Origin of the sequence: Leptolyngbya sp. UWPOB_LEPTO1 (genome assembly GCF_017302695.1) — a bacterium.
GTDB classification, from domain to species: domain Bacteria; phylum Cyanobacteriota; class Cyanobacteriia; order Leptolyngbyales; family Leptolyngbyaceae; genus Leptolyngbya; species Leptolyngbya boryana.
Genome location: NZ_JAFLCJ010000002.1, coordinates 343,676 through 523,900 on the forward strand (window position 1 = coordinate 343,676; position 180,225 = coordinate 523,900).

General features: G+C 47.2%; 164 protein-coding genes, 3 tRNA genes and 1 pseudogene (1 of these 168 running past the window's edge). 97 read left to right on the top strand and 71 right to left on the bottom strand.

Annotation, left to right across the window (positions count from 1 at the left end; translation table 11 throughout):
- The 3 genes from J0L70_RS04505 to J0L70_RS04515 form a co-directional block, all read right to left on the bottom strand.
- Window positions 1–106: the beginning of a hypothetical protein gene (locus J0L70_RS04505; RefSeq protein WP_017287683.1), read on the bottom strand. Its footprint begins 215 nt before the window's first position; only the first 106 of its 321 coding nucleotides appear in the window; its start codon is at window positions 104–106; its stop codon lies off the left edge, out of view.
- Between the two features lie 139 nt (window positions 107–245).
- Window positions 246–1,016: an imidazole glycerol phosphate synthase subunit HisF gene (hisF, locus tag J0L70_RS04510; RefSeq protein ID WP_017287682.1), complete on the bottom strand. Its 771-nt coding sequence runs from the start codon at window positions 1,014–1,016 to the stop codon at window positions 246–248.
- A gap of 108 nt (window positions 1,017–1,124) precedes the next feature.
- Window positions 1,125–1,610 carry a hypothetical protein gene (locus J0L70_RS04515; protein ID WP_287453270.1) on the bottom strand — a complete coding sequence of 162 codons (486 nt, stop codon included), beginning with the start codon at window positions 1,608–1,610 and terminating at the stop codon, window positions 1,125–1,127.
- 109 nt (window positions 1,611–1,719) lie between these two features.
- On the opposite strand from J0L70_RS04515, the gene J0L70_RS04520 reads away from it, so the two are divergent.
- The 3 genes from J0L70_RS04520 (at window position 1,720) to J0L70_RS04530 (ending at window position 4,147) form a co-directional block, all read left to right on the top strand.
- Complete coding sequence (locus J0L70_RS04520; protein WP_017287680.1) at window positions 1,720–2,049, top strand: slr0373 family blue light stress response protein; 330 nt, start codon at window positions 1,720–1,722, stop codon at window positions 2,047–2,049.
- A 65-nt stretch (window positions 2,050–2,114) separates the two neighbouring features.
- Window positions 2,115–3,623 (top strand): stress-responsive protein Ycf46, encoded by a 1,509-nt coding sequence (gene ycf46, locus J0L70_RS04525; protein WP_017287679.1) that lies wholly within the window; start codon window positions 2,115–2,117, stop codon window positions 3,621–3,623.
- Window positions 3,624–3,793: 170 nt separating this feature from the next.
- Window positions 3,794–4,147, top strand: a complete 354-nt coding sequence (locus J0L70_RS04530) for a DUF1257 domain-containing protein (protein WP_017287678.1) — start codon at window positions 3,794–3,796, stop codon at window positions 4,145–4,147.
- A 146-nt stretch (window positions 4,148–4,293) separates the two neighbouring features.
- On the opposite strand, the gene J0L70_RS04535 is transcribed toward J0L70_RS04530, so the two are convergent.
- Window positions 4,294–4,581: a YkvA family protein gene (locus J0L70_RS04535; RefSeq protein ID WP_287453273.1), complete on the bottom strand. Its 288-nt coding sequence runs from the start codon at window positions 4,579–4,581 to the stop codon at window positions 4,294–4,296.
- 101 nt (window positions 4,582–4,682) lie between these two features.
- On the opposite strand from J0L70_RS04535, the gene J0L70_RS04540 reads away from it, so the two are divergent.
- The 9 genes from J0L70_RS04540 to J0L70_RS04580 all read left to right on the top strand — a co-directional run bounded on the left by J0L70_RS04540 (window position 4,683) and on the right by J0L70_RS04580 (window position 10,915).
- Window positions 4,683–5,858: an anion transporter gene (locus J0L70_RS04540; protein WP_287453429.1), complete on the top strand. Its 1,176-nt coding sequence runs from the start codon at window positions 4,683–4,685 to the stop codon at window positions 5,856–5,858.
- Between the two features lie 34 nt (window positions 5,859–5,892).
- Window positions 5,893–6,456: a hypothetical protein gene (locus tag J0L70_RS04545; protein WP_287453274.1), complete on the top strand. Its 564-nt coding sequence runs from the start codon at window positions 5,893–5,895 to the stop codon at window positions 6,454–6,456.
- Entirely contained in the window at window positions 6,456–6,839 is a 384-nt protein-coding gene (locus J0L70_RS04550; protein WP_287453276.1) for a hypothetical protein, read from the top strand. The genes J0L70_RS04545 and J0L70_RS04550 overlap by 1 nt, the downstream gene beginning before the upstream one ends.
- On the top strand, window positions 6,836–7,288 hold the full coding sequence (locus J0L70_RS04555; RefSeq protein ID WP_287453278.1) for an HNH endonuclease: 453 nt from the start codon (window positions 6,836–6,838) through the stop codon (window positions 7,286–7,288). Before J0L70_RS04550 ends, J0L70_RS04555 begins: the two co-directional genes overlap by 4 nt.
- A gap of 337 nt (window positions 7,289–7,625) precedes the next feature.
- Complete coding sequence (locus tag J0L70_RS04560; protein WP_017287672.1) at window positions 7,626–8,267, top strand: CHRD domain-containing protein; 642 nt, start codon at window positions 7,626–7,628, stop codon at window positions 8,265–8,267.
- Between the two features lie 254 nt (window positions 8,268–8,521).
- The gene (locus J0L70_RS04565) at window positions 8,522–9,109 is read left to right on the top strand and encodes a sigma-70 family RNA polymerase sigma factor (RefSeq protein ID WP_287453279.1); all 588 of its coding nucleotides are present in this window, start codon (window positions 8,522–8,524) and stop codon (window positions 9,107–9,109) included.
- A gap of 19 nt (window positions 9,110–9,128) precedes the next feature.
- Window positions 9,129–9,875: an anti-sigma factor gene (locus J0L70_RS04570; protein ID WP_197693273.1), complete on the top strand. Its 747-nt coding sequence runs from the start codon at window positions 9,129–9,131 to the stop codon at window positions 9,873–9,875.
- A gap of 137 nt (window positions 9,876–10,012) precedes the next feature.
- The gene (locus J0L70_RS04575; RefSeq protein ID WP_287453280.1) at window positions 10,013–10,168 is read left to right on the top strand and encodes a hypothetical protein; all 156 of its coding nucleotides are present in this window, start codon (window positions 10,013–10,015) and stop codon (window positions 10,166–10,168) included.
- Window positions 10,169–10,426: 258 nt separating this feature from the next.
- Window positions 10,427–10,915 carry an AAC(3)-I family aminoglycoside N-acetyltransferase gene (locus J0L70_RS04580; protein WP_287453282.1) on the top strand — a complete coding sequence of 163 codons (489 nt, stop codon included), beginning with the start codon at window positions 10,427–10,429 and terminating at the stop codon, window positions 10,913–10,915.
- 143 nt (window positions 10,916–11,058) lie between these two features.
- Here the strand turns inward: J0L70_RS04580 and J0L70_RS04585 are convergent, their stop codons facing one another.
- Window positions 11,059–12,210 (bottom strand): acyl-CoA dehydrogenase family protein, encoded by a 1,152-nt coding sequence (locus J0L70_RS04585; protein ID WP_287453283.1) that lies wholly within the window; start codon window positions 12,208–12,210, stop codon window positions 11,059–11,061.
- An 81-nt stretch (window positions 12,211–12,291) separates the two neighbouring features.
- On the opposite strand from J0L70_RS04585, the gene J0L70_RS04590 reads away from it, so the two are divergent.
- The 3 genes from J0L70_RS04590 (at window position 12,292) to J0L70_RS04600 (ending at window position 13,851) form a co-directional block, all read left to right on the top strand.
- Entirely contained in the window at window positions 12,292–13,086 is a 795-nt protein-coding gene (locus J0L70_RS04590) for a winged helix-turn-helix transcriptional regulator (RefSeq protein ID WP_287453284.1), read from the top strand.
- A gap of 205 nt (window positions 13,087–13,291) precedes the next feature.
- Window positions 13,292–13,513, top strand: coding sequence for a DUF433 domain-containing protein (locus J0L70_RS04595; RefSeq protein WP_026148565.1), 222 nt, complete (start codon window positions 13,292–13,294; stop codon window positions 13,511–13,513).
- Window positions 13,514–13,518: 5 nt separating this feature from the next.
- Window positions 13,519–13,851 carry a DUF5615 family PIN-like protein gene (locus tag J0L70_RS04600; RefSeq protein WP_017287665.1) on the top strand — a complete coding sequence of 111 codons (333 nt, stop codon included), beginning with the start codon at window positions 13,519–13,521 and terminating at the stop codon, window positions 13,849–13,851.
- Between the two features lie 23 nt (window positions 13,852–13,874).
- On the opposite strand, the gene J0L70_RS04605 is transcribed toward J0L70_RS04600, so the two are convergent.
- Entirely contained in the window at window positions 13,875–15,074 is a 1,200-nt protein-coding gene (locus J0L70_RS04605) for a glutathione S-transferase family protein (RefSeq protein ID WP_353736609.1), read from the bottom strand.
- Window positions 15,075–15,076: 2 nt separating this feature from the next.
- Window positions 15,077–16,114 (bottom strand): anthranilate phosphoribosyltransferase, encoded by a 1,038-nt coding sequence (trpD, locus tag J0L70_RS04610; protein WP_017287663.1) that lies wholly within the window; start codon window positions 16,112–16,114, stop codon window positions 15,077–15,079.
- A 259-nt stretch (window positions 16,115–16,373) separates the two neighbouring features.
- Here trpD and J0L70_RS04615 point away from each other — a divergent pair, with 259 nt between their 5' ends.
- Window positions 16,374–17,429, top strand: coding sequence for an EAL domain-containing protein (locus tag J0L70_RS04615; protein WP_017287662.1), 1,056 nt, complete (start codon window positions 16,374–16,376; stop codon window positions 17,427–17,429).
- A 94-nt stretch (window positions 17,430–17,523) separates the two neighbouring features.
- Here J0L70_RS04615 and J0L70_RS04620 read toward each other — a convergent pair whose 3' ends face one another.
- From J0L70_RS04620 to J0L70_RS04630, 3 genes are all read right to left on the bottom strand, one after another.
- The gene (locus J0L70_RS04620; protein WP_287453286.1) at window positions 17,524–18,171 is read right to left on the bottom strand and encodes a Uma2 family endonuclease; all 648 of its coding nucleotides are present in this window, start codon (window positions 18,169–18,171) and stop codon (window positions 17,524–17,526) included.
- A 383-nt stretch (window positions 18,172–18,554) separates the two neighbouring features.
- Window positions 18,555–19,430, bottom strand: a complete 876-nt coding sequence (locus J0L70_RS04625) for an ABC transporter permease (protein WP_190652206.1) — start codon at window positions 19,428–19,430, stop codon at window positions 18,555–18,557.
- Between the two features lie 6 nt (window positions 19,431–19,436).
- Entirely contained in the window at window positions 19,437–20,456 is a 1,020-nt protein-coding gene (locus J0L70_RS04630; protein ID WP_287453288.1) for an ABC transporter ATP-binding protein, read from the bottom strand.
- Window positions 20,457–20,712: 256 nt separating this feature from the next.
- Here J0L70_RS04630 and J0L70_RS04635 point away from each other — a divergent pair, with 256 nt between their 5' ends.
- The 7 genes from J0L70_RS04635 (at window position 20,713) to J0L70_RS04665 (ending at window position 27,743) form a co-directional block, all read left to right on the top strand.
- On the top strand, window positions 20,713–21,672 hold the full coding sequence (locus J0L70_RS04635; protein WP_017287658.1) for an orange carotenoid-binding protein: 960 nt from the start codon (window positions 20,713–20,715) through the stop codon (window positions 21,670–21,672).
- A 104-nt stretch (window positions 21,673–21,776) separates the two neighbouring features.
- On the top strand, window positions 21,777–22,100 hold the full coding sequence (gene frp, locus J0L70_RS04640) for a fluorescence recovery protein (RefSeq protein WP_017287657.1): 324 nt from the start codon (window positions 21,777–21,779) through the stop codon (window positions 22,098–22,100).
- Between the two features lie 107 nt (window positions 22,101–22,207).
- Window positions 22,208–23,053, top strand: a complete 846-nt coding sequence (locus J0L70_RS04645) for an Npun_R2479 family HD domain-containing metalloprotein (RefSeq protein WP_017287656.1) — start codon at window positions 22,208–22,210, stop codon at window positions 23,051–23,053.
- A gap of 95 nt (window positions 23,054–23,148) precedes the next feature.
- Window positions 23,149–24,294, top strand: a complete 1,146-nt coding sequence (locus J0L70_RS04650) for an AI-2E family transporter (protein WP_287453289.1) — start codon at window positions 23,149–23,151, stop codon at window positions 24,292–24,294.
- A gap of 20 nt (window positions 24,295–24,314) precedes the next feature.
- Window positions 24,315–25,481: an ABC transporter permease gene (locus tag J0L70_RS04655; protein ID WP_017287654.1), complete on the top strand. Its 1,167-nt coding sequence runs from the start codon at window positions 24,315–24,317 to the stop codon at window positions 25,479–25,481.
- A gap of 63 nt (window positions 25,482–25,544) precedes the next feature.
- Entirely contained in the window at window positions 25,545–25,973 is a 429-nt protein-coding gene (locus J0L70_RS04660) for an FKBP-type peptidyl-prolyl cis-trans isomerase (protein WP_017287653.1), read from the top strand.
- 378 nt (window positions 25,974–26,351) lie between these two features.
- Window positions 26,352–27,743, top strand: a complete 1,392-nt coding sequence (locus tag J0L70_RS04665) for a glycosyltransferase family 2 protein (protein WP_287453290.1) — start codon at window positions 26,352–26,354, stop codon at window positions 27,741–27,743.
- A gap of 108 nt (window positions 27,744–27,851) precedes the next feature.
- Here J0L70_RS04665 and J0L70_RS04670 read toward each other — a convergent pair whose 3' ends face one another.
- On the bottom strand, window positions 27,852–29,504 hold the full coding sequence (locus J0L70_RS04670; protein ID WP_287453291.1) for an ABC transporter permease: 1,653 nt from the start codon (window positions 29,502–29,504) through the stop codon (window positions 27,852–27,854).
- Window positions 29,505–29,595: 91 nt separating this feature from the next.
- On the opposite strand from J0L70_RS04670, the gene J0L70_RS04675 reads away from it, so the two are divergent.
- The gene (locus J0L70_RS04675) at window positions 29,596–30,690 is read left to right on the top strand and encodes an ABC transporter ATP-binding protein (RefSeq protein WP_017287649.1); all 1,095 of its coding nucleotides are present in this window, start codon (window positions 29,596–29,598) and stop codon (window positions 30,688–30,690) included.
- Here the strand turns inward: J0L70_RS04675 and J0L70_RS04680 are convergent.
- The 3 genes from J0L70_RS04680 to J0L70_RS04690 form a co-directional block, all read right to left on the bottom strand.
- Window positions 30,656–31,333 (bottom strand): hypothetical protein, encoded by a 678-nt coding sequence (locus J0L70_RS04680; RefSeq protein ID WP_026148563.1) that lies wholly within the window; start codon window positions 31,331–31,333, stop codon window positions 30,656–30,658. The two genes, J0L70_RS04675 and J0L70_RS04680, sit on opposite strands and share 35 nt — an antisense overlap.
- Window positions 31,334–31,421: 88 nt before the next feature.
- Window positions 31,422–32,153, bottom strand: coding sequence for an SDR family NAD(P)-dependent oxidoreductase (locus tag J0L70_RS04685; RefSeq protein WP_287453292.1), 732 nt, complete (start codon window positions 32,151–32,153; stop codon window positions 31,422–31,424).
- 42 nt (window positions 32,154–32,195) lie between these two features.
- Window positions 32,196–32,471 (bottom strand): NIL domain-containing protein, encoded by a 276-nt coding sequence (locus J0L70_RS04690; RefSeq protein WP_017287646.1) that lies wholly within the window; start codon window positions 32,469–32,471, stop codon window positions 32,196–32,198.
- A 376-nt stretch (window positions 32,472–32,847) separates the two neighbouring features.
- On the opposite strand from J0L70_RS04690, the gene gltB reads away from it, so the two are divergent.
- Together gltB and gltD are read left to right on the top strand one after the other, a co-directional pair.
- Window positions 32,848–37,434 carry a glutamate synthase large subunit gene (gltB, locus tag J0L70_RS04695; protein WP_287453293.1) on the top strand — a complete coding sequence of 1,529 codons (4,587 nt, stop codon included), beginning with the start codon at window positions 32,848–32,850 and terminating at the stop codon, window positions 37,432–37,434.
- 106 nt (window positions 37,435–37,540) lie between these two features.
- The gene (gene gltD, locus J0L70_RS04700; protein WP_268184140.1) at window positions 37,541–39,019 is read left to right on the top strand and encodes a glutamate synthase small subunit; all 1,479 of its coding nucleotides are present in this window, start codon (window positions 37,541–37,543) and stop codon (window positions 39,017–39,019) included.
- A 55-nt stretch (window positions 39,020–39,074) separates the two neighbouring features.
- Here the strand turns inward: gltD and J0L70_RS04705 are convergent, their stop codons facing one another.
- The 3 genes from J0L70_RS04705 to J0L70_RS04715 form a co-directional block, all read right to left on the bottom strand.
- Entirely contained in the window at window positions 39,075–41,207 is a 2,133-nt protein-coding gene (locus J0L70_RS04705; protein ID WP_287453294.1) for a TonB-dependent receptor plug domain-containing protein, read from the bottom strand.
- A gap of 300 nt (window positions 41,208–41,507) precedes the next feature.
- Window positions 41,508–42,848: a TldD/PmbA family protein gene (locus tag J0L70_RS04710; RefSeq protein WP_017287641.1), complete on the bottom strand. Its 1,341-nt coding sequence runs from the start codon at window positions 42,846–42,848 to the stop codon at window positions 41,508–41,510.
- A 162-nt stretch (window positions 42,849–43,010) separates the two neighbouring features.
- Window positions 43,011–44,483: a TldD/PmbA family protein gene (locus tag J0L70_RS04715; RefSeq protein ID WP_017287640.1), complete on the bottom strand. Its 1,473-nt coding sequence runs from the start codon at window positions 44,481–44,483 to the stop codon at window positions 43,011–43,013.
- Between the two features lie 286 nt (window positions 44,484–44,769).
- Here J0L70_RS04715 and J0L70_RS04720 point away from each other — a divergent pair, with 286 nt between their 5' ends.
- The 5 genes from J0L70_RS04720 (at window position 44,770) to J0L70_RS04740 (ending at window position 48,216) form a co-directional block, all read left to right on the top strand.
- Complete coding sequence (locus tag J0L70_RS04720) at window positions 44,770–44,922, top strand: hypothetical protein (RefSeq protein ID WP_017287639.1); 153 nt, start codon at window positions 44,770–44,772, stop codon at window positions 44,920–44,922.
- Window positions 44,923–44,955: 33 nt separating this feature from the next.
- Complete coding sequence (locus J0L70_RS04725) at window positions 44,956–46,482, top strand: NAD(P)H-hydrate dehydratase (RefSeq protein WP_287453296.1); 1,527 nt, start codon at window positions 44,956–44,958, stop codon at window positions 46,480–46,482.
- Window positions 46,483–46,539: 57 nt separating this feature from the next.
- A tRNA-Tyr gene (locus J0L70_RS04730) sits at window positions 46,540–46,621 on the top strand.
- 10 nt (window positions 46,622–46,631) lie between these two features.
- Window positions 46,632–46,703, top strand: a tRNA-Thr gene (locus tag J0L70_RS04735).
- A gap of 13 nt (window positions 46,704–46,716) precedes the next feature.
- Window positions 46,717–48,216: a gluconokinase gene (locus tag J0L70_RS04740; protein ID WP_287453297.1), complete on the top strand. Its 1,500-nt coding sequence runs from the start codon at window positions 46,717–46,719 to the stop codon at window positions 48,214–48,216.
- Here J0L70_RS04740 and J0L70_RS04745 read toward each other — a convergent pair.
- The 4 genes and pseudogenes from J0L70_RS04745 to J0L70_RS04760 form a co-directional block, all read right to left on the bottom strand.
- Window positions 48,208–49,230: a metallophosphoesterase family protein gene (locus J0L70_RS04745; protein ID WP_268184132.1), complete on the bottom strand. Its 1,023-nt coding sequence runs from the start codon at window positions 49,228–49,230 to the stop codon at window positions 48,208–48,210. The two genes, J0L70_RS04740 and J0L70_RS04745, sit on opposite strands and share 9 nt — an antisense overlap.
- Before the next feature lie 95 nt (window positions 49,231–49,325).
- Complete coding sequence (locus tag J0L70_RS04750) at window positions 49,326–49,856, bottom strand: DUF3124 domain-containing protein (RefSeq protein WP_017287627.1); 531 nt, start codon at window positions 49,854–49,856, stop codon at window positions 49,326–49,328.
- 115 nt (window positions 49,857–49,971) lie between these two features.
- A complete protein-coding gene (locus J0L70_RS04755) occupies window positions 49,972–50,946 on the bottom strand; it encodes an S-layer homology domain-containing protein (protein WP_287453299.1) in 975 nt (324 codons plus the stop codon).
- A gap of 194 nt (window positions 50,947–51,140) precedes the next feature.
- Window positions 51,141–51,464 (bottom strand): annotated as a pseudogene (locus J0L70_RS04760) (YnfA family protein).
- 606 nt (window positions 51,465–52,070) lie between these two features.
- Here J0L70_RS04760 and ppk2 point away from each other — a divergent pair.
- Both ppk2 and J0L70_RS04770 read left to right on the top strand, forming a co-directional pair.
- Window positions 52,071–53,012, top strand: coding sequence for a polyphosphate kinase 2 (gene ppk2, locus J0L70_RS04765; RefSeq protein WP_017287623.1), 942 nt, complete (start codon window positions 52,071–52,073; stop codon window positions 53,010–53,012).
- Between the two features lie 27 nt (window positions 53,013–53,039).
- Window positions 53,040–55,211 carry a glutamine synthetase III family protein gene (locus J0L70_RS04770; RefSeq protein ID WP_190652193.1) on the top strand — a complete coding sequence of 724 codons (2,172 nt, stop codon included), beginning with the start codon at window positions 53,040–53,042 and terminating at the stop codon, window positions 55,209–55,211.
- A 91-nt stretch (window positions 55,212–55,302) separates the two neighbouring features.
- Here the strand turns inward: J0L70_RS04770 and J0L70_RS04775 are convergent, their stop codons facing one another.
- The 3 genes from J0L70_RS04775 to ilvA form a co-directional block, all read right to left on the bottom strand.
- Window positions 55,303–56,148 (bottom strand): MBL fold metallo-hydrolase, encoded by an 846-nt coding sequence (locus J0L70_RS04775; protein WP_017287621.1) that lies wholly within the window; start codon window positions 56,146–56,148, stop codon window positions 55,303–55,305.
- A 248-nt stretch (window positions 56,149–56,396) separates the two neighbouring features.
- A complete protein-coding gene (locus J0L70_RS04780) occupies window positions 56,397–56,906 on the bottom strand; it encodes an inorganic diphosphatase (RefSeq protein WP_017287620.1) in 510 nt (169 codons plus the stop codon).
- Window positions 56,907–56,960: 54 nt separating this feature from the next.
- Complete coding sequence (gene ilvA, locus J0L70_RS04785) at window positions 56,961–58,472, bottom strand: threonine ammonia-lyase, biosynthetic (protein WP_017287619.1); 1,512 nt, start codon at window positions 58,470–58,472, stop codon at window positions 56,961–56,963.
- 4 nt (window positions 58,473–58,476) lie between these two features.
- Here ilvA and J0L70_RS04790 point away from each other — a divergent pair, with 4 nt between their 5' ends.
- Window positions 58,477–59,361 carry a heme-dependent oxidative N-demethylase family protein gene (locus tag J0L70_RS04790; protein WP_287453301.1) on the top strand — a complete coding sequence of 295 codons (885 nt, stop codon included), beginning with the start codon at window positions 58,477–58,479 and terminating at the stop codon, window positions 59,359–59,361.
- Here J0L70_RS04790 and fumC read toward each other — a convergent pair.
- Entirely contained in the window at window positions 59,348–60,778 is a 1,431-nt protein-coding gene (fumC, locus tag J0L70_RS04795; RefSeq protein WP_287453302.1) for a class II fumarate hydratase, read from the bottom strand. The genes J0L70_RS04790 and fumC overlap by 14 nt on opposite strands.
- A gap of 74 nt (window positions 60,779–60,852) precedes the next feature.
- Here fumC and J0L70_RS04800 point away from each other — a divergent pair, with 74 nt between their 5' ends.
- A complete protein-coding gene (locus J0L70_RS04800; RefSeq protein ID WP_190652189.1) occupies window positions 60,853–61,470 on the top strand; it encodes an esterase/lipase family protein in 618 nt (205 codons plus the stop codon).
- On the opposite strand, the gene J0L70_RS04805 is transcribed toward J0L70_RS04800, so the two are convergent.
- Window positions 61,464–62,219, bottom strand: a complete 756-nt coding sequence (locus J0L70_RS04805) for a peptidylprolyl isomerase (RefSeq protein WP_287453303.1) — start codon at window positions 62,217–62,219, stop codon at window positions 61,464–61,466. The two genes, J0L70_RS04800 and J0L70_RS04805, sit on opposite strands and share 7 nt — an antisense overlap.
- A 391-nt stretch (window positions 62,220–62,610) precedes the next feature.
- On the opposite strand from J0L70_RS04805, the gene J0L70_RS04810 reads away from it, so the two are divergent.
- Window positions 62,611–62,943: a hypothetical protein gene (locus J0L70_RS04810; RefSeq protein WP_287453304.1), complete on the top strand. Its 333-nt coding sequence runs from the start codon at window positions 62,611–62,613 to the stop codon at window positions 62,941–62,943.
- 317 nt (window positions 62,944–63,260) lie between these two features.
- On the opposite strand, the gene J0L70_RS04815 is transcribed toward J0L70_RS04810, so the two are convergent.
- Window positions 63,261–65,600 carry a GNAT family N-acetyltransferase gene (locus J0L70_RS04815; protein ID WP_287453305.1) on the bottom strand — a complete coding sequence of 780 codons (2,340 nt, stop codon included), beginning with the start codon at window positions 65,598–65,600 and terminating at the stop codon, window positions 63,261–63,263.
- Window positions 65,601–65,857: 257 nt separating this feature from the next.
- Here J0L70_RS04815 and J0L70_RS04820 point away from each other — a divergent pair, with 257 nt between their 5' ends.
- The 3 genes from J0L70_RS04820 to J0L70_RS04830 all read left to right on the top strand — a co-directional run bounded on the left by J0L70_RS04820 (window position 65,858) and on the right by J0L70_RS04830 (window position 66,865).
- The gene (locus J0L70_RS04820) at window positions 65,858–66,121 is read left to right on the top strand and encodes a hypothetical protein (RefSeq protein WP_287453306.1); all 264 of its coding nucleotides are present in this window, start codon (window positions 65,858–65,860) and stop codon (window positions 66,119–66,121) included.
- A gap of 188 nt (window positions 66,122–66,309) precedes the next feature.
- Complete coding sequence (locus J0L70_RS04825; protein WP_017287611.1) at window positions 66,310–66,627, top strand: hypothetical protein; 318 nt, start codon at window positions 66,310–66,312, stop codon at window positions 66,625–66,627.
- A 34-nt stretch (window positions 66,628–66,661) separates the two neighbouring features.
- On the top strand, window positions 66,662–66,865 hold the full coding sequence (locus tag J0L70_RS04830) for a hypothetical protein (protein ID WP_287453307.1): 204 nt from the start codon (window positions 66,662–66,664) through the stop codon (window positions 66,863–66,865).
- Between the two features lie 72 nt (window positions 66,866–66,937).
- Here J0L70_RS04830 and J0L70_RS04835 read toward each other — a convergent pair whose 3' ends face one another.
- From J0L70_RS04835 to J0L70_RS04850, 4 genes are all read right to left on the bottom strand, one after another.
- Complete coding sequence (locus J0L70_RS04835; RefSeq protein ID WP_017287610.1) at window positions 66,938–67,276, bottom strand: hypothetical protein; 339 nt, start codon at window positions 67,274–67,276, stop codon at window positions 66,938–66,940.
- 26 nt (window positions 67,277–67,302) lie between these two features.
- Window positions 67,303–67,713, bottom strand: a complete 411-nt coding sequence (locus J0L70_RS04840) for a HetP family heterocyst commitment protein (protein WP_287453308.1) — start codon at window positions 67,711–67,713, stop codon at window positions 67,303–67,305.
- Between the two features lie 38 nt (window positions 67,714–67,751).
- Window positions 67,752–69,125, bottom strand: a complete 1,374-nt coding sequence (locus tag J0L70_RS04845; RefSeq protein ID WP_287453309.1) for an HlyD family type I secretion periplasmic adaptor subunit — start codon at window positions 69,123–69,125, stop codon at window positions 67,752–67,754.
- 173 nt (window positions 69,126–69,298) lie between these two features.
- Window positions 69,299–72,466, bottom strand: a complete 3,168-nt coding sequence (locus J0L70_RS04850) for an ABC transporter transmembrane domain-containing protein (RefSeq protein WP_287453310.1) — start codon at window positions 72,464–72,466, stop codon at window positions 69,299–69,301.
- A 1,096-nt stretch (window positions 72,467–73,562) separates the two neighbouring features.
- Here J0L70_RS04850 and dusB point away from each other — a divergent pair.
- From dusB to J0L70_RS04880, 6 genes are all read left to right on the top strand, one after another.
- Window positions 73,563–74,699 (top strand): tRNA dihydrouridine synthase DusB, encoded by a 1,137-nt coding sequence (gene dusB / locus J0L70_RS04855; RefSeq protein WP_316426824.1) that lies wholly within the window; start codon window positions 73,563–73,565, stop codon window positions 74,697–74,699.
- Between the two features lie 151 nt (window positions 74,700–74,850).
- On the top strand, window positions 74,851–76,392 hold the full coding sequence (locus J0L70_RS04860; RefSeq protein ID WP_017287605.1) for a TAXI family TRAP transporter solute-binding subunit: 1,542 nt from the start codon (window positions 74,851–74,853) through the stop codon (window positions 76,390–76,392).
- Window positions 76,393–76,689: 297 nt separating this feature from the next.
- Window positions 76,690–76,845: a hypothetical protein gene (locus J0L70_RS04865; protein WP_287453311.1), complete on the top strand. Its 156-nt coding sequence runs from the start codon at window positions 76,690–76,692 to the stop codon at window positions 76,843–76,845.
- Window positions 76,838–77,797, top strand: a complete 960-nt coding sequence (locus J0L70_RS04870) for an ABC transporter ATP-binding protein (RefSeq protein WP_287453312.1) — start codon at window positions 76,838–76,840, stop codon at window positions 77,795–77,797. Before J0L70_RS04865 ends, J0L70_RS04870 begins: the two co-directional genes overlap by 8 nt.
- Window positions 77,794–78,594, top strand: a complete 801-nt coding sequence (locus tag J0L70_RS04875) for an ABC transporter permease (RefSeq protein WP_287453313.1) — start codon at window positions 77,794–77,796, stop codon at window positions 78,592–78,594. Before J0L70_RS04870 ends, J0L70_RS04875 begins: the two co-directional genes overlap by 4 nt.
- Entirely contained in the window at window positions 78,591–80,234 is a 1,644-nt protein-coding gene (locus J0L70_RS04880) for a GldG family protein (protein WP_287453315.1), read from the top strand. The genes J0L70_RS04875 and J0L70_RS04880 overlap by 4 nt, the downstream gene beginning before the upstream one ends.
- A gap of 58 nt (window positions 80,235–80,292) precedes the next feature.
- Here J0L70_RS04880 and J0L70_RS04885 read toward each other — a convergent pair whose 3' ends face one another.
- Complete coding sequence (locus J0L70_RS04885) at window positions 80,293–80,433, bottom strand: CAB/ELIP/HLIP family chlorophyll-binding protein (protein WP_017287601.1); 141 nt, start codon at window positions 80,431–80,433, stop codon at window positions 80,293–80,295.
- Between the two features lie 188 nt (window positions 80,434–80,621).
- Between J0L70_RS04885 and J0L70_RS04890 the strand changes: the two genes are divergently transcribed.
- Complete coding sequence (locus J0L70_RS04890) at window positions 80,622–81,578, top strand: asparaginase (protein WP_017287600.1); 957 nt, start codon at window positions 80,622–80,624, stop codon at window positions 81,576–81,578.
- Window positions 81,579–81,656: 78 nt separating this feature from the next.
- Entirely contained in the window at window positions 81,657–83,540 is a 1,884-nt protein-coding gene (locus tag J0L70_RS04895) for an ABC transporter ATP-binding protein (RefSeq protein ID WP_287453316.1), read from the top strand.
- 60 nt (window positions 83,541–83,600) lie between these two features.
- On the opposite strand, the gene tatC is transcribed toward J0L70_RS04895, so the two are convergent.
- Complete coding sequence (gene tatC / locus J0L70_RS04900) at window positions 83,601–84,413, bottom strand: twin-arginine translocase subunit TatC (RefSeq protein ID WP_268184114.1); 813 nt, start codon at window positions 84,411–84,413, stop codon at window positions 83,601–83,603.
- A gap of 139 nt (window positions 84,414–84,552) precedes the next feature.
- Between tatC and J0L70_RS04905 the strand changes: the two genes are divergently transcribed.
- From J0L70_RS04905 to J0L70_RS04915, 3 genes are all read left to right on the top strand, one after another.
- Window positions 84,553–86,223: a protein kinase domain-containing protein gene (locus J0L70_RS04905; protein WP_287453317.1), complete on the top strand. Its 1,671-nt coding sequence runs from the start codon at window positions 84,553–84,555 to the stop codon at window positions 86,221–86,223.
- A 29-nt stretch (window positions 86,224–86,252) separates the two neighbouring features.
- Window positions 86,253–87,197, top strand: a complete 945-nt coding sequence (locus J0L70_RS04910) for a zinc-binding dehydrogenase (protein WP_287453318.1) — start codon at window positions 86,253–86,255, stop codon at window positions 87,195–87,197.
- Window positions 87,198–87,387: 190 nt separating this feature from the next.
- Window positions 87,388–88,143 (top strand): ZIP family metal transporter, encoded by a 756-nt coding sequence (locus J0L70_RS04915; RefSeq protein WP_287453319.1) that lies wholly within the window; start codon window positions 87,388–87,390, stop codon window positions 88,141–88,143.
- 47 nt (window positions 88,144–88,190) lie between these two features.
- On the opposite strand, the gene J0L70_RS04920 is transcribed toward J0L70_RS04915, so the two are convergent.
- Window positions 88,191–88,697, bottom strand: coding sequence for a DUF2059 domain-containing protein (locus tag J0L70_RS04920; RefSeq protein ID WP_017287594.1), 507 nt, complete (start codon window positions 88,695–88,697; stop codon window positions 88,191–88,193).
- A 185-nt stretch (window positions 88,698–88,882) separates the two neighbouring features.
- On the opposite strand from J0L70_RS04920, the gene J0L70_RS04925 reads away from it, so the two are divergent.
- Genes J0L70_RS04925 through cysW form a run of 3 tightly spaced genes read left to right on the top strand, consistent with a single transcriptional unit; the run spans window position 88,883 to window position 91,655 of the window.
- The gene (locus J0L70_RS04925) at window positions 88,883–89,905 is read left to right on the top strand and encodes a sulfate ABC transporter substrate-binding protein (RefSeq protein ID WP_287453320.1); all 1,023 of its coding nucleotides are present in this window, start codon (window positions 88,883–88,885) and stop codon (window positions 89,903–89,905) included.
- A gap of 10 nt (window positions 89,906–89,915) precedes the next feature.
- On the top strand, window positions 89,916–90,797 hold the full coding sequence (gene cysT / locus J0L70_RS04930) for a sulfate ABC transporter permease subunit CysT (protein WP_017287592.1): 882 nt from the start codon (window positions 89,916–89,918) through the stop codon (window positions 90,795–90,797).
- A 12-nt stretch (window positions 90,798–90,809) separates the two neighbouring features.
- Window positions 90,810–91,655, top strand: coding sequence for a sulfate ABC transporter permease subunit CysW (gene cysW, locus J0L70_RS04935; protein WP_287453321.1), 846 nt, complete (start codon window positions 90,810–90,812; stop codon window positions 91,653–91,655).
- Window positions 91,656–91,767: 112 nt separating this feature from the next.
- Here the strand turns inward: cysW and J0L70_RS04940 are convergent, their stop codons facing one another.
- Window positions 91,768–93,000: an FGGY-family carbohydrate kinase gene (locus tag J0L70_RS04940; RefSeq protein WP_287453322.1), complete on the bottom strand. Its 1,233-nt coding sequence runs from the start codon at window positions 92,998–93,000 to the stop codon at window positions 91,768–91,770.
- A 112-nt stretch (window positions 93,001–93,112) separates the two neighbouring features.
- Between J0L70_RS04940 and J0L70_RS04945 the strand changes: the two genes are divergently transcribed.
- A complete protein-coding gene (locus tag J0L70_RS04945; protein ID WP_017287589.1) occupies window positions 93,113–93,454 on the top strand; it encodes a hypothetical protein in 342 nt (113 codons plus the stop codon).
- 184 nt (window positions 93,455–93,638) lie between these two features.
- On the opposite strand, the gene J0L70_RS04950 is transcribed toward J0L70_RS04945, so the two are convergent.
- Window positions 93,639–96,800, bottom strand: a complete 3,162-nt coding sequence (locus J0L70_RS04950) for an efflux RND transporter permease subunit (RefSeq protein WP_287453323.1) — start codon at window positions 96,798–96,800, stop codon at window positions 93,639–93,641.
- 3 nt (window positions 96,801–96,803) lie between these two features.
- Window positions 96,804–97,424, bottom strand: coding sequence for a permuted SH3 domain-containing protein (locus tag J0L70_RS04955; RefSeq protein ID WP_287453324.1), 621 nt, complete (start codon window positions 97,422–97,424; stop codon window positions 96,804–96,806).
- Between the two features lie 123 nt (window positions 97,425–97,547).
- On the opposite strand from J0L70_RS04955, the gene rppA reads away from it, so the two are divergent.
- The 5 genes from rppA (at window position 97,548) to pcrA (ending at window position 103,932) form a co-directional block, all read left to right on the top strand.
- Window positions 97,548–98,237: a two-component system response regulator RppA gene (gene rppA / locus J0L70_RS04960; RefSeq protein WP_287453325.1), complete on the top strand. Its 690-nt coding sequence runs from the start codon at window positions 97,548–97,550 to the stop codon at window positions 98,235–98,237.
- Window positions 98,230–99,582, top strand: coding sequence for a two-component system sensor histidine kinase RppB (rppB, locus tag J0L70_RS04965; RefSeq protein ID WP_287453326.1), 1,353 nt, complete (start codon window positions 98,230–98,232; stop codon window positions 99,580–99,582). Before rppA ends, rppB begins: the two co-directional genes overlap by 8 nt.
- Before the next feature lie 150 nt (window positions 99,583–99,732).
- Window positions 99,733–100,638 (top strand): aldo/keto reductase, encoded by a 906-nt coding sequence (locus J0L70_RS04970; protein WP_017287586.1) that lies wholly within the window; start codon window positions 99,733–99,735, stop codon window positions 100,636–100,638.
- A gap of 471 nt (window positions 100,639–101,109) precedes the next feature.
- Window positions 101,110–101,319 carry a CAB/ELIP/HLIP family chlorophyll-binding protein gene (locus J0L70_RS04975; protein ID WP_017287585.1) on the top strand — a complete coding sequence of 70 codons (210 nt, stop codon included), beginning with the start codon at window positions 101,110–101,112 and terminating at the stop codon, window positions 101,317–101,319.
- 270 nt (window positions 101,320–101,589) lie between these two features.
- Window positions 101,590–103,932, top strand: coding sequence for a DNA helicase PcrA (pcrA, locus tag J0L70_RS04980; protein ID WP_287453327.1), 2,343 nt, complete (start codon window positions 101,590–101,592; stop codon window positions 103,930–103,932).
- 107 nt (window positions 103,933–104,039) lie between these two features.
- Here pcrA and J0L70_RS04985 read toward each other — a convergent pair whose 3' ends face one another.
- Both J0L70_RS04985 and pyrE read right to left on the bottom strand, forming a co-directional pair.
- A complete protein-coding gene (locus J0L70_RS04985; protein ID WP_017287583.1) occupies window positions 104,040–104,762 on the bottom strand; it encodes a response regulator in 723 nt (240 codons plus the stop codon).
- A 506-nt stretch (window positions 104,763–105,268) separates the two neighbouring features.
- Window positions 105,269–105,877, bottom strand: coding sequence for an orotate phosphoribosyltransferase (gene pyrE, locus J0L70_RS04990; protein ID WP_287453329.1), 609 nt, complete (start codon window positions 105,875–105,877; stop codon window positions 105,269–105,271).
- A 152-nt stretch (window positions 105,878–106,029) separates the two neighbouring features.
- Here pyrE and J0L70_RS04995 point away from each other — a divergent pair, with 152 nt between their 5' ends.
- Complete coding sequence (locus tag J0L70_RS04995) at window positions 106,030–106,503, top strand: hypothetical protein (protein WP_287453331.1); 474 nt, start codon at window positions 106,030–106,032, stop codon at window positions 106,501–106,503.
- 54 nt (window positions 106,504–106,557) lie between these two features.
- Here the strand turns inward: J0L70_RS04995 and J0L70_RS05000 are convergent.
- A tRNA-Ile gene (locus tag J0L70_RS05000) sits at window positions 106,558–106,630 on the bottom strand.
- 204 nt (window positions 106,631–106,834) lie between these two features.
- Between J0L70_RS05000 and J0L70_RS05005 the strand changes: the two genes are divergently transcribed.
- On the top strand, window positions 106,835–107,506 hold the full coding sequence (locus J0L70_RS05005; RefSeq protein WP_287453333.1) for a hypothetical protein: 672 nt from the start codon (window positions 106,835–106,837) through the stop codon (window positions 107,504–107,506).
- A 47-nt stretch (window positions 107,507–107,553) separates the two neighbouring features.
- The gene (locus J0L70_RS05010; RefSeq protein ID WP_017287579.1) at window positions 107,554–108,951 is read left to right on the top strand and encodes a hemolysin family protein; all 1,398 of its coding nucleotides are present in this window, start codon (window positions 107,554–107,556) and stop codon (window positions 108,949–108,951) included.
- On the opposite strand, the gene accB is transcribed toward J0L70_RS05010, so the two are convergent.
- Window positions 108,938–109,405: an acetyl-CoA carboxylase biotin carboxyl carrier protein gene (gene accB, locus J0L70_RS05015; RefSeq protein ID WP_268184098.1), complete on the bottom strand. Its 468-nt coding sequence runs from the start codon at window positions 109,403–109,405 to the stop codon at window positions 108,938–108,940. The genes J0L70_RS05010 and accB overlap by 14 nt on opposite strands.
- 80 nt (window positions 109,406–109,485) lie before the next feature.
- Window positions 109,486–110,049, bottom strand: a complete 564-nt coding sequence (gene efp / locus J0L70_RS05020) for an elongation factor P (protein ID WP_086371030.1) — start codon at window positions 110,047–110,049, stop codon at window positions 109,486–109,488.
- Between the two features lie 124 nt (window positions 110,050–110,173).
- Here efp and J0L70_RS05025 point away from each other — a divergent pair, with 124 nt between their 5' ends.
- The gene (locus J0L70_RS05025) at window positions 110,174–111,286 is read left to right on the top strand and encodes a peptidylprolyl isomerase (RefSeq protein WP_287453337.1); all 1,113 of its coding nucleotides are present in this window, start codon (window positions 110,174–110,176) and stop codon (window positions 111,284–111,286) included.
- A 303-nt stretch (window positions 111,287–111,589) separates the two neighbouring features.
- Here the strand turns inward: J0L70_RS05025 and J0L70_RS05030 are convergent, their stop codons facing one another.
- Window positions 111,590–112,075: a hypothetical protein gene (locus J0L70_RS05030; protein WP_287453339.1), complete on the bottom strand. Its 486-nt coding sequence runs from the start codon at window positions 112,073–112,075 to the stop codon at window positions 111,590–111,592.
- Between the two features lie 497 nt (window positions 112,076–112,572).
- Between J0L70_RS05030 and J0L70_RS05035 the strand changes: the two genes are divergently transcribed.
- From J0L70_RS05035 to J0L70_RS05045, 3 genes are all read left to right on the top strand, one after another.
- Window positions 112,573–112,695, top strand: a complete 123-nt coding sequence (locus J0L70_RS05035; protein WP_287453341.1) for a hypothetical protein — start codon at window positions 112,573–112,575, stop codon at window positions 112,693–112,695.
- 111 nt (window positions 112,696–112,806) lie between these two features.
- Window positions 112,807–114,822, top strand: a complete 2,016-nt coding sequence (locus J0L70_RS05040; RefSeq protein ID WP_287453342.1) for a toll/interleukin-1 receptor domain-containing protein — start codon at window positions 112,807–112,809, stop codon at window positions 114,820–114,822.
- Between the two features lie 93 nt (window positions 114,823–114,915).
- Window positions 114,916–116,076, top strand: a complete 1,161-nt coding sequence (locus tag J0L70_RS05045) for an NAD(P)/FAD-dependent oxidoreductase (protein WP_287453344.1) — start codon at window positions 114,916–114,918, stop codon at window positions 116,074–116,076.
- A gap of 240 nt (window positions 116,077–116,316) precedes the next feature.
- Here the strand turns inward: J0L70_RS05045 and J0L70_RS05050 are convergent, their stop codons facing one another.
- Window positions 116,317–116,958 (bottom strand): alpha/beta hydrolase, encoded by a 642-nt coding sequence (locus tag J0L70_RS05050; protein ID WP_287453345.1) that lies wholly within the window; start codon window positions 116,956–116,958, stop codon window positions 116,317–116,319.
- 65 nt (window positions 116,959–117,023) lie between these two features.
- On the opposite strand from J0L70_RS05050, the gene purH reads away from it, so the two are divergent.
- From purH to J0L70_RS05095, 9 genes are all read left to right on the top strand, one after another.
- On the top strand, window positions 117,024–118,559 hold the full coding sequence (gene purH, locus J0L70_RS05055) for a bifunctional phosphoribosylaminoimidazolecarboxamide formyltransferase/IMP cyclohydrolase (protein WP_287453347.1): 1,536 nt from the start codon (window positions 117,024–117,026) through the stop codon (window positions 118,557–118,559).
- Window positions 118,560–118,601: 42 nt separating this feature from the next.
- Complete coding sequence (locus J0L70_RS05060; protein ID WP_017287568.1) at window positions 118,602–119,072, top strand: DUF4079 domain-containing protein; 471 nt, start codon at window positions 118,602–118,604, stop codon at window positions 119,070–119,072.
- A 262-nt stretch (window positions 119,073–119,334) separates the two neighbouring features.
- Window positions 119,335–120,924 carry a glycoside hydrolase family 57 protein gene (locus tag J0L70_RS05065; protein WP_017287567.1) on the top strand — a complete coding sequence of 530 codons (1,590 nt, stop codon included), beginning with the start codon at window positions 119,335–119,337 and terminating at the stop codon, window positions 120,922–120,924.
- Window positions 120,925–120,927: 3 nt separating this feature from the next.
- Window positions 120,928–121,266, top strand: a complete 339-nt coding sequence (locus J0L70_RS05070) for a type II toxin-antitoxin system RelE/ParE family toxin (RefSeq protein ID WP_287453350.1) — start codon at window positions 120,928–120,930, stop codon at window positions 121,264–121,266.
- Window positions 121,253–121,540, top strand: coding sequence for a helix-turn-helix domain-containing transcriptional regulator (locus tag J0L70_RS05075; RefSeq protein WP_287453352.1), 288 nt, complete (start codon window positions 121,253–121,255; stop codon window positions 121,538–121,540). Before J0L70_RS05070 ends, J0L70_RS05075 begins: the two co-directional genes overlap by 14 nt.
- Window positions 121,541–121,631: 91 nt before the next feature.
- On the top strand, window positions 121,632–125,732 hold the full coding sequence (locus J0L70_RS05080) for a hypothetical protein (protein WP_287453353.1): 4,101 nt from the start codon (window positions 121,632–121,634) through the stop codon (window positions 125,730–125,732).
- Between the two features lie 10 nt (window positions 125,733–125,742).
- Window positions 125,743–125,973 (top strand): hypothetical protein, encoded by a 231-nt coding sequence (locus tag J0L70_RS05085; RefSeq protein ID WP_287453355.1) that lies wholly within the window; start codon window positions 125,743–125,745, stop codon window positions 125,971–125,973.
- A gap of 37 nt (window positions 125,974–126,010) precedes the next feature.
- Window positions 126,011–127,234, top strand: a complete 1,224-nt coding sequence (locus tag J0L70_RS05090) for a glycosyltransferase family 4 protein (protein WP_287453357.1) — start codon at window positions 126,011–126,013, stop codon at window positions 127,232–127,234.
- A 58-nt stretch (window positions 127,235–127,292) separates the two neighbouring features.
- Complete coding sequence (locus tag J0L70_RS05095; RefSeq protein ID WP_287453359.1) at window positions 127,293–130,439, top strand: hybrid sensor histidine kinase/response regulator; 3,147 nt, start codon at window positions 127,293–127,295, stop codon at window positions 130,437–130,439.
- 61 nt (window positions 130,440–130,500) lie between these two features.
- Here the strand turns inward: J0L70_RS05095 and J0L70_RS05100 are convergent, their stop codons facing one another.
- Complete coding sequence (locus J0L70_RS05100) at window positions 130,501–130,755, bottom strand: hypothetical protein (RefSeq protein ID WP_017287563.1); 255 nt, start codon at window positions 130,753–130,755, stop codon at window positions 130,501–130,503.
- Between the two features lie 131 nt (window positions 130,756–130,886).
- Between J0L70_RS05100 and folP the strand changes: the two genes are divergently transcribed.
- Complete coding sequence (gene folP, locus J0L70_RS05105) at window positions 130,887–131,717, top strand: dihydropteroate synthase (RefSeq protein ID WP_017287562.1); 831 nt, start codon at window positions 130,887–130,889, stop codon at window positions 131,715–131,717.
- 62 nt (window positions 131,718–131,779) lie between these two features.
- Here folP and J0L70_RS05110 read toward each other — a convergent pair whose 3' ends face one another.
- The 4 genes from J0L70_RS05110 to J0L70_RS05125 form a co-directional block, all read right to left on the bottom strand.
- Window positions 131,780–132,589, bottom strand: coding sequence for an SPFH domain-containing protein (locus J0L70_RS05110; protein ID WP_287453361.1), 810 nt, complete (start codon window positions 132,587–132,589; stop codon window positions 131,780–131,782).
- 163 nt (window positions 132,590–132,752) lie between these two features.
- Window positions 132,753–134,381 (bottom strand): DUF3685 domain-containing protein, encoded by a 1,629-nt coding sequence (locus J0L70_RS05115; protein ID WP_287453362.1) that lies wholly within the window; start codon window positions 134,379–134,381, stop codon window positions 132,753–132,755.
- 279 nt (window positions 134,382–134,660) lie between these two features.
- Window positions 134,661–136,718: a hypothetical protein gene (locus J0L70_RS05120; RefSeq protein ID WP_287453363.1), complete on the bottom strand. Its 2,058-nt coding sequence runs from the start codon at window positions 136,716–136,718 to the stop codon at window positions 134,661–134,663.
- A 291-nt stretch (window positions 136,719–137,009) separates the two neighbouring features.
- A complete protein-coding gene (locus tag J0L70_RS05125) occupies window positions 137,010–137,450 on the bottom strand; it encodes a Fur family transcriptional regulator (protein ID WP_017287558.1) in 441 nt (146 codons plus the stop codon).
- A gap of 238 nt (window positions 137,451–137,688) precedes the next feature.
- On the opposite strand from J0L70_RS05125, the gene J0L70_RS05130 reads away from it, so the two are divergent.
- Window positions 137,689–138,144 (top strand): DUF4332 domain-containing protein, encoded by a 456-nt coding sequence (locus J0L70_RS05130; RefSeq protein WP_017287557.1) that lies wholly within the window; start codon window positions 137,689–137,691, stop codon window positions 138,142–138,144.
- Window positions 138,145–138,188: 44 nt separating this feature from the next.
- Here the strand turns inward: J0L70_RS05130 and J0L70_RS05135 are convergent, their stop codons facing one another.
- A complete protein-coding gene (locus J0L70_RS05135) occupies window positions 138,189–138,719 on the bottom strand; it encodes a GNAT family N-acetyltransferase (RefSeq protein WP_017287556.1) in 531 nt (176 codons plus the stop codon).
- A 186-nt stretch (window positions 138,720–138,905) separates the two neighbouring features.
- Here J0L70_RS05135 and J0L70_RS05140 point away from each other — a divergent pair, with 186 nt between their 5' ends.
- A complete protein-coding gene (locus tag J0L70_RS05140) occupies window positions 138,906–139,631 on the top strand; it encodes a hypothetical protein (protein WP_017287555.1) in 726 nt (241 codons plus the stop codon).
- A 54-nt stretch (window positions 139,632–139,685) separates the two neighbouring features.
- The gene (locus J0L70_RS05145) at window positions 139,686–140,336 is read left to right on the top strand and encodes a response regulator (protein ID WP_287453364.1); all 651 of its coding nucleotides are present in this window, start codon (window positions 139,686–139,688) and stop codon (window positions 140,334–140,336) included.
- A gap of 88 nt (window positions 140,337–140,424) precedes the next feature.
- Here J0L70_RS05145 and J0L70_RS05150 read toward each other — a convergent pair whose 3' ends face one another.
- Complete coding sequence (locus J0L70_RS05150) at window positions 140,425–140,574, bottom strand: hypothetical protein (RefSeq protein ID WP_287453365.1); 150 nt, start codon at window positions 140,572–140,574, stop codon at window positions 140,425–140,427.
- A 598-nt stretch (window positions 140,575–141,172) separates the two neighbouring features.
- Here J0L70_RS05150 and J0L70_RS05155 point away from each other — a divergent pair.
- Together J0L70_RS05155 and J0L70_RS05160 are read left to right on the top strand one after the other, a co-directional pair.
- Window positions 141,173–141,565, top strand: a complete 393-nt coding sequence (locus tag J0L70_RS05155; protein WP_036045667.1) for a PadR family transcriptional regulator — start codon at window positions 141,173–141,175, stop codon at window positions 141,563–141,565.
- 73 nt (window positions 141,566–141,638) lie between these two features.
- On the top strand, window positions 141,639–142,157 hold the full coding sequence (locus J0L70_RS05160; protein ID WP_190648264.1) for a cofactor assembly of complex C subunit B: 519 nt from the start codon (window positions 141,639–141,641) through the stop codon (window positions 142,155–142,157).
- Window positions 142,158–142,352: 195 nt separating this feature from the next.
- Here the strand turns inward: J0L70_RS05160 and J0L70_RS05165 are convergent, their stop codons facing one another.
- Window positions 142,353–142,670 carry a DUF3155 domain-containing protein gene (locus J0L70_RS05165; RefSeq protein ID WP_036044536.1) on the bottom strand — a complete coding sequence of 106 codons (318 nt, stop codon included), beginning with the start codon at window positions 142,668–142,670 and terminating at the stop codon, window positions 142,353–142,355.
- 323 nt (window positions 142,671–142,993) lie between these two features.
- On the opposite strand from J0L70_RS05165, the gene J0L70_RS05170 reads away from it, so the two are divergent.
- The gene (locus tag J0L70_RS05170; protein ID WP_287453367.1) at window positions 142,994–144,223 is read left to right on the top strand and encodes a GAF domain-containing sensor histidine kinase; all 1,230 of its coding nucleotides are present in this window, start codon (window positions 142,994–142,996) and stop codon (window positions 144,221–144,223) included.
- Between the two features lie 168 nt (window positions 144,224–144,391).
- On the opposite strand, the gene J0L70_RS05175 is transcribed toward J0L70_RS05170, so the two are convergent.
- The gene (locus tag J0L70_RS05175) at window positions 144,392–145,633 is read right to left on the bottom strand and encodes an S-layer homology domain-containing protein (RefSeq protein ID WP_017287548.1); all 1,242 of its coding nucleotides are present in this window, start codon (window positions 145,631–145,633) and stop codon (window positions 144,392–144,394) included.
- Between the two features lie 300 nt (window positions 145,634–145,933).
- Here J0L70_RS05175 and J0L70_RS05180 point away from each other — a divergent pair, with 300 nt between their 5' ends.
- Both J0L70_RS05180 and J0L70_RS05185 read left to right on the top strand, forming a co-directional pair.
- On the top strand, window positions 145,934–146,614 hold the full coding sequence (locus tag J0L70_RS05180; RefSeq protein WP_287453368.1) for a PD-(D/E)XK nuclease family protein: 681 nt from the start codon (window positions 145,934–145,936) through the stop codon (window positions 146,612–146,614).
- Window positions 146,615–146,743: 129 nt separating this feature from the next.
- Entirely contained in the window at window positions 146,744–147,610 is an 867-nt protein-coding gene (locus J0L70_RS05185; protein WP_287453369.1) for a hypothetical protein, read from the top strand.
- Here the strand turns inward: J0L70_RS05185 and mtnA are convergent.
- Complete coding sequence (mtnA, locus tag J0L70_RS05190) at window positions 147,593–148,639, bottom strand: S-methyl-5-thioribose-1-phosphate isomerase (protein WP_017287545.1); 1,047 nt, start codon at window positions 148,637–148,639, stop codon at window positions 147,593–147,595. The two genes, J0L70_RS05185 and mtnA, sit on opposite strands and share 18 nt — an antisense overlap.
- Window positions 148,640–148,695: 56 nt before the next feature.
- On the opposite strand from mtnA, the gene J0L70_RS05195 reads away from it, so the two are divergent.
- Window positions 148,696–149,925 (top strand): molybdopterin molybdotransferase MoeA, encoded by a 1,230-nt coding sequence (locus J0L70_RS05195; RefSeq protein WP_353736610.1) that lies wholly within the window; start codon window positions 148,696–148,698, stop codon window positions 149,923–149,925.
- Between the two features lie 79 nt (window positions 149,926–150,004).
- On the opposite strand, the gene ftsZ is transcribed toward J0L70_RS05195, so the two are convergent.
- From ftsZ to J0L70_RS05210, 3 genes are all read right to left on the bottom strand, one after another.
- Window positions 150,005–151,318: a cell division protein FtsZ gene (gene ftsZ / locus J0L70_RS05200; protein ID WP_239741313.1), complete on the bottom strand. Its 1,314-nt coding sequence runs from the start codon at window positions 151,316–151,318 to the stop codon at window positions 150,005–150,007.
- Window positions 151,319–151,438: 120 nt separating this feature from the next.
- Window positions 151,439–152,251, bottom strand: coding sequence for a cell division protein FtsQ/DivIB (locus tag J0L70_RS05205; RefSeq protein ID WP_190648272.1), 813 nt, complete (start codon window positions 152,249–152,251; stop codon window positions 151,439–151,441).
- A gap of 204 nt (window positions 152,252–152,455) precedes the next feature.
- The gene (locus J0L70_RS05210; protein WP_242044256.1) at window positions 152,456–152,869 is read right to left on the bottom strand and encodes a DUF4168 domain-containing protein; all 414 of its coding nucleotides are present in this window, start codon (window positions 152,867–152,869) and stop codon (window positions 152,456–152,458) included.
- A 7-nt stretch (window positions 152,870–152,876) separates the two neighbouring features.
- Here J0L70_RS05210 and J0L70_RS05215 point away from each other — a divergent pair, with 7 nt between their 5' ends.
- Window positions 152,877–153,170, top strand: a complete 294-nt coding sequence (locus tag J0L70_RS05215) for a DUF2288 domain-containing protein (protein WP_017287540.1) — start codon at window positions 152,877–152,879, stop codon at window positions 153,168–153,170.
- Here the strand turns inward: J0L70_RS05215 and J0L70_RS05220 are convergent.
- Together J0L70_RS05220 and J0L70_RS05225 are read right to left on the bottom strand one after the other, a co-directional pair.
- A complete protein-coding gene (locus J0L70_RS05220; protein ID WP_239741311.1) occupies window positions 153,127–153,708 on the bottom strand; it encodes a YdcF family protein in 582 nt (193 codons plus the stop codon). The two genes, J0L70_RS05215 and J0L70_RS05220, sit on opposite strands and share 44 nt — an antisense overlap.
- A gap of 137 nt (window positions 153,709–153,845) precedes the next feature.
- Window positions 153,846–154,733, bottom strand: coding sequence for a tetratricopeptide repeat protein (locus J0L70_RS05225; RefSeq protein WP_017287538.1), 888 nt, complete (start codon window positions 154,731–154,733; stop codon window positions 153,846–153,848).
- A 234-nt stretch (window positions 154,734–154,967) separates the two neighbouring features.
- Between J0L70_RS05225 and thyX the strand changes: the two genes are divergently transcribed.
- The 5 genes from thyX (at window position 154,968) to J0L70_RS05250 (ending at window position 160,933) form a co-directional block, all read left to right on the top strand.
- Complete coding sequence (gene thyX, locus J0L70_RS05230) at window positions 154,968–155,723, top strand: FAD-dependent thymidylate synthase (protein WP_287453373.1); 756 nt, start codon at window positions 154,968–154,970, stop codon at window positions 155,721–155,723.
- Between the two features lie 162 nt (window positions 155,724–155,885).
- A complete protein-coding gene (locus J0L70_RS05235; protein WP_017287536.1) occupies window positions 155,886–156,542 on the top strand; it encodes a MotA/TolQ/ExbB proton channel family protein in 657 nt (218 codons plus the stop codon).
- An 18-nt stretch (window positions 156,543–156,560) separates the two neighbouring features.
- The gene (locus J0L70_RS05240; RefSeq protein WP_268184039.1) at window positions 156,561–157,241 is read left to right on the top strand and encodes an ExbD/TolR family protein; all 681 of its coding nucleotides are present in this window, start codon (window positions 156,561–156,563) and stop codon (window positions 157,239–157,241) included.
- 75 nt (window positions 157,242–157,316) lie between these two features.
- Window positions 157,317–157,928 carry a cob(I)yrinic acid a,c-diamide adenosyltransferase gene (cobO, locus tag J0L70_RS05245; protein WP_287453375.1) on the top strand — a complete coding sequence of 204 codons (612 nt, stop codon included), beginning with the start codon at window positions 157,317–157,319 and terminating at the stop codon, window positions 157,926–157,928.
- A gap of 251 nt (window positions 157,929–158,179) precedes the next feature.
- On the top strand, window positions 158,180–160,933 hold the full coding sequence (locus J0L70_RS05250) for a CARDB domain-containing protein (RefSeq protein WP_287453376.1): 2,754 nt from the start codon (window positions 158,180–158,182) through the stop codon (window positions 160,931–160,933).
- Window positions 160,934–160,986: 53 nt separating this feature from the next.
- Here J0L70_RS05250 and J0L70_RS05255 read toward each other — a convergent pair whose 3' ends face one another.
- The 3 genes from J0L70_RS05255 to J0L70_RS05265 form a co-directional block, all read right to left on the bottom strand.
- Complete coding sequence (locus J0L70_RS05255) at window positions 160,987–161,895, bottom strand: peptidoglycan recognition protein family protein (protein WP_190648284.1); 909 nt, start codon at window positions 161,893–161,895, stop codon at window positions 160,987–160,989.
- A gap of 139 nt (window positions 161,896–162,034) precedes the next feature.
- A complete protein-coding gene (locus J0L70_RS05260; RefSeq protein WP_268184033.1) occupies window positions 162,035–162,328 on the bottom strand; it encodes a hypothetical protein in 294 nt (97 codons plus the stop codon).
- Between the two features lie 79 nt (window positions 162,329–162,407).
- A complete protein-coding gene (locus J0L70_RS05265) occupies window positions 162,408–163,769 on the bottom strand; it encodes a tetratricopeptide repeat protein (RefSeq protein ID WP_017287530.1) in 1,362 nt (453 codons plus the stop codon).
- A 380-nt stretch (window positions 163,770–164,149) separates the two neighbouring features.
- Here J0L70_RS05265 and J0L70_RS05270 point away from each other — a divergent pair, with 380 nt between their 5' ends.
- Entirely contained in the window at window positions 164,150–164,944 is a 795-nt protein-coding gene (locus J0L70_RS05270; protein WP_017287529.1) for an LmeA family phospholipid-binding protein, read from the top strand.
- Between the two features lie 127 nt (window positions 164,945–165,071).
- Here the strand turns inward: J0L70_RS05270 and ftsH are convergent, their stop codons facing one another.
- The 5 genes from ftsH to J0L70_RS05295 all read right to left on the bottom strand — a co-directional run bounded on the left by ftsH (window position 165,072) and on the right by J0L70_RS05295 (window position 172,669).
- Complete coding sequence (ftsH, locus tag J0L70_RS05275) at window positions 165,072–166,976, bottom strand: ATP-dependent zinc metalloprotease FtsH (RefSeq protein WP_190648288.1); 1,905 nt, start codon at window positions 166,974–166,976, stop codon at window positions 165,072–165,074.
- An 88-nt stretch (window positions 166,977–167,064) separates the two neighbouring features.
- A complete protein-coding gene (locus tag J0L70_RS05280; protein WP_017287527.1) occupies window positions 167,065–167,532 on the bottom strand; it encodes an ATP-binding protein in 468 nt (155 codons plus the stop codon).
- Window positions 167,533–167,699: 167 nt separating this feature from the next.
- Window positions 167,700–168,431 (bottom strand): ribonuclease PH, encoded by a 732-nt coding sequence (rph, locus tag J0L70_RS05285; protein WP_287453420.1) that lies wholly within the window; start codon window positions 168,429–168,431, stop codon window positions 167,700–167,702.
- A 125-nt stretch (window positions 168,432–168,556) separates the two neighbouring features.
- A complete protein-coding gene (locus J0L70_RS05290; protein ID WP_287453421.1) occupies window positions 168,557–169,123 on the bottom strand; it encodes a Uma2 family endonuclease in 567 nt (188 codons plus the stop codon).
- Between the two features lie 30 nt (window positions 169,124–169,153).
- Window positions 169,154–172,669 carry a DNA polymerase III subunit alpha gene (locus J0L70_RS05295; RefSeq protein ID WP_287453422.1) on the bottom strand — a complete coding sequence of 1,172 codons (3,516 nt, stop codon included), beginning with the start codon at window positions 172,667–172,669 and terminating at the stop codon, window positions 169,154–169,156.
- A 225-nt stretch (window positions 172,670–172,894) separates the two neighbouring features.
- On the opposite strand from J0L70_RS05295, the gene J0L70_RS05300 reads away from it, so the two are divergent.
- The gene (locus J0L70_RS05300; RefSeq protein WP_190648295.1) at window positions 172,895–173,170 is read left to right on the top strand and encodes a hypothetical protein; all 276 of its coding nucleotides are present in this window, start codon (window positions 172,895–172,897) and stop codon (window positions 173,168–173,170) included.
- A 9-nt stretch (window positions 173,171–173,179) separates the two neighbouring features.
- Here J0L70_RS05300 and J0L70_RS05305 read toward each other — a convergent pair whose 3' ends face one another.
- The 3 genes from J0L70_RS05305 to J0L70_RS05315 all read right to left on the bottom strand — a co-directional run bounded on the left by J0L70_RS05305 (window position 173,180) and on the right by J0L70_RS05315 (window position 174,344).
- Window positions 173,180–173,710: a DUF2721 domain-containing protein gene (locus J0L70_RS05305; protein WP_017287522.1), complete on the bottom strand. Its 531-nt coding sequence runs from the start codon at window positions 173,708–173,710 to the stop codon at window positions 173,180–173,182.
- Between the two features lie 116 nt (window positions 173,711–173,826).
- The gene (locus J0L70_RS05310; RefSeq protein WP_017287521.1) at window positions 173,827–174,129 is read right to left on the bottom strand and encodes a hypothetical protein; all 303 of its coding nucleotides are present in this window, start codon (window positions 174,127–174,129) and stop codon (window positions 173,827–173,829) included.
- On the bottom strand, window positions 174,126–174,344 hold the full coding sequence (locus tag J0L70_RS05315) for a hypothetical protein (protein WP_017287520.1): 219 nt from the start codon (window positions 174,342–174,344) through the stop codon (window positions 174,126–174,128). The genes J0L70_RS05310 and J0L70_RS05315 overlap by 4 nt, the downstream gene beginning before the upstream one ends.
- 134 nt (window positions 174,345–174,478) lie before the next feature.
- Here J0L70_RS05315 and J0L70_RS05320 point away from each other — a divergent pair, with 134 nt between their 5' ends.
- Both J0L70_RS05320 and J0L70_RS05325 read left to right on the top strand, forming a co-directional pair.
- The gene (locus J0L70_RS05320; RefSeq protein ID WP_353736611.1) at window positions 174,479–175,591 is read left to right on the top strand and encodes a branched-chain amino acid ABC transporter permease; all 1,113 of its coding nucleotides are present in this window, start codon (window positions 174,479–174,481) and stop codon (window positions 175,589–175,591) included.
- A 2-nt stretch (window positions 175,592–175,593) separates the two neighbouring features.
- The gene (locus J0L70_RS05325; protein ID WP_190648302.1) at window positions 175,594–176,364 is read left to right on the top strand and encodes an ABC transporter ATP-binding protein; all 771 of its coding nucleotides are present in this window, start codon (window positions 175,594–175,596) and stop codon (window positions 176,362–176,364) included.
- A 148-nt stretch (window positions 176,365–176,512) separates the two neighbouring features.
- Here J0L70_RS05325 and J0L70_RS05330 read toward each other — a convergent pair whose 3' ends face one another.
- Entirely contained in the window at window positions 176,513–177,004 is a 492-nt protein-coding gene (locus J0L70_RS05330; protein ID WP_017287517.1) for a DUF4168 domain-containing protein, read from the bottom strand.
- 208 nt (window positions 177,005–177,212) lie between these two features.
- Between J0L70_RS05330 and J0L70_RS05335 the strand changes: the two genes are divergently transcribed.
- The gene (locus J0L70_RS05335) at window positions 177,213–177,569 is read left to right on the top strand and encodes a hypothetical protein (RefSeq protein ID WP_017287516.1); all 357 of its coding nucleotides are present in this window, start codon (window positions 177,213–177,215) and stop codon (window positions 177,567–177,569) included.
- A 147-nt stretch (window positions 177,570–177,716) separates the two neighbouring features.
- The gene (locus J0L70_RS05340; protein WP_287453424.1) at window positions 177,717–180,101 is read left to right on the top strand and encodes a GAF domain-containing protein; all 2,385 of its coding nucleotides are present in this window, start codon (window positions 177,717–177,719) and stop codon (window positions 180,099–180,101) included.
- Window positions 180,102–180,225 lie beyond the last annotated feature (124 nt).

The window sequence follows — 180,225 nt, forward strand, 5'->3', positions numbered from 1 at the left end:
TGCCAGCCAGCATCAGGGAAAACTCTTTTTGCTCGATCGCTTCTTGCATTAGGTGCAATGCCCAAGCTACAAGAGCAATGACAATAAATAAGATTGTTATCACCATAGTTTACACATTGTAACAGATGCTCAGAAAAGAGCATCCCTGTAGAAACACGATTTGAATCGCATTTTTCTAATCTTGGTGGTAGCAGATTCTTATCAGTCGATTTTGAAAATGCTCGTCCGCTCTGAGTCTCGTCATTCTATGTCGCTCGAACGGTGATTGCACGATCGCTTAAGTATGTCTTTATTTGTTGAACGCTTAACTGACCGTAATGTAACAAAGACGCTAATAAAGCCGCCTCAGCTTTACCTTCTGTTACAGCTTGATAAATATGTTCACAATTTCCTGCACCTCCTGAGGCAATCACAGGAATTTCAACTTGAGACGCGATCGTTGAAGTCAAATCCAAATCGTATCCGGCTTGCGTTCCATCCGCATCCATGCTGGTGATCAGCAATTCTCCTGCACCTCGCTGCGCCATTTCCTTTGCCCAAGAAACCGCATCAATTCCGGTATTTTCCCGTCCACCTCGAACGTAAACATCCCAACCTGGATTTTCAGGATCTTGGCGACGACGCGCATCAATGGCAACGACAATGCATTGGACTCCAAAGCGATCGCTGGCTCGATTAATCAAATCCGGATCTCGAACGGCTGCCGAATTAATACTGACTTTATCGGCTCCGGCTCTCAATAATTTCTTAATCGTGTCGAGATTCTGAATTCCACCGCCAACCGTCAGTGGAATAAAAACTTGTTCTGCTGTGCGATACACCACATCATAAATAATGTCGCGATCTTCATGAGTCGCGGTGATATCAAGAAACACCAATTCATCCGCACCCGCTTCGTTATAAGCCTGTGCAAGTTCCACCGGATCGCCTGCATCTCTCAGATCAACAAAATTGACTCCTTTGACTACACGCCCTGCTTTCACGTCCAAGCAAGGCAAAATTCGCTTCGCCAGCATTCCCGATTTCCTCTTGAATTGATTCTGTACAAAAGTGTCGATCTTCGTTTCTCTACATCTCAGTGGAGATCCATCTACCTGCACAGAAATTTGTAAAACAGAATCCTATCACTGTGAGACGCGATATCGCTTGGCAATAAAGTCAAAGAATCGATAGTAATTGCCAAACTGCACAGTCGGAGCCGTCGCCCGCCAGTGATATTCCACATCCTTCTGATGAATCGTCAACGTCATCACACTCGACTGATTCTCAACCGCGATATCTAAACGCGCAGGAACCCCCTGATCAGTCGTAAAGTTCGACTTCGGATTCTGAGATTTTTTATCGGTCGATCGCTTTAACTCCGCCCAACCCCGAATCTCTACACCGGGATTTCTCGGATCACTAAAGGCAATACCATCTTGAGCCTCTGGCGGTATCGAATCAATCCATCCCTCTGGATGCAAAAACTCAAAGCCAAACCGCTCATTTCGGTAAGTCTGCCAGCGATCGGGAAGCCGCTCCTGCTGAGAGTGCGAACCGCTCCACGGCAAGTCATTGCACCCTGTCAAACCTATCAAACTTATCAAAATCCAACTCAAACCTTGCTTCATAATGTAAACGATTGTAACAATAATGCTGTCATGCGGGCATACTGTCTTGACAGCCTGAGATTAGGCAGATATCGTAATCACATACCCGGGTAAAACGACTGAAAGTTCTATGCAAGACAAGCAGAAAGTTACGTTGTATCTTCCGCCCGAACTTCACCGCAAGCTAAAAATCCAAGCTGCAATGAGTTCAGAGGCAATGTCCGTCCTCGCAGAGAGGGCACTCAGCTTTTACCTCACATACCCGGAGGTAGTTGAGCAAGAGGAAGCTCATGGACAAACTCACCGGATTTATGACTGTCCCAGTTGTACCACTCCGGTTGTTTTAAAGAATGGTGAACTGACCGCTTTAGGGCAAAACTCAGACATCATTCTCGAAGATGAGCTATCGACCGTTTCGATCGGATCTTCCAGTGAGGAAAAGGTGGTCGTTCCCTGCTAAGGATTTATCCTCAGTAGCGTTCGCAGCCTGAACAGGTTCGCTTTACACTCTAGTGGGTCGCGGTTATGCAAGAAGAGTTAAACATCCTATTACAGGCTCAATATCCTCTAATTTATCTTGTAACCTCAGAAGAGGAACGGGCAGAGCAAGCACTTGCCCTGCTTGCCCAAACCAAGCCCCCCAAGCGATTGTATTTGTGGACGGTGACTCACGGGATTGTCGAGTATGGTCAGCCCCGCAGTGTGACCCAGCACAATACGGTTTCTCCCGAAGCCGCGATCGAGTGGGTGATGCGCCAGCGAGAGCCTGGACTCTTTGTTTTCAAAGACTTGCATCCGTTTATTGATTCGCCCGCTGTGAATCGATGGCTGCGCGATGCGATCGCATCTTTCAAAGGCACGCAAAAAGCGATCGTCTTAATGTCTCCGGTTCAAACGGTTCCGATTGAGCTAGAGAAAGAGGTTATCGTTCTGGACTTCCCACTTCCAACGATGACTGAGTTGAATCAGGTTCTCACTACTCAATTAGACCAGATCCGAAATCGCCGCATTACGACTGAAACCCGCGAGAAGTTGTTAAAAGCAGCATTAGGGTTGACGCGAGATGAGGCAGAAAAAGTTTACCGTAAGGCTCAGGTTACGAACGGGCGTTTGACCGAAGAAGAAGTTGATATTGTTCTTTCTGAGAAGAAGCAGCTGATTCGTCGGAACGGCATCCTAGAATTCATGGAAGAAGATGAGACGCTTGAGGCAGTTGGTGGCTTAGACGAATTGAAGCACTGGCTAAAACAGCGATCGAACGCCTTCACTGAGCGAGCGAGAGAGTATGGATTACCCCAGCCGAAAGGAATGTTGATTCTCGGCGTTCCGGGGTGTGGAAAATCTCTCATTGCCAAGACAACTTCCCGACTGTGGGGATTGCCTTTGCTGAGATTAGATATGGGTCGTGTCTATGATGGCTCGATGGTAGGTCGATCAGAAGCGAACCTGCGAAATGCTTTGAAGACTGCTGAATCGATTTCTCCGGCAATCTTGTTTATTGATGAAATGGACAAAGCGTTTGCTGGAACATCCGGATCAGCCGATTCAGACGGTGGAACTTCAAGCCGGATCTTCGGGTCATTCCTGACCTGGATGCAAGAGAAGACTTCTCCAGTGTTTGTGATGGCAACTGCGAACCGAGTTGAACGTTTACCTGGCGAGTTTTTAAGGAAAGGACGATTCGACGAGATCTTCTTTGTTGATCTCCCGAATGCAGAAGAGCGGAAAGAAATTTTCAGAATCCACCTTGCAAAACGCCGACGAGAAATTGAACGCTTCGATCTCGACCAGTTAGCAAGCGTCTGTGATGGATTTTCTGGAGCTGAAATTGAGCAAGCATTAGTTGCAGCGATGTATGAAGCTTTTGCTCAAGATCGAGAGTTTACTCAATTGGACATCATTGCGGCATCAAGAGCCACAATGCCGTTGTCCAAGACTATGACTGAGCAGGTAACAGCCCTTCGGGATTGGGCTAGGCAGCGCGCGCGACCTGCGGCAGCATCAGTTGCTGAATATCAGCGACTGGAGTTCTAAAAGGCTTTCTCCTGTCTTCCCAACAGGATGAAGGGCTGGGCTAGTACCAGCAGTTTGAACACCGTTTTGAAAGCTTGAATGCACAAACCATTTTTTGAGCATGTAAGCCTCAAAACATCTAAACCTAAACGTTGTCGTTGTTTTCAACTTTCCACGGAGGAAACCCTAAAATGTCTCACTTTAGCACTCTTCGCACCAAGATCACCGACGCAGAAATCCTCAAGTCTTCTCTGCGCGATTTGGGCATCTCGGTTAAGACCGAAGCTGATGTTCGCGGCTACAACGGTCAGCGGGTTCGTTCTGACATCGTTGCAGTTCTTGATGGCGAGTATGATTTGGGCTGGTCGCGGAACGCTGATGGTTCCTTCGATTTGATCGCTGACCTTTGGGGTGTGGCGAAGAAGCACAATCAAACCGAATTGATCAATTCGATCAACCAGAAGTATGCGGTTAACAAGACCTTGGCTGAAGTCAAGCGCCCTGGCTTGAACAACGCTAACGTGAAGTTGGTCGTTCAAAATTAGTTTCTCTGCGCGTTCCCAAGCTGGCGGGTTAGCTTTTGTAGTTAGCCCGTTTTTTTGTGCTTGAGTTTGTGCTTAGGGGAGCGGGGAATTAGGGGAATGGGGGATAAGAAATCACTTCTCCCAACTCCCCCATTCTCCCAATTTTTTTAGCTGATCGTTTTTGCGTCAACATCGACTGCTTCAGCAGGTGTGCCATCAACCGTTGCGGTCGTTGTACCCTTCTGGGCTTTGAGGCGATCCATTAGCATTGAAGAGACTTCAGCAACCAGTAAGCCAAGAACGACGGTATCGTCAATCTGACCGATCAGAGGAATCATGTCAGGGAGTAAGTCGATCGGGCTAAACAAGTAAACCAGAGTTCCTGCAACAATCAACCAACGGTATTTCGAGTTGCGAACGAGATTGCGATACCAATCGTAAAATGGAAGCTTCATAATTTGGTGTGCTCTCACTTGATGCTTTCTATCATGTCAAATCCTAGAGAAGCTGTCTTGGGGGGAAAACTGTCTAAAGAAGGGGGAGAAACCGTCTATTGGTGAAGTATTTCGTGATTGCGATCGCATATCTCGGCTTAGCGATTGGTTCTTTCCCTGGACTGCGCATGAATCGCGCCACAATTGCACTTGCAAGTTCAGGATTTCTCATTGCTTTAGGCGTATTGAATCTGCAAGACGCTTGGCGCGCAATCGATGTAACCACGATTGTATTCTTGCTCAGCACGATGATTGTGAATGCAGGCTTGTCACAAGCTGGATTTTTTCAACTGGCGATCGCTCATCTTCTCAACATTACCCATAGTCCATTCGGGTTACTCACCGTTCTTACTTTTGGAGTCGCTGCATTATCGGCTTTCTTTCTGAATGATGCAATGGCACTGATTTTCACGCCGCTGATTTTGGATTTGGCGCGAACTTTGCGAATCAATCCGATTCCTTATTTACTAGCAATGGCAGGGGCAACGAATCTTGGCTCTGTTGCCACAATTAGCGGGAATCCACAGAATATTTTGATTGGATCATTTTCCAAAATCGGCTATTTGGACTTTGCTAAGGCACTCACGCCGATCGCGATTTTTGGCTTATGCGTTCAACTTGCATTGCTGTATTGGATGTATCCCGAAGTTAGATCGACGACTCCACAAGAATTTTCGCTGCCTCAACCTCGCGTCTATCGACCTTTGTTGTTCAAAACTGTGAGCGTGACGGCAGCAATGTTGATTGCATTTGTTGTGGGATTGCCTTTAGCGGAATGTGCTTTGGTCGCTGCTAGTATTTTGTTGATTACTCGGAGGTTAAAGCCTGATCGCTTACTGCAACCTGTCGATTGGAATTTGCTCGTTCTATTTTCGGGATTGTTTATTCTCACCAAAGCGACCCAAGATTTGAATGTATTTGCACCACTGACTCAAGCGATTGATCATCCAGCTAAATTTCTCAGCGTGACTGCAATTTTGTCGAATCTCGTTTCTAATGTTCCAGCCGTTTTGTTATTGCACCCTTTGATTGCACAGAACGATTCTCAATCTTGGTTACGGCTTGCAGCAGGTTCAACATTAGCAGGCAATTTGACGATTTTTGGCTCGGTTGCGAATTTGATCATGATTGAAGCAGCAGGGAGATTAGGATATCGATTATCGTTTTTGGAGCATGTGAAATTTGGGTTGCCATTGACACTGATAACTTTATGTATGACTTATTTCTGGATTCGTTGAATTCGTATAATAAGTGAAGCTTACGAGGTCGAGTATGGCATCAAAGGATCAGCTTCAAAGTGTTTTGAAAGCAAAATACGGAATCAATAAAAATATTAGTCAAGCGTTGAGCAAAGAGGAGTGTGAACGCTTGTTAGATGTGTTAAGTCTTGAGCCGAGCGCTGCAAAATTAGTCGAGTCCTTTGCAGTCAAGAATTCTAGCTTAGGAAGCAATAATGCTTACTATGGCAGACTCAAAAGCAAGGCAGAGACTGAACTCAAATCATTGCAGGCTGAGTATCAAGAATTAGAGGCATCCATCTCTTTAATCGAAGCTGATAAATTGAAATTACTCGATCGTAAACAACAATTAGAACAAGAGTACGCAAAGCTCTCTACTGAAGTTCAACAACTTTCGACAAAGGTTGAGACGCTCTCTTCGGAGAATCTTGAACTAGTTGGAGCAAATGAGCAGCTGAAAAAAGATAACAAAGCGTTGAAAACGTTTGTCGATGCGATCAAGCTGCGATTAGCAAGAGATACCAAAGAACTGTTGCAGTACGAAGATAGTCAGCTTCGGAAAGCGATTATTCGGTTGTTTCGTTGGACGCTCGGATAATGGCGAAACGAACTTTTCAAGGCATGAACTATCGTGAGCTGCAGAAAGCAAACTCACAGACTCGATCGCAGCTTAGTAAAGAAAGCCAAACGCTGTTAAAAGCAAGCGGACTCAAGAATACTGGATGGGACAATGTGATTGCGTTGTATCAGCGCATCCAGGAATTACTCGACAGCGATCGCGTATCTGAAGATCTCTCACTCGAAGAACTCTTTCTCGAAGTGGATCGAATTGGCAAAAAATATCAAACCCAAGAAGAGATTGAAGAATTTAATCAAAAGCTCGCCAAAGAAGTTGCCGAAATCGGAGAATTAGTCGATCGACAATTTCCTGATACGGAACCTGAAATCATTGACTTCTCTAAACCCAAGCCCAGACGATGAATCTTGACGATAAAAGCTTAGAAGAACTCTTCAAACTTGCCGCTGTAGTTGGAAACAAACGATATCACAAGCTGACGGCTCAGGATTTTGAGGACTATCGAAAATATGACGATTGGCGATATGTCAATGGGGATAGTGAATGTGGAACGACGTTAGAGAGCCAAACCTGGGTCAAAGAACATTCCGATCGAGACTGTCCGATTTGTGATCAGAAATATTCGTTCAAAAGTGGCAGAACGATCGATCACAAATTGCCCCGCGCACAATATCCTTGGCTCTCAATGGATTTCCGAAACTTCTGGGTGATTTGCCAGCAGTGTAATCGCGAAAAAGCTGAAATGAATTGGTATGAGTACGAGCATTATATTTATGTGAATTATCTCGATCGATATCCTGTGATTCGAGATGCAAGACCAAGGGAATTACTACGATCTCTAAAACAGAGCTAACGGAAGATCACACAATTCAGTATCTTTCAGTCCAAATAATCGTCATGCCGCATATGCCAACTCCGCACAACTCAAACGAGGGCGACATTTTATCAGACCTGTTGATACACTCAACTGCGCAATAGGCAATTCGTAATGCCAGAAATCTTAGTCGAACTGTTTTAAAGAGAGCACAGAATCACCATCGAACGCTTAGCCACGCTGTTTTCCCAACCGATTCTGTTTGCAAGCCGACGAATGCTCTTCTCTAAAAACTAAAAAATTAGAATCCCCATACATCCAAATCATCGCCTGCTTCGTACTATTGCCAGAAATCTACTAACTAAGGCTAGTCCTGATGAATAAGACAAAGCGAGTACTCTCCAATTTTCTGCTTGGCACGATCGCCTGTGTATTGATAATCGGTCTCTCAACAGCAGCTTCTTTGAGTAAAATTGCACCATCCTTCAACACATTCCAATCGGCTCAACCAACCCAGATTCAGAATCCAATCAATCAGCATTTGATGGCAGATTTACAAGAAGCTGAGTCCGTTCTTATGGCTCAAGGAATGTCTAGCAGTTCTTTGCAACGCTATGCAGCCATCTTGACGAACAATAATGTAGTACCGAACGCACCCTCAACTTCTGCAACGGGTGTAGCTGGCGCAGCATTGGCAGGAGATCGTCTCATTGTTCGGGGAGACTTTGGGGGGCTATCTAGTGGTTTACGTGACTATGCAGCAGACCCCGTTAATCCTCCGAATCCTAACATCACCTCTGCGGTTCACATCCATCGGGGCGAACCTAACCAGAACGGACCCTTCCAATATGCGCTAACTGTAACATTGAACGATACTGCAATGGGCGGTAGATTTGCCGGAGAGTATACTCTGACGGCTGAACAGCTTCAGGCACTCTCTGAAGGCAACCTCTATGTCGATATTCACACCAAGCAGAATCGGGCTGGAGAATTGCGCGGCATTTTTCGAGCACTCTAATCCAGATGCCTTGATTGGGAACCATGCAAAATGAGGGCGAAAGTAGCAATGACGATATCTAGCAAGCGTAGCCTTCTGCGAACAGCGTAGTATACTTGCAAGAATAATTTAACCAACTCACGGGCAAACTCTTGGACGGATTCGGTAGCTTCTGCCGCGCCAGAGCTTGAGATTGCCTGTGTTTTTCATCTTTATTCGTTTTCTGCAAACTTCCGACTCTATGCCCTCGTCCCCAAAAACAAATTGTTTTGTGTATGCCGTCTGAGCCGTCTGCTAACCAAGCCTCCCCCGAGTCGAACCAGACAGATGCAGAATTAATTCTGGCATTGAGCAATGGTCAGACTGTTGCGCTCGGTGTGATCTATGATCGCCACGCCGGGTTAGTCTACGGAATCGCACTCAGTACCCTTAGCAATGCTCAAGAGGCTGAAGACTTAACCCAAGATATCTTTCTGACACTGGCAAAAGGGACAACCTACGACCCAAAGCGCGGATCTCTCCGTACTTTTCTGGCAATTTTGACGCGATCGCGGGCACGGGATCGATTGAGATCGCGCAACAGTGCGCGTCAAACGCTCGATCGTTGGAAACTGGGTGGACAGGCTGAGAGCGCCCCGAATGTTCCGCTTGAGCGTGCCTTTCAACACGAGCAATCCCAGGAAGTCCGTAACGCCTTAGCTCAGTTGTCAGACGATCAACAGCAAATTTTGAAAATGGCTTACTATGATGGGCTTAGCCAATCAGAAATTGCTAAACAACTGGAGATTCCACTGGGTACGGTAAAAGGGAGAGCGAGAACAGGACTGCTCAAATTACGCAAAGCGCTGACAAGTTTAAACTAAAGAGTTGATGGGGATGGCGATGTCGATGCCTTCAGAAGAGTTACAGCTACTCATTGCAGGTTATGTCCTAGGTGACCTCAGCCCAGAGGAGGCAGCAGAATTTGAGCGTTTATTGGAGCGAGAGCCAGCGATCGCAGAAGAAATTACCCAAATGCAAAAAGCTCTAGAAGTGTCTCACGTTTCACCCGAGTTGGCACCTCCAATTTCTCTACGTTCCATGATTTTAGAGAATGCCCAGATAGCTAATTCTAAAACCAGCATACGGACTGTCTCCAGACCGGGTCGATCTCTTTCTTGGCGAAGTGGAATGGAGGTTGCGGCAGCAGTCCTGATTGTTGCGTTAGGAATTAACAATTACGGGTTGCGGCAAGCTCTACAAACTAGCCAAACTGAAACACAGCGCTATGCGGCACTGACTTATATTCTAGATGCAACGAGTGGTAACCAGGGTTCTGCAACAATGGTGGTCAATCCAAACACACTAGAAGCAACGCTTGTCGTCAAGAACTTACCGCCTCTACCCCCGGGCAAAGTTTATGCGTTATGGACTGTTTTGAAACCAGATGCTCCCTTCACTACAGACCAGAAACAGGCAATCTTGACAGAAGCTTTCCAGGTCAATGATCGCAGCGAATTTTCCCAAACGCTCTCAGTTCCCAAAGCCTACCGTTCTAAAAAACTGGTGACGAAAGTTGCAGTCACAATTGAAGATAGCGATGCTCCTCAAAAACATACGGGTGCGCCCATTCTGATCGCAAATCTGTGAGGAGGCTAATTTCACAATGTAGCGTTTCTGCCAACGCATCGTTTTGCTCCCCTCATCGTGTGATTTATGGCACTGTTTTGAGGGCGATCGCGTGCGTCAGGTGCCAACTTGGTTATATCTCAAGGGTGAATAGCGATATGGTGTGGGAATTGATCATTCCGGTACTGCTCTTGTCTACCCATAGCTCCCTCTGCACACCGACCGTACAAAAACTGCTGCATCTAGTTGCTGGCGTGAATACGAGTCATGAGACAGCCTATACCAAGATGCTTGCTCAACGTTTTCTACACTGAACCTGTAGATGTCGTTATGCAGAGACCAAACGAGCCTGGTTACAATCGAGTAGACGTTTTTGTATTAGACAATTGGCGCTAATAAGATAGGTTTAAGAAAGATAAAGGTTTGAGAAGGATATAGTAGCTATGTCCAACAACCCACACCCGGCCGTTTAGAACCGAGATTATTGAAGTCCGAAAGCTCCTTGCAGCAAGTAAAGCGAGACATTATACATTTTCACCGATCATTTTTCTGCGTTGCCCCAATCAATAGATATGAAAACGCCATCTTCTGAGCCAATTAGCATTCGTCAGCTTACCTCCAACGACTTGACACTGATGGAAGACTTATTAGCTACCTTCGGTGAGGCTTTCGACGAAGTTGATACCTATAACTCATTTCGCCCAAGTCATACCTATCTCAAGCGGTTGCTCAGCAGCGATTATTTCATCGCGCTTGCAGCGTTAAAGAATGGTTCAGTCGTTGGAGGTCTTGCTGCTTATGAACTTCAGAAGTTTGAGCAGGAGCGTAGTGAAATTTATATTTACGATCTCGCTGTTGCAGCAGCGCATCGACGCGAAGGCATTGCCACCGCGCTAATTCAGGAACTGAAGAAGATTGCTGTCGCGCGATCGGCTTATGTTATTTTCGTACAAGCAGATCTCGGAGATGATCCTGCGATCGCACTTTATACCAAGCTTGGAACACGCGAAGATGTATTTCATTTCGATATTGCTGTTGTGAATAGCGATGACGACGCATAACATCGATCCAAATGCAGGGAGCAGTTGAAAGATATTGAATTGCCAAAGTTACTCGCCGCCGCTCACTTAGAAAGTTGGCAGGGAAAGAGCGATCGCTTTTTTACTCTCTAAAAAAGCGATCGCTCTACACAAAAGACACTGCTCTACAAAGAAGACGTATCCCACCCGAGTGCCAGTTGTCCCGACAGCTTGCGCTGAGCCTCTTCCCGCAAAGGATGATAGCGCGCTCCCTGCACATCACGGAACAATTTTTCTAGCCCCAGTTTGCGATAGAACGCACTTCCCCCCGCAGCTTCCATTGCTAGATCAGCGACATTGAGAACGGCTTTCGCAACCAGTGTCCGTCCCGTCATGATCTGATTTGTAGTTTCAAAGCTAGGTTGACTGACGACAGCAGTAGAAATCATATGCTGAAGCGCTAGCTTTGCCGCCATCAATTCATTGTCTAAACCTCCCACCATATAGCAGCAATGTTCATCGGTATGACGTTTCATTGCGAGTTGAACTGCGCGATCGCGTGCCGCTTCTGCAACCCCAACATAAACGGAATAGATTAATGGAATCGCGATCATCGAGATCAGATGAAAAATAAAATGCCACTTTCCTTGTTCCCGCCGTAGAGCAACTGCCGCATCCGGGACAAACACATCAGACAACACAACATCATGGGAACCCGTTCCCCGCATTCCCATCGCTTGCCAAGTCGGTTCAATCGAAACACCTTGAGCAGTCATCGGCACACCAAAATGTAGGACTGTAGAACCTTGTTCTGGGTCTTGATAAACAGCACTCGTCATTAATAAATTCGCCACAGGCGCACCACTCGCAAATACTTTACGAGCGGTAACGAGAAATCCACCCTCTACTTTGACAGCCGTACCAGCACTCTGTAACCAATCTGAACCACCACTACTCAGCAGCACAAGTTGCTCAGCCGCGACTCGTTTGAGCAATCCATCCACTGGAGCATTTTGATGCTGCCATCGCCAAGTCGGTATCATCACCTGATGGGTATGCATTGAAAAGGCAAGCGCAGTTGAACTGCAATAGCGTCCTAAGATACGCAGTACAGTACAGAGATCAGCATAACTAGCACCCCCTCCACCCAGTTCACTTGGAACACCCGCAGCAGTCAGGCCAACTGATTTTAATCTGGCAATATTATCAGCAACAAATAAGTCTGATTCATCTGCTTCAGTTTCTCGTGCTGCAAACTGTTTACCTAAAGATTCTGCTAGGGATGCCCAATCCACAACTTGCTGCTGCACCATCGATATAGTTTGTAGTTCCGGCATAAATCATGGCTCCTTTAAGTCTTGTGATGCTCCCATTCTGATTGAGCGAATAAAGTGCTACAAGTTCAATATCTGAACCTGATGGCAATTCTCTCCCAAAGCATTATGAGAAAGGGGTATGGGCAATTCTGTCCGGTAGCAAAGGCAGCGGAAGTCGTTGGCGATCGCTGGGCGCTCCTTGTGCTGCGAGAAATGCTGTATGGCAATCGCTACTTTAATGACATCAGTCGAGGCGTGCCCTTAATGTCTCGTGCCCTCTTATCTCAACGACTCAAAGAACTTGAGAAGATGGGTGTTGTCATTAGCCATGAAAAAGAAACAGGGCAAGGGTATGAGTATCTGCTAACGCCAGCCGGAGAAGCGCTACGCCCGATTGTTGAAGCAATGGGTGTTTGGGCACAACAATGGGGGAGTGAACAAATTGCCCCAGAAGATTTGGATGATGCCTTATTAATGTGGGGAATGAGACGGCGAGTGAACCTTGAGGCTGTACCCTCGCAAAAGCTAGTCCTACAGTTTGACTTTCAAGGATTAACCAAAACGCGCAAAACTCAGCGCAGTTGGTGGCTGGTGATCGAAGGTGGAGAAGTCGATGTATGTCAAAAAAATCCAGGCTTTGAAGTCGATGTCTTAATATCGGCTGATTTGAGTGCGTTTACCCATGTCTGGATGGGATATACGCCTCTGAAACTTGCCCTTCAGCAAGAGACAATCTGTTTGGAGGGCGATCGCAATCTCGTGCGTCAGGTACCAGCTTGGTTATATCTCAACGGTGAATGGCGTTATGGTATGGGAATTGATCACTCTGCAATGCAGCTCATGCAGGCTAATCACAAGCATATTGCTGCAGAATGCAATGAAATTTCTGGCTCTTAACGAAATTAGGATTATTTTCTAGCTCGACTAAATCAGCGATCGCTTTATAATAATTTTGCTGTCACAAAACGATGCTGAGTGATCGGTGAAAGACAAAGGTTATCTGGGGCAAGAGATTAAAGCTATTACACGCAAGACATTCAATGGTTTTTAAGCTTGCTACAAAATTATTCCAAAATGCCAATAATGATGAATGACTAAAACTATGAATTACCGAGACTTCATCACAATTGAACCCAATAAACGTGGTGGAAAGCCCTGCGTACGTGGCTTAAGAATTACAGTTTATGAAGTACTTGAGTATCTAGCCTCCGAGATGACCGAAGCAGAAATTCTCGAGGATTTTCCAGATTTGACGCGAGAAGACTTAAAAGCTTGCATTGCTTATGCCGCCGATCGTGAGCGTCGAGTTATGATCGCTCCCTGATCCGCATGAAGTTACTTTTTGATGAAAACTTGTCCCCCAAGTTGCCGAATCGTTTGATTGATCTTTTTCCAAACTCGCTTCATGTTCGAGATGTGGGCATGAAAGCAACAATCGATCCGATTGTTTGGGATTATGCAAAAGACAATGATTTGATGATTGTCTCAAAAGATGCAGACATGCATGACCTGAGCTTATTATTTGGGAATCCCCCAAAAGTGATTTGGCTTCGTCTAGGCAACTGTTCAACTTGCGATGTTGAACAGTTGCCTAGACGAGACTTTAACGCAATCAAATCATTCTATGAAGATCAGAACTTATCGCTGCTCGCTCTATCGTAATGCTTCATTGAGAAAGCAGCACGTTACAAGCTGACGAAATTCGCTGGATCTTGATCGCGTCGATGTCTACTAGGAATGGGCGTACCCTGTTGATTGCCGACTAATGCCGCCGTTTTTTCTAATGCAGTTCTCAATCGTTTTGCAGCATAAATCGACATATCGCGCGGAACACTAATGCGATCGCGCAAATATCTCAAAGCCACATCTGACCCAGCAGGCGGCGTACAAATTTCACCCGTCATCATGAAGGTCAACGCACAACGCAGCGCTTCATCCATTAAGCGATCGTCTGCCGGATTGACGCGAATAATGTTCTGATGATGCTTCACCACCCGATGTAATGCCTCCGCACGAGACGTTTCAGGCTCTGGGTAAGTCACATCCGGTAAACCGTCCCATGCTCCGCGATCGACGCGGGACTGATTGATCTGAGTCTGAGGATCTTGATTCTCATGGCACCCACCCATTTGCGGCGGTAGATCATGCGCATGCGTATGGAAATCGCTTTGAGTCCCGCGATAGGTCGATCGAGTTTCCATCGCATCAAACCAAGCCGACATGCGCGGATTCTCTTCTCGCATCGAATAGCCTTTGTAGTAATAAAGACTGGCATTCATCCGTTCTACATAAGGTGTGAAGACCACATCGACAATGCCGAAGTCTTCTAAGAAATACGGCCCAGGCATTTGACTCAATGCTGCTTCAACCTGAGCCATAATCCGCACAAACTGCTCCCGATTGCGCTGGTCTTCCCGGGCTGAATTCGCCGGATAACAGAGCCACGCACACCAGGCGCGAAACAACAACCGCTCCAAACGCCGCAGAGGAACAACCTTAGGATCATTCATACTCCAACCCAAGGCACCGAATTCTCGCTCTAGCGCCATGAGAATATCATCGCTTTCAGTAATGATCCGCCCGTCTAGCTCGATCGCAGGTAGCATACCCGAAGGCACTTTCCGCTTATACCAACTCTCCTTTTCCCCATAGCAAAACATCGTCACTTTCTCGATTCGATAGGGGATTTGCTTCTCTTCGAGCCAGAGCCAGACTTTCTGACAATAGGGACACCACGCATGATGATCGCGATATAGCGTCACTCTGACATCTGATTCGGACTTGCCAAACAGACGCAATCGAGACTGAGCATTGGTATTGCCATTGACTCGATCGATCTGAAAATCTGTCAGAGCTTCCAGTTCTTCCCAACTAAGAGCAGCCATAGTTATTTTAGAAATTCCACCAGTTGATTCAGTTTGTCCCAAGCCGCACCAGAAGCAATGACCTCTTTTGCGCGATCGACGCCTTGCTGATAGGAATCCACGGCTTGCCCGACGCGGAGCGCTAATGCAGCATTTAACGCCACAGCTTCTTGTTGGGCTTGCGTCCCTTTTCCTTGTAGCACTGATTTGAGAATTTCGGAGTTCTCATCCACATCTCCACCGCGCAATGACTCAATCGCAGCTTTCTGTAAACCAAATTCCTGCGGGTCAATGCTCGTCAGTTCAACCTGTCCCTGATTGAGAACTGCCATATCGGTTAAGTCTCCGAGTCCTGCTTCGTCGAGTTTTTCTCGACCGTGAAGCACGATCGCAGATTCTTTCCCTAACATTTTCAAAGCTTCCGCGATCGGTTCGAGTAACGTCGCATTAAACACACCAATGACCTGTCCTGTCGGCTGCATCGGATTAACTAGAGGTCCTAGCAGGTTGAACACCGTTCGGACTTTCAGCATTCGTCGCATCGGAGCGACCACTTTCAGCGCAGGATGCCAACCGGGAGCAAAAAGAAACGTAATACCGACTTCAGAAATTGCTGCTTGAATCTGATCCGGCGATGCTGCCAAATTGACACCTAACGCTTCTAGAACATCTGCCGAGCCGACTCGACTTGATGCCGATCGATTGCCATGTTTTGCCACACGCAGCCCTGCTGCCGCCGCCACAAACGCAACTGCCGTCGAAATATTAAACGTTGAAGCCCCATCTCCCCCCGTTCCGCAAGTATCAATCACAGGGAAAGCCAGGCGATCGCTCACGTGTGCCTGAGACTGCAAAACCGTTGCCATCCCCGCCAATTCTGCGGCTGAGACCCCCTTCGACTGTAATGCAGCTAAAATCGCACCCGATAGAACGGGCGGAATCTGATCATTGAGCCAGCCCTGCATGAGGGTTGAAGCTTGTTCGATCGATAAAGAATCTCGATCGAGAATTTGCTGAAGCAGTTCTGACCATTGATTAGTCTCTATTGTCGGGGAAATCATAGAAAATATAGGGCGAAATAGCGCTTTAAAATAATCTCATGCATCGGATTTCTTGCGGATTTTTCACCCAAATTGTGGAAATTACATGAAGTAATGGGCAAATGGAGCAAGATTCGATCAATCCTTGATACGGTGGAGATGCGGATTATTTATCCGCCAAATCAAGTAGCAATTTTTTCGCGACTTGTGCTGAGAAGGGTATCAGGTCATCTCCATTGCATTATTAGCATTCAGCTTGCAAAGGAAAGGGTGTTTGTTTGTGCAGATTCAGAATCAATTCAATCCCTCGCTGAATTTAGTCGTCCAGCCGGGAGATCGAGAAACGCATTTAGCATTGTATCAATTGGGGTTTCAGAAAGTTGCAGCTTTGCCGCAACTGCTCTATCGTGCAGTCAGCGAATTTGAACTCTCTGCGCTCTTTGTTGGGCTTTGCCAGCGAGTTTCTGAGATTGGTCAAGCGATGTCACGCTATGTTCTGACGCGATCGCCGTTAGATGCTCAACATTTGCTACATGAATTTCTGAAAGCCCAGCCGCTGCACCAAATGACAAAGCTGGTCAAACACGCCTGGTTTTTCCAAGTTCTGGCAAAGCAACAATTATTTTTTAATTACCAGCCGATTTTTGATCTCGATTCGCGTCGGGTGGTCGCACATGAATGTTTAGCCAGAGCGCGCAATGCTCAAGGGCAACAGTTCAATGGACAGCAATTGATCGATGCAGCGCTGTCGATGAACTTGACGCGCGAATTTGATAATTTGGCACGATCGATTTGCTTAACAGCCCTAGCGGAATGGAATCAGTCTGATCGTCCCATCTTTTTTATTAACGTCTTACCGAATGCGATCGCACATAATCCCGAATCGTTAGAACAGAATTTTCAGCAGATTCTCGATTTAGGGCTGCATCCAGGGCAAATCGTATTTGAACTGACAGAAGTTGAAGCGTTGACCCATCATCCCAATCTGCATAAAGTCATTCACCAAATTCGGGCGAATGGGTTCGGATTAGCACTCGATGATTTGGGAAGTAATGTTGCGCTCGATCATTACTGTACCGAGTTGCGACCAGATGTGATTAAGCTCGATCGTCGAATTGTCCACGGCTGTAGCCGATACGAAATGAAGCAAGTCATGGTCAAGAGCTTTGTTCAAGCTGCCCAAGAGCTTGAAATTACGGTCTTGGCGGAAGGGTTAGAAACCCTAGAAGACATCGAATTTTGTCGATCGATTGGAGTCAACCTCGGTCAAGGCTTCGGCTTGGGTATGCCCGGTCAAACTCCGATCGGCGCAACGCCTGAAAAAGTTGTCTGCTAAAACTTGCTTTCCTGAGATGAGACTTTTCTCTAAGTTTGATTTCTCATCGAGTTAGAGAAGTAAGGTGCAGAGCCATCTTGAACGTGGAAGTTACTCATGGTTCATTAGATTGACAGAATTGAGTTCTAAGGTTCCGTAGCATTTGGCTCGTCCCTTGATCGATCGCACTTTGTACCAGTTGAGGAATCAAGGTTGTGATAGGCAAATCGGGGAAGGTTGGACTGCTTGAAGCGTCAACATAGCGATCTCCATCAAGAACACTAATTTTTAGAGTCTGTTTACGGTAGACCCAGATTTCAGGAACTTTCATGGCTTGGTAGGCGCTGACTGTTGTTAGCGAGGTGACATCAGACTCGATGGCAAGGTCGGGCGGGGGATAGATGTCTAGATCGAGGTCAGTACAGCCTTGGACTCGGTGAGCATTTTGAATGTAGAAACAAGTATCAGGCTCAATGCCAGCGACTTCAGGACGTTTAAGGGTTGTGGAACCAAAATCTTCCCAGTCACGCCCCTGTAATTCGAGAATGACGGTCAGAATATGCGCAATAATTCGGTGAGGACGTTCGTGGCGGGCCAGTGGAGACATGATTTCTAGTGTGCCTTGATAGTATGCAATGCGCGTGTTTCGCTTTTCACCTAAGTCAGCGAGAAGCGTTTCAAAGTCTTGCCATGAAACGTTATGAATGCTGACGGTGCTGCCAGGAGCAAGTTGAATCGCCTTGATTGGAATAGTAAGCGTCATGATGTCAACCTATTTTCTAGAGTGAGAAATGCTATTTGTAAGGAGCAGTTAACAGAGTGGCTTGGTTGAGTCAGCGAGAAAAGAAGCGATTACCGGAATTAAGCCGAATGCCGAAGTTTTGGTACAGATTGATGAGTGTCAGAGTACAGGCGCTCGTAGGCATAATTTTTGCACAGTTAAAGAGGGATGATCGTGATCATCTAGAAGCACTATTTTCTGGATATCTATGAAAGGAACGAAAATCCCCGCGCATTTTAGACAAAGCGAAATACGCGGGGATTTTCTCTAATTTTCTAACCTGGTGTGAGATGGGGTGTAATATCCAGAGCTGAGCGAAGTCGAATCCTAAATCTAACGAAGAATCTGTTTTGAGAAATACCCACTTAAGCTAAGCGGCGTTTCATCAATGGCTGAACACTGATCAGCGCGATCGCGCAAAGTCCAACCAAAATCAGCAAGGCTCCACCCAAAGTCACATTGCCAAACGGAGCGTGCATGATCACACTGCCGAGATTCCAGTCTGGATGCAAATAGAGATAGCGAATCGGCTCGATCGCATAACTCAATGGATTCAAAGTTGCGACAACTTGCAACCAAGTCGGCATAAACGACAACGGAACTAACGCAGTACTTGCAAACAGTAACGGTAAATTCGTGACAAAAATCACCGCAAGTAATTCAATATGTCCCGGCAACGCAAACGCCAATCCTAAACTCAATGCTGTGACTGCAACAACTAACAGCAACACGATCAAAGCGACTAACGCAAGCCCGAGCGCACTCGGCAATCCTGAGCCTAAAAATGCGCTCATCGCAATAATCGCCGCAGTCTGAATCAAACTCAAAGTCGTGATGAAAATTGCAGAAGCCATCACAATCGAGAACCGAGAAGCCAATGGTGCGACGAGTAACCGATTGAGAAATCCAAATTCTCGATCGAACATCACTGGAAGTCCGGCATTCAGCGCTCCTCCAAATGCTGTAAATACAATCACGCCCGCGCCGAGGAACTGTCCATAATTCACCTGATTGCCAAACAATCCTTGCGGCGCATTCTGAAACAGTGCTCCAAATAAAATCAACCACATCAACGGTTGAACAATACCCGCAACCAAAGTAGAAGGGCGGCGTTGCAGTTGAATAAACAAGCGGCGCGTCATCGCCAATGTTTCTTGGAGAAACTCTCCCAACAAATTCGGTTGAGTGATCGCGATTTGCTGCTCTGACGCAGGTTTTGAAGGAGTAATCGTTGTGCTCATAATTGACTACCTCATGCTTTGTTTACGTTCTGCTTTTGGATCTCGGCTTGCGGCTGCCGCAAGTTCCGCATCCATTAAAGTTCGACCCGTTGCTGCAAGATAGACATCATCCAAACTCGGACGAGCCTGAGCAATGCCAAAGGTCGGTAACCCCGCTTGCTGAAGCGCTTGCTGCACCGTCATCAGTGCATCACTATTGGGCGCAACAACGAGATTTAACGAATTCCCCTGTGCCTCATTAATAATCACTTCTTGAACGACCGGAATTGATTCTAATAAAGACTTTGCCTTTTCTGCTTCATCAAGCGGAGAGAACTCTCGAATTCGTAGCGTAATGCGATCGCCTCCCACTTGATCTTTCAACTCCGAAGGCGTTCCCGATGCAATCACCACTCCGCGATCGATAATCGCTACGCGATCGGCAAGTGCATCAATCTCTTCTAAATAATGGCTCGTAATTAAAACGGTCGTGCCTTGCTCGCGTAACTGGCGCAGGAAATTCCAAACGACCACTCGGCTTTCAATATCTAATCCAACCGTGGGTTCATCCAGAACCAGTACGTCTGGTTGATGAAGCAATCCCGCCGCTAGATCGAGCCGTTTTTTCAAGCCTCCAGAATAAGTACCGCTCTTTTTATCCGCCCATTCGTTGAGTCCTAATAAATTGAGAACCTCGGCAATTCGTTCCTGAATCGATTGCTTTGGCAAATGGTAAAGGGCGGCTTGCAGTTCGAGCAGTTCGCGACCCGTGAGAACTTTATCGATCGCGACTTCTTGCGCCACGTAGCCCAGTTTTTGACGCGCAGCCCGGGGATTGTCGATCGCGCTAATTCCCGACACTTCGATTTTTCCCGCATCCGGTTCCGTCAACGTACACAAACACCGCAACGTCGTTGTTTTCCCGGCTCCATTTGGCCCTAAAAGACCAAAAATCTCACCAGATTGAATCTCTAGCGAAACCTCTTTCACGGCTTCAACTGAGCCGTAGCGCTTCTGTAATTTCTCAATTCGTACCGCAGAAGTCATACCACCGCTCCTAGATTTGTATCAAAACATGAAGACTTCTCCTCCCTATTCTAAGAACTGTATGCCTTGATTTCTGATGAATTGGCGATATTTATGAAAAATGCAGCATTGATTTCGCCAGATTAGAAAAATGTAAATAAATATAAAGAGAATTGTTAACTTTGATGTAGACTAATGGTTAGTGAGGAAACAGAGCGACCCAAGTGTTCTGAGTGACACTTCCCACTGAATTCACTCCAATATTGCAGGTATTCTTATGGCGATTACGATTGACTCAGCGCGTAGTATTTTCCCCAACACTCTCGCAGCCGATGCTGTACCTGCCCTCACTGCTCGATTCAATCAATTGAGTGCAGAAGACCAGCTCGCCTGGACATGGTTTGCCTTCCTCGAAATGGGCAAGACGATCACGATCGCGGCTCCCGGCGCTGCAAGCATGCAATTTGCAGAATCGACCCTAGCGCAAATCAAGAGAATGCCGTTTTCTGAGCAAACTCAGGTCATGTGTGACTTAGCAAACAATGCCGACACGCCGATTTGCCGTACCTACTCCACCTGGTCGGCAAACATCAAACTTGGTTTCTGGTATCAGCTTGGACAATGGATGGAGCAAGGCATCGTCGCCCCCATTCCAACCGGATACACCTTATCTGCCAACGCTTCTGCGGTGCTGCAATCCTTGAGAGGTCTAGATCAAGGTCAGCAAATTACTGTGTTGCGTAATTCAGTCGTCAACATGGGCTACGACGTCAATAAACTGGGCAGCTACAACCGAGTTTCTGAACCCGTCGTCGCTCCAAAAGCAGAAGCTCAGCGTACTCAAGTCAAGATTGAAGGTATCGACAATCAGACCGTGACGCAGTACATGAACAACATGAACGCCAACGATTTCGATGCGCTGATCCAACTCTTTAGTGAAGATGGCGCACTGCAAGCTCCTTTCCAAAAACCGATCGTTGGAAAAGAAGGAGTGATGCGCTTCTTTCGTGAAGAATGCCAGAACCTCAACTTGATGCCCGAACGCGGCGTTTCTGAACCCGCAGAAGATGGCTATACCCAAATCAAAGTCACTGGAAAAGTTCAAACACCTTGGTTTGGTGCAGCAGTTGGGATGAATATGGCGTGGAGATTCCTGCTCAATCCTGAAGGTAAAATTTTCTTTGTTGCGATCGACCTGCTCGCTTCGCCGAAAGAACTTTTAAATCTAATGCGATAAGCATAAATTTGCGATCGTAAATTCTCAAAGAATGGATGTTCTGAATCTTAGGAGCGTCCATTCATTTATATATTGGCAGACTGTGATGTGAGTAAACGAAGCAAGTGAGCGAAATTCATTGGACTCAGACCGAACAAGAGATTTCTCGATCTGCATTCGATCGAGCGTATCAACGAGAGATTCAGGCGCTCATGCAAGACGTTGCTGAACGAGCCAATCAGGTCTCAGAAGTCAGCGATCTGTGGCAATTCCACGATTTTTTGAGCGCCAGACGGCACGAAATCGACGGGAAATATGACTATCGTGACTCGGTTTTGATTTTTGTGTTTGCCCAACTCGTCCGCGAAAAGTGGTTGGATCTCAATGAACTCAAAGGATTGGCAGCCGATAAACTTGCCAAAATTTCAGCCTTGGTCAGAATGGGCTGATTTTTTAGGGCTTATCTTGAATTGAAAGATTAGATTAAGCCCTATCTTTACTTTATAAAGTTGGGCGGGAAACCTAAGAGTGTTCCTCTATCTAAATTCGCCCCAACATGTTTAACGCCACAGAACTTCTCATTGATGACTTTGTTCGCCAACTGAAAGAAGGCTATCACCGAACCTATGGCGGCTGGAAATCAGATTACGAAGACATTATTGGTTGGGTTGGGTCGATGGCGATGGAAAATATTGCCAACAGTGACGCGCTCTATCACAACGTTGAACATTCGATTTTAGTCACCCTGGTGGGTCAAGAGATCTTACGAGGACGGCATATTCGAGATGGCGGGGTGTCGTGTGAGGACTGGCTGCACTTTATTGTTTCGCTCGTTTGCCACGATATCGGGTATGTCCGAGGCGTTTGCCGCCAAGATAAGACCGGGCTATATGCCACAGGTCGTGATGGCGCGATGGTTTCAGTACCGCCTGGCTCATCTGATGCCGCCATGACTCCGTATCATGTCGATCGCGCTAAACTCTTCATTGACGAACGATTTGGTGGTCATAAACTCATCGATGTCGAAGTGGTCAAACGTAATATTGAACTGACCCGCTTCCCCGTTCCTGCGGCTGAAGACCATCAAGACACGAGTAATTATCCAGGACTGGTGCGCGCTTCTGATCTGATTGGACAACTCAGCGATCCGCGTTATCTGAAGAAAATCAGCGCACTCTATTACGAATTCGAGGAAACTGGGGTGAACAAAGCTTTAGGCTATCGCCATCCAGGAGATCTGCGAAAAAATTATCCAAAATTCTATTGGCAGGGTGTTTATCCCTATGTCAAACAGGCGCTCTACTATCTTTCCTTAACTCAACAAGGCAAGCAAATCGTTGCCAATCTCTACTCAAACGTGTTTGTCGTCGAGCATGAACCGTCCGACGAATATTGCACATAAAATCGTTGAGGAAAAAGGCTGTCTCGTTGAATTGAACAGCGGAATGACTCGATTAACGGCAAAATTGAGGAGTACTCGATCGCGCTGTTTGCCGTATGGATCGTTTTTTCTCTCCGATTCAACAATTTCTCATCACCTGGCTGTTAATTCTCGTCTCGGGGTGGCTGACGCTCAATGCACTCACTTACTTTGGAGAGTTAATTAGTGTACTCGTCACAGCAGGATTAATCGCCTTCTTGCTCAATTATCCGGTGGCAAGATTGAGAAAATTCATGCCCAAGGCGTTAGCAGCTGGAGTGGTTTATCTATTTGCAGGGTTGATTTTAACGGTAGTTGCTGTAACGATCGCGCCGCCTATTATTCAACAGACTCAACAACTGACGGCAAATTTACCGAATCTGATTGCATCGGGACAGCAACAACTCCAAGACTTTCAAACGTGGGGAGAATCTCGGCATTTAGGCTTTGATCTCTCGTTTTTAGAACAACAACTCTCGGTTCAATTACAAGGGCAGGCAAAAACGATCGCATCGACCGGAATCGGATTGGTTCTGAACACCTTTAATTGGGTCTTGGATCTGATCCTGATTCTGGTGATTTCGTTCTATTTAGTCCTAGACGGAGCAAAGATTTGGGGCGGGATCACAGGCATCTTTTCTCAGCCGATTCAGGAGAGTTTAACGAATTCGATGCGGGATAGTTTGCAGCGATTTGCCTCAGGACAATTGCTGTTAGGGCTGTTTATGGCGATCGCGCTTTCATTGGCGTTCTGGTGGTTAAAAGTTCCATTCTTTCTCGTGTTTGCGGTGTTTATTGGGGTGATGGAAGTGATCCCATTTATTGGGGCATCGCTAGGAATTGCCACGGTTGGGATTTTAGTGGCATTTATTGATTGGTGGATGGCGATCGAAGTATTAGGAACCGCGATCGCGATTCAGCAAGTCAAAGATAATGCGATCGCGCCTCGGATTTTGGGCGGGCTGACAGGATTGAGTCCCGTGATTATTCTCACGTCTTTGCTAGTGGGTGCTAGAGTAGCAGGACTATTAGGCGTGATTCTGGCAATTCCCTTGACCAGTGTCGTGAAAACGATCGTCGAAATCCTGATGAATCCTGACCTCCCGCCGCAAGCTGGATCAATTTTCTCGGAAGCTGTGGAAAATAGTATTCTGGAACCCATGCTTTCGGTTGATCCCGATATCGAACCGAATGTTACTGTGATCGTCAAAGATTCGCATTAATCCTTTATTTCTTCTGACCTATGGACTGGTGGCAAAAGCTCAAACGCAATCCGTTAGCTAAGTTTGGAGCAATCTTACTAGCGTTATTCTATGTTGCCGTGATTGCGGCAGAATTCGTTGCTCCTTATAGCCCCTGTGATACGGCTTCCATTACCAGTGGAGCCTGTAAACCACAAACGGATGGCGCATTGTTACCGCCCACTCAGATTTATTGGACGGATCAAAATAATCAATTCATTGGACCTCATGTTTACCCAACCACTCAAGGTCCCATTGATGTGAATACGGGCGATCGCGAATTGCAAGTTGATCGATCGAAACCTTCGCCGCTCAGACTCTTCGTACAAGGCGAACCGTATCGATTGTTCCAAATTCGCTTACCGTTACCAACGAACTTCTCACTCAGCGATCCCAAGTTTGAAGAAATCGAACTTTTTTCTGGAATTCCAGGCAATCTGCATCTGTTTGGCACGGCAGGGGAGGGCAAATTTAATCTTCTGGGAACTGATGAGCAAGCGCGCGACCTGTTTAGTCGGCTCCTTTACGGTGGTCGGATTAGTCTCAGTATTGGACTCGTCGGGATCGCGTTGTCTTTCCCGATCGGGATGCTCGTTGGTGGCATTTCAGGCTATGTCGGAGGTTGGGTCGATGCGGTGCTGATGCGGATTGTAGAAGTGTTGATGACGATCCCAAGCATCTACTTACTTGTTGCATTAGCCGCAGTCCTTCCACCGGGCTTAAGTAGCGCACAACGATTTCTACTGATCGTCTTTATTACCTCGTTTATCAGTTGGGCAGGATTAGCACGGGTGATTCGGGGGCAAGTGTTATCGATCAAAGAACGAGAATTTGTTCAAGCCTCACGCGCCATGGGTGGAAAGTCACTCTACATCATCACTCGACACGTTTTACCTCAGACCGCAACCTATGTGATTATTTCAGCGACGTTGCAAGTCCCCAGTTTTATCATTGCAGAATCGGTTCTGAGCTTGATTGGGCTTGGCATTCAGCAGCCCGATCCCTCTTGGGGAAATATGTTGTCGCTCGCCACGAATGCCTCGATTCTGGTCCTGCAACCCTGGTTAGTGTGGCCGCCCGCTATTTTGATCGTGTTGACGGTTTTGGCGTTTAACCTACTCGGCGATGGCTTGCGGGATGCGCTCGATCCGCGCAGTTTGCAGCGGTAGAAAAAGGGGTGATCAAAATTGGAAAACCCTTTAGACTGAGGAAACGCTAATAGAAACTTTCAAATGGCACAAGCAAAATTAGGCGATACAGTTCGAGTTCACTACACGGGAAAACTCGACGATGGGACAGTGTTTGACTCTTCTGTCAACGCTGATCCGCTAGAATTCACATTGGGCGCAGGGAATGTTATTCCTGGATTTGAGAATGCAGTGATGGGGATGAGTCCAGGCGATTCCAAAACGGAAATCATTCCGGCAGATCAAGCGTACGGCGCTTATCAAGAAGCCATGGTTTTAGTCGTTGAGCGTGCTCAAATGCCGCCAGACCTACAGCCGGAGGTCGGACAACAGTTGGAAATTCGACAGCCAACTGGACAATCGATTCCAGTCGTAATTACGGACGTATCTGATGCTGATGTCACCCTGGATGCAAATCATCCGCTCGCTGGAGAAGATTTAACATTTGATATACAACTAGTCGAAATTGGTTAATAAAACTAATCAGTTGTCGAAAAAAGGTCTTGTGGGCAAAAGTTTATGTTCACAAGACCTTTTTATTTGTCAAAATTCCGTAATCCAAGCGAAAACATGTGAAGTTTTCTTGTGATCCGGATTAGTCCGTGTCTGAGAGAAATCTAAACCAGGATCGTTTGAATCCTGAGCCATATTACCTAATTTGCCGAAGGGTGCAAGCAGTAAGGCTTTCCGCGACTTCTTCTCAGAATTGGCGGTTTCAGGATTTGACAACTTCTTGTAACACATGGTTTCTATCTATGAAGAACCCTTTTAGGTTGTTAAAAAACTGTTATGCGTAAGGGACTGCTGCACAAACCGGTTAACCTCTTCGGTCCGATTCTGGACAAAATTCTTTTGACCCATTTTGTGGTAATTGGGCTACCAACGGTGCTCTACTACTACATTCTGGAGAATGGTTGGAATTTGTCGTTTCTCCATGTTTTGATTCCGATTTTGTATTTTGTTACGTCGATCGTTGTGATCGGTGAGGCAGTTTCGACGGCAATTACATATCGTCGCGGTCGCCCCGCCAAGATGCCGAAGTTCGGGATGGTGCAGCGCTTTATGCGATCGCCGAGAACTCAACCGCTTTATCCGCTGTTGAGATCGCCGGGCGCGGTTCCCAAGTGTTCGCTGATTGTTGCAGCCTATTTGCCCAATGAGCAGCATATTATTACCAATACGCTAGATCACATTCTCAGCACGATGGAACGCCCGGAAGGGGGATTAGAAGTGATTCTGGCGTACAACCGCCCAGAACGCTTACCTGTCGAAGATCGATTAGAACGGATGGCAGAAGAACATCCGGAGTTGAAATTGCTCTGTGTTGAAGGCAGTCGATCGAAAGCGCAAAACATTAATGCAGCCTTAGAAATCGTCACGGGCGAAGTGACTGGAATCTTGGACGCAGACCATCACCCGAATCCAGACAGCTTTACTCGCGCTTGGCGTTGGTTATCGAATTATCGCTACAGCGCGGTACAAGGACGAAATGTGATTCGCAACCAAGATGTGAACTTCATGACGCGCATGATTGCGGTGGAGTTTGAGTGTATTTATGGGGTGAGTCATCCGGCGAAGTCACTTTTAGTCGATACAGGCGTGTTCTGTGGGGCAAACGGATATTGGCGGACTGAGGTACTAAAGAAGATTGGCTTCTCGTCGAAGATGTTGACTGAAGACATCGATGCGAGTTTTAGAACCCTGTTGAGCGGACATAATATCGTCCATGATCCGACGATCGTGGTGACCGAACTTGCGCCTGTGGATGTGCGATCGTTCTGGTTCCAGCGCAAGCGGTGGGCACAAGGTTGGCTAGAAGTAACGTTGAAATATCAAGGCACGATTGCGCGATCGCTAAGACTCGATAACTGGCAAAAGTTTTATTGGACGTTGCTTTTGGTCTACAGTGCGGGATTCCATTTTGTCGCCCTGCAAGCGTTTCCAATTACATTGAGTCTGACCTTAGCGGGAGAGAATGCACCGGATATTGCACCGGAATATATCTGGACAATGACAGCATTGACTTTGGCAAGTGGTCCGTTACAAGCTTTGGCAGCTTGGCTTGTACGAACTGATGCAGTCAAGCAGTCTGGACGAGATTTCTTGGTCTATTGCTTTTTTATTCCGTTCTACTGTGTGTTTAAGAGTGTGATTGCGATTACGGCAATTTATGACCACATTGTTGGCAATACCGAATGGATTGTGACTCGTCGATCGACGGATGCTTTGCCGGAAGCGAAGTAGCAAGATTTCGACTTAGAAAAGCTCCAAGTCTTTAGAAAGCTTGGAGCTTTTTTAGTTTGAAAGTCATAGTGGGAGAGATGAGGAACAATACGGCTCTCACTCATCTTCTTAGCGCTTCTGCTCCATTTGCCAACTGAGAAGAATGACGGGAATTAAGCCAACCAGTACGATCGCTAAAGCTGATCCAGAGGCTTCCGTGAGTCGCTCATCAGACGCAAGGTTAAATACATGCACTGCTAACGTGTCAAAGTTAAACGGACGAATGATCAGCGTTGCAGACAATTCTTTCATTACATCGACAAAAACGAGAATTGCTGCTGCCAAAACTCCCTTCCATAACAGCGGCACATGGACTCGGAATAAAGTATTCGTCGCGCCAAATCCGAGACTACGAGACGCATCATCCAAACTCGGTTTAATGTTTGCCAAACTCGCATCGATACTGTTAAACGACAAGGCAAGAAATCGAACTAAATAAGCAAACACCAGCGCAAACATCGTTCCACTCAGCAATAAGCCCGTTGAATAATTGAACGTCGATCGCATCCAGCCATCGATCGCATTATCAAACAATCCCAACGGAACTAAAATCCCAACAGCAATCACAGAACCGGGGATAGCGTAACCCATTGAAGCAATGTAAGTCGCCCCTCGCATCATCAGGGAGCGATCTAAACGCAACCCATACGCCAAGATAATTCCCACTACGATCGCAACCAAGGCTGCAATCCCGGACACAGTTAAACTATTCGTTGCAAAGCCCCAAAATCTCTGATCAAAAGCATCTTCCCAATTTTCTAACGTCATATTGAGCAGCACACCTGCCGGAATCAAAAAGCCGAGGAATAGAGGAATGATACAAAATACAATCGCGACGATCGCACGTATACCCCGAAGCTGATATTTTTGAACAGGCGATGAATTGGAAGATTGATAGTACTGGACTCGTCCTCTTGAAAGTTGTTCTAACCAGATCAAGACAAAAATAAATATCAATAAAAATGCAGCTAATTGAGTTGCTGCAAGCCGTTCGCCCATACCAAACCAAGTGCGATAGATTCCAGTCGTGAACGTGCTGACCTCAAAAAACTGAACGGTTGCATAGTCATTTAAAGTTTCCATCAGAGCTAAAGATAACCCTGCTACGATCGCGGGACGTGCCAAAGGGAAAGCCACTTTTCTAAAACTCTGCCACGGGCTACAGCCTAAGCTACGACTGGCTTCTAAAGTACAGACAGACTGAGATAAAAACGCCGATCGCGCTAACAAATAGACATAGGGATACAGCACCAAAATCAGCATCACTGCTGCACCCCAAAGCGATCGCACATTCGGAAACCAATACTCTTGTGCCGTTTTCCAGCCAAACCACGATCGCAACGTCGTTTGCACAATCCCGAAGTATTCGAGCAAATCCGTATAGGTATACGCCAAAATATAAGCTGGAGCAGCCAGCGGCAACAGTAATGCCCAAGTTAAAATTCTACTTCCTGGAAATCGGCACATTGTCACCAGCCAAGCTGTGCCCGTTCCAATGATCGTGACACCTAGCGCCACCGCAAGCATTAAATAGAGCGAATTCGTGATGTAAGTGGTCAGAACTGTGCTTGCAAGATGTTGCCAAACTGATCTGGCATCTGCAAATAATCCGCTCAATACAGCAAAGATTGGGAATGCAATTAAAACTGCGATCGCAATTACAACGATCGTCCATGCACTCAATCTAGAACGTCGAGTCTCTCTCGCCCGCGAAATTTGCATATGCTCTCAAGAAATCTTGTAAAACTACTTTACTAGGGCTTCAAAATTGTTGATGATTAGTCTCAATAAGTTTGCCGCTATAAGAACTCTAATGCTTGACTCGATCATTTTGCAATTAGACCAGGTTTCAAAGCGATTTTCCGCTACGCCTGTTGTAGATGCCGTTTCGCTAAAGCTGCGAAGAGGTGAGTTATTAAGCCTACTGGGGGCATCGGGCTGTGGAAAGACTACATTATTGAGACTGATTGCAGGATTTGAGCGACCTGAATCTGGAACCATCGAATTGTCAGGTCAGCAAGTTGCAGGTGGGAAATACTGGCAAGCTCCTGAACAGCGAGATATTGGCATGGTCTTTCAGGACTATGCGCTGTTTCCGCATTTGAATGTGGCAGAAAATGTGGGATTTGGCTTAAAAAAATCTCGACGCAAGCGATCGGGTTATCCCGCTCAGCAAGCAAAAGAAATGGTCTCGGCTGCGATCGCGCAAGTCGGCTTATCGGGGTTAGAAAAACGCTATCCGCACGAACTCTCCGGTGGACAACAGCAAAGAGTTGCATTAGCGCGAGCATTAGCGCCTCAGCCTGCTTTGATTCTGCTCGATGAGCCGTTGAGTAACTTGGATGTGCAAGTGCGATCGCATCTCCGACAAGAAATTCGCACCATTCTCAAAACCACTGGAACAACTGCAATTTTTGTCACGCACGATCAAGAAGAAGCGTTGTCCATTTCGGATCGAGTTGCCGTGATGAATCAAGGCAAATTAGAACAGTTAGCAACTCCTGAGACGCTTTACGACGAGCCTGCAACCCGGTTCGTTGCAGAATTTGTGACTCAAGGAAATTTCTTACCTGCGACTTATAGTGGTACAGGTTGGAAAACTGCGATCGGAACATTAATGGTGGAAGATTCTGGAGAATTTGCCCATCAAGCTGATGTGATGATTCGACAGCAAGACATTAAGTTAGAACCTGCTCCAGCGGGATCGATTGTGATTGTCGATCGTCAATTTTTAGGGCGTGAGCATCGATACTGTATTCAAACTAGCTCAGGGACTCGCCTGAAAGTCCTGAGCGCTGTGAAGCCTGCGTTAGACATTGGCACACGAGTGCGCGTCAAAGTGAATTTATCTGGGGTGCGATTGTTTGAACCGACTAGGGATTCACAGCTTGAGAGTGCAGCGCATTGAAATTCTTGCGCCATTGTGCTCGCTGTTGCGGAGTTAAAACAGTGGTCACAACCTGGCTATAGTCTTTCAACGGCTGCGATAAAGTTTGATCGACTTTGCCCGTTTGGATCTGTTTCAGCAATTCTGGATTGGCTTGCAGTTCTTTGACGATTTCAGCTTGCATTTCACGTCGAGCTTGCTGGATTTGAGCCGACTGATCTGGGGTGAGTTGAACGCCTTTGAATTCAGCTTTGAGCGATTCAGTCTGTTTTTTGACTTCACCTGAAACCGTTTCTTCTAAAGCATCGATCACGATTTGCTTCACGTACTGCCGCTGCTCGTCAGTTTTCTGCTTGATAAAATTCCCGATCGCGCTTTTGGATGCTTCTACTTTCGCATCCGCTTGACCCGACAGTTGCTTCAAAAATTGTCCGGCCATCGATTGATCAAGCTGAGTGGCAATTTCTTGCGATCGACTTTGCTGCGGAGCTTGCTGAATCGGTTTTTGAGCAACTTTTTGCACAACCACGGGTTCAGGTTGTGCAGGCGGAGTCTGAAAAGATGATATGTCAGACGGCGATTGATTCAGTGCGACTAAAGCGCCCACACCTCCTGCGACCATCAATGCCAACGAGATTAACACCCTAGCTTTATTCGGATTCATTGCTTTTCCTCAACCTCTTAATAGACAAGTAGGTCTAATTTAGGATTCACCTAAATCACACCACTCTCCAGGTTGAGGCTGAAAAACTTTACCAAGGGATCTGTGTCCCATCCCAGGAGAAAAACTCGCCACTCTGATGATTCTCCAGTTGATCAATCACGTCGAGCAGTTGCCGAACGGTACGATCGACCGAAAATAATTTCTCTGGCGGCACAGACTTCTGAAACGGCTTAGATAGTCTTGTATCCGTTGTCCCTGGATGCAGGTTCACCACAATTGCATTCGGACAAGTCCGCTTATATTCGATCGCAGTTGTTCGCATGAACATATTCAACGCTGCTTTAGAAGCCCGGTAACCATACCAGCCCCCAAGCTGATTGTCTCCAATGCTGCCAACTTTTGCCGAAATCGTCGCTAAAACAGAGCGATCACGATGCTTTAACAACGGCTGCACATGCTTGGCTAACAAGACCGCGCCAATACTATTAATTTGAAAATACTTGAGAAGCTGATCCCCATTGAGATGTCGCAGACTTTTCTCTGGTTGCATCGCTCCGTCGTGTAAGACACCCACACAGTTGATGATGTAGTGCAATTCAGACGTTGCCGACTTAATTTTGGCGATCGTACGTTCGATTTGAGCCTCATCAGTGAGATCAAGTTGCAGCCGCTCTAGAGAAGGCGAATCAAGCTGAAAAAGATCGCAATCAGGACTGCGATAAGTCGCATAAACCCGATCCACTCGATCGAGCAATTGTCGGGCAAATTCCAGCCCAATTCCTTGACTCGCCCCTACAACTAGCGCTGCCTTACTCATCATCAGTTGTTTTTACAAAACTTTACATTGAGTATAACGCGGCGCTTACCACCCGTCTGACTCCTCGCCCTGCCAAACCTCCAAATCCAACTCATCCAAGTAACTCAAAGCCGCTTGAATATTGGTGTGATGTCCCTTTAGAACGAGATCAAACCAGCCGTCTCCACTCGCATTCGCGCCCAAAATCGCCGCAGCAATATTGATTGTTAACTGATACTGCGAGACGAGTTGCGAAATCACAGGCTCTTGATGGTAGTGCCGGGGAATGCGGATGCGAATACGCTGCTCAGTCGTCCGGTCAATGTTCGTACTCGTAGACATCATTTTTCTCCTAAATTGTTAAAGTACGGTAAGCCTATCGATTTATTGTACATTATTCCCATATGGAAGCGAAAGAGTTTGATGGCAGCGAATTAGCACTTTCTCGACAGAAAATTCGCTGCAAGATGTTGAATCATGTTACAAAGCCGCAAGATTTGCCGGAAAATTGTTGATTTTTATCAACTTTAAACCCTAGAAATTCAACCTGCCGCAAGATAGAAGATCCTGAATTGAAAGCTCTGGAGATACAGATCTGAGATCTTTATTAAGACCTGAAGGGGATCTCGGAAGTGTATTAGAGAATTTCAAAAGTACTAGAGATATCTTCATTGAAGCTCTAGTGAACACTCTCTCTGCCACTGTTAGGGTAATGATAATGACTAGATACGGACTGCCCGCGAAGCAAGGTTTGTATGATCCGCAGTTCGAGCATGATGCCTGTGGAGTTGGGTTCATTGTGCAGATGAAAGGACAACCATCTCACTCGATCGTGCAGCAAGCCTTAACGATTTTGGCGAATTTGGAACATCGGGGAGCATGTGGAGCTGAGACGAACACAGGAGACGGAGCAGGCATTCTAATGCAGGTTCCGCATGGCTTTTTTCAGAAAGTGACTGCGACATTGAACATTACTTTGCCCGATGCTGGACAGTACGGGGTCGGGATGGTTTATTCATCTCCCGATCGTGCTCAGCGCGAAGCAGGGCGGCGGATATTTGAGCAAGTCGTGGCAGAGGAAGGACAAAAAGTTCTCGGCTGGCGAGACGTTCCAACTGACAATTCGACCTTAGGGGAAACGGCAAAAGCCAGTGAACCCTTTATGCAGCAAGTCTTTATTCAACGCTCGGCGGATTTAGCAGATGATTTAGCATTTGAGCGGAAGCTGTATGTGATTCGGAAGCGATCGCATAGTGCCATTCGCCAAACTGGGATTGATCCGTTCTGGTATCCGGCTAGTCTTTCTTGCCGCACCTTGGTTTATAAAGGCATGTTGATGCCTTTGCAGGTGAAAGAGTACTATCCTGACTTGAGCGATCCCGATTTGCAAAGTGCTTTGGGATTAGTGCATTCTCGCTTTAGTACCAATACCTTCCCGAGTTGGGAGCGATCGCATCCTTACCGCTATATCGCTCACAATGGCGAAATTAATACCCTGCGCGGCAACATCAACTGGATGCACGCTCGGCAATCTTTGTTTGAATCTGATTTATTTGGCGACGATTTAAGAAAAGCACAGCCTGTTATTAACATTGACGGAAGTGATTCCACGATTTTTGATAATGCTTTGGAATTGCTGACACTATCCGGTCGATCGCTGCCTCATGCTGTGATGATGATGATCCCGGAACCTTGGACAGCCCATGAGTCGATGAGTCCTGAGCGCAAGGCGTTTTATAAGTATCATTCTTGCTTGATGGAACCTTGGGATGGGCCAGCTTCGATCGCATTTACGGACGGTCGAATGATGGGAGCTGTTCTCGATCGCAATGGCTTGCGTCCGTCTCGGTACTATGTCACCAAAGATGATTTGGTGATCATGGCATCTGAAGCCGGAGTTTTACCGATCGAGCCTGAGCGGATTGCTCAAAAAGGTCGGTTGCAGCCCGGAAGAATGTTCCTCGTTGATATGGAACAAGGTCGGATTGTAGCGGATGAAGAAATCAAGCACCAAATTGCCAGTGCTGAGCCATATCAAGACTGGATTGATCAACATATGGTCAGCCTTGCTGATCTCAAAGATGCACCTCCGTCTTCGTCTGATCTCAATACTGTGCTTCAGCGTCAATTAGCATTTGGCTATACGTTTGAAGAGTTGCGCTTGTTGATCACTCCGATGGCGCGAGATGGCGTTGAAGCTGTGGGAGCAATGGGTGCAGATACGCCTTTAGCTGTTCTCTCTGATCGACCCAAGCTACTCTATGACTACTTCAAACAGCTATTTGCTCAGGTGACCAATCCGCCGATCGATTCCATTCGAGAAGAGATTATCACCTCAGCCGAAACCACTATTGGTGCTGAGAAAAACCTGCTCAAACCTGTGCCAGAAAGCTGTCATTTGATTGAGCTGAAAAGCCCCATTCTCAGCAATGAGGACTTGGCAAAACTCAAACAGGTCGATGAGCAAGGTTTCAAATCGACGACGATTGCGATCGTATTTGATCCCAAATCCGGTGTAAAAGGCTTAGAAAGCGCGATCGACAATCTCTGTACTCAAGCCGACCAAGCAATTGAAGCTGGAATCAATCTCATCATTCTGAGCGATCGCAGTGTAGATGCCGAAAATGCTCCCATTCCTGCCTTACTTGCTGTCGCTGGCGTGCATCATCATTTGATCCGCACGGGTGCGAGAACCAGAGTTGGCTTAGTACTCGAATCGGGCGAACCGCGTGAAGTACATCACTTTGCCATGCTGATTGGATATGGTTGCGGCGCAATCAATCCTTACTTAGCGTTTGAGACAATCGAATCGATGATTGCTCAAGGCTTACTCCCGAATCTAGAGTATGCAACAGCTTGCAAGAACTACATCAAATCAGCAACCAAAGGCGTGATCAAAGTTGCGTCGAAGATTGGTATTTCAACCATTCAGAGCTATCGCGGCGCACAGATCTTTGAAGCAGTTGGCTTAAACCGTTCGGTCGTCGATCGTTACTTTACCTGGACTGCTTCTCGGATCGAAGGTGTGGATCTCGAAGTCATTACCCAAGAGGCACTGCTTCGTCACCATCAAGCTTTCTCGGAGCGTCAAGCCAGTGGACAAACTTTGGGAGTCGGTGGCGAATATCAATGGCGTAAAGAAGGGGAAGCTCACCTTTTCAGCCCGCAAACGATTCACACGCTGCAAAGAGCAGTTCGAGAAGGAAATTACGAGCTATTCAAGCAATATGCTGCGTTAGTCAACGAGCAAAATCAGCAGCATTTTACACTGCGCGGCATGTTGCAATTTAAGCCTCGTCAACCCATCCCGCTCGAAGAAGTTGAACCGATTGAAGCCATTATGAAACGCTTCAAAACTGGGGCAATGAGCTATGGATCGATCTCGAAAGAAGCTCATGAGGCGTTAGCGATCGCCATGAACCGCATCGGCGGTAAATCCAATACGGGTGAGGGCGGCGAAGATCCAGATCGTTACACTTGGAGCAATGAACAAGGCGATTCTAAGAATAGCGCCATCAAGCAAGTTGCTTCCGGTCGGTTTGGAGTAACCAGTCTCTACCTGTCTCAGGCGAGAGAAATTCAAATCAAAATGGCTCAAGGTGCAAAGCCTGGAGAAGGCGGACAACTTCCAGGACGCAAAGTCTATCCTTGGATTGCGAAAGTTCGACATTCGACTCCGGGGGTCGGCTTGATTTCGCCACCACCACACCATGACATTTACTCGATCGAGGATTTAGCTGAACTAATCCACGACTTGAAAAACGCCAACCGAGACGCACGCATCAGTGTCAAACTCGTTTCGGAAGTGGGAGTCGGAACCATTGCAGCAGGCGTTTCCAAAGCTCATGCTGATGTCGTTTTGATCTCTGGTTACGATGGCGGAACAGGCGCATCTCCCCAAACTTCGATCAAACATGCAGGTTTACCTTGGGAGTTAGGACTCGCTGAGACTCATCAAACGTTAGTGTTGAACAATTTGCGATCGCGCATTGTTGTCGAAGCTGACGGACAAATGAAAACTGGACGTGATGTGGTGATGGCAGCGTTGCTGGGTGCTGAAGAATTCGGCTTTGCAACTGCTCCGCTCGTCACCTTAGGCTGCATTATGATGCGCGTTTGCCACCTCAACACTTGTCCAGTTGGGATTGCAACTCAAGATCCTCAATTGCGCGCGAGCTTTATCGGCGATCCGGATAACACAGTGAACTTTATGAAGTTCATTGCTCAAGAAGTCCGTGAAATCATGGCACAGCTTGGTTTCCGTACTTTGAATGAGATGGTCGGTCGGACAGATATCTTAGAAGCAAAACAAGCAGTCGAACATTGGAAAGCAAAAGGTCTAGATTTCTCGAAAATCTTGTATCAGCCCGATGTTGATCCGTCTGTTGGCTTGTATTGTCAGATTCCACAAGATCACGGTTTAGACAAGTCGCTGGATTTAACTGTGCTAGTCGATCTGTGTAAAGATGCGATCGAAGAAGGAAAACCCGTTAAAGCAACGCTGCCGATTCGGAATGTCAATCGCGTGGTCGGAACAATTCTTGGCAATGAGATTACAAAACGACACTGGAATGGCTTGCCGGAAGATACGGTACATCTTCATTTCCAAGGCAGTGCGGGACAGAGTTTTGGAGCATTTGTGCCGAAAGGAGTAACGCTCGAACTAGAAGGCGATGCCAATGACTATCTCGGAAAGGGTTTAAGTGGCGGTAAGCTGATTGTTTATCCTCCGGCGGTTTCTTCGTTTGATCCGTCTGAAAACATCATCATCGGCAACGTTGCAATGTATGGCGCAACCAAAGGCGAAGTCTATATCAATGGCATTGCCGGAGAACGATTCTGTGTTCGCAACTCTGGAGTGAATACCGTTGTTGAAGGGGTTGGCGATCATGGTTGTGAGTATATGACGGGTGGCACAGTTGTTGTCCTTGGAGCAACTGGACGGAACTTTGCCGCCGGGATGAGTGGCGGAGCCGCCTATATCTATGACGAAGCAGGCGATTTTGCGACCCGTTGCAATATGCAGATGGTGGCGATCGAGCCGTTTGAAGACCCCGAAGACATCGCGATCGTGCGTCAGATGATCCAGAATCACGCCAATTACACGCATAGTCACAAGGCAAAAGACATCCTGGAAAACTGGGAGCAAGCGCGATCGCGGTTTGTGAAGGTCATGCCAAAAGATTACAAGCGAGTACTCCAAGCACTAAGACGAGCTGAAGAGTCAGGCCTGAGTGGTGATGATGCTTTAACAGCAGCGTTTGAGGAAAATGCCCGCGACGTTGCCCGTGTAGGAGGAAGTTAGAGATAGAGGAATAGGGAGCTAGGCAGCAGTAAAGAAGTTTCTGCTTCTCCCCATTCCCCCACTCCCCACCTTCTCAAACCCTTTACCTAAAAAACATTCTTAACCTATGGGAAAACCAACTGGATTCATCGAATATCTGCGCGAACTTCCTTCCGAACTCGCACCACTCGATCGCATTCGCAATTGGGACGAATTCCACCTCTCCATGCCTGAGGAAAATCTTCGCACTCAAGGCGCGCGCTGTATGGATTGTGGCATTCCGTTTTGCCATACTGGCACCTTAATCAGCGGCATGGCAAGTGGCTGCCCGATCAACAATCTCATTCCTGAATGGAATGATTTGATCTATCGCGGACTCTGGAAAGAAGCACTCGATCGCTTACATAAAACCAACAATTTCCCCGAATTCACTGGGCGAGTCTGTCCTGCTCCTTGTGAAGGATCGTGTGTGCTTGGCATTCACAATCCACCCGTCACGATCAAGAACATTGAATACTCGATCGCTGAAAAAGGCTGGAACGAAGGTTGGATCAAACCCGAACCCCCTGCCAAAAGAACGGGTAAGAAAATTGCGATCGTAGGATCTGGACCTGCTGGACTTTCTGCTGCGGCTCAGCTTAATAAAGTCGGACACTGGGTAACTGTGTTTGAACGGGCTGATCGTCCCGGTGGCTTGCTCATGTATGGCATTCCCAACATGAAGCTCGACAAACAAGAAGTCGTGATGCGGCGATTAAACATCCTCGAAGCCGAAGGTGTGAAATTCGTTTGCAATACTGAAATCGGAAAAGATCTGCCTGCTGAAGACTTGCTGAGAGATTTTGATGCAGTTGTACTCTGCACAGGTGCGACGAAACCGCGTGATTTACCGATCGAAGGTCGCCAACTTAAAGGCATTCACTTCGCAATGGACTTTCTCACCGCGAACACTCAAGCTGTACTAGACCAAACCGAGCCAGCGATTACCGCTCAAGGCAAAGATGTTGTGATCATTGGTGGAGGAGACACCGGAACGGACTGTGTTGGGACTTCGATTCGACACGGCTGTAACGGTCTTGTCCAACTCGAAATCTTACCTCAACCACCCGAAGAACGCGCTCCCAACAATCCTTGGCCTGAATATCCAAAAGTCTACAAAATGGACTATGGACAAGAAGAAGCTGCCGCAAAATTCGGAGGTGATCCTCGGGCTTATCTGAGAACGGCAACGCACTTTGAAGGCGATGAGCAGGGCAATGTCAAAGCAGTTCACACGGTCGAGGTGCAATGGGAACGCAATGAACAAGGACAGTTCATTCCTAAGCAAATTCCGGGAACTGAGAAAATCATTCCGGCTCAGTTAGTACTACTCGCAATGGGATTTTTAGGACCTGAGCAACCTTTACTCGATGCAATGGGACTCGATCGCGATGCCCGTAGTAACATCAAATCCGAATACGGTAGATACACGACCAGTATTCCCAAGGTGTTTGCAGCCGGAGATTGCCGTCGAGGACAAAGTTTAGTTGTCTGGGCATTCAATGAAGGTCGTGGCGCGGCGAGAGAATGCGATCGCTATCTGATGGGCGAAACCAATCTACCCTAATTGTTTGATCATCTTGCCCGTGGTTTCTAATCACGGGCAGTACGGTGAATCAGCACTAGAAATCTGAAACCAAGCCCACTCGATAAGTCAACCCAGGTTGGTAAATGCGATTGGCTTTTTCGTAGCTGCGATCGGCAAGATTTTCAAGAAATACAGTCAGTCCAAGCCCACGAGTAACCGGAATTCGCAAACCTAGATCAAAGCTGAACCAGGAGGGTGAAAAGTCGCGGGGACTATCACTTGCTAGCGTAAATAAAGCACGACGTGCACCGCTGAAATAGTTTGCATATAGATTCACCTCCCATCCGTTTGAGGCATAACCAATGCCAAATCGCGCCACTGAGAAGGGAACTGTACTCAATTGCAATCCTCGTTCTACACCGCTACCAATCTTTGCATCGGTGTAGGTATAGTTCGCAAAGGTAGACCACTGCGAAGAAACCTGCCAGCGCAAAGCTGCCTCAATACCATTCGTGTTGACTACCCCAATATTCGCCCATCGCCCGGACTGAACTGAGATACGATCGTTTAACCGACTCCCAAAATAAGTAACCTGTGCTGTAAAACTTTTAGCCAGTTGTACATCAAAACCAGTCGTCCAAGATGATCCGGTTTCAGGCTTGAGATCTGGATTGGGCAACCAATTATGCACCGTATCAAACGCATAAAGTTGATCCAGACCTGGATTGCGATGTACAGAGACCCAACTTCCCCGCAGGGCAAGATTGGGCGATAGTGCCCAACGCGCTCCAACACTCGGATTCAGATAACTCCCAAATTCACTCGTAAAGTTTTGGCGCAGCCCCAATTCTGCTTGGAAATTATTGGTAATCTGCCAAGTATTCAAGGCAAACAAAGCAGCTTGAAAGCGATCGCGATCGAACTCGCCATTTAATTGAGCTAGTCGCGGCAGTGTACTAAAAGCTTCTCCATTAAGTTGTGAATTTTGTAGATCAAAGCCCCAACGTAGATTGTTCGTCTTGCTCGTTTGCCAATCGTGTTCAACTCTGGCATTGAAACTGCGAGAGTTCAAAATGCCGCGTCGAAAGAAAACCGCTTGTGTCGGTCCGTAAGTACTAAAGTAATCTTGATTAAACGATAAGGTTGTGTTGAGCGTGGAGTCTTCTCCATTCCCTACAAGCGCTTTCCAGGTCAACCCGAGATTTACAGTATCGTGGTCTAAGCGATCGCGCTGCAATGGGAATCCAAAGTACAATAGACCGCGCCGACTCGTAACAGTTGAAACATCTAAACTGAGCGAATTACGATCATTGAGATCTAAACTCAAATTGCCATAGTAATTATCTTGAGTCGAATCCCCATTGAACAATCGCCCATCTGCCCCACGATTTGCGGCTCCAACCGGGACACGATAATCATTCTCTGCTTTGAAACGCTGATAGCTGAATAGATAGTCAACGGCTCCAAGTGAACCAGAATAGCTACCTCGGTAGTTGGAGGAACTAAATGATCCCAACTGAGCAAAGCCATTGAATTGCCGAATGCCAGTTCCTTTCTTGGTAACAACATTCACAACACCCCCTACTGATTCAGAACCGTAAAGGGTTGCAGCCGTTCCACTCGATAGCTCAACTCGCTCGATCGCACCTGTGGGAATTGAGTTTAAATCGGTGCCACCATGATAGGTATTGACGTTTGTGCCGATCGGTCTACCATTGAGCAAGAAGACAGATTGATTGATCGAAGCTCCACGATAAAAGGTTCCAGTGTGAATATCTGCACCAAAGCCGACATCATTGACCGCGAATCCAGGCAATCCGCGTAAAATCTCAGCTAAACTATCTGCACTCTCACGGCGAATTTCATCCGCTTCGATTGTGTAAACCGGAGTTGAAGTTGGCTTTTGTAGCTTTTCAACCCCAACAATTTCTTCTTCTGGTGATGAGTCTAGAGGTTCTTCTTGTTGTGCAATGTCTGTTGCCTTGCGCTCTAAGCTCACCGTTGCAGAGTTTGATTGAAGTAAACGAGCCTCTGTAAGCGGCTTTTGGAAGTCTTGAAGATGAGCAGGGGTTAAACTTGCTGTATCAGGTAAAGACTGATCAGGAAGTATAGCAGACGGAATCAGATTCGGTTTAGCTGATGCTTCTGCACCATAGCTTGATTGCGTAAACACACAAATCCATGCCGCGCTAGAGAGAAACGCGATGCCAAATAAAGAGAGTTTCATTAGAATTATGAGACTAAGCCATAGTTAAGCAGCCTTTCAGGCTTTGAACTTAAGCGGCACTGACAATCATCTGTATAGAGGTTTTTCCAGTCTGCTGTCAAAAGACAGAGCGTCTTAGTCTTAAAAATTGATCACAACAATTGCTTGCTGATTAGCTTGGACTGATTGGCTTAGACTACAAACGGAACGAGCCAGTCATTGCTGGCTCGTTCCGTTTGTATAGCTATTCCTGCACGACGACGCGCTTTGTCCTATTGCTGCGAAATCTATTCGCCAAGGCTCCGTTCGCGAGACTTCACTTTACTCTCCTGTAATCGAGAGTTCGTCTACCCAAACTCTAGGCGCAACCCCTGAGCCAGTGAATTCCGTTTCTTTCTCCACATAGATAATCGACTTCAACACTTCTCGAATGTCACCTGCAACGGTTGCCGATTCAATACTTGTGCGCTTGCCATTCTCAATCAACCACCCATCAAAAGGCAGCGAGAATGAGCCTTGCAGCGCCTGCACACCTGCATGAAGCGCGCTCAAATCATCGATCAAAATAACGTTGTCTGCATCGTCCAAACTGTATTCCTGTGCCGCAGGTTCTCCTGCATACACATGGAAAAAGTGAGGACTCACCGTGACCTTCGCACCCATGTTGGCATGTCCAGTCGGTTGTACATTCATGCGTTTCGCCGTTCCAGCACTATGCAAGAAGCTAGAAAGCACACCATTTTTGATCAAAGAAACTGGACGAGTGGGAGTCCCTTCTCCATCAAATGCTTCCGCACCAATGTTGTCTGGATGCAGCACGTTGTCATCTAAACACAACAGAGGAGATGCGATCGTGCTTCCCAAAGATTCCTCAGTCGAAAGGCTCTGCTTATCCAAAATGCTTTGAGCATTGAACATATTAGAAAACGCACCAATCAGACCTAGAAACGCTTCCGGCGAAAAGACAACCCGGTATTTTCCCGTCTTGACTTTGTCGTAGTTCAGATGACTGATGGTTTTCTCGGCTGCTTCCTTCAAACAGCCTTCAATGTCGAGCTTTTCAACACCAGGACTGACCCGAAATGCGCCTGCACTGCGAGGCTTTCTTCCTTCTTCTTCCGTCTTGGTGTACAAGTAAACTGACGCATAAGAATGTGCCTCATGCCGTAAAGCACCCTGACTGTTGAGATAAAAACGATCGATATCTCGCTGAGCTAATCCGTTGTAAGGAACACCAACAATCGCAGGATGTGCTGCTAAGAGTTGTTTTTCTGCCTGAATCAGAGTCTCTAGTAACTGTGAAACCGCAGCTTGCGGAAGATGTTCTTGCTTGACTTCAGCGATCGCTGAAGTTGCTTCTGGGCTAAAATCTGGCGCATTCTCTTTCACGCCAAAGTAACTCGCTTCTTTCGCCGTTTTGAGTGCGAGTTCTAATCCGATCGGATCAACATCGGTCGTGGAAGTTACGCCAACGCTATTGTCTTCATTCCAAACTCGTACCGTTACACCTGAGCGCTGAGACGCCTTCATTTGTTGGGGTTCACCCTGATCGACTTGCACACTCGTTTCGTCGATCGCAGATCCAAAAATATCAAACTTCTCAATCCCAAGTTTCTGAGCAGCATTCTGTGCTGCTGCCGCAATTTCCTGAACTTTCGCCATATTCTCTTTGCTCCAAGATGTCTCACTTTACGAGAATTCGATGGTTTTCGCTTCGTTGTCAGCAGTTCCACCCCTGAACATCCCTGAAGGTCTTCAACGTCCCCAAACCTAAAGGATTGAACAAACAGCGATCCTACTGCAACGAAACCAACAAACCTCGAACTATCGTCCGCCAACCGTAATCGAATCCACCTTCAAATGCGGCTGTCCAACCGTGACATAAACGCTGCCACTGACCGATCCACAGAATCCTGCTGCCAGCCCCAAATCCTTGGAACACATCGAGATCTTATCCATAATCTCAGTTGCTTCCCCGATTAAGGTCGCGCCCTTCAATGGCTTCGTCACTTTCCCGTTTTCAATCAGATAAGCTTCATCTACGGCAAAGTTAAATTGTCCGGTCGCACCGACACTGCCGCCGCCCATTTTTTTGCAATAGATTCCTTTCTCGATCGACGCGAACAAGTCATCGATCTCATACTCACCGGGAGCAATATACGTATTCCGCATCCGGCTTGCTGCTGCAAAGGTATACCCTTGACGACGACCACTTCCCGTTCTCGGATGTCCGGTTCTCATAAAGCCCGCGCGATCAGAGATGAAATTCTTCAAAATGCCATTTTCAATCAGCAAAGTGCGTTGAGCAGGCATTCCCTCGTCATCCATATCGATCGTGCCAAAAGCATCCGAGGTAATCCCTTCATCCCATGCCGTGAGATTTTCGTGCGCGATTTTCTCGCCTTTCTTCTCGGCAAACGGAGTCGTCTTACGCTCAATCTGCGTTGTTTCGAGCAAGTGACCACAAGCTTCGTGGAAAATTACCCCACCAAACTCGTTTGCCATGACGATCGGGTAAGTTCCCGATTCGACATAATCGGCGTACAGCATTTTCGCCGCCGATTCTGCCACTTCTTCTGCGTCATGCGCGTAATTCCACGTTCTGAGAAAATCCGGTGCGCTCGTCCCGCCAACCCGCTTACTGATCGACGATCGATTCGTACCGTCTGCACAGAGCAAGCTATATCCGACAGATTGCGTCAAGCGAATATCGCGCGCAAAGGTTCCATCACTTGCTGCGACTAACACTTCTTGCCAGTCGCGGAAATACACGGCGCGGCGCGACTGAATGTGACTCGCCTTCTGAGAAAGCGCTCCATTCGCTGCCAATAAGACATCGCCCATTTCCCGCATCGAACTAGACTGCCCGAGCCAAGCTTCTTTGCCTTTCTTGGTGGCGTAATCGCGCAGAATTTCTAAGTGAATTTCAGGCACAAACGAATTGGGTGCGGGCAAGTGTAAGCCCATAATCGATAAGCCTTTTTCCAAGGCAGCCTTCAGCCCGTTAAACGACAAATCATTCGTCGAAACGTAACAGTCTGCCTTGCCTCGAAACACCCGCACGCCTGCCCCTGTTGCCAATCGAGGCGCAATGCTCGTAATCGCATCATCTTCTGCCATGCAGCTAATGTAGTTGACGCGCTCTAAGAAAAATTCAATAAAATCTGCCCCCGCTGCCCGTCCGAGTCCAAGCAGAATCGACAACGGAGCTTCCCATGATTCATCAAATCGATCAGGAGCATAAGTATAAGTCAAGCTAGGTAGCTCTTTAGAAATTAAAAGAGTCGGTGATTGCATCAAGCAAGCCTCGCGCAGGGTTCGTTTTCGTTTATTGTAGCGAAGCGATTCTGCTTTAGAGACATGTGTGATTTGGGGGAGTCCGTACCTATAAGATCTTTCTTCTGTTAGATGTGCGTTTCTACGGAGTTCAGTAGTCTCGACTCAAAGCCGTAGAGGGCAATGAATGCGAGATTTTGCCCATCTTCACGGAATCTTAATCAACTTCTTCTGCTGATCTGCCTGAAGTTTCGGTGAGACTGCTGAAATATGTAAAACAATCCCCTGGAAATCACCGAGGTATTCTATGCGTGAGCTTCTCGCCATTACGAGCTTGATTTGCTGGCTTATCCTGATGATTTGGGTGTACCGCAATTCTCCAGAATGGTTTTTTGTGCCGTTCTTCTTTTTTGCAACATTTCTGTATCTGCGGCTGATGGAACCCGGGAAGAGTTCTTGATAGGCTGTAGGTGCGGTTATTGGCAGGGCGATCGTGAATTCCAGATTAGAACACCTTTCCCGGATTCTAGTAACGGCTTACCAGATGCGAGAGATCGAGCATCGCATTTTTGCGGCTGGAATGCCCATTGCGGCACTGATGGAAAAGGTCGCAGGAAAGTTGAGCGATCGTATTGCTCAACTGTATCCAGCATGTAAAGTCGGTATTCTCGTCGGCTCCGGTCATAATGGCGGAGATGCTCTCGTGGTGGCGCGAGAACTGCATTTTCGCGGGTATGAAGTTCAGATTTTTAGTCCCTTCTCTCGCTTCAAGGAGTTGACTGCAACCCATCTTCAATACGCAAAGTCTCTGGGAATTCCTTGTGTCGAGGATTTGCAATCATGCGATTTGATCATTGATGGCTTGTTTGGATTCGGATTAACGCGAGCGATCGAAGATCCAATTCTTTCTCTCATTCATCAAGTGAATAGCTGGCAGATCCCCGTGATCAGTATTGATCTGCCGTCTGGATTAGATACCGATACAGGTCGAGCCTTAGGAGCCGCCATTCGAGCGACGCACACGCTTTGTCTTGGCTTATGGAAACTCGGCATATTGCAAGAACCTGCCCTTGAATTTGTTGGCAAAGCCGAATTAATTGATTTCGATATTCCGCTTGCGGATATTTTTGCGATTTTGGGCGAATCTCCCCAAACCCATCGCGTGACTTCAGCTTGGGCGATGTCTACTTTGCCACTTCAGCGTCCCGCTTCGACTCATAAATATAAGATGGGTCATCTCTTACTGATTTGCGGTTCAGAGCGGTATGCAGGAGGGGCGTTATTGACTGGATTAGGTGGACGAGCCAGCGGGGTTGGAATGCTGTCGATCGCGGTTCCGAATTCTCTCAAGCCGATGCTGTCTTCTCACCTGCCAGAAGCTCTCGTTATCGGTTGTCCTGAAACTGAGTCTGGTGCGATCGCGCAGCTTGATCTCGATCTCACTGCCTTTGATGCGATCGCCTGTGGGCCGGGTCTAACGTTAGAAGCGGCTGACATCGTGCGACAAGTTTTAGACAGCGATCGACCTTTAGTTTTAGATGCAGATGGACTGAATGCGCTGGCAAAACTCGGTGCAGAAACGCTCAAAACCCGTCAAGCTGCGACGATTTTGACCCCACACCTAGGAGAATTCAAGCGATTATTTCCGAATGCCGATTTAACCTGTCGGGCTACAGCAGTTCGAGAAGCGGCAGCAGCAACGACAGCGATCGTGTTGTTGAAAGGAGCAAGAATTGCGATCGCTAATCCAGAAGGAGAACTGAGAATTAATCCAGAAAGTACCCCGGCGCTTGCACGCGGCGGCAGTGGGGATGTGCTCACGGGCTTATTGGGCGGATTATTGGCTCAACAGATCGCCGCCCAGAGCCAAATTTCGCTTCTCGATATGACTCAAACTGCTGCGTGGTGGCATGCTCAAGCGGGAATTCTTGCCGCTGAAACCCGGACGGAGCTTGGTGTTGATGCCCATACCTTGACCCAGTTTTTAATCCCGTCGATCGCTGCTCGCCAAAAAAACTAAGTTTTTATGTAGCTTTCCTCAAGAACCTGTGCTAAGATAAATTCTTGTGAATGACAAGGGTCGATGCCCGAGTGGTTAATGGGGGCGGACTGTAAATCCGCTGGCTACGCCTACGCTGGTTCAAATCCAGCTCGGCCCATTCACATTTTGCCCGTGTGGCTCAGTGGTAGAGCACACCCTTGGTAAGGGTGAGGTCACGAGTTCAATCCTCGTCACGGGCTTTAAAATCGAGTCATGAATCATTTTATTGGAATTGATATCGGTACGACGAGCACAAAAGCGATCGTCGTTACCTCGATCGGCGAGATGAAAGGCATTGCCAGTCGAGAGTACCCGTTGATTTCCCCTCAACCGCGATTTGCTGAACAAGATCCCAACCTGATTTTTTCCGCAGTTCTAGAATCAGTTCGAGAAGCAATTCAGCGCGCCAATTTATCTAGCCGCGACATTGCGGCGATTGGGTGCGGGTCTGCCATGCATAGTCTGATTGTCATGGGTGCAGATCATTTTCCCCTGAGTCAGAGCATCACTTGGGCAGACAATCGCAGTGTGGCACAAGCCGCAGCATTAAAGCAAAGCCCACATGGAATTCAGATCTACAGAAAGACAGGCACACCGCTGCATCCGATGTCGCCTTTAACCAAGTTGCTATGGATGCGAGAATATGACCCCGATCGCTTTAACAAAGCAGTGAAGTTTATCTCGATTAAAGAATACGTCCTGTATCAGTTGTTTGAACAATATGTGGTTGATTACTCGATCGCAGCGGCAACCGGATTGCTCAATCTCAAAGCTTTGAACTGGGATCAAGAAGTGCTTAACCTCGCTCAAGTGCGGGTCGATCAACTGAGCCAGTTAGTTCCAACCACTCATATTCTGCAAGGCATGAAGCCTGAATATGCAGCAGCAATGGGACTCGATCCGAACGTTCCGGTTGTCGTTGGATCAAGCGATGGTGTACTTGCAAATTTAGGAGTCGGCGCGATCGCATCGGATCAGTTAGCGATCACCGTTGGAACCAGTAGCGCCGTCCGAAAAGTTGTCTCTCAGCCAATTACCGACGAGCAAGGTCGCACCTTCTGCTATCCCTTAACTGAGAAATACTGGGTGATTGGTGGAGCTTCTAACAATGGTGGGATTGTTCTGCGATGGTTCCGCGATACCTTTGAACAGCTTGAAATCGAACCCGAGCAAGACGCTTATGCACGCTTAATTCAGCTTGCCGAATCTATTCCAGTCGGAGCAGAGGGATTACTGTTTTTGCCGTTTCTGTCTGGAGAACGCGCGCCCTACTGGAATGCAGATGCACGGGGGGTATTTTTTGGTATGTCTTTGCAACATCAGCGATCGCACTTTGTTCGAGCCGTTTTAGAAGGGATTTTGTTTGCAGCGTATAGTATTACAACTGTGTTGAGTGACTTGACTGACGCGAGTCAGACTGTTTTGGCATCCGGTGGAATGACACGATCGCGCATTTGGCGGCAGATGATGGCGGATTTATTTGGGATAGAAGTTCTTGCACCTGAAGTCTATGAGGCAAGCGGATTCGGCGGAGCAGTACTTGCAATGTATTCAGTTGGGGAAATCGCCCAACTCGAAGCTGTACAGTCGATGATTCGGATTCACGATCGACATCTGCCAAACTTAGAGCGATCGCAGCAATATCACAAGTTATTCGATCGTTACCAACGGCTTTACTATCTGCTAGAACCAGAATTTTCTACTCTAGATTGAGGTATCTATATCAATGCCGAGATCAGCCATCACCTGAAGCCATCGCTCAGGGGTCGGAAGAGTTTGTTTGAGAAATTCAAGCGTGAGTTGGCTGGAATTTGCCTTATACAACAGAGGAGCATAGCTGAAATGGCAGGCTTGCTTCTTGAAATCATCTACCCCATACTGTGCAATTAAAGTTGCCAGTTGCTGTTCGATTTTCGGAATTGCGATCGTCGATAAAGCCAGTAAGTTGCTCATCCATCGCTCCTTCTGAATCGTAAATGCAGCTAGGTCTGGAATCGAAGAATTGCGATTCTCCTCACACATTGCCTTAATCTTTTCCCACTTATACGTTTTCCAAGGCTTGGCTTGCAGCACAGGTAATTGCCATTTGACAATTTCCTCACGCCAATAATCTTTTGCAGCTTGAACCTGGACAACCTCAAAGCTCGGTAAAATCAGTGCTGTTAATCGTCCCCCATGACACGCTCCGGTATCAATCCCATAGGCTTTCTGCTCAACGACCAAAGGACGATTTTCGACCACGTGGTGACCAAAAATCACAGGCTTTACGCCCCGATAAAACTGAGTCCAATAGGCTTGACCGTACTGCCTTTCTAGATACCTCTCACCTGCTGTGCAGCCACACAGTACCTCTTCTCGTTGCTGTGCAATGTCGATACCATTTTCGACCGCAGCATGAACTAGAATCGCTTCAGGCGTTTCGTAATAGTAGGGAAGCAGGCGAATCCAGTCTAGAAACTCCGTATAGCGATCGCCGAACTGCAATTTGACAATCTCTTGAGAATAGGACAACGTTTGTTTCAGATGCTTACGCTCATGATTACCCATCAAGACGATCGTATTCGGGCGATTTCTGAGAAAATCATACACTTTGACAGAATCAGGACCGCGATCGACAATATCTCCTAGTGAAATGAGACAGTCCTCATCCGCCAGTTGCACTTTCTCAAGCAACCGCAAAAGTTCTCGATAACAACCATGAATATCGCCGACTACGATTGTTCGCATAGCGCACAGTTTAAACCTGCCCTTAATCTGCTTAGACACCAATCTTAACCTTGAATGGCTAGATTCGGCTAACGCTATCAATCTTCAAGTCAGATTTACTTCGACGAGGTACTTGCCTCTCGACGTTTAATCACTCGTCCCTCGCTCACAAATGAAATTCCCTGGTTGCCCATCGTGTTGATCATCACCGTTTCAATGACTGGATCAGTTACTTTCTGCTGGGCGACCCACTCGACTAAAAAGCTCGCTCCTGCACCCCCACCTGTATCTGCTTGATCGACAAAAAAATAGGTTGAGGCAAGCGGTCTCAGTTCTACAGGCTGCTCTAAATATTTCCGAATTAACTTGCCATTTGTATCGTGGTAGAACACAGAAGTAATGATCATCGGGTGGGATTGGTCTGTATTTCGCACACTCAGAGTCACTGATAAGTCCATCTTCTGACTACGACTTATCGAATAGATGTGAGAGTAGACAGGGACATAGACCGTTTGACCTCTAGCAATTTTAATGCTGTTTGTGAGTGTCACAGTTTTCAACTGAGGAGTAGGGGGCAGTTCAGCCTCTGGTTTACATCCTAGTAAAATCAGACCTACAATAGCAAGACAGAAATATCGCTTGATCATAATCGCGTTGGCTGGGGATGAATCCGACTAGACCAACAATAAGTGCGATCGCAATGCCCTGTCAAAAGTTCAGCATTGCGTCAGTATCCTCGCCACTAACGCAATGCAAATCGAGCTATGGAGTAGAGCGATTCGGTTCCCGTCCCACAATATAGCGAGAAGCAGCAACCTCACTGTTCAGAGGCGGCACTTGTCCCTTATTGACGAGAGCTTGATGGATAAAAGCTGCCATATCGCCACGAGTTGCAGGCTGATTCGGATTGAGAAGACGCTGCTGCGGATGATTCACCACAATCCCAGCACGAGTCACAGATGCGATCGCATCTCTCGCAAACTGTGGAATTTGATCTGCATCATCATAGTAACTGTTGAGGGTCTGGCTAGCAGGAACTGAAGTAGAATTTGCACTGGCAACCGTTTGGGATTGAGCAGGCTGAGCAGGTGGAGTTGCAGCCTTAGCAGGCGGAGTTGCAGTCTTAGCAGCACTCATCAGAGGCTGCATCAAGGTTAGAGCCGCGAACGGCAGTACGATCGGTCGCCGAGTTTGCTGTCTGGGAGTTTGTTGGGCAGAAGCTTGTTGGGCGGGAGCCTTCGCATTTTGAGCTTGCTGTGCCGTTGTAGCAGTACTCGGAACCCGCTGACTGAGTTCTAGATTTCGAGCAAGTGACGTGAGAACTTCAGCCCGTGTAACGGATTGTCTCGGGCGAAACGTCTTATCAGGATAGCCATTCATAAAGCCCATCTCATAAGCTTCTTCGATCGCAAGAGACGCCCAGTACCCACTCGGAACATCTCGATACGCACTGCCACTGGAAATCTGTCTTTCTCGGTTTTGGTTAAATGCTTCCCGGATAATTGCTGCAAATTCATCTCTTCCTACAGGACGAGTGGGACGAAATGTTCCATCTGGATAGCCCTGGAGAATATTACGCTGAGCAAGTGCATTAATAAAAGGCTGTGCCCAGTGCTTTTGAGTGTCAGGAAAGCTGCCTTGAGAATTCTGCTGAGCATTAGAAGTGGTATTTAGCGAAATCGTGATTCCTGCCGCTAAACATCCTGCTAATGGTAGATAGTAGAGTCTTCTAGACATAATTATTTTTGCCTGCAAAGTATGCCTTTCTTTGTAGCTCTTTTCGGATCAAATATTTTTCAATCTAAAGACTGAGTATTACGGCAAAATCTGAACTGGAAGGGTCTGTCGAAATTGCTACAGTCGATAGATCACCCGTTCTTTAGCTCTATTCCGATTACAGTATTCTGCCTCCCACTGTATGAAGAATCAGCTTAGCTTCGAGGCGCATACATCATGACTAGAACGCCCAGAAGCGCGAGCCAGCCTCCGAGCCAATCGTATCGATCAGGAGCAACTCGATCAACAAACCAGCCCCACAAGATAGATGAAACGATGAAAATCCCACCCTATGCTGCGTAGGCGCGACCGAAATTGGCAGGCTGTAACGTTGGAACCACACCATAAATCGCCAAAATGATCACGCCAATCACTGCTAGCCACGCACTTTTGCCTTCTCGGAGCCAAAGCCAAAAGAGATAACCGCCACCAATCTCACACAGTGCTGCGAGAACAAAGAAGAGTAAGGATTGAATCATGATTTGCAAGAATCGCTCATCAGTCTAGATGCCTCAATGAGTACAGCGCAAAATGAAATGGCTAGCAAGCATACGATCGCAATTCGGTTTTTAGATAAGCTCAAGCTATATAATAATTAATGATACATCATCCTGTTAAATATTAAATTGTGTAAAGTTTTTTACTTTCCCTACAGATTGTATTTTCTGATACAAATTTCTAAGGGGACTGTTCCTACCATGTGACGGAGGTTAAACCTTTGCAAGTATCCAAATGCTGATTTCAAGCAATTTGATGGATGGATCTTGATGACATCTATCAAGTTTATCTTGAAAACGTTTGAACATATTGCAGATTCGCGATAGGCATGTTTAACGATCGCGAATTGGGGCATCTAGCTGTGTCTGAAAGGTGCTTTCTGCTGATTTGTAAGGAACTGTGCGATCAAGGCTCTCCCGCAAGGGGTTGCCGGAGTCTTGGCCATTGCGCTGATACAATTCAGATTCACAGTTCGCGTCCCCTTCTCAGACCTTTCCTCACTGGAAAGCATTAGGGAGGGAGAGACGCTCACAATGTTCTAGAGGTTTCTCCCTTTCTGAGTCCTAGCTTCTCGGAGGTTTAGTGTCATGGAATTCCAAAATCTAAATGGTTTAGCTGGACAACAGGAAAACAATCAGTCATCGAGTAAGGAAAAGAAACACAAGAAACATAAAAAGAATAAACATCAGACCCATCCGCCTTCTGCCGAAAATCCATCAGAGCCTTTTGAAAGTGACCTTCCTGAGCAAAAAAAGCTCGGCAAGCAAGCTTACGAGCTAGAACTTGCACGTTTGCAGTGTGAGTTGGTCAAAATGCAGTACTGGATCAAGCACACAGGCTATCGTCTCGTGATCTTATTTGAAGGGCGCGATGCTGCTGGAAAAGGAGGAACCATTAAGCGCATTGTAGAACCGCTTAATCCTCGCGGTTGTGGCATTGTTGCACTGGGGACTCCCTCCGATCGTGAAAAAACACAGTGGTATTTTCAGCGCTATGTCGCACACTTGCCCGCAGCCGGAGAGATTATTTTGTTCGATCGCAGTTGGTACAACCGAGCAGGCGTTGAGCATGTGATGGGCTTTTGTACCGACGCTCAGTACACCGAATTTATGCAATCCTGCCCAGAGTTTGAGCGGATGATTGTACGATCGGGGATCATGCTGCTGAAGTATTGGTTTTCCGTCAGTGACGAAGAACAAGAACGGCGATTTCAATCGCGAACGGTCGATCCGGCTCGTCGTTGGAAGCTCAGTCCAATGGATCTCGAATCGCGCGATCGCTGGGTGGAATATTCCAAAGCAAAAGATACGATGTTTGCTCATACGAATATTCCTGAAGCTCCTTGGTTCACGGTCGAGGCAGATGACAAGAAACGGGCACGTCTCAACTGTCTCAGCCATATTTTGAGCAAGGTTCCTTACACCGATATGACCCCCGAAGCGCTGGAACTTCCTCCACGCCGCGCTGCCCCAGACGACTATGTGCGTCCCCCTCGCAACGAACAGTTCTTTGTTCCCCACGTTTACTAAGTTTTCCACTTTCTCAGGACAATCCCTATGAGCCACGAATTGCGTGTTAAAGCGATCTCTCAAGTTACCGATCGAGTTCCCCTTCCTCCGAAAGTTCCTGCTCGTCTAGAAGCAATCTGGGCAAGCGATGTGTTTACCTTGAGCAAGATGCAAGCTTGCTTACCCAAGGATGTCTTCAAATCACTCCAAAGCACAGTTAAAACCGGTGGGAAACTCGATGTTTCTGTCGCGGGTGTCGTTGCGGCAGCCATGAAAGATTGGGCAATCTCGAAGGGCGCACTGTATTATGCTCACGTCTTTTACCCACTCACGAATGCAACGGCTGAAAAGCACGATGGATTCATTTCCGTACAAAGTGATGGGTCTGTGATCTCAGAATTTACGGGCAAAGTGCTGGTTCAAGGTGAACCGGATGGCTCATCATTTCCGAATGGCGGACTGCGAGCCACCAATGCAGCACGCGGATACACGGCTTGGGATGTGACGAGTCCTGCCTATGTGATGGAAACCGATAACGGCGTGACCTTGTGCATTCCGACGGTGTTTGTCTCTTGGACAGGCGAAGCACTCGATAAAAAAACGCCGTTACTGCGCTCGATCGCTGCAATGAATAAAGCTGCGACTCGTGCCTTGAAACTGCTTGGCTACACGGATGTTGCTCCTGTCAACTCAAGCTGTGGTGCAGAGCAAGAGTATTTCTTAGTGGATGCTCACTTTGCTCACAATCGTCCAGATTTGCTCTTAACAGGTCGGACTTTGTTCGGCAAGCCTGCGGCAAAAGGTCAACAATTTGACGACCACTACTTCGGTGCAATTCCAGAGCGGGTTCAGGTCTTCATGCAGGACGTGGAAGAGAAACTATACCGACTGGGAATTCCCGCCAAAACTCGACACAACGAAGTCGCTCCTGGGCAGTTTGAAATTGCGCCCTTTTTTGAAGCAGCCAACGTTGCGAGTGATCACCAGCAGTTGATCATGACCATTCTCAAGACGACTGCTAAAAAGCATGGTTTTATGTGCTTACTGCATGAGAAGCCATTTGCAGGCGTGAATGGTTCAGGAAAGCACGTAAACTGGTCAGTCGGCAATCCCACTCAAGGGAATTTGCTAGATCCAGGTGATACACCGCACAAAAACCTCCAATTTCTGTTGTTCTGTGGCGCAGTGATTCGAGGAGTTCATACCTATGGCTCACTGTTACGAGCGGTTGTGGCAACGGCGAGTAACGATCACCGTCTCGGAGCAAATGAAGCTCCACCTGCCATCATTTCGGTCTATCTCGGCACGCAGCTCGAAGAAGTGTTTGAACAGATCGCCAAAGGTGAAGTCAAAGATTCGACCCACGGCGGAATGATGGATCTAGGAGTCGATACCTTACCGATATTTGCGAAAGATCCGGGCGATCGCAATCGTACGTCTCCCTTTGCTTTTACTGGCAACCGCTTTGAATTCCGTGCGGTTGGCTCGGGTCAATCTGTTTCGGGTCCCTTGGTCGCAATGAATACGATCTTGGCAGATTCGCTGTCCTGGGTATCTGACCAACTGGAAGCTGAACTGGCAAAAGGAACCGAATTGAGTGCAGCAGTGTTCACTGTGCTCAAAGAAGTGATGGACAAACATAGTGCTGTCATCTTTGGAGGAGACGGTTACTCTGAAGAATGGCATCGCATGGCAGTGGAAGAGCGCGGACTGCCGAATCTTCGGACAACTGCCGATGCCTTACCGGTGTTGAAAGATAAGGCGATCGAAGATCTCTTTGAGAAGGTTGGAGTGCTCACTCCTGTTGAACTTGAAAGCCGCTTTGATGTTTATGCGGAGCAATATATTCAATCGATCGAGGTTGAAGCGAAGCTCGTCGTAACCATGGCGAAAACGATCATTTACCCTGCGGCAGTCAGGTATCTAACAGATTTAGCAACTTCGATCTCAGCAATTAGCGGTATTGGCTTGACGCTTGAGAAAGACACGGCTGAAAAAGTGGCAGCTTTGATTCAATCGATGATGGATAACGTTAGTAAATTGAGTACAGCCATGAGTCAGCATGATTTTGAGAGTGTAGAGGCTCATATGCAGTACTGCTCTCAAACCATTCGTCCTTTAATGGATAAGGTGCGCGAGTATGCAGATGCCCTCGAAGGTGAAGTCGCAGATGATCTGTGGCCGATGCCGACTTATCAAGAGATGCTGTTTGTGAAATAGCTGATCGTTTTACCTAAGAAAAAGCCGCCTTCAATGAAGGCGGCTTTTTTCAACGCAATTGCACGATGGACAATGATACTCTTGGGCGACCTTAATCGACGGGGAGAATCATTCCTTCACGCGCTAACAAGCTATTGGGAAAGACCGATCTCACATCTGCTTCAATCTGATCCAACATGTCATCATCGTGATTCGGATCATGGTGGAACATCACTGCTTTTTTCACGCGTGCCGCATCTACGACTTTCAGTGCTTCTTGCCAGGTGGAATGTCCCCAACCGATTTTCGGAGCTTTGGGATCGTGATATTCCTCATCGGTATAGCAAGCGTCGTAGATCAAAATATCTGCATCACGAGCAAGATAGACCAAATCTTCATCAATGCGATCGGGATAATGTTCGGTATCGGTTGCATAAACAACAGTTTTACCGTTATAGGTGACGCGATAGCCGATCGCACTATTCGGATGATTTAACGGTCCGGTCTCAATGCGAATGCCGTCTAGGTCAATGACATCCCCCACCATCAGATCGGTGAATTTGAGATCGGACTTCATGATCTGCATCGGCACGGGAAAATTGGGGTCGTGCATTTGATCGCTGAGTCGCTTTTGCATCGTTGCGCCATTGGGAGCGATCGCACCATAGATGTGAAAGCAATTGCCAGGAATAAAGGCAGGAACGAAGAAAGGAAAGCCTTGAATGTGATCCCAGTGGGAATGGGAGAAAAACATGTGGGCTTCGACGGGCATCTGCTTGAGCATCGACTTGCCAAGAACTCGCAACCCAGTCCCGCCATCAAAAATCAAGCGTTTGCCACCAACTCGCATTTCAATACAGGATGTATTGCCACCATAGCGAACGGTTTCTTTTCCGGGAACGGCGATACTGCCTCGAACACCCCAAAAGTGAATGAAAAAATCGGAAGACTGGGTCATTGCTGGATTTGCGTTTACTTCAAGCGCTCATGAACTCGACTTCGGCAGATAAAACTATCTTTATTGTGTCGATTGCCACAAGCAGTTTGCGACAGAACCGTATGATTTGACGGTGGGAGGGTTGTCCCTACTTCTAAGCTACCCAACAGGTTTTCACGACTACCAAGTTGACATGAATTATAGACGCAGATATAAAAAAAGGCTGAGGAATTTTCCTGAGCCTTGTAATCTACGTAAATTTACGGAATCTAGATTGCAGCTTTAATGCATTTTTCAACCAGTGGCATCACTTTATCCACATCTTGCCAACCGAGAATTTCGGTGACTTTTTTCTCCAGATTTTTGTAGGTTCTAAAGAATTCTGCCACTTCGTCTAAACGATGAGAGGCAATATCATTGAGTGATTTGACGTTTGCGTACCGAGGATCTTTGTCGGGAACGCAGAGAATCTTTTCATCGCGATCGCCACCATCAATCATCTCTAACATGCCGATCGGACGGGCTGCGATCACGCATCCAGGGAAAGTGGGCTGATCCATAATCACCATGCCGTCGAGCGGATCGCCATCGTCCGCGAGGGTATTGGGGACGAAGCCGTAATCGAAGGGGTACATGACCGAGGCATACAGAACGCGATCGAGGGCGAAGGCATTGAGATCTTTGTCAAATTCGTATTTGTTTTTGCTGCCTGCGGGAATTTCGATCAAGACGTTAATTAAGCCCGGTTTGGGTTGGGCGGGAATGCGTGATAAATCCACTGCGTTTCTCCAAGCTAAACAGTTTTACCATTCTGAATTGTAGGGGAGAGCGGTTCACGCCAAGAAGAGTTTGTAGGCGGGATTTTGATTTTCGTCCCAATATCGATAGTGAATCGTATCGAGAAAAGCTTGCCAGTCTTCCATTTCATGCGGTGGGACTTGAATTCCGAGTACAATTCTCCCGTAGTCGGCTCCGTGATTGCGGTAGTGAAAGAGGCTGATGTTCCAGTCTGGACGCATTGAGGTAAGAAATTTGATCAAGGCTCCTGGACGTTCGGGAAATTCAAATCGGTATAAAACCTCGTTCTCTGCCAAAGCAGAGCGACCTCCGACCATGTGCCGCAGATGCAGTTTCGCAAATTCATCATCCGTGAGATCCAGCGTCTTGAATCCATTCGATTCAAAAGTTGTGACCATTTGAGCCGCATCAGAGCGCCCTGAAACCTGCATCCCAACGAAAATGTGAGCGATTTTCTCATCAGCAATTCGGTAATTGAATTCAGTAATACTTCTTCCCCCGAGAAGATCGCAGAATTTTCTTAAACTGCCGCGCTCTTCGGGAATGGTGACGGCAAAAATGGCTTCTCGGCGTTCTCCCAGTTCTGCACGTTCGGCAACAAATCTCAGACGATCGAAGTTCATATTCGCCCCACAAGCGACCGCGACAAGAGTTTGTCCGGTCATTTGTTCGCGTTCGACATAGGCTTTCATTGCCGCGATCGCTAATGCCCCCGCAGGTTCAAGAATCGATCGGGTGTCTTCAAAGACATCTTTAATCGCCGCACAAGTGTCATCGGTATCGACCAAAATCATGTCATCCACATACTGCTGGCACAGCCGAAACGTTTCGGCTCCCACTTCTCGCACGGCAACCCCATCCGCAAACAGTCCGACATTCGGCAATTTGATCCGATGTCCCGCCTTAAGAGATTGAGTCATCGCATCTGCATCGACTGGTTCAACTCCGATGATTTTTGTCTCTGGGCGCAATCGTTTGATATAAGCTGCAATGCCTGAAATCAGCCCGCCCCCACCGATCGCGACAAAGACCGCATGAATTGGTTGCTGATACTGCCGCAGAATTTCCATGCCGATCGTGCCTTGTCCCGCGATCACATCGGGATCGTCGAAAGGATGCACAAACGTCAGTCCTTTTTCGGCTTCTAATTGACGGGCATACGCATACGCATCGTCGTAGGTGTCTCCGTGTAGAACGACTTCTCCACCACGCGATCGCACAGCATCAATTTTCACTTGCGGTGTGGTGACAGGCATGACAATGATTGCCGTTGTGCCTAAGCGCTTTGCACCCAGAGCAACACCTTGCGCATGATTTCCCGCTGAGGCAGCAATGACACCCTGCGCTAAGATCTCTGGCGAGAGTTGCGCCATTTTGTTGTAAGCTCCGCGCAGTTTGAAAGAAAAAACAGACTGCATGTCTTCGCGTTTGAGCAAGACTCGATTGTTCAACCGAGCAGAGAGATTCGGAGCAAATTCTAACGGCGTTTCTTGTGCAACATCGTATACACGGGCATTGAGAATGCGTTCTAGGTAGTCACCGGACATAAAGATGCGGGGAGGAAAGGGGTTGGATTCTTATTTTACGGGTAGAAGTCAACGAATTTATTTGCCGTTTGAGGGCAACCGAACTTTGAAACTCGGTTTGAAATCACTCAGGGTAGAAGACTGGATCGAAATTGATGATCAGTTTGAGTCGTATTTGCAGCGAAAAGCAAAGTTACTAGAAACGAACTATTCAGAAGTATTCGCGAGTTTAGCAGGGAGCGAGGCTGCACAGCGGGAAGTTCTCGATCGCTTACTCGATCATCTCTTGCATTACTTTCCTGATTTTTATCAGCGAATCGGCGATCGCATTACAATTCGGCTTACGGATCAAACTTGGCAAATCTCTGAATTTGAAAATCCTTTAGATTTAGCCGGTCGCTTAGTTCAAGAAGACCTGTGTGTGATGCAAAAGCATGAGAATCAGTATTTTCTGAGTGCAGCATCACTTTGTTTTCCGTCCCGGTGGCGATTGAGAGACAAACTTGGACGACCTTTAGTCGAGATTCACCAACCTGTGCCTGACTATCCAGAGCAGTTAGAACATCCGGTCGATCGGTTCTTCGATCGCTTAAAGCCTGAATTTCCTGGCGTTCGATTGAATTGGAGCATTGTGGATACGCCAGAGCTATTTTTGGGATATCAAAGCGAGTCACACAATACAGGAGAGCATTTATGGATTCGGGTTGAACGGCAAACTCTGCGAAGATTTGAGCATAGTATTTTGTTTGGGATTCGCACCTATCGTTATCCGATCGAGATTTTGAAAGCGTATCCCGAATTGGCGAAGGGACTTGCTGAGAATGTGCGATCGCTGTCGCCAGAAATGCAGCTTTACAAGAACATTCAGCCAATTCGAGACAGGCTTTTGAGGGAACTTAACTTGGATTAATCATTTGCTCTGGACGCACGAATTGATCGAATTCTTCTCCCGTGAGCAATCCGAGTTCAATACAAGCTTGACGCAAAGTAGAGTTCTCCTTGTAAGCTTTGTAAGCAACTTTGGCAGCGTTATCGTATCCAATCTTGGGATTCAAAGCTGTCACAAGCATCAAGGAGTTTTCCAAAAAATGATTGATGCGATCGCGATTCGGCACAATTCCCACAACCATGTGATCGGTAAACGAAGAGCACGCATCAGAAAGAATGCGAATCGAATGAATCAAATTATGAATCAACACAGGCTTGAACACATTTAGCTCAAAGTTACCTTGGCTTGCTGCAATCGCGATCGCACTATCGTTGCCCATAACTTGCACACAGACCATTGTCATTGCCTCGCATTGAGTCGGATTGACCTTACCAGGCATAATCGATGATCCAGGCTCATTCGCAGGTAACACTAATTCTCCTAATCCACAGCGAGGACCTGACCCCATCCAGCGCAGATCATTGGCGATTTTCATCAACGCACAAGCGAGCGTTTTAATCGCTCCGCTCGTAAAGACGATCGCATCATGAGCCGCTAAGGCCGCAAACTTATTCGGGGCACTGACAAAAGGAAGTCCGGTTAATTCTGCAATTTTACTTGCCGATCGCACTGCAAACTCAGGATGGGTATTGATTCCAGTTCCAACTGCAGTTCCACCAATCGCAAGCTCATACAATCCGGGTAGGGTTGCTTCGATTCTGGCGATCGCTTGATCCAACTGTGCCACATAGCCGGAGAACTCTTGACCTAAAGTTAAAGGCACAGCATCCATCAAATGAGTCCGCCCAATTTTAATGATGTCCTCAAACTCATTGGATTTACTTTGCAACGCATCGCGCAACTTTTTAATCATCGGGAGCAATCGTTGATGAATCGCTTCTGCTGCGGCAATATGCATTGCAGTTGGGAATGTATCGTTTGAGGATTGAGACATATTGACGTGATCATTCGGGTGAATGGGAGTTTTACTTCCCAACTCTCCGCCCGCTATCTCGATCGCACGATTCGAGATTACCTCATTCGCATTCATATTGGTTTGCGTTCCACTTCCGGTCTGCCAGACCGACAAGGGAAAATGATCATTGAGCTTGCCAGCAATCACTTCATCAGCGGCTTGAATCATCAATGTTGCTTTTTCCGCAGGGAGCTTGCCTAAGTCTTGATTGACGATCGCGGCAGCTTTTTTCAAAATGCCAAATGCCCGAATCAGTTCTGTCGGCATTTTGTCTTGTCCGATTGCGAAATACGTGAGCGATCGCTGAGTTTGCGCTCCCCAATAGCGATCGCACTCGACCGCGATCGCGCCCATACTATCTGTTTCTGTCCGAGTCGTTAAATCCACACTGAGTTTCTCCGCCGTAATCGTAGGACATTCCACCACCTGTCCAATTTATCATCCCAAAAACGGTTGACCGATTTACGCTAGAAGAAAGACATTTCTAGTGCTCAATCATGCCTCTCAATCCCGTCATTTTCGTTCACGGCATCACCGATACCTTTGCTCTCTTCGACCCGATGACACAGTACCTAGAGCGTTCAGGATGGCAGACTTATGGATTAGACTTGATTCCAGCCAATGGAGATAGCCACCTTGATCTCTTAGCAAAACAACTTGCAGCCTATATCGAAGCCACCATTCCCGCCGATCAACAGATTGATCTCGTTGGCTTTAGCATGGGTGGACTGGTCAGTCGCTATTACGTTCAGCGCTTGGGTGGTATTAGCCGAGTGCAGCGATTTATCACGATTTCTACACCGCACAATGGCACACTTGCAGCCTATCTTTCTCAACGCCCTGGCTGCATACAGATGCGCCCCAACAGCGATTTTTTGCGTGATTTGAATCAAGATGTGCAAATGCTCGATCGCATTAATTTCACTTCGATTTGGACACCTTTGGATGGCATTATCGTTCCAGCAAATAGCTCTGTTCTTCCCGTTGGAGAAGCGATTCAAATCAAAGTTCCGCTTCATGCGTGGATGGTGACTGATCCACGATCGATGACACTGGTTGCCGAAGCCCTGAGAAAGCCACTTGAGAAAGCCAGTTCACCATTGACAACCTATTGATTCAGCCAATGATTTAATTCTCCACTCAGCCACTCACTAAACAAAGTCGAGAGAATCTCTTTGCGAATTTCAGGAGTCAGTTGAGCGGGAATAAACTCTTCGACTAATAAAAGATGAAACCCTTGATCAGTCTGAATGGGACGCACCACTTCTCCTGGGGTCGCACCAAATGCTGCCGCTGCGATTTCTGGTTTCAAATTCCAACGATATACGGCTCCTTCATACCCACACTGATATCGCCGTTTACTATCCATATCGTAAAGGTGAGCCGCTTCATAAAAACTAATTTCTCGTTCCTCGGTTTGATAAAAAACTTCTCGAGCCACATGCTCGTAAGGAACAAGAACTTGATACAGAATTACCCGCTCAAAATTCAGGCGATTCTGGGCGAAAAAACCTTCAACTTGCTGCCCAAATAGCGTCTCTTTTAATTTTTGGGTGAGTAGTCGATCGCGGATGCCCGCTTCCCAATCTTCAACTGTAATTTGCTGCTCTGCCAGCCAAGCTAATGTATCAGTGGCACGCTCTAGCCGTAGGTCACGTCGGATGAGATCGGCCTCTGCTTGGATTTCCTCAGGCGAGACAAAAATCTCACGCTCACGAGCCGTTTGATCAATAATTTTTTGAGTGAAAATCGCCTGACACACTTCTTTGAATTGCAGGTTCTTCTTCAAGTAACCAACAATCTCATCAGGTTGAATCGAAGAGTATGACGAGGAAACCATGCCGTTTTCAATCTGAATAAACATCACTGAACCTGTAGAGTTGAAAGAATAATTGAAGGATCTATCCAGCCTTCTACAGTAGGAATTAATTTTACCGACTGATGGAGGCAGGGCGATTGTGTATTGAGACGGAATTATTCGCGATCGCTTTCATGATCGTTTATACAAGAGATGAAATGAGATGATTGAGACTCAAGCAGCCCTGAAGATGTATCAAGCTAAACGATCAAATAAGGCTTTTTAGCTAGTGTAGGGATTGAAAAAAATTAGATGTTGCCATTTTGGCTAATTCTGCTAACAAAGCTTTGCCATTCTCTCGATGTGGGCTATTGAGTAGAATGTGCCAAATTGGCAATTTGTTTCAACGAACACCTGCTTAGATTGTAAAAATAGCTTTATCTGTGAGATATATCCTATGCAGATCAACGATTTGAACTATTTAGAACATGTTCTAGACGTCAAGACAATTTCAGGAGGAGTTATTGTCGGTGTAACGGCTGACGCATCCGCTACCGGAGATTCAAGCTTCACCCTAACTGATACCAGAACTAAAGTGAAAGAATTGGGAAATGGAGGATCTATCGGAAAAGGCAGTGGGATAGCAGTTGCGACCGGAACCGATTCGCTGGCTGGAGTTGATCTCTTTGGCTCGGGAGACAAGGTGATCGAGAAGACAAAAGTAAAATACTTTTCAAACAAAGACACGATGATTGTTAAGGGTAAAATCCTGGTCATCGATAAACCTTAGTCTCAAGCTCCTGATTGACTGACAAATCTTTCTCATCTCGCATGGCTTGCACGCGATCGCATTGCTCCGCACGAGGTTGAAACCCCGTGCTCATCGAACGAAGTCTCTGAAGAGACTGTATTCCTAAGCCATTAGCTGGGTTCAGGAGTCCCTTTAGGGAGTTCGCATGGTTAGCACCGGGTTTTGAATCCGGTGCGGGACAGAAACGCAGCCAAGATGATGTTCAACGTTTTGTCAGTTACCCAGTTCAAGCTCTCAAGCTTTTTGATTTTCTTTAATTTTGATAGGGGCGAGAGTATCTCACCCCTACTTTTTTGCTACTGTTTTGCACAACTGACCTTAATTTTGACGTTGCCCTGATCTTGCAATGCAAGTCGTAGATGATTGCGAACCTCAACTAAATCGGGTCGTAAGGTAATTGCCTGCCGATAAGATTCGATCGCGCTCTTTAAATCACCCGCTTGCCGCTGAGCATTCCCTAATTCGTAGCTGAGTGCAGCATAACGAGCTTGATCATCAATCGATAATTTGTTCTGAGCATGAAGCACAGCAGCAATACCCAACTCGGCTTGAAGATTATCAGGTTGAAGTGTCTGTACTTTTTGATAAGCCGCGATCGCGTCTTCCCATCTTTTCTGTTTTTGCAAGACAAGCCCCAGAGCAAGGTAAGCTTCTACCAGTTCTGGATTCATCGCGATCGCTTGCTGATAGCATTCAATAGCACCGGTATCATCCCCCACCTGTTGGCACTCGTCGCCTAACTCATAATTGACTGTTGCATAATGCACCTGCTGGTCTAATGGGAGCGTCCCCTGAGCATAAAAAGCATTTGCTAGACAAACGGCGATTTCACGAACCTCCGGCTGAAGCGCCTGTGCTCTTTGATAAGCTGCGATCGCGTCTTCCCAGCGCTCTTGTTTTTGTAGAGCACGCCCCAGAGTATAGTAAGCTTCAGCTAACTCTGGGTTCATGGTGATTGCTTGCTGGTAATATGCGATCGCGACCTTTAAGTCGCCTGCTTGTTGGCGTTTGTTGCCCAAAGTAGCATTGATGACAGCATAGTGCTCCTGTTGTTCCGGGGGTAATGTGCCCTGAGCGTAAAGTGCATTCGCCCAAATCACTTCTGCTTCAATCGAATCCGGTTTCAGTTCACGAGCCGTTTGATAACAAGCGATCGCATCGTCCCATTTGTTCTGCTGCTGTAAGGCATAGCCCAGATTGTGATAGAGAGCAAATGCAACATTAGAGGATTGAGGTTGAAGCATTAAAGCTTGCCGATACACCTTTTCTGCTTCTAGTAACTGCTCTTGAATTTGGTACAAGTTTCCTAAACTAAACCAAGCTCTGACATCGTTCGGCTGTAGCTGTAGCAAACTTCTAAAACACTCCTCGGCAGTTGGATAATCTCCCTGGTGATGCATCACCACTCCTAAGTTATACAGAGCTTCTGGATATTGAGGTTGCACCCTTAGAATCTGGCGGTATGCTTGCTCAGCCTGACTCAGTTGATTCGTCTGTTGGTAACTTGCTGCAATTTGAAGTGCTTTAGGAATCAGCCGAACATTTAACGGCTGAATTGGATTGAGCAAGTGCTTACGCTCGATCGCAACGATCTTAATTCGCCGCTCTTTCGCGCCAAAAGAAAACTTATACGCTTCATTGCCCAGCAGAAAGTCATAGACTTGAAACCCCTTCTGAATCGCATCCCGAATCGCGTCAGCATGGAGAATGATTCCTGGAGCTAGATCTTTCACAGTATCATCGCGTCCGCCGAGCAAAAACAAAACCGTTTTATGACTCCAATCTAAGAGATTTGCGATCGCGCCGAGTGGCTTTTCTCCCTGCCATAGCGCAGACAAAGACAAGGCTTGATGCTCAAAGCAATGCCGCAATGTATGCCCAATCTTATCCAAAATCTTCTGGCATTGATCCGCCCCTTTTCTGCTTTCCCAGTTTGATCTCCAGAGTTCCAAAAGTACCTCAAGATGATCCTCAAAATTATCTGCGTTGGCATAGGTCAAATGGAATTCAGAAGAATCCTCAATTTTTCTGAAAAAGCGTCTGATTTTGTGCCGAGTATTTGAGCTAACAACGGTCTGAAGATACTGTTCCCAGGTGCCTGGCAAATCAATATATGGAACAATGTTATTGTCGATATGATCTAAGTCACTAACGTAGCATCGTTCCTTCAATTCAAATCCTTCTGTCAGAAACTCCTTCAAAATTAGGCTAATTCTTCCCTCGATCGTCGCAATATTATCTAGCTCAAAAGTCCACCATTCTTCTTGTTGAAGAAATGCAGCAAACGCAGAGCTTACAGCTATTTCATATTCAGGCAAACAGATAAATCCAACATGGTCTGCATCAGCTACTCCTGCCATCACAAGTTCACTATGAAATGATCCATCTGGATTCTCAAGTGCTGTAAGGTATAGCGGAAAAAATGCGACATACTCTGAACCGCGACTCCTTGATTTGGCTGCTAATATAAACCACGATTCATGAAACTGATCATACCGTTTCAGTACTCCAGATAGCCAGATCCAAGATGAGAAGAATCGAGCCTGATGATCAGCATTGTATATGGATTCCCAGGTATTTCTAATCGTCTGAAAAATTTCAAAATCATCAATAATGTCAATTTCTATGTCTTCCATATCTGGTTTCTCCTGAAATTGTTTATCAACAATCAATATTTCTGCCGCCGCCAAGGATTTTAGCAATCAAAAAATGTATCGATGTGCCATTCTGGCAGAATTCAATCTCATAAATGTAATGTCGAAAAAAATTACTAAAACACAAACAAAACTGCCAAAATGGCAACCTCTAAAAAACGCATCCTTTATCTTATAAATATCAACTCAAACAACAGAGTTGAAACAACTAAGAAACAAAAATTCCAAGGAGAAATCCAATGATTATTTCTGATCTCAACTACTTAGAAACCGCTCAAACAGAAGTTCTCGGTGGCTTTACTTATCCCTCTGTCTCCTTCAAAGAAACCGTAAAAATCAACAAATACATCAACTCGAAAGTCAATCTGAAAGGTAACGTCGCTACTGCTGAATCTGATGCAGAAGCTTATGGAAAAGACAGTTTGGCTCAGATTTTCACCTATACGAAAACTACGCCTTACTCGTCTTATTCGAGCGGTACTTCTATCTCTGCTTCCAACTAGAACTCAATTAATTATTGAGTGACTAGTTTAAGGTAGGGCAACCATGGAATCTCTCCGTTGTTGCCCTACCTTAATTTGTTTTGTTCTGCCTTAAGCTTTTTGCACGAATGATTAAATTGAAAAATTTAAGGGCGATATTGTCGTACCAAAATTGCTTGTGCAAATTGCATAGTATTGGAGGAAAAAGAATGACTTGTTTGATGATCACTGATCTAGACTATCGCGTAGACTCGACTGTGAAAGAGAGCATTCATGGCGGCGTCAGTGTGAGCGTCAGTACCACAACTTACAGCACGAAGAATTTTACTTATGCGAATGCGAATGCAGGTGCAAGTGGTTCAATGACCTATACTTCCACAAAAACATCCACACGGATTAATAACGTTGGCTATTTATATTCCAGCAATGCAAATGCAGATGCCTATGCGCTAGCCGCAGCGCAATACAATACCGCGATCGCGCGATCAAATAGCACCTCGATCTATGTCAGTGTGTCGAACAAATAGCAATCAAATGCAGTAAAGTTGAGGATACCGAAAGATGAGCCAGCACAAGATCTTGATTCGACGAATTATTTCAACTGATGGGCGATCGAGAGCCGAAGCTAGAAGTGAGGTGATTCTCTCAGACCCCACAACGGTTTCCCATCAATCTGTCAGCATCAGCGTCTCTTCGGCAGAAACGAGCCAAAGCGCAAGTAGTCGCTCTACAAGTTGCTCCAACAGTTCTTCAGCATCGAGCTAGTAAATTCAATCTAATCATACAGAAAACACAACACGAGTTCCGTGTTGTGTTTTTACTAGGTCGTAATTAGATTTAGAATGGGAAACTGGCTGTCAAGCTCCGAGCAGAGGCGAAAGAGACAACCGGAGATGTGCCGAAGTTTAGAGCCAAGATTGTTCTAGACTTGCCATCTGCTGTCGCCATTGTTGTGCTAGAGACTGCAAGATTTGGATTACCAGGGAGAGAGAGGCTGATACCTTGAGGTGAATTTGCTAGCTTTGTGCTCCACAGCTCTGTACTACCCTGTTTCAGAGAAAGCGTGTTGTCCTCACTCAGTGAAAGGGTCAGGATACCGTCATTCGCTTGTAGAGCACCAAAAATATCTGATGAGTGATCCAGAATTTCAAGATGAGACAAGTCGCGAATCAGCATATAAATACTCCTTATTTGCCAGTATTCTAGTCAGTTGTCAACAGAGAAGCCTGCCATTTTGGCACCTTATTCACGGGCAAGTCGTTGCATTGACCCAACCATTGTTCTAAGGTTGCAAATGTTCCGCCTTTAATTCGAGTTCGAGGCTCACTCACGACTTCCAAGTAATTCAAATCCTTGATCGGATTCGGTTGCTGCGGATTTGAAGCAGGGGTTTGAGCTTGCTTTTGCCCTGCTTGATAGTGATCCTTCATAATCCGGTTATAGGTTCTGTAGGGAATGTAGTGGAGCGGATTATAGCCACCAAACTGCAAAATTAAAACACAAGCCCACGAATATTTTCCTGCTAAGATCGCTTCAATCACTTGGTTAAATTGCTCAGTTTCCATGACGCGATCGAGCGATGCGCTCGAATTTCTAAAGCCTTGTTGAGTCATGCTTTTCACCTTTTTTATATCCTAGTCAGATCTTAAAATCACTGGATCACGTTGTTGCTTGCCTGAAGCTTTTTCAGAGGATCAAACAATAAATCGACAATGCGCCGCTGCCGAGTCACAATCTCAGCCGTCGCAGTTTGCCCTGCCTTAAACAAAACTTTCTGTTGATCTTTGGTAATGTAGGAGCGTTCTAATTCCACTTCGATTTGGTACACGCGTCCCAAGCGTTCGTCGGGTTGAGCGTCGGGAGAAATTTTCGCAACATGTCCAGTAACAATGCCATAGTCCTGATACGGATAAGCATCAAGCTTCACCTGTACAGGCATCCCTACTTTGACAAACCCTGCTTCTTGGTTTGGAAGGACTGCAGATAAGATCAGTGGCTTTTGGGCTGGAGAAATCTCTGCGATCGCTTGTCCCAGTTGGACGACTTCTCCAGGATGTCGCAGACTCAGTGCAGAAACAATACCACTCGTCGGTGCGTATAAGTAACGTTCCCGAAGTTTAGAATTTGCTGCTGCAATCAAGGTTTGTAGCTCACTAATTCTTGCTTGAATCTGAGAGAGTTTGATTTCGAGTTGGCGCACTTGCTGGTTCGACTGTTGTTGCAGTTCTGCTTGTTCTGCTTGTTTTTGTGCGATTCCTGCATTCAGGCGCTCGATATCTTCTACTGATCGTTGCAAGGTTCCTTGCTGCTCCGTGATCGTTCGTTGGCGATCACGTAACCCTTGTTGGACTTGAAAAACTTGTTCTTGCGCGATCGCGCCTGCTTCTACTAAAGGTTGGAATCGCTTCAGCCGAGTTTCCTGAGCGATCGCATCTTCATTCAGTTGATCCAGTAATTGTTGAGTAGTCGCAATATTGGTTTTACCTTGGGAAATTTCGACCTGCTGCGCTCTCATTTCAGCGTGCATCGCATCTAAACGGCTCTCTGCCTGAAGCTGAACTTGAGCCAGTAAAGATTGAGTCTGACTCCACTCGATCTGGGCTGCGGTTCTTTCTTTCTCTAACCGTTCTACTTCATGATTGGCTTGTTCATTATCCAGTTCCATCATGACTTGTCCAGCTTTCACAGGCTTCCCTTCCTCAACTAAGATGCGAGAAACCTTGCCTGTCTCAGTCGGATTGACTTTATACACGCTACCTCTGGGAATCAGCCTGCCCTGAGCGCGAGCGACTTCATTGATCTGACCAAACCAAGCCCAAGATGCAAAACAAATCGAAAATACCGCACCTCCTACCATCAGACGCAGGGGCAATGTAGAAGGAGGTTGATCGAGCACCGCTTCTAAAGGGGCAGACCAGTGAGAATGGGCGGAACCTGAGGGTTTGGGAAAGGAATTCTCCGTCTGTTGATCATGCTGTTGATCATTGACTGGAGAACCTTGGTTGTGAGGGGCAAGCTGAACCATAGAGTATGCCTCGTAGAGTCATAGTATTCAGATAGGACAAATCTTGTGAGAACTAACCCTAAAACGTCGATCATCTTAGTCATTAGGGTGCTGCTTTTCAAGTGTTAGTAAACACACCTTGCGGAAACTTTTCAGACCTTCTTCAGCATTGGAACTATCGATCGAGCCTCAGTTTAGAGATCGAGCTGTTGCTGAGCAAGATGGGCATAAATGCCTTTGAGTTCAATTAATTCTTCAGGAGTTCCTTGCTCTGCTAAAACTCCACGATCGAGGACCCAAATGCGATCGGCATTTCGCACCGTAGATAGACGATGAGCAATCACAAATGTGGTGCGTCCTCGACTAATTCTGGCTAAATTCTGCTGAAAGCGTCGCTCTGATTCTGTATCGAGAGAACTCGTGGCTTCGTCTAAAATCAAAATTGCGGGTTGCCCTAAAAGCGCACGAGCGATCGCAATTCGCTGCCGCTGTCCACCCGATAGATTTGCACCGCGCTCACCGACTTTGGTGTTGTATCCCAAGGGCAAATCCTGGATAAAAGCATGAGCTTCTGCGAGCTTCGCAACCTCTACCACTTGCTCCAGCGTGTATTCAGGTCGATAAAGCTGAATATTTTCTAGAATCGTGCCTGAAAACAAGAAACATTCTTGCGGCACAACCCCTAATTGGCTCCGTAAGGACTGGGGTGAGACATGCTTAATGTCGTGCCCATCGATCCAAATTCGACCAGTGGTGGGATGATATAGCCCTTGCAGGAGCTTGATCAACGTACTTTTTCCAGATCCGCTCCGCCCCACGATCGCGATCGTTTGACCTGCTTCAACTTTTGCTGAAATGTTTTCCAGCGTGTTGCGTTCTTCGGCTTGCTCATAGCGAAACGTAACTTTCTCGAACTGTACTTCCCCTCGTATCGGAGGGAGCACTAACATCGATTGTCCAGGTGTCTCTTCCGGTTTAACGGAAAATACATCATTCAATCGTTCGACTGAAATCAAAACCTCCTGGAACTCATCCCACAGTCCAACGAGTGCTAGTACAGGTCCAATAACATTACCAATTAACATATTAAAAGCAACGAATTGCCCGATCGTCAACTGATCTTGAATCACCAAACTTGCACCGTACCAAAGTAGCGCAGTACTTCCGATCGAATTGACCAATCCGCCTGTCACTTGCAGCCCATTGGTCAGTTTTTGCGCCTTAAAGTGGATGTTGAGCATTCCAATTAGGCGGTCTTCCCAACGCCAGCGGACTTCTCGCTCTGCTGCCACCGATTTTACGGTTGCGACACCTGTCATCATTTCCACCAGCAGCGAGTTTTGCTCAGCCGTTGCGCTAAAGGCTTCCCGCGAAATTTGCCGCAGAAATGGAGTCGCAACCAGGGTCAAAATTACGATCGGTGGAATCAATGCGATGACAAAGAGAGTCAGATGCCAGTTGTAGTAGAACATCAGCCCGAGATAAACGATCGCCATCGTCGTATCTAGCCAAGTCGCAACCGCCTGCCGCGTTAGAAAAGCTTGAATTTTGCTATTTTCTTGCACTCGCGTCAGAATGTCTCCAACCTGGCGAGATTCAAAGAATTTCAGAGGCAACACTAAAGCATGACCAACAAACCCACTGATCAACGTCAAATCAAATCGATTAGAAAAATAATCTAATAGATACTGCCGTACTCCAACCAGTCCAATCCGCCAAACGCTAAACAACAGCAACCCAAGGCTGAAAAGATGCAGCATGGGTAAGCTTTTCTGCGTGACGACCTGATCAAGAATAATTTGAGTAAAGAGCGGTGTAACTAGCCCAAACAGTTGCAGTAGCAAAGAAAGTAGAATGATCTGCCACAGCACAGACCGATATGACCACAAGACTTCCCAAAACCGTTTTAAGTTGCGCTCTGTGGTTTGAACCGTTTTGAGTTGCGGGGTCGGATCAAGCATCAAGGCATAGCCCGACCAATGCTTGAGAAAGTCTTGATGAGTGAGATTGCGTTTACCACGGGCAGGATCGGCGACCAGTACCCGCCCCCCTTTGACCCGATAAACGACCACATAGTGATCCCCTTCCCAGTGAGCAATCCAGGGATTTTTTTGCTCCGCCATCCGCCCTAAACTTGCCCGAACCGGTCGTGCCTGAAACCCAACATTCTCTGCTGCGAGTGCTAAGTTCTTGAGCGAAGCCCCAGAACGTCCCACCTTTGCTAGTTCCCGCAATGTGTTCAGGCTCAGCCGATTTCCCCAGTACTGACCAATCATTGCAATACAGGCAACCCCACAATCTGCTGCGCTCTGCTGCTGAATCAATGGATACCGCTTCAGCAGTTTGGGTTGCCAAGGAACATGCCGAGCGGGTTTAGGAAAGTTGACTGCAACCTGATTCGCTGGCGTTGGATGAGTCACATCCTGACTCAGGGCTTTTTGAGTCGTATCTCCCTGAGTCGAAGTTGAGAGTAAAAGTTGCGGTGAGCCGCGCCCCAAGGCGATCGTTTCTTGCTGGTAGCGTCCTAATGTTCCAGAAGTCGTGACTGGCGAGGAAATTGCTTTCCATTGCTCGATCGAGACTTTGTAAATCAGCAATTTTGTCTTCGCAATCCAATCTGGGGGAGTTTTCTGAATCTCTCCCCAACTTTCCCCGACGATCGCGGGTGTCACCTCAGAATTTTGATCGTCAATCTCGCCTTGGTATAGCCAGAAGTAACCCGAATCAATGCCTGCTTCCACCAGTTTTGCCCCTGCCGGCACTTCAATCGTTTCTAAGAAAAATAACAACTGCTGAGCCTGATGACTCGTCAGCGTTTTCTTCGAGCTAGCACCCTCTATATCCCAAGCGATAGCAGTTCTGAGAAAGATTAAACGGGCGAAGCGAGTCGCTTGCTGGACTAAAAAATTCCGCAGTTGGGGAAGCTTTTTTAACCAACTTTCAAGTTTGGTCACAGAGATACGCGCAAGCGTCACAGGACTCGCCGCGATCGCAGTATAAGGGAGTGAATTCTGGCAAAATATCGACTCTGCCCCAAAGCATTGCCCGGTCTCTAAAAGCATGACTGATAGATCTCGCTGCTGCCGCAGATCAGGGCAGATCAATCTAACTTTCCCCTGACAAATGACATAAAAGTGTGCATTTTGTTCGTCAGAAGCAGCAGGGGATTTGTCTTCTGCGTTATCGTTCAATTCATTCCCAAGCTGAAATTCGCACAGCTGAAAGTCCTGGCTCAAAGCTTGCGCGATCGTTTCATCCATCTGGGCAGCAGCGAGCAGTTTTCGGAGGGCAATTTGGATGTCGATCGCGCCTCCTAAGCGTTGAGGCTGAAGCAGTGCCTGAAGGTTCGAGGCTGAATTCATATCCTAACTTCCTGGCATTTTGAGTATTTTTCTTAAAAGCTGACTATCTCTCCAGCGAGCGTTAAAATGCTTGCTCTCAATGGTGACAATCTCTCCCCAAATTTGTCGCCAATTTGGCAGATTTTTTGAGCGATGGACTCAAGTTTGAGCGTCAGTTTGAATAAATTAATGAACTGGTATTCCCTAGAACTCTCGAAATCGTTGCAATAGAATGGAATATCCCTGCACTGATGCGAGTGTGCATGACAAATTTCCTCATAATGAATTGACATCCTTGGGGCGTTAGGATGACCTCGTACAAATCTCGATTACCAAGCCATAAAACAACGATCAAGATTCAATGAATCTTGTTATTCTGAGTGATTCCATTATTAGAAGCGACAAACTCAGTGGTGCTGTCTATCCCATCGTCGGTATCGTAAGCCGCGTCTACAAATAATTTTGAATCTCGACATCTTTAGCCTACCTAACATTAGAAAACAACACGTTTCGATCGAATTCAAACTCGCACCAAGCGAAATACGATCAGTTCGCTCAGGCTGTATGAAGCTAATTCCGAGTAATGTAAAGTGAATCGTTGATAACTTCGGAACACAGACTTGCTTTTGCAAAGACTTGCCCAAACCGAAACCAAATAATATTTAGATATATTTAGATTTAGGATTTGAGTGCGAAGGCGTTCTGTAAAAAGCCTAAGAAACGAAATGATTGCTGTCAAGTCAATTACAAAAATTATTTTTATTAACTATATGGGCTATACAAATTACCCAAAGATTGCTACATCACGTCTAGATATCAAGCGTGGAACATATTGTGAAGGATGCACGTTATTATAATCACCAAATTGAGTGCAGCAAGAATAAGAACGAGCGAATCAACTTCTACGATGGATTAGAAATACCAATCCATTAGAACCCTAACAATTAGATAGAACGATTTCAGACTCATCTGAAATTACAAAAGAACTAACCTCATAGAAAGTAGAGCAGATCACTTTTTTTGGACTTAATTTTTAGAGGAAATTCTAATCTCTCACTTTGGTTAGAGGGGCGATTTCAACTAATAGTTTAATGCATCATTTTTTACTTCATAAGCAATGCGTAAGCGCGCAATCGATCCGATTTCGGCAAGGATGATCTATGCTGGAAAACGTCAAACTGCTTCTCTGGCTATGATGATTCTTTCTCCCGAACTGCAAACTCGCTTAGCTCAACCTCTGAAGATTGGTGATTTTGAGGTGAAAAGTCGGGTGTTGCAATCGCCACTATCGGGTGTAACAGATCTCGTATTTCGGAGATTAGTGCGTCGTCATGCTCCGGATTCGATGATGTATACCGAGATGGTGAACGCAACCGGATTGCATTATGTCAAAGAGATTCCGATTCTCATGGAAGTCGATCCGAATGAGCGCCCGATTAGTATTCAACTGTTTGATTGTCGCCCTGATTTTCTAGCGGAAGCCGCACAAAAAGCAGTAGACGAGGGAGCAGACACGGTTGATATCAATATGGGTTGCCCCGTGAATAAAATTACGAAAAATGGGGGTGGATCTTCTTTACTCCGGCAGCCAGAACTTGCAGAAGAGATTGTGCGATCGGTGGTGAATGCAGTCGATGTTCCCGTCACGGTTAAAACTCGAATTGGTTGGACGGATAAAGAAATTACGATTCTGGAATTTGCGAAGCGCATGGAAGATGCAGGCGCGAAAATGATCACCGTTCATGGACGTACGCGATCGCAAGGATACAACGGTGCAGCCAAGTGGGAATGGATTGCCAAAGTCAAAGAAATTCTCTCGATTCCAGTGATTGCAAACGGCGATATTTTCTCGGTAGAAGCAGCAGTCAAATGCTTGGAATTTACCAAAGCCGACGGTGTGATGTGTTCGCGCGGGACATTAGGATATCCGTTTTTAGTCGGAGAGATTGATTATTTTCTCAAGACTGGAGAAGAGAAAGCAAAACCGACTCCGATCGAGCGTTTAGAATGTGCGCGCGATCATCTGCAAATGTTGTGGGAGTACAAAGGCGATCGCGGAGTTCGACAAGCGCGCAAGCACATGACTTGGTACTCAAAAGGATTTGCTGGAGCAGCAGAACTCCGAGGGCAGTTAAGTCTGATTGAGAATGTGAATCAGGGATTGGAGTTAATCAATAAAGCGATCGATCGCTTGTCAGCAACAGGATGGCAAGAAGAATCGGAAGCCGAATTGCTGGAGATGTCGGTTAGCTGATTTCAGACTGCACAACTCCCGTTTGGTTTGCCGCAGATTTCATTGATCTGAGCATCGGTAAAGTTGCATTGAAAATTTTGTGCGCGTCTTCAGAAAAAGCTGTCTATATTCTGTTAAACATGACATCAGGCGTGACGGCAATCAAATTTGAATGCAAAAACTTTTTCTGCAACCATCGAACCTTCTGACTCTCAGTCTTGTGGCTGTTTTTTCTCTGCTTGCTGGATGTAGTCGATCGCCCAAACCGATCACACTCTCTAGCGGCACCAGCAATGGCTATTACAGCCGCCTCGCCAAGCAGATTACCACTGCCACAAACCGCACCGTCAATGTCCAGATTCAAGATCAAAAATCCGAAGGCTCGATCGAGAATCTCAATCGTCTCCTCGATCGTCAGGTCGATTTTGCGCTGGTGCAGTTGGATGTTGTGAGTGAGGCAATGCAGCAAGGAAAAGTCCAAGCGATCGCCGTGCTTGCCGATGAACCCATTCATATCATTGCCCTTAAAAATTCAAACGTGCGATCGCTGAGCGATTTAGAAAAAAAACGAGTCGGTATCGGTGCTCCAGGCAGCGGAATTTACTACACTTCTGAACTGATCAATACCGCTTTCAACTTAAACATTCAGAAAGACACGTCTGGATTTGACGAAGCGTTTCGCAAACTCAACAACCGCCAAATTGATGCTGCCATCTACGTCGGCTCAATCGGCGCGAGCGATCGCATCCGCCAACAACTCGTCGCACAACCCTCTTTGCAACTTGTTTCAATCCAACCGACATTCATTAACTATTTGATGAATCGCAATCCTGGCGCATATCAAGCCATGGGCATTCCTCAAGGTATTTACAGCGCGCGTCCCACGATTCCCGATCGCGATATTTCCACGCTCGCAACTGCCACCGTTCTCGTGACGCGCCCAGATGTCGATGAAAAAACCGTTGGACTCCTCACCTGGTCAATTCTCTACAACTCGCGCCAGTTCTCTCTCTTTTATCCTGAATTACAAACCGGAGAAGCGCGATCGCTGCTGCAAAAGAACTTGCTCTATGTACATCCGGGCGCACAAAGCGTTTACAGTCAAAACGCCGATCCTCGCGAAGCCTGGCTACGATACTTAGAATCCAATAACGACCTTCAAGCCGGGATTGTAATTCTGGTAGGAACGAGCGGGATTGGTTTGATCATGCGGCGTTGGAACCGCGAGCGCTGCAAAAAGCTCCTCACATCCACCATTACTCGTCTCAACGAACTCAATCAACTGCTGCCTCAAAATGCTCAACAAGCACTTTCGGGTGTTGAAGACCTCAGTCAAGAACATCGTCTGATGTTCATTGATGGACGGATCACCGCTGATACCTATGAGCAAGTTCAGCACAAAACCCAGACCTTCACCGAGGAATGCCGCAAAACCATTAAGCAACAGCATAAAGAATTAGTGCTCGATACCTTACTGATTCTGGACGACTGGCAAGCTGCGCTGCAAATCGACCCAGAATCAGCGCTGCAAAAACTCACGTCCCTAAAACAGCAATACCGGAAGATGCTGATCCAGGATCAAGTCGAGATTCAGGCATACATTGAGCTGATGGAACTGACGCTCTTATCCGTAATGTCATTGGCTCGGAAAACCGAAGCACACGAGAATCGCTCTCCTGATTCTGAGATCATTTCGTCCCCATATTCTCAGTAGGCGTAATGTTTGATCCTTAACTTGTGGATATAGGAGAAACCAGGAGAATCTACTAACAGATTTCCTCACTAAATTGTGTGATAGCCATTTTGCAAAAAATCTGATTAGATATAATCAGACTTGCTTCGGAGCGTTTTCGGCAGCCTTAATTTTAATTAGGCTGTTTTTTTTATCAGATAGTGTATACAGTGAACACCTAGTTAAGATTACAACTTAGACAGGTTTGACCCTGAGTTTTCACCGTTTCGATCGCTGAAAAAACCTTAAACAAGAGTGTCCTGTGTGTGAGACTGCCCTGTGAGTTCGTCTAGGGAGCACGATCGCGCTTTGCATAATTATCCTGGAGCAAAATCGTATCGGTTTGCGTCGAACGTTGAGCAGTGGTCGTTAAATTTTGCTACCCTACGAGACTGCGACCCAAATTCTGCGATCGAGCGAATCCCTCATGATTGAAGTCGAACACCTCAGCAAACTTTACGGTTCTACCGCTGCGATCGAAGATGTCACGTTTTCAGTCGAACCTGGCGAAATTCTCGGCTTTCTCGGTCCCAATGGAGCCGGAAAAACCACCACAATGCGAATCCTGTCGGGCTATTTGCCAGCTAGTCGAGGAACGGCTAAAGTCGCAGGCTTCGAGGTGCATGAAAATCTCATGGCAGTCCGACAAAAGATTGGCTACTTGCCGGAATCTCCCCCGCTTTATCCTGAAATGACCGTCCAGGGATTCTTGAATTTCGTTGCCCAAATTAAAGGGGTGAATGCAGGCGATCGCCCAAATCGCATTCAAATCGCACTCGAAAAAACAGGACTCATCGAGAAGCGAAAAACGATTATTCGCAAACTGTCTAAAGGCTATCGGCAACGGGTTGGCATTGCTCAAGCGATCGTGCATGATCCGCCTGTGATTATTTTGGACGAACCGACCGTTGGACTTGACCCGCGCCAAATCATCGAAGTCCGCAATCTGATCAAACAATTAGCAAGCGATCACACGGTCATTCTTTCCACGCATATCTTGCCGGAAGTGAGTATGACCTGCGATCGCGTCACGATTATCAATCGCGGTCGAGTGGTCGCAACCAATACGCCCGATCAATTGATGGCACAACTCAATCGGGGTGCAGGCTATGAACTCGAAGTCGAAGGCGATTGGAACACGATCGATCATTGCTTAAACATGATTGAAGCTGTGCAATCTGTCGAGCAGCAATCGACGGTTCATCAACGGCATCGCGTTCGCGTCTTTTCAGAGGTCGATTTGGGTCGAGAAATCGCGAATGCACTCGTGAGTCACGGATTAGGACTCTACGAAATGCGACGAGTACAGGCGAGTTTAGAAGATGTGTTCTTAAAGTTGACGACCGAAGAAAACCCTGTTGAAGAGTCTACCGAGGCGGAAGAATGAAGACTGTATTGTTGAATATTGTGGCGATCTATCGACGGGAGCTTCTGAGCTACTTTACTTCGCCGTTCGCTTATACGATCGCGGCTGTATTTTGGTTAATTTCTGGCTTTCTGTTTACAGCGACTTTAGATGGTGTGATTGCGAATGCAGCACAGTATGACCAAGCTACTGCATCGGGCATTAATACTGCTCCCGTCGATATTCCTTACGAATTTATTCGCTTGCTGCTCGGCGTGATTGGTTCGTTATCTCTCTTTGTATTACCCATGCTGTCTATGGGTCTATATGCCGAAGAACGAAAACGCGGCACATTAGAATTGCTAGCAACATCACCGCTGACGAATTGGTCGGTTGCAGTCGGGAAATTGCTAGGTGTGATGACCTTCTTTTTCACCATGTCGTTGCCGCTGTTGTTATATGAAGCGATCGCACTTGCGAATCTCAATCCACCGATTCAAATCAGTGTGTTACTGCTCGGTCACGCGGGGTTATTGCTTCTTGCGGGTGCAGTGCTCTCGCTCGGTATGTTTATGTCGTCGCTCACCGATAGCACGATCGTGGCTGCAATTCTGACCTTTGCCTTAGTACTTGCCTTGTGGGTTGTGGATCTAGTGGCTCGAAATTTTGGTGGAGTTGTTGGTAGTGCGATCGGGCATTTATCTTTACTCAAGCACTACACGAATTTAATTCAAGGCATTGTCGATACCAGTAGCTTAGTGGTCTTTGCAAGCTACATTCTGCTGGGAATTTTCCTCACTGCTCAATCGATCGATACATTCCGCTTCCAACGCTCATGAAAAGACGACTTAATTTTGTAAAATTCCTAATCCTGCCAGGATTCATGCTGATTTTGGCGGGCATCTCCGCAGGGATTGTTTCAGGCACTTGGGGATCGATTCCGCTGGGATTGATCATTGCTGGAATTGTCGTGATTGGGCTGTGGATGCTGCTGATTGGGCAATTTGACGATCCGTTAGAGCCGAGCTTTTGGCGAAGACGATCGACACAAGCCAGCACGAATGCGTTAGTGAGTACGATCGCGGTTTTAGCAATTCTCGGATTGATCAATTTTCTCGCGGTGCGATCGGTACAGCGATTTGACCTGACCGAATCAGGACTGTTCACGCTTTCGCCAGAATCTCAGCAAGTCTTGCGCGAAATGCAGCAAGGCGTAAAGCTCTGGATTTTCACAAATGATCAAAATCCTCAAGATCGAGCGTTGCTCGAAAACTATCAGCGGATCACGCCTAAATTCTCATTTGAGTATCTAGACCCCAACTCCAATCCTGGAGTCGCTCAAGCCTTTGGCATCAAGAACGCAGGCGATAACCGCGACGTGTTTATCGAACTGCAATCGAGTAAACGGCGACAGTTTCTCCAGAGTATTTCACCTGAAATCCGTCTCTCTGAAAATCGCATCACGAATGGAATCTTGCAGATTACTAGCGATCGCCGCTCCAAAGCCTACTTTGTTCAAGGTCATGGAGAAAAATCGCTCACAGCAGGAGACAACTCGATTTCAGAATCGGTGAAAGCTTTAGAAGATAAGAATTTTATCAATGAACCTCTGAATCTTGCCCAACTGGGTTCTGTTCCCGAAGATGCTTCTATCGTGCTGGTCATTGGCTCAACTCGTCCTTTAGCAGAAGGAGAAGCGAAAGCCCTCGAAGCCTATGCGAACCGAGGCGGAAATCTCCTGATCGCAGTCGATCCAAATACGAAATCTGGACTTGATCCGTTTCTCAATTCCTGGGGTGTGAAACTCGACGATCGCGTTGCGATTAATGCGCCAAACCAGCGATTGAGCAACGCAGGCCCGGCTGTCGCGATCGTCACTCAATACGGAAATCATCCGATTACTGCCCCCTTCGGCAAGGGCATTTCGTTCTATCCGGTTGCTCGCCCGATCGACATCACACCGACTCCAGGCATTCAAGCCACTCCGCTCTTACTGACTGACCCCAATAGTTGGGCAGAAAGCAATCTCAAATCACAACCTTTAAAGCTAGATGGTGGCGATCGACCTGGACCTTTAGCGCTTGCAGTTGCACTCGAACGCACGGTCAACGCAACTGCTTCTCCTAGCCCAACTGCTTCTCCCTCTCCGAGTCCATCTCCAACTGCCTCTCCGAGTCCAGTTCCCAGTCCAACCGCTTCTGCACCTGCCAAACCTTCACGCATGGTCGTGTTTGGCAATTCAACCTTTATGGTGAACGGATTTTTTGCTCAGCAGTTGAATGCGGATGTTTTTCTGAATTCTGTGAATTGGTTGACTCCAGATCAGCAGCAACCGCTCTCCATTCGACCTAAAGATGTAAAAAATCGCCGCATTGCTCTTAGCGGTGAGCAAGCCTTACTGCTCGGATTCCTCGCTTTAGCGATCGTGCCGCTTTTCGGCTTCATTACCGCAGGCGCGCTCTGGTGGAAACGACGCTAAAAAACCTGGGGACAGAACATCCCCAGGCACAGTAACGATAAAAACTAGCCGTGAAAAATTACATCAAACCCAACTGAGCCAAAATCCCTTTTCCAGTCATCAACTCAGTTGCAAGTCCGATCGCAAGACCTAACATCGCCAAGCGACCATTCCAGTTCTCAGCAAAATCGGTAAATCCAAAAGTGCTTTTCTTCTCCATCTTTCGTGACCTCTTTCTCAAGATAGATTACTCTCCATAACGTAACATTTCTTAAACTTCTTGACAATCGATCAAACTAGATCAGTGAGGCGGGTAGATAGGGGGTATAGAGAAATCTGGTCGTTGAGTGCATTGCAATTCCTAACATTCATGAATCGGATTTGAGTCCATATGCTAGATTTCTACGTATGACAAGGGGAAGAAAAATTCAAACTACCGCAGAACTCGAAGTCCGGTTACTGCGCGAAGGGATCACCGAATCCGTACATCATGCTCAAGCGGTCATTTGTGACGATCGCGGTCGATTGCTCCTATGCGCGGGCAATCCTGAAACCGCCACATTTGCTCGATCCGCACTCAAACCGTTTCAAGCCATTGCTGTGACTGCATCTGGCACATTGGAGCGGTTTAATTTGACCGATCGCGATTTAGCCATTATTTGTAGCTCGCACAAAGGCTCGATCGAACAAGTTCGCCAAGCTTTTAACATTCTCTGGCGTGCTGATATCGATCCGAGCGCCCTGCAATGTCCTATTCCTGCTGGCAAGAAAAGCCCCCTAGAATACAACTGCTCAGGCAAACATGCGGGAATGTTGGCAGTCTCTCAACAACTAGGCTTTCCGTTTACCGATTATTTGAACTACCATCATCCGGTGCAGCAACTGATTCTGAGTAAGCTCGCAGAATTTCTCAAAAATCCTGCCGAAGAATTCATTCCTGCCCGTGACGACTGTGGCGCACCGACTTATTTTATGCAGCTTCGCCAACTGGCTTGGCTCTATGGTCAGCTTGCTTCTGGCGGAAATCTCGACATGGAACGCATTGTCAGAGCCATGACCCATCACCCAACCTTGGTGGCGGGAGAAGGCGAGTTTGACACCGAATTAATGCGGCTGAGTGAAGGCGAACTCGTCAGCAAATCGGGTGCAGAAGGCATTCAGTGTATTGGACGAGTCGGGGAAGGCATGGGACTGGCGATTAAGGTGATGGACGGTGCAAAACGCGCCAAATACGCGATCGCCATTCACGTTTTGCGCCAAATGGGGTGGATTACCCCTGCCATTGCGGAAAATCTCTCGGAGAAGTACATCACGATCGGACAATATAAGCGACTCGATGTCGCGGGCGAACTTTCCATGCTTTAGTTGCACTTGGAACCTTCCAAATGACGATCGCGTTGTTAAAATCACATCATTAATCTTCTCTAGAGTGCACCGATTCTCATGAGCGACACTATCCTGAATGTCCGCAACTTGCAGGTTCAATTCAAAACCGATGAAAGAATCATCAAAGCTGTTGATAGTATTTCATTTCAGGTCAGACGTGGACGCACTTTAGGAATTGTCGGCGAATCAGGCTCAGGGAAATCGGTGACTTCTCTTGCAGTGATGCAATTAATTCCCAATCCCCCTGGACGGATTACAAGCGGCGAAATTTGGTTTCAGGCGAGAGATGCCCAAGAGCCAATTGATTTACTCACGGTTCCCGAAAAACAGATCCAGAAGTATCGGGGTGAGCAGATCTCGATGATCTTCCAAGAACCGATGACTTCGCTGAATCCGGTTTACACATGCGGTTTTCAGCTCGTCGAAGCGATTCGGCAGCATGAAGATATTTCTCAATCCGAAGCCCGTCGCCGTGCGGCAGCGCTGTTGCAAGAAGTCCGCGTCTTGCCGCCCGACGACGAAATGAAGCGGCGCATTTTAGAAGAGCAATCGATCGCTGAATCCGAAATCGATGCCGAATTGAATCGCCAAAAAACCTCGATGCTCGATCGCTATCCGCACGAACTTTCCGGCGGACAGTTGCAGCGGATCATGATTGCAATGGCGATCGCGTGTAACCCAACCCTGCTGATTGCAGATGAACCGACGACTGCATTGGATGTAACGGTGCAGGCAACGATTTTGGATCTGCTGCGAGAACTGCGCGATCGTCGTGGAATGGCAATGATGTTCATCACGCATGATTTAGGCTTGATTGCAGAAATCGCGGATGACGTGGCGGTGATGTACGAAGGCAAAATCGTCGAATATGGTTCGGTTCTAGAAATTTTCTCCAATCCCAAACATCCTTACACGCGCGGATTGTTGACTTGCCGCCCACAGCCTCATCGACGGTTGAGATTCTTGCCCACAGTTTCAGATTTCATGGAAGTCTCCATGTTGCCAACGGGTGAAAAATTGATCCAGGCAAAAAAACAGGATGTTCATGCAGTTCTAGCAGAAGCTCAAGAAGTCAGCGAAGCGGAACTTGCTCAAAGACTGCAAGACCTCCAGAAACATGCTCCGCTCGTTTCCGTGCAAAATTTGCAAGTCGCCTTTCCAGTTCGTGGCGTGTTTGGGCAAACCAAGCGATATCTCATGGCAGTGAATGATGTTTCATTCGATGTCTATCCTGGGGAAACCCTAGGATTAGTAGGTGAATCGGGTTGTGGCAAGTCCACCTTGGCACGAACGCTGCTGAGATTGATCGAGCCGAAGCAAGGCAAGATCTTTTTTGAGGATCAAGACATTCTCAAACTGTCAAAATCCCAATTGCGTCAACTGCGTCGAGAAGCCCAAATTATTTTCCAAAATCCATTTAGCTCCCTCGATCCGCGGATGAACATTGGGGATGCGGTGATGGAGCCTTTGGTGATTTATGGTCGAGGCAATCGCAAGCAGTATCGAGAGCGCGCCGAATATCTCTTGCAGCGAGTTGGACTTGACCCGAAATGGATGCGGCGCTATCCGCATGAATTCTCAGGCGGTCAGCGGCAGCGGATTTGTATTGCGCGATCGCTTGCCCTAAATCCTAAATTTATTATTTGCGATGAGTCGGTCTCGGCGCTCGATGTTTCTGTCCAAGCACAAGTGCTCAACCTCTTAAAAGAATTGCAGGCAGAATTCGGCTTGACTTACATTTTCATTTCACACGACTTGAGTGTAGTCAAGTTCATGAGCGATCGCATTATCGTGATGAATCGCGGCAAGATCGAAGAAATTGGTACAGCCGATACAATCTACTCCAAGCCGCAAACGCCTTATACACGGCAATTAATTTCTGCAATTCCAGTCGGTTCAATCGATCGCATCCAACAGCGTCAACAATCTCGATCGGCATAATCCTCAATTTAAAACGAAAGCGGCAAATGATTCAGTTTGCCGCTTTTGTGTTGAATACAATTATTTGCCTAACAGTTTCACCAAGCCAATCCCACCAAAATACAAGCCCAAAACCGCTCCACCTAACAAACTCTGCGTCAATGGATCAGTTGAAGGCGTAATCACTGCACCCAAAATCGCTGAACCTAACAGCACATATTTCCATCCTGACAGCATCGTTTGAGAAGAAACAATTCCCAAAAATCCCAACAATGCCTGCACAACTGGAATTTGAAACGCCAATCCAGTACTAAACATCAAAAGCAACACAAACTCAAAATAGCGATCGATTGACCAAGCCTGCTCAACAACTTCCGCACCGTAAGAGATAAAGAAATTCAACGCTGCCGGAATCAGCAACGCATAAGCAAATGCCAATCCTGCCAGAAATAAAATACTTGACCCAAAGATCACGGGCGCTAAAAACCGTTTCTCTCTGCGTGTCAGCCCTGGCAGCACAAACGCGACAATCTGATACAAAATCATCGGCGCAGCCAGCACCAGACCGCTATATCCTGCCACCTTCATCGAAACAAAGAAATATTCTCCTGGCGCAAGCTGGAGGAATTTCACCCCAACGGCTGGCACTTCCAAGAATTGCACCAGCGGTCTGACATAGACAAAACACCCAATAATGCAAACGACGATCGCGATTAACGAATAAAAAATTCGCTGCCGCAATTCTTCTAAATGATCAAACAGCGACATCTCAACATCATCGAGAATGTCTCCATCATCTGCTAGGGTCGGTGGATCAGCAGGCGCGAGATCCTTCGCCGTATCTGAAGTGATATCGGTGGATTGAGTCGTTTCGAGTTCCGAGGGAGCAGTCATGGATTCTATCTTTCTGTCCGATGGGTTGTACTCATTGTATCGAGGAGAGGCATAGAGACAAACTGGCTTCTGTTGATATAGTTGGGAAAATGTCTCCACATCAGGGTCTAGGTTCTTCAACTCCCTTAAAAACTTGACAATGCTGCTTGCGAATCGATATCAGATCTTACGAACGTTAGGCGAAGGAGGATTTGGTCAGACCTTCTTAGCAGAAGACACCCAAATGCCCTCTAGACGGATTTGTGTGATTAAACAACTCAAGCCTGTCACGACTGAAGCAGGCGTTTATCAAGTGATTCAAGACCGATTTCAGCGAGAAGCTGCGATTTTAGAAAAACTAGGCGAAAATCATCTCCAAATTCCTAGACTCTACGCCTATTTCAATGATGCGGGGCAGTTTTATCTCGTACAAGAATGGATTGAAGGCGAAACGTTAGAACAACTCGTCGATCGCAAAGCACTGTTCACCGAAAATTCTGTCCGTAAGATCTTGCTTGATCTTTTACCTGTGCTGGAATTTATCCACGCTCAGGGCATGATTCACCGCGATATCAAACCTGAAAATATCATCCTGCGAAATTCTAATCAGGAGCCAGTGCTGATCGACTATGGCGCGGTTCGCGAAACAATGGGAACGGTGTTTAATTCGAGAGGAAATCCTACCAGTTCGATCGTGATTGGCACACCAGGCTATATGCCCTCTGAACAAGCCGCAGGTAGACCCATTCCCTCAAGTGATCTTTACAGTTTAGGATTGACTGCAATCTATCTGCTCACAGGTCGATCTCCTCAACTGTTAGAAACCGATCCGCAAACTGGAGATATTTTATGGCAGCAGAACGCACCTCAGTTAAGCCCTGAATTTGCGGCGATTCTAACCAAAATGGTGCGATCGCATCCACGCGATCGATATGCGAGTGCGGCTCAACTTCGAGCCGTCCTAGAATCTCCAACGTCTACCGTCCCTTCGACTCAGATTCATCAAGCTAGTACTGAGGTCGGCACTGTCATGCTCGCCTCGAATTCATCGAGTGTGGTGTCTGCTTCATCGACTCAACCCGATCGCTCAAAACTGATCACGGCTGGAATTGTTGGCGGTGGATTACTTGCAGCCGTTGGAACAGTGAGCTTTTTCCTTAGTCGTGATCCTCATGTTCTCACTCTGCCGCCCATTGTTCGATCTACGATTGCGAGTCCTAACCCAACCGGGAAGCCTTTCACGGAAGCAAGCCCATCCCCATCGCCGGTTGAAAGTCCTCGGGTTCGCACTGCTTCTCCTGAGCCGAGTCCTATTACTTCTAGCAATCCTAAACCCTCTCCAACGGACAATAATCCACCCGGGGAAGTGATTTCTGTGCCGCTTGTTCTCAAGGGAATTGCTGGAGGACAGGTAAAAGTTTATGCTCAGCCTTCTACGCGATCGAATTCCCCCCATTACGGTCTGACAGGTGATCAAGTAATTGCTACCCGACTGACAGAAAATGATAGTCAAGAGCTTTGGTACTATGTGAAGTTTCCGTCAGGTGCGGAGGGCTGGATTCAAGCAGAACAAACCGATTCCATCAATGATCCATCTGAAATTTCTCAATTTCCTCGTGAGGGACGATTGCTAGGCGAAACGATTGGAAGTCGTGTGAATATCCGTTCTGCACCTTCGACTACTGCGAGTGCGCCAAGCTATGGATTAGTTGGGGATCGAGTCGTTGTCTTGGAGCAAACGCTGGGCGAGGATGATAGAACCTGGTATTTCGTTGAATTTCCAGCTTCTAAGGCAAGAGGTTGGGTGCGGGAGGATTTTGTGGGGATGTGAATCTGATAAACTGATCGTCGAAAAAGTGCATGGGTACAGATATGATTCGAGCCGTTGTTGTTGACCCAGATGTACCTGGACGCTTAGCGATCGCATTAGTTCATCCCCCTTCAGCCTTGCCGAATCAAGCAATTGTTGAAGTTGCTGCCATTTCGCTGAATCGCGGTGAAGTTCGACGATCGCTGAGTGCCGCAGCGGGTTGGCGACCCGGTTGGGACTTTGCCGGAACGATTTCAGTCGCTGCCGCTGATGGCTCTGGATTTCCAGTTGGAACGCGGGTTGTGGGATTTTTGAGCGGGGGAGCTTGGGCAGAAGAAGTTGCCGTTTCGACGGATGCGATCGCGGCTTTACCAGATTCAGTTGACTTTAAAACTGCGGCGACGCTCCCTGTCGCTGGATTGACCGCATTATTAGCGTTGGAGAAAGGTGGAAATTTACTCGATCGCTCGGTTCTGATTACGGGTGCATCGGGTGGAGTCGGATATTTTGCGTGTCAACTTGCAGCAGCAGCAGGCGCGATCGTCACGGCTCAAGTGCGTCGCTCTGAGTTAGTAGAATTTGTCAAAACCGCCAAAGCGCATCAAGTGATTGTCGGCAATCGATTTGATCAGTTTGCACCTTATGATCTTGCACTCGATTCTGTGGGCGGAGATGTGTTACCTGGCGTGCTAGAAAACCTTGCACTCGATGGAACCTGCGTAACCTTCGGAGCGACAGCAGGGTCAGAAGTAACTTTCAACGTCTCCAAATTCTATGGCAAGGGTGGCTTAAATTTCTATGGCTTTATCCTATTTCATGAACTGACCAAGCAAACTGCTGCTGCTGGACTGACGCGCTTAGTTAAGCTTGTTGAGCAAGACTTACTGAAGCCTCACATCGATTTAGAAGCTTCATGGCAAGAGGTTGCTCAAGTCGCGCAACAACTGACTGATCGGCAATTTCTAGGTAAAGCTGTTCTTCAACTTCGGACATAGAACTCTCTCGATCGGATAATATCCCAGTGAGGAAGTCAATGTTAATTCGTCGCTCTAAAGTGTAGCTATTCTAAGCATTAGGAGCGAACCTTATGTTAACTGGACTCTTATTAATCGTGGGTTATGGCGCAATCAGTAGTGCTTTTCTAGCACGCTTATTAGAAAACAATCAATTCTAAGTGAGAGAACCATGCCTTCTTGGTTCATTGCAGGTTTATGGGGCTTACTTGGCGGTTCAGCGCTTGTTTTAGGAGCGGCAGTAGGCTATTTTGCCCGATTACCCCAACGCCTCATCGCTGCAATTATGGCGTTTGGTGCTGGAGTACTGATTTCAGCGTTGTCTTTTGAATTGATGGACGAAGCCTTTCAGCGCGGTGGATTTGATTCAACTGCGATCGGCTTTATCAGCGGAGCTACCGTTTACACCTTAGCCAATTGGTTTCTCTCGACTCAAGGTGCAAAACATCGCAAGCGGTCTGGGCAAAAGCAACCGAGTGAAGCGGATAATTCGGGAAGCGGAGCCGCGATCGCAGTCGGCGCGCTACTCGACGGTATTCCTGAATCGATCGTGATTGGTGTGAGTATGCTCGGTGGGGGTGTGGTGAGTTGGGTGACGGTAGCAGCCGTGTTTTTATCGAATGTTCCTGAAGGATTGTCCAGCGCTGCGGGCATGAAGCAAGCGGGTCGATCACTCAAATATATTTTCGGAATTTGGAGCTTGATTGCGATCTCATCGGGCATTGCTGCATTATTTGGCTATGTTGTGTTTAGCCACGTTTCCACGGAGATTATCGCAGCGACGGATGCGATTGCAGCAGGAGCCATTCTCGCCATGATTGCAGATACGATGATTCCTGAGGCGTTTGAATACACACATGATTTCGCAGGACTAATTACAGTGTGCGGATTTCTCGCTGCATTCGTTCTGAGTAAGCTTGGAGGTTAATGCTGTAGGCAATAGGGTTGACTTGCAAGTCATAACTGTGAGTTGCGCTAGTTTGAGTGATCGTTGCGAACTTCAGCGGGGATATCGAACTTCCCGTAATTGTAGTCATCCCAAACTTGAAAGAATCGCTTGCGCCGTTCTCCACCTGCTGCAACATAGGCATCTAAATCAGCCTGGAGCAGTTTTTTCATCAATGGCTGCTTTGCTAGAGCTAAGAGTTCCTTGAGTTCCGGTGCTGAAAAATTTGCTTCTAACTGAGTCACGTAGGTTGTTTCAGCAAATTTCCATCCTGCTTCTTTGGCGACGAGTGATTTGAGCCATGCCATCAGTTTTAAGTTTCTTGGTTCTGGTGAAAACATTGCCATATCAATACTGTTGCCGAGATATAGATCGTATCTTTGATCAATTCCAGCTTCAGCCAGCACTGCTTTTGCAAGTTCTCGTTGAGTTTGGATTGGAGGCTCTGCGATATTCTGAGAATTTGCCGCGCAACTGATAAATAAGACACAACTCACAAAAAGAGCCGCTAGCCATCGGAAGTTGAGCTTGAGCATACTTGTTCCTGAAAAGACATCATCTTCCGCCAAGATAACAGTTCAAACTCGATTTATATCTAATCCCGCATATTCCGGTCAGAAAATGAGGAATTCTATTGCGATCGCGCTCATTCCCCGATAGGATAGGGATCGCCTAATTACGGTAACACCTGTGATCAACCGTAAAAGGCAGGGAGAGCACGATGCAGTTTCGACGACTTGGAATCAAATCAATCGCCCTATTTTTGCTAGGCGTGACATTGAGTATGACGGTTGCTGCCTGTAGTGGTGGCAATGCTGGCTCGAATGTGGCACTGACGCTGGTTGGCTATGCAGTTCCCAAAGCGGCACATGATGCCATTATTCCAAGATTCATCGAACAGTGGAAAAAAGAAAAGGGTCAAGATGTGATCTTCAGCTATAGCTATGGCGCATCAGGCTCTCAAACTCGGGCTGTGATTGATGGACTCGATGCTGATATTACACATTTAGCAGTGGCAGCCGACACGGAGAGAATTGTCAAAGAGGGATTGATTCGTCAAGACTGGGCAGCGAGAGTTCCCAATCAAGGCATTGTTGCAAGAACGGTTGTCGCGATCGTGGTGCGACCTGGAAATCCTAAAAATATTCAGTCCTTTCAAGATCTGACACGCGATGATGTGAAGTGGGTAACGCCTGATCCCAAAACATCAGGAGGCGCACGTTGGAATTTTATGGCGCTGTGGAATGATGCCTTGAAACGCAGTAACAATGATGAAGCGAAAGCGAAAATCTTAGTTGCGAAGGAGTTTAAGAATGTTGCAGTCCTCGCTCGAGATGCGCGGGAAGCAACCGATGCTTTCGCAAAACAGGGACAGGGAGATGCGCTGATCAACTATGAAAATGAGGTAATCCTCGCGCAGCAGAAAGGAATTCCACTCGAATACATTGTTCCAGACGTGAATATTTCGATCGATACACCTCTAGCAGTGGTCGATAAGAATGTCGATCGCAATAAAACTCGCGACGCCGCAGAAGCGTATGCAAAGTTCTTATTTACGCCCGCAGCGCAAGCAGAGTTTGTCAAATTAGGATTTCGTCCCTTTAGCAAAGATGCTGGACAATTCCAGCCTGTCAAGGATTTAGCAACGATTCAGGACTTTGGCGGCTGGGGCAAAGTTCAGAAAAAATTCTTTGAAGACGGCGGCATTTTTGATCAAACGATCGCTGCATCAAAACAGTCATAAGAGGAAATTGATGGTTACTTCTAGCTCTGAGAAAGTCCCATTTTGGAAGGTCGCATTCCGATCGATTGTTCAGGCTCCTTGGACATGGCGGATCATGATTGGCTATCTCACTGTGATGCTAATCATTCCAACAGTTGCAATGTTCTTGAAAGCATCAACCGTCGGAGTAGAGAAGTTTTGGAGTATTGCTACTAGCCCGATCGCTTTGTCAACGTATGACATCACGTTTACGACTGCTTTAATCGCAGCTTTAATTAATGGCGTGTTTGGCACATTGATTGCTTGGGTTTTAGTCCGATACGATTTTCCTTTCAAAAAGTTCATCGATGCTTCAGTCGATTTGCCGTTTGCTTTGCCAACAGCCGTTGCAGGTTTAACGCTGGCAACAGTGTATAGCGAGGAAGGATGGATTGGCTCGCTGTTGGCTCCTTTTGGCATTAAGATTGCGTTCACTCGATTGGGTGTTGGGATTGCGATGGTGTTTATTTCCCTGCCATTTGTGATTCGCACCGTGCAACCAGTCCTCGCTGAGATGGAAAAAGAAACTGAGGAAGCTGCTTGGAGTTTGGGTGCTTCTGAATGGGAGACGTTTCGACATGTGATTTTGCCGCCCCTGTTACCTGCAATCTTAACCGGGGTTGCTTTGGGATTCTCGCGTGCAGTGGGTGAATATGGTTCGACGGTGATTGTTGCCTCGAATACGCCATTTAGGGATTTGATTGCACCTGTGTTGATTTTTCAACGGTTGGAACAGTATGACTATGCAGGTGCAACTGTGATCGGAATTGTGCTACTCGCAATTTCGCTGTTGATGCTGTTGGGACTCAATCTACTGCAAGCGTGGGGTAGACGTTACGATTCGGGTTCTTCGAGTAAACGAGTAGGACATTAAGGAGTGAATGAGATGAGTACGATCGTGAGTTCAACTCGTTCAAGGAAGAAAGTCGCATGGGTTCCAGCCGTTTTAATTACGATCGCGATCGCATTTCTCGCGCTGATCATTTACATTCCCGCGATCAATGTTTTCTATCAGGCTTTTAAGAATGGGGTTGCTCCATTTCTCGCGAATTTACGACAGCCGAACTTTATGGCAGCCGTGAGATTGACGATCGCATTAGCCGCTATTTCTGTACCGCTGAACATCATTTTTGGATTGTGTACAGCTTGGGCACTCGCACGAAAGCAGTTTCGAGGTCGTGCTTTATTGTTGAGCATTATTGACCTGCCGTTTGCGATTTCGCCTGTAGTTGCAGGTTTGATGTTGGTCTTGCTGTATGGACGGAATGGCTGGTTTGGACCAATGCTGAATGCTGCTGATATCAAAATTATTTTTGCGTTTCCGGGCATGGTACTGGCAACGATGTTTGTGAGCTTGCCGTTTGTAGCACGAGAAGTGATTCCAGTCTTAGATGAGATTGGCCCAGAGCAGGAAGAAGCAGCAAGTACTTTAGGTGCTAGTCACTGGCAGACATTTTGGCGAGTCACGTTACCGAGTATTCGTTGGGGCTTGCTCTATGGAGTCATTCTGACAAATGCGAGAGCAATGGGTGAGTTCGGAGCCGTCTCAGTTGTGTCAGGAAATTTGGCAGGTAAGACGCAAAGTTTGCCGCTGTTTATCGAGGAAGAGTATAAGCAGTATGCAACCGAGTCAGCTTATTCAGCAGCAGTGTTGCTCGCCTTGCTTGCAGTCGTTACGCTAGTTGTGAAAGAAATTATGCAACGGAAGTCGCGAATTTCAGAGGAAGAATAAGCGATCGAGTGAGTCAGAAAGATTTCGCTAGTCGTTCACCCCAATCAATCGGATAAGAAGATAGAGGGATAGGGAGTAATCTAAATCTAGGCACTCCTCACTCCCCACCTCTTCAAATCCCCTCCAAAGCAAGATAAGCCGTCCCATATGCCGCTTCTGTCTGGACTGCCTCGCTCACAGACACACCAAGCTGTCTGTGTCGAATTGCTGTCCAAGCCGAATTTTTTGCTCCGCCTCCTGCGGTGAAAACCTGCTTTAACGGCGTTGCACCGAACGATTCAAGTAATCGATATCCCTGAGCTTCAATCCTTGCCATACTTTCGAGTAAGCCATGTAAAAACTCAACACGATCGAGCGGTTTCGGCTCTAATCTCGGCATTAATTCAGGATCATTGATTGGAAATCGATCTCCCGGTTTTAACAACGGATAGTAATCTAACGGACTTTCTTGACTAGCAGAAATACGATCGCTCAATTCAATCAATTCTTCCGTCGTGAAGAACTGCTTTAACACTGCTCCACCCGTATTTGAAGCGCCACCTACGAGCCAGCGCTTGCCAAATCGATGGCTATAGATCCCGTAACGAGTATCATCAATCCGAGTATCACTGAGGAGTTTCAGAACAAGCGTTGAGCCTAATGAAGTCACAGCTTCTCCAGAGGTACTAGCTCGACTAGCAATAAAAGCCGCAATGCTATCGGTTGTACCTACATGAATTCGACAGTCAGCAGGAATGTTAAATGCTTGAGCGATCGAAGATTGAATCGGTGCGATCGCGCTTCCTGGCTCTTGGACAATTGGCAAGAGTTCTTGCCGTGGGAGCCAGCTTGGATAGTTGAATTGCTCGACATCATATCCAAGCTTCAAGCTATTGTGATAGTCACTGATGCCACATTGACCGTGTAGTTGAAATGCTAACCAGTCAGCTTGATGCAATAGATATCTCGCTTGGGAAAAATCCTCGCAGTTCTCTTGCCACCACAGCAATTTAGCCAGTGTAGACGTTGAACTCACAACCGGATGATCAGCAGGTGCGATCGCTCGAATTCTCTCTAAAACACTCACTCCACGTGCATCGTTGTACAACAGAGGTTCAGTGATCGGACGACCTGCGCGATCGCACAGTAGTACGGTTGAAGATGTCCCATTAATTGCGATGCGATCGAGATGATTTCTCACCACTTCGGGCAGATTTCGTAGCAATTGCCACAGTGTTTCAAGCCAAGTCTGGGCAAGATTAGAAGTATAAGAGACTGCGGCTTGAGCCTCGATTTTGCCATCGGGGCGAATCGCGATCGCGCGTGCGCCAGAAGTGCCGAAATCAATACCTAGAGATAGATGCATGGGTGACGAATCAACATTAAATTTGTGATACAAATCTATTCAAATCTATTTAGAACTACTTAAACTATTCTCATAAAAAGATTGTTCGCAATTTTGAGGAGAAAAAGTATAGATGTATACGTTTAACATTGTTGGAGTCTCTCCAATTTTGTCTTTCTTCAATCAACAACAAGACCTTCTTCAAAAAGATTTAGAAACAGGAGTTGAATACTTATCGAGCTTTGAGTGTACTTTAGATGCACTGATTTATTCCGTGGAAACGGTCAGCCCTCACCATCCGTGGAATCTAGATGAAGTGGTTGATACTGTTGTGAGCTTTTGGGTGAAAAATTCAGATGCGATTTCTCACTGGAAGGATCGACTTCAAGATGCAGGAAAAGACAGTCTTTTAGTCAGCCGTGTCGCAGATATTGATGCGCTCAAAACCGAATTTGAATTGCTATTTGAAAATTAATAGAGTAGCAATTTCAAAACAGGAGCGTGTTACTTTAATCTGCTAGAAAAGTCCATTAAACGCTTCAGAATATTCAGACAAAAACCACTTGCTGATAGCAATCGCTGATTCATGCTCGATGTAGAGGCGCGATCGCTTCTTTAATCCAGAAACAATCGCGCCTCTACTTTTGGGATTAACAGAATTACAGCACGGAGTCTGCGGAAGGCTGAGTTGAACTGCGCGAAAAGCCTTCGTCAACAGTAGAATCCCGCTGTCTCGGAATCAATCGCTTGCCAAACTTCGCATAGATGGCAGGAATGACGAGTAGTGTTAGCGCCGTAGACGTAAACAAGCCCCCTAACACCACAATAGCTAACGGTTGCAGGATTTCGTTTCCGGCTCCGCTCGAAAGTACCAGCGGCAAGGTTCCTAACGCCGAAGTTAAAGCCGTCATCAAAATGGCATCAATCCGCTCAAGCGAGCCTTTGACGATAACATCTTTCAGCGGCATTCCTTGCGCAAATTTGTTGTTGTAATTATCAACCAGCAACAAACCATTGCGAACTGCAACCCCAAACAATGTGATGAAGCCTACTAAAGAAGCAACAGACATCACACCCCCACTTAATAGAATTGAGACAATACCACCCACAAGTGCTAAGGGAAGGTTGATCATGATAGCGATCGTAGCAGGCAGAGATCGAACTGAGAAGAACATCAGCACCGCAATCATAACGGCTGCCAAAATACTAAACACCAGTAGATTATTAGTTGCCCGCTGCTCAGACTCGAACTGTCCGCCGTACTGGATAAAGTAGCCATTCGGCAGTTTCACCCTTTGCTGAATCTGCGATTGAATGTCACCGACCACGCTCCCGAGATCGCGTTCTGCAACGTTCGCAGAAACCACAATCAAGCGAGAAACATCTTCCCGATTCACAATATTCGCGCCCATGCCGTAGTCTACTTTGGCGACAGTACCAAGCGAAATCGTTTGTCCAGTTGGAGCAACGATCGGAATCGCCCGAATCGCGTCTAGGTTGTTACGGGCGGGTTCTGTCAGCGAAACTGCAATATCAATTAACTGTTGATTTTCTGCAACTTGAGAAACCACACGACCATTGAGCGCCGTTTCAACAGTGTTCGAGATCTGCTCCATACTCAAGCCATAAGTCGCAGCGGCAGCCCGATCGTATTGAATTTGTACTTGTCGAATTGGCAACTGAGGTTCAAGCTGCAAGTCTACAACACCCTGAATCGGCTGAATCACATCGCGAACTTGTTCCCCGATCTTTCTCAGTTCAGCGAGATCAGGGCCGAAGATTTTCACCGCGATCGCACTTCTTACTCCAGAGAGCACTTCATCCATCCGGTGAGAAATAAACCCACCAATGTTAGAAGCCACTCCAGGCAACTTCGTGAAAGCTTCGCGCAGTTGTTTGATGCTCGCTTCTCGGTTTTGCATTGCGCGATCGCTGAGTTCAACATCGACGTGAGCAATGTTTACCCCTGCGCCATCTGCATCCCCCGGAGCACGTCCAGATCGCACCTGCACCCACTCAAACAGCGGATTATCTTTGAGCGAGTTATTTAGCGCGATGCCTGCTCGATTGGTCATGTCGAGAGAAACACCAGGAAAGAGCACCATCGAGTTCACCATTGATTTTTCTTGGAACTCTGGTAGAAAGACTCGACCCAAAGAAGGCACGATCGCAACCGCAGCAATCAGTGAAGCAAGAGCGACTCCTAAAATCACCTGCGGCGATCGCAAAGAGATATTCAGGAGTGGACGATAAAGCCGCTGTGCGAGGCGAGAAACAAAGGTGTTTTCTTGCGGCAAGGTTTGGTTGGCTAACAAAATCGCGCAGAGTGCTGGCGTTAGAGTCATTGCGACGATCAACGAAGCTGCGATCGACAACAAATAAGCCAATCCCATCGGAGCAAAAATCCGCCCTTCTACGCCAGTCAAGCTAAAAATCGGAGCAAACACCACAATGATGATCACCGTCGAGAAAATCACGGCTAATCGCACTTCGACAAATGAATCCAGCACAACCCTAAACGGATGTTTTGGATGACCTTCAGCTTGATTATTTCTCAGTCCGCGATAGCAATTCTCCATATAGACGATCGAATCATCCACAAAGCCTCCGAGTGCAACCACTAAGCCTCCGATCGTCATCGTATTGATGCCTAGACCCATCCACTTCATCAATAGCAATCCGATCAGCAACGATAACGGAATTGCGGTTAAGGTGATCAATGCTGTTCTCCAGTTCATTAAGAACAGCAGCATAATCACCGAAACAATGACAATGCCTTCGAGCAGTGAACCCCCGACATTCCTGATCGCCACATCAATAAAGTTCGCTTGCCGAAACGTTTGCGCGACTTGCACATCGGCGGGTAAGGTGGCTTGCAACGATTTCATCATCGTTTCAACCGATTGCGTCCCCGTTGGCGTGTCGATATCCGGTTGTTTGTTGACCATCAAGACGATCGCGGGCTGCCCCCTAAAGCTGGCATCCCCACGTTTGGGAGCCGCACCCGTTTTGACTTCTGCCACATCTTTGAGCAGGACAGGTTTACCGTCTTGAACTTTCACCACAGACTGCTGTAAGTCCTCGATCGATTTCACTTGTCCGATTCCGCGCACGAGTAGCTCTTGACCACCGCCAGTCAGGAAGCCTCCTGGAGCATTAGAGTTTGCACCTTGAGCCGCTGCGGTAACTTCAGACAAGGAAATTTTGCGCGATCGTAGCTTATCTGGATCAACCAAGACCTGCTCTTGGCGTTCGTCTCCACCATACAGCGTCACCTGAGTGACTCCTGGAACGGAGAGGATTTGGCTGCTGAGTGTCGTATCGACCAACCGCCGCAAATCCATCAGTGTCGTCTTACCCTGTCCGTTCACCGTGAAGGCATATTGTAAAATCGTGCCGAGTGGTGAAGCTAATGGCGAAATCTCCGGAGGATGAATACCTTCAGGAAGTTGGTTCGTCACTTGCTGCAAGCTTTCTGTCACCGCTTGGCGGGCTTTATAGATGTCCGCGTTTTGATCGAAGACGATCTGTACCATTGAGAGTCCCACTTTCGAGGACGATCGCACCGTGGTCACACCGGGAAGTCCATTTACCGCACTCTCGATCGGGACAGTAATTTGTGATTCGATTTCTTCTGGAGCAAGTCCAGACGCTTCGGTGTGAATATCCACTTGCGGCGGTGCAAATTCGGGAAAGACATCGAGCGGCATCTGTGTGACACTAAAAATCCCCCAGAGTGTCACCAGAATCGAGCCAATCACAATCAGCCAGCGCTGAACGATCGAGCCTTTTAAAATCTGGTCAAGTAGAGAATTCAGCATGAATTACAGATCTCCCTTGTCCGAGAAAACGCTCTTTTTCTTGCGGGTTGCCAGAAATGCACCGACCCCACCGAGTAAGACCACACCACCCCCGATCGCAGCGGCTGTTTTCATCGGCATTCCGCTCGACTGATCGGGACTTTGTGCGGTTCCTTGAGACTGTGCTTGCTCGGATTTGGATGCGATCGGGGATGCGGAAGGACTGGGAGAAGCCGCAGTCGATTGCGTTTTGCGCGATTCTGCAAACAGCGATAAGCTACCTTGTGTTACCAACTTTTCGCCAACAGATAAGCCTTCTGTCACTTCAATCTGATCGCCCTTGGTTGCGCCCGTCTTGACAGGAACAGGCTCATAAAAATTTTCGTACTGCACAAAAGCCAGCTTTTTCCCATCTGCATCCACTAAAGCAGTCGCAGGAATCATCACCCCAGTCGCACTTTTTTGCGTGATCGGAGCCACTGAAATCCCCAAGAGCGAATCCGTTTCAGCATTCACCTTCACTCGCTGAATCCCGCCTTGTGCTTGGAATTCGTCACCGTGTCCCGCATGAGCAAACACGATCGTAGGCGCGCTGAGCGTCAAACTGATAGTAAGAATCGAACTGATGAATCGAAAGGGTTTCATGGGAAGTCCTCACGCTAACTTGAGCCGAATAAAATCTCCATCAGTCTGCCAGCAGCGAGATGAAATTCGGGTGAAATAAAGAACGTTTCGGTAAAATCAAGCTCAGAACAATGATCTGAAGCGATGCGAATTCTACTGGTAGAAGATGAAACAGATTTGGGGCGGGCGATTAAGCAAGTTCTAGTTAGCGAGAAATATATCGTCGATTGGGTACAAGATGGAATGCAGGCTTGGCACTATCTAGAAAACCAATGGACAGACTACACTGTTGCGATCGTCGATTGGCTCATTCCTGAAATATCGGGTATCGAACTCTGTCAGCGCCTCAGAGCGCAGAACAATCCTTTACCGATCTTGATGCTGACGGCGCTCGGGCAGCCAGAGAACCGAGTTGCAGGGCTAGATGCAGGAGCCGATGACTACTTAGTGAAGCCGTTTGTGATGGAAGAACTTCTCGCACGATTAAGAGCGTTACAACGGCGATCGCCGAGTCTCCAACCTCAAACCCTCACAATTGGAAGCTTGACGCTCGACTATGCGAACAACACACTGTTCAGCGAACACATGCAACCGATTCCGTTGACAGTGAAAGAGTTCCAAATCCTAGCGTATTTGATGCAAAATCCCGATCGCATTCTTTCGAGTAGCAAAATCCGTCATCAGCTTTGGGATCTTGATGCTGAACCTGTCAGTAACGTTGTTGCTGCCCAAATGCGGTTACTTCGGCGTAAGCTTGCTTGCTATGAATGCAATTGTCCGATCGAGACGATTCCGGGCCAAGGCTACCGATTCAACACGTCCAATCATGAATAGTCATCAGCTTTTTCGGCGCAGTCGGATTCAGTTAGCACTTTGGTATGCCGGGGTGATGGGAGTGATCTTGAGCTTGTCAGGATTCGGTCTCTATCGCTCGATCGCGCAAGCAAATTGGGCGGCAATGGAGCGAGAAGTTGAATCGATCGCGGGAACTCTGCATGACAGTTTAGAACCGATGCTCCCTGCTTCAGAAACACCCACAGCCGCACTGCGGCAAATTTTGCCAGAGCTTTGTTTAGTCGGACAACCTTGTAATGCAAATCCGACTCTCATTCAGCGGCACACAATCGGAATTAGCGATCGCAGCACCTACTACATTCGACTGTTCAATCACCGAGGTAAGCTGCTTGCCTTTTCTCCGAATCCCCCAACTGAACTGCCTCAAACACTCAATCCGACTCCGTGGCAAACATTTCAAACCGCATCAGGAACGCGCTATCGCCAATTTACAATCATCTTACATGGCAATCACAATCCTTCAGAACCTCATGGATCATGGGGCTATCTCCAACTTGGACGAAACTTAGAGGTATTTGATACCGAAATTCTACAAATGCGATGGATCTTACTGGTTGGATTTCCGATCGCGTTAGGTTTAGTCGCGGTTTCAAGCTGGTGGCTTTCCGGCTTAGCAATGCAACCGATTTATCAGTCTTACCAACAGCAGCAGCAGTTTACCGCAAATGCTGCACACGAACTGCGATCGCCCCTAGCTAGTCTCTTAGCAACCGTAGAGGCAATCTTGCGAGTCCCTCAGTCTGATCCCCAAGAGATGCAAACAATGCTGCACACTGTTGAACGGCAGGGCAGACGATTGAGCCATTTGATTGCAGACCTGCTCTTTCTGACGAGTCTTGAGCACCATTCGTCACTTAAGCCCTCGCAGCGCTGTTGCTTAAATGATCTAATTAGTGACTTAACTGAAGAATTTTTAGAGTTAGCAACCCTGGCGAAACTTGATCTTATCCATCAGGTTCCCGATCGTGATGTTTACGTTTTAGGGAATGAGTCTCAACTTTACCGTTTAGTTTCAAACCTAATTGCAAATTCGATTCAGTACACAGCCAGTAATGGAAAGATTATTATCAGCTTAATCGCTCGCGATCGCACAGCATTCATTACGGTGAAAGATACCGGAATTGGCATTGCCCCCAAGGATCAGGATCGAATCTTTGATCGCTTCTATCGAGTCGATAGAGATCGCTCTCGCAAAACAGGTGGAACAGGGCTAGGACTCGCCATTGCACAGGCGATCGCTCACCATCATCAAGCGACACTCAAGGTTGAAAGTCAAGTTGGGCAAGGGAGTATTTTTATAGTAGAGATTCCATTAGCTCATTAGGGTCAGCGATCGTAAACTCGCTTCTACTGTGCTGTTACAATCCCAATTCCTGTATCTTGCACTTGAATCATTTCAAAACTCTTTCTAGAGTGTGACGTGAGATCATAACAATATCGATTTTACTGAAAAACAGTATATCGAGGTAGTGTCATGGCAACTCAGGATAAAGTTGCAGAACTTGCACATCTTAGAGAGTTAGGAAACACTCGGGAAATGGTCTTTCCGATCGGGCTAGGTGGAATGCCAATGTCAATCCGCGATCGCCCGTCGGAATCTCAAGCGATCGCTACAATTCATCGAGCTTTAGAACTGGGTGTCACATTGATTGATACCGCCGATGCTTATTGCATCGATGAATCCGATAAGCATCACAACGAAAAACTTATTTACAAGGCATTACAGCAATATTCGGGTGACAAAAGCCAAGTCATGGTTGCAACCAAAGGTGGTTTGATGCGTCCAGACGGAGCTTGGACACAGAATGGGAATCCAGATCATCTGCGACAGACCATTCGAGAAAGTTTTGAAGCCCTCGGTGGAGATCAGCCGATCGATATTTGGCAGTATCATTCACCCGATCCAAATTATTCGATCGCTCAAGCGCTCACGCCTGCGAAAGAAGCGGTTCACCAAGGGATTGTTCGCTATGTAGGCGTATCGAACTTTAGCGTCGAACAAATCAAGCAAGCGCGCGATGTCGTTGAAATCGTCTCTGTGCAGAATCAATACAATCCTTGGCATCGCAATCCTGAATATGATGGCGTTCTGGAATATTGTGAAGCGGAAGGAATCACTTTTCTGCCTTGGAGTCCGTTAGGTGGCAGCCAGCGTGTGTCTCAGTTAAAAGAGATTCATGGAATTTCCGACTTGGCAAACGAGAAAAATATCTCGATTTATAGCTTAATTTTGGCGTGGATGTTGTCAAAATCGCCTTGTATTGTGCCGATTCCAGGTGCAAGCAAGCCTGAGAGTATTGCGGACTCTGTCAAAGCCGCAGAAGTTCGACTCGATCCCCAAGAGATCGCGATCGTTGAAGATGCGATCGCTCAGGTTTAACAAACATCTCCAAGCCGTAGTTTGACTCTGCTCACCGCTCTAAACCTAATACCAAATTGATCTTTAATTGCGCTTTCCCGCCCGTGATTGGAAATCACGGTCTAACCGTTGCGAACTCCCTAAAGGGACTAACAGAATACAGCGATCCAGTCCCTTCAGTGGACTTCGCACAGTTAGCACGGGGTTTAAAACCTCGTGCGGGAGAGCGCGATCGACAAATCAACCCGAAGTTTACAGGTGGAATTAATTTGATATGAAATCTTCGCGGCTCAATCCGCGAGGTTAACCAGCTTCAGGATCGATCTCTGATGAAGCTCGATCCTGAATTTCTCAATTTATAAGGACTTCAGCCCTGGAACCTCAACGCAACCCCAAACCAACTCACATCATTTTAAGTTTTGTTTACAAATCTCAATACTTGATGTTACGCTTTGTAAAGAACAACGTAAAACATCCATTGAGATCAAAATTATGAGAAGCGGTTCAATCATCGACGATCAAGGCAAACTGAACAATTTCGCGATCGAGCCTCAAATGTACGTCACCGATCAGCCCCAATTCGGCTTCAACATTAATGCAGAACGCTTGAATGGTCGTCTCGCAATGATTGGATTCGTTTCCCTCTTAGCACTGGAAGTCTTCACCGGACACGGAATCATTGGATTTTTCACATCTCTCTAGAATCAGCGCTCAGTTCACACAAACGCTGAACCATTAAAAAGATGCGTATACTGCGGTTTGCCAAAAGCTTTCATCGAGCTTGGTGGAGTGATTCAACCGCGCTTAAGTGCAGTTGAGTCAGAGATCGATAAAACTCCATTCTCCAATCCGCAGTAGAGTCATCCATTGAGCGAGTTTGGAAGTAGAGAGATACGTACCGAAAATTGCACAACATTCTGGGGCGAGATAGGATAGCCTATCTAATGGAAGTAGATTTGTGCTAGTCGTCCTATGGCTGTCGATTTTCTGAGTCATCTGAATCCGTCCCAAAAACAAGCCGTTCAGCATTTTTGTGGTCCTCTGCTCGTGATTGCAGGTGCAGGCTCAGGAAAGACGCGCGCATTGACTTATCGGATTGCCAACTTGGTGCTGACCCATCGAGTTGATCCTGAAAATATTCTGGCTGTAACCTTTACGAACAAAGCAGCGCGGGAGATGAAGGATCGCATCGAACGACTGTTTGCAGAACAGCAGGCATTGACTGAGCATGGGCAATCGCTGCAATCGCTTCCGGGACATGTGCAGACGAAATTGCGATCGCAAGTCTACAAATCGATCACGAAAGATCTCTGGATCGGAACCTTTCATGCACTCTGCTGCCGGATTCTACGCTTCGATATTGAGAAATTCCAAGATGAGAAAGGGCGGAAATGGACAAAATCTTTCTCGATTTTTGATGAATCCGATGCCCAGAGCTTAGTCAAAGACATCATCATCAATCAACTGAATATTGACGATAAGAAATTTGATCCACGCAGCGTTCGGTATGCAATCAGCAACGCTAAGAATAAGGGGTTAACCCCACGAGATTACGAGCGAGAGCAATCTAACTTCAAAGGAAAAGTGATTGCAAATATCTACAGCGTTTATCAAGATAAACTCGCTGAAAACAATGCGGTTGACTTTGATGATCTGATTTGGATTCCGGTGCAACTCTTCCGTCAGAATGAACAGATTCGCGCATACTGGCACAAACGCTTCCGCCATATTCTCGTTGATGAGTATCAAGATACAAATCGCACACAGTATGAATTACTGCAACTTCTGACCACGAATGGAGAATCCGCCCGCAGCTTTAAAGAGTGGGATTATCGATCGATCTTCGTTGTCGGCGACGCAGATCAATCGATTTACTCGTTCCGCATGGCAGATTTCACGATTCTGATGGGCTTCCAGCAAGACTTTGGCGATGGACTGCCCGATGATGATACGCGAACGATGGTGAAATTAGAAGAGAACTATCGATCGACAGAGAACATTCTCCAACTTGCAAACGACCTGATCGAGAACAACACAGAACGGATTGATAAAGTTCTCAAACCAACTCGCGGACAAGGCGAACCGACTTTCTGCTATCGCGCTCAAGATGAGATCGATGAAGCCGAATTCGTGATTCAACAAATGCGGAGATTAGAAGCGGTCAATTCTGATCTGCATTGGGGTAAGTTTGCTATTCTCTATCGTACGAATGCTCAATCGCGAGCCTTTGAAGAAATTTTGGTGCGGTGGGGAGTTCCTTACAAGATTGTGGGCGGGCTGCGATTCTACGATCGTAAAGAAATCAAAGACGTTCTAGCTTACTTGAGAGCGATCGCAAATCCATCGGATTCATTAAGTTTGCTGCGTGTGATTAATACTCCGCGTCGTGGCGTAGGCAAAACCACGATCGAAGCTTTGCAAAAAGCAGCGATCGAGCTTGGTACTCCACTGTGGGAAATTCTCAGCGATGAAACCTCGATCAAAACTCTGGCGGGTCGATCCTCGAAAGGAGTGATTCAATTTGTCGAAATTATTCAGCGATGGCGCGCACAGATTGACACCGTAAGCGCTTCAGAACTCGTTCAAGGGGTTTTAGAAGATTCAGGCTATGTCAGAGATTTAAAATCTCAAGGCACAGACGAAGCAGAAGATCGCTTACAGAACGTGCAGGAGTTATATAACGCCGTTCTGCAATACGAAGAAGAAAACGAAGACGACAAGAGTTTGATCGGCTTCTTGGCAAGTGCATCTTTAGCCTCCGATTTGGATGACACCGAAGAAGAATCGACGAAAGTCTCGCTGATGACCTTGCACTCGTCGAAAGGGTTGGAATTTCCGATCGTATTTCTCGTCGGTTTAGAGCAAGGACTATTCCCTAGTTATCGATCGCTTGATGATCCAGCCGCGATCGAAGAAGAACGTCGCCTTTGCTATGTGGGCATTACCCGTGCTCAAGAGCGGTTATTTATCTCTCATGCTCGCGAACGTCGATTGTATGGAAACCGCGAACCTGCTAGCCCTTCGCTTTTCCTGGGAGAACTCCCGCGTGAATTGATGGATAGCAATACAAAAGCTGCTATTCCTAAAAAGTTCACAGAAAAGAAACCTCAATCTAAGCCTGCACCCGTTTTACAGAACGATGTTGAATGGAGCGTGGGAGATCGCGTCATGCACAGTCAATTTGGCATCGGCGAAGTGACTAACGTGTTTGGCAGTGGGAGCAAAGCAACATTAGCCATTCGATTTGATAATCTAACCGGGATGAAACGGAAGATTTTGCCCATTGGCGATCGCGGCTTAACTGCGATCGATTAAAGAATATCAGTCGTATTTAATCTGAGTTGAGTAACCTAGTCAATGTCAGCTCGGGTTAACGTTTGGGCAGCTGGCGAATGAGCGAAATCTCTTATCTCGAATTCACGTTAGCCAACTAATCCTGCTCTCAGCGCTCGCACTGCTGCTTGAGTCCGATCGTCGGCACAGAGCTTATTGAGAATATTGCGGACATGTGTTTTGACTGTACCTACTGTGATGTAGAGCTTTTCTGCAATCACAGCATTACTACAGCCATCGACAATCAGTTGCAGCACTTCTAACTCACGCTCAGTCAGCGGATAGGCTTCAATAATTTGGTTGTATTCCGGTTCGGCAGCGGTAATCGCAACCTGCTGTAGTTCGTCTGTAATCGGGGTAGGCGGGGTCTGCGTCTGAGTTTGACGGAGCACGACTCTCGCAATTGCAGGATCAATCCAAGAATTTCCTTCATTCGTCACCCGCAATGCATCGACCAACTGATCGAGACTGACATCTTTCATGCAGTAAGAATCTGCACCTGCCGCGAATGCTGCTAAAACCGTATCTTCTTGATCTTGTAGGGTAAGAATTAAGACTCTCGTATCGGATTGATCCTCCGAGGCAGCTTGAGCTTGGCGGAAGCGGCGCGTCAACTCGATGCCATCGATATCCGGTAAACCAATATCGACGATCGCAACATCGGGTTTATGCTGGAGCAGCAATTTTAGCCCATCTGTGCCATTTGCAGCCTCACCAACCACTTGAAAGCCGGGTCTTTGCTGTAAAGCCGTTTTCATACCGACTCGCGTTAGATCATGATCTTCAATCAGCGTAATGCGAATATCATTCATATACGAAGACTCCCACAATGTTTAGAAAATATCAAATTTGCATAGAAAAATAACGATTCTTTGTACAGTTGTTCAGCCGACCACTAACCGGATGTGCGGCTACTAATGTTCAACTTTAAACACTTTAAACATAGTCACAAATATAGAGTTTTGTTGTGCATCCCTGGTATATAGCTCAAGAATGATTTGTGCATCCTGCCGTCATTTCGCTGGAATGCGGCAACGATCAAGTGATTTCATTCGTATAACAAATTGTAATAATTAGGATGATAATCTCAGCTTTGTTGATTGGGAGTCCCGATCGCAGAACATCAAGATTAAGCAGAAGCAGAAGGAATAGGTGGGGTAATTCGGGTTAGGCGTGAACTCGATCTTTCAAGTGAAAATGCCTCGACGGCTTGCGACCAAACAATGGGTCAAGCCGTGCAAATCATTTCTTTCTGCATGAGTGCCTCTGCGAATTAACTTCGGAGGGATTCATGCAGAAAGTTGAATCTCTTCTGCGTCTAAGCTTGCAATTGCTTCCAACGTTTTTGGAGATCTTCGATCGTATAAACCGCTCGGAATTTTAACCCTTGCTGCTGATAAAATTCTGCGCCCCCCTGTTGACGATCGATGAGCGAGATCACTTCATCGACTTGATATCCGGCATCGCGCAATCGCTCAACCGCCTTCATCGCGGATTGCCCCGTTGTCACGACATCTTCTAAAACAACAACTCGGCTTCCCTCCGGTAACGTCAACCCCTCAATATATGCCTGCGTTCCATGCCCTTTCGCCTCTTTACGGACAATCAACGCGGCGATCGATTTTCCTTCATAAGCTCCGACCACACTCGTCGCCGTTACAATCGGATCAGCCCCTAACGTTAAACCCGCCACAGCAACGGTATCCGGCTCCAATAACGCTAACAACACTCGTCCGACTGCCAAAGCACCTTGGGGATGCAAGGTCACCTGCTTCCCATTGATGTAATACGAACTGCGCTGACCCGAAGACAAGAGAAAATCTCCCTCCCGATAAGCACCCAAACAGAACAGATCCAAAAGGCGATCGCGCACTTCCTCAATCTCAGCCGTTGACCAAGGAAATGTTTTTGCGTCGAACTTAGTCACATTTGTCATATGCGGGCAAACTAATGAATATTACGTGTCAAAAAGCATGGATTTGGTTAAATTTCATACATGAATGCGGTAAAAACACGCAGTTAATTGTGAAACCACCCAATCTTTTCTACCTTTTAGCCAATCATTGAGGATAAAGAACTATGGGCGTGAGGATCAAGAGCCTATTTAGCGCAATTGCGCTCAGTGCCTCTTCTAGTTTGATGGCGATCGCAGCCAGCGCGCAAGAGGCACCCGTATTTCGTCCGAACGAAACCATTCCGAATGCGATCGATCGTGCCTATTTCGGAGCACTCGGCGAATTCTCCGATCGCAATCCCCTACGGTATACCCAAACCATCATCGGAACGCCTTATGGGTATCCGGAAAATCAAATTTCTCGCGATGGGGAGCGGATTCATCGCATTTACTTAGACTTAATGAATCAGCAAAATTCAAGCGATCCGTTGATTCGGACAGCCGATTTGCCCAACCCATTTAATCTGTCGGTGCAAACGCTGCCAACTTCTGGCAATCCCGTTGTGGGAAGTGAATTTGCGATCGAACAGCCACTCGATCCACAATTTCCAGTCCAGCCGATGACCCCGCCGAATTCACTATTGCCGCAGCGATACTAGGAATTTGGAGTTTGGATTCAGTTCTTGAATTGACTGAATCCAAAATTAACTGAATCCAGGGTGCAGGAGTTGAACCCGCCTGAGGCGAATTATGAGTTCGCTGCCTAAACCGCTCGGCCAACCCTGGGAATTAGCCGTATTTTAACTCGACTTTTTCGGTTTTAACGCCTCGCTTAGAAAAATTGAACCGATCGATTTTTGCGATTGATAACGCCGCGCTTCACCTATCTCTCGCTCTGTCCAGCCTCAAAAATTCAAATTGTCCAAGAATGAGAATTGCAGCATACAATTGCTGATATAAATTTCCAGTTCCCATTGCGTTGGATCGCCCATGAAAGTTAATTCCACCGTTGCCCTAACCTTTACGTTACTTGCCCTGATGTTAGGAGCAGGAGTTTTTACCGCGACTTGGGGATACGCGATCGGACGAGAAGCACTCAAAGGCATTACCCAACCCGACTCTCGCCCCACGAATAAGGGCACTGCCAAAAATTCGAGTGGACGAGAAGAATTGGTGATCTTGAAAGAAGAAGACATCATCAAATCGGTTAAAGAAAAAATCAATGCGACGGGTCGGGCAGGTTCAGCGAGTACAAACTCGAATACAAGCGCAGCACCTCCAGCAAAATCTGAGAAATCTGTGGCGACTGTGACAACGGCAAAGCTGCCCATTCTTACACGATCGAATGATGTTGCGATGGAAGTAACGGGGATTCGCAAACAGGGTGATTCGATGCTGCTCGACGTAGCAATGAAAAATGATGGTAGTCAACCCGTGAAATTTCTCTATAGTTTCCTGAATGTCACGGATGATAAAGGTCGCCTGATCGTTGCAGAAACAACCGGATTGCCATCGGAATTGCCTGCCAAGAGCGATCGCCTGAGTGGGACGATTAGTATTCCAACTTCGATGCTAGATGATGCTCAGAAGCTCTCAATTCAACTGAGTGATTATCCTGACCAAAAACTGCAACTGAAGATGGCAGACATTCCCATTAAATAACGCTAAACTCAACTTCTCAGCCCGAATTTTCTTACTCTGATTGCCCAATGACTGCCCCCATTCCGCTTGCTCTAGCGGTAGTGCTTCAGCCTCTAAATTTTACCGATGTCAGTTTGCGATTTCTCTCGGTGCTGCTCTTGATCGCGATTAATGCGTTCTTCGTGACGGCTGAGTTCTCGATCGTGTCAGTGCGTCGCTCTCGAATTAATCAATTGGTCGATGCAGGGGATATTCAAGCTCGCACCGTACAGTCTTTACAACAAAGTATCGATCGCTTACTGTCTACCACTCAGCTTGGCATTACGTTATCGAGTCTAGCGCTGGGCTGGATTGGTGAATCATCGATGGCGGTGATCGTGTCCATGTGGATTACGCAGCTTCCTTTGCCGCAAACCTGGATACAGCCTTTGTCACACTCGGCTTCGATTCCGATCTCGTTTTTGCTGATTGCTTATCTGCAAATTGTGCTCGGTGAACTGTGCCCAAAGTCTCTGGCAATGCGGTACTCCGAGGAAATTGCGCGGTTTTTGGGTCCGTTTAGTTTGGCGATCGCGCGATTTTTCAATCCTTTTATCTGGATTTTGAATCAATCGACTCAGTTCTTATTGCGCTTGATTGGGGTGCAGTATACCGGGCAAGGGTGGTACAACCAGGTCACACCGGAAGAATTACAGCTGATTATTGCGACTTCTAGCGAGTCGAGCGGGTTGGAGCAGGAAGAACGCGAATTGCTCAGCAATGTGTTTGAATTTGCGGAAGTTTCGGCGGAAGAAGTGATGGTGCGGCGACCGAGCATGATTACTTTACCGATCGAGGCAACGGTGCGCGACTTGTTGGTCGAAGTTGCTGAAAGCGGACATTCGCGATTTCCCATTACGGGAGAATCGCTGGATGATATTTGTGGGTTTGTGCATTTGAAAGAGCTGGCTGAGCCTTTGGTGCAAGGGACGTTAAACATGGATAGTCCCTTGAAGTCTTGGATTCAGCCAGCGCGATTTGTCCCGGAGTATACGAGTTTGGGAGAGTTACTGACGTTGATGCAGCGCGATCGACAACATATGGTTTTAGTGGTCGATGAGTTTGGCGGCACAGCGGGATTGGTCACGATTCAAGATCTCGTGACTCAAATTATTGGGGAGACAGAAGAAAGCGATGAGGAGCAGCCGATTCAAACGATCGATGAAAACACTTTTATGATTCAGGCGCAGATGAACCTAGAAGAAATTAACGATCGATTAGATCTGAATCTACCTGTGATTGAGGAGTATCAGACTTTGGGCGGTTTTCTATTTTATCAATGGCAAAAAATTCCGCAGCCTGGAGAAACGCTGCAATATGCCAATTATGAATTAACCGTGGTTTCGGTGGAGGGGCCACGCTTGCATCAGATTCGTGTCCATCGCATTGAGACCCCGGCAATGCTCGACAAGACTAAGCCGGATTGACGCGCATCAAAGGCTGTCCATATTCCACAGGCTGTCCGTTCTGCACGAGGACTTCGACGATTTCGCCGGAGACTTCGGCTTCGATTTCGTTCATCACTTTCATCGCTTCGATGATGCACACGACTTGTCCTTTTTGAATGCGATTGCCGATATCGGCAAAGGGAGGTTCATCGGGCGCAGGAGAGCGATAAAACGTACCCACGATCGGCGAGACAACATCGACTAGTTTACGATCGTTCTTGGGTGCCACCGGCGTTTCTGCCTTCGCGGGTTCCGGGGACATCACAACAGGGGTAGGTGCAGTCGTTGTGATCGCGGCAACAGGCGCAACTTCAACTCGCGTTCCTCGGCGTACGACTAATTCAAAATCGTCTGCTTTTAACGTTAATTCCGAAATATCAGTTTGATTTAACGTGGTTAATAATTCGCGTAGCTCAGTCAGATCAAGTGGCACAGTTCTTATACTCCTCAAAAATTAGATGGGAGATCAGAAAGATATGTAGAGGATCTTTCTGATCTCAGATCGGGGGTTCGCTATTCTTTCTCGCGACCTAAATATGTATCGTTGCGAGTGTCAATTTTGATCTTTTCACCGATGGTGATGAATAACGGAACCATGACCTGTGCGCCCGTTTCGACGATCGCGGGCTTTGTGCCACCCGTTGCGGTATCGCCTTTGACGCCGGGATCAGTTTGAGTCACTTCCAGCACGACAGAGTTTGGAAGTTCAACTTCCAAAACTTGTTCGTTCCAGCGGACGACGTTCACTTCCATGCCTTCTTTGAGGTATTTGACGCGATCGCCGATTTGAGCCGCGCTGAGCCGACCTTCATCGTAAGTTTCCATGTCCATAAACACGAACTCATCACCTTCTTTGTAGGTGTGTTGCATCGTGCTTTTTTCGAGCGTTGCTTGCGGTACGGTCTCCCCGGCTCGGAATGTGCGCTCGACCACGTTGCCATTTTGGGCGTTCTTGAGCTTGGTACGAACAAATGCAGAACCCTTACCCGGCTTGACGTGTAAAAATTCCACTACACGCCAGACTGAGCCGTCTAGCTCAATACTGACACCGGGACGAAAATCGTTACTGGAAATCATGACTTTAACTTACTAATTGGGGGAGAACATTCGGCACTTCATTTTACCGTCCCCCGACCGCTTTTTATCGCGACTCGACATGGGACAATCGGAGTGGCTGACTGATCTCTAGGGTTGAAGCTGTATGTCTTTTTGTAATGATTCATGGAAACGCGCGATCGTGCGCTTGAGCCAATGCGGAGTTGCCTTGCTCTGCGTGGTGGTGATTTTGGTGGGATTTGAGCCACCAGTGTTGGCACTGCCGCAGGGGAATGCAATTAAAGATCCGAAAGCGTTGTTGCGCTATGCGTTACCGATCGAGAATCCTGAAGTGCGTCAACTTCAGGACAGTTTGGAGGATGTCGCGGCTCAGTTGCGGGCAAATCGACGCTGGGGTGCGGTGAATTCGGATTTGAGTCGTGCGAATAACATTTTGACGAAGAAAATTGACAAATTATTGGCAAGCGTGGTGGACGATCGCAAGTCTGAAGCGGAGCAGTTGCTCGAGCAACTGAAAGCTGGGATTGCGGAGATGACCGAAATTGCTACTGCAAAAGATAAAACCAAAACGCTAGAGAAGCGAGCAGAACTATTAGATAAAATAGGCGACTTGGAAGCAGCAATGGTTTCTAAGTTCCCGTATGAAGTGCCGCAAGAGTATAGCAATTTGCCGCAGTTGAAGGGGCGCGCAACGATCGCAGCGAAGACCTCGAAAGGGGATTTAACGATCGTGGTAGACGGTTTTAGTGCGCCTGTGACGGCAGGGAATTTTGTCGATTTAGTGCAGCGCGGTTTTTATAACGGATTGCCGTTTACTCGTGCAGAAGAGTCTTACGTGTTGCAAGTCGGTGACCCACCTGGAGATGAGGTTGGATTTGTCGATCCGAAAACGAAGAAGTATCGGGCGATTCCTTTGGAAGTATTAGTCAAAGGCGATAAGGTTCCGACGTATGGCATTACGTTAGAGGATGCGGGACGCTATCTCGATCCGCCTGTGCTGCCGTTTTCTGCTTATGGTGCGATGGCTTTGGCACGTCCTGATTTTGATGCGAATGGGGGATCGTCTCAGTTTTTCTTTTTCTTGTTTGAGCCTGAGCTAACGCCTGCGGGTGCGAATCTGCTGGATGGTCGCTATTCGATTTTCGGATTTGTGACGGAAGGCGCAGATGTTTTAAGAGAGCTGCGGGCGGGGGATAAGATTGAGTCGATGAAAGTGGTTGATGGGTTGGAGAATTTGGTGGAGCCGAAGAACGCTTAGAGCATGTTTGAGAAGTATCAATTGTTTCCTCGCTCCGTTCTATCTCGCCCCGGAATGAATTCGGGGCTAACAGTGCGAAGTCCTTTTCAAAGGACTGAAGACCTGATTCTAATTGGCTTTTAGTCCCTTTAGTAGACTTCGTTCAACTAGCCCCGACATCCAATCCGGGAGCGGGTGAATACGATAAACGATACTTTTCAAGCTGATTTGATCTTGGATGTGGTTTATCAATTGGGTTTATAAGAAAAAGCACTGCTGAGATCAAACTCTCGCAGTGCTTTTTCTTGGGTTTGATGGGTTGGACTATTGAAGCTCGGATAGGGTAGGTTTGTAACCGTTGCCGTTGGTTGAAGTGGGTGCTTCTTCGGTTTTGAGGGCAGAGATTAGCATTTGCAGAGAGTCGCTCTCTTTGACGGGGGATTCTTCGACAGGGGTAAGGATAGGCGTTTTCTTTTTGGTTGAGCGGCGGCGTTCGCTTTTGAGTGTGCCGCCTGCTTTGCCGTATTCGTTGCTATTTTTACCGTATTTGGCAGCGACTCCTGCGAGCATTCGTTCGGAACGATCGCGTAAGAGGGTTTCGGTGGCTTTGATGTCGCGGGTGAGTTCGTCGAGGGTGGAAAGGGTTGCGTTGTATTTGTCGATTTGAGTCCGCAGTTTTTGGATCAGGGCTGAATAGTTGGGGAGGGTTAGTTCGTCGCTGAGGGTGAGATTGGGATCGATGGTGGTTAAGCCTGCGGCGCGCTGTTGTGCTTGGACAAGGATTTGTGAACCGCGTTTTTGTCTTGCCATGAGTTACTCCTGAAAAAATTTAATCTTTTCTGCACTCTACTATTTGCTGCTTTTGAGAAGGTTGAGTAGAAATGTCTAAGGCGAGCGGGGAGTAACTGTTCGTAAGGAAAAACTTAGTTATTTTGCTCTATGCGATCGCGATCTGAATTGTTCTATTGGGCGGTTGGTTAGAGAATGTTTGAGAAGTATCAATTGTTTTCTCGCTCCGTTCTATCTCGCCCCGGAATGAATTCGGGGCTAACAGTGCGAAGTCCTTTTCAAAGGACTGAAGACCTGATTCTGAGCGGCTGTTAGTCCCTTGAGTGGACTTCGTTCAACTAGCCCCGACTTCCAGTCCGAGGGCGGGAGGACAACGTGAGCGAAAAGCTTTTTTATACTTTTAAAGCACCCGCTTAGCTAAATTTAATTCGATCGTGATCCAACTTCATACGATCGTGACCGCATCAAATTCGATCGTGTTTCAACTTTATACAATCACGATCTGACTTAATTCGATCATGATCAAACTCAATGCGATCGTGATTCAACTTCTTACAATCGCGTTTCAACTCAATACGATCGTGATCCAACTCGATACGATCGCGATCCAATTTAATGCGATCGCATGTGATCTTAATTAGTTCGGTAGAGTCAGTTGTATTTCGATCGTCAAAACATTTAGCGATCGATTCATTTTTTAAATGCTCAGGCTTTATAGTCTAAAAAGCTGAGAAACCATCATTCAGAGCAAAATGCGCGACGTTTTCATCTCCTACTCCCGGAAGGACAAGCCATTTGTAGAGAAGTTACATCAGGCACTCGAAGCGCAAAATCGGGATGCCTGGGTGGACTGGGAAGATATTCCGCTCAGTGCAAAATGGTGGCACGAAATTCAGCGCGGGATTGAAGGGGCAAATACGTTTGTGTTTGTGATCAGTCGCGATTCGGTGGAGTCGAAGGTTTGTCGAGACGAGATTGATCACGCGGTTCTGCATAATAAGCGACTGGTGCCGATCGTGCGGCGGGATGATTTTGAGATGGCAAAGGTGCATCCAACGCTCGGTCAGCACAATTGGCTGTTTTTTCGGGAGACGGATGATTTTGAGACTGGGTTGGCTGGGCTGCTGAAGGCGATCGAGACTGATCTGGAGTATGTTCGGGCGCACACTCGGATTTTGGAACGAGCGATCGAGTGGCAGGAGCAAAAGCGGAATGAGAGTTTTGGGCTGAAGGGGGATGATTTGCGATCGGCGGAGGCATGGCTGATTCAGGGAGAAACGAAGGAGCCGAAGCCGACTGAGTTGCAGCAGAACTATATTCGGGCGAGTCGATCAACAGAGGATGCGACAGTAGAGGCAAAACGGATTCTAGAACAGGCGGTGGCGAAGGCGAAGCGAGTGAGTTTACTGAGTTTGTTGGGGGTTGGGGCGGCGATAAGTGTGGCAGCGATCGCAATTCCAGCTTCGTGGCAGGCGCAGAAAAAAGCGGCAGATGCACAGACGCAGATGGAAAAAGCAAATCAGAGCTTAGTAGAAACTCAGGCGAAAGAGCAAGCCGCAAATCAGAAAGCACAGGTTGCACAACAGCAGTTTGAGCAGGCACAGAAGCAGAAGCAGGCAGCAGAAACGCAGGCAAAACAGGCAGCAGAAAAAACACGGGTGGCGCAGCAGCAGGCGAGGGTTGCAGCGCAACAGTTGGCGCAGGTCAATCAGGAAAAGGCAGTGGCGGCTGAGGAGAAAGCAAGAGCAGAACAGCAATTGCAAGTTGCACAGGGGGAGTTGGATCGGGCGCAAGCGGCATCGATCGTGGCACAGCAAAAGACTGAACAGGCAGAGCGGGAAATCAGAATTGCTGCGGATAAGCGCAATACGATTGTGGCAGCGAATGGTTTGGAGAAAGATGGAGTTGCAGCCCTCAAACGGTTTAACCTTGAGAAATTTCGGGGATTAGTGGACGCAATGCGGACAAGCGATCAACTACAGAGTTTGATGAAAACGAAGGGGCGAGATGGATTTGCAGCAAGTCCTATCTATGCACTGCAAACGATTCTGGATACCGTGGAGAATCGGTTTCAGAAGTTTCATACACAGATGCCGCCCTTGGCTCATGAATCCAGTGTGAATGCAGCCCAATTCAGCCCCGACGGACAACGCATTGTCACCGCTTCAGGGGACAAAACCGCACGCGTGTGGGATGCCAGAACCGGACAAGAAATCGCCAAACTCTCAGGGCATGAATCCATTGTGATAGCAGCCCAATTCAGCCCCGATGGACAACGCATTGTCACCGCTTCAGCAGATAAAACTGCAATGGTAGTCCCTGTAGAAGACCTCGATGCCCTTTTAGCTCGCGGCTGCCGCTGGCTCACCAACTATCTCATCATCAACCCTCAATTTCTCAAACAACTCCCCACCTGCCAGCAACCCGCTCTCCTCCTCGCCAGTTCCGCCACGCTCGTCACCCAAAGCGAAACCGCCGCTAGAGCAGGCAAGCTCCAAGAAGCCACAGAAGGCCTCACCCTCGCCAAACAATGGAATCCGAATCTTTCTTTCGATTCCCAAAAACGTGTCCAGACGCTTGCAAATGCAGGTCAACTGCTAAGAGAAGGCGATCGCTTAGTAAAAGAAGGCAAAACCTCAGAAGCGATCGCCAAATATCGTCAAGCTCAAGCGATCGATGAAAGCTTAAAGTTTGATCCAGAGATACGAGCGAAAAAGGAAGCAGAATCGATTCCCCTGCCCCCTCCCCCCCCCATCCAATACCGATGAAAAAGCCTGCCATACTCAACCACTATCACCGCCGAGATTCACAGTTCTGAGCAGCGGTCGCACTCCAGCCCACACACCACCACACACTCACCTATGCAAACCTACGATTGGATCGTCATCGGCGCAGGAATCACAGGCGCATCCCTCAGCTACGAACTCACCCAACAAGGCTACTCCGTCCTCTTACTCGATGCCGATCGCAATCCCCCCTCTGCAACCCGCTTTAGCTATGGCGGCATCGCTTACTGGTCAGGCACAACCGACCTCACCCGCCAACTCTGCACCGAAGCAAAAATCATTCATCAAAACCTCTCCGCCGAACTCGATGCCGACACCGAATTTCGCGAGATCGATCTACTGTTAACGATCGCCCCCGAATCCAACCCCGAAACCCTGACTGCCGCCTATGCTAACTTTGCAACCCCTCCGCAATTTCTCACGATCGAATCCGCCTGTGAGCTAGAACCCTTACTCGACCCAAACGGCATCGCTGGAGCCTTAACCGTCAAACACGGACACATCAATGCTGAAAAAACAGCACAGGCATACATTCAAGCCATGCAGAGATCGACCGGAACCTATACGATCGCAACCGTCACCCAACTCCTCAAAACCAGCGTTCTCACCACCGAAGGCGAATTTTTTGCAGCCAATATCGTCCTCTGCATGGGAGCCTTAACGCGCCAATTCTTGAAAAACTCAGGCATCTCGATCGCTCAGTACTTCACCCACGCCGAAATTATCGAAATCCCTTCTAGTTCCGTGCAGCTTAGTACGTTGGTCATGCCAGCCGAAGCCGAGCGATTCACCCTAGAAGCAAATGCCAGCCGTGATGATGCAATCTGGGATCAACCCGGACAAGAACCTGCCCCTGCCATTCTCGATGCTGGAGCCGTTCAGTTCCGAGATAGTCGCATTTTAATTGGACAAGTCAGCCGAACTTTAACTGATCCTAATGCCGCGATCAATGCTCGCCAAAGTGAAGCCGATCTCCGAAAAAAAATTAGCCGCGTCTTACCCAAAGTCGGAGAACTAGCCGGAACCTGGCAACATTGCCTCGTCGCATTCAGCGGCGATCGCTTACCCCTAGTCGGCAACATCCCAGGACATGAAACCTTGCACGTCTTCTCAGGATTTGGCAACCCTTTAGCGATCGTTCCTCCTTTAGCCCGAAGATTTGCTATTCAGTCAAAAGGAACCCCAGACGCATTGTTGCAACAAGTCTCGCTAGAACGATTCACCAAAAACGGATAGGGAGATAGAAGCCTTACAGTTTAATAAAGTCCCTAAGCTCCGATTCTGCCTCGCCCGTGATTGAAAATCCAGGCTAACAGAGAAAAGTCCACTAGAGGGACTGAAAGGCTCTCATACTGGCTGTTTTAGTCCCTTTAGTGGACTTCATTTTATTAGTCCGGATTTTCAATCACGGGCGGAATCGCAACGCAGCGAAACAATCGCCCCACTCCCAACCCACAAAATTCATGCAATTGCCAACTAATTTCCCCCCACTCCCGGCAAAATCTTCTGCACAAACTCATAAACCTCATTCAAAACCAACGGCGAAATCTCATGCCCAATATCAAATTCCTGATAGTCGATCGCAATCCCCATCCCCTCTAAATTCTTCTTCGCAAGCTGTGCAGCCGCCAGAGGAACCACCATATCTTGCCGACCATGCACCATCAAAATCGGCGGAACCGTTGTCCCAGGCTGAAGCGTGGAATGTTGATATCCACTCAAAATCATCAACCCCGCCAACGGCAAAGACAACCCCACATCCAAAGTCATCGCCCCGCCTTGAGAAAAGCCCCCTAAAATCGTGCGCGATAAAGGAATTCCGGTTGTTGCCTCTAAAGAATTGAGCCAATCCCTTAACTGCTGGCGACTGCTGATTAAATCCGATCGCTGACCAAAATCACTCGAAAAATTTGACTCGCTCAAGTCGTACCATATCCGACCTTCAGGACTATAAGGAAACGGAAACGGCGCATCAGGCAGAATAAACTGCACCTGATCCAATTTCAGCAAAGAACAGAGAAACGCCACATCCTGAGCATTTGCACCCCAGCCATGCAATATGACGATCGCAGCAGTTGCAGTGCCAGACTTGGCGGGAATTGTCATCGTATTCAGCATAAAATTCCTATCTCATCCAGTCGATTGTATGCTTAGAGATCTCTTTTTACTTGGGAACTAAATCGATGGCACGTTTGGCACTATTAAGCGTCTCCAACAAAACAGGATTAGTCGAATTTGCAAAACAATTAGTCGAAGAATTTGGCTTCGATATTATCAGCAGCGGTGGAACGGCTCAAGCCTTGAAAGCAGCAGGCTTACCCGTGACGAAAGTCTCCGACTACACCGGATCGCCCGAAATTTTAGGCGGACGCGTCAAAACCCTACATCCTCGAATTCACGGCGGAATTTTAGCAAGACGCGATTTGCCAGAGCATGTGGCAGATTTGGAAGCTCAGAACATTCGCCCGATCGATTTAGTCGTCGTCAATCTCTACCCATTTGAACAAACGATCGCAAAACCCGATGTCACATTAGAAGACGCGATCGAACAAATTGACATCGGCGGCCCTGCAATGGTTCGCGCTTCGGCGAAGAATTTTGCCAACCTGACCATCCTTTGCAATCCCAATCAGTACGACACGTACCTCGAAGAACTCCGCAAAAATGGAGAAGCCTCGATCGCCTTCCGACAAGCCTGCTCACTTCAAGCCTTCAAACACACAGCCAGCTATGACGCAGCGATCTCAGCCTATCTCGAACAGCAACTCGAACAGAAGTCGGAAACCTTTACCCTCACCGGAACCCAAATCCAAGAACTGCGTTACGGAGAAAATCCGCATCAACCTGCATCTTGGTATCAAACCGGGGCAACCCCGACAGGTTGGGCAGCCGCAACAAAACTGCAAGGCAAAGAACTCAGCTACAACAACTTAGTTGATTTAGAAGCTGCCCGCTCGATCATTGCGGAATTTGCCAATGATGATCCAGCCGCAACGATCATTAAACATAACAACCCTTGTGGATCAGCGATGGGATCATCGATCGCTGAAGCCTACGAAAAAGCATTCAATGCAGATTCGACTTCCGCATTCGGTGGAATCGTTGCATTGAATCGATCGATCGACGCTGCAACCGCAACTGCTCTCACCAAGACCTTTTTAGAATGCGTAGTTGCACCTAGAATTGATTCCGAAGCTCAAACCATTCTGCAAGCCAAGCAAAATCTTCGAGTGCTGATCCTTCCAGATTTGACCAACGGCGCGAAGAATAACGTCAAACAGATTGCAGGTGGATTCTTAGTCCAAGCCGCAGATGACATTGTGGCAGATCCGAATGCTTGGCAATTAGTCACCGAGAAAAAGCCAACCCCTGAAGAACTTGCAGAACTCTTATTTGCCTGGAAGATCTGTAAGCATGTGAAATCGAATGCCATTGTTGTGAGCAACGATCGCACAACTTTAGGAGTCGGGGCTGGACAAATGAATCGAGTCGGCTCTGCCAAAATCGCCCTCGAACAAGCAGGCGAAAAAGCCCAAGGCGCAATTCTCGCATCGGACGGATTTTTCCCATTTGATGACTCTGTGAAAACGGCAGCCGCAGCGGGAATTAAAGCGATCGTTCAACCCGGTGGAAGTATGCGCGATGCAGACTCAATCAAAGCTGCTAACGAACTTGGAATTGTCATGGTTCTCACAGGAATTCGGCACTTCTTACATTGATTGTGTTAAGTTCTATTACATTCCTCTCAAGAACACGTTTCTATGTCTGCCGATATCCTTCATACCCTTAAGGTTTACAGTCAGTTTGTCCATCCTGTTTTGATGTGGGTTTTGCTAGCGCTGACCAGTTACGCAATGTATACCGGGCTGCAATGGCGACGCACTCGATCGGCTCAAGGTGATTTGAAGAAAGAGCTCGTCAAGCAAAGATTCAACATCAAGCATCACCAAATCGGTGCGATCGTACTCACGTTGATGGTGGTTGGTTCAGTCGGGGCAATGGGTGCGACTTATATCAATAGCGGTAAACTTTTTGTCAATCCGCACTTGATAACAGGATTAGGAATGACCTGTCTGATTGCAATGTCAGCTTCGCTTACACCATTCATGCAGAAAGGACAAGAATGGGCGCGGCTCAGCCACATCGTTATCAACGTAGTAATTACTGGACTGTTTGGCTGGCAGGCTGTCACAGGCGTGGGAATCGTGCAGAACATTATTAACCGGATGTAGTTCTTTGTGTTTCCCAGAATGGGAGATTGAGCAACCTAAACTCGCCTACATCCAAATTCATACCGCTTTTAGAGGCAGTGAGAAAATCGCTGCCTCTAGTTTTTGGCAGTCCACCTGCGGCTCTAGCGCCTCAAATCATTTTGATCCCCAATTTTGCAACTTGATCCCCGATCTAAAAATCTGCTCCCCATTTAACAAAACTTAGTCTCAATTTTGCCGTACAATTTTGGCAACGATCCCGCCCACTTACCCCAGCGTCTTTATGAGTATTGGATATGTTGCCCTCGTTCTGCACGCTCACTTGCCCTTCGTCCGTCATCCGGAGAGTGACTTTGTATTAGAAGAGGAATGGCTGTATGAAGCAATTACTGAAACCTATATTCCCTTAATTCAAGTTTTTGAAGGCTTAAAACGCGACGGCGTAGACTTCAAAATCACCATGAGCATGACCCCGCCGCTCTGCTCGATGTTGGCAGATCCACTGCTCCAAGAACGCTATGACGAGCACTTGTCCAAGCTCGAAGAATTAGCAGAACTGGAAGTCGAGCGTCACGCTCATTCTGGGCACATGAAATATCTGGCGGAATACAACGCCAAAGAATTCAACGGGGTTCGCAATACTTGGGAGAAGTACGATCGTAATTTAATCAACGCCTTCAAACAGTTTCTCGACTCCAACAACCTCGAAATCATCACCTGCGGCGCAACTCACGGATATCTGCCGCTGATGAAAATGTATCCGCAAGCCGTCTGGGCACAGATCCAGGTCGCTTGTGAACATTACGAAAAAACCTTTGGTCGTCCTGCGAAAGGAATTTGGCTCCCTGAATGTGCCTATTACGAAGGGGTCGAGCGGATGCTCGCCGATGCAGGTCTGCGCTATTTCCTCACGGATGGACATGGAATTCTCTATGCCCGTCCTCGTCCGCGTTATGGCAGCTACGCACCGATTTTCACGGAGCCAGGAGTCGCAGCATTTGGACGTGATCACGAATCCTCGCAGCAAGTTTGGTCTTCAGAAGTCGGCTATCCGGGCGCGGTTGAATATCGAGAGTTCTATCGCGATTTAGGTTGGGATGCGGACTATGAATACATCAAACCGTACGTTATGCCCAACGGTCAGCGTAAAAATGTCGGCATCAAGTACCACAAAATTACCGGAAAAGGCTTAGGTCTGGGCGATAAGCAGCTTTACGATCCTTACTGGGCACGTGAGAAAACCACAGAACATGCCGCGAATTTTGTCTACAACCGCGAACGCCAAGTCGAGCATTTATTTGGCATCATGCACCGTCCGCCGATCATTGTCTCGCCCTATGATGCAGAGCTTTTCGGGCACTGGTGGTATGAAGGTCCGATGTTCATCGATTACCTCTTCCGCAAATCGTGGTTCGATCAAAGTACCTTTGAGATGACTCACCTCGCTGACTATTTGAGAACGCATCCGACTCAGCAAGTGTGTCGCCCGTCTCAATCGAGTTGGGGATACAAGGGCTTCCACGAATACTGGTTAAATGAGACGAATGCTTGGATCTATCCGCATTTGCACAAAGCCGCAGAACGCATGATCGAACTTGCAAAACGTGAGCCTGCGGATGAACTAGAGTGGAAAGCACTGAATCAAGCTGCCCGCGAATTGTTGCTTGCACAGTCTTCGGATTGGGCGTTTATCATGCGAACGGGCACGATGGTTCCGTATGCGATTAGAAGAACACGATCGCATTTAATGCGCTTCAACAAGCTCTATGAAGATATCAACCACGGCAAGGTTGATTCGGGCTGGGTTGAAAAAGTAGAAGCGATCGACAATATCTTCCCCGATATTAACTATCGCGTTTATCGCCCGCTCTAACCTGTGGAAGCGCAACCCAGAGAACTGGTCTTATACGTCACCGATCAGGGTGATGTTCCCTTCGAGACTTGGTTTCTTGGGTTGCGCGATCGCCAAGCTCGAATTCGGATCAGGAAGCGACTCGATCGAGTTGAAATGGGGAATTTAGGCGATTACAAATCAGTCGGTTCAGGCGTTTTTGAGCTTCGGATCGATTACGGATCAGGCTACCGAGTCTATTTTGCGTTTTCTGGATCGACAATCGTGCTTCTCTTATGCGGGGGTGATAAAACCACTCAAGATCGAGATATCCTGGTAGCTAAGCAGTATTGGAGTGACTTTCAAGCCAATGCCAACGACTAAAAGTTATCATGCGTTCTTAGTGAATTCGCTGCAAGATCCAGAAGAAGCCGCAGCATACCTGGATTCTGTTCTAGAAGATGGCGATCCGCAGCATATTCGCCTAGCCTTGAAGAACGTTGCTGAGGCACGAGCAAGTTTGACTGAGCTATCAAATGCTGTCAAATGGCGAGAATGCTATGAATTATTAGAACAAGGAGAGATGCCGAATCTCCTGATGCTTGTTGATCTTTTGAATGAGTTGAATCTGCGTTTGTCGATCGCTCAAAAAACTTGAACGATCGCTCGAAAAACTTATTGTTCCTACACTCAAAATTCTGAAGTGGCGTTATCTTAGAACAGGAGTTCTCCCTTCAGAGTTTCTTTCTATGTCTGATCAGGTTTATGATTGGAAGCGATTTTGGTGTCCTCGATCTGGTCAGTTTGATTTGAGCGATCGTGTCTATCCGAAAGATTTAGATTTTGAAGACGATTTTCAACTGAATCCAAACCTTGTAACTCTTGAGCATTTTGCTGATGTGCCGTGCTTAATACTGATAGGCGAAGCAGGGATTGGAAAATCTCATGAAATAGAGAACTTGAAAGACTATACGGATAACAGGTCTAATAGTGATTACACTGTACTTGAATTTAACCTCCGCTCCTGTACCAACCTAAAATACGAACTATTTCAGGATGAGAAATTTGTTGCTTGGGAGAAGGGCACACATAGTCTTTATCTATTTCTAGATAGTCTTGATGAAGGGCTACTAGAAATCCCGACTCTTGTTACTCAAATAATTGATGAATTCAAAAAGGACAAGTATCGAGATAAATTAAGTCATCTCTATCTTCGTATAGCCTGTCGGTCAGCCCTAGCTCCAGCTATAGCTATGCTAGAAGATAGTTTAGAGAAACTTTGGAGAGAGAGCAATAAACTAGAACTGGAAAAAGCATTTCTTCCAATCTGGTTGGCTGCTGGTAAGCCAGATAGCAAAACGTATAGCGATCCTAACAATGTTTATATTATCGGCGCAGATAATGAGTCTTCTGCTAGCTTCACTCGCGTAATTTTTCACCTAATATGCTTTTGTCTACCGCATTGGAACGAGAGAAAGGAAAGCTTTGAGAATGAGAAATTTGTCAAATCCTATGAGCTAACTCCTCTGTCTCAAGTTGATATAGCAACTGCTGTAACTGTCAATGGTTTTGACGCAGAAAAATTCTTAGCCATAGTTAAACGTAAGGGTGTAGCCCCATTTGCCAGACATCCAATTAGTCTGGACTTTCTTTTAGCAATCTTCCGAAAGAATCATGGTGAACTTCCAAACAATTTACGTCGAGAAGATATTTATGAGAAAGGGTGCCGCTATCTCTGCAAAGAGCAGAACCCAAACCGTATCTTGTCAGGTAGAGATGGAACCTTAGAAGAAGATGAACGGTTTGTTATTGCAGCACGTATTGCTGCGGTTACAATTCTCACACTTCGCTCGACTATCTGGACTGCCACAGGCGCTGGGGAGGATCATGAAAAGGATATTTCAATTAATCAGCTTTGTTTAGGCAACGAATTTGTTTACGAACGAATATCTCCCATTGAAATTGATAATAAAGCAATCGAAGAAGTTCTAGCTACTGGACTCTTTTCACTTTATGGTTCCACTCGAATGAGATGGTCACATCAATCGTATGCTGAGTTCTTAGCTGCTTGGTATCTGAAGCATCGCAATTTGCCTGCGGCTCAGATTTTAGATTTATTTCTTCAGTCAGACCAAAAGATTATCCCGCAACTTTCTGAAACTGCTGCTTGGTTATCAAGACTAGACTCACAAATCTTTCAGAGCATGATGGCAACTGATCCAGACATATTGCTTCATAGCGAAATATTGCCAGAAAGCGATGAAGAAAAAGAAGAAGTAGTTGCGTCACTACTGAGATTACATGACCAGGGAAAATTGGTTTACCAATTTCAGGGGCGTGACACTTCATCTTACAGGCATTGGAAGCATGCTGAATTGCCTACTCAATTGAGAGCTTACATCTGTGACCCCGCAAAAAGTGAAGCCTCGCGATACGTCGCAATTGATGTTGCAGAAGCCTGTCATTTGACAACAGTTCAGGATTGCTTAGCTGATATCACTTTGAATTCTCAACAATCCTATTGGATGAGAGTTAAAGCTGCAAAAGCAGTGAAGCATTTAGGCAATGACCGTACTAAACTCCAACTAATGCCCCTAGCTCTCTCTCAATCCGAAGATGATTTGGAAGACGAATTGAAAGGACATGCACTTTGTTTTCTGTATCCTCAATACCTGACAGCAGAAAAGGTTTTAGAGAGCATTACCCAACCTAAATCAAAAATTATAGGCGGAACCTATCAGAATTTCTTGGCGAAGGAGTTTGCAAAATCGCTTCAAGTCCCTGATCTGCCTATGGTCTTAACCTATCTAGAAAAACAGCCAGTCCTGCAAGATTCCCACTACCCCTTCAATGCAATGTCAGATCGAATATTGCTCAGAGCGTGGGAACATCTTGACATCCGAGAAGTTCTTGAACCTTTTGCGAAAGTTGTTCTACTCAAAATTAGGGCACATCAGCAAGTCATTGATAGTATTACTGGAATTGATTTCATAGATCTTTTGGCTGAGAATGATACTAAACGTCGTCTTCTGCTTGAAACAATTATTAATCTGATTGGTGATTGGGAAGAACCTCCTTATTATCTTGCTGGGACTAGCTTTTACAACCGTATCAGTCCTCTGAAGCAAGATTTCTTATGGTTGATTGAGAAGATTCAAGAATCATATTCAGAATCGGTTCAAAGAACATACGCTTGGCTAGTAAGCCTAAAACTAGATTGGACGGATGTAGATCAAGTTAGTGCAGTGATTACTGCTAGTGACTCTTTACCTATTTTGAAAGCAGAATTCGCATCATTTTTGGGGCAAATTGAAATTGCTTCGTCTGAAGCTGAAACGGCAAGAGCAAGTTATTTACGTACTATGGAAGAAAGACGCTCTTGGAAAGATGAGGAAGACAAAGAGACTGAAATACAGCCATCTCCCAAAGAGAGAGTTTTAATCTATCTAGAACAATTTGAGCTTGGTCAAGTGGCAGCATGGTGGCATCTTTGCACAGAAATGACACTCATGCCGAAAAGTCGTCACTATGGCAATGAATTCAAAGCGGATTTGACCATGCTGCCAGGTTGGAAAGAAGCAGACGACTTAACCCAAACACGAATTATTTCAGCAGCAAAGCGCTATATCTATGATGGAGAACCTGAAACAGATGCTTGGTTTGGAACAAATTCTTTTCGATTCTCTGCACTCGCAGGATACAAAGCCTTGCGATTAATCATCGAAAAAGACCTTCAATACATCCTTAATATTTCTCCTGAGATCTGGAAAAAATGGACAGCAATAATTCTAGATTACCCTGATCCTAGTGATGCTAGCCATGAGAAGTATTGGGAACATTTACTATCTTTAGCCTATAAGAATGCACCAGATGAATTCATTGTCAGACTGATGATTTTGCTGGATCAAGATAATGCCCAACATGGTGATATCTATGCCTCTAGCCAAATAGAATGCTGCTGGGATGAGAAGTTAGAAATTGCGCTTTGTGAAAAATTGCATGATGAGAAGTTAACAGACAAAAGTATTGGCTCTTTGCTCAAACTGCTTATGAAAAGGCAAGTTAAGTCTGCAAAAGCATTTGCACAAGCTAAAATTTCAACGCCTCTTCCGTCTACGGGTAAGGCAAGAGAAATTGCGATCGTTGCAGCCCAAACATTGATGCTCTACGCTGATGACGAAAGTTGGGCGATGGTATGGAATGCGAGCCAGCAAGATCTTGAATACAGGAAGAAAGTTTTAGAATCTGTATCTTTTGCAAATGAATTTCAAGGAAGTATCGAATATAGGCTTCATGAAGATTATATTGCTGATTTGTACCTCTTCCTAGTCGAACATTACTCCGACCCTCCAAAACTGCGATCAACCCCTCAAAGTAGGGGATTCAACCCAGATGATTATAGAATTGATGCCGAAGACAGTATCAGAAGATGGCGAAATCAGATTCCATATCGGCTTCAACAACGAGGAACTCGTGCGGCATGTGAAGCACTTCGCAAAATAATTCATTACCTCCCTGAGCAGAAAGATCAACTGCAATGGCGATTACCAGAGACTGAAGCTTCTGCTCGGCGTAAAGAATGGCAACCACCGAAACCAGAGGAGATTCTTCAGCTTTTAACTATTCAAAAGCCTTCCGTCCTAGAGTCATATACTTGCCCTGTAGATGAGAGGACACAAAAAACTGATTTATCACCTAAAAGAGGTTTTGATTGGAAAGTTTGGCTTCCAATATTTTTGGGTATTGCAGCGATCGCTGTTAGTGGTTTATTTAATAACGAAATCAGAAGATTCCTCAAGCTCGATCCATCTCCTCCAGTCGAACAAAAGCAGGAAAAATCAATCAAATAAAGCTTTTATCATGATGCGAATTACGATCGAATTACCCAAAGATTTAGAGCAAAATCTCATTCAGCAAGCCGCTGAACTGAATCTTCCACTCGAAACCTTAATTCTTCAATCTCTTCGCCAAGCGACCACATCTACTTCTTGGTCGGATCTCGTTTTATCGTATGAAGGGACTCCTGATTTTCCCAGCCTCGAATCCTATCGGGCTGAATTGCTCCCAACTCAAGAACTAGAGCTATTCTGATGCGAAGTCGATCACCTTAGAGATAGTATTCCGATCCATGCAAGTTCTCCATTTCAACCAAACGGATGTAGCAGGAGGTGCAGCACTGGCAGGCTATCGACTGCATCAAGGACTATTAGATCAAAAGATTGATTCTCGATTCCTCGTTGCTCGTAAGGTCACTCAAAGCGATCGCGTTACTCAACTTTCTCCTCCGTCCCGGACAGAGAGACGGATTCAAAGCATTACTGATCCATTGGGATTGGCTCAGATTCATTTACTTTCGACGTTCAAGCTTAAAAAACATCCGAGCTATCAAAGTGCTGATTTGCTCAATTTTCATAACTTACATGATGGCTACTTTAACTATCTAGCGATCGCACATCTCACCCAGCGCAAGCCTGCGGTTCTGACTCTGCATGATATGTGGTCAATGACCGGGCATTGCTCATTTAGCTATGACTGCGATCGCTGGAAAATCGGCTGTGGCAACTGTCCCGATCTCACCATCTTTCCACCGATGCGGCGAGATAGTAGTCATTGGGAATGGAAGCTGAAAAAATGGGCTTACCAAAAAGCTCGATTAACGATCGTCGCTCCGAGTCGCTGGCTGGCAACCGTTGCCAGAGAAAGCCCACTATTTAGACGATTTGCCGTGCATCATATTCCTTACGGAATAGATGTCGATGTCTATAAACCGCTTAATCCAGAGTACTGTCGATCGCGATTGAACCTGCCAAAAGATAAGAGAGTTTTACTCTTTGTCGCGACTCACCTTCAGGAACGCCGCAAAGGAGGTGATTTAGTTTTAGCCGCATTGCAACAGTTACCAGACGCAATTAAATCTCAACTCGTACTTGTCACATTCGGCAGTGGCGACACCGAGCAGACTGGAATTCAAACTGTCTCACTTGGCTATATCCAAGATGACGCAGAAAAAGCGATCGTATATTCCGCCGCAGATCTGCTCGTATTTCCAACCCGCGCCGATAACTTACCGCTCGTTCTCCAAGAAAGTCTTGCCTGTGGTACGCCGATGATTTCTTGCCGTGTCGGAGGGGTGCCTGATTTAGTTCGCCCCAACGTCACAGGCTACTTGGCAAACTCAGAAGACGTTCAAGATCTCAAAACTGGAATTTTAGTCCTGCTCGAAAACGACCGATTGCGTCAACAGATGCGCGAGAATTGCCGAACGATCGCAGTGTCAGAATATCGGCTAGAACTTCAAGCACAGCGCTATATTGAGCTATATCAAACCCTAGTCAATTCTATCGATCGGTAGACTCTAAGCTACAGTGCTCTATCTTATGATAGATTTGCGATTCTCGTCTCCGCGATTCATGACCCAGCCTCGCCAGTCTTTGAGTGAATTTCAGCAATTTCCAAACTCATCAGCAGATTCTCGGTACTACAAGCAGTATCTAGAAACGGTCTGCAACAATGCAACCCTAGCGCTGTTTGTGATGGATGAACATCAGCAGTGCGTTTATATGAATCCTGCGGCTGAAAAGCTCACTGGATATGCGCTGCATGAGCTTCAGGGGCGGGCTTTACATGATGCGATTCACCATACTCGCCCGGATGGTAGCCCTTACCCATTATGTGAATGCCCGATCGATCAAGTCTTTCCGCAAAACAACCAAGAGCAAGGCGAAGAAGTCTTTGTTCATCGGGATGGACATTTTTATCCGGTTGCTTATACAGCCAGTCCCATTCGAGAAGCCGGTCAAACGATCGGAACCGTGATCGAAGTTCGAGACATTACCCAAGAGAAAATTAATGCAAAAATGCAGCAGGAAGTCGCTGAGCGAGAACGCCTCCTGCGCGAAGCAGCAGAAGCCGAAAAAACACGAGCTGAAACAGTTTTGCAAAGCATCACCGATGCATTCATTGTGCTCGATCGAGAATGGAACTATGTTTATGTCAATGCTGCGGCAACCCGATTGTTTCTCAAGTCTGAAGCGGAATTAGTGGGTCATTGCATTTGGGATGTCTTTCCCGAAGCGATTCACACTCCGATTTATACCGAATATTGTCGGAGTCTGGCTGAGCAAAAAACGATCGAGTTTGAATGCTTCTACTCCACCTGGAATCGTTGGTTTCTGAATCGGGTTTCCCCTTCAGCCACGGGCATATCTGTGTTTGTGTCGGATATTACCGAGCGCAAACAAACGCAACAAGCCCTACTTGAAAGCGAAGTCCGATTTCGCAGCTTGTTTGAGTGCAATATCATTCCGATCGGCATTTGGACAAAAGACGGGGGCTTAACCGATGGGAATGATGCACTGCTGGATCTCATTGGCTATACCCGCGCCGAACTTGAAGCCGGACTCCTGACTTGGAAATCGCTGACCCCACCTGAATGGGAAAAGCGAGATGCCGAAGCCGTTGAAGAAATTATGACGCGAGGTTATTGCACAGCATTTGAGAAAGAATACATTCACAAAAATGGGCATCGGGTTCCAATTTTGCTAGGGGGCGGCAAATTTGATCAAGCGTCTCAAAGTGGGTTTTTCTTTGCGATCGATCTGTCTCAACTCAAGCAAACCGAAGCCGAATTAAGAGAAGCAGACTCGCTTCTGTCTTCAGCGCTCGCTGCCGGATCGATTTATACCTGGCGCTGGCGAATGCAGGAAAATGTCATCTCAGTGGACGCTGCATTGGCGCAGTTATTGGGGGTTGATCCTGAAACTGCAATGCGGGGATTACCGCTCGAAATTTTCTTAAATGCCATACACCCAGACGATCACGAGTCGGTTGCAACCGCGATTCAGACTGCGATCGAGACCCGAGAAGACTATCTCACAGAATATCGAGTGCGCTCAGCCGATGGGTCAGAGCGTTGGGTCACAGCACGAGGACGGGTCGAATATGACGCAGACGGAACGCCCATTTCGTTTCCAGGCGCTCTCTCTGACATTACCGAACGCAAACAAATCGAAGCGACATTACAAGAGACGGAAGAGCGATTACGACTGGCGATCGAGTCGGCAGAACTCGGTACTTGGGATTTTAATCTCGTGACCGGACGGATCATTTGGAATGACGGCTGTAAGGCAATGTTCGCAACAACCGGCGAGGACGAAATTACCTTCGACACGGTGCAAGCTGGAATGCATCCCGATGATCGCGATCGCGTCAATCAATTTGTCCAAGCCGTACTTGATCGACAAAGCTCAGGCGATGAGGTGATCGAGTACCGAGTCATTGGGTTCTCGGATGGGATCGAGCGGTGGGTTGCTTGTCGCGGTAAAGTTTTTACGGATTCCGTCGGCAATCCGATCCGGTGGGTTGGCACATTGCTCAATGTCACCGAAGTCAAACGCCGTGAAGCGGAACGACAAGAACTGCTCGATCGAGAAAAGCTGCTGCGCGAACAAGCCGAACAAGCGAATCGGATCAAAGATGAATTTCTCGCGGTTCTCTCGCACGAGTTGAGAACGCCCCTCAATCCGATCCTCGGTTGGGTGAAAATGCTCAAAGGCGGGAAATGTCCCCCAGAACGAGTGCCCCAAGCGCTCGACACGATCGAGCGCAATGCAGTGTTGCAAGCTCAATTGATCGAAGATTTGCTGGATGTCTCTCGGATTTTGCAAGGAAAGGTTGTCCTCAACGGCGATTGGATCAATCTCGCCGAAACGGTGACAGCCGCAGTCGAAACGGTTCGCTTAGCCGCAGAATCGAAGGCGATCGAGCTTTTGCTCACGGTTGATCCACTGCTTGGCTCAGTTCGGGGGGATGCCAACCGATTGCAGCAGGTCTTTTGGAACTTGCTATCGAATGCTGTGAAATTTACGCCGGTTTCAGGACGTGTTGAAGTCACGCTCTCGCAGGTTGAGACGGAAGCTCAGATTCAGATTCGTGATTCGGGCAAAGGCATTCGGGCTGAAGTGTTACCGTATATTTTCGAGCGCTTCCGTCAAGCCGATTCTTCGACAACTCGGCAGTTTGGCGGGTTAGGGTTGGGACTTGCGATCGCACGTCATCTCGTCGAACTGCATGGGGGAACGATCTCTGCTGAAAGTCTAGGAGAAAATCAAGGTGCAACCTTCACCGTCAGATTGCCAATTGCCATGATTCAAACTCAACTTGATCAACCTGAGCGCGGATCTGAAGTATCCCAGGATCTTCTAGGGGTGAAAATTTTAGCGATCGATGACGAACCAGATAATCTGGATTTCTTAGTCTTTGTACTCGAAGCCGCAGGCGCAATTGTACAAGGGGTTCAATGTGCAAAATTGGCGCTAGAAAAGTTGTCTGAATTCTCGCCAGATTTAGTCATCAGCGATATTGCCATGCCGGATCTCGATGGGTATGAGTTGATCCAGCGAGTTCGGCAGCAGAGTGATGTGCCTGCGATCGCGTTAACGGCTTATGCAGGAGAAACAAATCAGCATCAAATCTTAGCCGCCGGATTTCAGCGACACTTAGCTAAACCCATTGAACCGAGTCAGGTGATTCATGAGATCATCACTCTGCTCAAATAGATTCGCGCTGATACGGCTTAAACTCCGAGCGGTTTAAGACTCGGAGTTTTTACTTGGTTGTCTATCTCAATGCGGTATTCGCAAAGCCTAGAGTTAGGAGAAAGCCCAAAATATGCCCGAAACTCATACAAGCGAGAAAACCAGCAACACTAATGTTATTGAATAAAGATTTAGAAAATGGCAGCGGCATCTTTGCACCCGTATGAGGGTGTTTGATAGTCCGCGAACCGATTAATAGAACGAGCAAACAAGCACCGACAATAAACGGCGTACCTTGCCAGTTCCACAGTTCACCAGAAGGAGGCAATTCAAACATAGTACAGTAACTCCATAGATGGGATGCACCTATGATGAGTGCGCTCTCCCAAGCGAACCTCTTTCTGAATGCGGGGTCTGAGTTCTGCACAAAGACGGATAATTTTAAGGCAATGATTCAATCGACTCGATATGCAAGCTTGGAATCTAGGGCGATCGACTTTTAATTGGGGACAGAAAACCTACATCATGGGGATTTTGAACGTCACGCCCGATAGTTTTAGTGATGGCGGACAGTTCAACACGTTGGAAAGCGCGATCGCTCAAGCCGATCACATGATTCAAAACGGTGCAGATATTCTCGATATCGGTGGACAGTCTACTCGCCCGAATGCCGAAGAAATTTCACTTCAAGCCGAACTCGATCGCGTCATTCCGATCATCGAGGCAATTCGGCAGAATTTTGAAATCCCGATTTCAGTCGATACAACTCGTGCTGTCGTTGCGAAACATGCGATCGCGGCAGGAGCCGACTTGATCAATGATATTTCTGGAGCCGTGTTCGATTCAGAAATGCTCTCAACTGTCGGCAAATTAGGCGTTCCGATCGTTTTGATGCATATGCGAGGAACTCCCAAAACCATGCAATCGCTGACCGAGTATCAAGATCTGATGCCAGAGATTTATGAATTCCTGAACACGCGAATTGAAAGCGCGATCGCCCATGGCATCACCCAGATCATCATTGATCCAGGCATTGGATTTGCCAAGCAGTTCGATCAAAACTTAGACATCATCCGCAATCTCAAAGCGTTGCAATCCTTGAATTGCCCGATTCTCTTCGGCGCATCGCGAAAAAGCTTCATTGGTCATATTCTTGACCAACCTGATCCTCAGAAACGAGTGTGGGGAACTGCCGCCGCTTGTGTCAGCGCGATCGCCAATGGAGCCGATATGGTTCGCGTTCACGATGTCGCCGAACTCAGAGATGCCTGCCGCGTTGCAGATGCCATCTGGCGCTAAAAAGCCGCTAAAAAAGGGAGGCAATTGCCTCCCTCCAAATTCCAAATCTCGTCTTCACACCATTAAGTATCAATATCCCCATCGATATTCCCGCGATTGCGCGCGTCAATTACGCCCGTATGTCCCATCAAATCTGTCACTGCTTCATTGAGTGCTCGCGGGTCAAGGAAGACAATCTTGGAATTCTCACTTTTACTAATTTCGCGATTTGCATCGACGTAATCCTTCGCAACTAGGTAGCGCAATACATCCGCATTCTGTCCTTCCAAGGCTGCTGAAAGTTGCTGAATCGACTTCACCGTTCCTTCCGTTCGAGTCAGTTCTGCCTGCTTCTCACTTCGCGCTGCCCGCTCTTTCTCAAGTGAATCTCGCAGCGCTTGAGAAATCATAAACTCTTGCACCTCCACGCGAATCACCTTTACGCCCCAGTTAGCCGTGGACTTATCGAGTTGACGTAACAAAGCCTGATTAATCTTGCTCGCCGATGAGAAAGATTCCTCTAAAGTCAATTGCCCCACTTCATTTCTCAACGTCGAAATCACAATCTGTTTCAGCGACTCTTCGAGATCTTCGACAGCGTAATAAGCCTTTCTCAAATCGAGAATCTGCCAAGACACGATCGCATCGACTTCGATCGGCACATTATCTTTCGTAAAAGCCCGTTGCGGTTCAATATCTAACAACTGCTCCCGAATCGTCTCGACTAACACCGTATCCAACAACGGGATCACGAAATTGAGTCCTGGATTGAGGATGCGCTTATATTGCCCGAGACGTTGCACGATCGCTTGATCGCCTTGTTCAACGATGCGGATAGAACCTATGATGTAACCCAAAACAATAAGACACAATGCACCAGTAATCTCAATCATATGTTGTGCTCCCGCCGAGCCAAATTATCGATGACTTTTTCAAAATAGAGGTTGCAAGTTTAGTCTAATCTCTCTACCTGAAAATGTTGCAGATTCGGGGCTGAAATTCAAGACCTTTGGCAGGTTTAACAGATATTATTGTGCCTGTTGGTCGTTGCGTTTGCTAGCCACGAACTGATTTACCAATCCCTTTGAGGATTCCCCGACCAATTAGCCCAATCCCACGTCCAATCACTTCGGTTAAAACATAGACAATTCCACTGCCTAAAAATGCAATTACACTCCTCAATCGGGGCGAAATTGCATCTCGCGTTTCTAGGGCGAGAGTGACCGCAAGTTGTAGACCAGAAAGCTCTGCTAATTCTTCAGTTCTAGGCGAATAAATCACGATTCGATTAATTCCATACTCTTCTAAGACAAACAGCCGATATCGACTTTCAAAAATGGCTTTTGGCTCAGAAAATAATCGTTCTGATCGCACTCGCCAGGATAAATCATTTCTAAATCGCTCGATTTCACGAGTGGATAAAAGTCGGCGATCGTAGAAGCCTTGTTTAATTGCTTCTAAGGTAGCAAACCGATTCAATAAAGGCTGAATCGTCGCATTTGCAAGCTGAATGATCAGATTTTCTAGAAGATCAAGGGCGCGATCGCGCGCTTCGATCGTGCCGATTTCATGTTGCATTTGATCGACAATCAGCGGCGTTTCAAACAATAAATGCTCAAAAATCTCCTGAACCAAGGGAATTTTATCCAGAATTTCAGTTTGAACCGTATTGCCTTCTTCAAGTAAAGTCGCAACAATTTCAAAGTCGCGATTCTTCACTCGAATTGTGGAATAACGCCCGAAGAATTGCATCACAACGGCTTGCCACAAATCGCGCAAAATATGCGATTGCTTTGCCGCAAATTGGTCGGGCAAAAGTTGCGAAAATCTCAATTCGTCCAGCAAATCTTCAAATTGCCGCAGGATGATAAAAAATAATTCCCGTTTCTTTTCTAATTTGAGAATGTCAATTTCTAGTGGTGTGTCGGTTAAATTTTCTAAATTTGATTGAAGTTTTGCTGCAATGCGATCGCACAATTCCCCCTGCCATGCCTTCGGGCGCGGCATTTCTAGAACAGGTTCGATCTCCTGTGCAGACACAGTGAGCGATGACTCGACCGGCACAATCGTGCGCGGGATCGGTGCAATCTCCTCAGCCGGAAGTGTTTTCTGAATTAACCACTGCGCCGCTTTTAACTCTCGTCTTCGTCCAGCTAAAAAAGCGCGATCGAGGTTAGACAGGGAGGTCGATTTGAGCTGAGCGTTAATCTCATTCAAGGCAGCTTCAATCTGCCCTAACCCTGACAATCGCCAATTTTGCCGAATCACTTTCAAAATACTGACTGACTGCGACCGTGAACTGACAAGTCGAATCTGATCTAAGACCTGCGATCGCCAATAATTTTGCCCCGTTGTGATCTGTCGAACGGCAGCAACAAATTCAGAAATTGAACTTCCCTTGGGACAATACCCTTCAATGCCTGCCTGAAACGCCGCGAGTAGCTCCCGTTCGGCTAACGGCTCAATCACTAAAACAGGCAAATCCGGATACTGGGCTTTCACCTGTTGAGCAAATTCGCCCCCAATTCCAATTAAAACGGCATCTAATTCGTCTCGTGCCAGTTCCGTCAGGTTGCGCCATGCCGTTGGAATGGTTTCTGCTTCTGCAACGACTCGAAATTCTGCAAACCGACTCAAACAGTTGAGCAACCCCGATCGAAACACCGGATCTTGCTCCACAAGCATTAGTCGCGCTATTCCACTTAAACTACTCATCCATTTGCCAGCGCATTTCTATCGATTAAACATCCTAAAAACTTCAAATACAAGATTTGCAATATAGAATTAGGCGAATGGTTGGGTGAAATATGTTGAATAGGTTCGCATCCCAACAAACTCCCACTCCCAAAGCGCAAGAACACCTAGGTCAGGAATGCCTAACCAGCAGTCAAAGTTCTTTAAAGACTCTGACTGCTCGCTTCATATAAAGCTCTTTTTAAGAGAGAACTCTAATCTACCGCAGTTTTAGGGCGGAGTCGGTTCTGAAGCAGGTGGGGTCGGGTCAGGTATCGGCGACTCAAACCCTGAACTCTGCTCTGGATCTTCATCACTGGGAACAGATTGAGACTCTTCCTCTCGTTGTCGCCAAATCGCTGCCCGTTCTGCTGCCCATTGCGCGATCGCACCTCGTGCCTCACCAAATAAGGGGCGACCCGATCCAATTCCTGAAGCCACATCGATCGCGCGTGTCAGATATCCCTGGCTTGCCAAGCGACTTGCTTGAGCCAGAATTGATCGATCTTCTGCAATCTGAATCTGATAAACCCACTCGCCAATCAACCCTTGTGCTTCCGCGTATAGTGCCCGTCCCGGTCGAATACTACCTGCAACCTCGATGGCGCGCCCAAGCTGTCCAGCACTCGCGATCGCTCTTGCATTGTTCAAGATCGGACGATCTTCGATGATTTGAATTTGATTGCTCCAATTGGCGATATCAGTCTGTGCCTCAATCCGCAAACTCCGCTTCGGCTTCACCAACGTTGCCATTGCCACGGCAGATTTCAAATTGCCAAGATTCCCCGATTTTGCCACTTGTTTTGCGCGGTCGAGCAAGGGACGATCCTGCATGGATTCCAACTCTTTTTGCCACTGTGCGACCAGGGTTTGAGCATGGAGCCGTCCGGGACGTTTCGGCGAAATGGTACTCGCTTGAGCGATCGCAAAATGCAGCATGGGAATCTGTTGTAAGTTTGCAACAGAACTCGCCAGATTCAACTGCGTCAGGTCTTGTACTTTTTGCTCCAACCTGGGAATCAAAGTTTTAGCGCGACTGGCAAACGGACTTTGAGCGTCAATCTGTTTGACCATCTGAGTTGCCATGATCAGCGGCACAATTCGCTCTAATCCAGGCGCTCTATAGTTATCAACCGTTTCGATCTCTCTGGCGCGGACTAATCGAATCAAATCCTGGTTTGCAGTCGTCAACTGAACGCTAGTCGGAATCGAATTGACCAGCGCGACAGCAGCGGGAATATTTTGCTGATCAAACTGCGCGATCGCTAATCCAATGATTGTGTTCCGCCAGCGCAGAACTTCCTGATTCGCCTGCAAAGTCCAAATAAACGTCTTGCGATCGATCCCATCTGTCATCGCGATCGCTTGTCCTAATTGAGCAGGCGGATTCGCTTTCGCAAAATTCCGCGCATCTTGCAGGAATTTCCAGGCTTTTTTCTCTTGATTCGATCGTTCTCGAACTTCGCCTAAGCGCTCTTGCCAACCGGGATCATTGACCAGTGCCAACTGCGCCATTTGTTGTGAGGCGCTCTCCCAAGCTTGTTTCTTCAGGGCTTCCAGGATCTTGGCGTAAATGGCTTCGCCGCGACGATATTCTGCTTGCCAACGATCAATCGCGGCTTGAGCATCTTTATAAACAGGACTGCTTTGAGGAATCTGACTGGCAAGATTCACAGCCCCTTTGATGTCTCGCTGAGCAACGCGATCGCGAGCCAAAATCAACACCGCATTCGACCAATCTTGCAGCAGCGGTCGAGATTGCCCATACAAAGGATGTTCTGTCGTCCAACCCTTGACCAAATTGATCGACGCAAGAATCTGATCCGCATTTCCAGTCTGAGCGGCTTGCTGAGCGCAAAATAGCTGCTCCGCTTCTAGAGATTGCGCTGTGACTTGCTGACAGTCCACCGCAGGCGGAGCGCTCGATAGCCAATGAAGCGCGATCGCACCAGTCCCACCAAACACGCCAAAAATCCCTAACCAGATCAGTTGCCATCTCCAAGCTTTCGCAAACTTGCCCAAGCGACGTGCAGTGACCTGAGTTGCGGAGGACGCAGTGCTAGCGGCGCGATGTCCTAACTTGGCAACCCGATGCTGAACCGGACGAGACGAATTCTCGGTTTCCGGCTCAGGCAACGCTTCGGCATCAAGATCATCTTCCAGCAAGACTGGAGAATGGTCACTGTAAGGCTGGTGCTGGTAATTCTCGATCGGGGCAGGTGGATGCTCAATGTCAGCTTTCGGCTTCTGGAATGCCCGAAGCCATTGGGTTGGGAGTTTTCTAGCCATTTATCGCTGCGAAACCGTATATCAAGCGGAAGTTCAGAGTCTCGGCTATTTTACAAGCGATTTTGCCGATGGAACCCTCGACATTAAATGCTTTTACGTGATCCGCAGGGGGATCACGGTTTCCGGGAATAATCACGCAAAACAGTACTCACAAAACATCAAGTTTTGTAAGCATTGATGCGGATACTTTGAGAAAGCCGAGTTTTGCTTCATTGAAACACGAATCTCTCGATCTGCACTCCGAAAGACGCAACAGGTTACGTATAAAAGATCGCTCTATTGCGATACAGCTTAATTCGCTCGATAACCATAGAAATCGATGTGATATTCCGTGATTCTCACACCCGTCTGCGCTTCGACTTGTTGAATAATTTCTTCTGGAAGCTGGATGTGAACGTCGAGAATTTGCTGAGTGTCAATACAGTTCACATGACTGTGAGCATCGCTAATATTTCCGTAGAGTCTGCCATCAGAGCGCTCAATACATTCGATGATGCCTTGCTCAGAGAGAGCTTCTAGGTTCTGATACACCGAGGTATGCCCAATGTCTTTGCCTTGCCGATTTAAACGATCGTAAATCTCGCGTGCTGACAAATGTTCTTGGTCGTGCCACAGCAATTCCAGAATGAAGCGGCGCTGGCGGCTCAGACGCATTCCCAAGACTTGACAGCGTTCGATCGCGTCATCTAGGCAACGAATCGGTTTGAGGTCTGACGAGGTTTCAGTGTTCATCGGTGAGCAATACGGATTTGAAGTGGGTTGTTTATCGATCGATTGAAAATTTTGAAACAGTGTAGAGTCAAATTATTTTGTAACTCTTAAAGTAAGAGTCTACCAATTGCGTGATGATCAATTATCTGTCCTATTTCTATCACATGCTAAAGCGAAATCGCTACAACTTTGCTTTTTATGATTCCTTTCATGAAGAGAGTTCGTTACACTGAAATATCTCAATTCTTGCGGATTTTTTGTGGCTTACTCTTCTAATCCTCCAAAACGAGCGAGACTCGTCTCTGCTAGCTGGGCGATCGTGCAACTACCGGGACTTGCTGCTGACGATGCAACTCGATTAATGGATCATGAAATTCGGACGACGCTAGAGTTACTCAAGCTCGGTCAAACTCAAGACAAAAGAAATCTGCTGGCAACCCATCTTCAAGTGCCAATTCGTCAATTAAATAAGTGGGTTGCGCTGGCTGATCTGGCTCGAATTCCCAGTGTAGGATGCGAATATTCAGGCTTACTGCTGCATGCCGGGATCGCCTCTCCCGCTCAATTGGCTCAAACCTCGATCGCAGCGCTACACCGCCAACTACTCCGTCTCCATGTTTCTACGATGCAGCGCCGTGATCTCTGCCCCAGCGCCGACTCTATTGGACTATGGATTCATCAAGCCAAACACCTTTGTGCAAATCGAGAGACTTAGCAGGAAGTGGGCACTCTTATTGAAGTGGAATCGCGGATATAACCTTAATCCGGATACCAAAACATCCCTTTGATTCCTTCTGGATCCTGCATGAAGCCCAAATTTCGGTAGAAATTGACAACATGGGGATCAGCGAACAAAGTGATATTACTGATATCCTCACTGCGAAGCTTCTTAATCATGAACTTCATCAGAGCCTTACCTAGCCCCTTGCCCTGGAAGTCCGGATGCACGACCACATCCCAAATCGTCGCGTTAAACGCATGGTCAGAAGTGGCGCGCGCAAATCCGACCAACCGTCGTTGGACTCCTCGCTGCTCCCACATCGAAGCCACCAAAAAACTATGCTGAATTGCCTTTTTTACTTTCCTCAGCGGACGGCGCGACCAGCCGACTGCATCGCACAATTCCTCAAGCTCATACAAATCGATCTCTCGCTCTGTTGAGAAGAAAATCCGAGGAGTGGCGCGATCGCTCGCTCCCTCACCGGAGCCGGGGACAACATAGCTCTCCGTCGAAGTCGGTTTCTCGATCGAAGCATCCGTACTACTAAATAAGCTTTTCCAAAAACCCATGCAAGCGTGGTGATAACAGTGAAGCAGTAATAGTTAGTATATCTCTCGGATTTAGGTTGCATTCTGCCGATTTTATGGAAATGTTGGCAATTCGTATCTTGGGGTTGCGCTTTCCAATATCGTCTCCATTCTAAATTCCACCCCAAATTTCTATCCGCGTGTCGTCTAAGGTCAGTCTCCACCACTATGGCTCTGGGTCTAAAATCGTCCACACTAGAACTGTTAAAGCGTTTCAACCGAGCGTTTCCGCAGTTTTATGAGCAATTTGTCAGCAGCGAAATCCAACTGCAAAATCTACGACTGGCTTATCAACTTTATAAGTCGAAGCAGGCGGTGATTGAACTGAAATCTGAGGGCACAAAAAGCGCGCTCCATTTTGCCTACCGAAATCAGTCGTTCTTGCTCAGCGATATTTTTGGGGTTTTAGCAGCATATGGATTGACGATTCACAGCCTCAGCCTGTACGGGCAGATTTATCCCCCGATGCTGGTGTTTATCAAACTGATCGTGTCTCGCAGTGGAAAAGCCCTCACCGACAAAACCTCTGAAAACGTCTGTCGGGCAATTCGAGAAGCGCTCGCGGGGCGGTTTGAAGTCGAAGAAATGCTGGCGGTTGAGTTCAATCTAGATGCAGGTCTAGAACAGGTAGAGACAGAGTTCTATGTCGATCCAGTTTTCCATTTGCCTGCTTTGCTGATCGAAGCCGACAACCAGCCGGGACTCTTCTACAAGGTGATGTATGCGATTTGGCAAGAAGATTTGCTGGTTGTCAATGCCAATTTGCTAGTCTGGCGGGGACGAACGCGGCTGATTTTATATCTGTTAGGACCAAACGAAAGCTTGATTCCAGAATATCTGGGTCAGAAGATTGCCGAAGGCGTGAAGCAGCGACTTTTAGGGCGACGCTTTTAATTTCTGGGAATCCGCCCCGCTATCATGGATGATAGCCATTTTTTAGCGTGCTCTATGTCATCAATCACCCTTCCAGCTTTACGGGTTTTGATTGTAGAAGATGACCCTATGATGCAATTGGGGTTGGAGCAGTCCTTAGAGGACTATCCAGAGTTAACAATCGTCGATCAAGCCAATGATGGCTATTTGGGAGTTGAAGCGGCGCTCAAACATCGCCCCGATCTGGTTGTTATGGACATTGGCTTGCCTCGATTGGATGGCATTGCTGCAACACAGCAGATCAAAGCTGCACTCCCGAATGTTCGGATCGTCATGCTGACTTCGCATACGTCTGAGAACGAAATTATTGCAGCGCTATCAAGTGGAGCGGATGCTTACTGTATTAAGGGCGCAGATGTGACGCGTTTAATTGCTGCGATCGCAGCAGCTTGTGAGGGCGCGACTTATCTTGATCCCCAAATTGCCCGTCGCGTGATCGAACATCTCAAACCCCCCGCAGCGGACAATACGATCGGGCAATTATCCCAACGTGAACATCAAGTCCTCAGATTAATGGTTGATGGCTTGAGCAATCCAGAAATTGCCGCAAAGCTTTATCTCAGTCCCAACACCGTGAAGACTCATGTACGAGGCATCATGAATAAACTCGCAGTAGACGATCGAGTTCAAGCTGCGGTTGTTGCTTTGAGAACAGGATTAGTCTGAAAATTTTAGCTTTAGAGAAAATAAAATTTCTTCGATTGTTTCGGGTATGAAGCTTAAACCGAATTGCGCAAATTGTTGAAGCTATTCTTTAAAGTTTGTTCCCGATCTGTGGCGCATTTGCCAAAAATTCATCATTTTTCTCGGTAGAAAGACCGCTGATGAGCAGGCGCGATTCTGGAATTTCTGAAATGTCGATCCGAAGTCCCAAAACGGCAGAAGGTAAGCTTAGCTCGACCATAAACATCCTGAATCGACCGTAAGGATCATGAAAAAGATTCACCAGAATTGCAATAATTCTTCAAATAGCATCAAATCCCTAACCCAACATCGATTACAGTACAAACTAATTTACTTCAAGACCCACAAATTAACGATCCAAGTTTAGAATCAAGATGTACAATTTGTAGTCAGTTAAGCCAGTTAAAGAAATTACTGCTTAAGAAGACGATTTGAGATGCGCAGCTTGATCTACGAATAGACAAGTTCAGAAAGGCACATTGCTTTCCTGCTTCTTAACCACTGATTTCTCATTTTGGCTCGTTCAAAGCAACGGTGCTGCGATGATAACCCCCAACTTCGCGAATCATTAACTTGATCCTGCGATGTGGGTACTCCGCGAATTGTAGAGTTTCCCAAACTCGCCTACATATCTCGGCAATTCGCGTTAATTTAATATTTCACGCAGGAGGATTAATCCTTTGGGAGGACGGCAAACCCTATCGCGTGATTGTTAATGTAGGGTTATGACCCTACTCATTGTGATTTCGATTGATTGAATTGATTTAATCGATCGCTTTCTCAAACAAGTCGTTTCTCACATGCCTGGAATCAGACAGATGAAATTTGAGGATATCTATCAATTTTTCAAAGATCCGCCCCCTTTCTATCTCAATAAAGAACTGGCGGTCTGTTATGTGTTAGCGGTTCTCTTACGCGGAGACTCCTACGGAACCGAGCTAATCCAATTGCTCGAAACCGAATATCCGCTGTACCGCTTATCGGATACGGTTCTCTATAGTGCCCTAAAGTTTCTTGAAGACGAAGAAATGGTCACCGGCTACTGGAAAAAAGTCGAAGGTCGGGGTCGTCCTCGCCGCATGTATCAGATTAAGTCTGAGGCAATGCAGCAGGCGCAAGATCTGGCTCGGCTTTGGCGAGAGTATGCCGTTAAACGCGAAAATGCACGAGAAAATTCGGGCGTGCCCGCAGTCAGTGGGGCTGAGAAATAACAGTGGAGATCTGAGAATGATCCCCATTGTTGTCTAAACTTGTGGTGTAACTGGGATTTTGTCTTCTTGCGCCATGAATCAGCCTATAATTGCCTCGACGTTTCTCCTCACGGTTCTATTAATGATTGGGCTGTTTTTCTTCATTCGCGCCTCAGTCAAAGATAGAACCCAGGAGGTGCGATTGCTCTCTGAGCAGCCTGAAGATTCTCTGATGGCGCAACTGCGCCAATATTTTGGACAGCGCTCTTACCGAGTAGCTGCGATCGATGCCGATTTAAATCAGGTGACGTTTGAAGGAGTTGTCCGTCCAAGCGTTTTCCTGGCGGTATTTTTGTCGCTGCTTGCTTCGGTGGGAGCGCTGTGTTTTGCGTTAGTCCTGACGATGGTGCTACCCGATGGGTCGAATTTCTGGTGGGGCTTGTTGCTCGTGTCGCCTCTAGCTGGTGTTTTTTATTGGAAAGGGGCAGAGCGAGTGGAGCAGGTTTCGCTGAAATTGGAAGGGGGCACAGATGCGCGCAGTGTGATTACTGTCAGAGCACATCGTGATGAATTGGCAGAATTGCAGCGATCGTTGGAACTGCAAGCGGAATAGAAAATTTTTAGACGGGAATTTCTAGACAAAAGCTCTCCTCGTTGCGTTGAGGAGAGCTTTGATGAAGTGAATGCTGGGTAACTGAGTTTAGCTTGCCCAACTAGGTCAGTAGCGACCGGCACTACCACCAAATCTGCATTCAGGGCAAGCAAAATTTGGAAAACTCGAACTTGATCCGGATCGAGATCTGAACGCTTAGCGGCTCCGTGAAGGAACAGCAACCGCATCGATTTCATCCTCAGATGTTCTCAGACTTGGGAATAAGAAGTGATTTTCTTCGACGTATTGTGCGCCAAACAAACCTTTCTCTGCCCAAAAATAGCGATCTGTAGTATGCTCGTTTCTCTTAACCAGTAACAGCGCAGGCGGCAGAATGCCTTCAGCGTGGATAAACTTGCGGGCAGCGGTAACGGGCTTATCTTCGCCACACTCAATGCTAAACTGAGGAACGCTTTCTAAGATCCGTCTTCCTTCCTGCCGACGACGACTTTTCCGCTTACGTCTCCTTGCCAAACCCCGTACCTCCTTAAGTTCCAAACTGCCTAAAAGTTGTAATGATCGTTACAAAATCCGTCGAAAATATATCAGCTTCAGCCCTGGATTTCAACTTCTCTTAACGCATCTACATAATTTCTTAAGGTTGTTTTCCGAGTTCTTTTGCTATGTAACGACTAAAATGAGCGCTTACGTCAGCAAAAGTTGCGGAAAGTCGGGCAAAAGTTAAGAAAAACTGGTGCGAAAGAGTTGGGGATCAGGACTATCTATTAAATTAATAAGAAAAATTACTCAACGTCAATCCTATTTCTTAGATTCATCCGGCAGAAAAGTCGATGCTAATGCCTACAAGTTCCGAATTCATTGAGTTGTGTCGATCACAAATTGCATTGCTGACTCAGGCGTTAGGCGCTTCACTAAGCGTAATCTATCTAACGGAAGAATTAGTTGAAAGTTCTCAAGCCCGTTTGATCCCAGTTGCAGCGTATCCGGATAATTCTGTGGCATTGGAGCGATCGAACCGTTTGGCGCTTCCTTCCTCGGACATTCCAGAACTGGATCTAGTGACAACAGGACTGGTTCAACCCCGGCAACTCGTCTTGCCGTTGATTCATGAAGAATTAGTCTTTGGGTTGTTAGTGACAGAGCGCGAAGATCGACCTTGGACAACTTGGGAGCGATCGCAAGTTGAACGAGTTGCGAGTACGTTAGCCCTCGCTTGTGTGATGGATCAACGGGCGCAGTGGTTGGATCAGGCTCAGCGACAACATCGCTCGATGCAAACGCAGCAGCATGACGTTTTAGATAATTTGCTACATCAGTTGAAAAGTCCCGTCACAGCATTGCGAACGTTTGGCAAATTGTTAGTGAAGCGGTTACAGCCGGAAGATCCGAATCGCAATATTGCAGGCAGTATCTTGCGGGAAAGTGATCGCGTGCAGGAACTCTTACAGCAATTTGACCAAGCGATCGATTTAAATCCCGTGGATGCTTTATCAGAAAATCCAATCCGCCCGATTCCCTTGCTTCCGGCTGGAGTGCTGACGGCATCAAGTTTAGAATTAACGCCTTGTTCGATTCATGAGATTTTGCTGCCCTTAGTGGAAACGGCTCGTGCGATCGCGCAAGATCGCAATCTTCTCCTGCGAACAGAAATACCACAATTTCTGCCCCTTGTTTCCGCCAATTCTGGGGCTTTAAGAGAGGTATTGAGTAATCTTATCGATAATGCATTGAAATATACGCCTAGCGGCGGAGAAGTGCATATTAGGGCATATTCTCATTACGATCGCATCTGTATTTGGGTCAGTGATACCGGATTGGGAATTCCACCGGAAGATTTAGAGCACTTGTTTGAGCGGCATTATCGGGGAGTGCAGGCAAAGGGAGATATTCCAGGCACGGGGTTGGGGTTAGCGATCGCGCGTCGATTGGTGGAACAGATGAATGGCTCGATTCAGGGGTTCAGCCCATTGAAAAAAGAGGGCTGGATTCCTCAAGGCATCCAGCCCCCTAAACAGGGGACAAGTTTTTTAGTGATACTTGAGACTCATCGCGAGCGTGAGTCTTGAGATCTAAGTTTTGGGCCTTCTGAAACTCAGAAAATTGAGACCGATGGCAGTCCTGAGCTGTGAAGTGGGGAGGAGGATCGTTCTTTGAGTGGCTCCCCACTCCCGATCTTTTTGAGTATTCACAGCTCAAGATCGCCCTAGATCTTGGTCAGCAGAGTCGCTACGCAATTATGAGCGAGGCAAGATCAATTCGCTGGTGAGACGGAGATTGAGATCTGCGTTGGGGCGAATTGAAATCAGGTCAATGCGATCGCCGCCAAAGATCAGGCCAGCTAATGCACCGACTCCTGTGCCGATAAGAACTTCACCTGCTCTGACGTTGCGATCGCCTGTAACAGCTGCGATACCCGCAGCAGCAGCGCTACCTAATGCAGCATCTTTGAGGATTGTGCCTGTGTTTGCGCCACGGCGGATCGATTCAGTTGTGGTGATCGGATCAGAAGTCGCTGCGATCGCAACCTTCTGACCATTGGTCAACGTCAGTTCAGACGCAGTAAACTGTGCTGCACCTTGAGACACGGTTAATTGACCAGAGACTTGGCTACCTGATGGGATCAAGACCGTACCATCAGCAGTGACAATGTTTTGAGCAACTGTAAGCGTGATCGGAGTGGGTTGCGGTTCATTTTGTGCCAGCAAGATCCGTTCAGCATTTGCATAGCGCAGAGGAATGGCAGTTCCGGCAGGAATGTTGATCGCTTGCGGTTGAGGTGCAACTTGACCGACGATGTAAGGAGATTGAATCGCAGCTAATTGTCCAGTACTAACAAGGGCTTGGTAGATAAACGCAGCAACATCTGCACGCGTTGCAGTTTGGTTCGGGTTGAGGAAACGAACATCCGGGTAGTTAACGACGATGCGGCGTTCAGTTGCAGCCGCGATACTGTTGCGCGCAAAACCAGGAATGCTGGAAGCATCAGAATAAGCTTGGTCAAGCAAGCTGTCAGCCGGTTGAGTGCTGGCATATCGCAAACCGTTCGCGAGGGATACTAGGACTTGAGCGCGAGGAATGTTGTCATTAGGTCGGAAAGTGCCACCGGGGAAGCCTGCTAAGAAGCCAGTTGCATACGCAGTTTGAATGGCTTGAAGACCCCAATAATTGCTAGGAACATCTGCGAAATTGATCGGAGTATTCACTCGCTGAGCATTGGGAAATGCTTTGAGAAGCAAGGCTGCAAATTGAGCGCGAGTGACCGGATCATTCGGTCGGAAAGTGCCATCAGGAAATCCAGCAATAATGTTACGAGAAGCGAGTTCTTGAATGAAAGGAGAAGCCCAGTTATCAGACGCGACATCAGAGAAGGCAGCTTGTGCTGAAGCAGGTGCGGTCATTACCATTGGAGCCGCTGCGCCTGCGATTGTGCCGAGTGCTAAAGTTAGAGCCAAACCAGATTTTACAGAGCTATACATAGGTAGCGGTTCCCCAAGCGAGAGAGTGTTTTTTCTTGTTAACTAAGTAGATGTTTGATTGAGTTGAAAAGTTCCTGCATCTTGCGGTAGAAATAATCAATTTGATCTCTATTTCTTTAGTAGGAGATGCGGTTTCTTCGCTCAGTTATCTACTCTTTATATTCACCTATGACCGCTCGATTCCTTAAGAAGTTTCTAAACTTAGGACACTTTCCAAAGTGGTTGAAGAAACTCGATGTTTTGCAGTTTCTTCGTTTCATTTTCCGATACGATCGAGCATGTTTTCAAAAGGAGAAATCGGTGTCTGAATTGCCTCGATATGAGTCGAAATCTGTCCGGGAAGCGGGGAAGCAGTTTTATGTGAATTCTCAAGGCTTGCGGATTCCCAGTGTGACGACGATTTTGAATGCAACGAAGTCCCGTGAGGATCGCGATCGATTATTCAGTTGGCAGCAACGGATTGGAGTAGAACAGGCGGCAGAAATTACCAAATCAGCGAGTCGGCGCGGTACGGGAACGCATCGCTATATACAAAAATTTCTGCAAGGTCAGGAGGTGGAGTGTCCTGAGTCGATTCGCCCGTATTGGGAAAGTGTGGAGCCGATTGTCCAAGCGGTAGAAGCAGTGCGGCTGGTCGAAGGTGTCGTGATTCATGATCAACTGGGTTACGCAGGTGTCGTCGATTGCGTTGCCAGCTATGAGGGTGTGCCTTGTATTTGTGAATGGAAGACCAGCGATCGACCCAAAAAAACAGTCGATCGCTTGTTTGACTACCCGCTGCAGATTGTGGCGTATTGTGGCGCAGTGAACCAGCTTTACCGCGACTATGACCTGAATATTCGCCATGCTTTGCTCGTCGTTGCGATTCCAGAGATGCCTGCGGAGGTGTTTTGGTTCGAGCCAAGTGAGATCGAAGAATACTGGCAGCAGTGGGAAGCGCGGGTTCATCAGTATTGGAGACGACAGGGCTATTTTCGTTGAAAATCTCCTCGATCACAGCGAACTAGGTAAGGGCAATCAGTTAAAGTCAAGATGAATTTTAACGATCGCATAGAGAATTCGTTTCTGAAATTGCCAACTCTGAGAGCAAGCGTTTCAGGAGCAGAGCCGATGAATCGGTTGGAAAAAGCCTGTCTGACTGGGTTAGTGAGTTTGCCATTGGGCGTTGGTACGATCGCATTCGGATTTCTTAATACTCCGGTTTCCATCTCATGTGATTCTCTCTCTGAAAACACAGAGATTTCGACTCGGCTGCATTGTGCTCAACAACGCGCTCAGCGCCAAACTCCTGAAAGTCTAGCTGCCGCGATCGAGCTTTTAGACAATGTTGCAACTGACGATCCGTATTACGACCAAAGTCAACGCTTGATCGAACGCTGGTCACTTGACTTGATCACTCAGGCAGAATCCGAATTTCAAGCCGGAAACTTGGATAAAGCAATTTCAATGCTGAGAGTGCTGCCGCAAGATCCAAAAATCAAAGCTTGGAAATCTGTTTGGGAAAAGGGCGAATCTCTGACGAGAACTGCCCAATCTCAGGTTGAAAAACGCGAATGGCAACAGGCTTTTCAAACTGCAAGGCAATTACGGCAATTAGACAATGAGTATTGGGCGAACCAGCAGTACGATTCGCTGAGCCAGCAGATTCAGCGCGATCGCGAACTGCGCGATGAAACATTTAAAAATCCAGTTGAACCTAAGAAGCCCCTCAAAGAAATAGAGCAGAATTTGCCAGAATTGCCGAAGATTGCGCGATCGCAACGTCCAATCTGGACACCGAAAGAGGATGCGCCCATCGTTCGCCACTCTGGAAATGAAGAGACTCAACCTGCATCTCCAATCGAGCCAGAAGTTCCTCCAGTTCAGCCTGCTCCTCAAGTCGAAATCGAACCCGAACCCCCGCTCGAAACTTTAGATCCGATCGAACCTGTCGAACCCGTGATTCCAGTGCGCGACGTGTCAACTGATCGGACTTAATTCTGCCTGAATTCGCTCCGGTGGAAAGGCTCCGAATTCGGTCACGATCGCCGTAATTAATTCGGCTGGCGTCACATCAAACGCTGGATTGTAATACTCGACTCCAGGTGGACAGAGCATTGTTTCGCCGACTTGATACACCTCAGACGCATCGCGTTCCTCGATCGGAATGTCTTTTCCGCTGGCAATATTGAAATCGATCGTTGAAACGGGAGCCGCTACAAAGAACGGAATATTGTGTGCTTTCGCAATCAGTGCGACGCTGTAAGTTCCGATTTTGTTCGCTGCATCTCCATTTGCGGCAATGCGATCGGCTCCCACAACTACTGCATCAATCATGCCTCGCTGCATACAGTGAGCCGCCATGCTATCGGTAATCACTGTGACTGGAATTCCTTCTTGAGCACATTCCCAAGCTGTGAGTCTTGCACCTTGCAAGCGGGGGCGAGTTTCATCGGCATAAAGTCGTTCCAAACGACCTGCGTTCCAAGTCGATCGCACAACGCCCAATGCTGTTCCATATCCCGCCGTTGCCAGAGCACCCGCATTGCAATGGGTTAGAAGTCTCAACTTTCCGGGGGGCAATGCTGCGAGTCCGTGATCGCCAATCGATCGACAAGTTTCTAAATCCGCCTGTTGAATTCGTTGTGCTGCATCGAGTAAAGCTTGCTTCAGATGATCGAGCGATCCGATCGTGTGCCGCGCTGTTTTCAGCATTTGCTCGATCGCCCAAAATAGATTCACTGCCGTTGGACGAGTCGATCGCAATTGTTCTGCAACTCGCTCTAATTTCGCTAAAAACTGGTCTCGATTTGTCGCTTCAATTTCTCTTGCACCCAGATACATGCCATAAGCGGCAGCAACGCCGATCGCTGGCGCACCCCGAACAATCATCGTTTTAATCGCATGTGCCATGTCATCGCAGCGGCTAATTTCAACCAAGGTGTACTCGCTCGGCAAACGATTCTGGTCGATCAGCAACACGCGATCGTGATTCCAAACAACGGGATAAACCTGATTCGGCAGCATAGATTCGCTTTACTCTGAAGTATTGATTATCTTACGGCGATTTGGGGTTGATGCTGATGCTATCAGTTCAGGAAGCAGAAAAGCTTATTTTTGATGCGGTTCAGGTGATTCAGGATGTGGAGGTCGTGAAATTAGAGGACGGTGGCGATAGCTTTGCTGTACGGATACGCGATCGCATTCTGGCAGCGTCGATCAGCAGTCAGCTCGACTTTCCCCACTGGGACAACTCCGCAATGGATGGCTATGCTGTGCGATTCGAGGATGTGAAAACGCCTGTAACGCTCGACATCATTGAAGAAATTCCGGCAGGCTCTCCCCCTCAAAAAACGATTCAATCGGGACAAGCTGCAAGAATTCTCACTGGATCGATGCTTCCTCAAGGGGCAGATACGATCGTTATGCAAGAAAATACAACTCGACAAGGCGATCGAGTTTCGATTTTGATGCCACCCCGCGATCGCGGGGCTTTCGTTCGCTATCAAGGAACATATTGCAAAGCGGGAGATCCATTACTGTCGCCTGGACTGGTTCTCAAAGCACCTGAAATCGCGATTCTTGCTGCGGCTCAATGTCTTGAGGTTCCGGTATTTCGCCGTCCCCGTGTGGCAATTCTTTCGACGGGGAGCGAATTAGTTTCGCCGAATCAACCGCTGCAACCTGGGCAAATTGTTGACTCGAATCAATACGGATTAGAAGCGCTGGTGGCTGAACTGGGCGCGCAAGTGATTTCGCTTGGGATTGTGCAAGACGATCCCAAAGTCTTAGAAGATGCGATCGCTCATGCAATCGAGTCGGCTGATGTCGTGATCTCTTCAGGCGGGGTTTCTGTGGGAGATTACGATTATGTCGATCGCATTTTAGAAAAATTGGGTGCAACAATTCAGGTCAGAGCGATCGCAATCAAGCCGGGTAAACCGCTGACTTTTGCAACATTTCCGAATGCGGCTCTCTACTTTGGACTTCCGGGTAATCCGGCTTCCGCATTCGTCACGTTTTGGCGATTTGCAAAACCTGCAATTCAAAAATTATCAGGATTAGCGCAGGGATGGGAGCCGAAATTTCTCACGGCAACGACAACTCATGATTTGAAATCCGATGGTAAGCGAGAACTGTATTTGTGGGGATCTGTATCGATCGAACAAGGTGGATTTCAATTCACACCTGCTGGAGGCAGCCGATTATCCGGGAATCTGATTCATTTAGCAGGAACGAATGCGCTAGGTGTGATGGCAATTGGGGAAACTGCGATCAATGCTGGCGAAGCGGTCAAATTTCTTTTGATTTGAACATCTGATTTGATTACCAAACAGCAAAGAAGCCGGAGTTTTACTAAAACCCCGACTTCTGACTCTGCAAAATATGGAATTATTGCGGTTTTCTTCTAGAACGTAGAAACTCAGGAATATCTAAACCACCACTTCCAGGCTTTTGGGGTTCAGCCGCAGGCTGTACAGGATTCGGGCTGACCGCAGGCGCACTAATCGATCGCGGTTTTGCGGGAGCCGCTGCCCCTTTACCCACAGCTTGAGGCTGTGCTTCTTGCGTAAATCCGGTGGCAATCACGGTAATTCTCACTTCGCCTTGTAAGCGATCGTCGATCACCGCTCCAAAAATAATGTTCGCATTCGGATCAACTGCTTCATAAATAATGTCGGCAGCTGCGCTTACTTCATGCAAGGTCAAGTCAGAACCGCCTGTAATGTTGAAGACGACTCCTCTTGCACCATCGATCGACGCTTCTAACAGCGGTGAAGAAATCGCCGCCACTGCTGCTTCTCTCGCTCTCGATTTGCCAGATCCGATCCCGATGCCCATCAAAGCTGATCCTGCATCTGCCATCACGGCGCGCACATCTGCAAAGTCAACGTTGACCAAGCCAGGGATCGTAATGATGTCGGAAATGCCTTGAACCCCTTGCCGCAAAATATCATCCGCAGTTCGGAATGCTTCTTGTACAGGCGTTTGCTCGGAAATTACTGTCAATAGCTTGTCGTTTGGAATGATAATCAGCGTATCGACTCGGCTTGCAAGCGCTGAAACCCCGTCTTCTGCTTGCCCGGTTCGGCGACGACCTTCAAACGTAAACGGACGAGTCACGACTCCAACGGTCAAAGCTCCTAATTCTTTTGCAACTTCAGCCACGATCGGCGCTGCCCCTGTACCTGTACCGCCGCCCATGCCTGCAGTGATAAAGACGAGATCCGCATTTTCTAAAGCTGCTGCAATCTCATCACGGGATTCTTCGGCTGCTTTTTGACCGATCGCAGGATTACCCCCTGCACCTAAGCCACGGGTCAACTTTTGACCCACTTGCAACCGTTTCAAGGCGGTCGATTGAGCAAGAGCTTGAGCATCGGTATTAATTGACCAGAATTCAACGCCTGAGACATTGCTGGCAATCATTCGATTGACCGCGTTACTGCCACCGCCACCAACGCCAATTACCTTAATCTTTGCAACACTTCCTGGCACGATATCCCCACTCCTTCCATCTTCAGGAACCGCCTTTAAACCGGCATTATTTTGGGCATGGTACAGACCCGAATTAAAAGGATTCGAGCTATCTGGACTCGAAAAATTATTCGGCTGACCTTCCACATTCGAGCTTACGTAGCCTTGCTCTTGCGGGTGATTCAGCGTCATTGGGTTGGAATTCGACTCATTATGATTAAGCGTCATTGGGATTACAAGCGGTGGAGATGAACAGAGAGAAGTCTAAAAAACGACTGAACTCGATTAGCACATTAGCTTAGCAGGACTCGCGGCAACTGGAATGGAAATTTTTCCACACTTTTTGCTCTATGGAGTACTTAATTTTACCGGAGTTTTCGTCGCATTCATTTGCACAGTGGGAGAATTCGGGTTTCTTAGGTCGATCGACAGAATTTGACCCGAACTGACGCGGTTGGGCAGTCGCCGCATCTGATCCAATACTTTTAACTGCGTCGGAAATTTAGAGCCATAGACACCAAACTGTACCGCACCCAGTTCTGTTTTGAGAATTAAATTTGTCGGATCTTCCCAGTTTGCTTCAAGCACTTTTACAGGACTCTGGCGCAGAGTGCGATAAAACTCTGCCCAGTCTGATCGATATTGCTCTGGATCACCCACGATTTTCAGAGGTGGAAGTTGCAGATTGGGATTTAAGGCTTTGTAATTGTCTTGCGAAATCCATATGCCTGTTTCGTCTAACAATCCGGGCTGAGCGGTTTTGGAAATCGTTTGGGCGATCGGAATACGCTCTTGCACTCGGACGGTCAAACTCGGTGGCATCAATTGTCGATCGACAGTCGCTTCAGCGATGGGAGCTTTTTCTTTTAAAGCATCTGAAATCGCTTGTGGCTGAACCTTTAAGAGCGATTGCGGGTAGGCGATCGGTAACAGATTACGAATTGTCTGCTCAGAGATAAATCGATTGCCTTTGATTGTAACCTGCTCTGGTTTGCGAATCACCCATTCTGGTAAAGTTGCAACCCAAACTGCGCCAATGGCAAGCGATGCGATCGCAATATTGCGCCAACTGGTTTGAAAAAATCGAGTCCGACGTTGACGACGCAAGGTTTTGCGACGCTGGGAAAGTTCGATGCGAGACACGGGGGCGATGCTTGTCATGGAGTGCGTGAGGCAACAAGAGCGGACTGAAACTGAATGAAGCCATTCTGACAGGACTGGGGATGGAACTCAAGGTTTAAATGGTCAAACCTGGTGTCCTTTCCGGTCTTGGGTTTCAGAGGTTTACTTTAATCGATTTCCTTGAAAGTGCAAGGTTTTTTAGTGAAGAGAGTGGGGAGTGGGGAGTAGGGAGTGGGGACTGGGTTAGCTTGGGGTTTCTTGTAGTAGGGTGGCGACTCTTTCTCCGAAATCTGGATCGACGTTGGCGAGGCTTAAAAGTTGCAAATACTCTTGACGGGTTAGTCCGGCTTTTTCAATGATGGCGATCGCGTCGGCTTCGATGTCTTGCTGGATTCTGACGGATTCTGAATCGGTTTCTGCGGCTTGTAGTTCTCCTTCTCGGCGCTCAATTAAGGCAACGACTTGCAGACACGCTTGCACGAACTGATTTAACTTCTCGGATGGGATCGTATCTGCATTGATCCCCGGACTGGCAACTGCATCGGATACGATCGAGATTTCCGCAGGATCTGGGTCTGCCCAAAGTGCGCTAGGGTTAGCTAGAACGCAGAAACATACGACTGCGATCGCTAACATCACTCTAATTATTCGGATCATTTTTGAGATGTCAGATTTGAAAGACGAACTAAAAGACGCGATCGATGAAGCTCAATGGGAATGGTTGATCCCGCACGCCGATCGCGATGCTGTCATTATTGTCTCGAAATCGCTCGATTTGGTAGAAGTCGGCTACGCGATCGCCAATGATCAAGCGAGTTCTGTCAATCAATGGATTCAAGATAGCTTGCTCTACAAGCCGTCGATCGAGCAAAAAATCGTTTGGGATAGCGATCAAACGAAACGATTCAAAGCCCTTATTCTTCAGCCTTATGTTCTGGTTCAGGAACTAGCTGCTTAATCTCTGTAGGAAGTTCAAACTTCGGCATCGAAAACCCTGCTCCGGTTTTTCCAGTTGCAACCCATAACACGGCTCGCCCCCCGTCTCGAACTGCTTTACTCATCGGTTCTTCTGTCTGAGTAGACGGGATCGAGATGGGCTGAATATTGATCCCACGGCTGCCTAACACGATTTCTCCAATCACCTGTGCTCGTCGCATATGGTAATCGGATGTAATCAGATAGACACTGCGAACATTTTGTTGGCGTAAACGATCGACGACCGACGTGAAGTTCGTGACCGTATCGACCGCTTGATAATCTAAATTTAAACGCTCTAAATCAACTCCCGCTTTGCGAAAAACGCGTTCCGCATAATCGCGAGGCGCACCAGATGAAATCCAAACTGGTAAATCGGGATGCGATTTCGCAAATTGGGCACTAAAAAGCTCTCGATCCTCTGAGCCACCTAGCACCAGAATTGCGTCGGGCTTCTCAAAGTGTAATCTCAGCGATCGCACTCCCATCCACAGAAAAAAAGGTGTAAGCAGGAGCAACAAAGGAAACGAGCGCTTTCGTCTTCGAGCGGACTGATGAAATTGATTCGGCGAAACGGCTCTCAAGCGCACGATGCCACCCCTACGGATTGAAAAAACTCAAGCTTAACCTATCAGAGAGTTTGGCTTTTCTCAAGCGATTACTGACCGCGCGGACGTTCTTGAGCAGCTTGTTCGGACTGAGCTTGAGCGATCGCGGCTTGAATCCGAGGCAACGCAAAGAATTTCTGCGTATCTGCTAATAACTTTTCACCCCAAAGATTATCCTTGAGAAATTTCATCTCGCCGTATCTTGCATCGGTTTTCAGCGCGGCTTCAGCTAAGGTCGTTGCTTCGGTTTGATTGCCTTTGCGGAAAAGCGCAACTGCGATCGCTAATTGCGGCTCGGTGGTCGTTTTGGGATCTAGCGCGACCGATTGCCGCCACAGCTTGATTGCCTCGTCGATTTTGCCTTCTTCGTACCGAATCAAACCAATATTGTTGATCGCTGGCCAAAACTGCTTCTCTTGTGCGATCGCTTTTTCGTAACTCGCGATCGCCTCTCGATTTTTCTTCAACATCAGATAGGCATTGCCCATATCGAAGTAAGCCCCTGGCACATTCGGCTTAAGTTTCAGCCCTGCCTGAATATGCTTGATCGACTCTTCGTATTGCTGCTTCTGAAAATATGCAGTTCCCAACGCAAACGGGATCGCGGCATTGCGGGGATCAAGCGCTGCCGCCTGATTCAAAGCGGGGATCGCTTGCTCTGCTTGGTTTGTCTCTAAATACAATCCACCCAAAACCGCCCAAGCTTCGGGTCGCTTCGGAGCCAATTGAACTGCTAATCTCGCTCGTGCTAGCGCCAGTTGATTCTGATTGAACTGCGCCAACTGCGACGCTTCCTGAACTAAGCCAAGACCTTGCTGTTCAAGTTTTTCAAAATCAACTTGAGGAGCATGGGGGATCAGAGCTTGAGCGAAAGCGGGTTGGGCTGTCCACAACCCTAAGATCAAGCAGGCTGAGAAGAGAGAGACACGTTTGGGCACAACAAAGCCTTTGAAAAACGACGAGAGATGAAACTTTCCGTTAGCTTAATCGATCTTACTGAGTTTGGGACGCTGGAATCGAGAAAGAAGTTCGTTTTCAAGGGGCTAGCGCTCAGGGAATATCGGCGCGATTATTAAATTTGAACTCTACATCTTGAACTTTTCCGAAAGTAAGGGTAAATTACACGCTACATCTAGCGTCACTAAATTCTCCATCGTTTGAGGAATCCTTTCATGGTTCAATCGATTACCCTTCCTAAAATGAATGATTCAATTTCTATGGTTCCTGAGATTGATCCGCTCAACGATGGCAAAAGCCGGATTGCGCTCTTGTCACATATGGGCAGCGATCTCGATGTGGTCAATGATGCGAGAGCGAGTTTTGACAAACTCTCAACCGAACTCGATGAAAAAGATATCAAACTGATTCGCTACTTGATTCAGCATCATCACACGTCTCCTTTCCGAGGCGTTGTGTTCAAATTCAAAGTCAAAGCCCCGCTGTTTGTTGCGCGCCAATGGTGGAAGCATGTGATCGCAAGTAGCCATAACGATGAGCAAGTCGGCTGGAATGAAAAGAGTTTTCGCTATGTCGCGATCGAGGATTCTGAAGATTTCTACATTCCGCAATCGTTTCGCCAACAGTCAAAGAGCAACCGCCAAGCGACCTTTGGCGAAATTCCTGAAGATAATAACGAAAAGGCGTTGGCAATCTATCAGGCACAATGCGAAGCCAGCTACAAAGCTTACAAAGACCTGCTTGAGCTAGGAGTCGGACGGGAACAGGCAAGAGGTGTATTGGTTCCAAGCGTTTATACGTCTTGGGTTTGGACAGCTTCTTTGCAAACCGTCTTGCACTTTATTGGATTACGCAAAGGCGAAGGTGCACAGCAAGAAATCCATGCTTATGCCAGTGCGATCGAGCAGTTAATCCAGCCGATCGTTCCGCAAACGATCGCAGCTTGGGAGGAATTAAATCGATCGTTTTAACGGGTTTTTGGGATTGAAAAAGAACTTCTAAGCTGGAATTCCTAGCTTGAAGTTCTTTTTTCTTTGAGAAATCGACGGAAATCGCTTCGATCGCGCAGTAAGATTTTATGGACTCTTTTTAAAATCACTCAGATCAAAGAGGGACGTGCAGGAAGGCGGAACATGAACATCATCGAATTATTTCAGAAAGGCGGCGTGACGATGCTCCCGCTGTTTGTTCTTTCAATCTTGTCCCTAGGAGCCATTATTGAGCGATCGTGGTTTTGGTTTAACGTCCTCAATAAAGAGAAAGAAGTTGCGGGAAGAATTCTCGAAACCTCCCGGCGAGATTGGGAATCTGCAGTTGAAATTGCACGTCAATCTTATGATCAACCGATCGGACGGTTCTTATATGCCCCGATGCGGCTGAAAAATCCAGATCCTGAACTCTTCCGTCTCGCCCTAGAATCCTCTGCGGATGAAGAAATCGCCTCTATGCGTCGTGGCGACAAAATTTTAGAAGCCGTGATCGCGCTTTCTCCGTTGCTGGGTCTACTTGGGACAGTTATCGGTCTAATTTTGTCACTGCGATCGATCCGGATTGGGGATATTGGAACCGCTTCAACGGCTGGCGTAACAACTGGGATTGGTGAAGCGCTCATCAGTACTGCAACCGGGCTAGTTGTCGCAATTTTTAGCCTTGCGTTCTATCGCATTTTTCAGGGTCTTATTTTCAACCAAGCAAAGATTTTCCGCCGGACAGGCAACGATTTAGAATTGCTGTACCGTCAGAAATGGCAGATTACTCACGATCAAGCTTTGCCTCCCAACGATTTATAGACCCTTCTTGTCAGCGTTATGAAAATCAATCTTGACTCTCCCGCCGATGAAGCTCAGATCCAGATCATTCCGCTGATCGACGTGATCTTTTGTATTTTGACGTTCTTTATCCTTGCTGCATTGCAATTAACTCGTCAGCAAGGCATCGGATTAGAACTTCCGAAAGCTGAGACGAGCAGTGTTTTGATGAGTGAAATGTTGATCATTGGCATCGATTCTAATGGTCAAACCTATCTGTCGAATCAAGGGCAGAGACAACTCATCGATCGCACTCAACTCTTTCAACTCGTGCAGTCTTATCACCAACAACAGCCCGAAGGTCTACTGGTTCTCGAAGCCTCTCAAACGGCTTTTTATAACGATGTGATTCAAGTCTTAGATGTGATGCGCTCAGTCGCGGCCGATCGTGTTGCCCTCTCCACTGCACCTAACAATCAGCCTGGACAACAGCCGCAACCGGGTTCTTCTCCTTTCCCGGGTTCTTCTCCCCAACTGACCCCTGCTCCCCAACTGATTCCAAATCCAACAGATTCTCTTCCTACCTCTCCCGGTACAAATCCGACGCTGACTCCTGGAGCACCTGTACAACCTGCACCCGGAAATACGATTCCTCAGCCGACCGTTCCCGGAAGTTCCTTATCCCCAAATAGTACTGCTCCTCAAACTGCTCCAGGGACTGTCGCGCCTCAAACGCCCTAATCAATCCTGAGTGAGAATCTTGGCTTGTGCTTCAGCACTGCGCTAAAATCAGCTTCTCGTCATTCTGGCTTAGATATGTCTGATACGCTCAACGCCGAACAGCATCGCCTCAAGATGCAGCGCCGCAAGGAAGTTCAAGACCAGCGCATAGCAGATCGCACGCGTGAAAAAGGACTGATTATCGTCAACACAGGCAACGGCAAAGGTAAAACAACAGCGGCTTTGGGCATGGTTTTACGATCGCTGGGGCATGGCTATAAAGTCGCGATCATACAATTCATCAAAGGAGCCTGGGAACCTGCTGAAAAAGCAGCCTTTGCACCTTGGGGCGATCAAATCGAATTTCACGCAATGGGAGAAGGGTTTACTTGGGAAACTCAAGATCGCGATCGTGATATTCTCCACGCGACAGCCGCTTGGGAAAAAGCACGTTCATTTATCCAAAACCCTGAGTTTCGCTTAGTTCTACTTGATGAAGTGAATATCGCTCTCAAGCTTGGCTATCTAGAAGTTGAAACAGTCCTCGCAGGATTAGATCAAAAGCCAGAAGATTCCCATGTCATTTTGACCGGACGAGGTGCTCCAAATGCGTTGCTCGATCGAGCGGATCTCGTCACTGAAATGGCTCTCGTAAAACATCCCTTCCGAGAACAAGGGATTAAAGCACAGCCCGGCATCGAATTCTAAATTGCAATTTACTGCACTTAGACTCGCACCGCAGATTGGTTGAAAGACTGCGATGCGATTTTTTATGAAAATCCGTCAGTATTTATTCTGTAGCTATTCCGGTTCTATATGTATAAATTCTTCTAAGCAATTGTTTTGCTCTGTTGAGTTCGGCTGAGTTGATCGCGTCCATATCAAAAGCTTCTGCCTTTCCCAAACCAGGGAACACTATAGCAGAAGTCAGTAACAATTCAGCCTAAAACCAACCCACTATGTCTTCTCCACAACTGATTCAAAATCCTCTGATTCCTTCGGCACTGGACGGTTCTCTCAGCCCTGGCAACAGAACAGATACCTTTCAGATTGATCTACGTTCTTTTAGCAGCAGTTCGGCTCGCCTCTCCCTAACCAACCTGTCTGATGATGTCAATCTCAAAGTGCTCCGAAACAGCACGGTTCTTGCATCTTCTGAAAACACTGGCAAGCTGTCCGAGTCGATTCTGCTGGGTTCCCAGCAAAATCTCCTTGCGCCTGATCTTTATACGATCGAAGTCACCTTGGCTGAAGGAACGAGCAACGCGACCTACACCCTGAATGTTCTTGCCAAAGCTGAAGCAGACCTCAGTAACATCTGGTGGCGCAATTCTGCTGCTGCCCAAGCCGCAATTTGGCGTATGAACGGCATCAATATTGCTGGCACAGAGCTTTACAGTCAGCTTCCAGCAGAATGGGAAATCCAAGGCGTTGAAGACTTGGATGGGGATGGAGAAGATGATTTGCTTTGGCGCAACATGAAATCTGGTGATGTTGCGTACTGGTTGTTTAAGGATGGGCAACGCGTTTCGACGGGAATCTCTTTTGGTGCGCCGATTCCCCTAGATTGGAAAATTGTTGCTGTAAAAGATCTAGATGGTGACCTCAATGCGGATTTGGTTTGGCATAATCCTCAAGCTGGACTGATTGGGCTATGGACGCTCAAAGCTGGGGCATTAATCAGCTCGAGTACGATTAATGTGGGTGCAAGTTGGCAGCCTCTTGCACCTGCTTATCTGGATGCGGACACCAAAGCTGACTTTGTTCTGCGCAATTCAGTGGGAGGGCAGATTGCGTTCTGGAAGCTGAATGGAACTGTGATTGAAGAAGGCACGATCGTCAACACAGGCCCGACTTGGATTCCTCAGTTCTATGGGGATTTCAACGGAGATCTGCAGGACGATATTCTACTGCGCGACACGAACAGTGGCGCGATCGCGTTCTGGCAAATGGATGGTGTCACCATCAAAAATTCTTGGCTGACCGGTGCGATCAGCCAGGAATGGCAAATTGAATCGATTGGCAATTTTGATGGAACTGCCAACGGAGGCAATGCAGATCTGCTCTGGCGCAATCGTCGAACCGGCGAAATGGGCATCTGGTTGTTTAACTCACAAGGGACTGGGTTTACCAAGCAAGCAGGAATTACCTTAAATAGTGCTGCCTACAACAAAGGTGCAGACTGGACGATCGCAGGCGTGGGCGATTTTAACAACGATGGCAAAGCAGACATTCTTTATCGCAATGAGCAGCAAGGACTTGTCGAAGTGCTGCTGATGGATGGAACCACTATCACTGACATCCAATCCTATAGTGGAATTGGTGTGGGTTGGAAAGTGCGGGGAATTATGGAGCGCAATGTCTCCTCGGAACCATTCGACATTAGCGATCGCACTTCAGTCGGTGGATTTGCCAGTGCGCTTGCTTTTGATATGGGAACGCTTGAAGGGCGCGGCACGTACAAAAATGATGTGAGATCGGGCTTTGATGACTACTTCAAATTCACAACCCCTGTGAAATCGAATATTCGATTGGAGTTGTTCGACAGTCCGTCCGTACAGTTTGCACTCTTCCCGATTCTGTCAGACGGCTCCTTAGGATCTGCACTGACCTATAGCAAAGACATGGCGCTTGAGCTTGGTTCCTATGCGGTTCGCGTGTTCACGACCACAGGTACACCAACCAATTACGAATTGAGAGTGTTTGGGCAACCCGAGTCTACTGATATCGCGACCGCAGGCTTGACGACAACGGTGACCACAGTCAATCTCAATCCGTCTGGACAAAACCAAACGCCGAACGTGATTACCGCAACGTTCAAGGTGAAGAACAATAGCTCAACGGCAATCAGCGACATTGAAGTGGGCTTTGTCATCTCGCGTGATGGTGTGATTGATCTGGATACGGGCACAACGGATACTCGTCTGGAATTTTTGGGTTCAACGGCTCCAGATAAGACAATTCTCAAGATCGCAACTCCGTTAGACCCAGGCGAAGAACGAGAATTTCAGGATATTCAACTGCTGCTGCCGAATACTGACGCTTCTTTCTGGTTTGTGGACGGTGAATATACGATCGGTTTAGTTGTCGATCCAAACAATCGTCTGACCGAGGATGATGAAACCAATAACTTCAATGGTGCTTTGGGAACCGATCGAGTGACACTTGAGATTCTTGACACAGACACAATTGCTATCGTCGGTTCACAAATGACTCTGATCTCAAATCCATCGACCTTCGCACCCGATGGAATTGTGACAGTAGAATTCACACTCCAAAATCAGGGCAACCGATCATCCCCCAACGGTGTCGGTATCCCAATCCAGTTTCTCTTGTCAACTGATACTGTAATTACTCAACAGGGTGCAGAGGGTGGCGATCGCACTGCAATGGTGGTAGAGGATTCAGATCTGTTCTCCTCCTACATAGTGAGCCGTCCTCTCGATCCGAATAATCCGGTTCCGGTGCCTGCTTTGGGTGGCAAGAATGGTGCGGGTGGAGTCTCGAATACTTTCACCTTTATGGTTGACCTGAAACTGCCGTCCGCAGACTGGAGTGGATGGACTGATGGATCGACGACCTTCTACCTTGCGTCTTGGATTGATCCGCTGAACAACAGCGTTCCATTAGACGATCCTCTCGACAACAAACTCAATCCTGAAACGGCGGAAGACACCCTAGGTAAGAACTACCTCAAGTTCACGCTCTCCTAGTCTGCGCAAGAACTGAGTTAAGACAGGAATGCTGCAAAGGCATTCCTGTTTTTTTATTCTTCTTGGGCGATCGCTGGGGTCGTACACTGCATCGAAATATCGTTTGTTTTGGGGAACGACTCTAAGAGTTGAGCAAATAACTTAGTGTCAAAGCTGCGCGGGTCGAGACGTTGGCGCGATCGATCCACCAATCGATGCGTCGTAATCCGGTTATTCGGAACCCCTGTTTTTGCAACTAGCCATGCCAATGATTGATACTGAGCACGCGTATATCCGCTATGGCGTGATCCATTTCCCCGACCATCAGGTGGTGTGACTAACGAAATGTGATAGGCGAAGTTATTGACTGAAGGGGGAAATACCGGATTTGTTTTAACCGCTTCATCGCCTTTTGTACCGTTGAAAATCGAGTTGCCAGCCCCAAAAGCGCGTCGCTCAGGCGGAACTAAATAGACAACATTGCCATTTTCCCGAATCAGGGCGTGATAGCTGACTTGGTCATCATCTCTCGGATGCGGGGTTTGAAAATAATTAATCGCAGAACTGCCTGAACCCACTGTTTCGTGCAGAACCACGATCGGTTCATTGTCTACAGGGCGACCGAATAAATCTTGGGTGAATCGTCGTCCAAAGTTAGAAGGATGGGCGAGTGCAACTTCTTCTCTGGGACGATAAGTAGAATCAGCGTCTGGAGACTCTTGTCGGAAACGAGTCAAAGGGACTGTGCCTCGAATTGCAGGCAGATTTCTCAGTTTATTTTTGTTCGGGTTTGGTTTAACTGCGCAAGCACTGGATAAGAGGTCAGTTGTATCGGCAATGGGTTGACGCTGTGCGATCAGTTGCAATGGCGAATTCCGGATTTGAATGCCGTCTAGCCAGGATGCTTGACCGGCTTGCATCGCAATTAAGAAACCGGATAGTCCAATAATCGCGATCGCAAATGCTTGAAAGAACCTCTTCATGCCTAAAAAATTACTGTATGTAAGAAATACTGCGTGCTGTTGAACAAGATAGAGTTTTTCTGAATTTAGTTCCAGAGAAAAGTCTATTGTGGTAAGCGCAATTTAATATACCTTGCCGTCTTGCACTTGCGGAGAAAAATTAGCGACCTTCGAGTTGGGCGACTTTTGCTTCGAGTGCTTCGATGCGATCGCGCGATTCAATCACCAAGGTGGCAAGCCGATCAAACTGAGCATCTGTAAACTTCGTTGGGCGTTGCGGGGGCAGGGCGTTTCTCGGAGCAGGCACTGAAACTCCTGGACTCGCACGAAGAGCAGAGAGTTGGCTTAATTGCGAGCGAATGCCCGCTAATTCTGATTCAACTCGGGCAAGTCGTGATTCGACGAGTCCAACTTGTGCCTGAGCGGGGAAAAAAGTTTGAAGGGCAAGCAGCATTAGCGCAATGCTGCTAAGGATTACGAGCAGCCTTTTCATTCTGAATCAATGCTCAATCTTTAACTTGATTAAACGTGGATCAGCAAGAGCCTGTCATCACGCTTGTGGTAGAACGCGATTGCAGCAAGGCTTGAAATCTCAAATCTTTCTGCAGTCTCGCAAAGACGCGATCGTTGGCGGCAATTTCTCGATAGCCTGGAGCGAGCGCAATCGCCCGTCTTAAGTGCTCTAGTGCCCATTCTGAATTGTTTTGCATCGCATAGCAGCACGCTTCGTGATAAAAAGCTTCTGCATCATCGGGTTCAATGCCGAGCGCTTTGTCATAGCTGGCGATGGCTTCTTCGTATCGTCCAGCACTTTGTAGGGCTGAGCCAAGTGAGATCCAGCCTTGAGAATCGTAAGGCTCGATCATGAGGGCGCGAATGTAACTGCCGATCGCTTCATCATGCCGGTGAATGCTATCGAGAATCGTGCCGCGATATTGCCACACTTTGGGATGATTCAGGTGCAGCATCAGAGCATGGTCGAGACTTTGAATGGCTTCTTCGGGTTGCTTGAGTTCCCAGAAAATCAAAGCGCGGAGCACCCAGAGTTTGAAGTTTTGCGGATCGATCGATAACGCCTGCTCGATAAAGCTGAGTGCGGTTGTCAATTGTCCCAATTTGCGCAGCACGATCGCTTGATTGAATAAAGCTGACATTTCACCCGGCTGAATCTGAAGGGCTGCGTCAAAGCTCGATCGAGCTTGCTTGAATTCGCCCATTGAGCCAAGAATCATGCCCCGCATACACCAAGGCTGGAAACGGTCTGGAGTCAACGCGATCGCTGTATTGATGCTGGTGAGCGCTTGAGGGTAAAGATCGAGTTTCCACAATCCATAGGCGCGGAAATTCCATAACTGCACATCGTTCGGCTCGAATTTGATGGCTTGATCGACGCGGTTGATCGCATCTTCGTAATTGCCCAATTTGCCGAGAATCTGCGCCTGGTAGCCCCATGCCTTGTAGTAATCGGGCTGGAGATTGACCGTTTTCTCTAAGCTGCGGAGTGCTTCTGCATACCGACCTAAATACGCTAAGGCTTTGCCTTTTTGATACCAGGACTTGAGGTGGGTCGGATCAAGCTCAATCGCTCGATCATAATAAGCAATCGCTCGATCGTAGTGCTTCAGTTTTGCCAGTGCTCGTCCGCAGTTGTACCAGACTTTCGGATCAGCTGGATTGAGTTGCAGGGCAGTCTCGTAATTCGTAATGGCAGCTTCGTAGCGCTTCAATTTGCCCAGAATATAGCCGCGATAGTGTAGAGTATCAGGATCGTTTGAATTCGCCTGATCCAGGCAGGCGATCGCGGCTTCGTGCCAGCCGTTTTGGCTCAGCGCGATCGCACGTCCCAACCAACCTTGAGACGGATTGAATGTTGTATCACAGCTAATACTTGTCATAGCACCTCCAGATTTCACTGCATTCCCGGTTCAGTGAGTTCGTTGTCGTTTGATTACGTTGAAGGTGATGCAACCCAATTGTGGGGAGATTCAACCGAACCCTGCAAGATTCAGACAAACCTAAGCGTGATCGCTGATTTGTTGCTCGAATTCTCGACGAGGTGACACGTAATGTATCACCTACTTCCGTAATTTCGCTTAGATATCCGGGTAGCGTCAATTAAGTTCACAGAGTTTTCATGCAGGCGAGGGGAACACGAATTCCTGACTAACGATTGATTTGGATCATTGAAGGGTTTCATCATGTCTCCCAATGACTCTTGATTGCTAGTCTTAATATTGTGTTACATAATGGGTAAAGGAAGAAATAAAAAGTGCTTATGTTTGGCGGATTTACTGGCTTTAAGCCCCCTTCCAATCAAACCGATTTTGGAGAGCAGATGCTCAATTCAGTGCTGAGTCAGTCCATTCGTCATCTATTTACAGAGAGCGAGAATGTGGATGTCTCGCTCAAATGTTTTCCATCGAGTAAGTTGCTGCAAGGGAGCATTGACAGCTTCAAAATGAGCGGTCGCGGGCTTTTGATCCGTCGCGAATTTTGGGTCGAGGAGATGTGGTTTGAAACAGATGCAGTTTCGATCGATTTTGGCTCGGTATTGTCTGGGAAAATTCGGTTGAAGCAGGCAGCGCAGGCTGTGGCGAAGGTAATATTGACTGAAGCTGGAATCAACAAAGCATTTCAATCCGAATTGGTGAAACCCCGGATGGAAAATATTACAGAGTCTTCTCTGATGGATTTATCGGGTGGGGAACCTGTTGCTTTTTCTGATGTTGAGCTGAAATTATTGCCGGAGAATCAGATTCGGATTTTAGCAAAGGCGAGTTTGCCGAATGGTATTGTGCCAATTTCTTTGACAGCGACGATTGGAATCGAACGTCGTCGTCGCATTTTGTTTCAAAATCCGCAATTTTCGGCAGAGGGAATTCCTGAAGCCCAGCGTGGAGTTTCAGAGTTATTGACGAATGCGTTTGCTCAGATTTTGAACAATATGGTGGATCTCGATCGATTTAATTTGGATGGGGTAACGATGCGGTTGAATCGACTCGATACAGAGGGCGATAAGCTGATTTTTAGTGGATATGCGGAAGTGACGCATTTTCCACGGCAGGGGTAAGTTTTTCGAGTAGGCGATTGATTCATTTCGCCTCAAGCCTGACGGGTTAAATTTGTATGTAAACGCGAACTGCAAAAAGGCGGATGATCCTCGGATCATCCGCCTTTAATCGGTGTATCTATTTTTCCTAACTGCTGACGTTCGCGGTGGGGATAGATTGGCGGTATTCTTCAACAATCTTGCGGAATTGGTCGCCTTCGATCGTTTCTTGCTCTAACAAGACATCGACTAAGCGATCGACTAAAGGACGATTTTCACTCACTAAGCGCCGCGCTTCCGCATAGCAGAACTTCGCGATTTCACGGACTTTGGTATCAATTTGGCTTGCCAATTCTTCGGAGTATTCTGATCGAGGCATCAAATTCCGTCCTAAGAACACCTCATCGCCCATGCTTTCAAAGGCAACTGAACCGAGATCAGACATTCCGAAAATTGTCACCATTTGGCGGGCAATTTGTGTCACTTTGCCGATATCGCTTGCGGCTCCCGTATCGATCGCATCTTCGCCATATACTTCTGCTTCAACGGCGCGACCGCCTAAGATTACCTTAATGCGATCAAGCATCCAGGCACGCGTATAAAGCCCACTATCGATCGTTTCTTCGTTTGGAATAGTTTGAGAGAACCCTTCAATTCCGCCTGCGCGTGGAATGATCGTGACTTTGTTCAAGGGGTCAGCATTCTCTAAAATCGTGGTCAGCAGGGCATGACCGATTTCGTGATATGCCGTCATGCGCTTGCGGTTCGAGTCGAGTAAGGGATTTTTGGACAGTCCAATCGACACTCGGTCGATCGCGTCGTCAATCTCTAGCATCGTCACCGCGTCTTTGCGCCGACGTGCCGTGAGAATCGCAGCCTCATTCAACAGGTTCGCCAATTCTGCGCCGGAGAATCCAGGCGTTTGCCGAGCAATTTTTTCGAGATCCACTTCGTCGGCTAATTTCTTATTGCGGGCGTGAACTTCAAGAATTTTCAGGCGACCTTTACGATCAGGTAAATCGACGCTAATTTGTCGATCGAATCGTCCCGGACGAAGTAATGCAGAATCCAAAACATCTGGACGGTTTGTTGCCGCAATAATAATGATACCTGCGTTGCCTTCAAACCCGTCCATTTCAGTCAGCAACTGATTCAAGGTTTGCTCGCGCTCATCATTGCCGCCGCCAATTCCAGCTCCGCGTTGTCGTCCAACTGCATCAATTTCATCGATAAAGACGATGCAAGGAGCATTCTCTTTTGCTTTTTTGAACAGGTCACGAACCCGGGAAGCGCCGACACCGACAAACATTTCGACGAATTCTGAACCCGAGATCGAGAAGAATGGCACTCCGGCTTCTCCTGCGATTGCTTTTGCCAGTAAGGTTTTGCCAGTTCCAGGTGATCCCACTAGGAGAACGCCTTTGGGAATTCGTGCGCCTACTGCGGTAAAGCGTTCTGGCTTCTTCAGAAATGTCACGACTTCTTGAAGTTCTTCTTTGGCTTCTTCAATGCCCGCCACATCATCGAACATCACACCAGTTTTGGCTTCCATCTGGAACCTGGCACGAGACTTACCAAAATTCATGGCTTGTCCGGGACCGCCGGGTGAGTTGCTCGATCGTCGTAAAATTAGCAGCAACCCAGCAATGAGCAGCATAAATAGCAGCAGGTTCGCAATCAAACCCACCAAAATACTATTGTCGGTGGTGGGTTTCGATTCAAACGTAACTTTGTTTTTGCGGAGACGATCGATCAATTCTGGATTTCGTTCGAGCAGTTGCACTTCGATATCGGGTTCACTCTGCTTTTTGCCTTGGAGCCGAACTCTTGCAACATGCTGCGTTTCGTCGATTTCGACTCGCTCTACTTCTCCGGCATCAATTTTTTTCAGCAATCCAGTGTAGCTGAGAGATTCGCGGGCTTGAGCCATTGCGGGGACACTCATCAGGACACTTTGCAGGAGCATCCAGCCGACGATCGCGGATTTAGCCGCTTTCGATTTGGCTTTTGTCAGACGGAGTGAGAGCGCGAATTGACGAGAACCTTTGATCATGGGATTGCCTTATGCCTGGTGGAACGCGAAAGGGGCAAGATCGCCCGTAAAGGGACGGTAACAATAATCTGTCCCTAGTCTAGCCTTCTCAATAGAGTTTGGACACTTGCGCGGCTCGAGTTTCTGAAGGACGGGTTTCGGGTGTATATTTGACAATTTTTAGGCAGTTGCGCTGACCTTGGCGATTGTAGCTGACTTCATCGGCGAGTCGGCGTAATAAAAACCAGCCGTATCCTCCTTCTTGAAGAGTTCCAGGCTGGGGTTCACGGATATTATTGGGATCAAAAGGTTGTCCCCAGTCCCAGATTTCAATCTCCATGCGATCGTCATGCAGCGCAACCTGAATATCAATTTGGGTTTCGTTGGATAAACCGGAATGAGCGTGCCGAACGGCGTTGGTAAAGCCTTCTGCAAGAGCGAGATTGAGACGGTGAAGCTGATTTTCCCGTCGTGGAAAGTGAGGATCGTGTTGAAACCAGAATCTCTCGAACCATTTCTGGACGTGGTTCAACACTGTAAGGTTACTACTAACCGACAGATGATCTTGCTGAAACATGCTCCGATTCGTCCACTCGATCGCGCGTCTGGGTGTGTAATGTTCAGTTCCTAACTTTAACTATGATACGTGTCTTTTCTCTGTCAATTCGTTGGATTTTCTACGAATGAGCCAGTGAGATTGCACACTTTTTGATACATAGAACAGGCGATGTCTATAGAGCTTTATCAACAAATCTTATTGAATTCAAGTGCTTCGCGCTGCAATTGTAGCAGTTCTTTGATCCCCTTCTCGGCAAGGTTAACAATCTGATCCAATTGTTGTCGGGTGAAACTGCCTTGCTCTGCGGTTCCTTGAATTTCGATGATTTCCAGCGCATCATTCATCACCACATTACAATCCACATCTGCGCTTACGTCCTCCGGATAGTTGAGGTCAAGAAAGGCTTCGCCTTCGAGTAAGCCGACGGAAACGGCTGCGACTTGATGGCGAATGGGAGACTGGTCGAGTTCTCCGCATTGGATTAATGTGGCAATTGCGTCATGGAGTGCGACAAATGCGCCTGTAATAGAAGCAGTGCGAGTTCCAGCATCGGCTTGTAGGACATCGGCATCGATCGTCAGGGTGCGTTCTCCTAAGGCTTGCATGTCGAGAACCGAGCGCAAACTGCGTCCGATCAGGCGTTGAATTTCTTGGGTGCGACCAGAGAGTTTGAGAAATTCGCGATCTTGGCGATCGGGGGTGGCTCCAGGTAACATGCGATATTCTGCGGTGAGCCAGCCTTGTCCTTTGCCTTCGAGGAAGCGGGGGACTTTGGGTTTGATGCTGACGGTGCAGAGAACTTGGGTGTCGCCACAGTGGGTGAGAACGGAGCCTGCCGAAAATTTGGTGAATCGGCGATCGAATCGGGTGGGACGGAGTTGATCGGGTTGCCGACCATCTGGACGCTGCCAGGACATGAAAATTCCTCAAATCTGTGATTTAGCATACCGTCTGGGGCGGGATTTGTTGGATTTCCCGGATTGTTTTCAGATTTGGAATTGCTAGGTGTCAAATTTCAACGCAACATCTAATACCACAGACTTTATAGAAAAAAACGGGCAATATCGCAGTGAAACTCAGGCAGGAGAGGGGATGTGAGTTGATCACCCACAACTAATGTGGCAACCAAAGTGAGTTGGGCATTGTTGCGGCGATAGATTTCTAAGCGTTGAGAGATGCGATCGACAATCCAATATTCCAGAACGCCTTGAGTCGAATAAAGCTTGAGTTTGGCAGAGCGATCGCGATCTTCATTCACTCTCCCAGGAGATAAGACTTCGACAACTAACTCTGGTGCGCCTTGGTAATGCCCAGCGTCGTCAACGATTTGAGTATATCGTTGCTGACTTGTCCAGGTGACATCTGGAGAAATATTGTCGGAATCTGAAAAGATCAGCCCTGGCATGATTGAAGCTTGTCCAAGTCCAGTTTCAACTGACCATTGATCGAGAACAGCAAAAATGCGTCCGGTTACTTGCTGGTGTTTATGGTGAGGAGATCTCGTCACAAACAATTCTCCATCAATGATTTCATAGCGAATCCACTCGTTGTCAGGCAAAGCTTCAATATCGCGAATTGTCCAACGCAAATTGTTTGTCGTCTGACTCATGAGTGAATTCCTCAAGGGCTGATCTCAATCCTAAACTAATGAGGAAACATGCGCTCTGAAGCCTGCTTTTTCTAAAGCATCGACGGTTGCAGCTTCGTCTTGGACACGGAATTGGGAGCCGAAACGGACGATTTGATTTTTTACAGGTGTACCTACGATCGCAATCACTGGAATTTTGGCTTTGTCTCGATCGCCTTGCTGCTGCAAAACAGTCTTTAAGCGATGACGTTCCATTGCATCGTCTGCAACTTTTGCATCGAGTTCGACCATCACCATGCGAACATCTTGAATCGGCTCTGCATCGTCAACAATGAATTGATATTGATCTTCGTCGCGCTTGTCGATTTTGCCCCAAACCATTAAGCGTGCATCGGGTTCGATCAAGCTACCAATTCGCTCAAAAGCTTTCGGGAAGACAACCGCTTCCGATCGACCTGTGAGGTCTTCGATTTGAATCACTGCCATTGCATCACCTTTTTTGGTAGTGACTCGTTTGACAGCCGTGATCATAATGATGGCGCTGACCGTTGAACCTTCTCGACAGGTTTGAATGTTGCCGAGACTGATTGGGGCGAGGACTTTTGCTGCGTCTTGCAATTGTTTGAGCGGATGATCGGAGATGTAGAAGCCGAGGACTTCTTTTTCGAGTCGGAGCTTTTCTTGAGAGGGGTAGTCTTCAACTGTTGGAGCTTTTGGAGCCGTTTCAAAGCTGCCTTGCTGAGTGGTTGCACCTAAGAGATCGAAGAGGCTGCCTTGTCCGCTGGCGCGATCGCGTGCTCTCGACTGTGCCCAATCCATCACGAGTTCCAGATCGCTTGCGAGTTGATGGCGATTGGGATTGATTGAATCGAGTGCGCCGCAGTGGATTAAGGCTTCTAGGGCGCGTTTGTTGATTGCACGAGAATCAACGCGATCGCATAAATCGGCTAATGATTTGAACTTGCCATCTTGGTTGCGGGCTTCGAGAATTGCTTCGATCGCGCCCATACCGACGTTGCGAACGGCGGAAAGTCCAAAGAGAATCGCATCCCCGATCGGGGTAAAGTCGATACCCGATCGATTAATATCAGGCGGAAGTACTTTGATACCCAGACTTAGACAAGTCGCAATGTAGCGCTGGACTTTATCCTGTTCTCCACTGTTGATGGTCAGAATGGCTGCCATGTACTCAACAGGATAGTTTGCTTTGAGATAAGCCGTTTGGAAGGTGACATACCCGTATGCCATTGAGTGGGATTTATTAAAGCAATATTCGGCGAACAACACCATTTGCTCGAATAGCTCTTCGGCAACTTTGGCAGATACACCTCGCTCTTTTGCACCTTTGACAAACATGGCTTGGTGCTTTTCCATCTCAGATTTTTTCTTTTTCCCCATCGCTCGACGCAGCAGATCCGCCTGACCGAGCGAATACCCTGCCATGTCTTGAGCAATTTTCATGATCTGCTCTTGGAAGACCATAATGCCGTAAGTTTCTTTCAGGATTGGGGTGAGAATTTCGTGGGCATAGTCGATCTTCTCGCGCCCGTGTTTGCGGTTGATAAATTTGGGAATCAGCTTTGCATCCAGTGGCCCCGGACGATAGAGCGCGAGTACAGAAGAAATATCATCAATTCCGTCTGGTTTAAGTTCACGCACGATTTGGCGCATTCCAGAAGATTCAAGCTGGAAGATACCTTCGAGTTCACCTCTTGCCAGTAGCTTGTAGACTTCTGGATCGTCGAGCGGTAAGGTATCGAGATCCAGTTTGATGTTGCGGCTTTGTTCGATTAAGTCGATCGTTTTTTCGATCATCGTGAGGTTCTTTAACCCCAGGAAGTCCATTTTGAGCAAGCCCAGTTGTTCAATGTCTTCCATGGCGTATTGGGTCACAACACCGCCATCTTTGGTCATTTCTAAGGGCACGATTTCATCTAATGGATCTGCCGCAATCACGACCCCTGCGGCATGAACTCCGGTTGCTTTGTTTGTCCCTTCGATGCGGATTGCCATGTCCAACCAACGCCGATAAGTAATCGGCGGATTGGTGTTAGGAATGACTTGATCTTGTTGGTACTTTTGACTGAATTCTTTCGAGGGGGTTTCTTCGGGAGAAACCATCTTTTTGAGCTTTGTGGATTTGCCACGAAAAACGGGGATTTGCTTTGCCATCCGATCGGCTTCGCTCAGCGGAATGTTCAACACGCGGGCAACATCTCGCAAAATGGCTTTTGAGTTCATCCGGTTATACGTGATGATCTGTGCAACTCTCTCTGTACCGTATTTTTCGGTGACGTATTGAATCACTTCACCGCGCCGCTCAATGCAGAAATCTGTATCTACGTCCGGCATCGATTTCCGTTCTGGATTCAGGAAGCGCTCGAAGAGTAGACCGTGATGAACGGGGTCAATGTTGGTAATTCCCAATGCATAAGCGACGAGCGAACCTGCTGCGGAACCTCGACCCGGCCCGACTGGGATCTTATTGTCTCTCGCGTATTTGATATAGTCCCAAACGACTAAAAAGTAAGTGGAGAAGCCCATCTGCTTCAGCATGTTGAGTTCGTAGACGAGGCGGTCTTGATACTCTTGGCTGATTTCTTCGCGTGAGTTGAGCTTTTGCCGCTGAACTAATGACTCCCAAGTAATTTTTTCAATGTATGTATCGGCTGTGTAGCCGTCTGGAATCGGGTAATTCGGAATTCGCGCTTCGCCGCCGAGCAGTTTGTATTCTTCAACTTTGTCTGCAACTTCTACGGTATTGGCGATCGCTGTTTCAATGATGTCTTGCGGCAAATGGTCGCGAAAGAGCGATCGCATTTCATCCGCTGATTTTAAATACTCAGTTCCGGTATATCTCAGTCGTTTATCTTCGGAAATTAGCTTTCCGGTTTGGATACATAACAATGCATCGTGAGCTTCCACGTCATAGCAAGACACATAGTGAGAATCATTCGTTGCAACGAGTTTGATGTCTAGCTCTTTTGCAATTTGGACAATCTCAGGGTTAACAATTCGTTCTTCTAGTAACCCGTGATCTTGAATTTCGAGATAGTAATCGTCTCCGAATAGCTCTTTGTACCAAGTCGCAATCCGCCGAGCAATTTCAGGCTTCCCTTGTAGAATCGCTTGCGGAACTTCGCCACCCAAGCAAGCACTCGTCACAATCAAACCTTCGTGATATTCGGCAAGCAGATCTTTGTTGATGCAAGGGCGCGAGAAGATGCCTTTTCCTTGAACGCCTTTGAGGTGCGAAATCGTGGTGAGTTTAACTAAGTTCTTATAGCCTTGAGTATTTTTAGCAAGGACAACTTGATGATATTTGGGGCGGCGTTCTTGCTTCGTAATGTCGCCGTTGATGACATACATCTCATTGCCAATGATTGGCTTAACATTTTTACCTTGGCAAGTTTTAATGAGTTCGATCGCGCCATACATCACCCCGTGATCGGTTAGTGCGATCGCAGGCATTTCGAGTTCAACGGCTCGATCGACCAGTTTGTCTAATTGTCCAGCTCCATCGAGCAAACTGTAATCGCTGTGAATGTGCAGACCGACGAAAGACATAATTCACTCAACCCACGCGAAGGAATGAGTCTTAGCGTAACCGATCTTGAACGCTATATTTATAAATTTTTTGAAGCTTTAACCCTACATATGGAGTTAACTCCTCAAATTTGGCGAACGTCCAAGGTCTAATACCAATGTACCAAATTTGGGGAGTAGGGAGTGGTTTCCATCTTTTCAGCCCATAACCGTTTACGCTGAAAATAGTGATTTCTATTGGGAAATATGTCGCAACTGATCCAAGTGATGCAAACCGTATTTGATAACCCTCCTGTGTCATTTAACCCAGCCAATCAAACGCTGAAAGGCTGGGCAATGTTTTGTTTACGCGATCGCGGTTTTATGGTTCAGCCTGCTCAAAATGCTGATTTTTACATTAGTACAAAGGGCGAAAAAACCGCATTTCGGGTGAGCCAGACTGAACCGAGCGACACGGCAACCGGATGGATTGTGGTGGATGCTGCGGGCAAATCTGCCAAGGTCATCGCACCGGAAGCGTAACGAACCTGTTTAACGAACTGCAACGCGACGGATCGATCGGGCAACGCGAATTTTTTTAACTCGACGTTTTTTGGGCAAATCTGTTGAGAGGATATCTCGCATTTCTTGCCAGAACGGACGATCCGATTGATGCAAATCGAGCAAGACGATCGCAACGCTAAACAGCAAAACTCCAACCCCAGCCACGAACACTGCCATTGAAGAAGTGATTAACCATTCGGCACTAATCACCGTTCGGATCGACAACAGCAGCGTACTCGCAACAAATAGCGTCAGTGCATAGTACATCACTAAAATGCCATTGTTTGCGGTTTTGACTCGCTGCTGAAGATGGCGCAGTTGCTTTTGCAGCATTGCGAGGCGATTGGATTGCTCAAACCGATCGAGAATTTGAAAATATTCGATATTCGTAATTTGCAGGCGATTTTCGATCACACTGCGTCGTAGAAGTAGACCACCCAGTACAAATGCACAGGCAAGCAGCATTAGCACCGAATTGAGAATTAGCTGAATCAGTTGGGTTGTGTCGTCAATACTCATGCCGTGTTCTGATACTCTCTCTAACGCAAGCAGGATAACACAGATTTAGTACGAGGGTACTAAAATCTTTTAAAGAGTCTAGAAAGTACAATTGGCAAGGGTTTGACGAATTGAACTCAAACGCTCGGCTTGGGCAAAATGCGTAGGAATTTAATAATCTGTCCGGTCACTTCGATGCTGATGAGAAAATTCTCGATCGTGAATCGATACCAAATTTCGCTTGTCTCAAGCGGTTGGAATTCAGGCAAATCTTGAAGCTGATGGGTTCTGTAAAACTCGTCAAACACAAAACTGTGCAGCTTCTGCATCGTGGCTGTTTCGAGTCCTTTGAGATCGATTAAGAAGGCGCGATCGTAGCGCACTTCTAACCTGGCTGGAAAAATCATGCTACCTGCCGATGAGGCTTTCGTCGGTTTCATAATGTGCGCGGTGCGGGTTGGAGGAGCGGTAAGAGTTGCATCGCTTCTTCGCGCGTCAGGGTATCCCCCGGATTGTGAGTCCGTCTGCCATCAGCGATTGCTTTCAACATATATGCATCACAATACGCTGTTTCTAGAACCGGCCAAAACGTTTCGAGTTCAGCATCAGACATGCGATCGATTAAATGGTGAGCGCGGTTGCGATACAGATTCATAGCTAAGGAGGAGCAACTAGTCCCTTTGAGAATGCCCATCGACTTGCCGGAAATCCCGCGCAACTGGTGCGAATCAAGACAGATTATGTTCCCGCTTACGGTACGATTTGCTTACACGATCGCTGTTCATGTTTATGCTAGATTACCTTTTCTCATTTGATCCCGGATTGATCGGCTATTTAGTGTTTCTCCTCGTCTCCGTTGCAATTTATGCAATTTTTAGTCTGGGGCTGAATTTACAGTGGGGCTACACCGGATTGATCAATTTTGGGCATGTTGCCTTTATGACGGTCGGCGCTTATGCGACCTCGTTATTTACTTTAAGTGGAATGCCAATTTTCCTGGCTGTTTTGATTGGCGGACTATTGGCAGCCTTGTTGGGCTTATTGATGGGGTTTTCAACACTGCGATTGCGCGAAGATTATTTGTCGATCGTGACGATTGGGGTTTCAGAATTAGTGCGATTAGTAGCGCTGAATGAAAGTTGGCTCACCAAAGGCGCATTTGGGGTTCAGAATTTTCCGTTGCCGCTGGCAGAATTTCGCCCCACTGTTGCGACTCGGATTGGCATGATTGCGATCGTCACTCCAATTTTTGCACTTGTGATTTGGAAATTGGTGCAGCGGATCTTATCTCGCAAAAACACGGTTCAAGCGATCGTATCGGCAGTGCTGATTTTGCTGACGCTGCGATTGTACAGTGTGGCTGCGGTAGCACTTTATAACTATCGAGACAATCAAGCACGTAATGGATTATTGTTCTTGTCGCTGATTACTTTAGCTATTGTGTATTGGGCACTAGAAAGATTAGTAAAATCGCCTTGGGGTCGAGTTCTCAAAGCCATTCGCGAAGATGAGCAGGTTGCAAAGGCATTAGGTAAAAATGTGTTTAGCTACAAGCTACAATCCTTAATGCTTGGGGGCTTTATTGCAGGCATTGCGGGTGCATTTTTTGCTTGGCAGTTGAGTACGGTTTATCCGACGAATTTTGAACCGATTGTTACTTTTCAAGCTTGGATTATTATGATTCTGGGTGGAGCCGGGAACAATGCAGGCACGATTTTGGGAGCGGGCATCTACTGGGCTTACACTGCATTTACTCGCGATTTAGATGGAGTTCTTCGACTCGGGGCTGATCAAGTTGGGGCGCTGCGGATTATGTTGATTGGATTGATTCTCATGGTGTTGATGCGATTTAGACCGGAAGGCATTTTGGGCAACAAAGACGAACTGACACTAGGGAAATAATCATGCAGACTTCAAGTACTCCTGTCCTTTCTGCACGTGGATTGGTCAAAAGCTTTGGTGGAATTAAAGCGGTCAATCATGCGGCGATCGAGGTTCCCGCTGGAAGTATTACAGGCTTGATTGGACCGAATGGAGCCGGAAAAACAACGCTGTTTAACTTACTGTCGAATTTCATTCAGCCCGATCAAGGGCAAGTTCTATTCGATGGAGAGGCGATCGAGTCACTGCAACCGCACGAAATTGCTCAGCGCGGGATGATTCGCACGTTTCAGGTAGCGCGAGTGTTGTCGCGACTCTCGGTGCTCGAAAATATGCTGTTAGCGGCTCAGAAGCAAACCGGGGAGAATTTTCTTAACACCTGGTTACTAGCGGGACAGATTCGCAAAGAGGAACGTGAAAACCGCGATCGAGCGATGGAAATTCTCGAATCAGTCGGCTTAGCGGCGAAAGCAAATGACTATGCAGGCGCACTTTCTGGGGGACAGCGGAAGCTTTTGGAAATTGCGCGAGCGTTGATGACGCGTCCGAGGCTTGTGTTACTCGATGAACCTGCGGCAGGAGTGAATCCAACGTTGATTCAGCAAATCTGTGAGTACATCCAGTACTGGAATCGGCAAGGATTAACGTTCTTGATTATTGAGCACAATATGGATGTGATTATGTCCTTGTGCGATCGCGTTTGGGTGTTGGCAGAAGGAACCAATCTTGCAGATGGAAGTCCTGCTGAGATTCAATCCAATTCAAAGGTACTAGAGGCTTATTTGGGACAGTAAAATTTTGGGATAGCAAAAAATCGACCAACTTGATCAAAGCCGATGAGCTTTGATCAAGTTGCAGACTAAATAGAAATCTTCTGAGTTCTATTCCTTTCAGACGCTCATTGGCTGGTATGCAGCACTTGAGAAGTGTAGTCGAAACTGCCTATTGGCGAATCATGTCTTGAACCTGTTGGCGCAATTGGGGATTCGATCGGACAATCTGGAAAATTTGATTGAATCGGGGGATTTCTAGCCCTTCTTTTTTCACCGCAGTTTCTACCTTAGAATCATTGTCCTTGCTGATTTGGGTCAATTTTGCAATCACACGATCGTACTTTTGCCGCTCCCCTGTTTCCACGGGTTTAGATGGCTTTTGCTGCGGATTGTTCTGAGAACGGAAGATCTCATCAAACCGTTGCTCGGTTAATCCTTCCGATTGAATTGCCTGAGTTGCCTGTTTTTCTGCTTCACGGCTGATCGCTAAGACCTGTTTGACTGCATTTGCAAATTGGCGAGTTTCGGCAGGAGTCACCGTCTGATTCGCAGGCTGGCTTGTTGGAGCAGGTTTGCTGGTTGGAGTTTGAGCTTGGACAGGCATCTGACACAGTCCACCTATCACCAAGACACATCCACTCAAGAGAAGTCGCTGAATCATTTTAATCTCCAATGTTTTGCGCCATCTTATCGAGGCAACCTGCGATTCACATCCGTTATCAGACCTTTGATCCGCGTTACATCTTTCAGCAAGTCCATCTGTAGATATACCCACATTGATAGAAATCAGTCCCCTTGATAGAGATAGTCAAAAAGCTCGATCGATAAAACAGTGAGTAGGTCAGTCTTTTTGCGTCCCCTCTAGCCTTATGTCTCTCTACCTATCTCCTCAACAACCTAGCCCAACTGCCAACACTCAAATCGCACAAATCCCGCCCGAACGCACTTCTACCCCCTCGAATTCTCCTCAGCCAGACGGGGGAATGGTGCTGATTCCCTTATGCTTTATTGCGATTTGGATTGGCTTAATCTATGTGATTGCTGATACTTGGAAGTACAACCAGAAATCGACGAGAGTTAGCCGTGAACTCGCTCGACTTCCCTGTAAGAAATGTCAATTCTTTAGTAATAATCATTACATGAAATGTGCTGTTAATCCTTATGTTGTGATGACATCAGCCGCAAATGAATGTCAAGATTATCGTTCAAAAAAGAATGGTCGTTAATCGCTCAAAAAAGAATGATTATTAGTCGAAAACCTGCGTTCTGCATGTAGATTTCCAAAAAACTCTGCCCATACTGAGGCTAAAAATAGAAACACGCTAGTTAAGAGTTTCTATAGAAGTTAACTTGTATGGATAGGGCGGAATTAAATGACGAGCGATGAGTTTCAGACGAATGTTTCATCTCCGAATACAGAACTATTTGGGCGAGTGACACACTGGATTCGGAGGTCGAAAAGTTTATCTGAACTTTTAGCTGCGATCGCTCAGGAAATCGGTGCCGTTTTAAGTTGTGATCGGGTAAAAATCTACCAGTTTAATCCTGATGAAACGGGAACCGTAGTCGCAGAGTGGATTTGCGAACAACGCCTCCCTTCGCTGCTAGGGTTAACATTTCCTGCGAATGATATTCCCCCTGGAGCACGCGAACTGTTTGCAAGAACCGGAGCGCGATCGATTGTCAATGTGGCTGAACGTCGCATTGGACAAACGGGGATTGATTCTACTGCACCCGATGAAATCCGCTATCGTCCGCTGAACGACTGTCATGCTGAATATCTGATGGCAATGGGAATTCAGTCTTCGCTGGTCGTCCCAATTTTGCAAGAAGGCAAGCTTTGGGGATTGTTTGTCATTCACCATGCTGAAGCGCGATCGTTTTCAGACGCACAAGTGAGTGCACTGCAGATGGTCGTTGATTTGCTGACTGTGGCGATTGCTCAGTATCATTTGATCGAACAAGCGCGTGCTAAAGCCGATCGCGAATCGACGCTACGTCGCATTAGTTGCTTACTGCATTCGCTTTCGACGATTGAACTTCAAGCTGCTTTAGAAACAGCAGTTTCAGCCTTTGCAGGGTCAGGGGGACGACTGTGGGTGAATGCCACATCATTGGCAGTCGAACATTCTCCTCGCAATCTAAAACTGCCGAGTGCTTGTGTCAGATTGTTTCAATGTGGGAGCCAGCCAATGGCTCCTAGAGATGAGTGTATCGAAACGGCTGAATTTGTGCTGCTCGAAGAAGACAGTGCTTGGCAAGATAAGTTTCAGTCTGAGCAAGATGCAGTTTGGGCGATCGCGGATCTATATCAAGAGCCAGCATTGCAAAAGTTCTACCCTGCATTTCGATCGCTCAAAATCCGAGGGGTACTGATTTTCCCCTTGTGGTATCGCCGAGAATTGCTTGGCTATCTCACTATCTTTCGAGATGAAATTGAAACTGAGATTCTTTGGGCGGGGCAAATTAGCTCCGACGAGCGGCAGCTTTATCCGCGTCAGTCTTTTAAGGCGTGGTGTGAATCTCGACGGGGACAAATTCAGCCCTGGACAGCAGGAGATTTAGAGCTAGGTTGCGCGATCGCTCATCAGTTTTCAAGCGCGATTCAACAATATGAAACGCATCAACATGTGCAAAAGCTGAATGCCAGTTTAGAGATTCAAGTTCAAGAGCATACGGCTCGATTGCAGAAAGCAACTGAGCAGCAGCATGTTCTGTTCAGTGTGGTGACGAATATGCGGAAATCGCTGCAAGTTGAGCAGATTTGTGCGACCGCAACCGAAGAGCTTCGGAGATCGTTGAATGTCGATCGAGTCTGCGTTTATCAATTTGATTTAGATCGTCAATACAATACAGGGCAGGTGATTGCTGAAAATATGGTTTCAGGACTTTCCTCTGTTTTGGGCACGCGTATCGAAGATTATTGCTTTGGAGAACGGTTTGCAACCCAATATCGGCATGGTCGGGTGAGTTCGATCTCAGATGTGGAAGCACTCGTAATCGAACCTTGTTATTTAGCAATTTTAGAGCGCCTTGCGATTCGTGCCCATTTGATTGCGCCCATCTTACGAGGAGATGAACTGTGGGGATTATTGTGTGTGCATCAATGCGATCGTCCGCGCAATTGGACAGAGCATGAGATTCAATTTGTGAAACAAGTTGCGATTCAGTTGACGATCGGACTTGAGCAAGCCGAATTGCTCTTGCAAACTCAGCATCAAGCTCAGCAGATCGAGGCAACGCTGCATTCTTTGAAGCATACTCAAGCGCAGTTGATTCAAACTGAAAAGATGTCGAGCTTAGGGCGATTAGTCGCTGGAGTCGCCCATGAGATTAACAATCCGGTCAGCTTTATTCATGGCAATCTCAACTATTTGAATCATTATGTGATCGATATGCTGAGGCTGCTTGACGCTTATCGCGCAGCTTATCCTGAACCTCGATCAGAAGTGATTGATCTGATCGAATCGATTGATTTTGAGTTTGTTCGCCAAGACTTACCTAAAATCCTTGCTTCAATGCAAGTCGGAACAGAACGAATTCGCGAAATCGTGCTCTCTCTCCGCAATTTCTCACGGCTTGACCAAGCTAAAATGAAGCCAGTTGATATCCATGAAGGAATCGAAAGTACACTGCTGATTTTGCAGCATCGCTTGAAACCAAACGGGGGAGATTGCAGCATCGAGGTGATTAGGGAATATGCGGAATTGCCCCCAGTTGAATGCTATGCAGGGCAGTTGAATCAGGTGTTTATGTGAGATGGACCCGTAGGGTTGGACAAAAAATAGATAGTGAATAAGCTACAGTTCTAGATCTCAATTCTACTAACTTTTTTGATCTAGATTCGATTCATGCTTTTGATTCTTTCGTGTTCACATTATT

Excerpts from the sequence above, each read along its gene's own strand:
- J0L70_RS04995 (WP_287453331.1), top strand. The coding sequence starts at position 106,030 with ATGGGCGTGAGGATCAAGAGCCTATTTAGCGCAATTGCGCTCAGTGCC.
- J0L70_RS05185 (WP_287453369.1), top strand. The coding sequence starts at position 146,744 with ATGAATCGGTTGGAAAAAGCCTGTCTGACTGGGTTAGTGAGTTTGCCA.
- J0L70_RS04875 (WP_287453313.1), top strand. The coding sequence starts at position 77,794 with ATGAAGACTGTATTGTTGAATATTGTGGCGATCTATCGACGGGAGCTT.
- J0L70_RS04870 (WP_287453312.1), top strand. The coding sequence starts at position 76,838 with ATGATTGAAGTCGAACACCTCAGCAAACTTTACGGTTCTACCGCTGCG.
- J0L70_RS05305 (WP_017287522.1), bottom strand. The coding sequence starts at position 173,710 with ATGAGTATTGACGACACAACCCAACTGATTCAGCTAATTCTCAATTCG.
- ftsH (WP_190648288.1), bottom strand. The coding sequence starts at position 166,976 with ATGATCAAAGGTTCTCGTCAATTCGCGCTCTCACTCCGTCTGACAAAA.
- J0L70_RS04645 (WP_017287656.1), top strand. The coding sequence starts at position 22,208 with ATGTTTAACGCCACAGAACTTCTCATTGATGACTTTGTTCGCCAACTG.
- J0L70_RS04770 (WP_190652193.1), top strand. The coding sequence starts at position 53,040 with ATGAGCCACGAATTGCGTGTTAAAGCGATCTCTCAAGTTACCGATCGA.
- J0L70_RS05215 (WP_017287540.1), top strand. The coding sequence starts at position 152,877 with ATGTCAGATTTGAAAGACGAACTAAAAGACGCGATCGATGAAGCTCAA.
- J0L70_RS04915 (WP_287453319.1), top strand. The coding sequence starts at position 87,388 with ATGCCTTCTTGGTTCATTGCAGGTTTATGGGGCTTACTTGGCGGTTCA.
- J0L70_RS04625 (WP_190652206.1), bottom strand. The coding sequence starts at position 19,430 with ATGAGCACAACGATTACTCCTTCAAAACCTGCGTCAGAGCAGCAAATC.
- ppk2 (WP_017287623.1), top strand. The coding sequence starts at position 52,071 with ATGGAATTCCAAAATCTAAATGGTTTAGCTGGACAACAGGAAAACAAT.
- J0L70_RS05110 (WP_287453361.1), bottom strand. The coding sequence starts at position 132,589 with ATGATTGAGATTACTGGTGCATTGTGTCTTATTGTTTTGGGTTACATC.
- trpD (WP_017287663.1), bottom strand. The coding sequence starts at position 16,114 with ATGATTTCCCCGACAATAGAGACTAATCAATGGTCAGAACTGCTTCAG.
- J0L70_RS05050 (WP_287453345.1), bottom strand. The coding sequence starts at position 116,958 with ATGCTGAATACGATGACAATTCCCGCCAAGTCTGGCACTGCAACTGCT.
- J0L70_RS04550 (WP_287453276.1), top strand. The coding sequence starts at position 6,456 with ATGGCGAAACGAACTTTTCAAGGCATGAACTATCGTGAGCTGCAGAAA.
- cobO (WP_287453375.1), top strand. The coding sequence starts at position 157,317 with ATGTCTGATACGCTCAACGCCGAACAGCATCGCCTCAAGATGCAGCGC.
- J0L70_RS04715 (WP_017287640.1), bottom strand. The coding sequence starts at position 44,483 with ATGCAATCACCGACTCTTTTAATTTCTAAAGAGCTACCTAGCTTGACT.
- J0L70_RS04800 (WP_190652189.1), top strand. The coding sequence starts at position 60,853 with ATGCCTCTCAATCCCGTCATTTTCGTTCACGGCATCACCGATACCTTT.
- J0L70_RS04740 (WP_287453297.1), top strand. The coding sequence starts at position 46,717 with ATGAATCATTTTATTGGAATTGATATCGGTACGACGAGCACAAAAGCG.
- J0L70_RS04985 (WP_017287583.1), bottom strand. The coding sequence starts at position 104,762 with ATGAATGATATTCGCATTACGCTGATTGAAGATCATGATCTAACGCGA.
- gltB (WP_287453293.1), top strand. The coding sequence starts at position 32,848 with ATGACTAGATACGGACTGCCCGCGAAGCAAGGTTTGTATGATCCGCAG.
- J0L70_RS04650 (WP_287453289.1), top strand. The coding sequence starts at position 23,149 with ATGGATCGTTTTTTCTCTCCGATTCAACAATTTCTCATCACCTGGCTG.
- J0L70_RS05335 (WP_017287516.1), top strand. The coding sequence starts at position 177,213 with ATGTCTCTCTACCTATCTCCTCAACAACCTAGCCCAACTGCCAACACT.
- J0L70_RS05340 (WP_287453424.1), top strand. The coding sequence starts at position 177,717 with ATGACGAGCGATGAGTTTCAGACGAATGTTTCATCTCCGAATACAGAA.
- J0L70_RS04590 (WP_287453284.1), top strand. The coding sequence starts at position 12,292 with ATGGCAATTCTCTCCCAAAGCATTATGAGAAAGGGGTATGGGCAATTC.
- J0L70_RS04880 (WP_287453315.1), top strand. The coding sequence starts at position 78,591 with ATGAAAAGACGACTTAATTTTGTAAAATTCCTAATCCTGCCAGGATTC.
- J0L70_RS05310 (WP_017287521.1), bottom strand. The coding sequence starts at position 174,129 with ATGAAACCGACGAAAGCCTCATCGGCAGGTAGCATGATTTTTCCAGCC.
- J0L70_RS04815 (WP_287453305.1), bottom strand. The coding sequence starts at position 65,600 with ATGGAAGACATAGAAATTGACATTATTGATGATTTTGAAATTTTTCAG.
- J0L70_RS04850 (WP_287453310.1), bottom strand. The coding sequence starts at position 72,466 with ATGAATTCAGCCTCGAACCTTCAGGCACTGCTTCAGCCTCAACGCTTA.
- J0L70_RS04660 (WP_017287653.1), top strand. The coding sequence starts at position 25,545 with ATGGCACAAGCAAAATTAGGCGATACAGTTCGAGTTCACTACACGGGA.
- J0L70_RS04825 (WP_017287611.1), top strand. The coding sequence starts at position 66,310 with ATGACTTGTTTGATGATCACTGATCTAGACTATCGCGTAGACTCGACT.
- J0L70_RS04845 (WP_287453309.1), bottom strand. The coding sequence starts at position 69,125 with ATGGTTCAGCTTGCCCCTCACAACCAAGGTTCTCCAGTCAATGATCAA.
- J0L70_RS04575 (WP_287453280.1), top strand. The coding sequence starts at position 10,013 with ATGGTGTGGGAATTGATCATTCCGGTACTGCTCTTGTCTACCCATAGC.
- J0L70_RS05150 (WP_287453365.1), bottom strand. The coding sequence starts at position 140,574 with ATGGTCGAGCTAAGCTTACCTTCTGCCGTTTTGGGACTTCGGATCGAC.
- J0L70_RS04940 (WP_287453322.1), bottom strand. The coding sequence starts at position 93,000 with ATGCATCTATCTCTAGGTATTGATTTCGGCACTTCTGGCGCACGCGCG.
- J0L70_RS04755 (WP_287453299.1), bottom strand. The coding sequence starts at position 50,946 with ATGTCTAGAAGACTCTACTATCTACCATTAGCAGGATGTTTAGCGGCA.
- cysW (WP_287453321.1), top strand. The coding sequence starts at position 90,810 with ATGAGTACGATCGTGAGTTCAACTCGTTCAAGGAAGAAAGTCGCATGG.
- J0L70_RS04945 (WP_017287589.1), top strand. The coding sequence starts at position 93,113 with ATGTATACGTTTAACATTGTTGGAGTCTCTCCAATTTTGTCTTTCTTC.
- J0L70_RS05235 (WP_017287536.1), top strand. The coding sequence starts at position 155,886 with ATGAACATCATCGAATTATTTCAGAAAGGCGGCGTGACGATGCTCCCG.
- tatC (WP_268184114.1), bottom strand. The coding sequence starts at position 84,413 with ATGACTGCTCCCTCGGAACTCGAAACGACTCAATCCACCGATATCACT.
- J0L70_RS04950 (WP_287453323.1), bottom strand. The coding sequence starts at position 96,800 with ATGCTGAATTCTCTACTTGACCAGATTTTAAAAGGCTCGATCGTTCAG.
- J0L70_RS04840 (WP_287453308.1), bottom strand. The coding sequence starts at position 67,713 with ATGACTCAACAAGGCTTTAGAAATTCGAGCGCATCGCTCGATCGCGTC.
- J0L70_RS05005 (WP_287453333.1), top strand. The coding sequence starts at position 106,835 with ATGAAAGTTAATTCCACCGTTGCCCTAACCTTTACGTTACTTGCCCTG.
- pcrA (WP_287453327.1), top strand. The coding sequence starts at position 101,590 with ATGGCTGTCGATTTTCTGAGTCATCTGAATCCGTCCCAAAAACAAGCC.
- J0L70_RS05040 (WP_287453342.1), top strand. The coding sequence starts at position 112,807 with ATGCGCGACGTTTTCATCTCCTACTCCCGGAAGGACAAGCCATTTGTA.
- J0L70_RS04895 (WP_287453316.1), top strand. The coding sequence starts at position 81,657 with ATGAGCGACACTATCCTGAATGTCCGCAACTTGCAGGTTCAATTCAAA.
- J0L70_RS04515 (WP_287453270.1), bottom strand. The coding sequence starts at position 1,610 with ATGAAGCAAGGTTTGAGTTGGATTTTGATAAGTTTGATAGGTTTGACA.
- rph (WP_287453420.1), bottom strand. The coding sequence starts at position 168,431 with ATGTCCTGGCAGCGTCCAGATGGTCGGCAACCCGATCAACTCCGTCCC.
- J0L70_RS04920 (WP_017287594.1), bottom strand. The coding sequence starts at position 88,697 with ATGCTCAAGCTCAACTTCCGATGGCTAGCGGCTCTTTTTGTGAGTTGT.
- J0L70_RS04560 (WP_017287672.1), top strand. The coding sequence starts at position 7,626 with ATGAATAAGACAAAGCGAGTACTCTCCAATTTTCTGCTTGGCACGATC.
- J0L70_RS04675 (WP_017287649.1), top strand. The coding sequence starts at position 29,596 with ATGCTTGACTCGATCATTTTGCAATTAGACCAGGTTTCAAAGCGATTT.
- J0L70_RS05260 (WP_268184033.1), bottom strand. The coding sequence starts at position 162,328 with ATGCTGCTTGCCCTTCAAACTTTTTTCCCCGCTCAGGCACAAGTTGGA.
- J0L70_RS04905 (WP_287453317.1), top strand. The coding sequence starts at position 84,553 with ATGCTGCTTGCGAATCGATATCAGATCTTACGAACGTTAGGCGAAGGA.
- J0L70_RS04635 (WP_017287658.1), top strand. The coding sequence starts at position 20,713 with ATGGCGATTACGATTGACTCAGCGCGTAGTATTTTCCCCAACACTCTC.
- J0L70_RS05120 (WP_287453363.1), bottom strand. The coding sequence starts at position 136,718 with ATGGCTAGAAAACTCCCAACCCAATGGCTTCGGGCATTCCAGAAGCCG.
- J0L70_RS05280 (WP_017287527.1), bottom strand. The coding sequence starts at position 167,532 with ATGTTTCAGCAAGATCATCTGTCGGTTAGTAGTAACCTTACAGTGTTG.
- J0L70_RS05125 (WP_017287558.1), bottom strand. The coding sequence starts at position 137,450 with ATGAACACTGAAACCTCGTCAGACCTCAAACCGATTCGTTGCCTAGAT.
- folP (WP_017287562.1), top strand. The coding sequence starts at position 130,887 with ATGCAAGCTTGGAATCTAGGGCGATCGACTTTTAATTGGGGACAGAAA.
- J0L70_RS05140 (WP_017287555.1), top strand. The coding sequence starts at position 138,906 with ATGGCTCTGGGTCTAAAATCGTCCACACTAGAACTGTTAAAGCGTTTC.
- J0L70_RS04745 (WP_268184132.1), bottom strand. The coding sequence starts at position 49,230 with ATGCGAACAATCGTAGTCGGCGATATTCATGGTTGTTATCGAGAACTT.
- J0L70_RS05195 (WP_353736610.1), top strand. The coding sequence starts at position 148,696 with ATGCTATCAGTTCAGGAAGCAGAAAAGCTTATTTTTGATGCGGTTCAG.
- J0L70_RS05325 (WP_190648302.1), top strand. The coding sequence starts at position 175,594 with ATGCAGACTTCAAGTACTCCTGTCCTTTCTGCACGTGGATTGGTCAAA.
- J0L70_RS04565 (WP_287453279.1), top strand. The coding sequence starts at position 8,522 with ATGCCGTCTGAGCCGTCTGCTAACCAAGCCTCCCCCGAGTCGAACCAG.
- J0L70_RS04805 (WP_287453303.1), bottom strand. The coding sequence starts at position 62,219 with ATGTTTATTCAGATTGAAAACGGCATGGTTTCCTCGTCATACTCTTCG.
- J0L70_RS04705 (WP_287453294.1), bottom strand. The coding sequence starts at position 41,207 with ATGAAACTCTCTTTATTTGGCATCGCGTTTCTCTCTAGCGCGGCATGG.
- J0L70_RS05320 (WP_353736611.1), top strand. The coding sequence starts at position 174,479 with ATGCTAGATTACCTTTTCTCATTTGATCCCGGATTGATCGGCTATTTA.
- J0L70_RS04810 (WP_287453304.1), top strand. The coding sequence starts at position 62,611 with ATGCAGATCAACGATTTGAACTATTTAGAACATGTTCTAGACGTCAAG.
- J0L70_RS05270 (WP_017287529.1), top strand. The coding sequence starts at position 164,150 with ATGTTTGGCGGATTTACTGGCTTTAAGCCCCCTTCCAATCAAACCGAT.
- J0L70_RS05045 (WP_287453344.1), top strand. The coding sequence starts at position 114,916 with ATGCAAACCTACGATTGGATCGTCATCGGCGCAGGAATCACAGGCGCA.
- J0L70_RS05210 (WP_242044256.1), bottom strand. The coding sequence starts at position 152,869 with ATGATCCGAATAATTAGAGTGATGTTAGCGATCGCAGTCGTATGTTTC.
- J0L70_RS05315 (WP_017287520.1), bottom strand. The coding sequence starts at position 174,344 with ATGAATCTGTATCGCAACCGCGCTCACCATTTAATCGATCGCATGTCT.
- J0L70_RS04970 (WP_017287586.1), top strand. The coding sequence starts at position 99,733 with ATGGCAACTCAGGATAAAGTTGCAGAACTTGCACATCTTAGAGAGTTA.
- J0L70_RS04545 (WP_287453274.1), top strand. The coding sequence starts at position 5,893 with ATGGCATCAAAGGATCAGCTTCAAAGTGTTTTGAAAGCAAAATACGGA.
- J0L70_RS04605 (WP_353736609.1), bottom strand. The coding sequence starts at position 15,074 with ATGGCTGCTCTTAGTTGGGAAGAACTGGAAGCTCTGACAGATTTTCAG.
- J0L70_RS05035 (WP_287453341.1), top strand. The coding sequence starts at position 112,573 with ATGATCAAACTCAATGCGATCGTGATTCAACTTCTTACAATCGCGTTT.
- J0L70_RS05205 (WP_190648272.1), bottom strand. The coding sequence starts at position 152,251 with ATGACAAGCATCGCCCCCGTGTCTCGCATCGAACTTTCCCAGCGTCGC.
- J0L70_RS04835 (WP_017287610.1), bottom strand. The coding sequence starts at position 67,276 with ATGCTGATTCGCGACTTGTCTCATCTTGAAATTCTGGATCACTCATCA.
- J0L70_RS04975 (WP_017287585.1), top strand. The coding sequence starts at position 101,110 with ATGAGAAGCGGTTCAATCATCGACGATCAAGGCAAACTGAACAATTTC.
- J0L70_RS04680 (WP_026148563.1), bottom strand. The coding sequence starts at position 31,333 with ATGAATCCGAATAAAGCTAGGGTGTTAATCTCGTTGGCATTGATGGTC.
- J0L70_RS05255 (WP_190648284.1), bottom strand. The coding sequence starts at position 161,895 with ATGAAGAGGTTCTTTCAAGCATTTGCGATCGCGATTATTGGACTATCC.
- J0L70_RS05075 (WP_287453352.1), top strand. The coding sequence starts at position 121,253 with ATGCCAACGACTAAAAGTTATCATGCGTTCTTAGTGAATTCGCTGCAA.
- J0L70_RS05175 (WP_017287548.1), bottom strand. The coding sequence starts at position 145,633 with ATGTATAGCTCTGTAAAATCTGGTTTGGCTCTAACTTTAGCACTCGGC.
- J0L70_RS05030 (WP_287453339.1), bottom strand. The coding sequence starts at position 112,075 with ATGGCAAGACAAAAACGCGGTTCACAAATCCTTGTCCAAGCACAACAG.
- J0L70_RS04830 (WP_287453307.1), top strand. The coding sequence starts at position 66,662 with ATGAGCCAGCACAAGATCTTGATTCGACGAATTATTTCAACTGATGGG.
- J0L70_RS04720 (WP_017287639.1), top strand. The coding sequence starts at position 44,770 with ATGCGTGAGCTTCTCGCCATTACGAGCTTGATTTGCTGGCTTATCCTG.
- J0L70_RS04570 (WP_197693273.1), top strand. The coding sequence starts at position 9,129 with ATGTCGATGCCTTCAGAAGAGTTACAGCTACTCATTGCAGGTTATGTC.
- purH (WP_287453347.1), top strand. The coding sequence starts at position 117,024 with ATGGCACGTTTGGCACTATTAAGCGTCTCCAACAAAACAGGATTAGTC.
- J0L70_RS04885 (WP_017287601.1), bottom strand. The coding sequence starts at position 80,433 with ATGGAGAAGAAAAGCACTTTTGGATTTACCGATTTTGCTGAGAACTGG.
- J0L70_RS05170 (WP_287453367.1), top strand. The coding sequence starts at position 142,994 with ATGCCTACAAGTTCCGAATTCATTGAGTTGTGTCGATCACAAATTGCA.
- J0L70_RS04595 (WP_026148565.1), top strand. The coding sequence starts at position 13,292 with ATGAATTACCGAGACTTCATCACAATTGAACCCAATAAACGTGGTGGA.
- hisF (WP_017287682.1), bottom strand. The coding sequence starts at position 1,016 with ATGCTGGCGAAGCGAATTTTGCCTTGCTTGGACGTGAAAGCAGGGCGT.
- ycf46 (WP_017287679.1), top strand. The coding sequence starts at position 2,115 with ATGCAAGAAGAGTTAAACATCCTATTACAGGCTCAATATCCTCTAATT.
- J0L70_RS04580 (WP_287453282.1), top strand. The coding sequence starts at position 10,427 with ATGAAAACGCCATCTTCTGAGCCAATTAGCATTCGTCAGCTTACCTCC.
- J0L70_RS05065 (WP_017287567.1), top strand. The coding sequence starts at position 119,335 with ATGAGTATTGGATATGTTGCCCTCGTTCTGCACGCTCACTTGCCCTTC.
- J0L70_RS04750 (WP_017287627.1), bottom strand. The coding sequence starts at position 49,856 with ATGATCAAGCGATATTTCTGTCTTGCTATTGTAGGTCTGATTTTACTA.
- J0L70_RS04620 (WP_287453286.1), bottom strand. The coding sequence starts at position 18,171 with ATGACGCTTACTATTCCAATCAAGGCGATTCAACTTGCTCCTGGCAGC.
- J0L70_RS05095 (WP_287453359.1), top strand. The coding sequence starts at position 127,293 with ATGACCCAGCCTCGCCAGTCTTTGAGTGAATTTCAGCAATTTCCAAAC.
- J0L70_RS04690 (WP_017287646.1), bottom strand. The coding sequence starts at position 32,471 with ATGTCTACGAGTACGAACATTGACCGGACGACTGAGCAGCGTATTCGC.
- J0L70_RS04670 (WP_287453291.1), bottom strand. The coding sequence starts at position 29,504 with ATGCAAATTTCGCGGGCGAGAGAGACTCGACGTTCTAGATTGAGTGCA.
- J0L70_RS05290 (WP_287453421.1), bottom strand. The coding sequence starts at position 169,123 with ATGAGTCAGACGACAAACAATTTGCGTTGGACAATTCGCGATATTGAA.
- J0L70_RS04535 (WP_287453273.1), bottom strand. The coding sequence starts at position 4,581 with ATGAAGCTTCCATTTTACGATTGGTATCGCAATCTCGTTCGCAACTCG.
- J0L70_RS04955 (WP_287453324.1), bottom strand. The coding sequence starts at position 97,424 with ATGAAACCCTTTCGATTCATCAGTTCGATTCTTACTATCAGTTTGACG.
- J0L70_RS04555 (WP_287453278.1), top strand. The coding sequence starts at position 6,836 with ATGAATCTTGACGATAAAAGCTTAGAAGAACTCTTCAAACTTGCCGCT.
- thyX (WP_287453373.1), top strand. The coding sequence starts at position 154,968 with ATGGTTCAATCGATTACCCTTCCTAAAATGAATGATTCAATTTCTATG.
- rppB (WP_287453326.1), top strand. The coding sequence starts at position 98,230 with ATGAATAGTCATCAGCTTTTTCGGCGCAGTCGGATTCAGTTAGCACTT.
- J0L70_RS05145 (WP_287453364.1), top strand. The coding sequence starts at position 139,686 with ATGTCATCAATCACCCTTCCAGCTTTACGGGTTTTGATTGTAGAAGAT.
- cysT (WP_017287592.1), top strand. The coding sequence starts at position 89,916 with ATGGTTACTTCTAGCTCTGAGAAAGTCCCATTTTGGAAGGTCGCATTC.
- J0L70_RS05100 (WP_017287563.1), bottom strand. The coding sequence starts at position 130,755 with ATGTTTGAATTGCCTCCTTCTGGTGAACTGTGGAACTGGCAAGGTACG.
- J0L70_RS05295 (WP_287453422.1), bottom strand. The coding sequence starts at position 172,669 with ATGTCTTTCGTCGGTCTGCACATTCACAGCGATTACAGTTTGCTCGAT.
- J0L70_RS04710 (WP_017287641.1), bottom strand. The coding sequence starts at position 42,848 with ATGGCGAAAGTTCAGGAAATTGCGGCAGCAGCACAGAATGCTGCTCAG.
- J0L70_RS05010 (WP_017287579.1), top strand. The coding sequence starts at position 107,554 with ATGACTGCCCCCATTCCGCTTGCTCTAGCGGTAGTGCTTCAGCCTCTA.
- J0L70_RS05060 (WP_017287568.1), top strand. The coding sequence starts at position 118,602 with ATGTCTGCCGATATCCTTCATACCCTTAAGGTTTACAGTCAGTTTGTC.
- J0L70_RS05025 (WP_287453337.1), top strand. The coding sequence starts at position 110,174 with ATGTCTTTTTGTAATGATTCATGGAAACGCGCGATCGTGCGCTTGAGC.
- J0L70_RS04925 (WP_287453320.1), top strand. The coding sequence starts at position 88,883 with ATGCAGTTTCGACGACTTGGAATCAAATCAATCGCCCTATTTTTGCTA.
- J0L70_RS04910 (WP_287453318.1), top strand. The coding sequence starts at position 86,253 with ATGGGTACAGATATGATTCGAGCCGTTGTTGTTGACCCAGATGTACCT.
- J0L70_RS04655 (WP_017287654.1), top strand. The coding sequence starts at position 24,315 with ATGGACTGGTGGCAAAAGCTCAAACGCAATCCGTTAGCTAAGTTTGGA.
- J0L70_RS04600 (WP_017287665.1), top strand. The coding sequence starts at position 13,519 with ATGAAGTTACTTTTTGATGAAAACTTGTCCCCCAAGTTGCCGAATCGT.
- rppA (WP_287453325.1), top strand. The coding sequence starts at position 97,548 with ATGCGAATTCTACTGGTAGAAGATGAAACAGATTTGGGGCGGGCGATT.
- J0L70_RS04630 (WP_287453288.1), bottom strand. The coding sequence starts at position 20,456 with ATGACTTCTGCGGTACGAATTGAGAAATTACAGAAGCGCTACGGCTCA.
- mtnA (WP_017287545.1), bottom strand. The coding sequence starts at position 148,639 with ATGCTGCCGAATCAGGTTTATCCCGTTGTTTGGAATCACGATCGCGTG.
- ilvA (WP_017287619.1), bottom strand. The coding sequence starts at position 58,472 with ATGTCCGGTGACTACCTAGAACGCATTCTCAATGCCCGTGTATACGAT.
- J0L70_RS04520 (WP_017287680.1), top strand. The coding sequence starts at position 1,720 with ATGCAAGACAAGCAGAAAGTTACGTTGTATCTTCCGCCCGAACTTCAC.
- J0L70_RS04585 (WP_287453283.1), bottom strand. The coding sequence starts at position 12,210 with ATGCCGGAACTACAAACTATATCGATGGTGCAGCAGCAAGTTGTGGAT.
- J0L70_RS05160 (WP_190648264.1), top strand. The coding sequence starts at position 141,639 with ATGAATCAGCCTATAATTGCCTCGACGTTTCTCCTCACGGTTCTATTA.
- J0L70_RS05080 (WP_287453353.1), top strand. The coding sequence starts at position 121,632 with ATGTCTGATCAGGTTTATGATTGGAAGCGATTTTGGTGTCCTCGATCT.
- J0L70_RS05265 (WP_017287530.1), bottom strand. The coding sequence starts at position 163,769 with ATGACAAGTATTAGCTGTGATACAACATTCAATCCGTCTCAAGGTTGG.
- efp (WP_086371030.1), bottom strand. The coding sequence starts at position 110,049 with ATGATTTCCAGTAACGATTTTCGTCCCGGTGTCAGTATTGAGCTAGAC.
- J0L70_RS05300 (WP_190648295.1), top strand. The coding sequence starts at position 172,895 with ATGTCGCAACTGATCCAAGTGATGCAAACCGTATTTGATAACCCTCCT.
- ftsZ (WP_239741313.1), bottom strand. The coding sequence starts at position 151,318 with ATGACGCTTAATCATAATGAGTCGAATTCCAACCCAATGACGCTGAAT.
- J0L70_RS05090 (WP_287453357.1), top strand. The coding sequence starts at position 126,011 with ATGCAAGTTCTCCATTTCAACCAAACGGATGTAGCAGGAGGTGCAGCA.
- J0L70_RS05135 (WP_017287556.1), bottom strand. The coding sequence starts at position 138,719 with ATGGGTTTTTGGAAAAGCTTATTTAGTAGTACGGATGCTTCGATCGAG.
- J0L70_RS05085 (WP_287453355.1), top strand. The coding sequence starts at position 125,743 with ATGATGCGAATTACGATCGAATTACCCAAAGATTTAGAGCAAAATCTC.
- J0L70_RS05330 (WP_017287517.1), bottom strand. The coding sequence starts at position 177,004 with ATGATTCAGCGACTTCTCTTGAGTGGATGTGTCTTGGTGATAGGTGGA.
- gltD (WP_268184140.1), top strand. The coding sequence starts at position 37,541 with ATGGGAAAACCAACTGGATTCATCGAATATCTGCGCGAACTTCCTTCC.
- dusB (WP_316426824.1), top strand. The coding sequence starts at position 73,563 with ATGCGTAAGCGCGCAATCGATCCGATTTCGGCAAGGATGATCTATGCT.
- J0L70_RS04530 (WP_017287678.1), top strand. The coding sequence starts at position 3,794 with ATGTCTCACTTTAGCACTCTTCGCACCAAGATCACCGACGCAGAAATC.
- J0L70_RS05155 (WP_036045667.1), top strand. The coding sequence starts at position 141,173 with ATGAAATTTGAGGATATCTATCAATTTTTCAAAGATCCGCCCCCTTTC.
- J0L70_RS04860 (WP_017287605.1), top strand. The coding sequence starts at position 74,851 with ATGCAAAAACTTTTTCTGCAACCATCGAACCTTCTGACTCTCAGTCTT.
- J0L70_RS04685 (WP_287453292.1), bottom strand. The coding sequence starts at position 32,153 with ATGATGAGTAAGGCAGCGCTAGTTGTAGGGGCGAGTCAAGGAATTGGG.
- J0L70_RS05240 (WP_268184039.1), top strand. The coding sequence starts at position 156,561 with ATGAAAATCAATCTTGACTCTCCCGCCGATGAAGCTCAGATCCAGATC.
- J0L70_RS05115 (WP_287453362.1), bottom strand. The coding sequence starts at position 134,381 with ATGCTTGTGGAGCAAGATCCGGTGTTTCGATCGGGGTTGCTCAACTGT.
- J0L70_RS04775 (WP_017287621.1), bottom strand. The coding sequence starts at position 56,148 with ATGACCCAGTCTTCCGATTTTTTCATTCACTTTTGGGGTGTTCGAGGC.
- J0L70_RS04790 (WP_287453301.1), top strand. The coding sequence starts at position 58,477 with ATGCGGGGAGGAAAGGGGTTGGATTCTTATTTTACGGGTAGAAGTCAA.
- J0L70_RS04890 (WP_017287600.1), top strand. The coding sequence starts at position 80,622 with ATGACAAGGGGAAGAAAAATTCAAACTACCGCAGAACTCGAAGTCCGG.
- J0L70_RS05250 (WP_287453376.1), top strand. The coding sequence starts at position 158,180 with ATGTCTTCTCCACAACTGATTCAAAATCCTCTGATTCCTTCGGCACTG.
- J0L70_RS04820 (WP_287453306.1), top strand. The coding sequence starts at position 65,858 with ATGATTATTTCTGATCTCAACTACTTAGAAACCGCTCAAACAGAAGTT.